Source organism: Streptomyces tendae, assembly GCF_008632955.1.
Taxonomy (GTDB): Bacteria; Actinomycetota; Actinomycetes; order Streptomycetales; family Streptomycetaceae; genus Streptomyces.
In genome coordinates this window covers 4726581-4952970 of sequence record NZ_CP043959.1, presented here as the reverse complement: position 1 = coordinate 4952970, position 226390 = coordinate 4726581, and the positions used below count along the sequence as shown (strand labels likewise).

General features: G+C 73.6%; 206 protein-coding genes and 15 pseudogenes (2 of these 221 only partly in view). 101 read left to right on the top strand and 120 right to left on the bottom strand.

All coding sequences use genetic code 11. From position 1 onward, the window contains the following. The 3 genes from F3L20_RS22815 to F3L20_RS22805 form a co-directional block, all read right to left on the bottom strand. A protein-coding gene (locus F3L20_RS22815; RefSeq protein WP_150155955.1) for an ABC transporter ATP-binding protein crosses the window boundary here: on the bottom strand, positions 1-1543 show its 5' portion. 239 nt of this gene lie to the left of the window's left edge; the window shows 1543 of its 1782 coding nt (coding positions 1-1543); the start codon lies at positions 1541-1543; the stop codon falls past the left edge of the window. Next, positions 1540-3381, bottom strand: coding sequence for an ABC transporter ATP-binding protein (locus F3L20_RS22810; protein ID WP_150155954.1), 1842 nt, complete (start codon positions 3379-3381; stop codon positions 1540-1542). The genes F3L20_RS22815 and F3L20_RS22810 overlap by 4 nt, the downstream gene beginning before the upstream one ends. Positions 3382-3919: 538 nt before the next feature. Next, positions 3920-4396 carry a MarR family winged helix-turn-helix transcriptional regulator gene (locus tag F3L20_RS22805; RefSeq protein ID WP_145826006.1) on the bottom strand — a complete coding sequence of 159 codons (477 nt, stop codon included), beginning with the start codon at positions 4394-4396 and terminating at the stop codon, positions 3920-3922. 176 nt (positions 4397-4572) lie between these two features. On the opposite strand from F3L20_RS22805, the gene F3L20_RS22800 reads away from it, so the two are divergent. Together F3L20_RS22800 and mltG are read left to right on the top strand one after the other, a co-directional pair. Further along, positions 4573-6375: an ABC transporter ATP-binding protein gene (locus F3L20_RS22800; protein WP_150155953.1), complete on the top strand. Its 1803-nt coding sequence runs from the start codon at positions 4573-4575 to the stop codon at positions 6373-6375. 43 nt (positions 6376-6418) lie between these two features. Next, positions 6419-7276, top strand: coding sequence for an endolytic transglycosylase MltG (mltG, locus tag F3L20_RS22795; RefSeq protein ID WP_150155952.1), 858 nt, complete (start codon positions 6419-6421; stop codon positions 7274-7276). A 7-nt stretch (positions 7277-7283) separates the two neighbouring features. Here the strand turns inward: mltG and F3L20_RS22790 are convergent, their stop codons facing one another. Then, positions 7284-8351 carry an NAD(P)-binding domain-containing protein gene (locus tag F3L20_RS22790; RefSeq protein ID WP_150155951.1) on the bottom strand — a complete coding sequence of 356 codons (1068 nt, stop codon included), beginning with the start codon at positions 8349-8351 and terminating at the stop codon, positions 7284-7286. Positions 8352-8443: 92 nt separating this feature from the next. Here F3L20_RS22790 and F3L20_RS22785 point away from each other — a divergent pair, with 92 nt between their 5' ends. Further along, positions 8444-8866, top strand: coding sequence for a secondary thiamine-phosphate synthase enzyme YjbQ (locus F3L20_RS22785; protein WP_150155950.1), 423 nt, complete (start codon positions 8444-8446; stop codon positions 8864-8866). Between the two features lie 7 nt (positions 8867-8873). Here F3L20_RS22785 and F3L20_RS22780 read toward each other — a convergent pair whose 3' ends face one another. Next, the gene (locus F3L20_RS22780) at positions 8874-9710 is read right to left on the bottom strand and encodes a universal stress protein (RefSeq protein ID WP_206338815.1); all 837 of its coding nucleotides are present in this window, start codon (positions 9708-9710) and stop codon (positions 8874-8876) included. A gap of 304 nt (positions 9711-10014) precedes the next feature. Here F3L20_RS22780 and F3L20_RS22775 point away from each other — a divergent pair, with 304 nt between their 5' ends. Next, positions 10015-10485: a cation:proton antiporter regulatory subunit gene (locus F3L20_RS22775; RefSeq protein ID WP_167534583.1), complete on the top strand. Its 471-nt coding sequence runs from the start codon at positions 10015-10017 to the stop codon at positions 10483-10485. A 4-nt stretch (positions 10486-10489) separates the two neighbouring features. Beyond that, positions 10490-11737 carry a cation:proton antiporter gene (locus F3L20_RS22770; protein ID WP_150155948.1) on the top strand — a complete coding sequence of 416 codons (1248 nt, stop codon included), beginning with the start codon at positions 10490-10492 and terminating at the stop codon, positions 11735-11737. A 76-nt stretch (positions 11738-11813) separates the two neighbouring features. On the opposite strand, the gene F3L20_RS22765 is transcribed toward F3L20_RS22770, so the two are convergent. From F3L20_RS22765 to F3L20_RS22750, 3 genes are all read right to left on the bottom strand, one after another. Then, entirely contained in the window at positions 11814-12896 is a 1083-nt protein-coding gene (locus F3L20_RS22765) for a MerR family transcriptional regulator (protein ID WP_150155947.1), read from the bottom strand. Positions 12897-13367: 471 nt separating this feature from the next. Continuing rightward, complete coding sequence (locus F3L20_RS22755) at positions 13368-13856, bottom strand: hypothetical protein (protein WP_150155945.1); 489 nt, start codon at positions 13854-13856, stop codon at positions 13368-13370. Positions 13857-14053: 197 nt separating this feature from the next. Continuing rightward, positions 14054-14446, bottom strand: coding sequence for a DUF5997 family protein (locus F3L20_RS22750; RefSeq protein WP_150155944.1), 393 nt, complete (start codon positions 14444-14446; stop codon positions 14054-14056). 58 nt (positions 14447-14504) lie between these two features. Here F3L20_RS22750 and F3L20_RS22745 point away from each other — a divergent pair, with 58 nt between their 5' ends. After that, positions 14505-15272 carry a LysR substrate-binding domain-containing protein gene (locus tag F3L20_RS22745; protein ID WP_150155943.1) on the top strand — a complete coding sequence of 256 codons (768 nt, stop codon included), beginning with the start codon at positions 14505-14507 and terminating at the stop codon, positions 15270-15272. 18 nt (positions 15273-15290) lie between these two features. Here the strand turns inward: F3L20_RS22745 and F3L20_RS22740 are convergent, their stop codons facing one another. The 3 genes from F3L20_RS22740 to F3L20_RS22730 form a co-directional block, all read right to left on the bottom strand. After that, the gene (locus tag F3L20_RS22740) at positions 15291-16040 is read right to left on the bottom strand and encodes a DUF4142 domain-containing protein (RefSeq protein WP_145825995.1); all 750 of its coding nucleotides are present in this window, start codon (positions 16038-16040) and stop codon (positions 15291-15293) included. Between the two features lie 126 nt (positions 16041-16166). Further along, complete coding sequence (locus F3L20_RS22735) at positions 16167-16862, bottom strand: HAD family hydrolase (protein WP_150155942.1); 696 nt, start codon at positions 16860-16862, stop codon at positions 16167-16169. Between the two features lie 19 nt (positions 16863-16881). Continuing rightward, positions 16882-17358 carry an Lrp/AsnC family transcriptional regulator gene (locus tag F3L20_RS22730; RefSeq protein ID WP_145825993.1) on the bottom strand — a complete coding sequence of 159 codons (477 nt, stop codon included), beginning with the start codon at positions 17356-17358 and terminating at the stop codon, positions 16882-16884. Positions 17359-17561: 203 nt separating this feature from the next. On the opposite strand from F3L20_RS22730, the gene F3L20_RS22725 reads away from it, so the two are divergent. Further along, positions 17562-19049, top strand: a complete 1488-nt coding sequence (locus F3L20_RS22725) for an FUSC family protein (protein ID WP_150155941.1) — start codon at positions 17562-17564, stop codon at positions 19047-19049. Between the two features lie 610 nt (positions 19050-19659). On the opposite strand, the pseudogene F3L20_RS22720 reads toward F3L20_RS22725, so the two are convergent. The 5 genes and pseudogenes from F3L20_RS22720 to F3L20_RS22700 all read right to left on the bottom strand — a co-directional run bounded on the left by F3L20_RS22720 (position 19660) and on the right by F3L20_RS22700 (position 25408). Further along, positions 19660-20582, bottom strand: a pseudogene (locus F3L20_RS22720) (sirohydrochlorin chelatase). A gap of 82 nt (positions 20583-20664) precedes the next feature. After that, on the bottom strand, positions 20665-21672 hold the full coding sequence (locus tag F3L20_RS22715) for an N-acetylglucosamine kinase (RefSeq protein WP_150155940.1): 1008 nt from the start codon (positions 21670-21672) through the stop codon (positions 20665-20667). Next, positions 21669-22346: a uracil-DNA glycosylase gene (locus tag F3L20_RS22710; protein WP_150155939.1), complete on the bottom strand. Its 678-nt coding sequence runs from the start codon at positions 22344-22346 to the stop codon at positions 21669-21671. The genes F3L20_RS22715 and F3L20_RS22710 overlap by 4 nt, the downstream gene beginning before the upstream one ends. Positions 22347-22416: 70 nt before the next feature. Further along, a pseudogene (locus F3L20_RS22705) lies at positions 22417-23500 on the bottom strand (WD40/YVTN/BNR-like repeat-containing protein). Positions 23501-23719: 219 nt separating this feature from the next. Then, positions 23720-25408: an acyl-CoA dehydrogenase family protein gene (locus F3L20_RS22700; protein WP_150155938.1), complete on the bottom strand. Its 1689-nt coding sequence runs from the start codon at positions 25406-25408 to the stop codon at positions 23720-23722. A 290-nt stretch (positions 25409-25698) separates the two neighbouring features. On the opposite strand from F3L20_RS22700, the gene F3L20_RS22695 reads away from it, so the two are divergent. Next, positions 25699-26463 carry a PaaX family transcriptional regulator C-terminal domain-containing protein gene (locus F3L20_RS22695; RefSeq protein WP_150155937.1) on the top strand — a complete coding sequence of 255 codons (765 nt, stop codon included), beginning with the start codon at positions 25699-25701 and terminating at the stop codon, positions 26461-26463. A gap of 80 nt (positions 26464-26543) precedes the next feature. Here F3L20_RS22695 and F3L20_RS22690 read toward each other — a convergent pair whose 3' ends face one another. After that, complete coding sequence (locus F3L20_RS22690; protein WP_150155936.1) at positions 26544-27347, bottom strand: pectate lyase; 804 nt, start codon at positions 27345-27347, stop codon at positions 26544-26546. A gap of 253 nt (positions 27348-27600) precedes the next feature. Continuing rightward, positions 27601-28680: an NADH:flavin oxidoreductase/NADH oxidase gene (locus F3L20_RS22685; protein ID WP_150155935.1), complete on the bottom strand. Its 1080-nt coding sequence runs from the start codon at positions 28678-28680 to the stop codon at positions 27601-27603. 123 nt (positions 28681-28803) lie between these two features. Here F3L20_RS22685 and F3L20_RS22680 point away from each other — a divergent pair, with 123 nt between their 5' ends. Together F3L20_RS22680 and F3L20_RS34900 are read left to right on the top strand one after the other, a co-directional pair. Beyond that, positions 28804-29157: an ArsR/SmtB family transcription factor gene (locus F3L20_RS22680; protein WP_150155934.1), complete on the top strand. Its 354-nt coding sequence runs from the start codon at positions 28804-28806 to the stop codon at positions 29155-29157. A 146-nt stretch (positions 29158-29303) separates the two neighbouring features. After that, positions 29304-29475 (top strand): annotated as a pseudogene (locus F3L20_RS34900) (amidase); the annotation flags it as partial. Positions 29476-29496: 21 nt separating this feature from the next. Here the strand turns inward: F3L20_RS34900 and F3L20_RS22670 are convergent. Then, positions 29497-30840, bottom strand: coding sequence for an FAD-dependent oxidoreductase (locus tag F3L20_RS22670; protein WP_150155933.1), 1344 nt, complete (start codon positions 30838-30840; stop codon positions 29497-29499). 200 nt (positions 30841-31040) lie between these two features. Between F3L20_RS22670 and F3L20_RS22665 the strand changes: the two genes are divergently transcribed. Next, positions 31041-31505 carry a DUF6214 family protein gene (locus F3L20_RS22665; RefSeq protein WP_150155932.1) on the top strand — a complete coding sequence of 155 codons (465 nt, stop codon included), beginning with the start codon at positions 31041-31043 and terminating at the stop codon, positions 31503-31505. A 24-nt stretch (positions 31506-31529) separates the two neighbouring features. Here F3L20_RS22665 and F3L20_RS22660 read toward each other — a convergent pair whose 3' ends face one another. Next, complete coding sequence (locus tag F3L20_RS22660; protein WP_206338938.1) at positions 31530-32168, bottom strand: DUF305 domain-containing protein; 639 nt, start codon at positions 32166-32168, stop codon at positions 31530-31532. Between the two features lie 235 nt (positions 32169-32403). Here F3L20_RS22660 and F3L20_RS22655 point away from each other — a divergent pair, with 235 nt between their 5' ends. Then, positions 32404-33906, top strand: a complete 1503-nt coding sequence (locus F3L20_RS22655; RefSeq protein ID WP_150155931.1) for an LVIVD repeat-containing protein — start codon at positions 32404-32406, stop codon at positions 33904-33906. On the opposite strand, the gene F3L20_RS22650 is transcribed toward F3L20_RS22655, so the two are convergent. The 4 genes from F3L20_RS22650 to F3L20_RS22635 form a co-directional block, all read right to left on the bottom strand. Next, a complete protein-coding gene (locus tag F3L20_RS22650) occupies positions 33894-34571 on the bottom strand; it encodes a TetR/AcrR family transcriptional regulator (RefSeq protein WP_145825980.1) in 678 nt (225 codons plus the stop codon). The two genes, F3L20_RS22655 and F3L20_RS22650, sit on opposite strands and share 13 nt — an antisense overlap. 86 nt (positions 34572-34657) lie before the next feature. Further along, positions 34658-35458, bottom strand: coding sequence for a phosphatase PAP2 family protein (locus F3L20_RS22645; protein ID WP_150155930.1), 801 nt, complete (start codon positions 35456-35458; stop codon positions 34658-34660). A gap of 113 nt (positions 35459-35571) precedes the next feature. Next, entirely contained in the window at positions 35572-36507 is a 936-nt protein-coding gene (locus F3L20_RS22640; protein ID WP_150155929.1) for a M56 family metallopeptidase, read from the bottom strand. Between the two features lie 103 nt (positions 36508-36610). Next, positions 36611-37153, bottom strand: coding sequence for a DUF5134 domain-containing protein (locus F3L20_RS22635; protein ID WP_150155928.1), 543 nt, complete (start codon positions 37151-37153; stop codon positions 36611-36613). A gap of 218 nt (positions 37154-37371) precedes the next feature. Here F3L20_RS22635 and F3L20_RS22630 point away from each other — a divergent pair. Together F3L20_RS22630 and F3L20_RS22625 are read left to right on the top strand one after the other, a co-directional pair. Then, positions 37372-39106: pseudogene (locus F3L20_RS22630) on the top strand (FUSC family protein). Next, positions 39103-39714 carry a MarR family winged helix-turn-helix transcriptional regulator gene (locus tag F3L20_RS22625; protein ID WP_150155927.1) on the top strand — a complete coding sequence of 204 codons (612 nt, stop codon included), beginning with the start codon at positions 39103-39105 and terminating at the stop codon, positions 39712-39714. The pseudogene F3L20_RS22630 and the gene F3L20_RS22625 overlap by 4 nt, the downstream one beginning before the upstream one ends. A gap of 439 nt (positions 39715-40153) precedes the next feature. On the opposite strand, the gene F3L20_RS22620 is transcribed toward F3L20_RS22625, so the two are convergent. Then, positions 40154-40552 (bottom strand): VOC family protein, encoded by a 399-nt coding sequence (locus F3L20_RS22620; protein WP_145825974.1) that lies wholly within the window; start codon positions 40550-40552, stop codon positions 40154-40156. A 153-nt stretch (positions 40553-40705) separates the two neighbouring features. Here F3L20_RS22620 and F3L20_RS22615 point away from each other — a divergent pair, with 153 nt between their 5' ends. After that, complete coding sequence (locus tag F3L20_RS22615) at positions 40706-41248, top strand: GNAT family N-acetyltransferase (RefSeq protein WP_150155926.1); 543 nt, start codon at positions 40706-40708, stop codon at positions 41246-41248. Positions 41249-41270: 22 nt separating this feature from the next. On the opposite strand, the gene F3L20_RS22610 is transcribed toward F3L20_RS22615, so the two are convergent. Then, positions 41271-41990 (bottom strand): glycerophosphodiester phosphodiesterase, encoded by a 720-nt coding sequence (locus tag F3L20_RS22610; RefSeq protein WP_150155925.1) that lies wholly within the window; start codon positions 41988-41990, stop codon positions 41271-41273. A 254-nt stretch (positions 41991-42244) separates the two neighbouring features. Here F3L20_RS22610 and F3L20_RS22605 point away from each other — a divergent pair, with 254 nt between their 5' ends. The 5 genes from F3L20_RS22605 (at position 42245) to F3L20_RS22585 (ending at position 46849) form a co-directional block, all read left to right on the top strand. Beyond that, on the top strand, positions 42245-43642 hold the full coding sequence (locus tag F3L20_RS22605) for a DUF6421 family protein (RefSeq protein ID WP_150155924.1): 1398 nt from the start codon (positions 42245-42247) through the stop codon (positions 43640-43642). Positions 43643-43680: 38 nt separating this feature from the next. Then, positions 43681-44427, top strand: a complete 747-nt coding sequence (locus tag F3L20_RS22600) for an SDR family NAD(P)-dependent oxidoreductase (protein ID WP_150155923.1) — start codon at positions 43681-43683, stop codon at positions 44425-44427. Then, positions 44424-45494, top strand: a complete 1071-nt coding sequence (locus tag F3L20_RS22595; RefSeq protein WP_150157466.1) for a threonine aldolase family protein — start codon at positions 44424-44426, stop codon at positions 45492-45494. Before F3L20_RS22600 ends, F3L20_RS22595 begins: the two co-directional genes overlap by 4 nt. Positions 45495-45569: 75 nt before the next feature. Beyond that, positions 45570-46154, top strand: a complete 585-nt coding sequence (locus F3L20_RS22590; RefSeq protein ID WP_150155922.1) for a transglutaminase-like domain-containing protein — start codon at positions 45570-45572, stop codon at positions 46152-46154. A 2-nt stretch (positions 46155-46156) separates the two neighbouring features. Then, a complete protein-coding gene (locus F3L20_RS22585) occupies positions 46157-46849 on the top strand; it encodes a B3/B4 domain-containing protein (protein ID WP_150155921.1) in 693 nt (230 codons plus the stop codon). On the opposite strand, the pseudogene F3L20_RS22580 reads toward F3L20_RS22585, so the two are convergent. Both F3L20_RS22580 and F3L20_RS22575 read right to left on the bottom strand, forming a co-directional pair. Continuing rightward, positions 46827-47569 (bottom strand): annotated as a pseudogene (locus F3L20_RS22580) (hypothetical protein). The gene F3L20_RS22585 and the pseudogene F3L20_RS22580 overlap by 23 nt on opposite strands. A 192-nt stretch (positions 47570-47761) precedes the next feature. Then, positions 47762-48490, bottom strand: a complete 729-nt coding sequence (locus F3L20_RS22575) for a lysophospholipid acyltransferase family protein (protein WP_150155920.1) — start codon at positions 48488-48490, stop codon at positions 47762-47764. Between the two features lie 253 nt (positions 48491-48743). On the opposite strand from F3L20_RS22575, the gene F3L20_RS22570 reads away from it, so the two are divergent. The 7 genes from F3L20_RS22570 (at position 48744) to F3L20_RS22540 (ending at position 54211) form a co-directional block, all read left to right on the top strand. Then, positions 48744-49097, top strand: a complete 354-nt coding sequence (locus F3L20_RS22570) for a TlpA family protein disulfide reductase (RefSeq protein ID WP_150155919.1) — start codon at positions 48744-48746, stop codon at positions 49095-49097. A gap of 214 nt (positions 49098-49311) precedes the next feature. Continuing rightward, positions 49312-49821 (top strand): flavin reductase family protein, encoded by a 510-nt coding sequence (locus tag F3L20_RS22565; protein ID WP_150155918.1) that lies wholly within the window; start codon positions 49312-49314, stop codon positions 49819-49821. Between the two features lie 218 nt (positions 49822-50039). Further along, on the top strand, positions 50040-50828 hold the full coding sequence (locus F3L20_RS22560) for an electron transfer flavoprotein subunit beta/FixA family protein (protein WP_150155917.1): 789 nt from the start codon (positions 50040-50042) through the stop codon (positions 50826-50828). A gap of 61 nt (positions 50829-50889) precedes the next feature. Beyond that, the gene (locus F3L20_RS22555; protein WP_150155916.1) at positions 50890-51852 is read left to right on the top strand and encodes an electron transfer flavoprotein subunit alpha/FixB family protein; all 963 of its coding nucleotides are present in this window, start codon (positions 50890-50892) and stop codon (positions 51850-51852) included. Positions 51853-52067: 215 nt separating this feature from the next. Continuing rightward, positions 52068-53381: a DUF6986 family protein gene (locus tag F3L20_RS22550; protein WP_150155915.1), complete on the top strand. Its 1314-nt coding sequence runs from the start codon at positions 52068-52070 to the stop codon at positions 53379-53381. A 93-nt stretch (positions 53382-53474) separates the two neighbouring features. Further along, entirely contained in the window at positions 53475-53972 is a 498-nt protein-coding gene (locus F3L20_RS22545) for a DUF2975 domain-containing protein (RefSeq protein ID WP_150155914.1), read from the top strand. After that, entirely contained in the window at positions 53972-54211 is a 240-nt protein-coding gene (locus F3L20_RS22540) for a helix-turn-helix domain-containing protein (RefSeq protein ID WP_150155913.1), read from the top strand. Before F3L20_RS22545 ends, F3L20_RS22540 begins: the two co-directional genes overlap by 1 nt. Positions 54212-54622: 411 nt before the next feature. Here the strand turns inward: F3L20_RS22540 and F3L20_RS22535 are convergent, their stop codons facing one another. After that, positions 54623-55417, bottom strand: coding sequence for a hypothetical protein (locus tag F3L20_RS22535; protein ID WP_150155912.1), 795 nt, complete (start codon positions 55415-55417; stop codon positions 54623-54625). A gap of 13 nt (positions 55418-55430) precedes the next feature. Further along, entirely contained in the window at positions 55431-56525 is a 1095-nt protein-coding gene (locus tag F3L20_RS22530) for a LacI family DNA-binding transcriptional regulator (RefSeq protein WP_199785241.1), read from the bottom strand. A gap of 207 nt (positions 56526-56732) precedes the next feature. On the opposite strand from F3L20_RS22530, the gene F3L20_RS22525 reads away from it, so the two are divergent. Both F3L20_RS22525 and F3L20_RS22520 read left to right on the top strand, forming a co-directional pair. Next, the gene (locus tag F3L20_RS22525) at positions 56733-57686 is read left to right on the top strand and encodes an ROK family protein (protein WP_150155911.1); all 954 of its coding nucleotides are present in this window, start codon (positions 56733-56735) and stop codon (positions 57684-57686) included. 68 nt (positions 57687-57754) lie between these two features. Next, positions 57755-57949 (top strand): hypothetical protein, encoded by a 195-nt coding sequence (locus tag F3L20_RS22520; protein ID WP_024885029.1) that lies wholly within the window; start codon positions 57755-57757, stop codon positions 57947-57949. A gap of 174 nt (positions 57950-58123) precedes the next feature. On the opposite strand, the gene F3L20_RS22515 is transcribed toward F3L20_RS22520, so the two are convergent. Beyond that, the gene (locus F3L20_RS22515; RefSeq protein WP_150155910.1) at positions 58124-59302 is read right to left on the bottom strand and encodes a Cmx/CmrA family chloramphenicol efflux MFS transporter; all 1179 of its coding nucleotides are present in this window, start codon (positions 59300-59302) and stop codon (positions 58124-58126) included. 455 nt (positions 59303-59757) lie between these two features. Between F3L20_RS22515 and F3L20_RS22510 the strand changes: the two are divergent. Next, positions 59758-60794: pseudogene (locus F3L20_RS22510) on the top strand (NUDIX hydrolase). Between the two features lie 44 nt (positions 60795-60838). On the opposite strand, the gene F3L20_RS22505 reads toward F3L20_RS22510, so the two are convergent. Both F3L20_RS22505 and F3L20_RS22500 read right to left on the bottom strand, forming a co-directional pair. Next, on the bottom strand, positions 60839-61579 hold the full coding sequence (locus F3L20_RS22505; RefSeq protein ID WP_150155909.1) for an MBL fold metallo-hydrolase: 741 nt from the start codon (positions 61577-61579) through the stop codon (positions 60839-60841). Positions 61580-61655: 76 nt separating this feature from the next. Beyond that, the gene (locus F3L20_RS22500; RefSeq protein ID WP_150155908.1) at positions 61656-63017 is read right to left on the bottom strand and encodes a dipeptidase; all 1362 of its coding nucleotides are present in this window, start codon (positions 63015-63017) and stop codon (positions 61656-61658) included. A 194-nt stretch (positions 63018-63211) separates the two neighbouring features. Between F3L20_RS22500 and F3L20_RS22495 the strand changes: the two genes are divergently transcribed. Further along, positions 63212-64450, top strand: coding sequence for a geranylgeranyl reductase family protein (locus F3L20_RS22495; protein WP_150155907.1), 1239 nt, complete (start codon positions 63212-63214; stop codon positions 64448-64450). Here the strand turns inward: F3L20_RS22495 and F3L20_RS22490 are convergent. Further along, positions 64434-64889, bottom strand: coding sequence for a nitroreductase family deazaflavin-dependent oxidoreductase (locus F3L20_RS22490; RefSeq protein ID WP_150155906.1), 456 nt, complete (start codon positions 64887-64889; stop codon positions 64434-64436). The genes F3L20_RS22495 and F3L20_RS22490 overlap by 17 nt on opposite strands. A gap of 155 nt (positions 64890-65044) precedes the next feature. On the opposite strand from F3L20_RS22490, the gene F3L20_RS22485 reads away from it, so the two are divergent. From F3L20_RS22485 to F3L20_RS22475, 3 genes are all read left to right on the top strand, one after another. Beyond that, on the top strand, positions 65045-65776 hold the full coding sequence (locus F3L20_RS22485) for a TetR/AcrR family transcriptional regulator (protein ID WP_150155905.1): 732 nt from the start codon (positions 65045-65047) through the stop codon (positions 65774-65776). 102 nt (positions 65777-65878) lie between these two features. Beyond that, positions 65879-67150: a sensor histidine kinase gene (locus F3L20_RS22480; RefSeq protein WP_150155904.1), complete on the top strand. Its 1272-nt coding sequence runs from the start codon at positions 65879-65881 to the stop codon at positions 67148-67150. After that, positions 67147-67812 (top strand): response regulator transcription factor, encoded by a 666-nt coding sequence (locus tag F3L20_RS22475; RefSeq protein WP_150155903.1) that lies wholly within the window; start codon positions 67147-67149, stop codon positions 67810-67812. The genes F3L20_RS22480 and F3L20_RS22475 overlap by 4 nt, the downstream gene beginning before the upstream one ends. On the opposite strand, the pseudogene F3L20_RS34895 reads toward F3L20_RS22475, so the two are convergent. The 4 genes and pseudogenes from F3L20_RS34895 to F3L20_RS22455 form a co-directional block, all read right to left on the bottom strand. After that, a pseudogene (locus tag F3L20_RS34895) lies at positions 67773-68076 on the bottom strand (DUF6332 family protein). The gene F3L20_RS22475 and the pseudogene F3L20_RS34895 sit on opposite strands and share 40 nt — an antisense overlap. Before the next feature lie 43 nt (positions 68077-68119). Continuing rightward, the gene (locus F3L20_RS22465) at positions 68120-68854 is read right to left on the bottom strand and encodes a maleylpyruvate isomerase family mycothiol-dependent enzyme (protein WP_150155902.1); all 735 of its coding nucleotides are present in this window, start codon (positions 68852-68854) and stop codon (positions 68120-68122) included. Between the two features lie 54 nt (positions 68855-68908). Continuing rightward, positions 68909-69787, bottom strand: a complete 879-nt coding sequence (locus tag F3L20_RS22460) for an SDR family oxidoreductase (RefSeq protein WP_024885041.1) — start codon at positions 69785-69787, stop codon at positions 68909-68911. A gap of 139 nt (positions 69788-69926) precedes the next feature. Further along, positions 69927-71090: an MFS transporter gene (locus tag F3L20_RS22455; RefSeq protein ID WP_145825945.1), complete on the bottom strand. Its 1164-nt coding sequence runs from the start codon at positions 71088-71090 to the stop codon at positions 69927-69929. A 251-nt stretch (positions 71091-71341) separates the two neighbouring features. Between F3L20_RS22455 and F3L20_RS22450 the strand changes: the two genes are divergently transcribed. Then, positions 71342-71956, top strand: a complete 615-nt coding sequence (locus tag F3L20_RS22450; RefSeq protein ID WP_150155901.1) for a hypothetical protein — start codon at positions 71342-71344, stop codon at positions 71954-71956. 130 nt (positions 71957-72086) lie between these two features. Continuing rightward, positions 72087-72800 carry a class F sortase gene (locus F3L20_RS22445; protein ID WP_150155900.1) on the top strand — a complete coding sequence of 238 codons (714 nt, stop codon included), beginning with the start codon at positions 72087-72089 and terminating at the stop codon, positions 72798-72800. A 67-nt stretch (positions 72801-72867) separates the two neighbouring features. On the opposite strand, the gene F3L20_RS22440 is transcribed toward F3L20_RS22445, so the two are convergent. The 3 genes from F3L20_RS22440 to F3L20_RS22430 are packed head-to-tail and all read right to left on the bottom strand — an operon-like array spanning position 72868 to position 75915. Beyond that, entirely contained in the window at positions 72868-74376 is a 1509-nt protein-coding gene (locus tag F3L20_RS22440; RefSeq protein ID WP_150155899.1) for a tripartite tricarboxylate transporter permease, read from the bottom strand. 1 nt (position 74377) lies between these two features. Then, positions 74378-74935, bottom strand: a complete 558-nt coding sequence (locus tag F3L20_RS22435; protein ID WP_150155898.1) for a tripartite tricarboxylate transporter TctB family protein — start codon at positions 74933-74935, stop codon at positions 74378-74380. Next, entirely contained in the window at positions 74932-75915 is a 984-nt protein-coding gene (locus tag F3L20_RS22430) for a Bug family tripartite tricarboxylate transporter substrate binding protein (protein ID WP_167534716.1), read from the bottom strand. The genes F3L20_RS22435 and F3L20_RS22430 overlap by 4 nt, the downstream gene beginning before the upstream one ends. Positions 75916-76138: 223 nt before the next feature. Here F3L20_RS22430 and F3L20_RS22425 point away from each other — a divergent pair, with 223 nt between their 5' ends. Further along, entirely contained in the window at positions 76139-76897 is a 759-nt protein-coding gene (locus tag F3L20_RS22425) for a response regulator (RefSeq protein ID WP_150155896.1), read from the top strand. Between the two features lie 82 nt (positions 76898-76979). On the opposite strand, the gene F3L20_RS22420 is transcribed toward F3L20_RS22425, so the two are convergent. Further along, positions 76980-77624: a phosphatase PAP2 family protein gene (locus F3L20_RS22420; RefSeq protein ID WP_145825938.1), complete on the bottom strand. Its 645-nt coding sequence runs from the start codon at positions 77622-77624 to the stop codon at positions 76980-76982. A 119-nt stretch (positions 77625-77743) separates the two neighbouring features. Continuing rightward, positions 77744-79987, bottom strand: a complete 2244-nt coding sequence (locus tag F3L20_RS22415) for a heavy metal translocating P-type ATPase (RefSeq protein ID WP_150155895.1) — start codon at positions 79985-79987, stop codon at positions 77744-77746. Between the two features lie 179 nt (positions 79988-80166). On the opposite strand from F3L20_RS22415, the gene F3L20_RS22410 reads away from it, so the two are divergent. Continuing rightward, positions 80167-81135, top strand: a complete 969-nt coding sequence (locus tag F3L20_RS22410; protein ID WP_150155894.1) for a hypothetical protein — start codon at positions 80167-80169, stop codon at positions 81133-81135. A gap of 3 nt (positions 81136-81138) precedes the next feature. Here the strand turns inward: F3L20_RS22410 and F3L20_RS22405 are convergent, their stop codons facing one another. Both F3L20_RS22405 and F3L20_RS22400 read right to left on the bottom strand, forming a co-directional pair. Continuing rightward, positions 81139-82977: a glycoside hydrolase family 15 protein gene (locus tag F3L20_RS22405; RefSeq protein ID WP_150155893.1), complete on the bottom strand. Its 1839-nt coding sequence runs from the start codon at positions 82975-82977 to the stop codon at positions 81139-81141. A 152-nt stretch (positions 82978-83129) separates the two neighbouring features. Then, positions 83130-84260 (bottom strand): methyltransferase, encoded by a 1131-nt coding sequence (locus F3L20_RS22400; RefSeq protein ID WP_150155892.1) that lies wholly within the window; start codon positions 84258-84260, stop codon positions 83130-83132. 196 nt (positions 84261-84456) lie between these two features. On the opposite strand from F3L20_RS22400, the gene F3L20_RS22395 reads away from it, so the two are divergent. The 5 genes from F3L20_RS22395 to F3L20_RS22375 all read left to right on the top strand — a co-directional run bounded on the left by F3L20_RS22395 (position 84457) and on the right by F3L20_RS22375 (position 89944). Further along, the gene (locus tag F3L20_RS22395; RefSeq protein WP_150155891.1) at positions 84457-85695 is read left to right on the top strand and encodes an ROK family protein; all 1239 of its coding nucleotides are present in this window, start codon (positions 84457-84459) and stop codon (positions 85693-85695) included. 32 nt (positions 85696-85727) lie between these two features. Continuing rightward, complete coding sequence (locus F3L20_RS22390; protein WP_150155890.1) at positions 85728-86624, top strand: NAD(P)-dependent oxidoreductase; 897 nt, start codon at positions 85728-85730, stop codon at positions 86622-86624. Positions 86625-86674: 50 nt separating this feature from the next. Then, on the top strand, positions 86675-87094 hold the full coding sequence (locus F3L20_RS22385; RefSeq protein WP_150155889.1) for a PPOX class F420-dependent oxidoreductase: 420 nt from the start codon (positions 86675-86677) through the stop codon (positions 87092-87094). 205 nt (positions 87095-87299) lie between these two features. Next, positions 87300-87566, top strand: a complete 267-nt coding sequence (locus F3L20_RS22380) for an SHOCT domain-containing protein (protein ID WP_150155888.1) — start codon at positions 87300-87302, stop codon at positions 87564-87566. Positions 87567-87853: 287 nt separating this feature from the next. Further along, positions 87854-89944, top strand: a complete 2091-nt coding sequence (locus tag F3L20_RS22375) for a peptidoglycan recognition protein family protein (RefSeq protein ID WP_150157465.1) — start codon at positions 87854-87856, stop codon at positions 89942-89944. A 98-nt stretch (positions 89945-90042) separates the two neighbouring features. Here the strand turns inward: F3L20_RS22375 and F3L20_RS22370 are convergent, their stop codons facing one another. Then, positions 90043-90588 carry an ATP-binding protein gene (locus F3L20_RS22370; protein WP_150155887.1) on the bottom strand — a complete coding sequence of 182 codons (546 nt, stop codon included), beginning with the start codon at positions 90586-90588 and terminating at the stop codon, positions 90043-90045. Between the two features lie 183 nt (positions 90589-90771). After that, a complete protein-coding gene (locus tag F3L20_RS22365; RefSeq protein WP_150155886.1) occupies positions 90772-91095 on the bottom strand; it encodes a hypothetical protein in 324 nt (107 codons plus the stop codon). A 320-nt stretch (positions 91096-91415) separates the two neighbouring features. Here F3L20_RS22365 and F3L20_RS22360 point away from each other — a divergent pair, with 320 nt between their 5' ends. Next, a complete protein-coding gene (locus F3L20_RS22360) occupies positions 91416-92567 on the top strand; it encodes a PLP-dependent cysteine synthase family protein (protein WP_150155885.1) in 1152 nt (383 codons plus the stop codon). On the opposite strand, the gene F3L20_RS22355 is transcribed toward F3L20_RS22360, so the two are convergent. Together F3L20_RS22355 and F3L20_RS22350 are read right to left on the bottom strand one after the other, a co-directional pair. Further along, positions 92541-93011 (bottom strand): SRPBCC family protein, encoded by a 471-nt coding sequence (locus tag F3L20_RS22355; protein WP_150155884.1) that lies wholly within the window; start codon positions 93009-93011, stop codon positions 92541-92543. The genes F3L20_RS22360 and F3L20_RS22355 overlap by 27 nt on opposite strands. Positions 93012-93069: 58 nt before the next feature. Continuing rightward, positions 93070-93915, bottom strand: coding sequence for a DeoR/GlpR family DNA-binding transcription regulator (locus F3L20_RS22350; protein WP_150155883.1), 846 nt, complete (start codon positions 93913-93915; stop codon positions 93070-93072). Positions 93916-94329: 414 nt separating this feature from the next. Between F3L20_RS22350 and F3L20_RS22345 the strand changes: the two genes are divergently transcribed. Then, the gene (locus F3L20_RS22345) at positions 94330-96549 is read left to right on the top strand and encodes a hypothetical protein (RefSeq protein WP_240810961.1); all 2220 of its coding nucleotides are present in this window, start codon (positions 94330-94332) and stop codon (positions 96547-96549) included. Positions 96550-96559: 10 nt separating this feature from the next. On the opposite strand, the gene F3L20_RS22340 is transcribed toward F3L20_RS22345, so the two are convergent. The 4 genes from F3L20_RS22340 to F3L20_RS22325 form a co-directional block, all read right to left on the bottom strand. After that, positions 96560-98986: a right-handed parallel beta-helix repeat-containing protein gene (locus F3L20_RS22340; protein WP_150155882.1), complete on the bottom strand. Its 2427-nt coding sequence runs from the start codon at positions 98984-98986 to the stop codon at positions 96560-96562. A 124-nt stretch (positions 98987-99110) separates the two neighbouring features. Continuing rightward, entirely contained in the window at positions 99111-99713 is a 603-nt protein-coding gene (locus F3L20_RS22335) for an Rv1733c family protein (protein ID WP_150155881.1), read from the bottom strand. 104 nt (positions 99714-99817) lie between these two features. Continuing rightward, complete coding sequence (locus F3L20_RS22330) at positions 99818-100645, bottom strand: MOSC domain-containing protein (RefSeq protein ID WP_150155880.1); 828 nt, start codon at positions 100643-100645, stop codon at positions 99818-99820. Between the two features lie 39 nt (positions 100646-100684). Continuing rightward, positions 100685-101125: a DUF6643 family protein gene (locus F3L20_RS22325; protein WP_145825921.1), complete on the bottom strand. Its 441-nt coding sequence runs from the start codon at positions 101123-101125 to the stop codon at positions 100685-100687. Positions 101126-101424: 299 nt separating this feature from the next. Here F3L20_RS22325 and F3L20_RS22320 point away from each other — a divergent pair, with 299 nt between their 5' ends. Beyond that, positions 101425-102693 (top strand): TerD family protein, encoded by a 1269-nt coding sequence (locus F3L20_RS22320; protein ID WP_150155879.1) that lies wholly within the window; start codon positions 101425-101427, stop codon positions 102691-102693. 7 nt (positions 102694-102700) lie between these two features. Here F3L20_RS22320 and F3L20_RS22315 read toward each other — a convergent pair whose 3' ends face one another. Further along, positions 102701-103894 carry a glycosyltransferase gene (locus tag F3L20_RS22315; protein WP_150155878.1) on the bottom strand — a complete coding sequence of 398 codons (1194 nt, stop codon included), beginning with the start codon at positions 103892-103894 and terminating at the stop codon, positions 102701-102703. A 39-nt stretch (positions 103895-103933) separates the two neighbouring features. On the opposite strand from F3L20_RS22315, the gene F3L20_RS22310 reads away from it, so the two are divergent. Further along, positions 103934-104728 carry a glutamate racemase gene (locus tag F3L20_RS22310; protein ID WP_150155877.1) on the top strand — a complete coding sequence of 265 codons (795 nt, stop codon included), beginning with the start codon at positions 103934-103936 and terminating at the stop codon, positions 104726-104728. Positions 104729-104777: 49 nt separating this feature from the next. Continuing rightward, positions 104778-105323 carry a hypothetical protein gene (locus F3L20_RS22305; RefSeq protein WP_145825917.1) on the top strand — a complete coding sequence of 182 codons (546 nt, stop codon included), beginning with the start codon at positions 104778-104780 and terminating at the stop codon, positions 105321-105323. A 177-nt stretch (positions 105324-105500) separates the two neighbouring features. Here F3L20_RS22305 and F3L20_RS22300 read toward each other — a convergent pair whose 3' ends face one another. Beyond that, positions 105501-106544, bottom strand: coding sequence for an O-antigen ligase family protein (locus F3L20_RS22300; protein ID WP_206338937.1), 1044 nt, complete (start codon positions 106542-106544; stop codon positions 105501-105503). Positions 106545-106805: 261 nt separating this feature from the next. Here F3L20_RS22300 and lnt point away from each other — a divergent pair, with 261 nt between their 5' ends. The 4 genes from lnt (at position 106806) to F3L20_RS22280 (ending at position 111952) form a co-directional block, all read left to right on the top strand. After that, positions 106806-108416 (top strand): apolipoprotein N-acyltransferase, encoded by a 1611-nt coding sequence (lnt, locus tag F3L20_RS22295; protein ID WP_150155876.1) that lies wholly within the window; start codon positions 106806-106808, stop codon positions 108414-108416. Positions 108417-108474: 58 nt separating this feature from the next. Then, positions 108475-108975, top strand: a complete 501-nt coding sequence (locus F3L20_RS22290; RefSeq protein WP_150155875.1) for an NUDIX hydrolase — start codon at positions 108475-108477, stop codon at positions 108973-108975. Positions 108976-109029: 54 nt separating this feature from the next. Continuing rightward, on the top strand, positions 109030-109830 hold the full coding sequence (locus F3L20_RS22285) for a 3-hydroxybutyrate dehydrogenase (protein WP_150155874.1): 801 nt from the start codon (positions 109030-109032) through the stop codon (positions 109828-109830). A gap of 88 nt (positions 109831-109918) precedes the next feature. Continuing rightward, positions 109919-111952, top strand: a complete 2034-nt coding sequence (locus tag F3L20_RS22280; protein ID WP_206338813.1) for a helix-turn-helix domain-containing protein — start codon at positions 109919-109921, stop codon at positions 111950-111952. Positions 111953-112000: 48 nt separating this feature from the next. Here the strand turns inward: F3L20_RS22280 and F3L20_RS22275 are convergent, their stop codons facing one another. Next, positions 112001-113389, bottom strand: coding sequence for an MFS transporter (locus tag F3L20_RS22275; protein WP_167534582.1), 1389 nt, complete (start codon positions 113387-113389; stop codon positions 112001-112003). 640 nt (positions 113390-114029) lie between these two features. Here F3L20_RS22275 and F3L20_RS22270 point away from each other — a divergent pair. Next, positions 114030-114275, top strand: coding sequence for a DUF5133 domain-containing protein (locus F3L20_RS22270; RefSeq protein ID WP_150155873.1), 246 nt, complete (start codon positions 114030-114032; stop codon positions 114273-114275). 19 nt (positions 114276-114294) lie between these two features. Here F3L20_RS22270 and poxB read toward each other — a convergent pair whose 3' ends face one another. The 3 genes from poxB to F3L20_RS22255 form a co-directional block, all read right to left on the bottom strand. Continuing rightward, positions 114295-116043 carry a ubiquinone-dependent pyruvate dehydrogenase gene (gene poxB / locus F3L20_RS22265; RefSeq protein ID WP_150155872.1) on the bottom strand — a complete coding sequence of 583 codons (1749 nt, stop codon included), beginning with the start codon at positions 116041-116043 and terminating at the stop codon, positions 114295-114297. A gap of 100 nt (positions 116044-116143) precedes the next feature. Continuing rightward, positions 116144-116932: an acetoacetate decarboxylase family protein gene (locus F3L20_RS22260; protein ID WP_150155871.1), complete on the bottom strand. Its 789-nt coding sequence runs from the start codon at positions 116930-116932 to the stop codon at positions 116144-116146. A gap of 87 nt (positions 116933-117019) precedes the next feature. Further along, positions 117020-117427 carry a tautomerase family protein gene (locus F3L20_RS22255; RefSeq protein WP_150155870.1) on the bottom strand — a complete coding sequence of 136 codons (408 nt, stop codon included), beginning with the start codon at positions 117425-117427 and terminating at the stop codon, positions 117020-117022. Positions 117428-117703: 276 nt separating this feature from the next. On the opposite strand from F3L20_RS22255, the gene F3L20_RS22250 reads away from it, so the two are divergent. Together F3L20_RS22250 and F3L20_RS22245 are read left to right on the top strand one after the other, a co-directional pair. Continuing rightward, entirely contained in the window at positions 117704-118309 is a 606-nt protein-coding gene (locus F3L20_RS22250) for a GOLPH3/VPS74 family protein (protein WP_150155869.1), read from the top strand. A gap of 345 nt (positions 118310-118654) precedes the next feature. Next, positions 118655-119682: pseudogene (locus tag F3L20_RS22245) on the top strand (alcohol dehydrogenase). A gap of 81 nt (positions 119683-119763) precedes the next feature. Here the strand turns inward: F3L20_RS22245 and F3L20_RS22240 are convergent. Then, on the bottom strand, positions 119764-121224 hold the full coding sequence (locus F3L20_RS22240; RefSeq protein WP_150155868.1) for a dihydrolipoyl dehydrogenase family protein: 1461 nt from the start codon (positions 121222-121224) through the stop codon (positions 119764-119766). A gap of 141 nt (positions 121225-121365) precedes the next feature. Here F3L20_RS22240 and F3L20_RS35335 point away from each other — a divergent pair, with 141 nt between their 5' ends. Then, positions 121366-121839, top strand: a complete 474-nt coding sequence (locus F3L20_RS35335) for a MarR family winged helix-turn-helix transcriptional regulator (RefSeq protein WP_150155867.1) — start codon at positions 121366-121368, stop codon at positions 121837-121839. Between the two features lie 90 nt (positions 121840-121929). Here the strand turns inward: F3L20_RS35335 and F3L20_RS22230 are convergent, their stop codons facing one another. From F3L20_RS22230 to F3L20_RS22205, 6 genes are all read right to left on the bottom strand, one after another. Beyond that, complete coding sequence (locus F3L20_RS22230) at positions 121930-122694, bottom strand: SDR family NAD(P)-dependent oxidoreductase (protein ID WP_150155866.1); 765 nt, start codon at positions 122692-122694, stop codon at positions 121930-121932. 141 nt (positions 122695-122835) lie between these two features. Next, on the bottom strand, positions 122836-123279 hold the full coding sequence (locus F3L20_RS22225; RefSeq protein ID WP_150157461.1) for a VOC family protein: 444 nt from the start codon (positions 123277-123279) through the stop codon (positions 122836-122838). A gap of 58 nt (positions 123280-123337) precedes the next feature. After that, a complete protein-coding gene (locus tag F3L20_RS22220) occupies positions 123338-124084 on the bottom strand; it encodes an SDR family oxidoreductase (protein ID WP_150155865.1) in 747 nt (248 codons plus the stop codon). A 63-nt stretch (positions 124085-124147) separates the two neighbouring features. Next, positions 124148-124867, bottom strand: a complete 720-nt coding sequence (locus F3L20_RS22215) for an SDR family oxidoreductase (protein WP_150155864.1) — start codon at positions 124865-124867, stop codon at positions 124148-124150. 430 nt (positions 124868-125297) lie between these two features. Next, on the bottom strand, positions 125298-125768 hold the full coding sequence (locus tag F3L20_RS22210) for a MarR family winged helix-turn-helix transcriptional regulator (RefSeq protein ID WP_150155863.1): 471 nt from the start codon (positions 125766-125768) through the stop codon (positions 125298-125300). Between the two features lie 67 nt (positions 125769-125835). Then, positions 125836-126666 (bottom strand): enoyl-CoA hydratase/isomerase family protein, encoded by an 831-nt coding sequence (locus F3L20_RS22205; protein ID WP_150155862.1) that lies wholly within the window; start codon positions 126664-126666, stop codon positions 125836-125838. 226 nt (positions 126667-126892) lie between these two features. Between F3L20_RS22205 and F3L20_RS22200 the strand changes: the two genes are divergently transcribed. The 4 genes from F3L20_RS22200 (at position 126893) to F3L20_RS22185 (ending at position 130705) form a co-directional block, all read left to right on the top strand. Continuing rightward, positions 126893-127453: an NADPH-dependent FMN reductase gene (locus tag F3L20_RS22200; protein ID WP_150155861.1), complete on the top strand. Its 561-nt coding sequence runs from the start codon at positions 126893-126895 to the stop codon at positions 127451-127453. A 136-nt stretch (positions 127454-127589) separates the two neighbouring features. Beyond that, the gene (locus tag F3L20_RS22195) at positions 127590-128510 is read left to right on the top strand and encodes a GNAT family N-acetyltransferase (protein ID WP_382682419.1); all 921 of its coding nucleotides are present in this window, start codon (positions 127590-127592) and stop codon (positions 128508-128510) included. Between the two features lie 43 nt (positions 128511-128553). Then, positions 128554-129615 carry a right-handed parallel beta-helix repeat-containing protein gene (locus tag F3L20_RS22190; protein ID WP_150155860.1) on the top strand — a complete coding sequence of 354 codons (1062 nt, stop codon included), beginning with the start codon at positions 128554-128556 and terminating at the stop codon, positions 129613-129615. A 61-nt stretch (positions 129616-129676) separates the two neighbouring features. Then, positions 129677-130705, top strand: a complete 1029-nt coding sequence (locus tag F3L20_RS22185) for a methyltransferase (RefSeq protein ID WP_150155859.1) — start codon at positions 129677-129679, stop codon at positions 130703-130705. 90 nt (positions 130706-130795) lie between these two features. Here F3L20_RS22185 and F3L20_RS22180 read toward each other — a convergent pair whose 3' ends face one another. From F3L20_RS22180 to F3L20_RS22150, 7 genes are all read right to left on the bottom strand, one after another. Beyond that, positions 130796-131131, bottom strand: coding sequence for a TcmI family type II polyketide cyclase (locus F3L20_RS22180; RefSeq protein ID WP_145825864.1), 336 nt, complete (start codon positions 131129-131131; stop codon positions 130796-130798). A 37-nt stretch (positions 131132-131168) separates the two neighbouring features. After that, positions 131169-131651: an SRPBCC family protein gene (locus F3L20_RS22175; RefSeq protein WP_150155858.1), complete on the bottom strand. Its 483-nt coding sequence runs from the start codon at positions 131649-131651 to the stop codon at positions 131169-131171. A 2-nt stretch (positions 131652-131653) separates the two neighbouring features. Continuing rightward, entirely contained in the window at positions 131654-131914 is a 261-nt protein-coding gene (locus F3L20_RS22170; RefSeq protein WP_150155857.1) for an acyl carrier protein, read from the bottom strand. A 26-nt stretch (positions 131915-131940) separates the two neighbouring features. After that, on the bottom strand, positions 131941-133185 hold the full coding sequence (locus tag F3L20_RS22165; RefSeq protein WP_150155856.1) for a ketosynthase chain-length factor: 1245 nt from the start codon (positions 133183-133185) through the stop codon (positions 131941-131943). Beyond that, a complete protein-coding gene (locus tag F3L20_RS22160; RefSeq protein ID WP_150155855.1) occupies positions 133182-134450 on the bottom strand; it encodes a beta-ketoacyl-[acyl-carrier-protein] synthase family protein in 1269 nt (422 codons plus the stop codon). The genes F3L20_RS22165 and F3L20_RS22160 overlap by 4 nt, the downstream gene beginning before the upstream one ends. Continuing rightward, positions 134447-134914, bottom strand: a complete 468-nt coding sequence (locus F3L20_RS22155; RefSeq protein WP_145825859.1) for a cupin domain-containing protein — start codon at positions 134912-134914, stop codon at positions 134447-134449. Before F3L20_RS22155 ends, F3L20_RS22160 begins: the two co-directional genes overlap by 4 nt. 71 nt (positions 134915-134985) lie before the next feature. Beyond that, the gene (locus F3L20_RS22150; RefSeq protein ID WP_150155854.1) at positions 134986-136110 is read right to left on the bottom strand and encodes a SchA/CurD-like domain-containing protein; all 1125 of its coding nucleotides are present in this window, start codon (positions 136108-136110) and stop codon (positions 134986-134988) included. Between the two features lie 272 nt (positions 136111-136382). Here F3L20_RS22150 and F3L20_RS22145 point away from each other — a divergent pair, with 272 nt between their 5' ends. Further along, positions 136383-138029, top strand: coding sequence for an FAD-dependent oxidoreductase (locus F3L20_RS22145; RefSeq protein ID WP_150155853.1), 1647 nt, complete (start codon positions 136383-136385; stop codon positions 138027-138029). Between the two features lie 28 nt (positions 138030-138057). Here F3L20_RS22145 and F3L20_RS22140 read toward each other — a convergent pair whose 3' ends face one another. Both F3L20_RS22140 and F3L20_RS22135 read right to left on the bottom strand, forming a co-directional pair. Next, positions 138058-139017, bottom strand: coding sequence for a hypothetical protein (locus tag F3L20_RS22140; protein ID WP_150155852.1), 960 nt, complete (start codon positions 139015-139017; stop codon positions 138058-138060). 148 nt (positions 139018-139165) lie between these two features. After that, positions 139166-140611 carry a glyceraldehyde-3-phosphate dehydrogenase gene (locus F3L20_RS22135; protein WP_150155851.1) on the bottom strand — a complete coding sequence of 482 codons (1446 nt, stop codon included), beginning with the start codon at positions 140609-140611 and terminating at the stop codon, positions 139166-139168. 210 nt (positions 140612-140821) lie between these two features. Between F3L20_RS22135 and F3L20_RS22130 the strand changes: the two genes are divergently transcribed. Further along, complete coding sequence (locus F3L20_RS22130) at positions 140822-141226, top strand: SseB family protein (protein ID WP_145825854.1); 405 nt, start codon at positions 140822-140824, stop codon at positions 141224-141226. A 146-nt stretch (positions 141227-141372) separates the two neighbouring features. Here F3L20_RS22130 and F3L20_RS22125 read toward each other — a convergent pair whose 3' ends face one another. Beyond that, complete coding sequence (locus tag F3L20_RS22125) at positions 141373-141762, bottom strand: MarR family winged helix-turn-helix transcriptional regulator (protein ID WP_150155850.1); 390 nt, start codon at positions 141760-141762, stop codon at positions 141373-141375. Positions 141763-142027: 265 nt separating this feature from the next. On the opposite strand from F3L20_RS22125, the gene F3L20_RS22120 reads away from it, so the two are divergent. Continuing rightward, the gene (locus tag F3L20_RS22120) at positions 142028-142294 is read left to right on the top strand and encodes a helix-turn-helix domain-containing protein (protein ID WP_150157459.1); all 267 of its coding nucleotides are present in this window, start codon (positions 142028-142030) and stop codon (positions 142292-142294) included. A gap of 62 nt (positions 142295-142356) precedes the next feature. On the opposite strand, the gene F3L20_RS22115 is transcribed toward F3L20_RS22120, so the two are convergent. Beyond that, positions 142357-143445 (bottom strand): fatty acid desaturase family protein, encoded by a 1089-nt coding sequence (locus F3L20_RS22115; RefSeq protein WP_382682796.1) that lies wholly within the window; start codon positions 143443-143445, stop codon positions 142357-142359. Between the two features lie 189 nt (positions 143446-143634). Here F3L20_RS22115 and F3L20_RS22110 point away from each other — a divergent pair, with 189 nt between their 5' ends. Both F3L20_RS22110 and F3L20_RS22105 read left to right on the top strand, forming a co-directional pair. Continuing rightward, positions 143635-144390: a FadR/GntR family transcriptional regulator gene (locus F3L20_RS22110; RefSeq protein WP_150155849.1), complete on the top strand. Its 756-nt coding sequence runs from the start codon at positions 143635-143637 to the stop codon at positions 144388-144390. Continuing rightward, positions 144390-145406 (top strand): asparaginase, encoded by a 1017-nt coding sequence (locus F3L20_RS22105; RefSeq protein ID WP_150155848.1) that lies wholly within the window; start codon positions 144390-144392, stop codon positions 145404-145406. The genes F3L20_RS22110 and F3L20_RS22105 overlap by 1 nt, the downstream gene beginning before the upstream one ends. 472 nt (positions 145407-145878) lie before the next feature. Here F3L20_RS22105 and F3L20_RS22100 read toward each other — a convergent pair. Further along, a pseudogene (locus F3L20_RS22100) lies at positions 145879-147040 on the bottom strand (D-alanyl-D-alanine carboxypeptidase family protein). Between the two features lie 170 nt (positions 147041-147210). On the opposite strand from F3L20_RS22100, the gene F3L20_RS22095 reads away from it, so the two are divergent. Together F3L20_RS22095 and F3L20_RS22090 are read left to right on the top strand one after the other, a co-directional pair. Beyond that, positions 147211-147960, top strand: coding sequence for a class I SAM-dependent methyltransferase (locus F3L20_RS22095; RefSeq protein ID WP_150155847.1), 750 nt, complete (start codon positions 147211-147213; stop codon positions 147958-147960). Positions 147961-148174: 214 nt separating this feature from the next. Continuing rightward, positions 148175-148912 (top strand): acyl-CoA thioesterase, encoded by a 738-nt coding sequence (locus F3L20_RS22090; protein ID WP_431193197.1) that lies wholly within the window; start codon positions 148175-148177, stop codon positions 148910-148912. Here F3L20_RS22090 and F3L20_RS35330 read toward each other — a convergent pair. From F3L20_RS35330 to F3L20_RS22065, 5 genes and pseudogenes are all read right to left on the bottom strand, one after another. Continuing rightward, positions 148882-149639: pseudogene (locus F3L20_RS35330) on the bottom strand (GntR family transcriptional regulator). The gene F3L20_RS22090 and the pseudogene F3L20_RS35330 sit on opposite strands and share 31 nt — an antisense overlap. 133 nt (positions 149640-149772) lie before the next feature. Beyond that, on the bottom strand, positions 149773-150744 hold the full coding sequence (locus F3L20_RS22080) for an acetylxylan esterase (protein ID WP_150155845.1): 972 nt from the start codon (positions 150742-150744) through the stop codon (positions 149773-149775). A 248-nt stretch (positions 150745-150992) separates the two neighbouring features. Beyond that, positions 150993-151712: a ferredoxin reductase gene (locus F3L20_RS22075; RefSeq protein ID WP_150157457.1), complete on the bottom strand. Its 720-nt coding sequence runs from the start codon at positions 151710-151712 to the stop codon at positions 150993-150995. Positions 151713-151776: 64 nt separating this feature from the next. Further along, positions 151777-152382: a sulfite oxidase-like oxidoreductase gene (locus F3L20_RS22070; protein WP_150155844.1), complete on the bottom strand. Its 606-nt coding sequence runs from the start codon at positions 152380-152382 to the stop codon at positions 151777-151779. A gap of 147 nt (positions 152383-152529) precedes the next feature. Beyond that, entirely contained in the window at positions 152530-152964 is a 435-nt protein-coding gene (locus F3L20_RS22065) for a MarR family winged helix-turn-helix transcriptional regulator (RefSeq protein WP_150157456.1), read from the bottom strand. Between the two features lie 291 nt (positions 152965-153255). Between F3L20_RS22065 and F3L20_RS22060 the strand changes: the two genes are divergently transcribed. Continuing rightward, positions 153256-154059, top strand: coding sequence for a putative protein N(5)-glutamine methyltransferase (locus F3L20_RS22060; RefSeq protein WP_167534580.1), 804 nt, complete (start codon positions 153256-153258; stop codon positions 154057-154059). A 183-nt stretch (positions 154060-154242) separates the two neighbouring features. Here the strand turns inward: F3L20_RS22060 and F3L20_RS22050 are convergent, their stop codons facing one another. Continuing rightward, the gene (locus F3L20_RS22050) at positions 154243-156315 is read right to left on the bottom strand and encodes a SpoIIE family protein phosphatase (RefSeq protein WP_150155842.1); all 2073 of its coding nucleotides are present in this window, start codon (positions 156313-156315) and stop codon (positions 154243-154245) included. A 267-nt stretch (positions 156316-156582) separates the two neighbouring features. Here F3L20_RS22050 and F3L20_RS22045 point away from each other — a divergent pair, with 267 nt between their 5' ends. From F3L20_RS22045 to F3L20_RS22035, 3 genes are all read left to right on the top strand, one after another. After that, entirely contained in the window at positions 156583-156954 is a 372-nt protein-coding gene (locus F3L20_RS22045; protein ID WP_150157455.1) for a hypothetical protein, read from the top strand. A gap of 108 nt (positions 156955-157062) precedes the next feature. Then, the gene (locus tag F3L20_RS22040) at positions 157063-159078 is read left to right on the top strand and encodes an NADPH-dependent 2,4-dienoyl-CoA reductase (protein WP_150155841.1); all 2016 of its coding nucleotides are present in this window, start codon (positions 157063-157065) and stop codon (positions 159076-159078) included. Positions 159079-159109: 31 nt separating this feature from the next. Then, positions 159110-159667, top strand: coding sequence for a PadR family transcriptional regulator (locus F3L20_RS22035; protein WP_150155840.1), 558 nt, complete (start codon positions 159110-159112; stop codon positions 159665-159667). Positions 159668-159749: 82 nt separating this feature from the next. On the opposite strand, the gene F3L20_RS22030 is transcribed toward F3L20_RS22035, so the two are convergent. After that, positions 159750-160655: an oxidoreductase gene (locus F3L20_RS22030; protein ID WP_150155839.1), complete on the bottom strand. Its 906-nt coding sequence runs from the start codon at positions 160653-160655 to the stop codon at positions 159750-159752. Positions 160656-160786: 131 nt separating this feature from the next. Here F3L20_RS22030 and F3L20_RS22025 point away from each other — a divergent pair, with 131 nt between their 5' ends. After that, positions 160787-161659: a helix-turn-helix transcriptional regulator gene (locus F3L20_RS22025; RefSeq protein ID WP_150155838.1), complete on the top strand. Its 873-nt coding sequence runs from the start codon at positions 160787-160789 to the stop codon at positions 161657-161659. 148 nt (positions 161660-161807) lie between these two features. On the opposite strand, the gene F3L20_RS22020 is transcribed toward F3L20_RS22025, so the two are convergent. Then, positions 161808-162341 carry a hypothetical protein gene (locus F3L20_RS22020; RefSeq protein WP_150155837.1) on the bottom strand — a complete coding sequence of 178 codons (534 nt, stop codon included), beginning with the start codon at positions 162339-162341 and terminating at the stop codon, positions 161808-161810. Between the two features lie 174 nt (positions 162342-162515). Beyond that, the gene (locus tag F3L20_RS22015) at positions 162516-163517 is read right to left on the bottom strand and encodes a fibronectin type III domain-containing protein (RefSeq protein WP_240810736.1); all 1002 of its coding nucleotides are present in this window, start codon (positions 163515-163517) and stop codon (positions 162516-162518) included. A gap of 814 nt (positions 163518-164331) precedes the next feature. Between F3L20_RS22015 and F3L20_RS22010 the strand changes: the two genes are divergently transcribed. Next, positions 164332-165003: a glycoside hydrolase family 75 protein gene (locus tag F3L20_RS22010; protein WP_346768124.1), complete on the top strand. Its 672-nt coding sequence runs from the start codon at positions 164332-164334 to the stop codon at positions 165001-165003. Between the two features lie 18 nt (positions 165004-165021). On the opposite strand, the gene dhaM is transcribed toward F3L20_RS22010, so the two are convergent. The 9 genes and pseudogenes from dhaM to F3L20_RS21965 all read right to left on the bottom strand — a co-directional run bounded on the left by dhaM (position 165022) and on the right by F3L20_RS21965 (position 172533). Further along, on the bottom strand, positions 165022-165432 hold the full coding sequence (gene dhaM, locus F3L20_RS22005) for a dihydroxyacetone kinase phosphoryl donor subunit DhaM (RefSeq protein ID WP_150155834.1): 411 nt from the start codon (positions 165430-165432) through the stop codon (positions 165022-165024). Further along, positions 165425-166042 (bottom strand): dihydroxyacetone kinase subunit DhaL, encoded by a 618-nt coding sequence (gene dhaL / locus F3L20_RS22000; RefSeq protein ID WP_145825833.1) that lies wholly within the window; start codon positions 166040-166042, stop codon positions 165425-165427. The genes dhaM and dhaL overlap by 8 nt, the downstream gene beginning before the upstream one ends. A 48-nt stretch (positions 166043-166090) precedes the next feature. Next, complete coding sequence (gene dhaK, locus F3L20_RS21995; protein ID WP_150155833.1) at positions 166091-167083, bottom strand: dihydroxyacetone kinase subunit DhaK; 993 nt, start codon at positions 167081-167083, stop codon at positions 166091-166093. A gap of 330 nt (positions 167084-167413) precedes the next feature. Continuing rightward, a pseudogene (locus F3L20_RS21990) lies at positions 167414-169233 on the bottom strand (sensor histidine kinase). Continuing rightward, positions 169230-169919: a response regulator transcription factor gene (locus F3L20_RS21985; protein WP_150155832.1), complete on the bottom strand. Its 690-nt coding sequence runs from the start codon at positions 169917-169919 to the stop codon at positions 169230-169232. The pseudogene F3L20_RS21990 and the gene F3L20_RS21985 overlap by 4 nt, the downstream one beginning before the upstream one ends. Positions 169920-169957: 38 nt before the next feature. Continuing rightward, complete coding sequence (locus tag F3L20_RS21980; RefSeq protein WP_150155831.1) at positions 169958-170713, bottom strand: L,D-transpeptidase family protein; 756 nt, start codon at positions 170711-170713, stop codon at positions 169958-169960. An 81-nt stretch (positions 170714-170794) separates the two neighbouring features. After that, positions 170795-171079: a DUF1876 domain-containing protein gene (locus F3L20_RS21975; RefSeq protein WP_150155830.1), complete on the bottom strand. Its 285-nt coding sequence runs from the start codon at positions 171077-171079 to the stop codon at positions 170795-170797. Positions 171080-171225: 146 nt separating this feature from the next. Further along, on the bottom strand, positions 171226-171951 hold the full coding sequence (locus F3L20_RS21970) for a CBS domain-containing protein (RefSeq protein ID WP_150155829.1): 726 nt from the start codon (positions 171949-171951) through the stop codon (positions 171226-171228). A 303-nt stretch (positions 171952-172254) separates the two neighbouring features. Then, positions 172255-172533, bottom strand: coding sequence for a metal-sensitive transcriptional regulator (locus F3L20_RS21965; protein WP_150155828.1), 279 nt, complete (start codon positions 172531-172533; stop codon positions 172255-172257). Positions 172534-172624: 91 nt separating this feature from the next. Here F3L20_RS21965 and F3L20_RS21960 point away from each other — a divergent pair, with 91 nt between their 5' ends. Next, positions 172625-173203, top strand: coding sequence for a rhodanese-like domain-containing protein (locus F3L20_RS21960; RefSeq protein WP_150155827.1), 579 nt, complete (start codon positions 172625-172627; stop codon positions 173201-173203). Positions 173204-173456: 253 nt separating this feature from the next. Continuing rightward, positions 173457-174073, top strand: a pseudogene (locus F3L20_RS21955) (hypothetical protein). 101 nt (positions 174074-174174) lie between these two features. Here the strand turns inward: F3L20_RS21955 and F3L20_RS21950 are convergent. Continuing rightward, the gene (locus F3L20_RS21950; RefSeq protein WP_150157454.1) at positions 174175-175050 is read right to left on the bottom strand and encodes a universal stress protein; all 876 of its coding nucleotides are present in this window, start codon (positions 175048-175050) and stop codon (positions 174175-174177) included. Positions 175051-175350: 300 nt separating this feature from the next. On the opposite strand from F3L20_RS21950, the gene putP reads away from it, so the two are divergent. The 5 genes from putP to F3L20_RS21925 all read left to right on the top strand — a co-directional run bounded on the left by putP (position 175351) and on the right by F3L20_RS21925 (position 185325). Further along, positions 175351-178908: a sodium/proline symporter PutP gene (putP, locus tag F3L20_RS21945; protein WP_150155826.1), complete on the top strand. Its 3558-nt coding sequence runs from the start codon at positions 175351-175353 to the stop codon at positions 178906-178908. A 157-nt stretch (positions 178909-179065) separates the two neighbouring features. After that, on the top strand, positions 179066-179944 hold the full coding sequence (locus tag F3L20_RS21940; RefSeq protein WP_150155825.1) for a universal stress protein: 879 nt from the start codon (positions 179066-179068) through the stop codon (positions 179942-179944). Positions 179945-180347: 403 nt separating this feature from the next. Continuing rightward, positions 180348-182732 carry a phosphoketolase family protein gene (locus F3L20_RS21935; protein WP_150155824.1) on the top strand — a complete coding sequence of 795 codons (2385 nt, stop codon included), beginning with the start codon at positions 180348-180350 and terminating at the stop codon, positions 182730-182732. Positions 182733-182968: 236 nt separating this feature from the next. Beyond that, positions 182969-184303 (top strand): hemolysin family protein, encoded by a 1335-nt coding sequence (locus F3L20_RS21930; protein WP_150155823.1) that lies wholly within the window; start codon positions 182969-182971, stop codon positions 184301-184303. Continuing rightward, complete coding sequence (locus F3L20_RS21925; protein ID WP_150155822.1) at positions 184300-185325, top strand: hemolysin family protein; 1026 nt, start codon at positions 184300-184302, stop codon at positions 185323-185325. Before F3L20_RS21930 ends, F3L20_RS21925 begins: the two co-directional genes overlap by 4 nt. A gap of 90 nt (positions 185326-185415) precedes the next feature. On the opposite strand, the gene F3L20_RS21920 is transcribed toward F3L20_RS21925, so the two are convergent. The 5 genes from F3L20_RS21920 to F3L20_RS21900 all read right to left on the bottom strand — a co-directional run bounded on the left by F3L20_RS21920 (position 185416) and on the right by F3L20_RS21900 (position 189704). Next, entirely contained in the window at positions 185416-185799 is a 384-nt protein-coding gene (locus F3L20_RS21920; protein ID WP_167534579.1) for a hypothetical protein, read from the bottom strand. Between the two features lie 87 nt (positions 185800-185886). After that, a complete protein-coding gene (locus F3L20_RS21915) occupies positions 185887-187149 on the bottom strand; it encodes a glycosyltransferase family 39 protein (protein WP_240810735.1) in 1263 nt (420 codons plus the stop codon). After that, positions 187146-188444 (bottom strand): glycosyltransferase, encoded by a 1299-nt coding sequence (locus F3L20_RS21910; RefSeq protein ID WP_431193174.1) that lies wholly within the window; start codon positions 188442-188444, stop codon positions 187146-187148. Before F3L20_RS21910 ends, F3L20_RS21915 begins: the two co-directional genes overlap by 4 nt. Before the next feature lie 235 nt (positions 188445-188679). Beyond that, positions 188680-189186 (bottom strand): cellulase, encoded by a 507-nt coding sequence (locus F3L20_RS21905; RefSeq protein WP_150155821.1) that lies wholly within the window; start codon positions 189184-189186, stop codon positions 188680-188682. Between the two features lie 11 nt (positions 189187-189197). Further along, positions 189198-189704, bottom strand: a complete 507-nt coding sequence (locus F3L20_RS21900; protein ID WP_150155820.1) for a SigE family RNA polymerase sigma factor — start codon at positions 189702-189704, stop codon at positions 189198-189200. 190 nt (positions 189705-189894) lie between these two features. Here F3L20_RS21900 and F3L20_RS21895 point away from each other — a divergent pair, with 190 nt between their 5' ends. Then, positions 189895-190404, top strand: a complete 510-nt coding sequence (locus tag F3L20_RS21895; RefSeq protein ID WP_150155819.1) for an NUDIX domain-containing protein — start codon at positions 189895-189897, stop codon at positions 190402-190404. 39 nt (positions 190405-190443) lie between these two features. Here F3L20_RS21895 and F3L20_RS21890 read toward each other — a convergent pair whose 3' ends face one another. Next, a complete protein-coding gene (locus tag F3L20_RS21890) occupies positions 190444-190824 on the bottom strand; it encodes a DUF6479 family protein (RefSeq protein WP_145825819.1) in 381 nt (126 codons plus the stop codon). A gap of 135 nt (positions 190825-190959) precedes the next feature. Here F3L20_RS21890 and F3L20_RS21885 point away from each other — a divergent pair, with 135 nt between their 5' ends. From F3L20_RS21885 to F3L20_RS21875, 3 genes and pseudogenes are all read left to right on the top strand, one after another. Continuing rightward, on the top strand, positions 190960-191331 hold the full coding sequence (locus tag F3L20_RS21885) for a ferredoxin (protein ID WP_150157450.1): 372 nt from the start codon (positions 190960-190962) through the stop codon (positions 191329-191331). Positions 191332-191361: 30 nt separating this feature from the next. After that, positions 191362-191653: pseudogene (locus F3L20_RS21880) on the top strand (tetratricopeptide repeat protein); the annotation flags it as partial. A 58-nt stretch (positions 191654-191711) separates the two neighbouring features. Next, the gene (locus tag F3L20_RS21875; RefSeq protein WP_206338812.1) at positions 191712-193280 is read left to right on the top strand and encodes a phytoene desaturase family protein; all 1569 of its coding nucleotides are present in this window, start codon (positions 191712-191714) and stop codon (positions 193278-193280) included. Positions 193281-193407: 127 nt separating this feature from the next. Here the strand turns inward: F3L20_RS21875 and F3L20_RS21870 are convergent, their stop codons facing one another. Further along, positions 193408-195180 (bottom strand): serine hydrolase domain-containing protein, encoded by a 1773-nt coding sequence (locus F3L20_RS21870; protein ID WP_150155817.1) that lies wholly within the window; start codon positions 195178-195180, stop codon positions 193408-193410. A gap of 177 nt (positions 195181-195357) precedes the next feature. Between F3L20_RS21870 and F3L20_RS21865 the strand changes: the two genes are divergently transcribed. Next, positions 195358-195906: a GNAT family N-acetyltransferase gene (locus F3L20_RS21865; RefSeq protein ID WP_150155816.1), complete on the top strand. Its 549-nt coding sequence runs from the start codon at positions 195358-195360 to the stop codon at positions 195904-195906. An 18-nt stretch (positions 195907-195924) separates the two neighbouring features. Here F3L20_RS21865 and paaK read toward each other — a convergent pair whose 3' ends face one another. Further along, a complete protein-coding gene (gene paaK / locus F3L20_RS21860) occupies positions 195925-197226 on the bottom strand; it encodes a phenylacetate--CoA ligase PaaK (RefSeq protein ID WP_150155815.1) in 1302 nt (433 codons plus the stop codon). Between the two features lie 263 nt (positions 197227-197489). Here paaK and F3L20_RS21855 point away from each other — a divergent pair, with 263 nt between their 5' ends. The 4 genes and pseudogenes from F3L20_RS21855 (at position 197490) to F3L20_RS21840 (ending at position 200359) form a co-directional block, all read left to right on the top strand. Further along, positions 197490-197732 carry a DUF397 domain-containing protein gene (locus tag F3L20_RS21855; protein ID WP_145825813.1) on the top strand — a complete coding sequence of 81 codons (243 nt, stop codon included), beginning with the start codon at positions 197490-197492 and terminating at the stop codon, positions 197730-197732. A gap of 129 nt (positions 197733-197861) precedes the next feature. After that, complete coding sequence (locus tag F3L20_RS21850) at positions 197862-198794, top strand: universal stress protein (protein WP_150155814.1); 933 nt, start codon at positions 197862-197864, stop codon at positions 198792-198794. Between the two features lie 408 nt (positions 198795-199202). Then, positions 199203-199805 (top strand): CGNR zinc finger domain-containing protein, encoded by a 603-nt coding sequence (locus tag F3L20_RS21845; protein WP_150155813.1) that lies wholly within the window; start codon positions 199203-199205, stop codon positions 199803-199805. Positions 199806-199862: 57 nt separating this feature from the next. Next, positions 199863-200359, top strand: a pseudogene (locus F3L20_RS21840) (hypothetical protein). Between the two features lie 77 nt (positions 200360-200436). Here F3L20_RS21840 and F3L20_RS21835 read toward each other — a convergent pair. Both F3L20_RS21835 and F3L20_RS21830 read right to left on the bottom strand, forming a co-directional pair. After that, positions 200437-202401, bottom strand: coding sequence for an N-acetylmuramoyl-L-alanine amidase (locus F3L20_RS21835; RefSeq protein WP_167534578.1), 1965 nt, complete (start codon positions 202399-202401; stop codon positions 200437-200439). 261 nt (positions 202402-202662) lie between these two features. After that, positions 202663-203793, bottom strand: a complete 1131-nt coding sequence (locus F3L20_RS21830) for an aminoglycoside phosphotransferase family protein (protein ID WP_150155812.1) — start codon at positions 203791-203793, stop codon at positions 202663-202665. 235 nt (positions 203794-204028) lie between these two features. Here F3L20_RS21830 and F3L20_RS21825 point away from each other — a divergent pair, with 235 nt between their 5' ends. Continuing rightward, positions 204029-205519, top strand: coding sequence for a DNA-binding protein NsdB (locus tag F3L20_RS21825; RefSeq protein ID WP_150155811.1), 1491 nt, complete (start codon positions 204029-204031; stop codon positions 205517-205519). Between the two features lie 18 nt (positions 205520-205537). Here F3L20_RS21825 and F3L20_RS21820 read toward each other — a convergent pair whose 3' ends face one another. Together F3L20_RS21820 and F3L20_RS21815 are read right to left on the bottom strand one after the other, a co-directional pair. Beyond that, positions 205538-206971: a PP2C family protein-serine/threonine phosphatase gene (locus F3L20_RS21820; RefSeq protein WP_150155810.1), complete on the bottom strand. Its 1434-nt coding sequence runs from the start codon at positions 206969-206971 to the stop codon at positions 205538-205540. A gap of 305 nt (positions 206972-207276) precedes the next feature. Beyond that, positions 207277-208371, bottom strand: a complete 1095-nt coding sequence (locus F3L20_RS21815) for a chemotaxis protein (protein ID WP_150155809.1) — start codon at positions 208369-208371, stop codon at positions 207277-207279. Between the two features lie 110 nt (positions 208372-208481). Here F3L20_RS21815 and F3L20_RS21810 point away from each other — a divergent pair, with 110 nt between their 5' ends. Continuing rightward, complete coding sequence (locus F3L20_RS21810) at positions 208482-208973, top strand: hypothetical protein (protein WP_240810734.1); 492 nt, start codon at positions 208482-208484, stop codon at positions 208971-208973. Here F3L20_RS21810 and F3L20_RS21805 read toward each other — a convergent pair. Next, positions 208913-210505 carry an alpha/beta hydrolase gene (locus tag F3L20_RS21805; RefSeq protein ID WP_150155808.1) on the bottom strand — a complete coding sequence of 531 codons (1593 nt, stop codon included), beginning with the start codon at positions 210503-210505 and terminating at the stop codon, positions 208913-208915. The two genes, F3L20_RS21810 and F3L20_RS21805, sit on opposite strands and share 61 nt — an antisense overlap. Before the next feature lie 275 nt (positions 210506-210780). On the opposite strand from F3L20_RS21805, the gene F3L20_RS21800 reads away from it, so the two are divergent. Beyond that, positions 210781-211461 carry a chaplin gene (locus F3L20_RS21800; RefSeq protein ID WP_150155807.1) on the top strand — a complete coding sequence of 227 codons (681 nt, stop codon included), beginning with the start codon at positions 210781-210783 and terminating at the stop codon, positions 211459-211461. 79 nt (positions 211462-211540) lie between these two features. Here the strand turns inward: F3L20_RS21800 and F3L20_RS21795 are convergent, their stop codons facing one another. Then, a complete protein-coding gene (locus tag F3L20_RS21795; protein ID WP_150155806.1) occupies positions 211541-212026 on the bottom strand; it encodes a nucleoside deaminase in 486 nt (161 codons plus the stop codon). An 85-nt stretch (positions 212027-212111) separates the two neighbouring features. Between F3L20_RS21795 and F3L20_RS21790 the strand changes: the two are divergent. Next, positions 212112-212974: pseudogene (locus F3L20_RS21790) on the top strand (GNAT family N-acetyltransferase). 164 nt (positions 212975-213138) lie between these two features. Here the strand turns inward: F3L20_RS21790 and F3L20_RS21785 are convergent. Together F3L20_RS21785 and F3L20_RS21780 are read right to left on the bottom strand one after the other, a co-directional pair. Beyond that, positions 213139-213402 (bottom strand): GlsB/YeaQ/YmgE family stress response membrane protein, encoded by a 264-nt coding sequence (locus tag F3L20_RS21785; protein WP_150157447.1) that lies wholly within the window; start codon positions 213400-213402, stop codon positions 213139-213141. Positions 213403-213527: 125 nt separating this feature from the next. Then, positions 213528-213974: an SPW repeat protein gene (locus F3L20_RS21780; RefSeq protein ID WP_145825802.1), complete on the bottom strand. Its 447-nt coding sequence runs from the start codon at positions 213972-213974 to the stop codon at positions 213528-213530. 325 nt (positions 213975-214299) lie between these two features. Between F3L20_RS21780 and F3L20_RS21775 the strand changes: the two genes are divergently transcribed. The 4 genes from F3L20_RS21775 (at position 214300) to F3L20_RS21760 (ending at position 218304) form a co-directional block, all read left to right on the top strand. Continuing rightward, entirely contained in the window at positions 214300-215205 is a 906-nt protein-coding gene (locus F3L20_RS21775; protein WP_150155805.1) for a glycoside hydrolase family 19 protein, read from the top strand. A gap of 94 nt (positions 215206-215299) precedes the next feature. Further along, the gene (locus tag F3L20_RS21770) at positions 215300-216682 is read left to right on the top strand and encodes a PI-PLC domain-containing protein (RefSeq protein WP_150155804.1); all 1383 of its coding nucleotides are present in this window, start codon (positions 215300-215302) and stop codon (positions 216680-216682) included. A gap of 101 nt (positions 216683-216783) precedes the next feature. Then, complete coding sequence (locus F3L20_RS21765) at positions 216784-217179, top strand: VOC family protein (protein WP_150155803.1); 396 nt, start codon at positions 216784-216786, stop codon at positions 217177-217179. A 45-nt stretch (positions 217180-217224) separates the two neighbouring features. Next, a complete protein-coding gene (locus F3L20_RS21760; RefSeq protein WP_150155802.1) occupies positions 217225-218304 on the top strand; it encodes an adenosine deaminase in 1080 nt (359 codons plus the stop codon). Here the strand turns inward: F3L20_RS21760 and F3L20_RS21755 are convergent. Beyond that, positions 218286-218801: a mycothiol transferase gene (locus tag F3L20_RS21755; RefSeq protein ID WP_150155801.1), complete on the bottom strand. Its 516-nt coding sequence runs from the start codon at positions 218799-218801 to the stop codon at positions 218286-218288. The two genes, F3L20_RS21760 and F3L20_RS21755, sit on opposite strands and share 19 nt — an antisense overlap. Positions 218802-218828: 27 nt before the next feature. Next, positions 218829-219713 carry a LysR family transcriptional regulator gene (locus tag F3L20_RS21750; protein WP_150155800.1) on the bottom strand — a complete coding sequence of 295 codons (885 nt, stop codon included), beginning with the start codon at positions 219711-219713 and terminating at the stop codon, positions 218829-218831. 126 nt (positions 219714-219839) lie between these two features. Here F3L20_RS21750 and mgrA point away from each other — a divergent pair, with 126 nt between their 5' ends. Beyond that, a complete protein-coding gene (gene mgrA, locus F3L20_RS21745) occupies positions 219840-220832 on the top strand; it encodes an L-glyceraldehyde 3-phosphate reductase (RefSeq protein WP_150155799.1) in 993 nt (330 codons plus the stop codon). Positions 220833-220884: 52 nt separating this feature from the next. On the opposite strand, the gene F3L20_RS21740 is transcribed toward mgrA, so the two are convergent. Continuing rightward, positions 220885-221268, bottom strand: a complete 384-nt coding sequence (locus F3L20_RS21740) for a nuclear transport factor 2 family protein (RefSeq protein ID WP_150155798.1) — start codon at positions 221266-221268, stop codon at positions 220885-220887. Positions 221269-221604: 336 nt separating this feature from the next. Between F3L20_RS21740 and F3L20_RS21735 the strand changes: the two genes are divergently transcribed. Beyond that, positions 221605-222015, top strand: coding sequence for a hypothetical protein (locus F3L20_RS21735; protein WP_145825793.1), 411 nt, complete (start codon positions 221605-221607; stop codon positions 222013-222015). 14 nt (positions 222016-222029) lie between these two features. Here F3L20_RS21735 and F3L20_RS21730 read toward each other — a convergent pair whose 3' ends face one another. From F3L20_RS21730 to F3L20_RS21720, 3 genes are all read right to left on the bottom strand, one after another. Continuing rightward, on the bottom strand, positions 222030-223289 hold the full coding sequence (locus F3L20_RS21730) for a streptophobe family protein (protein ID WP_150155797.1): 1260 nt from the start codon (positions 223287-223289) through the stop codon (positions 222030-222032). A 67-nt stretch (positions 223290-223356) separates the two neighbouring features. After that, positions 223357-223794 carry a PRC-barrel domain-containing protein gene (locus F3L20_RS21725; protein ID WP_240810733.1) on the bottom strand — a complete coding sequence of 146 codons (438 nt, stop codon included), beginning with the start codon at positions 223792-223794 and terminating at the stop codon, positions 223357-223359. Then, on the bottom strand, positions 223791-224372 hold the full coding sequence (locus F3L20_RS21720) for a PRC-barrel domain-containing protein (RefSeq protein ID WP_150155796.1): 582 nt from the start codon (positions 224370-224372) through the stop codon (positions 223791-223793). The genes F3L20_RS21725 and F3L20_RS21720 overlap by 4 nt, the downstream gene beginning before the upstream one ends. Before the next feature lie 143 nt (positions 224373-224515). Here F3L20_RS21720 and F3L20_RS21715 point away from each other — a divergent pair, with 143 nt between their 5' ends. Next, the gene (locus F3L20_RS21715) at positions 224516-224971 is read left to right on the top strand and encodes an ATP-binding protein (RefSeq protein ID WP_150155795.1); all 456 of its coding nucleotides are present in this window, start codon (positions 224516-224518) and stop codon (positions 224969-224971) included. A gap of 99 nt (positions 224972-225070) precedes the next feature. Here the strand turns inward: F3L20_RS21715 and F3L20_RS21710 are convergent, their stop codons facing one another. Continuing rightward, the gene (locus tag F3L20_RS21710; protein WP_150155794.1) at positions 225071-225958 is read right to left on the bottom strand and encodes a SigB/SigF/SigG family RNA polymerase sigma factor; all 888 of its coding nucleotides are present in this window, start codon (positions 225956-225958) and stop codon (positions 225071-225073) included. A gap of 277 nt (positions 225959-226235) precedes the next feature. Here F3L20_RS21710 and F3L20_RS21705 point away from each other — a divergent pair, with 277 nt between their 5' ends. Beyond that, positions 226236-226390 carry the 5' end (the start) of a helix-turn-helix domain-containing protein gene (locus tag F3L20_RS21705; RefSeq protein WP_150155793.1) on the top strand. It continues 280 nt past the right edge of the window, so 155 of the gene's 435 nt are visible here — the first part of the coding sequence; its start codon is at positions 226236-226238; the stop codon falls past the right edge of the window.

Here is a 226390-nt window from a genome sequence, read left to right as displayed (position 1 = left end):
CCAGCGTGTGCGGGTCGGCCAGCACCAGCCGGGCCAGCGCGATCTGCTGCGCCTGCGCCGGGGTGAGGGCGAACCCGCCCGAGCCGACCTCGGTGTCGAGACCGTCCTCGAGCGCCCCCGCCCACCCGTCGGCGTCGACCGCCCCGAGCGCCGCCCACAGCTCGGCGTCCTCGGCGTCGGTGCGGGCCAGCCGAAGGTTGTCGCGCAGGGAGCCGACGAACACGTGGTGCTCCTGGTTGACCAGGGCCACGTGGGAGCGGACCCGTTCCGCGGTCATCCGGGACAGCTCCGCGTCGCCGAGGGTGACCCGCCCCTCCCGGGGCGCGTAGATCCCCGCGAGCAGCCGGCCCAGCGTGGACTTGCCCGCGCCCGAGGGGCCCACCAGGGCCAGCCGGGTCCCCGGCGGAACCTCCAGGGACACCGTGCGCAGGACGTCCACGCCCTCCCGGTAGCCGAAGTGCACGCCGTCCGCGTGCACCCGGCGCCCGTCGGGGGTCACCTCGGGGTCTCCGGCGTCGGGCTCGATGTCCCGTACGCCGACCAGCCGGGCCAGCGACACCTGGGCGACCTGCAGCTCGTCGTACCAGCGCAGGATCAGCCCGACCGGGTCCACCAGCATCTGCGCGATCAGCGCGGCCGTCGTCAGCTGGCCGACGCCGATCCAGCCCTGCAGCACGAAGACCCCGCCGATCATCAGGACCGAGCCGAGCACCGTGACATGGGTGATGTTGACGACGGGGAACAGCACCGAGCGCAGCCAGAGCGTGTAGCGCTCCCACGCCGTCCACTCCTCGACCCGCCGGTCGGTCAGCGCGACGCGCCGCGGGCCGAGGCGGTGCGCCTCCACCGTCCGCCCGGCGTCCACGGTCTCGGCGAGCGCGGCGGCCACCGCCGCGTATCCCGCCGCCTCCGAGCGGTAGGCGGCGGGGGCCCTGCGGAAGTACCAGCGGCACCCGGCCACCAGCAGCGGCACCGCGACCAGCACCGCGGGTGCCAGCTCGGGCGCCGTGACGACCAGGCCGCCCAGCAGCAGGGCCGCCCACACCACACCGATCGCCAGCTGCGGGACGGCCTCGCGCATCGCGTTGCCGAGCCGGTCGATGTCGGTCGTGATCCGTGACAGCAGGTCACCGGTCCCCGCCCGCTCCAGCACGCCCGGCGGCAGCCCGACCGACCGCACCAGGAAGTCCTCCCGCAGGTCCGCCAGCATCCGTTCGCCGAGCATCGCCCCCCGCAGCCGCACCTGCCGCACGAAAGCCGCCTGGACGACCAGCGCGACCACGAACAGCGAGGCGGTCAGCCCCAGGTGCAACTCCCGCGCGCCGTCCGAGACCCGCTCCACGAGTCCGCCCAGGAGATACGGGCCGACCATGGAGGCGATCACGGCCACCGTGTTCACGACGATCAGCAGCGTGAAGGCGCGCCGGTGCCGGCGCAGCAGCTCGCTCACGTACGCGCGCACGGTCGCGGGCGCCCCCACCGGCAGCGTGCTGGCCGCGGTCGGAGCCGCCGGGTCGTACGCCGGTGGCGCCACGCCGATCATGCCGTCTCCTCGATCTCTGCGAGTTCTTCCAGTTCCCCCAGGCCGTGCAGGACCTTGTCCGCGCGCGGCCCGCCGTCCTCGGCGGCGTGTCCGGCGGGCGCGGTCGCGTCCTCGGGCTCGCGGGTCACCACGGCCCGGTAGCGAGGCTCGGTGCGCACCAGTTCCCGGTGGTCGCCGACCGCCGCGACGGTGTCGCCGTGCAGGAACACCACCCGGTCTGCGCGGTCGAGGAGCAGCGGGGAGGAGGTGAACACCACGGTGGTCCGGCCCGCCCGCAGATCGCGTACGCCCCGGGCGACGCGGGCCTCGGTGTGCGAGTCGACGGCCGAGGTCGGTTCGTCCAGGACGAGCACCTCCGGGTCCGTGACCAGTGACCGGGCGAGCGCCAGCCGCTGCCGCTGCCCGCCGGACAGCGACCGGCCGCGTTCGGTGATGCGCGCGTCCATCGGGTCCTCGGCGCCCAGTGACCCCTGGACCAGTGCGGCCAGCACGTCCCCGCACTGCGCGGCGTCCAGCGCCGCCTCCGGGGCGACCGCACCGGACGCGGGCACGTCGAACAGGTCCCGGAGCGTGCCGGAGAGCAGCACGGGGTCCTTGTCCTGCACCAGGACGGCCGTGCGGGCGCTGTCCAGCGGCAGTTCGTCCAGGGGCACCCCGCCGAGCAGCACCGCGCCGCCCTCCTGCGTGGCGTGCCCGCCGAGCCGTTCGGCCAGTCGTCCCGCCGCGTCCGGGTCCCCGCAGACCACGGCGGTGAGCCGGCCGGCGGGGGCGAGCAGTCCGGTCCCGGGGTCGTACAGGTCGCCGGCCGGCACCCCGGCGGGACGCGTCCCGGCGGTGTCCGTGGCCCGCTCCAGCGACAGCACCCGCGCGGCACGCCTGGCCGAGGGACGCGAGAAGGAGTAGGCCATCGCGATCTCCTCGAAATGGCGCAAAGGGTAGGTAAGGAGCATCACCGAGCTGTAGACGGTGACCAGTTCACCCACGGCGATGCGGCCGTCGCGGGCCAGATGGACGCCGTACCAGACCACGGTGATGAGCAGCAGGCCCGGAAGCAGCACCTGGACGGCCGCGATCAGCGACCACATCCGCGCGCTGCGCACGGCGGCGTGGCGGACCTCCTGCGAGGCGCGCCGGTAGCGGTCGAGGAAGAGGTCCTCGCCGCCGATGCCGCGCAGCACCCGCAGCCCGGCGACGGTGTCCGAGGCGAGCTCGGTGGCCCGTCCGGCCTTCTCGCGCTGGACGTCCGCCCGCCGGGTGGCCCGGGGCAGCAGCGGCAGCACCGCGAGCGCCAGCACGGGCAGGCCCACGGCGACGACGACACCCAGGGCGGGCTGGTAGACGAGGAGGCCGACGGTGACGAGGGCGATGGTGACCGCGGCGGCCGTGAACCGCGACAGGGCCTCCACGAACCAGCCGATCTTCTCCACGTCCCCCGTGGACACGGCCACGACCTCGCCCGCGGCCACCCGCCGGGTCAGTACGGAGCCCAGCACGGCGGCCTTGCGGCCCAGCAGTTGCTGCACCCGGGCGGCGGCGGTGATCCAGTTGGTGACGGCGGCGCGGTGCAGGAAGGTGTCGCCGACCGCGTTGCCCGCGCAGGCCAGCGCCATCAGGCCGCCGGCCAGCGCGAGCCGGCCGCCGGAGCGGTCGACCGCGGCCTGGACGGCGACACCGACGCAGAACGGCAGTGAGGCCACGGAGGCGAAGTGCAGCAGGCCCCAGGCCAGCGCCTTCAGCTGGCCGGTCAGCTGGTTGCGGAAGAGCCACCACAGGAATCGGGGGCCCGAGCGCGCGTCGGGCACGCCCGGATCGGCATACGGAAGGTCTTGGATCTGCATGGCGTCCCAGGGGCTCGATCAGGGGCTGCGGTCCGTCCGCGGACGGCGGCAGCAAACCGTGACAGGTTGGCTCCGTCGCCCACCGCCGGGCAACCGGTTTTTCCCGGCCACCACCCGAAGCCGACGTCAGCCTCAAGCCCGACCCCGAACCCCGGACCCCGAACCCCGAACCCCGGGAACCCCGGATCCCCGGACCCCTGGGCCGCAGGCCCCGAATCCGGCCCCCGAACCCCGGGCCTCGGCCCTCGAACCCTGGTCCTTCGGGCCCCGGACCCCAATCCGGGCCCCGGGCCTCGGACAGGCCTCGGGCCCCGAACCCCCGTGCCTCACACCGAACCCGAATCCGGCTCCCGAGCTCGAACCCGGACTCCAGCCTCGGGCCCCCCGAGCCCGGACCCCGGCCCCTGGACCCGGACTCCAGGCCTCGGGCCCCAGGCCCTGGACCCGAACCGGGACCCCGGCCCCCGAACCTCGGCCTCCAGGACCTCGGCCCCCGGATCGGACCCGGGCGCGGCCGTCGGCCCGTGCCCCTCGGGCGTCAGCCCGTCCGCCCGGCCGGCCCCTCCGCGCACGGCGGCGTGGCCGGCCCGTCCACCAGGGTGTTCATCAGCTCGCCGAGCAGCTCCCGCTCCCGCTCGCCCAGCGGGGCGAGGATCTCCTCCGCGGCCGCCCGGCGTGCCGCACGCAGTTCCCGCAGCGTCGCGCGCCCGTCGTCGGTGAGCTCGATGCGGATCACCCGCCGGTTGGCCGGATCGGGGACCCGCCGCACCTTGCCGTGCGCCTCCAACCCGTCCACCAGGGTGGTCACGGCGCGGGGCACCACCTCGAGCCGCTCCGCGAGGTCGGCCATGCGCGGCGGCGACCCGTAGTGCGCGAGGGTGCGCAGCAGCCGGGACTGGGCAGGAGTGATGCCGAGCTCGCGCCGCTCCAGATGCCGTTTCTGGATGCGGTGCACCCGGCGGGTGAGCCGGAGCAACTGCTCGGCCAGCAGGCCGTCGGGGTCGGGGGCGGTCATGCCCGGAACAATATCAGGACGTCGTTCATTGTGAATATAGGTAACAATGAGCGGGGTCCGCTTCCAGGATCCGGCCCGCACAGTGGGTGCGGGCCGCTTCCAGGACCCCGTCCGCCCACAGCGTCCGCCCACCGGCGGGGCCGTCCCCGGCCCCCGGCTCCGGCCCGAAGGAGACCATGCACCCCGACCACGTACCCGCCTGGACCCCACCCGCCGGAGCCGAGAAAGAACCCCGGCAGGTGCGGCGCATCCTCAGACTGTTCCGCCCTTACCGGGGCCGCCTCGCGATCGTGGGGCTGCTCGTCGGAGCGGCCTCGCTCGTCTCCGTCGCCACACCCTTCCTGCTGAAGGCGATCCTCGACGTCGCCCTGCCCCAAGGCCGTACCGGCCTGCTCAGCCTGCTCGCGCTCGGCATGATCCTCAGCGCGGTGCTCACCAGCGTGTTCGGGGTGCTGCAGACCCTGATCTCGACGACGGTGGGCCAGCGCGTCATGCACGACCTGCGCACCGCCGTCTACGGCCGGCTCCAGCGCATGTCGCTCGCCTTCTTCACCCGCACCCGCACCGGCGAGGTCCAGTCCCGCATCGCCAACGACATCGGCGGCATGCAGGCCACCGTGACCTCGACGGCGACTTCCCTGGTCTCCAACCTCACCAGCGTGGTCGCCACCGTGGTGGCGATGCTCGCGCTCGACTGGCGGCTGACGGTGGTGTCGCTGGTCCTGCTGCCGGTCTTCGTGTGGATCAGCCGCCGCGTCGGCAACGAACGCAGGAAGATCACCACCCGGCGCCAGAAGCAGATGGCCGCGATGGCGGCCACGGTCACCGAGTCGCTCTCGGTCAGCGGCATCCTGCTCGGCCGCACCATGGGCCGCTCCGACTCCCTCACCGCCGCCTTCGCGGAGGAGTCCGAGCGCCTGGTCGACCTGGAGGTGCGGTCGAACATGGCCGGCCGCTGGCGGATGGCGGTCATCACGATCGTCATGGCCGCCATGCCCGCGGTCATCTACTGGACGGCGGGCCTCGCCCTGCACTCGGGAGGCCCCGCGGTGTCGATCGGCACCATCGTCGCCTTCGTCTCGCTCCAGCAGGGCCTGTTCCGCCCGGCGGTGAGCCTGCTGTCCACGGGCGTGCAGATCCAGACCTCGCTCGCCCTCTTCCAGCGCATCTTCGAGTACCTGGACCTGCCCGTCGACATCACCGAGCGGGCGGACCCGGTGCGCCTCGACCGGGTCAAGGGCGAGGTCCGCTTCGAGAAGGTCTCGTTCGGCTACGACGGCAAGGGCGGCCCGGTGCTCGACGGCATCGACCTCACCGTCCCGCCGGGCGGCAGCCTCGCCGTCGTCGGCCCGACCGGCGCCGGCAAGTCCACCCTCGGCCACCTGGTCCCCAGGCTGTACGACGTCACGGGCGGCCGGGTCACCCTCGACGGCGTCGACGTCCGCGACCTGGACTTCGACACCTTGGCCCGAGCGGTGGGCGTCGTCTCCCAGGAGACGTACCTCTTCCACGCGACGGTCGCGGACAACCTGCGCTTCGCCAAGCCGGACGCCACCGAGGAGGAGTTGCACGCGGCGGCGAGGGCCGCCCAGATCCACGACCACATCGCCGCCCTTCCCGACGGGTACGACACCGTCGTCGGCGAGCGCGGTCACCGCTTCTCCGGCGGGGAGAAGCAGCGCCTGGCGATCGCCCGGACCATCCTGCGCGACCCTCCGGTGCTGGTGCTCGACGAGGCCACCAGCGCGCTGGACACCCGTACCGAGGCGGCGGTGCAGGCGGCCATCGACGCGCTGTCGGCCGACCGCACCACGATCACCATCGCCCACCGGCTGTCCACCGTCCGCGGCGCCGACCAGATCGTCGTCCTCGACTCCGGCCGCGTGGTCGAACGGGGCACCCACGAGGAGCTGCTGGAGCGCGACGGGCGTTACGCGGCCCTCGTGCGGAGGGACGCCCGACTGGAGCCGACAAGATGAAGATATGCCAGGTTTGCGGTGGTGTGCGGGTTACCGTGCCCGCATGCAGACGAACACTCCGTCACGGAAATCGATCCGACTGACGCGACGCGGCCGTTTCGCCCTGGCGACACTCGGGGCCGTCGTGGCCGGCACTGCCGTGGCGGTGCCGCTGCTGATCATGAACGGCGACGAGGAGCCCCGCCCGACCACCCTGGTGGTCCCCGCGGGATGGCGGGCGAGCCAGGTGTACGCCGCCATCGACAAGACCCTCGAACTGCCCGCCGGCACCACCAAGAAGTCCCTCGCCAAGGCGGACCTGAAGCTGCCGAACGAGGCCGACGGCAATCCTGAGGGGTACCTCTTCCCGGCCACGTATCCGCTCGCGGACAACACCACGCCGCAGAAGCTGCTGGCCCGCATGGTCGAGACCGCCAACAAGGAGTTCAACGGCGCCCCCGTCGCGGCCGGCGCACAGCGCAACGCGATGAACGTCTACCAGGCGGTCACGGTCGCCAGCATCGTCCAGGCGGAGGCCGCCACCAGGGCCGACATGGGCAAGGTGGCCCGGGTGATCTTCAACCGGCTGGAGCGCGGGATGCCGCTGCAGATGGACTCCACCGTCGGCTACGCCCTGAACCGCGCCGCCGGGCGCACCACCCGCGCCGACACCGAGGTCGACAGCCCTTACAACTCCTACCGGCGCATGGGGCTGCCGCCGACCCCGATCGCCAACCCGGGAGAGGACGCCGTGCGCGCCGCCATCACCCCCGCCCCGGGCGACTGGCTGTACTTCGTCACGGTGCGGCCGGGGGACACCCGCTTCACCGCGGACTTCGCCCAGCACCGGCGCGACGTGGCCGAGGCCGAGGCCGAGCGGAGGAAGTCCGCCGAGAAGTCCGCCCGGCCCTCCCCGGCGTAGCCGCCGCTCACGCCGCGGCCGGCTCCTCGGCCAGCAGCCGCCTGATCTCCCGCACCGCCGCACGTCCCGCGCGGTTGGCGCCGATGGTGCTGGCCGAGGGGCCGTACCCGACGAGATGGATCCGCGGGTCGGCAACCGCCCGGGTGCCCTCCACGCGGATCCCGCCGCCCGGCTCCCGCAGCCTCAGCGGGGCGAGATGGTCGACGGCGGGCCGGAACCCGGTCGCCCACAGGATCACGTCCGCCGCCACCCTGCGCCCGTCCGCCCACACCACGCCGTCAGGCTCGATGCGGTCGAACATCGGCTGCCTGTCGAGCACGCCGTCCGCCAGACCCCGCCGGATCGCGTCGTTCAGCGGCAGCCCCGTCACGGAGACGACGCTGCGCGGCGGCAGCCCCTGCCGTACCCGTTCCTCGACGAGCGCCACGGCCTCGCGGCCGGCGTTCTCGTCGAAGGGCTCCTCGCGCCAGACGGGCGGCCGCCGGGTCACCCAGGTGGTGGCCGCCGCGTACGGGGCGATCTCCAGCAGGTGCTGGGTGCCGGAGGCGCCGCCGCCCACCACGACCACCCGCAGCCCGGCGAACGCCTCGGGCCCCGGGTACCGCGCGGTGTGCAACTGCCGTCCGCGGAAGGTCTCCTGGCCCGGGTAGCGGGGCCAGAACGGCCGGTCCCAGGTGCCGGTCGCGTTGATCAGCGCCCGGGTCGCCCAGATGCCGTGCGAGGTCTCCACCAGCAGCCGGCCGCCGGACCCCTCGCGCACCGCGTGCACGTCCACGGGCCGGCGCACCCGCAGGTCGAACGTGCGCTCGTAGCGGTCGAAGTACGCGCTGATCACCTCGGAGGACGGCCGCAGCGGATCGGCGTCGGTGAGCTCCATGCCGGGCAGCGCGTGCATCCCGTGCACCTTGCCGTACGTCAGCGAGGGCCAGCGGAACTGCCAGGCCCCGCCGGGACCGGGGGAGTGGTCCAGCACCACGAAGTCGCGGTCCGGCTCGAAGCCGGACCGCCGCAGGTGATAGGCGCTCGACAGCCCGGCCTGACCGGCCCCCGTGACGACGACCCCGACCTCGCGCATGTTGTTCACGTTTCTACCAACGCGGGGGGTGTCGTGGATCTTCCCGGGCATGCTCCGCCGGGAGGTGCCTGCGGTGCGCCAGGATGGACTCCATGTCCGATGCCTTCACCACCCGAGTCCTGACCCTCACCACCGGCTCCGACGAGCGGGTCGTCGACATCACCCGCGACTGCGAGGCCTTCCTGCGGGAAGCCGCGGCCGGCCGGGACGGCCTGCTCAACGTGTTCGTCCCGCACGCCACGGCCGGCATCGCCGTCATCGAGACCGGCGCCGGCAGCGACGACGACCTGCTGTCGGCCCTGCACACCCTGCTCCCCGCCGACGACCGCTGGCAGCACCGGCACGGCAGCCCCGGACACGGCCGCGACCACGTCCTGCCCGCCTTCGTCCCGCCGCACGCGACGCTCCCGGTGCTCGACGGCCGCCTGGAGCTGGGCACCTGGCAGTCGGTGTGCCTGGTCGACACCAACCGCGACAACCCCGACCGCAAGGTCCGGCTCAGCTTCCTCGGCTGACCGGGCCTCAGCCCAGGAACCGCACCACGGTGACCGGGCAGTCCGAATGGTGCAGCAGCGCCTGGCTGACCGAGCCGAGCAGCATCCCGGCGACCCCGCCGTGACCGCGCGCTCCGGCCACCACCAGCTGCGCCTCGCGCGTCACCGCCAGCAGGGCGGGCCGCACCCGGGCCCGTTCGAGGCGCGGCTGGACGAGGACCTCCGGATGCGCGTCCATCCAGGGCCTCACCGCCTCCTCCAGCAGCTGCCGGTGCCGGCGTTCGAGCTGGGAGAGGTCCACCACCACGCTCAGCGGATCGGCCGGGCTCTCGTACGGCGTGGGCTCGGTCCAGGTGTTCCACACGTGCATCGCCATCAGCGGCGCCCCGCGCCTCTCCGCCTCCGTGAACGCGAAGGACGCTGCGGCGTTCCCGGCCGGTGAGCCGTCCACGGCCAGCAGGACAGGCCCCTGGGGTTCGGGCCGCCCGCGCACCACCATCACCGGGCCGTGCGCGTGTGTCGCCATCTGCAGGGACGTCGACCCCAGCAGCAGATCGCGGAACGCGCTCCGGCCGCGACGGCCCAGCACGGTCAGCACCGCGTGCCGCGCCTCGGCCCGCAGCACGGTCAGCGCCTCACCGGACACCACCGTGCGCACGACTTCCAGCTCCGGCACGCGCTCGTGGACCCGCTGCTCGGCCTCGGCCAGCACGCCGTGGATCATCGGGTCCAGGTCGGCGGAGCGCGTGAACGCGTGCACGATCCGCAGGCGCGCACCGCGCAGTCGCGCCTCCTCGGCCGCCACGTCGACGGCGTCGAGGCTGGAGGGCGAACCGTCCACCCCGACGATCACCGTGTCGTCCACCACACACTCCCGTCCGCGGAAGGTGCCACCGAGTACCCCCGCCGGACGCCCGGTACGCGTCCGGTTTCCGGTCGATTGTCCGGAGCGCCCCGCTGACCTGGGACAACACGAAGTCCTAGGCGATCCTCGCCGTGGCTCCCAGGGCTGTCCATCCGTGACAACACCCATGTTCCGGCCCATTGGCGGGATGGCACCATTACGTCAGTGAGGGTCGCAACCCGGTGCCGTGCGACGGTCCGTCGAGCCCCACGTCTCGGACGACATGAGAAGAACGGGAAGGGGACGGGCTGTGCCTGCTCCACGGATGAGCGCGACACCGCTGCCGGGCATCGGTGTGAAATACGACCTCACCACGCGTGAGCACGAGCACCTGTCCGTCATCGCGCACCGCGACGGTGCCCGGACGGTCAACGTGTACCGTTCCGACGACCCGGACGCCTGCGCCCGCTCGATGCGGCTGAGCACCGCCGAGTCGGCCGCGCTGATCGACGCGCTGATGCCGGCCCACCACAGCCCGAACCTGCTGCACACCACGGACCTGGGGCTGGTCGCCGAGCGTATCGAGCTGTCCTCCGTCTCCTACTGGAACGGGCGGCTGCTCGGCGAGACCCGGATGCGTACCGACACGGGAGTGTCGATCGTGGCCGTGCTGCGCAGGGCGGAGGCCACCCCCTCCCCGCCGCCGGACTTCCGGCTGGCCGGCGGGGACACCCTGATCGTGATCGGCACGCGCGAGGGCGTCGACGCCGCCGCCGAGATCCTCGGGCGGGAGTGAGCGCGTGCACTCTTCCGCGATCTTCCTCATCGAGTTCGGCGCGATCATCCTGGGCCTCGGCCTGCTCGGCCGCCTCGCCGGACGCCTCCAGTTCTCGCCCATCCCCCTCTACCTGCTGGCCGGCCTCGCGTTCGGCGAGGGCGGTCTGCTGCCGCTCGGCGCCAGCGAGGAGTTCGTGGCGATCGGCGCCGAGATCGGCGTCATCCTGCTGCTCCTCATGCTCGGTCTGGAGTACACGGCCACCGACCTCGTCTCCAACCTGAAGACGCAGTACCCCGCCGGTCTCGTCGACATGACGCTCAACGCCCTTCCCGGCGCCGCCCTCGCCCTGCTCATGGGCTGGGGGCCGGTCGCCGCCGTGGTGCTGGCGGGCGTCACCTGGATCTCCTCGTCCGGCGTCATCGCCAAGGTCCTCGGCGACCTGGGCCGGCTCGGCAACAGAGAGACCCCGGTCATCCTCAGCATCCTGGTGCTCGAGGACCTGGCGATGGCCGTCTACCTGCCGATCATCACCGCGCTGCTGGCCGGTGTCAGCCTCGCCGCGGGCAGCGTCACCCTCGCCATCGCGCTGGGCGTCGCCGGTCTCGTGCTCTTCGTCGCCGTCCGCTACGGCCGCGTGATCTCCCGCTTCGTCTCCAGCGACGACCCGGAGAAGCTGCTGCTCGTCGTGCTCGGTCTGACCCTGCTGGTCGCCGGTCTCGCCCAGCAGCTCCAGGTGTCGGCCGCCGTGGGCGCGTTCCTCGTCGGCATCGCCCTGTCCGGTGAGGTCGCCGAGGGCGCGCACAACCTGCTGGCGCCGCTGCGCGACCTGTTCGCCGCGGTGTTCTTCGTCTTCTTCGGCCTGCACACCGACCCGCAGTCCATCCCGCCGGTCATCCTCCCGGCGCTCGGCCTGGCCGTGGTCACCGCGCTCACGAAGGTCGCCACCGGCTACTGGGCGGCCCGCCGGGCCGGCATCTCGAAGAAGGGCCGCTGGCGCGCGGGCGGCACCCTGGTGGCGCGCGGCGAGTTCTCCATCGTCATCGCCGGCCTCGCGGTGACCGCCGGCATCGAACCCCAGCTCGGCCCGCTGGCCACGGCGTACGTCCTGGTCCTGGTCGTGCTCGGCCCGCTCACCGCCCGTTACACCGAGCCGATCGCGCTGCGTCTGGCCCGGCGCGGCACGACCTCGCCCGACGCGATGGTGGCCCAGCGCTCCACGCCCGCGGCGGAGACGCTGGAGCCGGTGGAGGACAGCGGCCGCGACCGCTGAACCCGCACGGCATCCGCACCGTCGGCCCGGGCAGTCCCGCGAGGGGACTGCCCGGGCCGACGCGCGTCGCGGGGGCTCAGTCGGCCAGGCGCACCGGCATCAGCAGGGAGAAGGCGTGCTCGTCGTCGGGCCGGCGGATCGCGAGGGGCGCCGTGGAGGCGCCGAACTCCAGGACCAGCCGGTCGCGGGCTCCCGCGGCCAGCGCGTCCAGCAGGAACGCCCGGTTCACGGCGACGGGGTCCTTGGCGTCCGTCCCCTCCGCGACCGGGCCGACCCGGCCGTCGTCCGACACCTCCAGCACCGTCAGCTCACGGCTCACCGCGTCCGCCTCGTCCTCGTGCAGGCGGACGGGACCCGTGCGCACCGCCTCGCTGAGGGCCGGCACGTCCACCTCGGCACGCCGTCCGGCAGGCAGCCGCACCAGGCGCCGGTAGTCGGGGAAGTCCTGGTCCAGACACCGGCCGCCGGTCTGCCGGTCGCCCGCCTCCAGAGTCACGCGGTCGCCGTCCAGCGCGAGGCGGGTCTCGTCCGCGCCGTCCAGCAGCGCCCGCATCGCGTCGACGAGGGGGAGCGGCACGGTCGCCTGCACACGCCCTCCTCGATGCCCCTCGGCGGCGGTGCGGGCCACGGCCATCCGGTACCGGTCCGTCGCCACCACGCTCAGGGCGTCACCCTCCACGTCCAGGTGGACGCCGGCGAGCACCGGCAGCTCCGGGTCGGTGCCGGCCGCGAAGCGGACGGTGTCCAGCGCGGCGGCCAGATCCCGGCCGGAGACGGACAGCCGGACGGCGGTGCCGGCGTGGGGTGAGGTCATGGGGTTCTCCCTGTCGTCGAGTAGGGCTCGGAGCGCGGAGAACTCGGCGCGGGCGGACGACAGCCCGTCCTCCAGCCGGCGCAGATGCGCCTCCAGGAGCTGTCGTACGAGATCGGTGTCGGCGGCCGTCCAGCCGGCCAGGACCAGCCGGATGTCCGCCAGCGGCATGCCGGCCCGGCGCAACCGGGCCAGCACCCGTGCCTCGTCGAGCTGCTCCGGCGCGTACCAGCGGTAACCGGTGACCGGGTCGACCCGGTCGGGCACCAGGACACCGGCACGGTCGTAGAACCGCAGGGCGCTGACGCCCAGCCCGCTGTCGCGGGCCATCTCACCAATGCTGCGCATCTCGCTCTCCACACCCCGGACCCTGCTGCCTCGACAAGGTCGAGGGTCAAACCCCGCCCGCGGACCGCCGCGTGGCGCCCGCCAAGGCATGTACGGCCGCACGGGTGACGGTGTCACCCGCACGGGCGGAGGTGGAGCCCACGGCGTACCACCGGCGCACGGCGGCGCGTTGCTCCTGCATGGACAGCACTGAGACGGCACGGCGCCTTCTCGGGCACGACGCCGTGAGCCGGACCCGGCCCTACGCGCGACTGACCGGCGGTCACGTGGCGAACACACCGATCTACGCGGAACTCGTCGCGGAGTGGCGGGCGAAGGGCCACACGGTCCCGGGGCACCCGGACGGCCCGTGGGCCTCCTTCGCCGCCGCGGCCCCGGGCGACCGGGCTCCGGTGCCCGCTGTGCCGTTCCGCGTCCCCGTCCCACTGCTGTCCCCGGAGGTCCCCGGGGAAGAGGGGCCGCGACCGGACCTCACCAACGGTCCGCCACCGCCGGATCCGCACTGACCGGGGCGAGCACCGCGAGCGTGCCGGTCGCCCGGCGCAGCGCCCGCTCCAGCGGCTCCGCCGCGTGCAGGGTGCCGTTGCCGTCCGGTGGGACCAGCCACTCGAGGCGCCCGGCGGGACGGTAGGGAGGCGGCACGGCCACCCACGAGCCCCGGCTCACGTGCCGCACGCCGAACCCGACCCACTCGCTTCCGGGGTCGGTCGGCAGGAAGAACCCCACGCGGCGTGCCGTGACGTCCACCAGCGTGGGGCCGGGCAGTTCGAGCGGATCCTGCCACAGCAGGTCCAGGGCCAGCAGCCCGAGACGGTCGGGCACGCTCAGCACGTCCCAGTAGCGGCCCGCGGCCAGCAGCGCCGTCCCCTGGCCGCGGTCCCACTGGCGCTTGCATTCCTGCGGGTCCGTGGCCGCCGCGGCCAGCCACTCGACGGCCTGCTTCCACCTGACGCTGTGCATGTCCCACCCCGGGCACGGTCGGCCGCGCCGCTCCGGGCGCGTGCGGTAGCGCCATATGTTCGTAGATATTTCTATCCATCGGAAGGGGTGGGGCGGATCGACGTTTCCGGTGGGGGCGCGGGCGCCGGCCATGGCGGGACGAGAACACCCCCGGGACCGGGAACCGGCTGGGGGTGTCCGAGGGTGCCCGCGGGACGTCAGTCGTCCTGCTCCGCGCGCTCCGCGTCGCGCTTCTTGAGCCGGGCCGTCTCCTTGCGGACCTCGGCCTGGGTGGCGCGCTCACGCTCCAGCCACTCGGGACGCTCCTGCTTCAGCGCCTCGATCTGCTCGGTGGTCAGCGGCTCGGTCACTCCGCCGCGCGCCAGACCGGAGATGGAGACGCCCAGCTTGGCCGCGACCACGGGGCGCGGGTGCGGGCCGTCACGCCGGAGGTCGCGCAGCCACTGCGGCGGATCGGTCTGGAGCGCGTTCAGTTCCGCGCGTGAGACGACACCCTCCTGGAACTCGGCGGGGGTGGCATCGAGGTACACACCCAGCTTCTTCGCCGCGGTCGCGGGCTTCATCGTCTGGGTGCTCTGGTGCTGCGTCATGGCGTCCAGGGTATCGAGCGTGTGCACGGCCGCCGACCACGGCCGGTAACCTGGCCAGGTGACAGGCTCGGAAGTGTCCCCCTCGTTCCGGCTCGTGTACGTACCCGGTGTGATGCCCGACAAATGGGTGCGCGTCTGGAACGAGCGGCAGCCCGACGTCCCGCTGACCCTCACGCAGGTGCCCGTCGGCACGGCGCAGGGGCTGCTGCTGGACGGCGGCGCCGACGCGGGCCTCGTCCGGCTTCCCGTCGACCGGACCGTACTCAGCGCCATCCCCCTCTACACCGAGCAGACGGTGGTGGTGGTCCCCAAGGATCATGTGGTCACCGCGGCCGACTCGGTGACCCTGGAGGACCTCGCGGACGACATCGTGCTGCACCCGCTGGACGACGTGCTCGACTGGGAGACCCTGCCCGGGCGGCCCGCCCTGGAGCGCCCCGCCACCACGGCCGACGCCGTCGAGCTGGTCGCGGCCGGGATCGGCGTGCTCGTCGTGCCGCTGTCGCTGGCCCGGCTGCACCACCGCAAGGACCTCGCCCACCGCCCGCTGGAGGAGGCTCCCGCGTCGAGCGTGGCGCTGTCCTGGCCCGAGGGGGAGACCACGGACCTGGTGGAGGACTTCATCGGGATCGTGCGCGGCCGGACCGTCAACAGCACCCGCGGCCGCCGGCCGCAGCCGGCGCCGGAGAAGAAGCGCGAGGGCGAGGGCCGGGTCGAGGGCCGTCGCCGGCAGCCGCCCGCCGGGGCCGGCGGACGGGGCCGCCGGGCGGGAACCGGCGGCTCGGCGACGAACCCGCGACGGGGCAAGCCCCGCCGCAGGTCCTGACCGCGGCCCGCGACCGCCCTACCGCACCGTCGGCGACGGCGACGGCGCCGGGGAGGCCGTGTTGAGGTCCTCCAGCTCCTTGGGGATCGGCAGGGACAGCACCGGCGCGCCCGCCTGCGGCGCCGGCGGCGTCACCTGCTCGCGGGGCAGCTTCGGCGGGCTGGTCTGCTGGAAGTTGACCTGCTCGTGATTGACCAGCCCCGTCTTCTCCAGCACCGTGATGTGGTCGAGCACGGTGTCGTTGGCCTGGTCCGCGAGCTGCCGGATCAGCGTGTTGCGGGTGTTGGCCCGGATGTTGGCGATGGCGGGGAAGATCTGCCCGTGGGTCACCCGCATGATGTTCACCGCCGTGGAGTCGAACTCCTTGCCGTTCGTGGCCTTGACTGTCTCCACGAAGCCCTGCTGCTGCGGTGACGCCTGGTTCGGCAGCGTGATGCCGAGCTCCAGGGATATTCTGCGGCAGCTGGCGTCCAGCCGGCCGTGGCCGACGACCAGGTGCTCGCCCGCCTCCTTCATCTCGGGCGTCGTACCCCGCTCCATCGCCAGCAGCCCCAGGGGGTGCTCCCACAGCCCGGCCGCACGCACCTTCACCACGAAGTCCCGGTCCGCCTCGGTCAGCGGGCCGTAGTTGGTGTTGGCGACCACCCGGTCCGGCTTGGTGGAAGTGGTCTGTACGCCCAGCATGGTGGGATAGGCCAGCGCGGTGAGGGTGAGGATCATGGCTCCGCCCACGAACGCGGTTCCTGCCGTGCTGCGCGAGATGCGCATCGTGCCTCCTGGGATAAGAACGGCCCAACACCAGGAAGTACGGACGGAGAGCGCGTAACAATCACCGTTCCGGAAAGAATTTTCGGCCGCCTCGGAGCGACGCGGCCGCGACACCGCCCGGACGCGTCAGGGGCGTCGGTCCGAGGCGGCCAGCCAGTCGAGCGCGGCCCGCGCCGTGAACTCGGCCTGGCCGCCACGCAGGAGCAGGCCGGCCGTGGCGAACTCCGGCGCGTCGGCCTGCGCCGCGACGTAGGGGACGGCGATGCAGCGCATCCCGGCCGCGTGCGCCGCGGCCGCGCCCGGGGCCGCGTCCTCGACCACCACACAGTCCGCGGGCCGCGCGCCGAGCCTGCGCGCCGCCTCCAGGAAGACGTCCGGGGCCGGCTTGCCGTGGGGGACCTCGTCGGCCGACACGACGGTGCGCAGATACGCGTCCAGGCCGGTGCCGGAGAGGATCGCGTCGATCGCCTCGGCCGACGAACCCGACGCCACGGCCAGTGGAACGCCCTCGCCCGCCAGCCGTTCCACGAAGGTACGCATCTGCGGGAACACATCCGTCTTCGTCCGGGCCAGTTCGAGGTAGTGGCGGTTCTTCACCGCGACCAGCTCGTCCACCGACGCGGACAGCCCGTACCGGCTGCGCCAGTCGGTGACCGTCTCGCGGGTGCTGATGCCGACGTAGCGCTCGTGCTCCGCCCAGGAGAAGTCCGGGACGCCGTGTTCGGCGAGCGTCCTGCGGCCCGCTTCGAAGTAGTTCGGCTCGCTGTCCACGAGTGTTCCGTCGAGATCGAAGACGACCGAGAGGGTGCCGAGTGCGCTCATGGGTCCAGCATGGCAGGGGCTACTTCCGTGCCGTCCGGCCGATCGACTCCACCAGCGGCAGCAGCCGGTGCGGGACGCGTTCCCTGAGCGCCACCTCGCTGCGGGTGCGGACCACGCCGGGCAGTCCGATCAGCTTCTGGATCACGTCCTCCAGGTGGGCGTTGTCGCGGGCCACCACCCGGGTCAGCAGGTCGCCGCCGCCGGTGATCGAGAACGCCTCCACGATCTCCGGTACGGCGGCCAGCGCGTCCCCCACCTCGTCGAGGTGCCCCTGGGTGACCTCGATGTGCACGAACGCCAGCACGGGGTGGCCCAGCGCGGCGGGGGAGAGGGCCGGGCCGGTGCCGGTGATCACGCCGTCGCGCTCCATGCGGTCCAGCCGCGCCTGGAGCGTGCCGCGCGCGACGCCCAGGAGCCGGGCGTACTCGCGCACGCTGGTGCGCGGCTGCTCCAGCAGCAGCCGCAGGATGCGGGTGTCCAGTTCGTCCACGGCCACGCGGTCGTCGCTCCGAAGTCGGCCATTGGCACGGGGATGGCCGTCGAGATGCCGGAACGACTGTACCAACGGACCAGTCGATCCGGAGTCGGTTGAGCCAGTGGCGGGAAGGATGCTGATATGGGTGTGTCAATGGCGCTGCGGACCTGCGGCGCCTTTTTCATGCCACGACACAGGTCGTACGAACTCCCAGGGGGCGGTAGGTGCTGAAGAAGGTGTTCATGGCTCCGGATCCGGGCCGGATCCGGCTGCGATTCGCGGCGCGGGCCGTGCTCGGCATCGGGTCGGCCGTCGTCGTCTGCGGCCTCGCCGGGCACTCGCTCACCGGCATGATCACCGGCGGGCTCGCCGCGCTCCTCGCCCTGTTCACCGTCACCGACGCGACCGTCCGCGGGCAGGCCGTCACCACGGGGTTGCTGCCCGCCGCCGGCCTGCCCGTCCTCGCCGCCGCCGCGCTGCTCCAGGACCAGCCGGTCGCCCGCGACCTCGCCTTCCTCGCCGTGGTCGGGCTGGGCGTGTACGCCAGGCGCTGGGGGCCCCGCGGGCACAGCCTGGGCGTCTTCGCCTTCATGACCTACTTCGCGGCGCAGTTCCTGCACCCCGACACCGCCCAGCTCCCCGAGCTGTGCGTCTCCGTGCTGCTGTCCGTGGGGACCGCGGCGGCGGTGCGGTTCGGGCTGTGGTGCTACGAGCGCCGGCTGCCCCCGGCGGTCGTACCGGCACCGCCCGGCGGCACCGGACTGGCCCGCATCACCACCCGCCAGGCGGTCCAGGCGACCGCGGGCTCCGGCTTCGCCCTGCTCGTGGGCCAGCTGGTGTCCGGGGAGCGCTGGTACTGGGCGGTCGGCGCCAGCTGGTGGGTCTTCGTCAACACCACCTCGCGCGGCGAAACCCTGGTGCGCGGCTTCCGCCGGGTGCTGGGCACGGTCGTCGGCGCCGCGCTCGCGCTGCTCGTCGCCGTCCCCGCACACGGCGACGGACCGGTCACGGCCCTGGTCGTCGCCGTCTCCGTCTTCGGCATCTTCTACACGGCGGCCGTCTCGTACACCTGGATGATGCTCTGGGTGACGGTGCTCGCCGCCATGCTCTACGGCCTCCTCGGCGTGCTCACGCCGGCCCTGCTGGGTTTGCGGATGGTGGAGACCGGCGTGGGTGCGCTGGGCGCCGCCCTGGCGGTGGTGTTCGTGCTGCCGGTGTCCACCCACAGCGTCACCGACGCCTGGATCCAGCGGGCGCTGCGCTGCGTCCACGCCTGCACCGCGCAGACGGCCGCACGGCTCGCCGGGACACCGGACGCCGACCCGGCGCCCACGGTCACGGAGCTGGAGCAGCTCCTCGCCCGGGTACGCCTGTCGGTGGCGCCGCTCGTGCACCCGCTCAACCCCATGCTCGGCCGCAAGCGGCGGGCGCGCCGGGTACTCGCGCTGCTCGACGACTGCGCCCGGGAGATCCGCGGCCTCGTCGCCGTCGCCGCCGACCCGGAGGCCTCGCACGACGCCCGCCTGGCCGCGGCCTGCTGGCGCGTCGAGGCGGCCGTCGAGGCCCTCACGGGCGGCCGGGACATCGTGGTCCGCACGGCGCCGCCCGCGACGGAACCGGCCCTGGCCCACCTCCACAGCCTGGAACGGGCCCTCGCCGAACTCTCCACCCCCCTCCGCACCCCACCGGGCTCCCCCCTCGTAGGCACCTGACCCGCCCGGCCCGCAGGCCCATTTCCATGAGCCTGAGCCCCACTGACGCGGGGGGCCCGCCTGCGTGGCCCGGCGGAGCCCGCCGCGAGCAGCGCGCCGGTGGACGCCAGCGCCGGGCGTGCCGCCGGGCGCGGCCCGCCGCCCCCGGCTCGGCTCACACACCTGGGGCGCGCCGGACGCGGCTCCGCGTCGCAGCCGGAGGGCGCGACAACGCGCTCAGTCGAGCCTCGCCCGCGTGCACCGCCGTCGGGCCACGTGCCCGTCACAGTGACAGCCGGGCGGCCGCTTCCGTGGTGCGTCGGATGGGCCGACGCGTACCCGACCGGCCGACGCCGCCTTCCGACCTGGGTGGCGCGCGAGGTCCGGGACATGCCGCCGCGGCCGGTGGTGTCGGCTCTCCGGGTACAGGCCTGCCCGGACACGAGCAGGCCCTGTGCTCACGAAACCCGAACCGCCCGGGCCGACGCGGGCCGACCGCGTCACGGGGTCCCGCCGTGGGGCGTGAGGCACCGTGGCCGAGCGCGGTCGGCGCCGTGCGCCGCGTACGTCGAAGGGCCCGCTCCGGTTGATCGGAGCGGGCCCTTTCGGCGTCCTGCGGGGATGACTGGTGTCAGTGGGCCGGCGTGCTCTGGGCCTGCTGCGGGGCGATGCCCAGGGCGGTCGTGTACTTGGCGAGGGCCAGCTTGCCGATCGCCGGGTACGGGCCCAGCGCCTCGGACGCGGGGCAGCCCGCCTCCTTCGCGGCCTCCTCCACCAGCGAGCCGTCGATCTCCGGGCCGATCAGGTACGGCGCCAGCGCCAGCTGCTGCGAACCGGCGTTGCGCAGCTGCTCGGCCACGGAGGCGATGGAGCCCTCCTGGTCGAGGGCCGCGGCCATCACCGGCACGGCGAGGCGCGCGGCGAGCAGCATGCCGGTGATACCGGCCGCCTGCACCGCCTCGTCGCCGCCCACGGACGCGAGGATGATGCCGTCCGCGGCGGTCGCCACGGTGAACAGCCGGGCGCGGTCGGCACGCGCCAGACCCGCCTCGGACAGCCGCACGTGCAACGCCTCGGCGAGCAGCGGGTGCGGGCCCAGCACATCGGTCAGCTCGGCGGCGACCCGGCTGTCCATCACGGCCTGGCGGATCTGGCGCAGCAGCGCGCTGTCCGGGCCGGCGAGCAGCGGGACGACGACGGCGACCGGGCCGTCGGGCTCCTTGACGTCCGAGCCGGCGGCGCGCGCCTGCTCGTAACGGGCGGTGCGCTCCTCGGCCGCGCGGGCGAGGACGTACGTCAGCGAGGGGTACTCCTCGTCGTCGCCGTCGAGGTGGCCGATCCGGGCGTCGAGACCGGGCAGCTCGGAACGTGCGATGCTCACGACCTCGTCGGCGAGCGAGCGGGTGGCACTACTGGGCGTACCCGGCACGGCGAGGACGAGCGCGGGCGCGTCCTCGGGAGCCACCAGGGGTTCGGGACGGCGGTGCCGTCCGGGCTGGCGGGGGCGCGGCATTCGTACGGGCAGGCCGGACGCGGCCCAGTGGGGGTGCTCATGTTGCGGCATGTTAGTGGCTTCCCGGGCTCCCTGTTCGGGAGGGTGCAGGTGAGCGGTATCCGTCCGGTTTTGTCGGATGAGTTACGTACGGGGGTCGGCCGTGCGGGCGATCTCCTCGACTCCCGCGCCGGTCACACACAGCATCTTCTCGTCACGCGGAAGAGTCAGGTGACCTGCGGCGAGGTCCTCGGCGATCCGCACCGCGCCGTGCAGCGGATCCCCTTCGGCGCCGACTCGGCGCACCCCGGGCAGCCGCTCCGCCAACCGCTCGTCCAGCGGCCCCACAAGCGCGGCACCGAGCCCGAACAGACCGCCGGTGCACCCGACCACACGCTCACCCTCGGCGGGGCACACGGCCGCGGCGGAATCGGCCATGTGCCGGGCCGCCGCCCGCAGGACGTCCACGGCCACCGGGTCACCGTCCACCGCGCACGCGCCCACGCGCGGGGCGAACGAGGCGAGCACGGCCGCCCGGTCGTCCCGCGGGTACACCTGGCCGGGCAGCCCGGTCACCGGCCCGAACAGCTCCTCGGCGGCCGCCAGCAGCCGCGCGGAGCCCCCGTCCCGCCCGTCGTGCGCGCGCAGCGCGGCCTCCAGGCCCGCCCGCCCGATCCACGCACCGCCGCCGCAGTCGCCGAGCAGATGGCCCCAGCCGTCCGCCCGCCGCCAGCCGGCCAGATCGGTGCCGACCGCGATCAGACCCGTCCCCGCCGCGATCACCGCACCGGGCCGGGGTCCGAGCGCACCCACGTACGCCGTCACCGCGTCGGCGGCCAACGCCACGCGGTCCACGCCCAGTTCACGGGCGAGCCCGCCCGGCAGCTCGGCGCGCAGCGCGTCACCCAGGCTGGCCAGCCCGGCCGCGCCGATCACCGCCGTGCCGAGGCGCTCCAGCCCGGCCTCGGCGCACAACACCCGCGCCATCGGGACCAGTTGCTCCATGAAGTGACCGGGGTCGAGGCCGCGGTCGCCGGTGCGCACCGGCACGTCCGAGACCGCCCGGGCCAACGCGCCCCGCCCGCGCACTCCGACGACGGCCCGCAGGCCGGAGCCGCCGGAGTCCACGGCGAGGTAACCCGCCGCGGTCACGGCAGGCGCCAGTCCACCGGCTGCCCGCCCTGACGGATCAACAGGTCGTTGGCACGGCTGAACGGGCGCGAGCCGAAGAACCCGCGGTCCGCGGACATCGGTGACGGGTGCGCCGACTCCACGGCCGGCAGATCACCCAGCAGCGGGCGGCAGTTGCGGGCGTCACGCCCCCACAGGACGGAGACCAGGGGCTTGCCCCGCGCCGCCAGCGCGCGTATCGCCTGCTCGGTGACCTCCTCCCAGCCCTTGCCGCGGTGGGCACCGGGCTTGCGCGGGGCCGTCGTGAGCGCCCTGTTGAGCAGCAGCACGCCCTGCTCGGTCCACGGGGTGAGGTCGCCGTTCGACGGCTGGGGCAGGCCCAGGTCGTCGTTCAGCTCGCGGAAGATGTTGATCAGGCTGCCGGGCAGGGGGCGTACGTCGGGCGCGACGGAGAAGCTCAGGCCCACCGCGTGCCCCGGGGTGGGGTACGGATCCTGCCCGACGATCAGGACGCGTACCTCGTCGAAGGGCTGCTGGAAGGCCCGCAGGACGTTCGCCCCCGCGGGGAGGTAGGTGCGTCCCGCGGCGATCTCCGCGCGGAGGAAATCCCCCATCGCGGCGATCCGTCCCGCCACCGGTTCGAGGGCCTGCGCCCAGCCCGCTTCGACGATCTCGTTCAAGGGTCGTGGTGCCACGGGCGTCACCCTACTGCCGTGACGGCGGCGGAGATCAACCCGTGGCCCGGACCTGGCGGGATCACGTACCTCACCCGACGACCGCGGCCCGCACGCACAGCACGTCCGGCAGGTGGGAGGCCAACTGGCGCCAGCTGTCGCCGTCGTCGGCGGACGCGAACACCTCTCCGTTGCGGTTGCCGAAGTAGACGCCCGCCGGGTCGGCGTCGTCGCTGCACATCGCGTCGCGCAGCACCGTGCCGTAGTGGTCGTCCTGCGGCAGCCCCGCCGACAGCGGCTCCCAGCTGCCCCCGGCGTCCGCCGTACGGTAGACGCGGCATCGCCGGCCGGCCGGTACCCGGTCGGCGTCGGCGTTGATGGGGAACACGTAGGCGGTGCCGCCGCGACGCGGGTGGGCCGCCATGGCGAAACCGAAGGTCGACGGCAGCCCCTCGCCGATGTCCGTCCACTTCCCGCCCGCGTCGTCGCTGCGGTAGACCCCCCAGTGGTTCTGCAGGTACAGCCGGTCCGGGTCCGCCGCGTCCCGGGCGACCTTGTGCACGCACTGCCCGAACTCCGGGTTCGGGTCCGGCAGGAACACGGCGGACACCCCGAGTTGGACGGGGTCCAGCTCGCGCCGCCGTCCTGGGTGCGGAACACGCCCGCCGTGGAGACGGCGACCGTCACCGCCCGCGGGTCACGCGCGTCGGTCAGCACCGTGTGCAGGCCCTCGCCGCCGCCGCCCGGCACCCACTTGGAGCGGGTGGGGTGCTCCCACAGCGGCCGGACCAGCTCGAAGGACTCCCCGCGGTCCTCCGAGCGGTACAGCGCGGCCGGTTCCGTCCCCGCGTACACCACGTCCGGCTCGGCGGCGGCCGGGTGCAGCTGCCACACCCGCTCCAGCGAAGCGCCCGTGTCGGGTGGGAACTTGACGGCGGGCGGGCCGGCTCGGTCCAGCTGCGGCCCAGGTCGTCCGAGTGGAACACCGACGGTCCCCAGTGCGCGCTGTCCCCGCCGGCCAGCAGCCGGGGGTTCGGCCCCCGCGTGTCGATCGCGACCGAGTACACGGCCTGCGCGTTGAAGTAGGGGGCCTCGTCGAACTCCCAGGAGCCGCCTCGCCGGCGCCCGATGAACAGGCCCTTGCGGGTGCCCACGGCCAGCAGTACCTCGGTCATGCCGATCACCTCCGTGACGTCGCCTTCGACGTCCTCGATCAGGACACCGGTCAGTGTGCACCCCACCACTGACAGTGACCCCAGGGCGCGGCCTCTCCGCAGGTCACAGCGGTGAGGCGGCCGAACGCCGAAGGCGCGACGACCCGTCCGCACGGCGACCGGACCCGGCCCCGGCCAAGCCCGGTCCCGGCCGGGGCTCAGCCGTGCCCCGACGCCGGCTCAGCCCTGCCCCGGCAACGCCCGCTCCACGATCGCGTCCAGACCGGATCCCGCAGGCAGCGTCCCGAAGGCGTGCCCCCAGTCGCCGCCGAGCCGGGTGGCGCAGAAGGCGTCCGCCACCGCGGTCGGCGCGTGCCGGACCAGCAGGGACGCCTGCAGGGTCAGCGCCATCCGCTCCACCAGCCGCCGGGCCGTCACCTGCGACCCCACGGCCAGCTGGTCCTTCAGACCGGCCACGGCGGCGTCCAGCCGGGCGTCAGCCCCACGGCCGAGGGATAGTTCGTCGAACAGCGCCTGCGCGGTCGCCGGGTCGCGGCCGACCGCCCGCAGTACGTCGAGGGCGTTGACGTTGCCCGAGCCCTCCCAGATCGACAGCAGCGGGGCCTCACGGTAGTGCCGGGGCATGCCCGACTCCTCGACGTACCCGTTGCCGCCGAGGCACTCCAGCGCCTCGGCGGTGAAGGCCGGACCGCGCTTGGTGACCCAGTACTTGCCGACGGCCGTCGCTATCCGCCGGAACGCGGCCTCCTTCTCGTCCCCGCGCACCGCGCGGTCCGCCGCACCGGCCAGCCGCAGGGCGAGGGCGGTGGCGGCCTCGGACTCCAGCGCGAGATCGGCCAGCACGTTGCGCATCAGCGGCTGGTCCAGCAGGCGCGCACCGAAGGCGGCGCGGTGCCGCGCGTGGTGGCCCGCCTCGACGAGCGTCTTGCGCATCAGGGCGGCCGACATCATCACGCAGTCCAGCCGGGTGCAGTTGACCATCTCGATGATGGTTTTCACGCCCTGGCCCTCGGGCCCCACCAGCCAGGCGACGGTGCCGTCGAACTCGGGCTCGGAGGAGGCGTTGGAGCGGTTGCCCAGCTTCTCCTTGAGACGCTGGATGCGGAAGGTGTTGCGGGTGCCGTCGGGCAGCACCCGGGGCACCAGGAAGCAGGACAGCCCTCCCGGGGCCTGGGCCAGCACCAGGAAGACGTCGCACATCGGTGCCGAGGTGAACCACTTGTGGCCCCGCAGGGTGTAGACGCCGGGCTCGGAGGTCGGCGTGGCGGCGGTGGTGTTCGTCCGCACGTCGGAGCCGCCCTGCTTCTCGGTCATCCCCATGCCGGCCAGCAGCCCGCGCTTCTCGGCCGGCACGCGCAGCCCCGGGTCGTACGCACGGCTCGTCAGCAGCGGCTCGTAGACCTTCGCCAGCTCGGGCTGCCGGCGCAGGGCGGGGACCGCCGCGTACGTCATGGACGTGGGGCAGCCGTGTCCCGCGTCGGTGTGGCCCCATACCAGTCCGCCCGCCGTGCGGGCCACGTGCGCGCCGGGTCGGTCGTCCGCCCAGGGGGAGCCGGCCAGCCCTTCGGCGACAGCCGTGCGCATCAGGTGGTGCCAGCTCGGGTGGAAGTCGACCTCGTCGACGCGGTGCCCGTACCGGTCGTGCGTGCGTAGCTCGGGTTCGTGACGGTTGGCCTGGTCGGCCCACTCCTGCGCCTCCTCGCTGCCCGCGAGTCGTCCGAGCCTGCGCAGGTCCTCCTCCGCCCAGCCGGCCCCCTCCCGGCGCAGTCCCTCCAGCAGGGCGGCGTCGTCGGACGCGTCGTAGGGGGCCGAGGGAGGAGGCTGGTTGGTGACGTCGTGCGTGGCGCCGCCGGCGACGTCGAGTCCGAAGGCGGCCTGCTGCGGCTCGTCCGCGCGTGTGAGGGTCATGGCTGAGTGTTGCATCATTTCTGCGGACGCATCAATAGTGCAACACATCAGTGCACGTCGTCCCGCTCAGAGTCAGCTCCGCCGCCAGTCAGGCGACGCTGCGGACCACGGTGTCGACGACCTCGGCCCCGCCGGTGCGGAGGGCGTTCCTCGCCGGTGGGCCAGCCGTGCTCGGTGGCGTGTGCCCCAGGCCGGCGGGCGCCGGCACGGCGTCACGGTGACGGCGCAGCAGCCCTCAACGGCCGCCTGACGGAAACAGGGCGTGATGGGGAGCCCTAAAGTACGGATCCATGGGGAGCGAGAACCCGGCGGAGCCGGCACCGGAGGAACCGCCGCTGCGCCCGCTCTCCGCACGGTCGGTGATCCTCAGTCTGCTGCTGGGCACGCACCCGCCGGAGCTCCCGGCGCGCGAGCTCGGACGGCTGGTGGAGCGCTTCGACGTCGGCGGTTCGACGCTGCGGGCGGCGCTCAGCCGGATGGTGGCCTCCGGTGACCTGCGGCGCACCGACGTCGGCTACCGCCTGAGCGACCGGCTGCTGGAGCGCCAGCGCCGCCAGGACGAGTCCGTACGGCCGCGTACGCGCGCGTGGGAAGGGGACTGGGAACTGGTGGTCGTCACCGCGACCGGGCGCGGCCCCGCCGAACGGGCGGACCTGCGCACCAGACTGACCGGTCTCCGCCTCGCCGAGCTGCGCGAGGGGGTCTGGCTGCGCCCCGCCAACCTGGACCGCCCGCTCCCCGCCGGGCTGGACGAGGTGGCCGAACGGGGCACCATCCGCCCCGCGCGGCCCGCCGCCGCACTCGCCGCACTCCTCTGGCCCTTGGATGCCTGGTCGGACGCGGCGCGTGCGCTGCTCGGGCACGTCGGGCGCACCGGGCGTCCGGCCGAGCGGCTGACCCTGTTCGCGGCCGTGGTGCGCCACCTCCTCGCCGACCCGGTGCTGCCCGCGGCCCTGCTGCCCCCGGACTGGCCGGGCGACGAGTTGCGGGCGGCGTACGCGGACTACCGGCGGGAGCTGGAGGGGGAGGTGCGTTCGCTGGTGGGCGGGGCCTGACCGCACGGGGGCGGCTCGCGGAGGCCGGCGGCCGTACGGGACGCCTGCGGGACGTCCCGTACGGCCGCTGCCCGTGGGGGCTACCGGTAGGTGATGTCGGACGAGCTGTACTTGCAGTACGTGCCGTCAGCGCCCGAACCGTTGCTGCTCGGCTCCTTGCCGGAGTTGTTGCCGATGTACTTCTGGCACGGCACGATCTTCTTGCCGCTGTCGCCGACGATCGTGATGTCGCGCAGGGTCGCGCTGTCGCCGTAGTTGGTGTTGATGCCGGCGATCCGGCCGCCCTTCCAGGTCACCTCGATGGAGTTGAGGTTGATCGTCCGCTTGTACTGCGTCGAGCAGTTGCCGCAGGAGCGGACGAAGGTCCCGAAGTTCCGGACTGCGAACTGGGAGACGTTCAGCGTGCCCGCGCCGTTGAACTGGAAGACCTTGTCACTGGCCTCCTTCGCGCCGCCGCCGCTCACGGTGTAGACCGCGCCGGACGACTTGCCCTTGAAGGTGGCCGCGTCCTCGCCGACGTCCTCCCACCAGACGTTCTGCAGCGTGCAGGAGCCCTCGCAGTGGATGCCGTCGGCGGCGGGGGCGCCGAGGATCACGTTCTTGAGGACCGCGCCGTCCGACAACTTCAGGATCGGGCCCTGGTCCTCGTCCTGGCCGCCGGAGCCGAGGTCGCCGGTGCCGTAGAGACGCTTCATCCCGTAGTCCTTGGTGCCCGACACCGAGATGGTGGAGGAGACGCCCTGGCTGCCGTTGGGCGTCGGCCAGGTGGCAGCCTGCGCGGACGAGGCCGCATTGGTCAGGAGCATGCCAACCGTAAGGCTCAGGGTGGCGAGCGCGCCGGTCAGTGCGCGCCCGCGGGCGCGCGGTCGTGTCGCGGGTGTCATGTCGTTCCTTCTGTCGTGATGTGGGGGTGTCGAGCCATGTGGATGAACAGCGTTCAGGCTGACGTACGACATGGGGGTCGCGAGCGTTCAGCCGTCACGGCTCGGTCACGTCGATGAACGGAACGTAGAGGGAAAGCGCTTTCTGGTCAACGCCTCGCGTGGTCCGTATCCGGTCAGGAACGACGGACGCCGACGGCCCGGAAACCGCGAGGGGTTCCCGGGCCGCCGGCGCGACGCTCTGGTGGTGAACTGGTCAGACGGAACGGTGGTACTGGTCCGGCACGCGGACCCGCGCGTCCAGCTCGCGGGCGGCCTGCCGGGCCCAGGAGGGGTTACGCAGCAGCTCACGGCCGAGCAGCACGGCGTCGGCCTCGCCGTTGGCGAGAATCTTCTCCGCCTGCTCGGCGTCCGTGATCAGACCCACGGCGGCAACGGGCATCGAGGTCTCCTGGCGCACCCGCGCGGCGAACGGCACCTGGTAGCCGGGGCCGGTCGGGATGCGGACGCCTGGGGCGTTGCCGCCGGTGGAGACGTCGAGCAGGTCGATGCCGCGGGCGTGCAGGTCGGCGGCGAGACGCACGGTGTCGTCCGGGGTCCAGCCGTCGGCGTCCAGCCAGTCCGTGGCGGAGACGCGGAAGAACAGCGGCTTGTCGTCCGGCCACACCTCGCGCACGGCGTCCACCACCTCGAACGCGAACCGCGTCCGGTTCTCGTACGAACCGCCGTAGGCGTCGGTGCGGTGGTTGGAGTGCGGGGAGAGGAACTCGTTGATCAGGTAGCCGTGGGCGCCGTGGATCTCGGCGATCTCGAAACCGGCCGCGAGCGCCCTGCGGGCGGCGGCGCGGAACTGGCCGACGATCTCCCGGATCTGCTCCGTGCTCAGCTCGTCCGGCACCTGGTGGCGCTCGTCGAAGGCGACCGCGCTGGGTGCGACCGGCCGCCAGGCGTGGTCGTCCGGTCCGAGCGGAGCCCCGCCCTTCCAGGGCCGGTCGGTCGCGGCCTTGCGTCCGGCGTGCGCGAGCTGGACGGCCGGCACGGTGCCGTGCGCGGCGAGGAAGCGGGTGATCCGGCGGAACGCCTCGACCTGGGTGTCGTTCCAGATGCCCAGGTCGTACGGCGAGATGCGGCCCTCGGGCGACACCGCGGTGGCCTCGGCGACGATCAGGCCCACCCCGCCGGTGGCGCGGGCGGCGTAGTGCGCGAAGTGCCAGTCGTTCGGGGCGCCGGCCTCCGGGCCGTCCGGCGCCGCGGAGTACTGGCACATCGGGGCCATCCACACGCGGTTGGGGATCGTCAGGGCGCGCAGGGTGTACGGCTCGAAGAGCGTGCTCACGATGAGCTCCATTCGGCGGAGACGGCGGGTGTGCGACTCGTACGATAGCCGTCGTAGTACGGCGGATGTCAAACTACGAAGGGTCTCGTACAATGAGGGCTCCCGGAGCACCATGGAGCCGCCGTGACGACCGCCCTTCCCAGCCGCCGCGTCCTGCCCCACCCCGCGCGGGACGAGATCCGGCTGGAGTCCGTGCTGCATGCGCTGTCCGACCCTGTCCGGATGCGCATCGTCAGCGAACTCGCGGACGCCGAGGCCGCGTTGTCCTGCTCCTACTTCGACCTTCCGGTCACCAAGTCCACCACCACGCACCACTTCCGCGTGCTGCGCGAGAGCGGTGTGATCCAGCAGGTCTACGAGGGCACCGCCAAGATGAACGGCCTGCGCCGGGGCGACCTGGACGCCCTGTTCCCCGGCCTCCTCGACGCCCTCCTCGTCGCGGCGCGCCGGCAGGCGGCGCGGGACGCACAGTCCTGACGTGCCGCCCGGCGAGGTCGGGCGGTGTCGTCGGGGGCGGTGACGCCGAGGCGCTCCCGCAGCCCGGAGAGGTGCGCGTGCGGTAAGTCCTCGGTCTCCTGCGCCGTCACCCGAAGAGGACGTGGCCGGTGAGTCCGCCGTCGCCCGCACGCTGCTTCGTGGGCGTGCCCGCCGTGGCCGTACCGGCGGGAACGCGCGACGGACTGCCGTGCGGGGTGCAGGTCGTCGGGGGCGTTCCGGAAGGACCTGTGCCTGGCAGCCGCCCAGGAGATCGAGGACCGCCTCGGCGTGCTGACGCCGGCCGGCCCCCGTACGTGACGTCCCGGCTGCGGGCCCGGACTACCCGCCCTCGTCCCGGGCCGCGGCCAGCAGTGCCTCCCAGTCGGGGAGTTTGACGACACCACGCCCCAGGGTGGCGCCCAGGCGGGCCTCGGCACGCTCGATGGCCTGCCAGCCCGGCCACGCCACCGGGTCGACGCCCTGCGCCCGCAGGGCCGTCAGCGGGTCACCGGGCAGATCCCGCCGGGTCAGCGACGGGGCGTCCTCCAGCAGGGACGTCACCGTCTCCTTGGCACAGGAGCGGTTCGTGCCGATGACGCCGGTCGGACCCCGCTTGATCCAGCCCGCCACGTACTCGCCCGGTGCGACCGCACCCCCGCGCAGCACCCGCCCCGCGAGATGCGGCACCGTGCCCGTCGCGGGGTCGAACGGCAGCCCTTCCAGCGGTACGCCCCGGTAGCCGACCGACCGCAGCACCAGCCGGCCCTCGATCACCTCGAAGCGGCCCGTCCCGGTGACCCCGCCCCGTCCGTCCGGCGCCGTCCGCTCGAAGCGCACCGCGCCCACCCTGCCGTCCCGGGCGAGCAGTTCGACCGGGCGCAGGAAGAAGCGCAGCCGGATCAGGCGCCGGACGCCGGGGCGCGCCGGCCCGGTCCAGCCGCGCAGCACCTCGACGTTGCGGCGGCGGGGCGGGGACAGCCCGGCGGGGTCGGTGAACTCCGGGTCCAGCGCCGCCTCGGCCGCGTCGACCTCGACCCCCGTGTCCGGCAGCGTCCCCAGCTCGCGCAGCTCCTTGGTGGTGAAGCGGGCCTGCGACGGACCCCGTCGGCCCACCATGTGGATGTCCGTCACCTCGCTCGCCGCGAGCGCGGTCAGCGCACCGTGCGGCATGTCGGTCGGGCTCAGCTCACCCGCCCCGCGGGCCAGCATGCGGGTGACGTCCACGGCGACGTTCCCCACGCCGACGACCACCGCGGACCGCACCCCGCGCAGGAACCCCGTGTCGGCGGCGTCCGGGTGCGCGCTGTACCAGGACACGAACTCGGTCGCCGACCAGCTGCCCGGCAGCTCCTCGCCCGGGATGCCCAGCCGCCGGTCCGTGGCGGCGCCCACGCAGTACACCACCGCGTGGTACAGCTCCCGCAGCCGGGCGGGCGGCACCCCGTCCGGGCCGACGCGGACCGCGCCCAGGAAGCGCACGCGCTCGTGCTCCAGCACCGCGCGCAGGTTGTTCTGCAGCGACTTGATCTTCTCGTGGTCCGGTGCCACGCCGTAGCGGACCAGACCGTAGGGGCACGGCAGGCGGTCCAGGACGTCGACGCGCACCTGGGGATCGAGCTGGACGAGGCTCTGCGCGGTGTAGCACCCGCTGGGCCCGGATCCGACGACGGCGACACGCAGCACGCGGAACTCCTCACCCCGGGGGATCGACAGGAGATCGCCGATGCCTCCAGCATGGCACCGTCCGCACTCCGCTGACAGGGTGCCGTCGGCCGTCCGGGGTGCGTGTTCCTACGAAGGGAAACTGATCACACGGTTACGTTGCCTGTGTGCTCGAGGCATCTTTTCTTCAACTTTCCGATCGCTCTCCGGCGGAGGGTGCGGTGTCCGTGTGGCCCGCGTGGGAGGTGCGGGAGGGCGAGCGGGCCACCCGGTGGCTCCATGTGCGGGTGGCCTTCCGTGACGGGGCCACGATCGAGGCGCTGGCGACGGTGTGCGAGGGGTGGGTCTGCGTGGAGGACGTCCAGGCCCGCCCGGCGCTCGCCCTGGAGGACCTGGCCGTGTTCGCCGACTGGATCGAAGGACCGCTGGCCGAGGCCTGCGGCGCCGAGCCGGAACCGGAACGCGAGGAGGACGCCGGCGGTGCGCACCGGGACGGCTCCGGCCCGTCCGGCGGGCGGACGCAGTGGCCGCTGGTGGCCCGCACCTACCGCGCGGCGCAGGAACGCGGCGCCGATCCGGTCCTCGCGGTGATGGACCGGACCGGATACAGCCGTCGCGGGGCGCTGCGGCTCATCGGGCGGACGCGCGACGCGGGTCTGCTCTCCCCGCGACACGCCCGCCGCTGAGCGGCCCGCCCTCCCGGCGGGGCGTCACAGCAGGTCGCGCATCCGGTTGATCTCGCTGGTCTGCTGCGCGACCACGTCGTCCGCCATCTCCTCGATCTGGATGTTGTTCCCCTCGCCCTTCACGTCCGTGGCCATGGTGATCGCGCCCTGGTGGTGCGTGATCATCAGCGTGAGGAACAACTGGTCGAAGGCCTTGCCCTCGGCCGCGCGCAACTGCTTCAGCTGCGCCTCGGTGGCCATCCCGGGCATCGTCGCGTGGTCGTGCCCGTGCCCCGATTCCTGCTCCGGCTTGCCGTGGGTGCGCAGCCAGCCCCGCATCGCGCCGATCTCCGGCTTCTGCGCGGCGGCGATCCGCTCGGCCAGCTTGACCACCTTCACCGACTCGGCGCGCCCGGGCGCGAGTGCGGTCATGTCCAGCGCCTGCGCGTGGTGCTGGATCATCATCCGCGCGTAGGACACGTCCGCGGAGTTGGGGGAGTCGTCCTCGGTGCGCTGCTGCTGGGCCTCCTCGGCCGACAGGGTCCGGTTCTCCTCGCCGGGCGCGCCGGGCGCGATCACCGATGGCCCGGTCGCGGGGGCCGACCTGGTGTCGTCCGCGTCCGAGTCGCAGCCCACGAGCCCGAGGACGGCCAGCGCGGTCAGCCCGGCGGTGACGACGGACAGGCGCGGCACGCGGCGGCGGTTGTGCACATGGACCTCCAGTGGCTGGCGGTGATCCCGCTCGGCGGTGGTGCGGAACACCTCGTGAGTGTCGGTGACCGTCCTAGCACGCTTCCGCGCAACTTTGATCAAAAAACTTTGTTGCGATGGTGTTGCCCCCTGTTGGTATGTGCATGTCGACGACGATACTGCCGGTGCCGAACCGTTCCGACGTGAACGGAACCAGGGAGGAAAAACAGTGATCCTGTTGAGCGTTTCCCGAACCCGGCGGAGACGGCTGGGAGTTGCCGCGGCGGCAGGTGGCCTGCTGGCCGCGCTGCTCACCGCGGCCCCCGCCGTCGCGATCCCCGATCCGGGGGACTCGCCCGCCGCCGCGAAGGACGTGTCACGCAGCGACCAGGCAGAGGCCCGGGCCGCCATCAAGAGCGGTGAGATACCCGGCCAGGACGAGGTCGTCCACTCCGCCAACATCAAGCATGTGGCCAACATCCCCAAGGACGTGCTGTCAGGCACCAACTCGGACCTGGCCTTCCAGGGCAAGTACGCCTTCGCGGGCAACTACGACGGCTTCCGCATCTTCGACATCAGCAACCCCAAGGCACCCCGCACGGTCGCCCAGGTGCTGTGCCCCGGCTCGCAGAACGACATCTCCGTCTCCGGCGACCTGCTGTTCCTGTCGACGGACTCCTCGCGCAGCGACAGCAGCTGCAACAGCACCACGCAGCCGGCCACCGAGAAGTCCTCCTGGGAGGGCATGAAGGTCTTCGACATCAGCGACAAGCGCAACCCGCGCTACGTCGCCGCCGTCGAGACCGCCTGTGGCTCGCACACCCACACGCTGGTGCCGGACCGCAAGAACGTCTACGTCTACGTCTCCTCGTACTCGCCGAACGCGGCCTACCCGGACTGCCGGCCGCCGCACGACGGCATCTCCGTGATCAAGGTTCCGCGCAAGGCCCCGCACAAGGCCGCCGTGGTCGGCTTCCCCGTGCTGTTCCCGGGTGAGGGCCCGGACGGCGGCGGCAACCCGGGCGCGCCCACCAACCCGGGCGTCTCCAAGACCACCGGCTGCCACGACATCACCGTGCTGCCCTCGAAGGACCTGGCCGCCGGCGCCTGCATGGGCGACGGCATCCTGTTCTCCATCAAGGACCCCGAGCGCCCGAAGGTCATCGACCGGGTCCAGGACAACGTCAACTTCGCGTTCTGGCACTCCGCGACGTTCAACCAGAAGGCCAACAAGGTCGTCTTCACCGACGAGCTGGGCGGTGGCGGCGCCGCCACCTGCAACGCGGAGATCGGTCCCAACCGCGGCGCGGACGGCATCTACGACATCGTCGGCAAGGGCGACCGCAGCAAGCTGGTCTTCCGCAGCTACTTCAAGATCCCCCGCCACCAGGCGGACACCGAGAACTGCGTGGCCCACAACGGCTCGCTGATCCCCGTCCGCGGCCGTGACCTGATGGTCCAGGCCTGGTACCAGGGCGGCATCTCCGTCTGGGACTTCACCAACTCCAGCAAGCCCAAGGAGATCGCCTACTTCGAGCGCGGTCCGCTCTCCACCGACCAGCTCGTCACCGGTGGTTCGTGGTCGGCGTACTACTACAACGGCTACATCTACTCGAACGACATCGCCAAGGGCTTCGACGTCCTGAAGATCGACGACAAGCGCACGGACGCGGCCCGCAAGGTCCACATGAAGGAACTCAACGTGCAGACGCAGCCGGACTACTTCGACTGAGTCCCCGGCTCCGTCGCGAAGAACCGGGCCATGTCCGTCCGGTCCTTCTCCTCCGTCCCGCCGGTCCCCTCGGGGTCCGGCGGGACGCCCATCTCCCAGTCCAGCCGGTAGCGCTTGAACAGCTCGGCGCGCAGCACCGGTACGGGCATCGGCGCCCCCGGCATCACGGCCGCGTACACGGCGCCCATCAACAGCGCCCGCAGCATGGGGTAGTCGGCGTCGACGTCGTCCGAACCGTGCCGGGCCACGGTGTCGCTGAGCAGCTCCGCCAGCCGCCGCTGTTCGGGACAGGGCAGGAAACCCTCGGCCTGCAGCAGCCCCGCCATGTGCCAGCGCATCAGCACCGGGCGCTCCCGCGCCAGGCCCAGGATCGCGTCGACGGCCCGCGCCATCCGCTCCCGGCCGTCCTCCGTGCGCGGCTCGCGCTCCAGCGCCTCCTCCAGGGTGCGGTGCATCAACCGGTGCACCGCGGACTGCACGAGCTGCCGCTTCCCCGGGAAGTAGTACGACACCAGACCTCGCGCGGAGCCCGCCCGGTCGGCGATGTCGGCCAGTGTCGTCGCCTCGTAACCGCGCTCGTCGACCAGCTCGACGGCCGCGTGCAGCAGCCGCTCCTTGGAACGCCGACGCAACTCTTCATTGACCAGGGCGCTGCGCGGGGACATGCTGGACTCCTGCGTTGACTGGTTGCCAGCCAACTATACTCAGCGCACCCGGACGGGCCCTTGGCGGGCCCGCTTCGGGCTGCCGTTCACCTCGGGCGACGCGGGGGATCGTCCGAGGTGAACGGTTCGGGGCGAGGCGGACGGTTCCGTGTGACCGACGGCGAGCCCGGGCCGCCGGTCCGCCCTCGCGAGTCCTCGCCGGTCACGGGCCGCAGCCGCCGGTGCACCGCGACCGCCGCGACCACCACCAGGGCGCCGAGCAGCCAGCCGCCCAGCACGTCCGACGGCCAGTGCACGCCGAGCCAGACGCGGGTGAGACCGACCCCGGTCACCGAGACGACCGCCACGGCCAGCGCCGTCCGCCACAGCGCGGGACCCGCCCCCCGACGGCGCAGCACCCACAGCAGCAGACCCAGCACCACCGTCGCGGTCATCGCGTGACCCGACGGGAAGGCGGCGTAGTGCGCCGTGTCGACCGGATCGGACCAGACCGGGCGCTCCCGGTCCACCACGGCCTTGAGTCCCTGTTGCAGCGCCGTTCCGACGGCCACCACCAGGACCAGCCACAACGCCGTCCACCGGGCCGCGTGGCGCGTGACCAGCCAGATCGCGGCCACCCCGCACAGCAGACGCATCGTCCAGGGGTCCCACACCCAGTCCGTCAGCACCCGCGCCGCCCGGGTCAGGCCCCCTTCCGTGACCGCCCAGCGGTGGGTGGTCCGGGAGATGTCGCCGTCCAGGTCCAGCAGGGGGCGCCACTCGGCGGCGACCAGCGCCAGCAGCAGGGCCGAGGCGACGGCCAGAACCGCTGCGGGAGCGGCCGCGGAGCGGGCCGGCGTTCGGCGCCGGGCGGGCCGGGGCGGTGCGGGGGCGTGGGGGGTGCGCATGGGGTGATCCTCGCCGACCGTAGGCGCCCGGGCCAGCAACCCGGCACGCCCGGTCCACTGGGGGCGCGGACCGGCCCGGTCCCGGGACGGTCCGGCCGCGTCGGGGCCGTCGTCTACCCCAGTGCCCGCAATCCCGGCAGGAACGCCACGAGGAGGGGAACCACCGGCACCAGCGACGCGACCGCCGTCAGCCGCAGCCGCCGTCCCGGAGTGAGCCGGTCCCGCGGTGCGAGCAGCCGGTGCACCCGCGCCGGGACATCCGCGCGGGACGCCGGTCCGGGGCCGAACACACCGCGGTCCTCGTTGAGTTCGACCAGGGCGAGGGCGGTGGTCAGCCGGCCGAAGCGGCGGGACGCCGTGTCGTCGGCGGCGAGTTCGACCAGCCGGTGCATCTCGTCGCGGAACGCGGAGAACACCGGCACCTGCGGGAAGCCCTCCGCCAGCGCCGACGAGCAGTGCAGCAGCCAGTCGTGCCGGGCCTGCGCGTGACCGCGCTCGTGCGCCAGCACGGCGTCCAGCTGGCGGCCCTTCAGCCGCCGCAACGCGGCGGTGGTGACGACCAGTTGGGGCGGGATGCCGGGCAGGCACCAGGCGTCGGGCCGGTCACCCTCCAGCACCACCAGCCGGTCGGACGTCGTCTCCTCGCCGGGCAGCAGCGGAGCCCGCCGCAGCAGCTCGGCACGGCGCGTCCGGCGCCGGGTCCGGGCCCGCGCGATCTCCCGCACCAGCATCGCCGCGCTCCACAGCCCGCCGCACGCCAGCGCCACCGCCGTGACATGCGCCCAGAGCCCCGCCGTCCCGAGTGTGTACGCCTCCACCACCGCGCCGGGCGCCCCGGTGAACACGTGGCCGCCCACCGCCCGCCAGGCGGCCGCCGCGCTGAACGTCATCGACAGGGCGCAGCACAGCAGCACCGCCGCGATCACGCACTGCCAGGCCCACAGGGCGACGATCGGCTCACGGTCCGGCCAGTCGGCCCGCGCGAGCAGCCGGGGACCCACGGCAGCGGTCAGGACGCCGAGCATCAGCAGGACCGCGGGGAGGATCATGGCAGCAGCCTAGAAGCGCGGACCGCCCGTGGATACGGACCCGCGGCAGGAAGTGACGCAGACAACGGTCACGCGCGGTGCCCGGACGGCCTCCTGCGCGCCCTCACATCGTCAGCAGCATCGCCACCATCGCGATCCCCATCGACAGCCGGCAGGCCCGCGCCACTTCCGGCCGGTCGCCCCAGTCGGTCGCCGGGCCTCCCGCCACGGCGGCCACGGGCACCAGCCGCGCGCCCGTCACCAGCACGTACGCGGCGAAGTACAGCAGCAGGACCCCGGTGAGCAGGGGGGTGCCCGCACCGCCGTGGTGCGCCCCGCCCGGGGTGGCCGCCATCGTCACGGCCATGTAGACCATCGCGCCCGCCCCCACCGCGTGGTGCAGATGGCGCGCGGAGGCGCGGGCCGACCACAGCGCGTGCAGACCGGCCGCCCCGAACACCGCCGCCCAGAGCGGCCAGGTCCAGGCCGGCGGGGTGAACGCCGCCGCAGGCACCGCCATCGCCGCCATCCCGAACCCCATCAGCGCCTCGCCGCCGGCGGCCCGGCGCTGTTCCTCCACGCCGCTGCGCATCCGCAGCAGGCAGTACATGCCGGTCGCCGCGCAGAGCGCCACCAGCAGCCAGCCGGACGATCCAGGTCCGTGCACGCGAGCCCCCTCATGCCGCTCCACCGGACGGTCAGGGGATGCCCTCGCCGGACGGCGTGTACGCGAGCGCGAAGGGGTACGAGGGGGGCTCCCGGGGGAGCGCGGCGGACCGCGGTGTGGACAGGACCCCCCTTGAACGACTCGCGGGGTCGGGTGAACGACTCTCGGGGTCGGGCGCCAATGATTTACCGGTAAAACACCTGTTAACATTGCTTCTCATGAGCAGTGCGACCCCCACCCCCACGCGTGTCCGGCGCCTCCCGGTCGTCGGCGCGCTGCGCCTCGGGCGGCCCTCCGACGTCTGGTTCAAACCGGCGTTCAGCGTGATCGCCGCCGTCGCACCGCCCAGCCTGCTCCTGCTGACGCTCGGCCGGCTCGACCTCGCGGTGTACACCATGGCCGGCTCCCTGTGCGCCCTCTACGCCCACAACCGCCCCTACGCCGCCCGGGCCAAGGTGCTGGCGGGAGTCGTCCTCGGCATGCTCGGCGGCCTCGCCGTGGCCCTGGTCTCCGCCTCCCTCACCCGCAACGCCGTGATCCTGGTGACCGTCGGCGCCCTGCTGGCCGCCCTGCAGAAGGTGGTGTGCGACGTGGCCCGGGTCGGGCCGCCCGCCCATGTGATCCTCACGTTCGTCAGCTCGGCCTCGCTGTTCGTCCCGCAGACCCTCGGCCAGGTCCCCGGCCACCTCGCGCTGTCCGCCGCGGCCGGTGTGTGGGCCTGGCTGGTGGGCATGGCCCCGGCGCCCTTCCGCCCGCACGGTCCGGAGCGGCGGGCCACCGCGCAGGCGCTGAACGCCACCGCCGCGTACGCCGAGGCCGCGCGGACCGGCGACGGGGCCTCCGGCGCCCGTTCCGCCGCCTACGCGGCCGTCCACGCCGCCTGGCAGACCCTGCTCGCGGTCGGCAACCGCCCTTCGGCCACGCGCCGCGCCCTGGAGCGGCTCGTCGTCCGCGCCGAGGTCGCGCTCGCCGCACCGGCCGACGCCGACCCCGCGCGCCTGCGCGCCTGGGCCGCGCGTACGGGGCACGGGCCGGATCCCGCGCACCGGAGACCCGCGCGGCGACGACCCGCGCACCGCGCCTCTGCCTGACGACGACCCGCGCACCGACGCCCCGCGCGGGGAGCGCGACGAGCTTCTGGGGGTGGCCGCCGAGCGCGCCACCGCGCCCCGCCCGCTGTGGAGCAGGCTCGGCCCCCTGGCCCCCATCGCCGTCCGTACCGCCCTCGGCTGCGCCCTCGCCGGCTACGCCTCCCTCGCCCTCGGCGCCGACCGCCCCTACTGGGCCCTCGTCACCGCGGCCTCCCTCTACCAGGCCAACATCACGCTCACCTGGAGCCGGGGCGTGCAGCGCGTCGTCGGCAACCTGGCCGGCGTGCTGCTCTTCGCGGCGATCGCCCCGGTCGCCCAGCTCGGCCCGCTCGCGCTCCTCCTGTGCATCCTGGCCTGCAACTTCGGCGCCGAGGCACTCATCGGCCGCAACTACTGGCTCGGCAGCGTCTGCGTGACCCCGCTGGCCCTGCTGGTCACCGAGCTGCCCGGTCACCAGCCGACCGGCGAGCTGGTCACCGGCCGCGTGGTGGACACCCTGGTCGGCGCCCTGGTCGGCTTCGCCGCCGCTGTGGCCGTCACCAACCGCCGGGCGGGCCGGCGCGTCGAGCGGTCGCTCGCCGCCGTCGACCGGGCCCGTGAGCACGCGGCCCGCCTGGTGGCCGCCCCCGGCACGACGGTCACGGACCTGGAGACCGCCCGGCGCGCACTCGCCGGCGCCGTGGTCGACCTGCGGGCGACCGCCGACGCCGCTGCCGGAGAATGGTGGCAGCGCGCCCTGCCGCAGGAGCGGGTGGTGCTCGCCGAGCAGGCGGCACACCGTACGCTCGCGGCCACGGTACGACGCCAGGGTCTGCTCCCCGACCCCGGCACCAGCACGCACACGGAGGACGCATCGCCATGACGGCGACCCACGGGCCATCGGCCGGCGACGCAGCACCCGCGACCGGCAGCGACCGTCGTACGGACCCCCCGGCCACCACCGGCGCCACGGACACGTCGGCGGCCGGCCGCGACACCGTCGCCGAGGTGGTCCGGCAGTGGCGGGCCGTCCACCCGGGCCTCGACACCGGCCCCATGGAGGTCATCGGCCGCATCAACCGCTGCTCGGCCCTCTTCCAGCAGGCCGAGGACGCCCCGCTGCGCCGGGCCGGACTGACCCGCCCCGAGTTCGACCTGCTCGGCGCGCTGCGCCGCACCGGCCACGAGCTGACGCCGAGCGAGCTGGCGCGGGAGACGTTCTCCTCGGGGGCCGCCGTCACCAAGCGGCTGAAGCAGCTCACCGAGCGGGGGCTGGTCGAACGCCGCGGTGACACGCGGGACCGCAGGGTCGCCCACGTCCGGCTCACCGACGCGGGCCGTGAGCTGGTGGACGGGATTCTCCCGGCCCAGCTCTCCTACGAGACCGCGGTGCTGTCGGGGCTCGACCACGCGGAGCTGGGTGATCTGGCCTCCCTGCTGGGTGGACTGCTGTCCCAGCTGGAGGGACGCCTCGGCGCGTTGCGCGCGTAAGGGCGGCCGTTCCCGGGGCTGCGCCCCTGGCCCCCTCGACCCTGGCGCCTCTCCGCCCCCGCGCCCCTTCGACCCTGGCGCCTCTTCGCCCCCGCGCCTCTTCGGCCCTGGCCTCTTCGCCCCGGCGCCCCTTCGCCCTGGCGCCTCTTCGCCCCCGCGCCCTTCGACCCTGGCGCCTCTCGGCCCTGGCGCCTCTTCGCCCCTTCCCGGCGCCTCTTCGACCCTGGCGCCTCTTCGCCCCCGGCGCCTCTTCGGCCCTGGCGCCTCTTTGGGCCCGGCGCCCTGTCGGCCCTGGCCCCTCTTCGCCCCCGGCGCCCTTTCGCCCCCGGCGCCCTTTCGGCCCCGGCGCCTCTTCGGCCGCGGCCCTCCTTCGGCTCCGGCCCCTCTTCGCCCCCTCTGCCGTGGCGGGCCTCGTCCTCGGTCGCCGGACGGGCTGGTCTCAGATGCCCGGCCGGTATCGCAGTGGGTGCTCGGCCGGAATCTCGACCAGGACGATCGGCGTGCCGTCCGGGTCCTCGATCCACATCTCGATCAGCCCCCACGGCTCCTTCACCGGAGGGCGGACGATCTCCACGCCCCGGGCCGCCAGTTCCTCCCGTGCCGCCTCGGCGTCCTCCACCTGGAGCCAGAGCCGGACATCGGGGGAGCCCGCCGGGGCGGCGTCCGAGCGGCCCGAGAGCTCCAGGAACCCGCCGCCCAGGAAGTACACGGTGCCGCGCTCCGGGCCGGTGCCGAACTCGCGGTGGACGGCGAGCCCCAGCCGCCGTCCGTAGAAGTCGCGGGAGCGCTCGGGGTCGGACGGGCGGAGCAGGACACGGCTGCTGAGTACATGCACCATGCCGCCGAGCCTAGGCCCTGGGCCCGCCGTGCCCGCCCGCCCGAGGCCCGTCCGGAGGGTGGACCGGCCCTTCGGCGGTCCGGAACGCCGGGTTAGTCTCTGCCCGTCCCAGCCAGGTCGAAAGAGCCGCACACGAATCAGGGGAACCGCGCCATGGGAACCGCCGCCGACACCGGACTGACCTTCCGCGACGCCACCGACGCCGACGTGGACGCCCTCGTCGGACTGGTCGAGTCGGCCTACCGGGGGGATTCGAGCCGGACCGGGTGGACCACCGAGGCGGACATCCTGCACGGGCAGCGGACCGACCCCGAGGGCGTTCTCGACGTCATCAAGGCACCGGACAGCCGGCTGCTCACCGTGGAGCGCGAGGGCCGGATCGTCGCCTGCTGCCAGCTCGAACACCGCGGCGAGCACGCCTACTTCGGGATGTTCGCCGTCGACCCCGCCCAGCAGGGCAGTGGCCTCGGCCGGACCGTGATCGCGGAGGCGGAGCGCCAGGCCCGTGAGGGCTGGGGCGTGACCGAGATGCACATGACGGTGATCTCCGTGCGCGAGGAGTTGATCGCCTGGTACGAGCGGCGCGGCTACCGCCGTACGGGAAGGACGACCCCGTTCCCGTACGGCGACGAGCGCTTCGGCATCCCGCAGCGCGACGACCTGGAGTTCGAGCTGCTGGTCAAGAAGCTGGCCTGAGCCTCGTACGGCGGCCGGCCGCTCACGCGGTGAAGCGGCCGGTGCGTTTGATCTCCGGGTAGTCGGTGGTCGCGCCGTCCAGCCCCAGGGCCCGTACCAGCCGCAGGTGGTCCTGCGTGTTGACCACCCAGCCGAACACCGACAGGTCCGCCTTGCGGGCGTGCTCCACGATCTCCAGGGTGATCCGGCGGATGTTCAGGCACAGCCGCGAGGCGCCGACGGCCACCGCCCGGTCCACGACATCGGTGCCGGTGGGGGTCCCCCCGCTCGGGGTCGTCCGGGAGTGGGGGAGGCCGGACACGAGCGCCGTGCGCACCCCGGGCACCAGCCGGGCGATCTCGGCGATCGCCTCGTCGTGGAAGGACGCGACCTCCACGCGGTCGGCCAGCCCCCGGTCGTTCATCACCTCGGCCAGCGCCCGGGCCGCCCGGACGTCCTTGATCTCCGCCTGCAGCGGCGTCCGGACCGCGTCCAGCACCTCCGTGAACAGGGGAACGCGCTCGCCGCGCCCGGCGTCCAGGGCGCGCAGTTCGTCGAGGGTCTTGTCGGCGATGGCGCCCGTGCCGTCCGTGGTGCGGTCCACGCGCGCGTCGTGCATGACCACGAGCGCGCCGTCCTTGCTCAGGTGCAGATCCAGTTCGATGACGTCGAGGCCCGCCTCCTGGGCCGCGACGAAGGACCTCAGGGTGTTCTCGGGCTCGACACCCATGACTCCGCGGTGACCGATGGTGAGGAAGTTCAAGACGCGACTCGCTTCCGTCGACGGCGGCGGGGGGCCGCGTCCCTGCGGCCCTCTGGGACCGTATCGCCTCTGCCCGTGTCGTCCAGAGGCTGAACCCGGAACGCATGGAGCGCCGCCGGACGGGGTAGGCGGCAGGAAAAAATGCGGTGGCGCCCCGGGTGGGGCAGGATAATTTCCTGAGGTACCCCTTGCTGGGAGAAACGCCCTGTGTATACGGTCAGGCGTACGCAAGGTTCTCCTGTGGAGGATGGGACATGACGGAAATTCTTGTGCAGCAGGGTTCGGGGGAGCAGGTTCCTTCGACGACCAGGGTGGTGGAGCACCCGGCCTGGCCCGTGCTCAAGGATGCCGTGGAGCGGATCCGGCCCTGGCAGTCCAAGGACGGCTCGATCGACTTCGAGGCCGAGGGCGCCCCTTCCCGCAGCGACGCGGAGCACGCCGTACGCACCGTGATCGGCGCGGTCGACGAGCTGTCGCCGCTGCTCCCGCACGACCGTGCGTACCACGAGGCCCTGGGCAAGGACCTGGCCCGCTGGGCCGAGGGCGGCTTCGAGGTGCCGGACTTCCTCGACTCGCTGCTGGCCTTCCAGCCGGCCGCGCGGCGCGAGGACGGCCTGCAGCACCTGGTCGTCTTCCCGATGTACACGCAGAACGGCAACCCGGACCGCAACCTCGAGGCGGTCGTGTTCCGCATGGTCTGGCCGGACTGGCTGGCCGAGCTGGAGCGCACCCGCTACGACAACCCGCTGTTCTGCGGCATCACCTTCGAGGGCTTCACCGCGGGCTACGACACCAACTCCGCGGTGCTCTTCCCGGAGACCATCGCCGTGCGCGAGGCCCCCGAGCGCTTCACCTGGGGCGCCATCTTCTGCGACCGCGAGGCCGCCCGCTTCCGCCGGGTCACCGAGGCCGCCGTCGACATCCTCGGCCTGAAGCTTCCGGAGGACGTCGCCGCCATGGTCCACGACCAGAAGCGCTGCGAAGAGGCCTTCGTGCTGTGGGACATGGTCCACGACCGCACGCACAGCCACGGCGACCTGCCGTTCGACCCGTTCATGATCAAGCAGCGCCAGCCGTTCTGGATGTACGGCCTGGAGGAGCTGCGCTGCGACCTCACCGCCTTCAAGGAGGCCGTGAAGCTCGCCGGCGAGGGCGTCCCGCAGGCCCGTGACGTGCAGGTCGCGGTCCTCTTCGACCGCATGTTCCGCTTCCCGGTGACCGGCGAGCGGGTGCGCAACTACGACGGCCTCGGCGGCCAGCTGCTCTTCGCCTACCTGCACAAGCACGACGTCGTCCGCTGGACCGACAACAAGCTCTCCATCGACTGGGAGCGCGCCCCGCAGGTCACCAACGAGCTGTGCGCGGAGATCGAGACGCTCTACCGCGACGGCATCGACCGCCCCAAGCTCGTCCACTGGTTCGCCGGCTACGAGCTGGTCTCCCGCTACCTCGCCCCGCACCCCGGCTCCACGTGGGCCAAGGGCCCCGAGGCCATGGACCTGTCGCAGCCGCCGCGGAAACTCGTCGATGACGTGCTTCCGGACGAGTTTCCGCTGAGCATGTTCTATGAGGCCCTGTCCAAGAAGCTGAAGAAGGTGATCGCCTCCACCCGGGGCATCACGGCGGACGGTGCCGAGCGGGTCGCCGCGTGAGCGATCTCGTCCACAACACTGCTCAGGAGGCGAGAACCATGGGGAACGGGGCGCTCGAGGGTGCGGTGATCGCGGTGGCCGGCGCGGGCGGGCCCGCGGGACGCGCGGCGCTGCTCAGGCTGGCCGAGGCGGGAGCCATCGTCGTCGGTTCGGACAACGACCCGGAACGGCTGGCGGAAGCGGTCGACGCGGCGCGCTACGCGCACGGCGGCGCCACCGTCACCGGGGAGACGGTCGACCTGCTCGACCTGGAGTCCACCCGGGACTGGGCCGCCCGCACCGAGAAGGAGTTCGGCCGGGTCGACGGCCTGGTCCACCTCGTCGGCGGCTGGCGCGGCAGCGAGACGTTCACCAAGACCAGCCTGGACGACTGGGACTTCCTGGAGCTGCTGCTGGTGCGCACCGTGCAGCACACCACGCTCGCCTTCCACGAGGCGCTCCAGCGCAGTGAGCGCGGCCGCTACGTCCTGATCAGCGCCGCCGGCGCCACCAAGCCCTCGGCGGGCAACGCCGCGTACGCGGCCGGCAAGGCCGCCGCCGAGGCCTGGACGCTCGCCATGGCCGACTACTTCCGCAAGGCCGGGGGCGAGCAGGGGCCGACATCGGCTGCTGCGATCCTGGTGGTGAAGGCGTTGGTGCACGACGCGATGCGCGCCGACCGCCCCAACGCGAAGTTCGCGGGCTTCACGGACGTCAAGGACCTGGCCGAGGCCATCGTCGGGGTCTGGGACAAGCCCGCCGCGGAAGTGAACGGAAACCGTCTGTGGCTGACCGAGAAGCCGTGAACCCGCCGAGGACCGACGCGCGTCGTCATCACGACCCGGACGTCCGCGGTTTCGCCAGCGACAACTACGCCGGGGCCCACCCGGAGGTGCTCGCCGCCCTGGCCCTGGCCAACGGCGGGCACCAGGTCGCGTACGGCGAGGACGCCTACACCGAGAACCTCCAGCGGGTGATCCGCAGCCACTTCGGGCCCACCGCCGAGGCCTTCCCGGTCTTCAACGGCACCGGGGCCAACGTCGTGGCGCTCCAGGCGGTCACCGACCGCTGGGGCGCGGTGATCTGCGCGGAGAGCGCCCACATCAACGTGGACGAGGGCGGCGCGCCGGAGCGGGTCGGCGGCATCAAGCTGCTCACCGTGCCGACCCCGGACGGCAAGCTCACCCCGGAGCTCATCGACCGGGAGGCGTACGGCTGGGACGACGAGCACCGGGCGATGCCGCAGGTCGTCTCGATAGCCCAGGCCACCGAGCTGGGCACGGTGTACACCCCGGACGAGATCCGCGCGATCTGCGAGCACGCCCACGCGCACGGCATGAAGGTGCACGTCGACGGCTCCCGGCTGGCCAACGCCGCCGCCACGCTGGACGTGCCGCTGCGCACCTTCACCAACGCGGTGGGCGTCGACCTGCTCTCGCTGGGCGGCACCAAGAACGGCGCCCTGTTCGGCGAGGCGGTCGTGGTGCTGGACCCGGACGGCATCAAGCACATGAAGCACCTGCGCAAGCTGTCCATGCAGCTCGCCTCCAAGATGCGCTTTGTGTCGGTGCAGTTGGAGGCACTGCTGGCCCGGGATCTGTGGCTGCGCAACGCGCGGCACGCCAACGAGATGGCCCAGCGCCTCGCCGAGGGCGTGCGCGCGGTGCACGGCGTGGAGATCCTCCACCCGGTGCAGGCCAACGCGGTGTTCGCGCGGCTGCCGCACGACGCGAGCGAGCGCCTGCAGAAGCGGTTCCGTTTCTACTTCTGGGACGAGGCGGCCGGCGACGTCCGCTGGATGTGCGCCTACGACACCACCGAGGACGACGTGGACCGCTTCGTGGCCGCCCTCAAGGAGGAGATGGCCCGCTAGCAGAGCATGCATAGGTATGCGACCGGCCGAAAAAGCATTGACGCTCGGCCGGTCGCGTACCTATGCTCCGACGCCATGCGGCTGATTCAGGAGAACCCGGACCTCTCCGCCTACTTGGCGTCCGACGAGGCGATCGACCATCACCATCCACGGGTCCGGGAGGTGTCCGCCCGTCTGGCCGCCGACGTCCGCGATTCGTATGAGTATGCGCAGGCGGCCTTCGAGTACGTACGCGACCGCGTGACGCACTCGCAGGACGCCGGGGATCCCCGCGTGACGTGGCGCGCCTCCGACGTGCTGGAACAGGGCACCGGCGTCTGCTACGCCAAGGCCCACGCGCTGGCCGCGCTGCTGCGCGCCGAGGACATCCCGACCGCGCTCTGCTACCAGGAACTCGGCGTGGTGCACGGCCTGGTCGCCGTGCGGTTCCACGGCGCCTGGCACCGGCAGGACCCGCGCGGCAACAAGCCAGGAGTGGACGCGCGGTTCTCCCTCGACGGCGAGCGGCTGGCCTTCACGCCCGATCCTTCGTCCAACGAGATGGACCACCCGGTCTTGTATGCTGCACCGCACCCGGCCGTGCTGCACGCTCTCCGCAGCGCCTCCGGCCGGGCGCACCTGTGGGCGACGCTCCCCACCACCCTCCGAGAACAAGGCTGACCATGACCTTCGCCCCGACCGTGTCCGACGAGGTACGGACCCTCGTGCCCGGCTTCACCCACGTCGCCGTCGAGGCGCACGGACTGGTCAACGGGCCGAGCACGGAGGAGAGTTCCGCGTTGCTCGACGAGGCCGCACGCCGGCTCGCCGCCCGGCTGGACGGGCGCGCCCCGCACGAGGACCCGCACATGACGGCCTGGCGCACGGCCTACACCGCCTTCGGCTCCAAGCCCTCCCGCACCCGGAACTCGGCCGAGGCCCTGGCCAAGCGCGCCCTCTCGGACGCCGGCCTGCCCCGGATCAACCTCCTCGTCGACGTCTACAACGCCGTCAGCGTCGCCCGGCTGATCCCCGTGGGAGGTGAGGACGCCGACCGCGTCCAGGGCACGATGCGACTCGTCCGGGCCACCGGCCAGGAGGACTTCGTGACGGTCGCCGGGGGAGAGGAGACCGTCGAGCACCCCGACCCCGGCGAGGTCGTGTGGTGCGACGACCTCGGCGTCACCTGCCGCCGCTGGAACTGGCGCCAGGGCCCGCGCACCCGGCTCACCGAGGAGACCACCTCGGGTCTCTTCCTCCTGGAGAGCCTGCCCCCGACGACCTCCGACGAGATCGAGGAGGCGGCCGCCGAACTCGCCGCCCTCCTGGAGAAGTTCAGCCCGGGAGCGAGGATCACGGTCCATCCGGCCGGATGAGGGCGAGGTCGTCGCCCGACGCGTCCGGCACGGAGCCGCGCCCGGCCTCCCCGGCCACCCCCTCGACCCGGGCGAACAGCCGCCGCTGAAGCCCCACGTCGCCCGTCGCCGAGATCCGGTCCACGGCGTCCAGAAGAACGCCGGTGTCCCAGCGGGGGAGCGGGTACCGGTCGAGCTCCCACCGCAGGTACTTGTGGTACGGCCGGGGACGCCGGTTGAGCGTGAACAGCAGCTCGAGCAGGAACCCGAGGCTGTCGGCCGCGTCCAGGCGGGCGGCGAGAGCCTGGCCGTCCCGGTGGTTCTTGACGCAGCGGTAGAGGGAGTGACGTAGGCGTCCAGGAGCGTGCCCGCCGTCCGGAGCGCCTCGCCGGCGTCCAGGAGGGCCTTGTCGGCGAGGATGCGGGCGATGCCACCGTCGAGCCGGTCGAGCACGACCCGGGCACGGGCGAGGGCGTAGCGTTCGAACCCGGTCACCCCCGCCGCGCGGAACTCGGTGAGCGACACGACCACCAGGTCCAGCTCGGCGCCGCGACGGCCCGAGAAGCGGCTGAGGGCGGTGGCGGCGTCGTCGGCGAGGACCACGTACAGGTCGTGGTCGGAGTGGCGGGTGGTCACGCCGTCACGGGCCCGGGAGCCCTTGAGTACCAGGCCGACGACGGCCGGATCGGCGGTGGCGAGCGCGACGAACGCGCCGTGGGAGAGCTGCGGATGCGCGGTCATGAGGCGAACCTTCACGGGTGAGGACGGGCAGGCCGACCGGGGCGGCCGCACGGAGCCGCCCCGCACCGTCTGCGGCGGCACGCGGCCGCCGCCCGGAAGATCAACGCACGCCCGGGACCCTGCCCGCCACGCCGCGCGAACGCGGCAGGTCCCGGGCCGTGCTGTGCACGGCCCGGGACCTGAGAAGGGGCCTCAGTGGGCCTCGGCCTCGCGGACCTGCTCCGGGGTCGGGGCCGTGCCGCCGAGGTGGGCCGGCATCCACCAGGTGTCGTCGTCGCCGCGGGGCCGCACCGGGTAGGCCCGCTGGGCCGCCTCCAGCAGCTCCTGCACCCGCTCGCGCAGCTGACGCGTGATCGCGCCCGCGTACTTGTCCTTGGAAGCCTCGATCGCCTCGCCCACACGGATGGTGACGGGGATGTGGCTGCGCTTGAAGTTGCGCGGGTGGCCCTTGGTCCACAGCCGCTGGGTGCCCCACACCGCCATCGGGATCAGGGGGACGCCCGCCTCCTGCGCCATGCGCGCGGCACCGGACTTGAAGCTCTTCAGGGTGAACGAGGGGGAGATCGTCGCCTCCGGGAAGACGCCCACGATCTCACCGGACCGCAGCGACCGCAGCGCGTGCTCGTACGCCGCCTCACCCTGCTTGCGGTCCACCGGGATGTGCTTCATGCCGCGCATCAGCGGGCCGGAGACGCGGTGCCGGAACACCGACTCCTTGGCCATGAAGCGGACGAGCCGCTTCTGCGGGAGCGCCGCCAGCCCGTTGAAGACGAAATCGAGATAGCTGATGTGATTGCTCACCAGCACGGCGCCGCCCGAGCGCGGGATGTTCTCCGACCCCTGGCAATCGATCTTGAGGTCCCACGCCTTGAACAGGGTGCGGGCGAAGCCGATCACGGGCCGGTAGACAAGTTCTGCCATGGGCGGGTCAGAACCCTTCCTTCTCTGCCTGGGAAGGAAGCTCCCAGTCGAAGTTACGCAGCCGTAGGTTTACGGCCTGTCGCTGATGCTGCCCCAAGAACGGCCGGTGAACCAGTCCCGAGGGTGGTGCGCGGCGGAGATTCTCGTCACGTTCCCTTGATCGACCTCGGGTTTTGCGGGGCGGGCGGGAATGTTCGCGGTCCCAGGGACGCTGGAGGGCGTTGACGGCGTAATCCAGGGCGGGAGCGGAAGCGTGCGAGGCAGTGACGACACGGGACGGCCCGACGAGGACGGCGCAGCGCCCACCGCTCTCGCTGCCGAACTCGGCACCGCCCTCGGCGAGCGCGCCACCCTCGTGCAGTTCTCCAGCGCCTTCTGCGCGCCCTGCCGGGCGACCCGCCGGGTGCTGGACGAGATCGCCGGCATGCTCCCGGGCGTGACCCACGTGGAGATCGACGCCGAGGCCCGGCTGGATCTCGTCCGGCGCCTCGAGATCGTGCGCACCCCCACCGTGCTGGTGCTCGACGCGGGCGGCCGGGTGGTGCGGCGGGCCGCCGGACAGCCGCGCAAGGCCGATGTGATCGCCGCGCTGGGCGCGGCCCTGTGAACCCCGTCGCGATCATGGTGAGACATCTCCCATCCACGCGGGCCGGCTTGACGCTGTGCGGCGGTTGTCGTCAGCCTGACGGCATGTCGTCGGGACTCCTCGGCCGCCGTCGGGTGCCCGGCCCTCTCCCCGGCCGCCCGCGCACGCGTGTGCGCCGACCGGGCCGGTGAGCAGCCGCGAACCCGCTCGTGATCCCTCCCAGAAGGACTGTTCGATGACGGCAACGTCCGACCTCGGTACCGCCCGGCCCGCCTCGCCCGACCTGCTGCGCTCCGTCTTCCGCCGGCATCCGGCGGGCGTCGCCGTGGTCACGGCGCGCGGCCGCTCCGGTCCGGTCGGCTTCACCGCCACCTCACTCGCCTCGGTGTCCGCCGAGCCCCCGATGCTGTCGTTCGGTGTCGCCACGGGCAGTTCCAGCTGGCCGGTGATCGCGGCCAGTGACCATGTCGGCGTGCATCTGCTGGGGGAGCACCAGGAGGAGCTGGCGGCCACCTTCGCCCGCCGGGGCGCGGACCGCTTCGGTCCGCCCACCGCCTGGCGCGAGGGGCCGGAGGGGGTTCCCGTGCTGGAGGGGGTGCCGGCGTGGATGGTGTGCCGGGTGGAGGCACGGGTGCCCGCCGGCGACCACCGGATCGTGCTCGCCGAGGTGCTGTTCGGCGACCCCACCGGTCACGGGCGTCCTCTCGTCTACCACCAGGGACGATTCAGCGGTCTGCCCGACTGAGGGGTACCGGTCCTCGGTCGCGGGCAGGAGGAGTTCCGGTTACGCTGCGTTGCGAAGGTCACAGTTCAAAGCGCTTGCTTAGCGGGCAGGAACTGGATGTACTGACGAGTAATATTTCGATCGGAGCGTGGGTCGCCCCGACCGGGACCGCCCGCTTGTGGCGCCTATGCTGCCTGCAGGCAGGCAGCCAGAAATGACGATGCAGTAGGAGAGCCGGCGTGAGCTTGAGGATCGTTGTCACTGTGAAGTACGTGCCCGACGCCACTGGCGACCGGCACTTCGCCGATGACCTGACCGTCGACCGTGACGACGTGGACGGTCTGCTCTCCGAGCTGGACGAGTACGCGGTCGAGCAGGCGCTGCAGATCGCGGAGAACTCGGACGACGACGTGGAGGTCACCGTCCTGACCGTGGGCCCCGAGGACGCCAAGGACGCGCTGCGCAAGGCGCTGTCCATGGGTGCCGACAAGGCGATCCACGTCGAGGACGACGACCTGCACGGCACCGACGCCATCGGCACCTCCCTGGTGCTGGCCAAGGCCGTCGAGAAGGCCGGCTACGACCTGGTCGTCTCCGGCATGGCCTCCACCGACGGCACCATGGGTGTCGTACCGGCGCTGCTCGCGGAGCGCCTCGGTGTGCCGCAGGTGACGCTGCTGTCCGAGGTGTCCGTCGCGGACGGCACGGTCAAGGGCCGCCGTGACGGCGACGCCGCCTCCGAGCAGCTCGAGGCGTCCCTCCCCGCGGTCGTGTCGGTCACCGACCAGTCGGGCGAGGCTCGTTACCCGTCGTTCAAGGGCATCATGGCGGCCAAGAAGAAGCCGGTGGAGTCCTGGGACCTGTCCGACCTCGACATCGACGAGGACGAGGTCGGCCTGGAGAACGCGTACACCACCGTGGAGTCGGCGGCCGAGCGTCCCGCCCGCACCGCGGGCACGATCGTCAAGGACGAGGGCGAGGGCGGCAAGCAGCTCGCCGAGTTCCTCGCGGGCCAGAAGTTCATCTGAGCCGCACGGCACGGCTCGCTCACCGCCCCTCATACTTCGCAAGCAGGAGAGAAGAAGTCCCATGGCTGAAGTTCTCGTCTACGTCGACCACGTGGACGGTGCCGTCCGCAAGCCGACCCTGGAGCTGCTGACCCTCGCCCGCCGCATCGGCGAGCCGGTCGCCGTAGCGCTGGGCAACGGCGCCTCCGACACCGTCGCCATCCTCGCCGAGCACGGCGCGGTGAAGGTCCTCACCCACGAGGCCGCCGAGTACGCCGACTACCTGGTCGTTCCGAAGGTCGACGCCCTCCAGGCCGCCCACGAGGCCGTCTCCCCGGCCGCCGTGCTGGTCTCGTCCTCCGCCGAGGGCAAGGAGATCGCCGCCCGCCTGGCGCTGCGCCTGGGATCGGGCATCATCACCGACGCCGTCGACCTGGAGGCCGGCGACGAGGGCCCGGTGGCCACCCAGTCGGTGTTCGCCGCCAGCTACACCACCAAGTCCCGTGTCTCCAAGGGCACCCCGGTCATCACGGTCAAGCCGAACTCGGCCGCCGTGGAGGCCGCCCCGGCCGCCGGCGCGGCCGAGGCCCTGAGCGTGACCTTCTCGGCCCAGGCGACCGGTACCAAGGTGACCGCCCGCACCCCGCGCGAGTCGACCGGCCGTCCCGAGCTGACCGAGGCCGCGATCGTGGTCTCCGGCGGCCGTGGTGTCAACGGCGCGGAGAACTTCGCGATCATCGAGGCGCTGGCCGACTCGCTCGGCGCGGCCGTCGGTGCCTCGCGTGCCGCCGTCGACGCCGGCTGGTACCCGCACACCAACCAGGTCGGCCAGACCGGTAAGTCGGTCTCGCCGCAGCTGTACATCGCCTCCGGCATCTCCGGCGCGATCCAGCACCGCGCGGGCATGCAGACCTCGAAGACCATCGTGGCCGTCAACAAGGACGCGGAGGCCCCGATCTTCGACCTGGTCGACTACGGCGTGGTCGGCGACCTGTTCGACGTCGTCCCGCAGCTGACCGAGGAGATCAAGTCCCGCAAGGGCTGATCACCTACGGATCGTCCGAGGCCCCCGCGACCGCACCGGTCGCGGGGGCCTCGCCGTTTCCCCCGGACCCGGACGGCGCGGTGGCGGTGCGGGCGCGGTCGTAGGACGGTGTTGACCGGCACGGAGACCGCCGGATACCGTCATTCAACGAATTGTTGATTCCGTATCGCGGAAACCTGATGCGGTGCCGGATCGCGGACGTCTGGGAGGGTGGCATGGGCCAGGGGCAGCAGGAGCGGGTGCCGACGAGTCTCGGGGGCGCCGTCGCCGAGGAGATCGGTGCCTCGCTCGCGCCGGTCGACGCCGAACTGGAGCGCCTGTACCCCGGCGACCCCGGCACCCGTCAGCCCGTCCACACGGTGTACGTCCCCGCCGACGTCTTCGCCGCCGACACCGTCCGCGCCTGGGGCGACCGCGCCCTCGCGGCCCTGGACGACCACGCGCCCGACGCCGCGTCCTTCGGTGCCGCCCTCGGACTGGACGGCGCGCTCGCCGAGGACGTGTACGGCCGGGTCCGGGCGAAGCTGGAGCGCGAGCCGGTCGAGGACCTGCGCGTCGACTTCGAGGACGGCTACGGCAACCGGCCCGACGCCGAGGAGGACGAGACCGCCGCCCGCGCGGCCCGCCTGGTCGCCGAGGCGCACGCGCGCGGCGGCGCCGCCACCACGGCTCCCTGGACCGGCATCCGTATGAAGTGCATGGAGGCGGCCGTACGCGATCGCGGCATCCGCACCCTCGACATCTTCCTCACCGGCCTGATGCGGGCGGGCGGCCTGCCCGGCGGACTGGTCCTCACCCTCCCCAAGGTCACCTACGCCGAGCAGGTCACCGCCATGGCCCGGCTGCTCGACGCCTTCGAGAAGACCTGGGACCTCGCACCCGGCCGGATCGGCTTCGAGATCCAGATCGAGACCAGTCAGTCCATCCTCGCAGCCGACGGCACCGCCACGGTCGCCCGCATGATCCAGGCAGCTGAGGGCCGCGCCACCGGCCTGCACTACGGCACCTTCGACTACAGCGCCTGCCTCGGTGTCTCGGCGGCCCACCAGGCCTCCGACCATCCCGCCGCCGACCACGCCAAGGCGGTCATGCAGGTCGCCGCCGCCGGCACCGGGGTGCGGCTCTCGGACGGCTCCACCAACGTGCTGCCGGTCGGTCCCACCGAGCAGGTGCACGACGCCTGGCGCCTGCACTACGGCCTCGTCCGCCGGGCCCTCGCCCGCGCCTACTACCAGGGCTGGGACATGCACCCCGGCCACCTCCCCACCCGCTACGCCGCCGTCTTCGCCTTCTACCGCGAGGGCTTCGAGCGGGCCGCCGCCCGTCTCGCCCGGTACGCCGACCGGACCGGCGGCGACGTGATGGACGAGCCCGCCACCGCCAAGGCCCTCGCCGGACATCTGCTGCGCGGACTGGACTGCGGCGCCCTGGACGACGCCGAGGTCGCCCGCGCGGCCGGTCTCGCCCGCGCCGACCTGGAGACGTTCGCCTCACCTCGACGGGGAGGACTCACCGTCTCCGCGCCGTGACGGCCCGTCCGTCCAGGGAGCCCGGCCTCGGTCGATTGCGTCTTCTATCGAAAGTCGATAGGTTTCCATCGTGCTTCGAGTGAAGGAGAGGCGATGGGACAGGCGACCGTGTTCGCGCTGCGCGCGGTGATCGTGGCGTTGCTGGCGGGCTCCGTGGTGGTGCAGGCGGTGATGGTGCCGCTGCTGGCGAGCGACCTAGAAGCATTGGACGCGGAGTACTCCTACCTCCGGTCCCCGTTCCTCGCCATCGTGGTGCTCATCGTGCTGGCGGCCCAGACCGTCCTGGTGTGCGTGTGGCGGCTGGTCACGATGGCGCGGCGCGGGACCGTCTTCTCCCACGCGGCCTTCCGCTACGTCCACATCGTCATCGGGGCGTTCGTCGCCGCCGCGCTGCTGGTCTTCGCGCTCGGCGCGCTGCTGGCGCCGGGGGAGGCCGTCGCACCCGGCGTCGTGCTCCTGGTGGGCGGGCTCGGCCTGGCGATCGGGGGGATCGCGCTAGTCGTCCTCGTGCTGCGGATGCTGCTGGCCCAGGCCGTGGAGCAGAAGCAGGAGGCCACACGCATGCAGGCCGAGCTGGCCGAGGTGATCTGATGCCGATCGCCGTCGACATCGACGTGATGCTGGCGCGGCGCAAGATGTCCGTGGGGGAACTCGCCGAGCGGGTGGGGATCACCCCGGCGAACCTGGCCGTCCTGAAGAACGGCCGCGCCAAGGCCGTGCGGTTCACCACGCTGGCCGCGCTGTGCGAGGTGCTGGAATGCCAGCCCGGTGACCTGCTCCGCCACGAGCCCGACCACGCAACGACGGAGCCGGCCGGCAACAGGGTCTAGGGACGCCGGGGCGGGCTGAGGTGCTGGGCAGGCGTCAGCGGGAGGTTCGGGAGTGGCCCGCGTCGCCGTAACCGCGGGGTGGACGAGTCCCGCTCCACAGGCGGCCCCAACCTCCCGCCGGTCGGTGCCGGCCGATGCGGGGAGCCCGGGACCCAGGCTCGGCCCTACCCGCCGTAACCGCGCTCCCCGCCGCCGACCGATGTGGGGAGCCGGGTCCAGGCTCGGCCCCCTCGCCGCGACCGCGCGGTGCGCGAGTCCCGCCCACAGAGAGGGGGCACAGCCTCCCCGCCTGCTGCGGCCGATGCGGGGAGCCCGGGTCCAGGCGTGGCCCGCCTCGCCGTGACCGCGGGGAGAGTGCGCCTCGCACCCCAGGAGGGACACGCGACCCGGCGCCGGCGCGCCCCCGCCGCGCTACGCCCCGGGCGGGCCCGCCTCGGCGCCCGTGCCGTGACTCCCGGCCCCCTCGGCCCTCATGTACCGCTCCAGTCCGCTCGCGGTGACCCACCCCTCCTCGGCGAGCAGCCGCGTCCCCTTCTCGCACAGGGCCCGGTCGGCGCGCGCCCGGGCGCAGAACTCCTCCGGCGTGGTGCCGAACAGCGCCCGCAGCCGGGGGAGTGTGGCCAGGAGGTCGGTCAGCAGGGGGCGTTGGCCGGGGTGGGTGCGCGGGGCGCCGGTGCCGTCGTGCAGCACGCCCCGGCGGTTGACGTAGGCGAGCGCGCCGGGCAGCGTGCTGCCGTCGGGGAGTTCGATCCGCACGTCCGGTGCGGGCAGCCAGACGCGTCGGAAGTTGCCGTGCGGCAGCGGAACCCCCTCGCTCGCGTCGATCACCGTGAGCTGCCGGGCGTCGAGCCAGATGACGAACAGCTCGCTCACCCGCCCCGGTGTCACCACCGGCGCGTTGGCGACGTACCCCGCGCGGCTCACGTGCGCCGAGACGCCGATGCCGAGGCCCGCCACCCGGGCCCGCACCATCGGCAGGGGTGTGACGATGCCCGACTCGGCCATCTTGTGCCGCAGCTGGGCGGGACAGGCGTTGGAGCCGACCGAGACGACGGGCGTCCGCTCCTCGAACACCCACCGGTCCAGCGGCAGCAGCCGGTCCCCGTCGAGCAGGCCCGACTCGCGCGGCCAGGAGCCCGGATACTCCAGCGGATGCTCACGCGGCACCACGTCCAGCCCGAGCGCCCGCAGCGTGCGGTCCTCCATCGCCGCCGCCCGCTCAGTCCGCCGGCGGCAGCTCGCCGGAGCCGCGGGTGATCAGCCGGGTCGGCAGTTCGATGCGCTCCGGGGCGATCAGGGTGCCGTCCAGCTGCCGGAACAGCCGCTCGGCGGCGGTCCGTCCGAGGGCGGCGGCGTCCTGCGCGACGACCGTGACTCCGGGCTGGAGCAGATCGGCGAGCTCGATGTCGTCGAAGCCCACGAGGGCGACCGGGCGGTCCTGGGCGGCGAGCACCCGGATCACCGTGACCGTCACCCGGTTGTTGCCCGTGAAGATCGCGGTGACCGGCTCGGGACCGGTGAGCATCTCCTCCGCCGCCCGGCGCACCCGCTCCGGATCGGTCACGCCGAGGGACATCCAGGAGTCCGCCACCGGTATGCCCGCGTCCTCCATGGCGGTGCGGTAGCCGCGCAGCCGCTCGGCGGCGGTGTGGATGCGGGGCATGTCGCCGATGAAGCCGATCCTGCGGTGTCCGTGCGCGATCAGATGGCGGACGCCGTCCCGGGCGCCGCCGAAGTTGTCCGACACGACGACGTCCGCGTCGATGTGCCCGGCCGGGCGGTCCACGAAGACGGTGGCGACACCGGCCTTGATCTCCGGCTCCAGGTAGCGGTGGTCGTCACCGGCGGGGATCACCACCAGGCCGTCCACCCGGCGGGCGCACAGCGCCAGCACCAGTTCCTGCTCGCGGTCGGCGTCCTCCGCGCTCGAGCCGTTGATCAGCAGGGCGCCGTGCGCGCGGGCCACCTCTTCCACCGCGCGGCTCAGCGGCCCGTAGAACGGGTCCGCGAGGTCCTCCAGGACCAGGCCGATGCTCGCGGTGCGGCCCTTGCGCAGCACCCGGGCGCTGTCGTTGCGGCGGAAGCCGAGCGCCTCGATCGCCTCCTGCACGCGGCGCTCGGTCTCCGGCGTCACGCCCGGTTCGCCGTTCACCACGCGCGACACCGTCTTGAGGCCGACCCCGGCACGGGCGGCCACGTCCTTCATCGTCGGACGGTTGCCGTATCGGCTCCCTGGGAAGCGGTCGGTGCGGCGGGTCGTCTCCGGCACGATGCGGTGTCCTGTCCTGTCGGCCACGGGGATGCGTGAGTCCATGGGCTTGTATGAGGATGTGGCGTCGAGCATAGAGCCTGGACAACGTTGTCAGGCTCGGGGGACACTGTCCGACGCACACTCCGGCCCGCAGGTCACCGCTCGACCGGGCCGTTGCCCGTGCTCCGTGTGTTGCCTCCTGGTCGCGCATGGCCGTTCCCAGCGTGTTTTCTGATGTTTTCCGATGGTTGACGGGGAGATCCGACTTTGATGCACACCGACCTCGTGGCTGCGCTCGACATCGGCGGCACCAAGATCGCCGGCGCGCTGGTGGACCGGGAGGGCCGGATCCTGGTCCGCGCCCAGCAGCCGACCCCCGCGCAGGAGGACGGGGAGACGGTGATGGGCGCCGTCGCGGCGGTGCTCGGCGACCTCACCGCCTCCCCCCTCTGGGAGCGCGCGGGTGCGGTCGGCATCGGCAGCGCGGGACCCGTCGACGCCTCCGCCGGCACGGTGAGCCCGGTCAACGTGCCCGGCTGGCGCGACTACCCGCTGGTCGCCCGGGTGCGGGACGCGGCCGGGGGCCTGCCCGTCGAGCTGATCGGCGACGGGGTGGCCATCACCGCGGCCGAGCACTGGCAGGGCGCCGCCCGGGGCCACGACAACGCGCTGTGCATGGTCGTCTCCACGGGCGTCGGCGGCGGTCTGGTGCTGGGCGGGCGCCTGCACCCCGGACCCACCGGCAACGCCGGGCACATCGGCCACATCAGCGTGGACCTCGACGGCGACCCGTGCCCGTGCGGTGCGCGCGGCTGCGTGGAGCGGATCGCGAGCGGGCCCAACATCGCCCGGCGCGCGCTGGACAACGGCTGGCGGCCCGGACCGGACGGCGACACCTCGGCGGCGGCGGTGGCCGCCGCCGCCCGCGCCGGCGACCCGGTGGCCGTGGCCTCCTTCGAGCGGGCGGCCCGCGCCCTGGCCGCGGGCATCGCGGCCACCGCGACGCTCGTCGAGATCGACATCGCGGTGATCGGGGGCGGCGTGGGCAAGGCGGGCGAGGTCCTCTTCGCGCCGCTGCGGCAGGCGCTCACCGAGTTCGCCACCCTGTCGTTCGTGCGGCGTCTGGTGGTGACACCGGCGCAGACCGGCACCGACGCCGGCCTGGTGGGCGCCGCCGCGGCGGCGCTGTTCAGCAGGACCGACCAGGCGGTCGCGGGGGTGTGAGAACCCCGACCGGGGACGCGTCGGAAGCGGGGCGTGACCCGGGGGCGGGTTCCGCAGTTGAGCCGGGCATGAAGAAGCGCAGCATGCTCGCCATCGCCTCCCTCGCCACCGGATTCGTCGTCGCGGCCGTCACCCCGTCGCACGCGCTCGCCGACACCGCCCTCGGCACGCTCGACGTCGAGGACACGCTCAGCACCCTCGACCGCACGGTCGCCGAGAACAACACGCTGGAGCTGGACATCGACCGGGACGGCAAGGCCTGACGGGCCCCGCCACAGCACACGGCGGCGCCGGCACCCCACGACGAAGGGGGGCCGGCGCCGCCGCATGCGGCCACCCGCCCGCGCCTAGGGGGCCCGGCGCCGGACGGGCGACTCACCCCGCACGGGCCCGCTCGCACAACGGTGCCTGGGCGTCCAGGGGCGCGTTGGCGCACGTCACCGCCGCACCGCGGCGCTCCGGCCGGCTGTGACGACGGCGAGGAGGGGGAACGCGATGAGCAACGCGACCGCGACGAGGGATCCGCTCGCCCAGAGCGGCCCGAGAGCCCCGGCTCCGGTGCCGAGCGTGGCAGCACCCACGACGGGACCGACCACGGCGCCCACGTTGAGCGCCGCCGTCGCGTACGAACCGGCCATCGTGGGGGCCCCGGCGGCCTCGTAGAGGACACGCGTGATCAGGGTGCCGCCCAGCGCGAACGACAACGCGCCCTGCACGAACACCAGCGTCAACAGGGCGATCGGCTCGTGGGCGAGCACCGCCGCAGCCGGCCAGCCGACGAGCAGCAACGGGCCGGCCCACGCGACGACGGGCCCGGGACTCCGGTCGGACAGCCGGCCGGCGACGGTGACGCCCACGAAGGAACCGGCACCGAAGAGCACCAGGGCGACGGGGATCCACGACTCGCCCAGCCCGGCGCCGTCGGTCACCACGGGGGCGAGAAAGGTGAGGCTGCCGAAGGTCGCCGCGTTCACCAGTGCTCCGAGCAGCATGACCAGGACCAACCGCGGCCGGGCGAGCTGGGCGAGCTCCGCTCGCAATGCCTGCCTGCCGGTCGCCCCGGCCCCACCGTGTCCTGCCGGGACGCCCTTCAGGATGCCGAAGGCGGCAGGCAGACAGAGAACGGCGACGGCCCAGAAGGCGGCCCGCCAGCCGAACGCCGAACCGAGCACCGAACCACCGGGAACACCGGCGATCGTGGCCACCGTCGTGCCCGAGAGCAGCACGGCCAGCGCGCGTCCTTTCCTGTCGGGTGGCACCAGCCCGGCCGCGGCCGTCACGGCGACGGCGAGGAACCCCGCGTTCGCCGACGCGGCGACCACTCGGGTGGCGAACAGGACGGCGAAGCTCGTGGTGACGGCGCCCACGGCGTGAGCCGCCGCGAAGACGACGACGAACCAGAGGAGGGCCGGGCGCCCGGGCCAGCTGCGGGCCAGGGCGGCCACCATGGGGGCGCCGACGACCATGCCGATCGCGAACGCCGGGGTGAGCGCGCCTGCCGTCCCGACGGAGACGTCGAAATCCGAGGCGATGTCCGGCAGGAGGCCGGCGAGCATGAACTCCGAGGTGCCCATGGCGAAGACCGCCGAGGCAAGCAGGTACAGCGGAAGAGGCATCGAGTGGCTCCGAGGTGAGGAGAGGCACGAGAAAGTCATCTCGTCACCGCGGCCAACCCCGACCGCGCACCCGTCCCACCGCGGACGGCGGTGTGCGACGGGGGCTACGAACTCAGGGGCGCGGGGGGCCGGCGGCGTGACCGCAAGCCCCCACCCTGTCCGACTCAGGACTCGACATGGCCCGCACGCTACCCGACGGGTGCCCGGCGGGGCACGCCGGTTTCACCGGGCGGTGGGCGAGAGGAGACCGGGGTGGAGGGTTCCGGGTGTGGAGGGTGTGTACGGCGAGGTAACGGTCCGGACGGAGGCGCGGATCGTGGAGTATCTGCGGAGGGTCCGGGAGAAGGAAGTAGTGGGGGCAGGACTGTGGACCCCGGCGTTTCCCACGCCTCTCCCGGTGGATCGTGTGCAGGAAGCTCCGCCGCTGTTCAGCCGCCTACTGTCTGGGAGTTTGAATGATCGTCTGGATCAACGGGGCGTACGGTGCGGGGAAGACCTCCGCCGCGCGCGAACTGATCGAGCTGATCCCGAACAGCACGCTCTTCGACCCGGAGGTCATCGGCGGAGCGCTGGACCAGCTGCTTCCGCCCAAGCGCCTCGCCGAGGCCGGTGACTTCCAGGACCTCCGATCTGGCGGCGCCTCGTGATCGACACGGCGGCCGCGATGCTCGCCGAGCTGGGCGGGACCCTCGTGGTCCCGATGACCCTCCTGCGCCAGGAGTACCGGGACGAGATCTTCGGCGGGCTCGCCGCCCGCCGGATACCGGTCCGCCATGTCCTGCTCGCCCCGGCGGAAACGATCCTGCGTGAGCGCATAGCCGGCCGGGAGGCCCCGGCGGACCTCCCCGACGGAGAGATACGCGTCCGGCAGTGGGCGTACGACCACATCGAGCCGTTCAAGGCCGCCCTGGCCGCCTGGCTGACCACCGACGCCTATCCGTCGACAGCGGGGCCCTCACCCCGCGCGCCACCGCCCGCCGCATCGCCGAGGCGGTCGCCGGCGGGGAGGTGCCCGCCTGCGACATCGTGCAGACGCCCGAGCCCGCCGCCGAGACGGTGGCCGCCGGGGTGCTGCTCTTCGACGAGCAGGACCGGGTGCTGCTCGTCGACCCGACCTACAAGGCGGGCTGGGAGTTCCCCGGCGGGGTCGTGGAACGTGGTGAGGCGCCCGCTCGGGCCGGTATGCGCGAGGTCGCCGAGGAGACCGGCCTGCGCCTCGACGACGTGCCGACGCTCCTCGTCGTCGACTGGGAGCCGCCCGCCCCCCGCCTTCGGTGGGCTGCGCCTGCTGTTCGACGGCGGACGCCTTGACTCCGCCGACGCCGAGCGGCTGCGGCTGCCCGGCCCTGAACTGCGTGCCTGGCGCTTCGCCACCGAGGCCGAGGCCGCCGACCTCCTGCCCCCGGTCCGCTACGCACGCCTCCGCCGAGCCCTGCGCGCCCGCGAACGCGGCCACGCGATGTACCTGGAGGGCGGGGTGCCGGTGGGGTGAGGGGAGCCGGGTGACGGTCCCGAGGTCTGCCCACGCGGGCGGCCTCAGCGGTCGGTCTCCCGCTGAGCCGCCTCCGCCATCGCCCGCAGCCGGCGGGAGGCGTCCGTCAGGACCGGGTCGCCGTGGCCGAAGCAGGCCGTCTCCGTGTCGAGGGCGGCCAGCCGGCGGCAGGAGGCGAGGAGTCGGTGGCGGTCGAGGTTGAAGACGCCCGGGATCACGGTGCCGTCGGCCGGGGACACCGCCACCGTGTCCCCGGTGAACAGCACGCCGTAGCGGGGGAGACGGAGCGCGATGCTGCCGCGGGTGTGACCCGGGACGTGCAGCACCTGGGCACCGCCGGCCACGTCGAGGACGTCACCGTCCGACAACTCCGTCACGGACGCGGGGCGTTCGTAGTCACCCGGCGGCAACAGCGACAACGCCCTCCGGCGCAGCGGGAGTTCCCAGTCCTCCAGGGCCGGTGGCGGTCCCGGTGCGTCGTCGCGTACGTGGGGCGCGTCCAGGCGGTGGGCCAGTACCTCCGCGCCGGTGAGCGCCGCGACCTCCGCCGCGCCGCCCGCGTGGTCCTCGTGGAAGTGGGTCAGGACGACCCGCCGTACGTCCGCGGGGCGGGCGCCCAGGGCCGTCACCGCTTCGACGATCGGCGCGCCCGACCCCGCCGGACCGGCGTCGACCAGTGTCAGTTCGTCAGGGCGCCCGCCCCCGCCGTCACGCCAGAGGTACGCCTGGCCGACCGGGAAGCGCAGCATCAGCAGACGGCCGGGGAGCAGTTCGCCAACGTCCATGGAACCGACCGTAGGGCAGGGCCCCCGCCCTCGGACGGAGGCTCTGCCGACGGCAGAACGCCAGAACCGGGGCGCCTCAGTTGGCCCCGGCCGCATAGTTGCGCAGGAACAGCGCCTCCGCGACCGACAGCCGCTCCAGCTCGTCGGGCGACACGCTCTCGTTCACCGCGTGGATCTGCGCCTCCGGCTCGCTCAGGCCGGTCAGCAGGATCTCCGCGTTCGGGTACAGCTCGGCGAGCGTGTTGCACAGCGGGATCGAGCCGCCCTGACCGGCGTACTGCATCTCCTGGCCCGGGTACGCCACCGCCATCGCGTCGGCCATGGCCTGGTAGGCCGGGCTGGCCGGGTCGGCGCGGAACGCCTGCCCCTGGCCGATCTGCTCGGTGCTCACCCGGGCGCCCCACGGGGTGTGCGACTCCACGTGCGTGCGCAGCAGTTCCGTCGCCTTCGCCGCGTCCACGCCCGGCGGCACCCGCAGGCTGATCAGCGCCCGGGCACTCGCCTGCACGGACGGCGTGGCGCCGACCACCGGCGGGCAGTCGATGCCGAGCACGGTGACCGCCGGGCGCGCCCAGATGCGGTCGGCGACCGTACCGGAACCGATCAGCTCCACACCGTCGAGCACCTTGGCGTCCGTGCGGAACTGCTCCTCGTCGTACCGCAGTCCCTCCCACACGCTGTCGCCGGACAGCCCGTCAACGGTGGTGCTGCCGTCCTCGGCGCGCAGCGAGTCCAGCACCCGCACCAGCGCGGCCAGCGCGTCGGGCGCGGCCCCGCCGAACTGGCCGGAGTGCAGGTTGCCCTCGAGGGTGTCGACCCGCACCCGCACCATGGTCATGCCGCGCAGCGTGGTGGTGACCGTCGGCAGGCCGGCGCGGAAGTTGCCCGCGTCACCGATCACGACGGCGTCGGCGGTGAGCAGGTCGGGGTGCTCCTCTGCGTACCGCTCCAGGCCGCCGGTGCCCTGCTCCTCCGAGCCCTCGACGATCACCTTGACGTTCACCGGCACACCGCCGTCGGCCTTCAGGGCGCGCAGCGCCAGCAGGTGCATGATGACCCCGCCCTTGCAGTCGGCGGCCCCGCGGCCGTACCAGCGGCCGTCGCGCTCGGTCAGCTCGAACGGCGGGGTGGCCCAGCCGGACTCGTCCAGCGGCGGCTGCACGTCGTAGTGCGCGTACAGGAGCACGGTCCGCGCGCCCTCGGGGCCGGGCAGGTAGCCGTAGACCGACTGGGTGCCGTCCGGGGTGTCGAGCAGGGCCACGTCCTGGAAGCCCTCGGCGGAGAGTGCGTCGGCGATCCAGCGGGCGGCGCCCTCGCTCTCCTCGCGCGGGAACTGGTCGAAGTCCGCCACCGACTTGAAGGCCACCAGTTCGGTGAGCTCCTCCTTCGCCCTGGGCATCAGTGAGGCGACGGTCATGGCGACCGGATTCGGCGACATGGGCACGCTCCTTGTGGGTGCGACGTTGTGCAGGTGCGTACTTCTCGGTACGCGATGATCGTGTGGTGTGCGTGAGTGGCCCGTGTACGGGGCACTCACGTCGCCGATCCTCCCACAGCGGACCGTGACGACCGCCGCCGTAGGATGCGGGAGGACAGCAGCGGCAGGCGGCGTGGACGGAGCAGCAGACCATCGTGAGCAGCGAGAACTCTTCGGCGGACGACGTGCGGCAGGTGTGGGACGTCGTCGTGGTGGGCGCGGGACCCGCGGGGGCGTCGGCCGCCTACGCGGCGGCGGTCGCGGGGCGGCGCGTGCTGCTGCTGGAGAAGGCGGAGCTGCCCCGCTACAAAACGTGCGGCGGCGGCATCATCGGTCCCTCCCGCGACGCACTGCCGCCCGGTTTCGAGCTGCCGCTCAAGGACCGGGTGCACGCCGTGACGTTCTCCAGCAACGGCCGCTTCACCCGGACCCGCCGCTCCCGGCAGATGCTCTTCGGGCTGATCAACCGCCCCGAGTTCGACCAGCAACTCGTCGAGCACGCGCAGAAGGCCGGGGCCGAGCTGCGTACCGGGGTCGCGGTGCAGCGCGTGGAGCAGCACGGCTCGGCCGTGCCGGACCGGCGCACGGTCGCGGTGGTCCTGCAGGGCGGCGAGACCTTGCTCGCGCGGGCCGTGGTCGGCGCGGACGGCAGCGCCGGCCGCATAGGAGCGCACGTCGGGGTGAAGCTCGACCAGGTCGACCTGGGCCTGGAGGCGGAGATCCCGGTGCCGGAGACGGTCGCCGAGGACTGGAAGGGCCGGGTGCTCATCGACTGGGGCCCCATGCCGGGCAGTTACGGCTGGGTCTTCCCCAAGGGCGACACCCTGACCGTGGGGGTCATCTCGCGGCGCGGTGAAGGCGCCGCGACGAAGCGCTACTTGGAGGACTTCATCGCGCGGCTCGGGCTGGCCGGCTTCGAACCGGCCATCTCCTCGGGGCACCTGACCCGCTGCCGCGCCGACGACTCGCCGCTGTCCCGCGGCCGGGTCCTGGTCTGCGGGGACGCGGCCGGGATGCTGGAGCCGTGGACCCGCGAGGGCATCTCCTTCGCGCTGCGCTCGGGACGGCTGGCGGGGGAGTGGGCGGTGCGCGTCGCCGAGGCGCACGACGCCGTGGACGCGCGCCGGCAGGCCCTGAACTACGCCTTCGCCGTCAAGGCGGGCCTCGGTGTGGAGATGAGCATCGGCAAGCGGATGCTGGCGGCGTTCGAGCAGCGGCCCGGGGTGTTCCACGCGGTCCTCACCGGTTTCCGCCCGGCGTGGAAGGCGTTCAAGGACATCACCCAGGGCTCGACGACGCTCGGCGAGCTGGTCCGCACCCACCCGATGGCCCACCGCGCCCTGGTGGCCCTGGACCGGCGCCAGGCGAGCGGCGAGGTCAGTTCCGGACAGTGATCCGGAAGACCGGGTGGTCGGGGGCAGCCGCGATGATCTCCTCGTCGGAGGACTTGGCGGTGACCCCCTGGAAGTACTGGTTGACCTCCCAGCCCCACTTCTCCAGGTAGGTGCGCAGCACCGCGAGCTTCTCCTCGTCGGGAATCTCGACGGCCGTGAAGGTGCGCAGCTTGCGGCCCACGCGCAGTTCCCCGCCGCCGGCGGCCCGCATGTTGCGCACCCACTGCGAGTGTCCGCGCGCCGAGACCAGGTACTGCTGTCCCTCGTAGGTGTGCGGGTTGACCGGGATGCGCTGCATGCGCCCGCTCCTGCGGCCGGGGACGGACAGCTCCGCGGTGCCGGCGAGGCTGAAGCCGTGGCGGGCCAGCCAGCCGACGACACGATTGAACCGGATGGTGAGGGGGCTACCGGCGCGGTAATACGGCGTGGACGACGACATCGTGACTCCTCAAGGGCGGACGCGGCGATGAGAGCGCCGCTCTTTTTTGTGAGCACTGCTCTCGCTTCGCTTCAGTCTGCACGGTTCCGTGCGGCAAAGCAAGAGCAGTGCTCTCGTCTGTGTGCACTGCTCCGTCTTCGTGGAACACTGTCCCCATGACCAGCACCGCACACGGCGCCCGCGCGCGGGCCAGGATCGAGATCACTGCCGCCATCAAGGAGGAGGCGCGACGACGGCTCGCCGAGGAGGGCGCCGCCGAACTGTCCCTGCGGGCCGTGGCCAGAACGCTCGGCATGGCTTCCTCGGCGATCTACCGCTACTTCCCCAGCCGTGACGACCTGCTGACCGCTCTCATCATCGACGCCTACGACTCCCTGGGCGAGGCCGCCGAAGCGGCGCGCGACGCCTCCGCCGGTTCCGCGCCCGGCGAGCGCTGGACCACGGTGTGCGAGGCCATCCGCGCCTGGGCGCTCGCGCATCCGCACGAGTACGCGCTGATCTACGGCTCACCGGTGCCCGGCTACGCCGCGCCCGCCACCACCGTCCCGGCCGCCGCCCGCGTCGCCTACGCTCTCATCGACGTCGTCCGCGACGCCCACCGGGCCGGGGAGCTGGACCTCCCCCCGCTCCCCGGGGCACTGGAGGCGGAGGCCGCGCGCATGGCGGCGGACGCCGTCCCCGACCTGCCGCCCGCGGTGGCGCCCGCTTGCGTGGCTGTCTGGGCCCAACTGCTCGGCCAGATCGGCTTCGAGGTGTTCGGCCAGTTCACCCGCGTCGTGGAGGAGCGGGACCTGTTCTTCCGCCACACCGTCGGCATCCTCGCCCGCACCGTCGGACTGCGGCCCGCGGGGACGGAGTCCGGACCGGGCTCGCAGGACGCCCGATAGGCGGTCCCGCGCGCCCCGGCCGGACGTACTTCCGCGGGAGTACATGTGATCACGCCGTCCGGCCGACGCCGCCGGGGGCGCCCGGCGTCTAGCGTGGCGGACATGGACGAGCAGCGTGCGCCCGGCACCGGGCCGCCGGAGCGGTGGCGCCCCGTGCCGCCCCGGTGGTGGCGGCACGGCCCGCCCGGATGGAGCCGCCGCGCCGACGAGCGGGACCAGGACCTCGCGTCGGCGGGGCGGGCCCGGTGGCCGTGGCCCTCGACCGTGCTGTTCACCGCCTTCGTGCTGGTCGGCTCCGGTTTCGCCGACCACGCCCAGGCGGGCGAGCGGGTCGCCCTGGACCCGCTCGGGCGGGTGCTGCTGTTCCTGTCGGGCGCGATCCTGGTGTGGCGGTGGCGCCACCCCGTCCCCGTGCTGTTCGGCACGGTGGCCGCCGTCCTGGTGTACATCGGCGCCGGCTACCCGTACGGACCGGTGTTCCTCACCGTCGCGGTGGCCTGCTTCACCGCCGTCGTCTCGGGGCGGCGGTACGCGGCCTGGGCGGCCATGGCAACCCTCTGGGCGGGGCACCTGCTCATCGCCCACGTGCTCTACCGCGGGCTGCCGCCGGCCGGAGACGGCGCGGGCTCCTGGAGCGAGGAGATCGTCGTCGCCACCTGGGTCGTCGCGCTCCTCGCGGTGTCCGAACTGGCCCGCACCCGCCGCGAACAGTGGGCACGCGAACGGGCCGAGCGGGCCCGCGCGGAACGGCGGCGAGCCGACGAGGAACGGCTGCGGATCGCCCGGGAACTGCACGACGTCCTCGCCCACAGCATCTCCGTCATCAACGTGCAGGCCGGGGTCGGACTCGCGCTGCTGGACACCGACCCCGAGCAGGCGCGCAGCGCGCTCACCACCATCAGATCCAAGAGCAAGGAAGCCCTCGGGGAGGTGCGTCAGGTGCTCGACACCCTGCGTGCCCCGGGCGCCGCGCCGCGCACCCCGGCGCCCGGCCTGGACCGGCTGCCCGAGCTGGTCGGCCAGGCGGCGAGCGCCGGTCTCACCGTCACCGTCGAGGGTGAGCCGCCGGCGCTGTCCCCCGGCACGGACCTGGCCGCCTTCCGCATCGTCCAGGAGGCCCTCACCAACGTCGTACGGCACTCGGGGTCCCGCGAGGCGCGCGTACGCATCCGGCACGGCGAGGGGCGGCTGCGGCTGCTGGTCGACGACGACGGGCCCGCCACCGGCGCCGACGCCGGCGGCGGCGGGAACGGACTGGCCGGGATGCGGGAGAGGGCCGCGGCGCTGGGTGGCACCATCGAGGCGGGCCCACGCCCGGACGGCGGGTTCCGGGTGCTCGCCCTGCTGCCGACCGAGGCCGAGGAGGACCGGTGATCCGCGTACTGCTCGCCGACGACCAGTCGCTGGTCCGGGCGGGGTTCCGTGCCCTGCTGGACGCGCAGCCGGACATCGAGGTGGCCGGGGAGGCCGCCGACGGCGGGGAGGCCGTGCGCCTGATCCGCGAACTGCGGCCCGACGTGGTCCTGATGGACATCCGGATGCCCCTGCTGGACGGGCTGGCCGCGACCCGCCGGATCACCGAGGACGCGGACCTGGGCGAGGTGAAGGTGGTCATGCTCACCACCTTCGAGCTGGACGAGTACGTCTTCGAGGCGATCCGCTCGGGCGCCTCCGGCTTCCTGGTGAAGGACACCGAGCCGGACGAATTGCTGCGGGCGGTACGGGCCGTGGTCGACGGGGACGCCCTCCTCTCACCCGGGGTGACGCGCCGGCTGATCGCCGAGTTCGCGGCCCGCTCCAAGGAACCGGCCGCCGTCGGCGCCCTGTCCGAGCTCACCGAACGGGAACGGGAGGTCATGGCGCTGGTCGGCCTCGGCCTGACCAACGAGGAGATCGCCCGGCGCCTGGTGGTCAGCCCGCTCACCGCCAAGACCCACGTCAGCCGCACCATGGTGAAGCTGGGCGCCCGCGACCGCGCCCAACTGGTCGTCCTCGCCTACGAGTCGGGTCTTGTACGGCCGGGCTGGCTGGGCTGAGCCGCCCGCCGGAACCGGATCAGGACGTACACGGTCCGCACCGCGAACAGCGCCCCGGCGAGCACGGCGCCCGCGCACCAGCAGCGTCCCGGCCCTTCCCGGCAGCGTGAACAGCAGGGCCGGACCGGCCACCGCGCCGAACACGACCGCCGCCGCGAACGCCGCGCTGCACAGCGCGTACCCGATCTCCACGGTCACCGCGTCCCGTTCCGCCTGACCACGGCGCCCGCCCCCGTCCGCCTCGGAGCCCCCGTCGTCACGCATGCCGGAAGTGAAACAGCCGCACGGCCGGCGGACAAGCGGGCGTTCAGACGACCGCGGACGTCTCCCGCCACAGCGCGGCCGGCGCCGGGTCGCCCGACACCTTCGGCAGCGGCACCCGGTTCCACAGCGAGAGGTACAGTTCGGCGGCCGGACCGGACACCTCGCACTCCGCCTCCCCGGCCGCGTCCCGCGTGGTCACCGGCGGTTCCGGTGACAGCCGCACGGTCCACACCGCGTCGGCGTCCGTCGCCCGTACCCGCAGGACACGGGGCTCGGGGGTGCGGACCCGGCTCCTGCGGCGCGCGTGGAAGCCGCGCAGCAACTCGTCGACGCCGTCCACCGCGAACTCGGTGCCGAAGCGGGCCGGCCGGCCACCGCGCGCGGCCTCGGCGTCGTACCGGTGGACGGCAGTCTCGTGCGCCTGACGGCGTGCCCAGAAGTTCAGCGAGGAGACCGCCCCGGGCAGGAACGTGTAGCACTCGACGTCGGCCGGCGCCCCGGTGAGCGTGTCGAGGAGGCGGCGGTGCCCGGCGCGGTACCAGGCGATCAGTTCCGGGCCGTCCAGGTCCGGTTCCTCACCCATCGGGCGGGGTGTGGTGCACGCGTCCGCGACGAAGGCCGCCGCCCACCGGTGCACCACACCGGTGTGCCGCAGCAGGTCCCGGACGCGCCATTCCGGGCAGGCCGGAACGGGCGCGTCCGGTCCGGCCTGCTCCGCGGCGTCGGCCAGCGACCGGCCCTCGTCCTCCAGTATGTCCAGGTACCAGGCAGTCTCCATGGCCGGGAGTCTGCCGCACGGACGGCCCGCGCGGTGATCCTTTTCCGCCGTTCCCTACGGCAGCGGCGTCCCGCCCGTCGCGTTCACGATCTCGGCGGTGATGTACGACGCCTCCTGCGAGGCGAGGAAGACGTACGCCGGGGCCATCTCGGCGGGCTGGGCCGGACGCCCGATCGGGGCCTGCTTGCCGAACTCGGCGGTGTCCGGCAGCGTCGCCGGGATCAGCGGCGTCCACACCGGCCCCGGCGCCACGGCGTTGACCCGGATGCCCCGCTCGATCAGCATCTGCGCCAGCCCCTGGGTGAACGTGACGATGGCGCCCTTGGTGGTCGCGTAGTCCAGCAGGTGCGGGCTCGGCTTGTAGGCCTGCACGGACGCCGAGTTGATGATGCTGCCGCCCTCCCGCATGTGCGGCACGGCCATCTTGCACAGCCAGAACATGCCGTAGAGGTTGGTCCGCACCACCCGGTCGAACTGCTCGGTGGTGATCGCCTCGATGCCGTCCGGCTGCGACATCTGGTACGCGGCGTTGTTCACCAGGATGTCGATGCCGCCGAACTCGGAGACCGCGCGGTCGATCAGCGCCCGGCAGTTCTCCTCCTCCCGGATGTCGCAGGAGACGGCCACGGCACGTCGGCCGGCCTCCTCGACCCAGCGCGCGGTCTCGTCCGCCTCGTCCTTCTCGCTGTCCAGGTACGTGAAGAGCACGTCGGCGCCCTCGCGGGCGAACGCCAGGGCCACCGCGCGGCCGATGCCGGAGTCCCCGCCCGTGATCACGGCCGTACGGCCGGCCAGCCGCCCGCTGCCCCGGTAGGAGTCCTCACCGTGGTCCGGCGGCGGGTCCATGGGGCCGGTCCAGCCCGGGTGCGGCTGGTCCTGGGACGGGAAGTCGGGGGTGGGGTGCTGGTCGACGGGGTTCTGCTGCTCGCTCACGTTCTCTCCCGGGTCCACGCGGTGGTCGCTGCCGGCGCCGCCGGTCGGACGGGCGGACGCCGACGACCGGGTACCCCGACACCGGCCGTCGATCCACCCCGGCCCGCCGACGGACCCGCCGCCGGGACGGCCCCTGTTCTCAGTCCGTGTTCACGCGGCGCGTGACGAAGCCGATGGTGGTGGCCACCGCCGCCAGCGCCGCCACGCTGGTGAGGGCCGCCGGGAGGCTGAACCAGTCCGCCATGAAACCGATGGCGGGCGGGCCGAGCAGCATCCCGCTGTAGCCCAGTGTGGAGGCGGTCGCCACCCCGCTGGGGCCGGCCAGCGCGCCGGCCCGCTCGACCGCCACGGGGAAGAGGTTGGCCAGACCGAGACCGGTGACCGCGTAGCCCAGCAGGGCCGCCCACAGGGACGGCGCCAGCGCGCCGAGCAGCATGCCGGCCGCCGCCGTGGAGCCACCCGCGAGGATGGTGCGGGTCCGGCCCAGCCGTTCCAGCAGCGTGGTGCCGCTCAGCCGCCCGACGGTCATGGCGAGCGCGAAGCACAGATAGCCGACGGCCGCCGCGCCCGGCGAGGCGTCGAGGTCCTGTTCGAGATGGAGCGCTCCCCAGTCGGCCAGCGCCCCCTCCCCGTAGGCGGTGCAGAGCGCGATGAGGCCGAAGACGACGACCAGGGCCCGGGTGCGGCGGTCCCGCCGGGGCGCGGCGCCCTCCGCGGGCCGTCCCCCGTCGGCCGGGGTCAGCGGTTCGCACCGCATCAGCGCCCGCCCCGCCACCGCCGTCACCAGCAGGGCGATCACGGCGAGCCCCGTGAGGTGCGGGGTGGGGGAGAGGGAGCCGGCGACCAGGGCGCCCAGCCCCGCGCCGACCATGCCGCCCAGGCTGAACGCGGCGTGGAAGCTGGGCATGATGGGGCGCCGCAGGACGGCCACCAGATCGACGGCCGCGCTGTTGAAGGCGACGTTGATGCCGCCGTAGGCCGCGCCGAACACCAGCAGGACGGCGCCGAGCGCGGGCGCGGAGTGGGTGAGCGGCGGCAGGGCGACGCTGACGCTGAGCAGCACCGCGCAGACCACGGTGACCAGATGACTGCCGTACCGGCGGCACAGCCGGCCGGTCAGCGTCATGGTGATCACGGCCCCGGCGGACACCCCCAGCAGGGCGAGGCCCAGAGCGCTCGCGGACGCCCCGGTCTGCTCCTTGATGGCGGGGATGCGCACCACCCAGCCGGCGAAGACGAAGCCGTCCAGGGCGAAGAAGGCGGTCAGGGCGAGTCGGAGTCGGACGAGGTCGGTACCCGGCACGGCACTGTGCGAACGGGTTTTGTTTATCAGCGGCACAAAAGCAGGCTAGGGGGCGCCGTCGCCCGGGGCAAGAAGCCCTCGCGACCGGCAGAAGGGGGGCGCGCACCGCCGGAGGGGTGGCGGGGGTAACCCGTGTGATCGTCCCGGATGGTGGGACCGCACGACATGACTGAGCGTGGATCACGCCGGAGATCGGGAGATCCGTGCTGACGCGGAGTCAGCTGCCCGGCCTCCAGCGGAAGGACTCTCAGATGCGCTCTGCCCGCATGGTGCTCGCCACCGCAACGGCCACGGCGGCTCTCGCCATCGCCGCCCCCGCGGCCTACGCCGACCACGGCGGCGACGAGGGCCACGACAAGTCTTCGTACAGCAAGGAGTACGACAAGGAGAGCAAGCACGACGAGGGGAACAAGCACGACAAGCCGCACGGCGGGGTGCACACCGGTGGCGGCGCCCTGACCACGGTGAGCGGCGACGAGGGCCACGACAAGTCTTCGTACAGCAAGGAGTACGACAAGGAGAGCAAGCACGACGAGGGGAACAAGCACGACAAGCCGCACGGCGGGGTGCACACCGGTGGCGGCGCCCTGACCACGGTGAGCGGCGACGACTGGGGCACCGCCAAGGACCCGAAGTACGACCCCGAGACCTACAAGGACAAGGAGGACTCCGAGAGCGAGGAGTCCTGGAGCGGCAAGCAGGACAAGGAGTGGAAGCACGAGAAGCCGCGCGGCGGCATGCACACCGGCGGCGGCGGTCTCGCCTCGCAGCCCGGTGTCACCGCGGGCGGCCTGGCCGCGCTCGCGGCCCTCGGCGCCGGCGCCTTCGCGCTGCGCCGCAAGAAGGCCTCCGGGGACATGGCCTGAGCCATGCCCGGCGTCATAGCGGCCGGGGCCGTCCCAGGCGACCCGCGCGTCACGACGGCCCCGCCCGCCCCCTCACCAGACGTCCCTTCCGCCGTGCCCCCCGCAGTGCCCGATTGAGGTGGTTTCCCCGATGCCGGCCAGTCCCCCCACTCCCGACCGTACCGACCCGGCGTCGCCGACGAGGCGAAGACTGCGCGCCGTCATGACCGCGGTCTTCTGGGGCGGCGCCGGCCTGCTGCTGGCCACCACGCTGATGGGCGGCGGCGAGGACCCACCCGACGACGCCCACGGACCGCACGCCTCCCGCGCGGTCGCGACGGCACCGTCCGCCGAGACCTCCACCGGGCCGGCCGAGAGCGGTCCCGCTCCCACGCAGTCGCCCGCGAAACAGCTGCCGCGGTCCAGGCCGACCAGGCTGCAGATCCCGTCCATCGGCGTCGACGCCCCCTTCACCGCCCTGGCGATCAACAGCAAGGGGCAGCTCGAACCGCCGCCGGCCCACAACACCAACCTCGTCGGCTGGTACGCCAAGGGCGTCTCGCCGGGTGAGCTCGGCACGGCGATCGTCGCCGGGCACGTGGACACCACCACCTCAGCCGCCGTCTTCGCGCGCCTCGGCGAACTGGAGAAGGGCGACCGCTTCCGCGTGCAGCGCGCCGACGGCACCAGTGCCACCTTCGTCGTCGACGAGACGGAGTCCTTCGCCAAGGACGACTTCCCAGACGAGCGCGTGTACGCCGACACCCCCGACGCGCAGGTACGGCTCATCACCTGCGCCGGCGACTACGACCGCACCGCCAAGGACTACACCGAGAACCTGGTGGTCTTCGCCCACCTCGTCTGAGAGCGACGCCCGGGACGCCGTCGGCGTCCCGGCCCGACCCCGGGAAGTTCGACCGTCGTTCGACGGCTCAGGCGCTCCGGTCAGGTGCCGGTGTGCGGCGGCGGGGCAGCATCGTGCGGATCAGCGGCCAGGCGAGCAGGAGCGCCACGACGGCGTACACCGTCACCGAGAACGGCGTGTCGACCAGACCGCCGACGCTTCCGTCGCTGATCTGCAGTGCGCGGCGGAGCTGCTGCTCGGCGGCCGGACCGAGGATGACACCGATGACGGCGGGCAGCACCGGCAGGCCGTAGCGCCGCATGCCGAACCCGATCAGCCCGATGACCAGCAGCAGCACCAGGTCGATCACCTCACCGCCGACGGCGTACGCGCCCACCGCTGCGAAGAACATGATCCCGGCGTACAGGTACGGCCGCGGGACGCGCAGCAGTTTCGCCCACACCGGGGCGAGCGGCAGGTTCAGCGCCAGCAGCAGCACCATGCCGACGAACAGCGAGGCGATCAGGCCCCACACCAGGTCGGGTTCGCGTTCGAACAGCAGCGGGCCCGGCTGGATGCCGTACTGCTGGAACGCGGCCAGCATGACCGCCGCCACCGCCGTGGTCGGCAGGCCCAGCGTCAGCATCGACACCAGCGTGCCCGCCGCCGAGGCGGACGCCGCCGACTCGGGGCCCGCCACCCCTTCGATCGCGCCCTTGCCCCACTCGTCCTTGTGCTTCGACAGCCGCTTCTCCGTCACGTACGACAGGAAGGTCGGGATCTCCGCGCCGCCCGCCGGGATCGCGCCGAACGGGAAACCGATGAACGGGCCGCGCGCCCAGGACTTCCAGGTGCGCCGCAGATCCGCGCGGCCCAGCCACGGCCGGCCCACCGGGATCGGGTCCGGCGGCCGGCGCCGCAGATGGGCCGCCACCCACAGGGCCTCACCGATCGCGAACAGACCCACCGCGACGATCACCACGTCCACGCCGTCGGCGAGTTGCAGCGAACCGAAGGTCAGCCGCTGTTGTCCGGTCATCTGGTCCAGGCCCACCAGGCCGATCGTCAGACCGATCAGCAGCGAGGCCAGACCCCGGATCCGCGACGAACCGAGGACCGAGGTCACGGCGATGAACGCGAGCACCATGATGGCGAAATAGTCCGGGGCGCCGATGTCCACCGCCAGGTCGGCGACCGTCGGCGCCAGCGCCACCAGCAGGACCGTCCCCACCATGCCGCCCGCGAAGTGGCCGATGGCGGCGGCCGCGAGGGCCTGCGCGCCGCGCCCCGACTTCGCCATCGGGTTGCCCTCCATGGCCGCGACGACGGCCGCGCTCTCGCCGGGCGTGTTCAGCAGGATCGAGGTCGTCGACCCGCCGAACATCGCGCCGTAGTAGATGCCGGCGAACATGATGAACGCGCCGGTCGGCTCCAGTCCGTACGTCACCGGCAGCAGCAGGGCCACCGCCATCGCCGGGCCGATGCCGGGCAGGACGCCGATGGCCGTGCCGAGCAGCACGCCGACCGCCGCCCAGAGCAGATTGAGCGGGGTGAGGGCCGTACCGAAGCCGTCCAGGAGGGAGTTGAGGGCATTCACGTCACAGCACTCCCATCAGCGGACCGCCGGGCAGCGGCACTCCGAGCAGCTTGTCGAACAGGGCGTAGGTGAACAGCGAGAGCACCGCCGCGATCAGCGGGTCGCGGTCCGCTCTGCGGCTGCCCAGCGCGAAGGCGGCGCCCCAGAAGAGCAGGGCGCCCGCGGCGGGGAAACCGAGCGGCTCGATGAGGACGGCGGAGCCGAGGAACACCCCGGAGAGCAGCAGCACGGTGCGCCAGTCGGCGGGTTCGGTCAGGTCGATGTCCTCACCGGCCTCCGCCTGGCCCCGGCCGCCGCGCAGCACGTCGATGGCGAGGAGGGTGGCGACGATGAGCAGTCCGATGCCGACGACGACGGGCACGGTCCTCGGTCCCACGGGGCCGCGCTGGGTGATGTCGACGTCCATGGTGAGGGCGTCGGTGAGGACGAGGACGCCGAGGGCCAGGAGGAGGACGCTGACGCCCAGTTCGGAGCGGTCGTGGAGCCAGGAGCGGAACGTGTGGGGGGCGTCGGGGGTGCCGGGGGTCGAGGGGGGCGGGGATGCGGTGGGTTTCGTCACAGGCCGAGCTCCTTCAGTACCGAGACCACGCGCTCGTCCTCGGCGGCGAGGAACGCGCCGAACTCGTCGCCGGTCAGGAACGCGTCGTCCCAGCCGTTGCGCTCCATCGACTCCTGCCACTCCTTCGAGTCGTGCAGCTCCTCCAGCAGCCGGACGAGCCTGCCGCGTTCGGCGTCGGTGAGGCCCGGCGGGGCGACGACGCCCCGCCAGTTCGTGAACTCCACGTCGTAACCGGACTCCTTGAGGGTGGGCGCGTCGAGGCCCGGTACGCGCTCGGGTCCGGTCACCGCGAGCAGGCGCAGTTCGCCGGCCTCGATCTGGTCGCGGTACTCGCCGACCCCGGAGACGCCGAAGGCCACCTTGTTGCCGAGGATCGAGGCGAGCAGTTCGCCTCCCCCGTCGAAGGGGATGTAGTTCACGTTCTTGGGCGGGATCCCCGCCGCCTGCGCCATCAGCATCGGCGCCAGGTGGTCGGGGCCGCCGGGGGAGGAGCCGCCGCCCACCGGCAGCCGGCCGGGGTTCTCCTTCCAGGCCCGGATCAGGCCGTCGACGGTCCGGTACGGGGAGTCCTTGGCGACCACCACCACGTCCTGCTCCTCGGTGAGCCGGGCGATGGGCGTGGTGTCCGCGAGGGTGCGGGGCGCGTCGTTGGAGCGGACGGCGCCGACCACGCCGAGCCCCATCGACATCGCCAGCTTGCCGTTGCCGCGCTCGCCGACCAGGCGGGTCAGGCCGACCGTGCCGCCGGCCCCGGGCAGGTTGAACACCTCGACGGAACGGGTGAGTCCGGCGTCCTCGGCGTTCTTCGCGGCCGTACGCGCGGTGATGTCGTATCCGCCGCCCGGCGTGTTGGGGACCATGAGGCGCAGGCCCGGGATGTGGGTGCCGCTGTCGGTGCCGCTGCCGGTCGTGAGCAGCGGGGGGCCCACGAGGACGAGCAGGGCGGCTCCGAGCAGGGCCAGGGGTGTGCGCAGGCGCACGAGTGCCACCACCTGTCGGTCGGGTCGTCTGGAATGCACGTCGGATCCCGGGGAGGGGAGGGTGACGCGGGCCACATGGTGCCGGGGTGGGGGCGGGCTGTCGCGGTTACGGAAGCAATGGAGGTTGTGGTCGTTGTGTCCACGGGGCGCGTGTGCCGTGCAGGAGTTCCGCAGCTCTCCCGCAGCTCTTTGCCGCGGTGGGGGTGGGCGTCATGATGGCGGTATGCGGGACGGGGAGGGGGCGGCCGACACCATCGCGGTGCTCGTGGTCGACGACGATTTCAGGGTGGCGCGGGTGCACCGGGCGTACGTCGAACGGGTCGACGGGTTCCGGGTGGTGGGCGTCGCCGGCAGCGGAGAGCAGGCCGTCGCCGCGGTGGACGAACTCCGTCCCGGTCTGGTGCTGCTCGATCTGTATCTGCCCGACGTGTTCGGTCTCGACGTCATCCCCCGGCTGCGCGCCGCCGGACACGACTGCGACGTCATGGTCATCAGCGCCGCCCGGGAGGCGGAGGCGGTGCGCGGCGCGGTGCGGCACGGCGTCGTCGACTACCTGTTGAAGCCCTTCGACTTCACGGACCTGCGGGGACGTCTGGAGCGGTACGCCGTCCAGCGCGGGCGGATGCGGGACACGGTGGTACGGGGGCAGGCGGACGTCGACCGGGTGCTGGCGGGGACGGCGACGATGCCCGTCTCGCCGGTGCTGCCCAAGGGGATGAGCGCGGAGACCGCCGGGCTGATCGAGCGGACGCTGCGGGAGGCGGACGGGAGTCTGTCGGCGAGTGAGTGCGCGGAGCTGACCGGGGTGTCGCGCGTGAGCGCCCGTCGCTATCTGGAGTACTTCCACTCGGTGGGGGTGGCGGAGGTGTCGCTGCGGTACGGGGCCACGGGGCGGCCTGAGCGGCGGTACCGGTGGGTGGTGCCCAGGGCTCGGGCCGCAGGGGTGCAGGCGGCGTCGTCTCGGGTGCGGGGCGGAGCCTAGGGCCGGGCGGGCCGGCGCTCCCCGGAAGGAGCCGGGCGCTCCCTGTGCCGATGAGGAGCGCCCGGGCGGTCCAGCCCCCGGTTCAGCCGCGCCGCGGTCCCCGTGGGAACGACGCCGGGAAGCGGGATGACGCCACCGCCAGTGCCGTCGCCGCGCTCGCGACGCCCAGGACCGCGCCCGCCGCCACGTCCCCCGGATAGTGCACCCCCGTATGGACGCGGGAGTACCCCACTGCCCCCGCCAACGCCCCCAGCGGCACCGACGCGGCCGGCAGCACCGTCCCCACCGCCGTCGCGAAGGCGACCGCGGACGCCGTGTGCCCGGAGGGGAACGACGCCGACATGGGCATGGGTACATGCCGGTCCACCGTCACCCGGGCCGCCTCCCGGTCCGGACGGTCACGGCGCACCAGCCGCTTGCCCAGCAGGTTCGCCGACGCCGAGGCCACCGCCACGGCCCCGACGCCGGCGAGCGCCGCACGGCGTGGGCGGGAGCCCGCGAGGGCCAGCGCGCCGGCGATGGCGAACGAGATCTTGGAGTGGTCGGCCGCGTGGGAGAGCCGGCGCAACGCACGGTCGAGGGTCGGCGTCGGAGTGGCGGCGACCGCCGCGTACAGGGCGCCGTCCACCGCTCTGAGGTCGCTCAGCACCGCGGCGGCGACCCTGCGCAGGCCGTCGGCGGGCGGTACGGGTCTCGTGACGTTCCGGTCGGTGGGCGGCTCGCTCATCTGTCTCTCCCGCGGTGACATCGTCGAGTGGCGTACCCGCCCCCTGGGGCGGGACGCACCGGGTGCCCACGGTACGCAAGATCCACGCGCCGGACCCGCCCGCCCCACCCGTCCGCGGTTCAGGCCGCCCGGAACGTCCGCAGCCGCAGCGAGTTGCCCACCACGAACACCGAGGAGAACGCCATGGCCGCGCCCGCGATCATGGGGTTGAGCAGCCCGGCCGCCGCGAGCGGCAGCGCGGCGACGTTGTAGGCGAACGCCCAGAACAGGTTGGAGCGGATGGTGCCGAGGGTGCGGCGGGCGAGCCGGACGGCGTCCGCCGCGGCCCGCAGGTCGCCCCGGACCAGGGTGAGGTCGCCGGCCTCGATCGCCGCGTCCGTGCCGGTGCCCATCGCCAGCCCCAGGTCGGCCTGGGCGAGGGCCGCCGCGTCGTTGACGCCGTCGCCGACCATGGCGACCGAACGCCCTTCGGACTGAAGGCGCTTGACGACGTCCACCTTGTCCTGGGGCAGCACCTCCGCGAACACGTCGTCGGGTGCGATGCCCACCTCGTGGGCCACGGACCGGGCCACCGCCTCGTTGTCGCCCGTCAGGAGGACCGGGCGCAGTCCGAGGGCGCGCAGGCGTCGCACCGCCTCGGGGCTTGTCTCCTTGACGGTGTCGGCGATCTCCAGCACGGCGCGGACCTCGCCGTCCCAGGCGGCCAGGACGGCGGTGCGGCCGGCCGCCTCCGCCCGGTCGAGGGCGCGGCGCAGGCTTCCGGGGACGGTCAGGGACCAGTCGGCCATGAGCCGGGGGCGGCCGATCAGGACCGCGTGGCCCTCGACGACGCCCTGGGCGCCCAGTCCGGGGACGGCGGCGAAGTCCTCCGGGACGGGCAGGGTGCCCAGCTTCTCCCGTGCGGCGTCGGCGACGGCGCGGGCGATCGGGTGTTCCGAGGGGTGCTCGACCGCGCCCGCGAGCCGCAGGACGTCCGTCGCGTCGGTGCCCTCGGCGGGGTGGACGGCCAGGAGGCTCATACGGCCCGTGGTCACGGTGCCGGTCTTGTCGAGGACCACCGTGTCGACCCGGCGGGTGGACTCCAGCACCTCCGGCCCCTTGATGAGGATGCCGAGCTGGGCGCCGCGTCCGGTGCCGACCATCAGCGCGGTCGGCGTGGCGAGGCCGAGCGCGCAGGGGCAGGCGATGATCAGGACGGCCACGGCGGCGGTGAACGCGGCCGTCGCACCGGCGCCGTTGCCGATCCAGAAGCCCAGCGTGGCCAGGGCGAGCGCGATGACCACGGGGACGAAGACCGCGGAGATCCGGTCGGCGAGCCGCTGGGCGGACGCCTTGCCGTTCTGCGCGTCCTCGACCAGCCGCGCCATGCGGGCGAGCTGCGTGTCCGCGCCGACCCGCGTGGCCTCCACGACGAGACGGCCGCCCGCGTTGACCGTGGCGCCCGTGACCTGGTCGCCGCTCGTGACTTCGACGGGCACGGACTCCCCGGTGAGCATCGACGCGTCCACCGCGGAGGACCCCTCGACGACGGTGCCGTCGGTCGCGATCTTCTCGCCCGGGCGGACCAGGAAGCGGTCGCCGACCGCCAGCGCGGTGACGGGACGGGTCTCCTCCCGGCCGTCCTGGAGGAGGACGGTGACGTCCTTCGCGCCCAGTTCCAGCAGTGCGCGCAGGGCGGCTCCGGCCCTGCGCTTGGCGCGCGCCTCGAAGTAGCGGCCGGCCAGGATGAACGCCGTGACGCCCGCCGCCGCCTCCAGGTAGAGATTCCCGGTGCCGTCCGAGCGGGCCACGGTGAACTCGAAGGGATGCGTCATGCCCGGCGTGCCGGCGGTGCCGAGGAAGAGGGCACACAGCGACCACAGGAACGCGGCCGACGTGCCGACCGAGATCAGCGTGTCCATGGTGGCCGCGCCGTGGCGGGCGTTGGTGAGGGCGGCCCGGTGGAACGGCCAGGCGGCATACGTCACGACCGGCGCCGCGAGCGTCAGCGACAGCCACTGCCAGTACTCGAACTGCAGGGCCGGGACCATCGCCATCGCGATCACGGGCACCGACAGCACGACGGCCGTGATCAGCCGCTCGCGCAGCGGCCGGAGTTCGTCCGGTCCGTCGGCGGGCGGCTCCTCGGGAGGCGCGGGTTCGCGGGCGGTGTACCCGGTGGCCTCGACCGTGGCGATCAGGTCGGGGACGGTCACCCCGTCGTCGTAGGAGACCCGGGCCTTCTCGGTGGCGTAGTTGACCGTGGCGGTGACGCCCTTCATCCGGTTGAGCTTCCTCTCGATCCGCGCGGCACACGAGGCGCAGGTCATGCCCCCGATGGAGAGTTCCACCTCGGCGGGGGCGGCGGTCGGGCGGACGGTCATGGCGTGGCTCCTAGCGGGTACGGGGCGGGGGTATCGAGCATGGGATAGGTGTATACCCCGGTAGGGTATCTCTCGCAAGGTGTTCGCTGGCTTGACTTGGTACCCCCTAGGGGTATCGTGAGCTGTGTCGATCGGCTCGTGGTTGGGTCACGGGCCGCAATTCCAGGGGAGAGACGGACATGAAGACCGGACTGAAGACCGCCACGTTCGCCGCCGCCCTGGCCGCCACGTTCGGCACCGCCTACGGCGTGGGCCAGGCCTTCGACCCGGTGGTCCAGGACCGCCCGCAGACCCACGAGGCGCGACATCCGTCGGGGGAGCGGGAACACGGGGGCGCGCACGCCGCCGTGGCGGCCGGCGGGCTGCAGATCTCCGAGGACGGCTACACCCTCGACCTCGAGACCCCGGCTGTCACCGCCGGTCAGCGGGCCGAGCTGCGCTTCACCGTGCGCGACGCGGACGGCCGGCCGGTCACCGAGTACCGCCGCGAGCACGACAAGGAACTGCACCTCATCGTGGCCTCCCGCGACCTGGTGACCTACCGCCACCTCCACCCCGTGCGCGCCGCCGACGGCACCTGGAGCACACGGACCGACCTGTCACGCGCCGGCGGGTACCGGGTGTTCGCCGACTTCACCCCGGACCGGCAGGGCGCGGAGAACCTCACCCTCGGCGCCGACCTGGCCGCCTCCGGCCCCTACACGCCCCAGGACCTGCCGCGACCGGCCGCCACGGCCCACGTCGACGGCTACGACGTCGAGCTGACCGGGACGCTGCGGCCCGGCCGGGCGGGCGAACTGCGCCTGACCGTCTCCCGCGACGGCAGGCCGGTCACCGACCTCCAGCCCTACCTCGGCGCCTACGGCCACCTGGTCGCCCTGCGGGCCGGGGACCTCGCCTATCTGCACGTCCACCCCGAGGGCGCACCGGGCGACGGCAGCACCGAGCCCGGACCCCACGTGTCCTTCACGGCGACCGCGCCGAGCGGCGGCAGCTACCGCCTGTTCCTGGACTTCAAGCACGACGGAGTCGTCCGCACCGCCGCCTTCACCGTCGAGGCGGGCGAGACAGCCGCCGAGCAGCCCCGGCCGAGCACCTCAGCCGGCCACGGCGACACACCGGAACACTCCGACGGCCACGGCCACTGAGCCTCAGCCCAGCGCCCGGTCCAGGTTGTACGCGGCGCTGATCAGGGCGAGATGGGTGAACGCCTGCGGGAAGTTGCCCTGCTGGTTGCCGGTGTGGCCGATCTCCTCGGCGTACAGGCCCAGATGGTTGCCGTAGGTGAGCATCTTCTCGAAGGCCAGCCGGGCCTCGTCGAGCCGCCCGGCCCGGGTCAGCGCCTCGACGTACCAGAACGAGCAGATGGAGAACGTGCCCTCCTCGCCGTGCAGTCCGTCGGGGCTCACCTGCGGGTCGTAGCGGTAGACCAGCGAGTCCGAGACCAGCTCCCGGGTCAGACAGTCCAGCGTGGACAGCCACCTGGGGTCCTTCGGCGCGATGAACTTCGACATCGGCATCATCAGCAGCGCGGCGTCCAGCACCTCCCCGCCCTCGTGCTGGACGAACGCCTGCAGCTCGTCCGACCAGCAGTCGGTCATGATCCGCCGGTAGATCGTGTCCCGGAACTCCATCCAGCGCGGCAGGTCGGCGGGCAGACCGCGGCGGCGTGCCATCCGTACGCCGCGCTCGATCGCCACCCAGCACATCAGCCGCGAGTACAGGAAGTTCTTCCGCCCGCCGCGCGTCTCCCAGATGCCCTCGTCGGGCTGGTCCCAGTGCGTGCACACCCAGTCCACCAGCGCCGTCACATGGTCCCACTGCTCGCTCGAGATCGGCTCGGCCCACTTGTCGTAGAGGTAGATCGAGTCGATCAGGGCGCCGTAGACGTCCAGTTGCAGCTGGTCGGCCGCCGCGTTGCCGACCCGGACCGGCGTGGAGCCGTGGTGGCCCTCCAGGTGGTCCAGCGTGCGCTCCGGCAGATCGGTACGGCCGTCGATGCCGTACATGATCTGCAGCGGGCCCGACGGCTTGGCGTCGCCCGGGCTGATGTGCCGGGAGACGAACGCCATGAACGCCTCGGCCTCCTCGGTGAAGCCCAGCCGCAGCATGGCGTACACGCAGAACGCCGCGTCGCGTACCCACATGTACCGGTAGTCCCAGTTGCGTTCACCGCCGAACTCCTCCGGCAGGCTGGTGGTGGGCGCCGCGACGATCGCCCCGGTGGGCGCGTACGTGAGCAGCTTCAGGGTGAGGGCGGAGCGGTGCACCATCTCCCGCCAGCGTCCCCGGTAACGCGAGGAGGACAGCCAGTCACGCCAGTAGCGCACGGTGGCGGCGAACTCCTCCTCCGCCTCCCTGTGCGCGCACCCGCGCGGTGCCAGCTCGTCACCGAGCTGGTCCAGGGCGAACACGGCCGTCTCGCCCTCGGCGAGCTTGAAGTCGGCCCGTACGTCGGGCCCGTCCTGCTCCAGCGCGACGGTGGAGGTGAGGGCGAGGTCCAGGTCCTCGGAGGCGAAGACCGCCACGTCCCCGGTGACGCGTACGGTGTGCGGCTGCGTCGCGTAGCCGAACCGGGGCGCCACGCGGGCGCGGAACGGCAGTGAGCCGCGGACGCACAGCACCCGCCGGATCAGCCGGTGCCGGCCCTCCTCGACGGACTCGCCGGACACGGGCATGAAATCCTGCACCTCACCGACGCCGTCCTCGGTGTAGTAGCGGGTGATCAGCACGTTGGTGTCGGGGAAGTAGAACTGCTTGGTGCGGGCCGGCACGGCGGCCGCCAGTTCGAAGCAGCCGCCCCGGTCGGCGTCCAGGAGCGCGGCGAACACGCTCGGGGCGTCGAAGCACGGGACGCAGTACCAGTCGATGGTGCCGTCGGTCGCCACCAGTGCCACGCTGCGCAGATCGCCGATCAGCCCGTGATCGGCGATCGGCATGTACCGCCGGGGTCCCGATCCGTCCCTCTGCTGGGCCGTCGTCCCGTCCATCGCAGCCTCCTCGGCCGGCGCACGTGCTTCCACCAGCTTAGGCAGCCCACGCCCGACGGGGCCCGGCCGGCGACGGCCCGTGGCCCGGCGGGCTCGGGGGGAACCGCCGTCCACGGGCTTCCGACCAGGGGATACGTCCGTCCCGGGGGGAGCTAGCGGCGTACGGCCCTGAGGACCACGAACTTCGGGTCCGACGCAACGACCTCGCTGTTGCCGAACAGCCGGCGCAGCTTCACGTGGTAGCCCAGGTGCCGATTGCCGACCACCCACAGTTCGCCGCCGGGACGCAGGGTGCGGCGGGCGCCGGTGAACATCCGCCAGGCCGTGGCGTCGGTGGTCGCCTGGTGGGAGTGGAAGGGCGGGTTGTTGAGCACCAGATCGACACTGCCCGCCGGGACGCCCGCCAGGCCGTCGCCGACCCGGAACTCGGCCTGTCCGTTCACGTCGTTCGCCCGGTAGGTGTCCTGGGCCGAGGCGACCGCCTGGAAGGACTCGTCCACGAACAGCACCTCGGCGTTCGGGTCGGCCAGCGCCATCGCCGTCCCCACCACGCCGTTGCCGCAGCCCAGGTCGACCACCCGGCCGCCCCGGCCGGCGGGCAGGTGCCGCAGGAAGAACCGGGTGCCGATGTCGAGCCGGTCCGCGCAGAACACCCCGGCGTGGTTGACGACCGTCCGGCCCGAGACGGGCCCGACGTCCTGCGGCAACGTGTAGCGGTACGGCCACGGGTTCGCCGGACGCGCCGGCGCGGGGTCCGGCGTGCAGAAGATCAGCCGGGCCTTCCGCTCGGCCAGGGAGGTCCGGGTCGGGCCGAGGATCCGCTCGAAGAGGGCCAGTGTCGAGGTGTGGATCTCCTTCACCATGCCGGTGCCCACCACGACCGTGTCCGCGTGCACCGACGGCGCCAGCCGCAGCAGCTGGTCCTCCAGCAGCGCCAGACTCTTGGGCACCCGCACCAGCAGCACGTCGATCCGCCCCGGCGGGGCGTCCTGCGTGGTGAGCAGCCGGACCGCGCCCGGTTCGACACCGTTGCGGGCGAGGTTGGCGCGGGTGGCCTCCTGCCCGAGCCAGGAGTCGGTGATCTGCGTCGGGCGGTGCGCGGCGAGCGCCGTGACCAGCGCGCCCCACCGGTCGCCGACGACCACGACCGTGCCGGACAACGGTGGCCGGCGGTCGGCGAGATGCCTGAGGAGATACTCGTCGGACGCGTCCCAGGCGCGCAGCCTGTCCCGCGGGTCCTCGGGGAAGCGGGTCAGCACCGGCTCGCCCCACGGAGTCGTCATACGGTCGTTCATCGTGCAGCCAGGCTAGCCGAGCCGCAGCTCAGCGCGGCCCGGCGGACGGCGGGGCCGCCGGGGGCGCACGCCCCGGGGGGAGAGTGACCCGTGCCGGACCGCCGGTGCCGGGCGCCGGGGCGCCGCCCGGCACGTCGGCCGCCTGTCGTCCGGGGCCGTAGCGGATCATGGGAGACTCGCCGTCATGAGCGGGAAGGCGGACCCCCGGCCGGCGGGGGAAGGGACCACCTCCAGGACGCGGCTGGAACGCGGGCGCGGTGCGCTCGGACCCGCGCTGGAGCTCGTGCACACCGGACGCGCCCCGACCCGCGCGGTACTCACCGCGGAGCTCGGCGTCACCCGGGCCACGGCCGGTGCGGTGGCCGCCGAGCTGGAGGCGCTCGGACTGATCCGTGTGGACGCCCGGCCCGGCGCCGCCGCGGGATCCCAGGGACGCCCCTCGCACCGGCTGTCCGTCGCCGAGGACGGCCCCGTGGCGCTCGCCGCGCAGATCCACGCCGACGGCTACCGCGCGGCCCTGGTCGGACTCGGCGGCCGGATCGTCGCCACGGCGCCCGGCAGCGAGGTCGTCGACGCCGACCCGGCGAAGGTCCTCGGCTCCGTCGTCGCGGCCGGCGCCGAGCTGCTGCGGGAGACCGGACGGCGGTGCGTGGGCGCCGGACTCGCGGTGCCCTCGGCGGTCGCCGAACCGGAAGGACTGGCGCTGAACCCCCTGCACGTGGCCTGGCCCGCGGGGGCGCCGGTGCGGGAGATCTTCGCCGAGCAGGTGCGCGCCGCCGGCCTCCACGGCCCCGCCTTCGCGGCCAACGACGTCAACCTCGCCGCCCTCGCCGAGCACCGGCACGGCGCCGGGCGGGGCTCGCGCGACCTGCTGTGCGTGGCCACCGGCCACCGCGGTGTCGGCGGCGCGCTGGTGCTCGACGGCCGTCTGCACACGGGCAGTTCGGGCCTCGCCCTGGAGGTCGGCCACCTCGCCGTCAACCCGGCCGGGCGCCCCTGCCACTGCGGCAGCCGGGGCTGTCTGGACGTCGAGGCGGACCCGCTCGCCCTGCTCACCGCGGCGGGACGCGAGCCGGGCCCGGAGATGTCGCTGCTGAAGCAGGCCGACGACCTGATCCGCGGGCAGTACGACGACCCGGACGTGCGCCGCGCCACCGAACAGCTCGTCGACCGGCTCGGCCTCGGTCTGTCCGGACTGGTCAACATCCTCAACCCGGACCGCATCATCCTCGGCGGGCTGCACCGCACCCTGCTGGAGGCCGACCCGGACCGGCTGCGCGCCGTCGTCGCCGAGCGCAGCCTGTGGGGACGCAGTGGCGGCGTACCCATCCTCGCCTGCACCCTGGATCACAACAGTCTGGTCGGCGCGGCGGAGCTGGCCTGGCAGCCGGTGCTGGACGATCCTCTTGGGGCACTGGGGTAAGGACGAGTACCGACCGACAGAAGGCCGACCGCATGACCGACAAGCTCACCGTCAGTGTCCTGGGCACCGGCATCATGGGTGCCGCGATGGCCCGCAACCTGGCCCGCGCGGGGCACACCGTCCGCGTGTGGAACCGGACGCGCGCGAAGGCCGAGCCGCTGGCCGCCGACGGCGCCCACGTCGCCGGCACCCCCGCCGAGGCGGTGGAGTCCGCCGACGTGGTGCTGACCATGCTGTACGACGGCCCCGCCGCCCTGGAGGCCGTGCGCGCCGCCGCCGCCGCCCTGCGCCCCGGAACCGCCTGGGCGCAGGGCACCACCAGCGGCATCGAGGACGTCGCCGAACTGGCCGCCTTCGCCCGCGAACACGGCCTGCACTTCTACGACTCCCCGGTGCTGGGCACCCGCCGCCCCGCCGAGGAAGGACAGCTCACGGTGCTCGCCGCCGGGCCCGCCGCGGGCCGGGACACGGTGACCCCGGTGTTCGACGCGGTGGGTGCCCGCACCGTGTGGACCGGGGAGGACGGCGCGGCGGCGAGCGCCACCCGGCTGAAGCTGGTCGCCAACAGCTGGGTGCTCGCGGCCACCGCCGCCGCGGGCGAGACCCTCGCCCTGGCCGGCGCCCTCGACGTCGCACCGGACGCCTTCTTCGACCTCATCGCCGGTGGACCGCTCGACATGGGCTATCTGCACGCGAAGGCCCAGCTGATCCTCGAGGAGCGGCTGTCCCCGGCCCAGTTCGCCGTGAAGACCGCCGCGAAGGACGCCGCGCTGATCGTGCGGGCCGGTGAGCGGGGCGGCGTACGGCTCGACGTCGCCGCCGCGAGCGCCCGCCGCCTGGAGCGGGCCGCGCGCGCGGGGCACGGCGACGAGGACATGGCCGCCGCCTACTACGCCAGCTTCGACGACGGGCCTGCGGCCTCCGCCTGACCACCCCCCACCCATCCTTCCGATCCCCCCACGACCGCGAGGAGTTCCCTGTGTCCAAGCCCCCGCTGCCGCCCGAGGCCGACGCGCTGCTGCGCAAGCCCAATCCCTGCGTGATGGCGACCCTGCGCTCCGACGGCGCGCCCGTCTCCACCCCCACCTGGTACCTGTGGGAGGACGGCCGCGCGCTGGTCAACTTCGACGAGGGCCGGGTCCGCCTGGGCCACATCCGCCGTGACCCGCGCGTCACGCTCACCGTCCTCGCCGAGGACGACTGGTACACCCACGTCACCCTCCTCGGCCGCGTGACCGAGATGTACGACGACGAGGACCTGGCCGACATCGACCGCCTCTCCCGCCACTACGGCGGCTCGCCGTACCCCGACCGCGAGCGCCGCCGGGTGAGCGCGTGGGTGGAGGTCGAGCGCTGGCACGGCTGGGGCGCCATGAAGGACAGCGACCAGACCGGCTGAGCCGAGGGCCCCGGACGCACCGGACCGGTGGGTCCGGGGCCCTCGCCTTTCGCGGAGGGCGCGGAGCAGCCGTTCACCCCTGCGTACTCCCCGGGCGGTACGCCGGGTGCCGCCGGCCGTACGACGACCGGACCCCCCTCCCGGGGCGAGTCTCGAAGTGTCGCCGAGGGGCGACGGGACACCGCACCCGAGGAGTTGAACGATCATGGAGACGCTGGCGCACTTCGGTGACGGCGGGCCCGGCCCGTGGATCCTGCTGTTCCCCCTGTTCTGGGCCCTGGTCGTCGGGCTCGGCATCACCCTGCTGCGGCGCACGGGGTGGCGCGGCCGGCGCGGACCGCACGGGCCCGCCGCACGGGCCGACTCGCCCGTCGCCGTCCTCGGCCGCCGCTTCGCCTCCGGCGAGATCGACGAGGACGAGTACTGGCGCCGCCTGTCCGTGCTGGAGGAGCACTTCGGCAGCCGGGACTGAGCCGGACACGGCCACGGCCGCCCGTGGACGGACCGCCGCCGTGGGGGACCACCGGCGGTCCGGCGCGGCGCCGCAGGGCAGGGTGATGTGGATCACCCCTGTCTGCTGTGACGGTTAAGAGGGGCGGCGCGCTGCACGGAGTGAGGCGTCCCGTGGGGCCATCGAGCCCCCTGTGACCGCCGCAGCTTCCGTCGGCCCGTCCGGGCCGCTTCACCGGGGTGGGGAATCCTTTGAGCCGCAGTACGCGACGCCGTCGTGCCGTGTCGCACGCCTACAGACCGCTGAGCCTGAAACGCCGGGCGTGGCTGACGCTCGGCGCCGTGGTCCTCGGGGGCGGGGGCGTGGTCACCTACGCCACGGCCAGCCCCTCCGGAGGACCCGAGGCCGCCGGGCAGGACCGGAGGCCGGTCGAGGTCTACGACCTGACCCTGCAGGGCTCCGCGGCCGACGAGCGCAAGCTGCCGCGCACCGAGACGGAGCAGTTCTCCCTCGTCGGCGTCTCCTGGACGGGGGCGCTCAAGCCGCTGGAGGGCACCGCGCAGGTGCGCACCCGCAGCCTGGAGACCGGCGCCTGGGGGGCCTGGCACGACCTGGAGCTGGACGCCGCCCCGCCGGAGAAGCCGGAGGCCGGCATGCGCGGGGCGTCCCACCCGCTGTGGGTCGGGCCCTCCGACGGTGTGGAGGCCCGGGTCGCCCGCGAGGACGGCACGACCGCGGCCCTGCCCAAGGGCCTCGAGGTCAACCTGGTCGACCCGGGTGTGGTGACCGAGGCCGAGACGCGGATGAGCGCGCCCGAGCCGGCCGCGTTCGTCGCCGACGAGAGCCCGTCCCCGTCCCCGGAGCCCACCGCGCCGCCGTCGACCGTGCCACAGCCGCCGGTCACCTCGCGTGCGGACTGGGGCGCCGACGAGTCGAAGAGCCCCGACCCGTCGGAGTACAACGCCGACGTCAAGGCGGTGTTCGTCCACCACACCGACGGCGCCAACGACTACGACTGTGCGGAGTCGGCCTCCCTCGTGCGCGGCATCTACGCGTACCACACGGAGGTCAACAAGTGGAACGACGTCGGCTACAACTTCCTCGTCGACAAGTGCGGGACGGTCTTCGAGGGCCGCAAGGGCGGCATCGACCGGCCCGTACTGGGCGCCCACACCTACGGCTTCAACCGTGAGTCGGCGGGCATCGCGGTGCTCGGTGAGTACGGCTCCACCGCCGCCTCGGACGCCGCCCTCACCGCCGTCGCCCGCGTGTCGGCCTGGAAGCTCGGCCAGTACGGCGCCGACCCGTCCGGCAGCGTCCAGCTCACCGCCGGCGCGACGCAGAAGAACTACTTCGGCACCAGCTTCACGTCGGGCACGGCGTACACGTTCAAGCGCGTCTCCGCCCACCGCGACGGATTCAACACCCAGTGCCCGGGCGACGCCCTGTACGCGCAGCTGCCGACCGTCCGCGCCTGGGCGGCGGGGCCGGTCGCCGGCCTGAAGATCGTGTCCCTCACCGACGCGGCCGCGAAGGGCTCGACGTACTACACCAAGGGCACGCCCGTCGTGCGCTGGTCGGCCACCACACCGGCCGCGCTGATCAAGAGGTACGAGGTGCTCGTCGACGGCCAGGCCGTCGCCGCCACCTCGGGCGCCGGCTACGCCAAGCGGCTCGCCCTGGCCACCGGGACCCACACCGTGACCGTGCGCGCGACCCACCAGTCCGGCACGACGACGACCACGGCCCCGCTGACCGTCGTGGCGGAGACGACCGCGCCGACGTTCACCGGCCCGCCCACGCTGGCCCTGCGCACCGGCACCGTCAACACCGGCTCCGTCCCGGTCGCCCTGCGCTGGAAGGCGGCCGACGACCAGGCCCTGCGCCAGGTGCAGCTGCTGTCCCCGGCAACCGCCACCTTCAGCGCCGCCGCCTACCTCTCCAACCGCACCGCGAAGCCAGGCACGGCAGCCGCCTGGTCGATGCGGGCGTACGACTACGCCGGCAACTACCGCAACGCCTCCGCGACCTACACCCCGGTGATCCTCCAGGAGAGCGCGGCGGTCAGGACGGGCAGCTGGAGCGCGCGCACCTCTTCCAGCTACCTCGGCGGCAGGTCGTACTCCAGCGCGTCCAAGGGCGCGAGCCTGACGTGGACGTTCACCGGCCGCTCGGCGGCCTGGGTGGTGTCCCGGGCGTCGAGTTCGGGCCAGGCGTACGTGTACGTCGACGGCGTGAAGGCCGCCACGGTGGACCTGAGGTCGGCGACCACGAGCTACCGCCAGGCGATCTGGACGAAGTCGTGGTCGGCCAACGCCAAGCACACGGTCAAGATCGTGGTGGTGGGCACGAGCGGCCGGCCCACCGTCACCACGGACGGACTCGTCTACCTCAGGTAGAGGTCCCCCGCGCGCCGCCGTCCGGCCGCGGCACCCCGCGGACCACGGGGCCGCGGGGTGCCGCGCTCCCGGCGGGGCGCCGCTGCCTCCCCGCCCGGTCAGCCGGGAACGGCGGACCGGGCGGGAGCGGGTTCGGCCCGTCGGACGTCGGAGACGTGGTCGACGAGCGCGACCTCCGTGAACCGGGGCTCGGCCGGTTCGGCGGCGGTGTGCACCGGGCGCCGGTCCCAGGCCACCGGGGCGGTCGCCGCGGACGTCGGCAGTGTGAACCACACGACCTTGCCGGACTCGCCGTCCGGCAGCACGCCCCAGCTCTCGCTCATGGCGGCCACCATCGCCAGACCGCGCCCGCACGTGGCGAGCGGTCCGGCGTCCGCGACGACCGGCAGCCGCGGATCGTGGTCATGCACCGACACCTTCAGCCGGTCGAGCAGCAGTTCCATCTCGACGGTGCATGTCTTGTCGGGCTGTGCGTGTCGGTGGACGTTGGACAAGAGCTCTGTCACACCGAGCGAGGCCCGGTCTATCAGGGGGTCCATATGCCAGTAGCGCAATTGCGCAGATACGATTCTGCGGACCTGGCCGATCCGCGACGGCAGGGCTTGGAGCTCCACCGTGCAGTGCCTGCTTGGGTGACTGATCACGGCTGCGACTCCCCGACGTGAGGTCCGGAAGAACACGGAGTACGGATCCAGCAGGGCGCCTGCGTGACGCTGCCGCCTGCTGTCGTGGCCGGCGGGCTGGTTCGCAGCGTTATCGCCGGTAAACCCAGAGTGACGTGAGAACAGCGTGACGCAGGGGGTGGGGTGGCGCAACTCGCGGACATCTCAGGCGCCGCGCCCCGCCGCCCGGCGAACGGCCTCGATGAAGCGCCGGGCCGCCGGCGGACCCGGCTGCCCGGGTGCCGGGTCGTGGTCCCCGAGGGTGAGCAGGTACCGGTGGCCGTTGAGGTCGGCCAGCGCCCGGTCGTCGGGCGCGAACCAGGGCCGCGTCGCCCGGACGGCCTGCACCGGCGCGCTGTCGATCTCGGTGCCGTAGCTGGTGAGCAACTCCAGCCGCCCGTCGCTGATCCGGACCTGTCCGGCCCGGGTGAGCGAACGCAGCCGCCGGCCGATCCGCACGCCCGTGGCCGTGAACTCCGGCTCCGCCATGCCCCGCCCCCTCTGTGCGCGTCGGTGTGCCGGACCGTGCTCCGCGGGCCGGCTGCTGTCCAGAACCAGTGTGCCCTTGCTCCCGCCGGTGCAGTCTGCCCGTCCCCGCCGCCGAGCGCCAGTGCCCGTACCCCCGGCGCCCGGGGCGCGGGGGGCACTCTCGCCAATGCGCCCCGCCTCCTCGCGCCCCCCGGCCCCAGGGGTGCCTTTGAGGGCCCCAAAGATGTGTTTATGCAGGTGAGAGGCGGTGCTGAGGGTGCTTATGATCGGTGTGTCGGCCGCGCGGGACGCCGTCGGCGCTCAGTGTAAGGAGCCCTGTCGTGAGCACTCCCCAACAGACCCTGACCGGCGCCACCCTCGACGTCGACCGCAGCGACCACGCCTACCGGGCCTGGCTGAAAGAGGCCGTGCGCCGGGTGCAGGCCGATGCCAACCGCTCCGCGGACACCCATCTGCTGCTCTTCCCGCTGCCGGAGGAGTGGGGCATCGACCTCTACCTGAAGGACGAGTCGACCCATCCCACGGGCAGCCTCAAGCACCGGCTGGCCCGCTCGCTGTTCCTGTACGGCCTGTGCAACGGCTGGATCCGGCCGGGGCGCCCCGTGATCGAGGCGTCCAGCGGCTCGACGGCCGTGTCCGAGGCCTACTTCGCCAAGTTGATCGGCGTGCCCTTCATCGCCGTCATGCCCCGCACGACGAGCGCCGAGAAGTGCCGCCTGATCGAGTTCCACGGCGGACGGTGCCACTTCGTGGACGACCCCCGCACGATGTACGAGGCGTCCGCCGCCCTGGCGGCGGAGACCGGGGGCCACTACATGGACCAGTTCACCTACGCGGAACGGGCCACGGACTGGCGGGGCAACAACAACATCGCCGAGTCGATCTTCCGTCAGCTGCGGAGCGAGCGATTCCCGCAGCCGGAGTGGATCGTGGCCACCGCCGGGACCGGCGGCACCTCGGCGACCCTCGCCCGCTACGTCCACTACATGCAGTACGACACCCGCGTCTGCGTCGCCGACCCGGAGAACTCCTGCTTCTTCACGGGCTGGACGACCGGCGACCCGGACGTCTCCTGCGACAGCGCCTCCCGCATCGAGGGCATCGGACGTCCACGGATGGAACCCAGCTTCGTGCCCGGCGCGATCGACCGGATGATGAAGGTGCCCGACGCGGCAGCCGTGGCCGCCGTACGGGCACTGGAGCAGGTCATCGGCCGCAAGGCGGGCGGCTCCACCGGCACCGGGCTGTGGAGCGCGCTGAAGATCGTGGCGGAGATGGTGGAGCAGGGCACCCGTGGCAGCGTGGTCACGCTGCTGTGCGACCCGGGCGACCGCTACCTGGACAAGTACTACTCCGACGCCTGGCTGGCCGGGCAGGGCCTGGACGTGACGCCGTACTCGGCCGCGATCGACTCCCTGCTGCGCACCGGCGTCTGGCCCGACGGCCTATCTCGCGAGCCGGCGGTCCAGTGAGGTCATGGCGTCACGGAAACCCACCGCGAGACCCGGGCGGGACGCCTTGAGCGCCAGCCGGAACGGCGCGCTCCCGTCGACCGCCATCGTCCAGCGCACCCGCGTGCCCGTGCCGGCGGGCCGCAGCCGCCACTCCTCGACCATGGCACGCGCGCCCGGCACGTTGGCCACGTCGACGCGGTAGGCGTACACCTCGGGCTCCTCGGCCACCAGGACCGTCTCGCGGAACCGGGCCGCGCCCAGCAGACGGAGCTCGCGGCCCGCGCCGCCCTCCAGCGGGCGGCACAGAGTCACCGCGCGGAACCACGCCGTCCAGCCGGTGACGTCGCGGGCCAGCGCGCCGAAGACCGCCTCCGGGGCGGCGGCGACCTCCCGTTCGAAGACCAGCCGCACGGGCGCCGTGCCGGCGAACCCGATCCCCTCGGGGCGCAGACGGTGGGCCATCGACTCAACTCCTCGGACACGTACCGGACGTGGGCGCGCGAAGGGGGTGCTGCCCCGGTCAGGTGTCGGCGGTCTCCGCCGTCTCCGGCTCCTCGGGCCCGCCCGCCACCACCAGCCGTCGCAGATGCTCGGACACCTCCGCGCGCGCCCCGGGAGGCAGTCCCGGGTCCGTGACGAGGGTGTCGACCTGCTCCAGCGAGGCGAACGAACTCAGGCCCACGGTGCCCCACTTGGTGTGGTCGGCGACCACGACCACCCGCCGGGCCGACTGCACGAGCCGCCGGTTGGTCTCGGCCTCCGCCAGGTTCGGTGTCGACAGTCCCGCCTCCACCGATATCCCGTGCACCCCGAGGAACAGCAGGTCGAAGTGGAGCGCCGCGATCGCCTGGTCGGCCACCGGACCCACCAGCGAGTCGGACGGGGTGCGCACCCCGCCCGTCAGGACGACCGTGGCCACCCCCGGCCGGCTGCCCGAGGTGCGCTGCGCGGCGTGGAAGACGTCCGCCACCCGCACCGAGTTGGTGACCACCGTGAGATCGGGGACGTCGGTCAGCCGGTGAGCCAGCGCGAACGTCGTCGTACCGCCCGACAGGGCGATCGCCGCGCCCGGGGGGACCAGCTCGGCCGCCGCGCGCGCGATGTCCTCCTTGGCGGTCAGCTCCAGGCCGGACTTGGCCTCGAAACCGGGCTCGTGCGTGCTGGCCTCGACCACCGGGACCGCACCGCCGTGCACCTTCTCCAGAACGCCCTGCCGGGCCAGCGCGTCGAGGTCGCGGCGGACCGTCATGTCCGACACGCCGAGCCTGCGGGTCAGCTCGTTGACCCGGACCCCGCCCCGTCGCCGGACCTCGTCGAGGATCAGGGTGCGCCGCTGCTCCGCGAGCAGGTTCTGATTCTCGCTCACGTACGCTCCGGTCCTTTCGCCGCACATCCGTCCGACACACACCCGCACGTGCGCGGCGTCGGGCGGCATCGACCCGGCCCCGGTGCGCGGACGTCCCATCCTCGCATGCCGTGCCACGGGCGGCGCCACCGGTGGCTCGTCGCGTACATGGCACTTCTGGACGCCCCGTGGTGCGTGCGTGTCACACGGATCGGGGAGATTACGTGACGAGGGATGTGCGCAGTCAGGACACGCGAGATCCTGTCGCGCACGGACGGAGCCGACGGGGCGTCACGGGGGAAGTGCGACACGGTGGAGAACACACAGCGGCACAGACCGGCCGAGGACGGCGAACGCCCCGACGACGGACCCCCCGGGTCCGGGGCCGCCCTGGAGTTGCTGGTCCACGGGGTGGGCGGCACCACCCCGGAGCAGATGCTCGACGACCCGCGCACGGTACGCGTCACCGGCGACGACGTCGCCGCCGTGTTCCGCCGCGCCGACGACGCCGAGGCGGAACGCGACCCCGCCGCCCGCCGCACGGGACCCGTCCCCGAGGCCTACGTCTGGTGCAACCTCACCTCCGGCAACGGCACCCGCGCCCTGTGGCTGCTGCTCCTGCCCTTCATGGTGGTCAACCTCGCCCACTGGATGCGGCCCGGCGCCCGCGGCCGGCCCCGCGTGGTCCGGCTGTACGGACTGCTGGTGCGGCTGGCCGGCCTCAGCCTCACCGTGCTGCTCGTCGCCGCGGCCTGCGAGGTCGCCCTCGACCTGACCGCCTGGCAGTGCGCGGGCACGCCCGCGTGCGCCGCCCGGCACTCCTGGCTCGGCTTCCTCACGCCCGGCCCCGACGGCGGCTGGTGGAGCGCGCCGGGCCGGCGGCTCGCCCTCGCCGCCCTGGTGCCCGCCGCCCTCACCGGCCTGCTGTGGTTCCTGTCCCTGCGCACCTGGAGCGCGTACGAGTCGCAGCAGCCGATGAGCGCGCACCCCGAGCCCGAGGAGGACACCGGTCCGACCGCGCTGAGCCGGCCCGGCTTCTGGTACGGCCGCCGCCTGGTCGCCCGGCTGCGCGCCGCGCACACCGCCGCCGCGCTGCTGACGGTCGCCGCCGCCGTCGGCTCCGCCGCCGCCCGGTACGACCGGGAGCCCGGAGGCCCGGCCGTCCTCGCCGTCCTCGGCGTCGTGCTGGAGGCGGCCCTGGCGGCCGGGGCGTGCGCGGTGGTGTGGGTGGTCTGCCGCCGCGGCCGCACCGAACGCCGGCTCGACGGAGAGGCGGACCGCCTGCTCGTACGGTGGCTGCCGCTCGCCGCCCTCGTCCTGCTCGCGCTCACCGCGCTGTACGCCGGCTGGGAGCGCTCCGGCTGGGAGTCGTCGGGGAGGCTGCCGGGCAACGTCACCTTCGGCGCCCTCACCCTGGCGCAGGGACTGGTGGTGATCGTCCTCGCCGGCGTCGCCCACGCCCTGCACCGCACCGACCCGGACCGGCGCGCCGCGCTGCGGGGCCTGGCCGGACCCGCGGTCGCCATGCTCGCCTGCGCGCTCGGCGGGGTGATGTCCGGCGGGGTCTCGCAGCGGGTGTCCGACTGGCTCGACGGCACCCGGGCCTCCCTGCCCGGACCGCCGGTCCTGCTCACCTGGCAGGCGTCCGTCATCCCCCCGCTGCTCGTCCTGCTCCTCGTCATGTGCGGCTGGCTCGCCCGGCGGGCCTGGCACCTCGCGCGGGCCGAACAGGCCGCCGTGGAACGGGAGTACCCCCAGGAGACCGGCGACCCCGGCCGCACCCGCCGTATCGCGTCGGTGCGCGCCATGGCCGCCCTCACCGACCGGGGACCACGCATCCTCGCCGTCACCTCCGCCGCCACGCTGCTGCTGGGCGCAGGCGCCCTCGTCGGCGGGCTGGCCACCGGGCGGACCCCGGGCGACGCGGCGCAGGGGACGCATCCTCTCGTGCACGGTGCGGCGCAGACCGCGCAGGCCCTCGGCTCCTGGCTGATCGGCCTCGGTTTCGTCCTGCTCGTCACCTGGGGCCGCCGCGCCTACAAGGACGCCTCCGCCCGGCGCACCATAGGGATCCTGTGGGACGTCGGCACCTTCTGGCCGCGCGCCGCGCACCCCTTCGCGCCGCCCTGCTACGCGGAGCGCGCGGTGCCCGACCTGACCTGGCGCATCGCCACCTGGACCCGGGCCACCGGCGGCCGGCTGGTGCTCTCCGGGCACTCCCAGGGCAGTGTGCTCGCCGCCGCCGCGGCCTGGCAGCTGCCGCAGTCCGCCCGCCGGCGCGTCGCCCTGCTCACCTACGGCTCCCCGCTGGAGCGGCTGTACGGGCGCTGGTTCCCCGCGCACTTCGGCCCGGACGCGCTGAGCTCCCTGCACCAGGAGGTCGTCTGCTGGCGCAACCTGTACCGGCGCACCGACCCCATCGGCGGCCCGGTGAGGCTGCCCGGGGACGGCGGACCCGACGTGGACCGCCCCCCGCTGCGGGACCCCCTCGCCTACGGCCGTACCGCGGACCATCCGCTGCCCGCGCCGATACTCGGCCACTCCGACTACCGGGCCGACCCGGCGTTCGGTGAGGAACGCCGGCTCCTGCTCGCCCGGCTGCGGCCCGAGGTACCGGCCCCCCGGCAGACCGGGAAACCCGGGCCCGCGGCCTAGGCGGCCGCGCTCAGGGGAGCACGGGCAGGTCCTCCGCGTACAGCAGCGTCAGATCGTCGGTGGTCGGCTCGTCGAGCTGGGCGACCCGGCTCGCGTGCCGCTCCACCATGGCCTCGAAGGTCTGGCGCGCGGTACGCCCGTTGCCGAACGCGGGGCCCTTGGGGATGTCGGTGAAGTACGCGAGCAGGGCATCGGCGGCACCGGGCGCCAGCCGGTACTCGTGCTCCTCGGCCTGCTGCTCCACGATCCGCAGCAGTTCCTCGGGGCCGTAGTCGCCGAACGTGATCGTCCGCGAGAAACGGGACGCCACCCCCGGGTTGACCGACAGGAAGCGCTCCATCTCGGCCGTGTAGCCGGCCACGATGACCACCACCGCGTCCCGCTGGTCCTCCATCAGTTTCACCAGCGTGTCGATGGCCTCCTTGCCGAAGTCGCGGCCGGCGTCCTGCGGCGAGAGCGCGTAGGCCTCGTCGATGAACAGCACCCCGCCGCGCGCCCTCTCGAACGCCTCCTGGGTGCGGATCGCCGTCGAGCCGATGTGCTCGCCGACCAGGTCGACCCGGGAGACCTCGACCAGGTGTCCCTGCTCCAGCACCCCGAGCGAGGCGAGGATCTCGCCGTACAGCCGCGCCACGGTGGTCTTGCCGGTGCCGGGGGATCCGGTGAACACCAGGTGCCGCTTGACGGAGGCCGCCTTGAGTCCCGCCTGCTGACGGCGCCGGCCCACCTCGATCATGTCGGTGAGGGCCCGCACCTCGCGCTTGACGCTCTCCAGCCCCACCAGGGCGTCGAGTTCACCGAGGACGTCCTTGGAGGTGCGCGCCGGGCGCTCCGGGGCGGGCGGTGCCCCGGTCGCGGCCTGGGCGGGGACCGTGCCCAGCAGTCCGGTGCCGTGGCCGGTCGTCTGCACCGCCGGCTCGGGCGCCGGGGGCTCGGTCCGCAGGCTGCCGGACTCGTCGCTCGTGCAGTCCTCGACGACCGGGCCGCCCGAACCGGACGTGCCGTCGGCGCCCTCGGCGAACTCGTACCCCCCGCGCGCGCAGCGCTCCGTACGGCACTTGCGCAGCGTGGTGCGGCTGCCGTCGATCACGTGGAACCCGTAGCCGCCGCTGCCCGTCACCTTGCAGTTCTCGAAGGTGCCCCGGCCGCCCGCGGAGACGTAGACACCCGCCTCGGCGGGGGAGTCGACCGTGCAGCGCTCGACGGTCGGGTCGGCGCCCTTGGTGACGATCACGCCGGTCTGGGTGCCGTCCACGGAACAGTTGCTGAGGGTGCCGCCGCTGCCGTGGTCACGGAACCAGGCGCCCGTCGCCGCGTCCCGGATGCGGCAGTCGTCGAGCTGGGCGGTGGCGCCGTCACTCACGGACACCGCCGTGTTGCGCACCTGCGAGAGGTCGCTGTCGACGACGTCCGCGCGCGAGCCGCGGTCGAGCACGAAGAGGGCGTCCGGCACGTCGTGCACCCGGCAGGAGTCCAGGACGGCGGTGGCGCCGTCGCTGACCCACACCGCCGGGTAGTCGCCGGTGCTGTCGAAGATCTCGCACTGGTTGGCGTCCACCCGCGTGCCCGGGTCCCACACCGACAGGCCGTTGCGGCCGAACTGCCGGACCGTGGTGCGGGTCAGCGTGAGCACCGAGCGGGACCGCAGGTCGACCGCGTTCTCCGGGATCTCGTGGATGCGGCAGTCGGCCAGCGTCAGCACGGCGTCCGTGTCGAGCGTGATGCCGTCGCCGGTGGTGCGGTGCACGTCGCAGTCGGTGAGGTGCGCGGTGGCGCGGCCGGTCACCTGGACGCCGCTGCCCCGCACCTCGTACACCTCGCACCCCACGGCCTCCAGCGCCGAGTTCTCCCCGGTCGCGGTGAGCCCGGAACCCGAGGCGTGGTGCACCCGGCAGCGCTCCAGGCGGGGGTGCCCGCCCCCGCGCACGGCGACGCCCGCCTGACCGGCGGCGACCACCTCGCACTCCTCGAACACCCCGCCCCCGCCGTCCAGTACGGCGATGCCGACACCCGCCGGGTTGTCGACCGTGCACCGGCGCACCGTGGGCCGGGCGGCGCCGCGCACCTCGATCCCGGCGGCGGACCGGCTGACCACACGGATGTCCCTGAGCTCCGCGGTGCCGTCCTCCACCAGCACGGCCGGGGCGGTGGCGTCCTGGCCTTCCACGTGCAGGTCCTGCACCACCGCGGAGGCGCGCACCGTGAGCGGCACACCGTCCGCCGGGGCGATGCGCACCGAGCCGGGCGACCCCTCGGGCCCGCGCAGGGTCACCGCCCGCTGCACGACGAGGTTCTCCCGGTAGGTGCCGGGAGCGACGGTGAGGACGTCACCCTCGGCCGCGGCCTCCAGGGCGGCGGCGAGCGATGGGTACTCACCCGTGCGGCGCCGCCACCTCGATGTGCCGGTGTGCGTCACCTGGACCGTGCCCTGTGCCATGGTGTTGCCGTGCCCCCACCTCGTCGTACCTGTGGCTCGTTCCCGCCCGAGTCGCTGCCGATCGGTTCGGCCGGACCACCGTAGCGTGCGCGGGGGCGGCGAGTTGACCAGAGCCGGAACGCCGTCAGCTGTCGGCGCCCGCCCTGCCCCAGTCCGGACCCACCCTGCCCCACTCCCGGTCCCAGCGGGCGTACCGGCGGTGCAGCATGCGGCGGACCGTCAGGCGGCGGGCGCCCTCGAACAGTCCGGCGGTCAGGAGTGCCACCCCTGCCCCGGCCAGCACCGCGTGCGCCGTCGCCGTGCCCGCGTCCAGGGGGCGGGCGACCCGGTCCCCGTGCCCGTCGGTCCATATCCGGAACCGGTCTCCCGGCTCGGGATCCGCGAGGCGCGCCTGGACCGGCTCGCGCCGGTCGGTGCCGTCCGGGGCGGTCCAGCGGGCCAGCACGTGTCTGCCCGCGTCGCCGCCCACCGGCTCCGGGTCGGCGGCCGGCGCCGGCCGCTCCAGCTCGCGCACCACGGTGGCCGTCACCAGGTGCCGGGACTGCTGCTGGGCACGGACGGACCGCTGCAGCGAACTGTGCGCCGCGCTCCCGGAGAAGACGCCGATCAGCGGCGCGGCCAGGGTGACGAGCAGCAGCGCGGTGAGCGCCAGCCAGGCCTCCGCGAGATCGGTGCCGCGGCGCAGCGGGTTGTGCCGCCAGCGCCACAGTCCGCTGATCGCACGCACCGTCCGCACCCCCTGCCCGGTCCTCTCACCGACCCCTCACGAGAGCCAACGCGCCGGGCCCGGCACCGGTTCCCGGCCCCGGCCGGGGCCGGGCTGCCGGCCCGTCAGGCCACGACCTCCAGCGGGTCGCCGACGCGGAGGGTGCCGGTGGCCAGCGGCACCAGGTTCTGGCCGAACAGGAGCCTGCCGTCGGCGGACCGGTGCCGGGCCAGGGTGTGCAGGGGCTCGCGTCCGCGCCCGGCGGTGTCCTGGTCGGTGGTGGTGACCACGCACCGGCCGCAGGGCTTGGCGACCCGGAAGGGGACGTCACCGATGGTGACGCGCGTCCAGTGGTCCTCCGCCCAGGGCTCGGTCCCCTCGATCACCACGTTCGGCCGGAAGCGGCTCATCGGCAGCGGGCCCTCGTCCGCGTGCTCGCCCCGCGCGATCAGGGAGTTGAGCCGGTCCAGGGAAGCGGTCGTGGTGAGCAGCAGCGGGTAGCCGTCGGCGAGGGAGACCGTCTCGCCCGGCAGCGCGTACGCCGGGTCCACCGGCCGGCGTACGGCCGGGTCGTCGAGGTGCACCAGGCGCACGCCGACGCCCAGGTGGTCGCTGCACCAGGCGTGCACCGCCGCGTCCTCGGCCGGGACGACCTCCACCTTGTCGCCGAAGAGGTTCGCCGGGACCGGCGCGCCGGACGCCGGGACGGGGACGGTGACGGGCTCCCGGCCGGGCGCGGACAGCACGACGCCGCCGCCGGGCAGGGGCTCGGCGGCGGCGAGGGCCAGGTGTGGGTGACGGCGCTGTGTGACGACCTTTCCCCCGTCGTCGATCAGCATCCAGCGCCGGTCACCGGCCGGACCCCAGCGCTCCACCTGGACCTCCCGGAGCGGCAGGCTCCGGAAGGCCTTGACCGGATGAATGTGAATCGAGCGCACAGAACCGTTCCGCATGGGGCCATCGTGCCATCAGGCGACGACGGCCCCGGTCGCTCAGTACCCCCGGTACTGCTGCTGAGGCTGCTGGTTGCCGTACGGGTCCTGGTACGGCGCGGGCGCCGGACGCGGGGCCGCGGGGCGCATCGCCTCGTACCCGGCGGGCTGCGGCTGGCGCGGCGGCTGCGGCTGGGGGCCGGGGTACCCGCGCGGCGCGGTGGCCTGCTGCGGGATGTACGCCGTGTGCGCCTGCTGGAGCGGGGCGGGCTGCGGCGCCTGGGGGTAGCCGTAGGACGGCTGGGACGGTGCCGCCGGGAGGGCCGGCAACGCCGAGGGAAGCGCGGGCAGATGACTGACCGGCGCCTCGTACGCGGCGGGGACCCGGATCGGGGCGATCTGCGGGGTGCCCCGCTCGGCCACGAGCGAGTCGTAGATCGGAGTGTCCGGGAAGGCAGCGGAGGAGTAGCCGCCGCCATACATGGAGCGGGGGGAGGTCATGGCACATAAGTTAAGCCCACGATGTGCTGGTTGGGGAGACCGATAAGAGGGTTGTTTTCCGCGCCCTGCGTGACTGGCGATCCCCAATCCGAGCGAACTTGGGGAAAACGGGCTTCTTGCCTCGTGATTTTCGTGTAAAGGCCGAGATCCTGGGGCGTTACCGGCGGTTGCGGGCGTGCTCCGTCCTTCTCGGGCGTGGGTGCCCCGGGCCCGGGGGAATAGGTTGGGCGGGCGAACACCGACGGATGCCGGGACCTGGCCCGGCGCGCGGCGACCTGTGATGGGGGCGGGACATGTCAATGCCGAAGGGATCGAACACACCGGTGCCGGCCACGGCACTGCGGGTGGACGTGGGCTGGCGCTCCGGCCCCGGAGTCCCGGACGCGGACGCCTCGGCACTGCTGCTGGCCGGCGGCAAGGTTCGCTCCGACGCCGACTTCGTCTTCTACAACCAGCCCGCCCACGCCTCCGGCGCCGTACGGCACGAGGGCAAGCGGCAGGCCGGGGGACAGGTCACCGACACCCTCCTCGTCGACCTCGCGCGCGTGGAGCCCGGCATCGAGACCGTCATCCTGGCCGCCTCCAGCGACGGCGGCTCCTTCGGACAGGTCCCCGGCCTGTACATCGAGGTGAAGGACGCCGCGAACGGCACACGGGCGGCCCGCTTCGACCCCTCCGGCGCCACGACCGAGACGGCCTTCGTGCTCGGCGAGTTCTACCGGCGCCAGGGCGCCTGGAAGTTCCGCGCCGTCGGCCAGGGCTACAGCAGCGGACTCGAGGGACTGGCCACCGACTACGGCATCACCGTGGACGAACCCCAGCACGCCGCCCCGCCGGCCACCGCGCACCGGCCCCCGGCGGCCCCGCCCGTCGCGCCCCCGGTCACCGTGCCGCAGCCCTCGCCCCCGCCGGCCGCACCCCCCGCGCCCGTCCGGCTGACGAAGGTGACGCTCACCAAGGCGGCGCCGTCCGTGTCGCTGACCAAGCAGGGCGGCACCTCGGGCGCCCTGCACGTCAACCTCAACTGGGAGGTGCGCAAGCAGTTCTCCGGCTGGGCCGGCAAGCTGGGCCGCCCGGTCGCCATGCACTCCGACCTCGACCTCGACCTGTGCGCCCTGTGGGAACTCACCGACGGCAGGAAGGGCGTCGTCCAAGCCCTCGGCAACGCCTTCGGCTCGCTGCACCAGCCGCCGTACGTCCACCTCGACGGCGACGACCGCACCGGTGCCATGGCGAGCGGCGAGAACCTCACCGTCAACCTCGACCAGAAGCACCTGTTCCGGCGCATCCTCGTCTTCGTCACCATCTACGAGGGCGCCCGCTCCTTCGCCGACCTGCACGCGACGGTCACCCTCCGACCGCAGCACGGCGCGCCCATCGACTTCTCCCTCGACGAGTGCACCGTCCCCTCCACGGTGTGCGCGCTCGCGCTCATCACCAACACCGGGGGCGACCTGATCGTCCAGCGCGAGGCCCGCTACCTGGTCCCGGAGCGCGGCGTCAGCCCGCAGCGCACCGTCGACCACGCCTACGGATGGGGCATGAACTGGACGCCCGGCCGCAAATGACGGGCCGTCAGCCCTCCTCCGCGGCGGTCTCCGGGCGGGCGTAGGTGCGGCCCTTCCAGGCGGCGCCCCGCCCGCGGCGGTGCTGCACCGCCGAGTCCACCGTCATCAGCAGATAGAGGAACGCGGTCACCGGCAGCAACGGCGCGAGCCACAGCGGCTGCCGGTAGTACCGCAGCATCGGTACGTACGTCCCCGCCATCACCAGCCACGCCGCCGCCCCCAGCAGCGCGCACGGCGCGTTCCCCGCCACCGCGCCCGCGGCCACCGCGACGGGCGGCACCAGGTACACCACCGCCAGACCGGCGACCGTACCCGCCAGCAGCGCCGGGTTGTGCCGCAGCTGGGCGTACGCGCTGCGCGACACCATGCGCCACAGGTCGGCCAGCCGCGGATAGGGACGCACGCTGTCCACCCCGTCCGCCAGCCCCAGCCAGACGCGTCCGCCGCTCCGCTTCACCGCGCGGGCCACCGCCACGTCGTCGATCACGGCGTGCCGCACCGCGTCCGGGATCCGCGCCCGCTCCGCGGCCTCGGCCCGCAGCAGCACACAGCCGCCGGCCGCCGCCGCCGTCCGGCTGCCCGGCCCGGCGATCCGGCGGAACGGATACAACTGCGCGAAGAAGTAGACGAAGGCCGGCACGACCAGCCGCTCCCACAGGCTCTCCACCCGCAGCCGCGCCATCTGCGACACGATGTCGAACCCGCCGGTCCGGGCGGCCGCCACCAGCCTGCGCAGACTGTCCGGGGCGTGGGCGATGTCCGCGTCCGTCAGCAGCAGATACTCCGGTCCCCGCGCCCGGGCCAGGGCCATCCCGTGCCGCACGGCCCACAGCTTGCCGGTCCAGCCGGCCGGCGGCTCACCGGGGGTACCGACGGTGAGCGGCAGACCTCCGAGCCGCTCCGCGAGCTCCCGCGCGAGCCGTGCGGTGCCGTCGGTGCTGCCGTCGTCGACCAGGAAGATCTCGGCCCGGCCCGGATAGTCCTGCGCGAGCAGCGACGGCAGGCTCGCGGGCAGCACCGCCGCCTCGTCCCGCGCCGGGACGACCACGCACACCTCCGGCCACACGTCGGGGTCGCGCGACGCCGGAAGCCGCACGTCCGTGCGCCAGAACCACCCCTGGAGAAGCAGCAGCCACAACCAGGCGGCGAGTGATACGGCGGCACTCCACACGATGGCGCTCACGTCCGCAGTCTGCCCCACGGCACGGTCCCGCAGCGGCTCATCGTCTATCGTGGCCGGGTGAAGATCGCGCTCATGGACTCCGGAATCGGACTGCTGGCGGCCACCGCAGCGGTACGGCGGCTGCGCCCCGACGCCGATCTGGTGCTCTCCCTCGACCCCGACGGCATGCCGTGGGGACCCAGGACCCCCGCGGACCTCACCCGGCGCGCCCTGTCCGTAGCCGAGGCCGCCGCCGTGCACCGGCCCGACGCGCTGATCGTCGGCTGCAACACCGCCACCGTGCACGCCCTCACCGCCCTGCGCGCCCGCCACGAGCCGGACCTGCCGGTCATCGGCACCGTCCCGGCCATCAAGCCGGCCGCGGCCGGCGGCGGACCGCTCGCCATCTGGGCGACGCCCGCCACCACCGGCAGCCCCTACCAGCGCGACCTGATCAAGAGGTTCGCCGACGGGGTGACCGTGACCGAGGTGCCCTGCTGGGGACTGGCCGAGGCCGTGGAGCGGGCGGACGACACGGCGGTCGACGCCGCCGTCGCCGCGGCCGCCGAGCTCACCCCCGACGACGTGACCACCGTCGTCCTCGGCTGCACCCACTACGAACTGGTCGCCGACCGCATCCGCGCCGCCGTGCAGCGCCCCGGGCGCCCGCCGCTCGCGCTGCACGGCTCCGCCGGCGCGGTGGCCGCCCAGGCCCTGCGGCGGCTCGGCGAGCACCCCGCCCCCGACGCGCCGGCCACCGGCTGCCTGACCGTGCTGCTCAGCGGGCGTCCGGGCAGCCTGCCCGCCCCCGCCCTCACCTACCCCGAGGGCGGACTGCTCCGGCCGGTCGTCCCCGCCCGGACGGCTCAGTGACGCTGTGCGACGCGGTAGCCGCGGAGCGGATTCTGAGTAACCTCAAAGCATGAGGGACCACCGCCCCGGCGAGCACAACCCCTACTCCGAGGTCTGGACCGGTCGCGCCACCGCCCGCTTCCAGTGGCTGCTGGCGCTGATCGGCGCCGCCTGCATGGCGCTCGGCATCGCGCTGGCCGTCGACTCCGCGTGGACGTCCGGGGTCGCGCCGCTCGCCATGGCCGTCGTCGGCTGCATCGCGGCCGGACTCCTGGTGCTGTTCGGCACCCTCGCCTTCGTGCACGTCGCGCTGCGGGTCGACCAGGACCACCTCGAGGTGCGCTGCGGCCACATCGGCGTGCCGCGCCGCCGCATCCCGCTGTCGCACGTCGCCGGGGCCGACTTCGCCCCGCACGTCACTCCCCGGCACTGGGGCGGCTGGGGGTACCGGTGGCGGCCCGAGAAGGGCACGGCGGTCGTCGTACGGCGCGGTGAGGGCGTGGTCCTGCGACTGGCCGACGGCCACACGTTCACGGTGACGGTGGACGACGCGGAGGCCGCCGTCACCGTCATCCGCGACCGGCTCCGCCTGGGACGCGCGGGCACGAAACTGTGAGGATGCGGGGGGATCGCGCTCCGGCAAGTGCGGAGGCCCCGTGCGCGCGGGTGGCGCGGACCTCCGGCCCGACGACCTCGTGGTCCTTCGCTCCTCACCCGGCCCGGTGACCGCCCCACCCGCCGACCGGCCGGGGCCCCGGGGAACGGTGTATCGGCCGACCGCGTCGTCGGCGGCCTAGGACCGTGGCTCACCGGTGCGGCGGGCCGGTTCGTCCGTGAAGGGGCGGGACGTGGCGAGGCCCGCCAGGAAGCCGCCGCCGGCCGTGACCGCCGTGAAGCTCAGGGCGTTGCCCACCGTGGCGACGAGCGCCAGCGCCGTCAGGGCCGTACCCGCCGTCAGCACCACCGGCGTCGAGCGCGGGCTGCGCCACAGCGCGTACAGCAGCCAGCCGAACGCCAGCGCCGCGAGCAGCACTCCGACGACGCCCTGCTCCGCCGCCAGCTGCAGCGGTGCGGAGTGCGGCTTGCCGTCGGACAACGGTGACCCGACCGACGTCGTGCTCAGCTCCCCGAAGCGACCCGGACCCACGCCCAGTCCCGCGTGCGTCCGTGCGAGGTCGAGCGCGTCCTGCCACAGCGCCACCCGGTGCGGGGTGAGCCGGCCCTCCAGCGACGCGGTGAACCCCTCCGGCACCGCGTCACCGGCGACGGCCCAGGTCAGCCCGACCGCGCCGGCCGCGGTCAGGCCCAGTACGGCGAGGACTGCGCCGCGGTGCCGTACGCGGCCGACGGCCAGGGAACACACCAGGAGCAGCGCGGCCGCCCCGCACCCCGCGGCCGAGCCCAGCACCGCCGAGGTCACCGCGACGCCCGCGGCGAGCAGCCACAGCGCGAACCGCGGCGCCGGTGCGGACGCCGCCCAGGCCGCGCAGCAGGCGGCGCCCGCCGCCAGGACCACCATGGCCGTCGTCGCCCCGGCGTGCCCGAGAGGAGTGGTGATCTGCGGACCCGGTGCCAGGTGGGGCACCCACGCCACGAGGGCGATCCCGGCCAGTGCGCCCGCGCAGGGGGCGGCCACCGGCAGCAGCGCCCCGCCGATGCGGCCCGCCGCGTACCCCGCCGCCACGGCCAGCACCGCGAGCAGCATGCCCTCGGGGCGGCCGTCCCGGGCCGCCGCGGTGATCAGCGGCCAGGCCGCGCACGCGCCCAGCACCACCACACCCGCCGCGTCCGGACCGGTCCGTCTGTCGCCGTCCGCGTCCGGACCGCCGGACGCCATGTCTGTGGAACCCACCCCGCACCCCGCCCCACCTCGTCGCCCCCGAGCTGACGGGCCTCGTCCGACGGCCCCGCGTCGGTCCCCACGGACAAGGCACCGGCACACGGTAACGGCTGGTGCCCCGTTTGGGGACGTGTGGTGACGACTCCGCGGAAACGTTGTCGCGCTCGTCCGCGGCACGGTGCCGTGCGGTGTTCCGCCCGCCCCGGGCCCGTATGACCGCGCTGTCCGGCCCCAGGTCACGCGCCGTAGACTCCCGGAGTGACCGTCACCGCAACCTCCGTCGGCGCGTCGGACCCGAAGCCGTCGCCGACCACGCCCTCGGCCGGGCGGAAGTGGCGCGCGCGCCTCGTCCCGGCCGGCGCCGCCGCGCTCGCGGGCCTCCTCCTCTACGTCAGCTTCCCGCCGCGCACCCTGTGGTGGCTGGCCCTGCCCGCCTTCGCCGTCCTCGGTCGGGTGCTGCGCGGCCGGAGCTGGAAGGCGGGACTGGGCCTCGGCTACCTCTTCGGGCTCGGCTTCCTGCTGCCGCTGCTGGTGTGGACCGGCGTGGAGGTCGGTCCCGGCCCGTGGATCGCGCTCGTGGTGATCGAGGCGGTGTTCGTCGCGCTGGTCGGCGCCGGTATCACCGTCGTGTCCCGGCTGCCCGGCTGGCCGGTGTGGGCGGCGGCGCTGTGGATCGCCGGCGAGGCGGCACGCGCGCGCGTGCCGTTCAGCGGCTTCCCCTGGGGCAAGATCGCGTTCGGGCAGGCGGACGGCGTGTTCCTGCCGCTCGCCGCGCTCGGCGGCACTCCGGTCCTCGGATTCGCCGTCGTACTGTGCGGCTTCGGTCTGTACGAGCTGGTGCGGCTCGCCCTGCGGGCGCGGCGCACCGGGACCCTGCACCGGGCCGCGGCGGTCGCCGGCGTGCTGAGCGTCGCCGTGCCGGTGGCCGGCGCGTTCGCGGCGCGAACGCTGGTGAGTGACGAGGCCGAGAGCGGCACGGTGACGGTCGCCGTCATCCAGGGCAACGTGCCCCGCCTCGGGCTCGACTTCAACTCCCAGCGCCGGGCCGTCCTCGATCACCACGCGCGCGAGACGGAGAGGCTGGCCGCCGAGGTCGCCGCCGGCCGCGCCGAGCGCCCCGACATCGTGCTGTGGCCGGAGAACTCCTCCGACATCGACCCCTTCGCCAACGCCGACGCCCGCGAGGTCATCGACCGCGCCGCCAAGGCCGTCGGCGCGCCCGTCTCGGTCGGCGCGGTGGTCTCCCGGGACGGCAGGCTGCTCAACGAGCAGGTCCTCTGGGACCCGGCGAAGGGCCCGGTCGACACCTACGACAAACGGCAGATCCAGCCCTTCGGCGAGTACCTGCCGCTGCGCTCCCTGGTGGGCGCGATCAACGAGACCTGGACCTCCATGGTCCGCCAGGACTTCAGCCGCGGCTCCGAGCCCGGGGTGTTCGAGATGAGCGGCGCCGGCGTCGGACTGGTCACCTGCTACGAGGCCGCCTTCGACTGGGCGGTGCGCGACACGGTCACCGCGGGCGCCCAGCTGATCTCCGTGCCGAGCAACAACGCCACGTTCGGGCGCAGCGAGATGACCTACCAGCAGCTCGCCATGTCCCGGGTCCGGGCCGTGGAGCACAGCCGCGCCGTCACCGTGCCGGTGACCAGCGGCGTCAGCGCGGTCATCATGCCGGACGGCACGATCACGCAGAAGACCGGCATGTTCGTCGCCGACTCCCTGGTGCAGGAGGTGCCGCTGCGCACCTCGCAGACCCCCGCGACCCGCCTCGGCACGCTCCCGGAGGCGGTCCTGGTCCTCGTCGCGGCGGGTGGCCTGGGCTGGGGAGTCGCCACGCGGCTGCGCGTCCGGCGGGCCGGCGGGCAGTAGCCCCGGACGCGCTCCGGCGCGCCCGGGAGGGTCCGCGCACGCCGGTTAGGGTCGGGACATGGCTACTCCTGACTTCATCCGCACCCTGCGCGCCTCGGCCGGACATCAGCTGCTGTGGCTGCCCGGCGTCACGGCCCTCGTCTTCGACGACGAGGGCCGGGTGCTGCTCAACCGCCGGGCGGACACCCGCAAGTGGTCGGTGATCGGCGGCATTCCCGACCCGGGGGAGCAGCCCGCGGCCTGCGCGGTGCGCGAGGTCGAGGAGGAGACCGCGGTGCGCTGCGTGGTCGAGCGGGTCGTGCTGATCCAGGCCGTGGAACCGGTGACGTACGGCAACGGCGACATCTGTCAGTTCATGGACATCACCTTCCGCTGCCGTGCCGTCGGCGGTCAGGCGCGGGTCAACGACGACGAGTCGCTCGACGTCGGCTGGTTCGACGTGGACGCGCTGCCCGAGCTGAACGAGTTCGGCAGCTTCCGCATCAAGCAGGCTCTCTCCGACGCGCCCACGTGGTTCGACCCCTCCTCCACATGGCTCGACCCCACTGGAAACCGCTGAACTGTGGGGTGTGACCACATGGGTCGACCGGGGCGTGCTGCCTAGGGTCGAGCCATGACCGCGCCCCGTGCCCTTCCGGCTCCCCACGACAGCTCCCTCGACCTCGGTGGCCGTACCGCGCTCGTCACCGGCGCCGCCGGCGGCATCGGCCGTGCCTGCGCCCTGCGGCTCGCGGCGGCCGGTGCCAAGGTCAGAGCCGTCGACCGGGACGCCGGCGGGCTGGAGGCGCTCGCCGCGTCGGCCGTGGACCTCGGCGGCAGCGTCGAACCGCATGTCCTGGACCTCACCGACCTGGACGCCGCCGAGTCCGCCGCGGCCGGGACCGACGTCCTGGTCAACAACGCCGGACTGCAGCTGGTCCGCCCCATCGAGGACTTCCCTCCGGACGTCTTCCACACGGTGCTCACCGTGATGCTGGAGGCGCCCTTCCGCCTCATCCGGGGTGCCCTGCCGCACATGTACGGGCAAGGCTGGGGCCGGATCGTCAACATCTCCTCCGTCCACGGGCTGCGCGCCTCGGCCTACAAGTCCGCGTACGTGGCCGCCAAGCACGGCCTGGAAGGACTGTCCAAGACCACCGCCCTGGAGGGCGCGGCCCACGGTGTCACCTCCAACTGTGTGAACCCCGCCTATGTGCGCACCGCACTGGTCGAGAAGCAGATCGCCGACCAGGCCCGCGCCCACGGCATCCCCGAGGAGCGCGTCGTGTCCGAGGTGCTGCTCCAGGACAGCGCGGTCAAGCGCCTCATCGAACCGGACGAGGTGGCCGACGCCGTCGCCTACCTGTGCGGCCCGCGGGCGTCCTTCGTGACCGGCACCTCGCTGGTCCTGGACGGCGGCTGGACCGCCCACTGAGGCACGAGCCGACCCCGGCCGGCCGTCGGCCGACGGAGTTGTCCACAGGCCTGACGGGGCGGCCGCCGGATGAGGAATCCTGAGACCCATGCCCCGCGATCACCCGCAGTCCGCCAAGCGCTCCGCCCTCGCCGCCGGAGCGCCGGACCGGCCCGCGCCGGGCGGCGCCCGGCCCGTGCCTGACGCCGCCCGGCCCGTGCCCCAGGCCGCCCGGCCTGCGCCCGACGCCGCCGAGGCGCCGTTCCTCGAGCTGCTGGCCCGCGGCGCCCCCGCCGAGGCGTACGAGCAGCCGGTGCTGCTGGCCCGAGCCGAGGGGCTGCCCGCCGAGCGGGTCGCCGCCCTGGACCGGGCCAAGCTGCTCGCGCTGCGCGTGCGCTCCGAGATGGAGGGGCGCCGCCGCCGGGAGGCGGAGCTGTCCGCGCTGTTCGAGACCGCCCACGACCTCGCCGGACTGCGCGACCTGGACGCCGTGCTGCGCGCGATCGTGCAGCGCGCCCGCTCCCTGCTCGGCACCGACGTCGCCTACCTCAGCCTGAACGACCCGGCCAGGGGCGACACCTACATGCGCGTCACCGAGGGCTCGGTGGCGGCCCGCTTCCAGCAGCTGCGTCTCGGCATGGGGGAGGGGCTCGGCGGCCTCGTCGCCCAGACCGCCCGCCCCTACGTCACCGACGACTACTTCCGCGACGGCCGCTTCCAGCACACCCATTCCATCGACAGCGGGGTGCGCGACGAAGGGCTCGTCGCCATCGTCGGGGTGCCCCTGACGCTCGGCGACCACGTCATCGGGGTGCTGTTCGCCGCCGACCGCCGCTCCCGGGTGTTCGAGCGGGAGCAGATCGCCCTGCTCGGCTCCTTCGCCGCGCTCGCCGCGGCCGCCATCGACACCGCCAACCTGCTCGCCGAGACCCGCTCCGCCCTCGCCGGCCTGGAGCGCGCCAACGAGATCATCCAGGACCGCAGCGCCGTCATCGAGCGCGCCTCCGACGTCCACGACCGGCTCGCCGAGCTGGTCCTGCGCGGCGGCGGAGTGCACGACGTGGCCGCCGCCGTCTCCGAGGTGCTGGACGGCACCGTCGAGTTCACCGAGGCCCCGGCGGCGCCCGCCGAGGCCCTGGAGTCCTCGCGCGCCGAGGGCCACGCCGTACGGCACGGGGACGACTGGACCGCCGCCGTCGCCGCCGGGGACGAACTGCTCGGCGCCCTCGTGCTGCGCGGCCACCCCGACCTCGACCCCGTCGACCAGCGGACCCTCGAACGCGCGGCCATGGTGACCTCGCTGCTGCTGCTGGCCCGCCGCTCCGCCGCCGAGGCCGAACAGCGCGTCCGGGGCGAACTGCTCGACGACCTGCTCGACGCCCGTGACCGCGACACCCGCCTGCTGCACGAGCGGGCCACCCGGCTGAGCGCCGACCTGGACGCCACCCACGCCGTGCTCGCCGCCCGGCTGGAGGGCGGCACCGCCGACGCCGACCAGGAGGCCGACGCCCGCAGACGGCTGTGGGCCGCGGCCTCCCACCTCGCCGCGACCCGGCAGGGCCTCGCCGCGGCCCGCGACGGCGGCACGGTCCTGCTGCTGCCGCTCGCCCCCGGCGACACCGCCACCGGCCTGGCCCGCCGCACCGCCCGCGAGCTCGGCACGGCCGTGCACGAACCGGTGACCGTCGGCGCCTCCGCCCCGGTCGGGCAGCTCCTCGCCCGCCCCGACACGGTGGCCACCGCCTACGCGGAGGCCCGGCGCTGCCTCGACACCCTGAGACTGCTCGGCCGCTGCGGCGACGGCTCCGCCGCCGAGGACTTCGGCTTCCTGGGCCTGCTGCTGGCGGGGGAGCGGGACATCGCCGGCTTCGTCGACCGCACCATCGGCCGGGTCGTGGCCTACGACGACCGCCGCGGCACCGAGCTGCTGCGCACCCTCGACGCCTACTTCGCCTGCGGCATGAGCCCCGCCCGCACCAAGGACGAGCTGCACGTCCACGTCAACACGGTCGCCCAGCGGCTGGACCGCGTCGGCCGCCTCCTCGGGGACGACTGGCAGAGCCCGGCGCGCGCCCTGGAGATCCAGCTGGCCCTGCGGCTGCACCGTCTGTCCGACATCACCCCGCCGCCCGCACAGCCCTGACCCCCGCACCGCCGGGGGCGGGGACGGGGGTCAGGGCGACGGGGCGGATCAGCGGGTGCGCGCCTCCTCGGCGGTCTCGGTCCTGACGGGCGGCGCGCCCGGCCCGTCCGCGGCGGACACGTCCGCCAGATCCCGGTGCCGGGTCTCCTTGGCCACCGCCACGGCGACGACCGTGAGCAGGCTCGCGGCGATGACGTAGAGCGCGATCGGGGTGGAGCTGCCGTAGTCCGACAGCAGCGCGGTGGCGATCAGCGGGGCCGGGGCGCCCGCCGCGACCGACGCGAACTGGGCGCCGATGGAGGCACCGGAGTAGCGCATCCGGGTCGCGAACATCTCGGAGAAGAAGGCGGCCTGCGGCGCGTACATCGCCCCGTGCATCACCAGGCCCACGGTCACCGCGAGCAGCAGGGCTCCGAAGCCCCCGGTGTCGATGAGCGAGAAGAAGGGGAACATCCACAGCCCCACGCCGACCGCGCCGATGAGATACACCGGACGCCGGCCCACCCGGTCCGACAGCGCACCCCAGGCCGGGATCACGGCGAAGTGCAGCGCGGAGGCGATGAGCACCGCGTTGAGCGCGGTCTGCTTGGACACCCCGGCCGAGGTGGTGGCGTACACCAGGATGAACGCGGTGATCACGTAGTAGCTGATGTTCTCCGCCATCCGCGCGCCCATCGCCACCAGCACGTCACGCCAGTGGTGGCGCAGCACCGCCACCAGGGGCATGCGCTCGGCGGGGGCGTCGGCCTTGCGGGCCTCGGCGCGCTGGAGTGCCTCCTTGAACACCGGCGACTCGTCGACAGAGAGACGAATCCACAAACCGACGATCACCAGGACCCCGGAGAGCAGGAACGGGATGCGCCAGCCCCAGGCCCCGAAGGCCGCGTCCGACAGCACGGCGGTCAGCAGCGACAGCACACCCGTCGCCAGCAACTGCCCGGCCGGCGCGCCGGTCTGCGGCCAGGAGGCCCAGAACCCGCGCCGGCGCGCGTCGCCGTGCTCGGACACCAGCAGCACGGCGCCGCCCCACTCACCGCCGAGCGCGAACCCCTGCACCAGCCGCAGCACGGTGAGCAGGACGGGCGCGGCGCTGCCGATGGTGGCGTGGGTGGGCAGCAGCCCGATCGCGAAGGTCGCCCCGCCCATCATCAGCAGGCTCAGCACGAGCAGCTTCTTGCGTCCGAGCCGGTCTCCGTAGTGCCCGAAGACCAGCGCGCCGATCGGCCGCGCGGCGAACCCGACGGCGTACGTCAGGAACGACAGCAGCGTGCCGACCAGCGGATCGGAGTCCGGGAAGAACAGCTTGTTGAAGACCAGCGCGGCGGCCGAGCCGTAGAGGAAGAAGTCGTACCACTCGATGGTGGTGCCGATGAGGGAGGCGGCGACGATGCGCTTGAGATTGTTCGGTGCTGGTGGAGCGGTAGAGGGCGACGACATCGGCACCACTTCCTGGGGATTCCGCGGGGACGTTTGCGTGTCGCCACACCGTAGGAACCCGCAGGTCAGGCGCACATGTGGCGGGACAACATAGTTCGAGGGTCGGCTATGCGCGCGACCACCATGCCGACGCATGGCCCGCTCGCCCGCGCGCGCAGCGTCCCGGCCGGCACCGTGCCTGGCGACGTACCGGGCGACCTCTCCTCCACCGACGCAGTGGCCGACGTGGACGACGTCGCGCAGGCCGAGGTGCGCCACCACGGCGACGGCGTCCGCCGCGTAGCGGTCCATGTCGTGCCCGCGGCCCACCTGGGCGGAACGCCCGGGTATGGAGCGGCGCCTGGGCCGGCGGATACCTCCGTCGTACCGGAGCTTCCTCTCGGGTGGGAACCCCAGCCACCGTGCCCGCCGCGCGGCCTCGTCGTCCGCGCCCCGCCGGTCACCGTCGTCCGGGGAGTCGGCCCATTCCCCGCTCCACCGGAGCAGGCAGATCCGCCAGTCGAACGCCGCGTTCTCCGTTACGCGCCGATGCTGTCACCGGCCGCTGACAACTCGTCAGGTGTGGACCTCTTCCGGCGGGGCATTCGCAAGCCTGGCGCCCCACCGTGGGACGGCTTCGGACGAGGGGAGAGGTACCGAGATGATCCTGCCGGCGGAGAAGGAGCTGCGTGCTGTGCTGGCCCGGTTCGCCCAGGCGCGTATCGAGCACGACGTGCTGCCCACCGGCCGCACCAGCCGGCTGCTCGAGGACGCCACCTACACGCTGTGCGTGATGACCGGCTCCCGTACCGCCGACGAGGCCCTGCGCGCGGCCGACGCACTGCTGGAGCAGTACCGGGCAGGCGGCACCGGCCTCCGCCGGGAGGACGAGACGCTGGCCGCGTGACGCCGCAGGGGTCGGCCGGTCAGCGCAGCAGCGGCAGTTCGTGCAGGTTGGTCTTCGCCAGCTCCAGCAGTTCGTCGCCCTGGCCCGAGAGCACCGTGCGCGTGGCGAACAGGGAGAAGCCCTTCACCTGGTCGTAGGTGAGGTTCGGAGGCAGCGACAGCTCCTGGCTCGCCGTGCGGGCGTCGACGACGGCGGGGCCGTCGAGGACGAGGGCCTCGCGCAGCGCGTCGTCCAGCTGCCCGGCCCGGTCGACCCGCACGCCGAAGATGCCGGCGGAGCGGGCGACGGCCGCGAAGTCGAGGTCGTCGAGGTCGGTGCCGTAGTTGACGATGCCGCCGGCCTTCATCTCCAGCTCGACGAACGACAGCGTGCCGTTGTTGAAGACGACGACCTTGACCGGCAGACGCAGATGGCGCAGCGTGATCAGGTCGCCCAGCAGCATGCTCAGCCCGCCGTCCCCGCAGAACGCCACGACCTGGCGCCGCCGGCCCGCGGCCGACTGGGCGCCGATGGCCTGGGGCAGCGCGTTGGCCATGCTGCCGTGGTTGAAGGAGCCGATCAGCCGCCGGCGGCCGTTCATCGTGAGGTAGCGCGCGGCCCACACGGTAGGTGTGCCGACGTCCGCCGTGAAGACCGTGTCGTCCGCCGCCAGCCGGTCCACCGCGGCGGCGACGTGCTGCGGGTGCATCGGCGCGTCGGTCGGCCTCGCCTCACCGAGCCGGTCCAGGTGGGAGCGCACGCGCCGGTAGTGCTTGGTGAGCTTCTCCGCGAACGCGCCGTCGGTCTTCGGCCGGAGCAGGGGCAGCAGCGCGGCGGCCGTGTCCTTCACCGTGCCCACGAGCGGCACCGTGACCCCGGTGCGCCGTCCGATGTGCTCGCCGCGGATGTCGACCTGGACGACGGGCACGTCCGGAGGCGGGTAGAACGGCCGGTAGGGGAAGTCGGTCCCCAGCATGAGCAGGGCGTCGCAGTGCTCCATGGCGCGGTAGCCCGAGCTGTAGCCGATGAGGCCGGTCAGGCCCACGTCGTAGGGGTTGTCGTACTCGAGGTGCTCCTTGCCCCGCAGCGAGTGCACGACCGGGGACCGCAGCGCGTCCGCCAGGGCCATGACCTCGGCGTGGGCGCCCAGGCAGCCGGCGCCGCCCAGGATCGTCACCCGGTCCGCGTCGTTGAGGACGCCGGCGGCCTCGGCGAGGGCGTCGCCGTCCGGCGTCACGTGCGACGCGGTCCTCAGGACCGGGCGCGCGAACGCCCCGGCGTCGCCGAGAGCGGCCAGCAGCATGTCCCCGGGGACCACGAGGACGGACACCCCGCCCCGTTCGACGGCCATCCGCATGGCGATGTGCAGCAGCCGCGGCACCTGCTCCGGGGTACTGGCGAGCTCGCAGTACACGCTGCACTCGCGGAACACGTCCTGCGGGTGGGTCTCCTGGAAGTACTCGCTGCCGATCTCCTCGCTCGGGATGTGGGCGGCGATCGCCAGGACGGGCACCCGGCTGCGCTGGGCCTCGTACAGGCCGTTGATCAGGTGGAGATTGCCCGGGCCGCAACTGCCCGCCGCGACGGCGAGGTGTCCGGTCAGGGAGGCCTCCCCGGCGGCGGCGAAGGCGGCCGTCTCCTCGTGCCGGACGTGCGTCCACCCGACGGTCCCGTTGCGGCGCAGCGCGTCGGTGAAGCCGTTCAGGGAATCGCCGGGAAGGCCGTGGACGCGGCGGACGCCGGAGGCGGCCAGTGCCTCGACCATGCGGTCTGCGACGGTCGTACTCATGGTGTGGCCCCTGTCTTCGGACTGCGTGGGGGAGAGAGGTCCCGTCGATCCCTGCGGCGGGCGTCGGCGCGGGCGGGACCGACGGCACCGGGAGCCGGCGTTACCCGAGCGGCTCGACCTGCGTGACGTTGTAGGACATGGAGGCGCGGAAGCCCATGCCCGCGCGGACGGGAGCCAGGTCCGCCAGTTCCTCGCCCGGTGCCTGGAGCAGCTCGATCTCACTGGTACCGGTCCACACCTCGGCCACCTGCTGGTCGGCGTAGTCCATGCGGACCAGTTCGTGCACCGCGGGCTTGTCGTACTTGCCGACCTCCAGCGTGGGGAAGTGCCGCAGGTTGATCGTGTCCCGGCTGAGCAGGGCCGACGGGTCCTCCATCGGGGCCTGGAGCGTCACCCGCGCCGTGGCGAGGGTCCGCTCGTCGCAGGAGAGGGACGCCCCGAAGCGGGCGCCTGGCGACAGCGTCGGCGAGGCCTTGCCCGGCGAGGCGAACACCCGCGTCTGATGCACGTTGCCGGCCTTCTTCGGGAAGCCCTGGATCCAACCACGGGCCAGCGCGTGATGGTTGTCGACGTAGATGTACGGGCACCACGACACCGGCCGGCCCTGGTGACGGGCGTCGACCAGCACGAAGAACTCCCGGTACTGGCTGCGGACGGGGTCGAGGTACTCGTCCTGCTCGCCGTTGAACTGCCAGTCCACGAAGAAGGCGACGACCCGGCCGGAGGTGTCCGGATCCGGGTCCAGTCCCTCCGGCAGCGTCGCCTCGGCCGCGGCGGGCTCCGTGAAGAACTCGACGCCGACGATGTCGCCGGCGTAGTGCCACGGCGGTGTCGGGGCGATGTTGGCCTCGCCCTTGGGGGACAGCGGGACGGCGTAACCCTTCAGCATGAGCGTCTCCTCCAGGTTCGTACGGCTCGGTTCAAAGGGGGTCGAGGGCGGACGAGTTGGGGAAGCGGAAGCGGGCGGACGGCTGCCTCAGGCGCCGGCGCGGCCCTCGGCGAGCCATTCCGCCTCATGGCCCGGATCGGGAAGGACGCGGCCCGCCTCGACCGCGGAGCGCGCCGGGCTGTCGAGGATCACCACCATGACGTGCTCCCGCGGGATGCCGGACGTACGCGACGCGGCCTCCGCGAGCGCGAGGGCCAGCCGTGTCGTCCCGTCCTGCGGATGACCGCGCCGCGCCCAGCCGTTGATCAGCAGGGGAGTCCCGGGACGGCCGCCGACGTGGACGTTCTCCGGTGGCATCTCCGCGAGGACGACGTTGACGTAGTCCGGCGGTACGTGGTTCATGTCGGAGTGGATGGTGGTGATGCCGGCGGCGAGTTCGTCCTTGACGTCGGGTGTCAGGGATCCCTGGACGTAGGTGCAGGTGTAGACGGGCATGAAGCGTCCTGGGTCGGGGGCACGGGTGTGAGGGGAACGGCACGCGGCGTGGCGGCCCGCCGTCCTGTGCGCCCGCGGCACCGCGTACTCTCCGGCGCGGTGACGACGCGGGCGGCCGGCGGCCGAGGCACCGAGTGAACTCGCCACCAGATGACCAGCATCACCCATTGGGCGGAGAGTCGCAGCTCGAAAGCGGGGTAGGGCGGCACGCACCGGGGTGGAGGGGGTGTGCGACCGTTGGGGGTATCGGCGCTTCCGTCCCGACCGGAGTTGCTCATGACCACAGCGCGTGACCTGGCCCTCGTCTCCGCCGACCCGCCGGGCGGGGCCGTCGTGGAGCGGGGCGACCTGTCCCTCGCACTCGCCGGGGCGGAGCTGATCGACCTTCTCGCGGCGGGCGCGCTCACCCTGGACGGCACCCGCCTCGTCCCCGGCGGGCCGCCGGGGACGAGTGACGCCCTGCTGTCCGAGGCGGCGGAGCGGCTGCGGGACGGCGGGCCCGGCGAGAGCGTGGAGGACTGGCTCTGGCGCCGTGGCCGCGACCTCGCCGCCCGCTACCGTGCCGTGCTCGAGGAGGAGGGGCTGGTGCCGCCCGAGCGACGCGGCCGCAACCCGCTGCGCCGGCACCGGGACGCAGCGGCCGACCCGTCGGCGGCCGCGCGGGCCAGGGAACGGTGGGCGTCGGGCGACCCCGTCCTCGGCGCCCTCGCGGCCGCCGCGGGGCTGACGGAACGGGGGAGCGAGGAGCAGTCCGACGGGCTCACCGACGACCACGCCGCCGTGCTGGCCGCCGTGCTCCAGGCGGTCACGGAACTGGCCGGCGAACGGCAGCGCAGGACGATCGAGGCCGCCGCCTTCGACAACATCTGGCGCGGTAACTGACGCACGCGCCCGGCCCGGCCGCCGGGGTGCGTGCGGGACGTGGACCACGCCTTCCGTGACCCGGTCCCGGCCGTCCCGTGTTGCCGCGCCCGCACAGCGGTGGTGGGATGGACACGCTCTTGCGTGCGACGCGGGAGGAGGTGACGCCGGGCGGCGCCCGCCCGCCCCCAAGCCGGCCGCCGTCCGTCGGACCTCGGTCACGGCGATCCGGCGCGCGACCGAACTCCTCTCTGTCCCACCCCAGTTGCAGTGCGCAGTCCGCACCCGCCGTCCACGGCGTCCGAGCCGCCCGAGCGGCGTCGAACCGGCCTCGGGGGCTGCCGCTGCCGGCCCCGGAGTCACGCCATGAACACTTACCGAGTCGCGCAGGTACCCACCGCGAACGGATCCTTCGAGATCGTCGAACGCGAGCTGCCCCGTCCGGGCTTCCGTCACGTGCGCATCGCCGTGGAGGCTTGCGGGGTCTGCCACAGCGACGCCCTCTTCGTCTCCGCCGGCATGCCCGGTACGCCGTTCCCGCTCGTCCCCGGGCACGAGGTCGCCGGACGCATCGACGAACTCGGTGACGGCGCCGAGGACATGGGCTGGCAGGTGGGGGAGCGGGTCACCGTCGGCTGGTTCGGCGGCAGCTGCTGGCACTGCGTCCCCTGCCGCCGGGGCGACTTCATCGTCTGCGACAACCTCAAGATCCCCGGCTACGCCTACGACTGAGGCGACGTCGGTTCGCGGAGGCGATCGTCGCTCCCGTCGACGCCCTGGCCCGTATCCCCGAGGCGCTGACGGCCCCCGAGGCGGGACCCATGGCCTGCGCGGGCGTCACGACGTACAACGGGCTGCGGCGCAGCTCCGCCCGGCCCGACGACCTGGTGGCCGTGCAGGGCATCGGCGGCCTGGGGCACCTGGCGGTGCAGTTCGCGGCGGCCATGGGCTTCGAGACGGTGGCCGTCGCGCGGGGCGCCGACAAGGCGGACTTCGCCAAGCAGCTGGGCGCCCATCACTACGTCGACAGCACGGCGGGGCCGGTCGCGGAGGCCTTGCGGTCGCTGGGCGGCGCCAAGGTGGTCCTGGCCACCGCGGGCAACGCGGAGGCCATCGCCTCGACGGTGGACGGCCTCACCCCGCGCGGTGAGCTCGTCGTCGTCGGCGCGACCGCCGACCCGATGCCGATCAGCCCCTTCCAGCTGATCCTTCAGGGCCGGCTGGTGCGCGGTCACCCGTCCGGGACCGCGCAGGACGTGCAGGACACCATGACCTTCGCCGCCCGGCACGGCATCCGCCCCCTGACGGAAACCCTGCCGCTGAGCGAGGCGAACACCGCCTACGGCAAGATGATGGACGGCAGCGCCCGGTTCAGGATGGTCCTCACCCCCTGACCCCGCCTGCCCGACCCTCGTGAACGGCCCCGTGCGCGAGTCGCGCGCACGGGGCCGTTCACGGGCGTCGGGCCTACTACCTCAGGCCGCCGTGCCGTCGCTGTCCCGGTACGTCTCCAGGACGCGCAGCCACACCTCGCTGATCGTCGGGAACGCGGGGACCGCGTGCCACAGCCGGTCCACCGGCACCTCACTGGTGACGGCGACGGTCGCCGAGTAGAGGAGTTCCTGCACGCCGGGGCCGACGAAGGTCACGCCGACGATCGTGCGGCGCGCGCTGTCCACGAGCACCCGTGCCTTGCCCCGGTACCCCGTCGCGTACTGGACCGCGCCGGCGACACTGCCGATGTCGTAGTCCACGACGTCGACCTTCAGGCCCGCGCGTTCCGCGTCCCGCGCGGTCAGGCCCACGGACGCCACCTCGGGTTCCGTGAACACCACTTGGGGGACGGCGGCGCTGTCGGCCGTCGGGGCGTGCCGTCCCCACCTGCCGTCGTCGAGCGGCTCGCCCTTGGCCCGCGCCCCGATCACGGCACCCGCGATGCGCGCCTGGTACTTGCCCTGATGGGTCATCAGCACACGGTGGTTGACGTCGCCGACGGCGTAGAGCCACCCCTCGGGGACGTCCGTGACGCGGTAGGAGTCGTCCACGGACAGCCAGTCGCCCGGGGTCAGGCCGACGGTGTCGAGACCGATGTCCCCGGTGTGCGGCGCGCGGCCGGTCGCGAACAGGATCTCGTCCGCGACCAGGGAGTTCCCGTCGTCCAGGGTGATCCGTACCGGACCGTCCCCTCCGTCGTCGCGGGCGACGGAGGCCACCGACGTGCCGAACCGCAGGTCCACCCCGGTCTCGCGCAGCGCGTCCGCGACCATCTCCCCGGCGAACGGCTCCATCCGGCCGAGCAGTCCGCCGCGCCCGCGCACCAGCATGGTCACCCGGGACCCCAGCGCCTGGAACGCCGTGGCCATCTCCACGGCCACCACGCCGCCGCCCACCACCGCGAGGCGCTCCGGCACCTGCCGGGCGGCCGTCGCCTGCCGGTTGGTCCACGGGCGGACGTCCTCGAGCCCCGGCAGGTCGGGGAAGGCGGTGACCGTGCCCGTGCACACACCGACGGCGTGCCGCGCGGTCAGCCGTACGGTCTCCCCGTCGGGGGTGTCCACGACGACCTGGCGGGGGCCGTCCAGCCGGCCGTGCCCGCGCACCAGGTCCACGGAGACGGAGTCGAGCCATGCGACCTGGTCCTCGTCCTGCCAGTGCGCGGCCATCTCGTCGCGGTGCTCGAAGACGGCCGCGACGTCCAGGGGGCCCTCGACCGCCCGCCGGAGTCCGGGGACGCGCCGGGCGTCGGCGCGCGCCAGCACGGGCCGCAGCAGCGCCTTGCTCGGCTCGCACGCCCAGAACGAGCATTCACCGCCGAGCAGTTCGTTCTCCACGATGACCGTGGTGAGTCCGGCGGCGCGGGTGCGCTCGGCGAGGTTCTCCCCCGTCGGTCCCGCACCGAGAACCACCACGTCGTAGGCCGGGGAAGTGCCGTTCATGCCCGCTCCCGTGGTCGTCGGCTGGTCGGCTTGGCCATGTCCTCCCCAGTGTGCTCCTCCGGGCACGACATCGCCCGGCGTGCGGTGACGCACCGCCCGGCCGCTCCCGGTCCGGTACGGAGCGGCACGTAGCATGGCGCCATGTCACGCGTCGCGCGGAAGGACCCCGCTGAGCAACGGCCCGAGCCCCTCACCCCGGACGAGGAGGCCGTGGTGCGCTCACTCAGCCGCGTCATCTACGCGCTGCCCCGCGCCATCGACGCCGACATGCTGCGCGAGCAGCGCATGTCGCTCGTCGAGTACCTGGCGCTGGTGAGCCTGTCGGAGGCCCCGGACCGGCAGCTGCGCATGAGCGAACTCGCCGCGTCGGTCGAGATGTCCCTCAGCGGCATGACCCGCCTGGCGACGCGGCTGGAGACCCAGGGGCTCATCCGTCGGATCCGGTCCGAGGAGGACGCCCGGGGTCTGAACGCCCGGCTGACCGACGCGGGCCTGGCCCGGCTGGAGGAGGCGTGGCCCAGCAACCTCGCCTCGGTGCGGCGCCACTTCCTCGACCACCTGACGGAGCTGGACCTCAGGAAGCTCGCCGCGGCGCTGCAGAACGTCGCCACATGACCGTGCGGCGGACCCGTGAGATCCGCCGCAGCGTCGCGTCCCGGAGCGGGAGGCGCGTCACCGGCCCGCCCTCCGTGGCGTCCGCGCCCGTCACCAGGCGCTGGAGCCGCCGTCGACGGCGTAGTTGGCCCCGGTGATGTACGACGCCCGGTCCGAGGCGAGGAAGGCGGCCAGCTCCACCACCTCCTCGGGGCGCCCGAAGCGCTTGAGGAGCGTCTTGGCGGTGATCGCCTCGCGCAGCGCCTGGTTGTCGCCGAGGTCCCGGTCGCTGGCCGGGGTGAGCACCGGACCCGGGCTGACGGCCACCGCGCGGATGCCGTGCGGGGCGCCCTCCAGGGCCATCTGCCGGGTCATGCCGATCACTCCGGCGTTGGCGGCCGTGTGCGCCACCATCGGGGGGTGCGCGCCGGCGATCATCCCCGCCTCCGAGGCCACGTTGATCAGCACGCCGCCGCCACGCGCGACCAGATGCGGCCAGGCGTACTTCGACACGAAGAAGGGGATGTCGAGTTCGCCCGCCACGGTCGTCCGCCAGTCCTCCACGGAGAAGTCCGGCAGGGGACCGAAACGCTGCAGGGCCGCGTTGTTGTAGACCACGTCCAGGCCGCCGTACACGCCCGCGGCGTTCTCCACCAGCTCGCGCACCTGCTCGGGGTCGGTGAGGTCGACCGGCGCGAAGCCGGTCATCAGGCCGCCCGCGGCGCGCACCATGTCGACCGTCCCGGCGTTCCCGTCGGGGTTGATGTCGGCGCCGACGACGCGCGCGCCCTCCCTGGCGAAGACCAGGGAGGCGACCCGTCCCATGCCGCCGCCGGTTCCGGTGATGAGGACGATCTTCTCGTCGAGTATGCCCATGAGGAAAAGCTCCAGATCCGGTGTCCGTGCCACATGCCGGACATGTCCTTGCTTGACGAAGCAAGTGTGCGTCGCGCGGACCCGCGCGTCAAACGACGTCGTGAACGGGGGAGAGCCGGCGTCGTCCGGTGGGTGCGCGGGTCAGCGGCCGGGCAGGCGCTCCGTGATCTCCTGCACGATCCAGCCGTTGCCGTCCGGGTCGTCGAAGGACAGGAACGAGCTGTAGCTGCGTCCCTCGGGGTCGCGGCCCGACAGCCGTGCCTTCGTGCCCCCGTGGTGGAAGACCCCGCCGGCGTCGTGGAACACCTCGCTCACGGTGACACCCCTGCGCGCCAGCTCCTCGCGGGCCGCCTCGATGTCCCGCACGACGAGGTGCAGTCCCTCGGCCGATCCCGGCGCGGCCTCGCTGACCTGGTCACCGAAGATCACCGAGCAGGCGGACCCCGGCGGTGTCACCTGCACCACGCGCAGACCGTCGTCGGCGGTGAAGTCGGCGTCGAGCCGCCATCCCAGACCTTCGTAGAAGCTCTTCGCACGGTCGACGTCGGACACCGGAACCACTGCCACTTCGAGCTTCATGTCCATGGTGGACCCTTCCTGTTCTGCGTCGGTCACGCCGGCTCCGGACGGAACCGCCGTGCGGTCACGGGGACAGCAGCTGCTGCCCGCCGTCGATGTCGTACGTGGCGCCCGTCACGGCCTCGTTGCACATCAGGTGCACGGCCAGTGCGGCCACGTCGTCCGGGCCGACGACCCGCCTGATCGGGAGGGCGGCGCGCAGCTGCTCCCGCCGCGCCTCCAGCCCGTCGCCCAGCAGCGACGCGGACAGCGGCGTGTCGACGAAGCCGGGCGCGACGAGATTGACCCGCACCGGTGCCAGTTCGAGTGCCAGATTCGCGGTCAGGGCGGGCAGTGCGGCGGTGAGGGCCGACGTCACGGCCCCGCCGACGGAGGGGCGGCGGCCACCGGTGCCGCCGACGAACACCAGCGTCCCCGCGTCACGGACCACGGCGGCGCCGTACTTGGCGACGCCGAGGCTGAGGGCGAGGCGCTGCCCGAAGACGGCACGCGCCTCGTCGACGTCCATCTCGGCCAGCGGCATGTACCAGGGGGCGCCGGCGGTCGAGACGACGTGGTCGACCGCGCCGGGCAGGTCCGCGAAGAACCGCCGCAGGGCGTCGGGGTCGGCGGCGTCCACGGTCGCCGTCCGCTCCGCCCCGACGTCCGCCGCCGCTCGATCCAGCCGTTCCCGGTCGCGTCCGGCCATCACCACCCGGGCACCGTGCGCCCGTGCCTGACGTGCCGTCGCCAGTCCGATGCCGGAACTCGCGCCGATCACCACCACGGTCTGGCCCGCCAGGTCACGGGGGAGAGGGGCGTCGCTCGCCATGGGTGCCTCCGGCGTCGGTGCGCGGGACGGCCCGGTCACGGACCCGGGCGGCAGGGTCCCGCATCAGACAAGGGACGGGCCGCCGCGCAACTGGGGGTACAGCGCGGTGGGCCCTTCCGGCAGGGCCGCCCGGACCCGCCGGCTGACGTCGTCGCCGAGCACCTCGGGCTGCCCGGCCGCGACGCCGTCGAGGGCGGTGCGGGCCACCTCGCCGGGGTCGGACTTCGGCCCCGGCACGCCCGCCGCCATGTCGGTCGCGAGATAGCTGACGTGCAGGGCGGTGACCTGGGTGCCCTGGCCGGCGAGGGCCAGGCGCAGGGCGTTGGTGACCGACCACTCGGCGGCCTTCGCCGCGGCGTACCCGGCGCTGACCGGGATGGACACCCAGGACAGCACGGAGAGGACGTTGACGACGGCGCCCCCGCCGTTGCGTCCGAGCACCGGGGCGAAGGCCCGGCTCATCGCGAGCGTGCCCACCACGTGCGTCTCGAACTCCCGCCGGAACGCATCAAGATCGCCGTCGAGGATGTGGGCGCGGGTGGTCGACCCCGCGTTGTTCACGAGCAGCGTCACGTCCGGAGCCGCTCGGGACGCCGCGGCCACGGAGTCGTGGTCGGTGATGTCCACGGCCACCGGGACCGCCCCCGGTACGGCGACCTTGCCGGGGTCGCGGGCTCCCGCGTAGACCTTGGCCGCCCCCGCGTCGAACAGGGCGCGTACGAACTGCTCCCCGAGTCCTCGGTTGGCGCCCGTCACGAACGCCACGGATCCTTCGAGCTTCATGGAGACCTCCCCCGGCGCGGGGACAGCCGCCACGGACCACCGGTCGGGAGGCGGTTCGAGGCCGTGGCCGGCCGTTCCGACGCTACAGCGCGGGGCTGCGCGCCACCACTCGAACGGCCGAGCGGGCACCCGGCGTCCAGGCGCCCGTGGCGCGTCGGAGCGGGCCTCATCCTCCCTGGAGCAGACGGTCGAACGGCTGGGGATCGTCGTAGGGGTGGTCGGCGGGCGGTGTCTCGTCCCGCCGGCCCACCTCGCGGGCCAGTTCCCGCGCCGCCCGCCCGACTGCTACGCGAAGAAGGGACTTCGTTCCCCGCCGTTCCGCTCGACGCCGTCGGCCGACCGGCCGTGCCGGGTGCCGGTGCGCGACGGCGCGGACCGGGTGTGTCCGTGCGCGTCGTTGAGTGGCGTGACCGCCGGTGGCCGGCTCGGCTCAGGTCGCGACCTTGTGCAGCGCCGCGGCCAGCTGCCCGAGGTCCAGGCCCGCCAGATGGTCCAGGAAGTACCGGCGGACGGCGGCCAGGTTGGTGGGCCATGCCTCCTCCAGCCGTCGGAGGCCCGCGTCCGTGAGGGCCGCGTTCCAGCCCCGGGCGTCCTCCGGGCAGCGGGTCCGCCGGACGAACCCCTGGCTTTCCAGCCGCTGCACGACGCGTGTGGTGCCGCTCAGTGACATCTCGCAGGCGTCCGCGAGGTCGCTCATGCGCAAGCGGCGGTCCGGGGCCTCCGACAGGTGCATCAGGGCCAGGTACTCCGTGTTGGGCAGCCGCTGCTCGCGCACCATGTCCGCGTCGATGGCGCGCGGCAGCGCGTGGATGAGCCGGGGGAGGGCCCGCACCACGGCTTCCTCGTCGGGGGTGAGAGGTCGCGGCCCGGCCGGGGCGGGATCTGGAGTCGCGGTCGCCATGCCCAGATGGTTGCACGGCGAAGTATCTTCGGCAAACGTCGCGCCGTTCCGGGGCGTCCGCCCACCGTCAGGGGCCGGGAGGGGTGCCGATCCGCCGGCCGAGGTCGAGTTCCACGCCGTCGGGCTTCTGGAGCCCGGCCTCGAGGAGCCGCTCGACGCGGTGCGCGTTGACCGGGCGGCCGGACGTGCGGAAGAACGCCGAGAGCGCGGCGCCGAACTCCTCGACGGGAGGCTCGGTGACCGCGTCGACGAGCGACTTGGTCTCCCGCACGGCCGTCCTGTCGAACCCGGCGATCCTGCGGGCGAAGCCGTCGACGACGCGTTCCAGCTCACCGTCCGGCAGGACGCGGTTGACGTAGCCGTACCGCTCGGCGAGGTCCGCGGGGAAGTCGTCGGCGCCCAGGAGGATCTCCAGCGCACGCCCCCGGCCCAGCATCCTGCCCAGCCGTCCCGTGGGATCGCCGCCGGGCACCGACCCGACACCGACCTCGAAGTGGCCGAGGACGGCGTCCGGCCCGGCGAACCGGATGCCGGTGGCCAGCGCGAACTCGCTGCCGGCACCGCGGGCGCGGCCGTTGATCTCGCTGACGGTGACGGCGGGGACCGTGGCCAGGCGGTACACGTTGTCGGCGTAGGGGTGCAGGCCGGAGGCCGCCGATTTCATGGCGGCCACCCGCGAGCGGTCCGCCGGCATGTCGTAGTGCGCCATGAAGAAGTCCGGGTTGGCGCTGCGGAACACCACCACCGTGAGCTCGGGAGCCCGCTCGATGCGGGTGATCAGGTCCGCCAGCTGCTCGATGGTGTCGGGGTCGATCAGATTGATCTCCCCGTTGGAGAAGGTGACCCGCCAGTAGGAGGGGCTGATCTCCCGGACATCGAACTGGGTCTCGCCGCTCATCGGCTGCTCCCGTCTGCGGGGGAGGGGGGCGGACCCCGTGGTCCGCTGCCCAATCCAGGCCAGTACCGCCCGAATGCCCTGCGCGGAGGACCTGGGTCGGCAGGCGTCCGCCCCCTCGCCGACTTACTTGACTCGTCAAGCACATAGTCGTACCTTCGTCATGAAATTGCTTGGCGAGGCAATTTCTTCGTGATTTCCCACGCTGTTTCCGCACGAAAGGTCGGTCATGACCAAGATTGGCATCATCCTCGGCAGCACCCGCCCGGGCCGCAACGGCGAGGCCGTGGCCCGCTGGGTGCACGAGGTCGCCGCCCGGCGCACCGACGCGGAGTTCGAGATCGTCGATCTCCTCGACTACGAGCTCCCCGTCCTGGACGAGCCGTACCCGGCGTCCCTGGGCAACTACACCCGGCCGCACACCGGACCCTGGGCCGAGAAGATCGCGTCCCTGGACGGGTTCGTCATCGTGACGCCGGAGTACAACCGCTCCGTGCCGGGCGCCCTGAAGAACGCCATCGACTACCTCTACGCCGAGTGGAACAACAAGGCCGTCGGGTTCGTCAGCTACGGATCGGTCGGCGGCACCCGTGCCGTGGAGCACCTGCGCGGCATCGCGGGGGAGCTGCAGCTGGCCGACGTCCGCTCGCAGGTGGCCCTCTCCCTGTTCACGGACTTCGAGAACTTCAGCACCTTCAAGCCCGCGGACGTCCAGTACGCCACCCTGACCACCACCCTGGACCAGGTGGTGGCCTGGGCCAAGGCGCTGGAGCCGCTGCGCGCCGCCTGAGCGGCAGCGCCCCGGCCCGCCCGGACGGGACGCCGGTGCCGGCCCGGGACAGCCCCGGGCCGGCACCGACGGCCGTGTTCCGGCGAGATGTGCCGTACGCCCACCGGACCGCGGCGTGATGGTGTGTCATCGGGGCATGGCGGTCGAGGTGGGCATGGGGCCCGAGGTGGGCGGGGCGGGAGCCGGCGGGCTGGACGAGGCCGTGCGGGCGCTGCGGGAATGGCAGCACGAAGGGGCGCCCGTACAGCTGCACCCGGGGGACGTGGGCTGGTTCCTGCGGTTCGGTGACGGCGCGGCCGCTGAGGCGGTCAGGGTGTGGCGGCGCGGCGGAGAGACCGTCGCCGTCGGCCTGCTGGACGGCCCCGACCTGCTGCGTCTGGCCCTCGCGCCCGACGCCCGGCGGAACGAGGACGTGGCGCGGCGGCTCACCGCGGACCTCACGGACCCCGGGCGGGGTGTCCTGCCCGGGGGGACGGTGTACGTCGAGGCCCCGCGGGGCGCGCTGGTCCGGGAGACCCTCGCCGACGCCGGCTGGAAGGACGACGAGCCGTGGACACCCTTGCACCGTGACCTCGCCGCTCCGGTGCCCGGCACGGGCGTACGCATCGAGGTGACCGGACCGGACGATGCGCGGGTGCGCAGCGCCGTGCAGCGGGCCGCGTTCGCCAACTCGGCCTTCACGGAGGACGCCTGGCACGCGATGGCCGCCGCCCCGACGTACGCCGACGCCCGCTGCCTGGTCGCGTACGACGAACGGGGCGACGCCGTGGCGGCGGTGACCGTGTGGTCGGCCGGCCCGGGGCGTCCCGGGCTGCTGGAACCGCTGGGGGTGCACCGGGACCATCGCGGCCGGGGCCACGGCCGGGCGGTCACCCTCGCCGCGGCGGCCGCACTCCGGGAGCTGGGCTCGTCGAGCGCCGTGGTGTGCACCCCCAGCTCCAACACGGCCGCCGTCGCCACCTACGCGTCGGCCGGTTTCCGGCGTCTTCCCGAGCTCCGGGACCTGCGCCGGGACGCGGCACCCCGGCCCGCCGCGGTACCGCGCCCGGCTGGGTGATCACCGGTGGCGGGGCACAACGCCCGCTCATAGCTTCGGCTCCATGAACAAACGTCACATCGTGTATCTCGCCTGCACCACCGCCGTCGTGGCCGCGGGGATCGGTGCCGCCCCGTCGTCCCATCTGACGACCGTGCACCGCGTGCAGCCGGGGCAGTCCATCCAGAAGGCCGTGGACGCGGCCAAGTCGGGGGACACCGTTCTCCTGGCCGCCGGCACCTACAGGCAGAGCGTCGACATCAAGAAGTCCGGCATCACCCTGCGGGGTGACGCCGCGGGCCGCACCGTGCTGCGGCCGGCCGCGAAGGCGGGCACGTCCGCCTGTGCCAAGGCAGGCAACGGCGTCTGCGTCACCGGCACCGACAAGAAGCCGCTCAAGAACGTCTCCGTACGCCACCTGACGGTGCGTGGATACGCCAAGAACGGGGTGTGGGCCACCGCGACCGACAACCTCAAGGTCCGCCACGTCATCGCCGAGAAGAACGGTCAGTGGGGCATCGCCCAGGAACGTTCCGTGCGCGGCGTGCTCAGCCACAACGTCACCCGGAAGAACGGCGACGCCGGACTGTTCGTCGCCAACACCGTCGACACCGAGGAAGGCGCTCGGGACGCCAAGAAGACGGTGATCCGCTACAACAAGACCGCCGAGAACCGCGTCGGCGTCACCGTGCGCCGGCTGCGGAACCTCAGCGTCGACCACAACGAGGCCACCGGCAACTGCGCCGCCGTGTTCGTCGTGGGCGACGAGTCCAAGCCCCGGGCCGGCCACCTGAGCGTGTCCTGGAACAACATCCACGGCAACAACAAGTACTGCGCCAAGACGCCCCGGCTGCCCTTCCTCCAGGGCTCGGGCATCGTCCTCACCGGTGTCGAGGAGACCCGCGTGGCCTTCAACCGGGTCGAGAACAACAAGGGCACCTCCCCGCTGTCCGGCGGCATCGTGCTGTTCAAGAGCCTCGTCGGCACGCCCAGCGAGCGCAACGACGTCCGCGACAACCTGGTGACCGGCAACAGCCCGGCCGACCTGGCCAACCGCGACACCGCGAAGACCAACACCTTCAGCCGCAACACCTGCACCCTCTCCGAACCCGCAGGAATGTGCTGACCCGTCAGCCCTCCCCACCCCACCCCCCACCCACGGCACAACAGCAGAAGCGAGGCAACGGATGACCACCGTTGATCCGGCTCCCCCGCCGCCCATGCGGCTGAGGGAGCTCGTATTCGGGGCGGCCTGCGCGGCCGCCGTTCGCGCGGCCGTCCGCCTGGGCGTGCCCGACGCGCTGGACGACGACCCCATGACCGTCGACGACCTGGCGGCGGCGGTGAAGACCCAGCCGCACACCCTGCGCCGGCTGCTCCGCGCGCTGTCGTGCCAGGGCGTCTTCACCGAGAACCCCGACGGCAGCTTCGAGCACACGGAGATGTCCCGGCTGCTGCGCGAGGACGACCCGCACAGCCTGCGCTACATCGCCCTGTGGTGCACCGAACCCTGGACCTGGAACGTCTGGCCGCGGCTCGACGAGGCGGTGCGCACCGGCGGCAACGTCTTCGAGGACGTGTACGACCAGGAGTTCTTCACCTATCTCAACGAGTCGGCCCCCGAGTCCGCCCACGTCTTCAACCGGGCCATGACCACCTCCAGCGAGCAGTCCGCGCGGGACGTGGCCAAGCTGCTCGACCTGGACGACGCCTCCTCCGTGGTGGACATCGGCGGCGGACAGGGACACGTCCTGGCCAGCCTGCTGGAGAAGCACCCCCACCTCCACGGCACCCTGCTCGACCTGCCGGGCGTCGTCGAGAACGCCGACCCCCGGCTGCGCGGAGGCGGCGCGCTCGCGGACCGGGTCCGCGTCGTGCCCGGCGACTGCCGCGAGGACGTGCCCGTCCAGGCCGATGTGTACATCATCAAGAACGTCCTGGAGTGGGACGACGACAGCACCCGCCGGGTGCTGGCCGCCATCCGCCGCTCGGCGCGGCCCGGGGCCCGGGTCGTCGTCATCGAGAACCTCGTCGACGACACCCCGTCCATGCGCTTCACCACCGCCATGGACCTGCTGCTGCTCCTCAACGTCGGCGGTGCCAAGCACACCCGGCAGAGCATGGTGGACCGCCTCACCGAGGCGGGCCTGGCCATCGGCGGGATCCGCCCGGTCAACGCCTACCTGCACGCCTTCGAGTGCACCGTCGCCGGCTGACCCACGACGGCACAGGCCGCACACCCCGAGGCCGCCGGCTCCGCGTCTGACGCGGGACCGGCGGCCTCGGGGTTCTCCAGGTGCGGCGGCTCAGGAGCCGGCGCCACGCTCCCAGCGGTAGAAGCACTGAGCCATGGCGTCCTTCGGGCTGCGCCACGTGGCCGGGTCGTACGCGCTGACGTACGCCTCCAGCTCCTGGCTGACCCGGCGGAACTCGGGGTGCGAGGCCACCTTCGCGATGGCCGGCGCCGGGTCCTGCTCGGACTCGATGAGGTGCAGGTAGACGTCGTCCCCGAACTGGAAGAGACTGCGCCGGCTGACGCCGACCAGGTGGGGGAGCTCACCGCGGTCCGAGGCGGCGAACACGTCGGCGATGTGCGGCGCCGAACCGGGCTTCATCCGGGCGACGATCAGGGCGTGGTGCATGGGATGTCCTTCCGTGTCCCGCGGGCGGGAGCGGTGCTCAGCGCGAGGACGCGACGGACGCGCTCTCGGTCTCGCGGGCGGCCTGCTCGATCTTGTCCCGGATGAGCGCCATCTGGGTGCGGGAGTTGCGGTTGATGTTGTCCGTCATCCACGCGTCGTCGACCGGGGCGTCGGGCTTCATCGCGAAGTCCTGCGTCCAGCGCATCTCGATCCCGCCCGGCACCTCCTGGTACTCCCACAGGATGTCCATGTGGGCGAACGGGCCGGTCTCCACGCGGCGGGCGCGCACGATCCGCTTCTCGCGGTCGGGGGTGCGCTCCGAGACCCAGCTCCACACCTTGCCGTTCTCGTCCGGGTGCATGGTCAGCCGGAACGTCGTCGTGGTGCCTTCCCGGGAGATGACCTCCACGGACGCGTACTCGCTGAACAGCCGCGGCCAGTTCTCCAGGTCGTTGGTCATCTCCCAGACGAGGTCGAAGGGAGCGTCGACGGTGATGCTGTTCTCCGTGTGTCCTGCCACTTTCAAACTCCAGCCGTGAGGGTGCTGTTGACGAGGTTCAGGAACTCCCGGGGCGTCCTGCAGCGCTCCGAGTCGGGCGGCAGCGACACGCCGTACCGGTTCTCCAGCTCGCCGACGATGCCGAGCAGGCCGAGCGAGTCGAGGCCGAAGGAGTCGAAGGGGGACTCCGCGGCGTCCTTGAGTTCCTTGGGGTCGACGGTGATGCCGGCCGCCTGCTTCATCAGCGCGGCCAGTTCGCCGAAGGTCACTTCGGTGGTGATCATGGGTGACTGCTCCTTCCCCGCCCGGATCACCGGGCGGAATCGTCACCGCGGCGCACGACCAGCGCCGCGTTGGAGCCCATCAGTCCCCGGCTGAGGACGAGGGCGGTGCGCAGCTCGGCGGGGCGAGCGTGCGAGGTCACCAGATCGATGTCGTGGCAGATGTCGAACACGTTGGGCGTGGGCGGCACCAGGCCGTGTTCCATGGCCAGCAGCGCGGCCACCGTGTCCAGCACGGGCGCCCCGCAGTACGCCCGGCCGTAGCCGGTCTTGGGCGCCGTCACCGGCACCCGCGTGCCGTGCGCGCCGAGGGCGTCGGCGATCGCCAGCGCCTCCGCCCGGTCCGCCTCGGGCACGCCCAGGGCGTCGGCGAACACCACGTCGATCTCCTCCGGGGCGACGCCCGCGTCGTCGAGGGCGCCGGTGATCGCGTGCGCGAGGCCCTCACGGGACTCCGCCCAGCGGGAGGCCCCGGTGAACGTGGCCGAGTGACCGGCCACGACACCCCGTACGGGGACCCCGCGCTCACGGGCGCGCTCCTCGTCCTCGACGACGAGCAGCGCACCGCCCTCCGCGGGCACGAAACCGCACGCCTTCTCCGTGAACGGGCGGTACGCGCGGTCGGGGTCGTCGAGGGTGCTGAGTTCGGGGTAGCCGAGCTGGCAGACCATCGAGTACGGGGCCAGCGGTGCCTCCGCCGCCCCCACGACCATGACGTCGGTGCCGCGTCGCACCGCGCGGGCCGCGTGCGCGAGGGAGTCCAGACCGCCCGCCTCGTCGCTCGCCACCACCCCGCACGGCCCCTTGAGGCCGCCGCGGATGGAGATCTGCCCGGTGCTCGCCGCGTAGAACCAGGCGATCGACTGGTACGGTCCGACGAACTTGGAGCCCTGGCTCCACAATTTCTGCAGCTCGCGCTGGCCGAACTCGCCGCCGCCGGAGCCGGCCGCGGTGACCACGCCGACCGAGTACGGATCGTCGGGTGCGCCGCCCAGTCCGGCGTCGTCGAGGGCGAGCGCGGCCGCCGCCATCGCGAAATGACTGAACCGGTCGGTCTGCACCAGGAAGCGGTCCTCGATGAGGGCCGTCGGGTCGAAGGACCGCACCTCGCCCGCCACCCGCAGCGGAAGGTGCTCACAGCCCTCGCGGGTGATCAGGTCCAGTACGCCGAGCCCCTCGCGCACCGACTTCCAGTAGGCGTCGGTGCGCAGTCCGTTGGGCGCGACCACACCGATGCCGGTGACGGCCGCACGCCCGGAACGCCGCTTGCTCATCGTGTCCTCCCGCCTGCCCCGGACAGCAGCACCGCGGACTGGAAACCGCCGAACCCGCTGCCGACGGAGAGCACGTGCTCCAGCTTCCGCGGGCGGGCGGTGCGCGGCACGTAGTCCAGGTCGCACTCCGGGTCGGGGGTCTCGTAGTTCGCCGTCGGCGGCACGACCTGGTGTCGCAGCGCGAGCACGCAGGCGGCCACCTCGATGGCGCCGATGGCGCCGAGTGAGTGCCCCACCATCGACTTGATGGAGCTCATGGGCGTCTCGTACGCGTGCGCGCCCAGCGACCGCTTCACCGCGGCCGTCTCGTGCCGGTCGTTCTGCCGGGTGCCGGAACCGTGCGCGTTCACGTAGTCGATCCGGGTGGGATCGATACGGGCCTGGTCGAGGGTGCTGTCGATGGCCCGCGCCATTTCCAGGCCCTCACTGGTCAGTCCGGTCATGTGGTAGGCGTTGCCGTAGGTGGCGTAGCCGCTGATCTCGCAGAGGATGTCCGCGCCGCGCGCCCGCGCGTGCTCGTACTCCTCCAGCACCAGCACCGCCGCGCCCTCGCCCATCACGAACCCGTCGCGCCGGGCGTCGAACGGCCGTGAGGCGTGCTCCGGGTCGTCGTTGTTGGGCGACGTCGCCTTGATGGCGTCGAAGCAGGCCATCGTGATCGGTGAGATCGGCGAGTCCGACGCCCCGGCGATGCAGACGTCGGCCCGGCCCTCGCTGATGGTGTGGAACGCGTAGCCGACGGCGTCGAGTCCGGAGGTGCAGCCGGTGGAGACCGTCTGCACCGGGCCCCGGGCGTCGAACCGCTCGGCCACGGTGGAGGCGAGGGTGCTCGGCGCGAACGCCAGGTGCAGTTTCGGGTCCGCCTTGGTGTGGTCCACGTCCCAGCGCCGGCCGCTCTCGCTGACCAGCACGTAGTCGTGTTCCAGCCGGGTGGTGCCGCCGACCGCGCTGCCCAGGGACACCGCGGTGCGCCACGGGTCCACGGCCCCGGTGTCCAGCCCGGACTGCCGGACCGCCTCCCGGGCCGCGACCACGGCGAACTGGATGTAGCGGTCGGCGTGCTGGCAGAGATCCGCGTCCAGGCCGTGCTCGAACGGGTCGAAGTCGCACTCGGCGGCGATGCGCGAGCGCAGGCCCGCCGGATCGAACAGGGTGATGCCGCGGGTCGCGGTGCGGCCGGCGGCCAGCAGGTCCCAGAACGCCGTCGCCCCGATGCCGCCGGGAGCGACCACACCGATTCCGGTGACGGCCACCCGCCGGGTCATTTTATGGCCTCGCTCGGCTCGGCCGGGCGGCCCGCCTCCGGTCCGCCCACCGTCAACTGCGGTCCGGAGAGCGCGCTTTCGGTCTCCTCCGTGTCGACGTGCCCGAGGCTCGGGTGGGGTGCCAGGGGACCCAGGTGGAACACCATGCGGGCCTCCTCGTCACCGACGTTGCGGAAGCGGTGCCGCATGTCGATCGGGATCATCAGCCCCTGCTCGGCGCGGAGCGCGAACGGCTCGCCGTCCAGGTCCACTTCGAGCGCGCCGTTGACGACGTACACGAACTCCTCGGAGTACGGGTGGTAGTGCTCGGCGATGCGCTCGCCGGGCTTGATGACGGCCAGCCCCATGAAGCCGCTCGTGGAGCCCACGGTGGCCGGGGTCAGCAGGGTCCTGAGGTCACCCCCGCGTCGGCGGTTGGGTTCCGTCTCGCTCAGGTCCACGATGCGTGGATGCTGCTTGGACATGGTTGATACCTCCGGGTGTACCGGTGACGTCCGGGCGCTCGGGCGGCCACGGACGTCACCGCGGTTGACCGTCAGGAAGCCGTCGCGCTGCGGTCGGTGACGGGCAGCATGTCGGCGTGCGACAGCAGCCGGTTGAGGGTGCGCTCCTGGTCCAGGGAGCCCTCGACGCCGATCGCGGCGCCGTCCAGGAGACGCTCCAGCTCCGCCGCCTTGCCCGGGCCCGTGATGCCGAGTGCGGCGAGCGGGTCCAGGTCGAGGTCGCCGGTGACATCGACGAGACGGACGACGATGTCGTCCCGCTGGAACACGGTGCTCGCGAACACCGGGCTGTCCGGGTCGCCGGCCGCGGTCTCGTCCTGCCGGGCGAGGAAGCGGGCCAGCTCCATGCCCCGGCCCTGGACGGCCGGGTAGTACAGCGCGTGCCGCCGCAGCCCGGCGGGCTCCGGCCGGCCGGACGTCACGTGGTGCACGGCGGGCAGCGCGGCCCGGGTGAAGAACAGCCGCGCGGACTCGGGGTCGGTCAGGTCCCGGTCCTGCTCCAGATAGGGGTTGATGGCCTCCTCGACCGCCCGCACCTCCGGCTGGCGCGCCACGTGGCGCAGCGCGGCGAGCAGGTCGCCCTCCACCTCGACGGCCCGCACGACCCGGTTGCCGTGCATGAACAGCGAGGTGCGGCGCAGCCGCGTGGTGTCGTCGACCTGGGCCTTGGGCGACTCGTAGCCGGCCAGCAGCTCCGCGACCTTGGACTCGGAGCCCGGCTTGACGGTGAAGGTGAGGGCGTGGCGCGCCACACCGTCGCCCACCCGCACGGACGACTGCAGGCCCGCCCTGGCGGACTCGGAGCCCAGGGGGCGCTCGGGCATGGTCTCGCGCACGACGCTGTAGCGCATCGACCGGGTGTCCCGCACACAGCTGTGCATCGGCCGGACCGTCTCCACGTGCTCCTCGCTGTTCACCCACGCGAGGAACGGGGGGGCGCTCTCCCACTCGCTGGTGATCAGCCACTGCGAGGGGTTCTCGATCGACTGGCACAGCTGGTCGCTGATGTGACCGGGCACGGACGCGACCTTGCTGCGCATGTGCTCGTACGCCTCGAGGAACTGCTCCTGCGCCCCCTCGTACAGGTCGAGCAGCAGGATCACCCGCAGCCTGGAGCCGTCGAAGGCCGACTGCGATATGCGTCCCGACATGGTCATCCGGCGCACCTCTCCTCTAGTTCGGGAAACCCCTGCGCGGGGCTTCTTCCGGAAGCTCTTCACGGAAGGTCAGGAACGACCGCCGTGTCCGATGGGCAGGGGGTCGCCATGTGTCGATGGTCGGCGCGCCCCGGGAAGCGCGCGAGCGACACGGGGCACGCGGGTGAACCGCGCGCCAACCGGGTGCCGCCCGGACGCGAAGGGCCCCGCACCGGGGATGAAATCGAGGTCCCGTTCCACACACGACCCGGGCGAACGCTGGAGGCGTTTCAATGAACCGATCGGGTACGGCCGGCGAGGCGGTCCACCGCACGCCCGTCCTCATCGTGGGGGGCTCCCTGGTGGGTCTGTCCACGTCCCTGTTCCTGGGGCGGCTCGGTGTGCCGCACACGCTCGTCGAGCGTCATGCGGGCACGTCGATCCACCCGCGCGGGCGGGGCAACAACGTCCGCACGATGGAGCTGTTCCGCACGGCCGGCGTGGACGGCAGGATCGTCGAGGCCGCGTCGGTGCTGGCGGACAACCACGGCATCCTGCAGACACCGAGCCTGGTGGGGGACGCCGGCGAGTGGCTGTTCAGGGAGATCGACCCGGGCGGCGGACTCGCCCGCTTCAGCCCGGCCGGCTGGTGCCTGTGCAGCCAGAACGACCTGGAGCCGGTGCTGCTGCGCAGCGCCCGGGAACTGGGCGGCGATCTGCGCTTCAGCACCGAGATGATGTCCTTCGACCAGGATGCCGACGGGGTGACGGCCCTGGTCAAGAGCCGGGAGACCGGCGAGCACACCACGGTCAGGGCGGACTACCTGGTGGCCGCGGACGGTCCGCGCAGCCCCGTGCGCGAGGCGCTGGGCATCGGGCACACCGGTCCCGGCGACCTGTTCCACAACGTCAGCGTCACCTTCACCTCGCGCGACCTCGCCGCCGTCGTCGGCGACCGCCGGTTCATCGTCTGCTACCTCACCAGTCCGGACGGCGACGGGGCGCTGCTGCCGGTGGACAACCGCGAGCGCTGGGTCTTCCACGCGCCCTGGCACCCCGAACACGGCGAGACGATCGAAGAGTTCACCGACGAGCGGTGCGTCGCGCACATCCGGCGGGCCGTGGGCGTCCCCGACCTGGACGTGACGATCACCGGCCGGGCCGCCTGGCACGCCGCCGAGCGGGTCGCCGAACGGTACGCCGACGGACGGGTGTTCCTGGCCGGCGACTCGGCCCACGAGATGTCGCCCACCGGCGCCTTCGGCTCCAACACCGGGATCCAGGACGCCCACAACCTCGCCTGGAAGCTGGCGGCGGTGCTCGGCGGCTGGGCCGGACCCGGCCTGCTCGACACCTACGACCGCGAGCGCCGGCCCGTCGCCGAGGCGACCAGCGCCCGCGCCTCGTCCCGCTCGGTGGAGCACAGCCACCCCGGGTACACGCCCGCCGCGGCCACCACGGCGCTCACCGGCCGCAAGGGCGGCATCCTCAACGTGGCCCTCGGCTACCGCTATCCGAGCGGCGCGGTCCTGGGCGCCGACCCGGCGACGCCGGTGGTGCCCGACTCCGTCGCCCTGACCGGCGAGCCCGGCAGCCGCGCACCGCACCTGTGGCTGGACCGCGCCGGCACCCGCGTCTCCACGCTCGACCTCTACGAGCGCTCGCTGGTCCTGCTCACCTCGCCGCACAGCCCCTGGCAGGCCGCCGCGGCCGAGGTGGCGGCCGGGCTCCCGGTGCCGCTCGACGTGTACGGCATCGGTGAGGGCGCCGACCTGGCACCCGAGCCGGGCACCGACTGGGCGGCCGCCCACGGCGTCACGCCGGACGGCGCGGTGCTGGTCCGGCCCGACGGCTTCGTCGCCTGGCGCCACGAGGGTCCGGCCGCCGACCCGGCCCGGACCCTGCGGGAGACGGTCACCACCCTGCTGTCCCGCGCCTGACGCGGCACGGCCGCCGGGGCGGCGCGGCTCAGCCGCTGCCGACGCCGCCCTGGCGGCCGCGTTCGCACTTGGCCAGATGCTGCTCGAAGCGCTGGAGCGCCGGACCGTCGACGTCCCAGGGCCACGGGGTGACCACACCCTGGAGGGCCTGGAACACCGGGTGGGCGTCCGCCGCGCGGCCGGCCGCGCACAGGGCGTACGCCAGGACGTTGAGGTCGGCGGCGGCCGCCGCGTGCTGGAAGAACCCGGGCTTCGGCCACAGCGTGGCCGCCTGGTGCAGCGCCGCCGCCATCTGTCCCCCCTCGAACAGCTGGCCCGCGGTCATCGCCCGCACCCCGCCCTGCGCCAGGATGCTCTGGTACTGCCGTACGGCCGCGGTGAGTTCGATCGCCGCGCACGGCGCGTTGGCCGGGATGTGGGCGCGCACCGCGTCGACGAAGTCCAGCACCGAGGCGCTGGAACCGCCCTCCTCGGGCGACAGGTGGGCGAGCATCTGCAGATAGGCCTCGCGGTGATAGCGGTCCCGTCCGGTGGCCTCCCGCCAGAGCGCCTGGACGTCCCTGCTGTCGTACCGCTCGGTCCGCGCGGTGCCGAGCAGGACCACCCACGGCAGCGGATCCTCCGGTGCCAGCTCGGCGGCCCGGTGGCACCGCCCGACGACCTCCCGGGCGTCCTCCAGGTGTCCGTCGCGCAGCCCCCGCGTCAGCTGGGTCCAGGAGTGGAACACCAGCGCGTCCGGCGCGTCCGGCTCCCGCTCCAGCCAGGCCGCCGCGATCCGGGTGCCGGCCGTCGCCTCGGCCAGGACGGACATCCGGTGGGAGCGTCTGTCCCAGTCGTCGCCGGTCTCCTCCAGCAGCTCGGCGATCAGGGTGGCGTCGGACGCGCTGCCCTTCTTGCTCAACTTTCCGAGGACCCGGGAAAGTTGGTCGTCGCCGAGGGAGCGGGAGATGCGGGGGCGTCTGCTGGTGCGGGTGCTGAAGAGGGGCATGCCGGAAGACTAGGAAGCCGTGGTGCCCGGGCAACCGTTTTCCGGGTGATCGTTATCGATCTGGCCCTTACCACAGGTCATCCGGGCAGACCGGGGCGGGGCGGGGCAACTGGCCCCGCCCCGCCCCCGCTCCGCGGTCACCGCCGGCTCACACCGCCGGAGCCGGGTACGTCGGGTACTCCACCCCGGAGACGTACTGGACGACGCGGACGACCTGGCAGGAGTATCCGAACTCGTTGTCGTACCAGAGGTAGAGGATGGCGTTGTCGCCGTCGACCTTCAGCGCGCCGGCGTCGACGATCGACGCGTGCCGCGAGCCGATGAAGTCGCTGGAGACCGCGTCCGGCGCGCTGATGAAGTCGATCTGGCGCTTCAGCGGCGAGGTCAGCGAGACGTTGCGCAGGTGGTCCAGGACCTCCTCGCGGTTCGTCGCGCGGGCCAGCTGGAGGTTGAGGATGGCGATCGACACGTCCGGCACCGGCACGCGGATCGAGCTGCCGGTGATCGGCGCCTTCAGGTCGGGCAGCGCCTTGGCGACGGCGGACGCGGCACCGGTCTCGGTGATCACCATGTTGAGCGGCGCGGAGCGGCCGCGGCGCTCGGACTTGTGGTAATTGTCCAGCAGGTTCTGGTCGTTGGTGAACGAGTGGACCGTCTCCACGTGGCCGCGCAGCACGCCGTACTCATCCGCCATCGCCTTCAGCGGCGGCACGATCGCGTTGGTGGTGCAGGACGCGCAGGACAGGATCCGCTCGTCCGGCTTGAGGGTGTCGTGGTTGACCCCGTGCACGATGTTGGGCACGTCGCCCTTGCCGGGCGCGGTCAGCACCACCTTGTCGACGCCGGGGCGCAGGTGCTGCGAAAGACCCTCGCGGTCACGCCACTTACCGGTGTTGTCGATCAGGATGGCGTTGTCGATGCCGTACGCCGTGTAGTCGATCTCGGACGGGTCGTTCGCGTAGATCACCTTGACGGTGTTGCCGTTGGCGACGATCGTGCTGTTCGCCTCGTCGACGGTGATGGTGCCCTGGAACTGGCCGTGCACGGAGTCGCGGCGCAGCAGCGAGGCCCGCTTGACGATGTCCTGCTCGCCGCCCCGGCGCACGACGATCGCCCGCAGCCGCAGGCCGTTGCCGGAGCCGGCCTTCTCGATGAGCAGACGGGCGAGGAGACGGCCGATGCGGCCGAAGCCGTAGAGGACGACGTCGCGCGGCTCACGGCGGTCGATCTTGTCCGCACCGGTCGCGCCGGCGACGGCCTCGGCGGTGAACTCGGCGACGGACCTGCCCCGGTCGTCGACGCGGTAGGACTCGGCGAGCAGACCGATGTCGATCTGGGACGGGCCGAGGTCCAGCGTGGTGAGTGCCTGGAGGAACGGCAGCGTCTCGGTGACGGACAGCTCCTCGCCGGCGATCTGCCGGGCGAAGCGGTGGGTCTTGAGGATGCTGACCACTGACTTGTTCACCAAGGAGCGGCTGTGCAGCAGGACGGTGACGTCCCGCTCCCGGTGCAGCTTCCCGATGATCGGGATCATCGACTCCGCGATCTCCTCGCGGTGCTTCCAGTTGGTGAACGAGTCTTCGTTGACAGTCACAGGATCATCTTTCGAGCTAGAGGGTGCTCATATGATAGCCATGCCGCTCCAAGGGTCCCGCGGGGGTCCGCCCGCGGGCTCGGAGGGGCCCGTCGGCGGGTGTGCACCGAAGGGTTGCGTGACGGGCGAACGGGTACGCGTCCCGTGCTGTGCCCGGGTTCGACCGAGCCCCGGGCGGGCCCCACGACCGCCGCTACCAGGGAATCTGCCATGGAGACACCCGCGCACGAGAACAACGCCCCCACGCCCGCGCAGCGGGCCCTGGACACGCTGTCCGAGAACACGGAGGACACCGCCGCGCTGGACGCCCTGGCGAACAGTGACGTGCTGATCCCCGTCCCCGACGACGCGGGCGACCAGGAGGCCGCCGACCCCGGAGCGGTCGCGCTGCCGGTGCTGGAGCAGCCGGGCGGCACTCAGGTGGTGCCCGTGTTCACCTCCGAGCTGGAAATGGCCGGACTGCTCCCGTTCGTGTCCCGCTACCGCCTGGTCCCGCTCGGCGCCCTCGCCGCGCAGTGGCCGGCGGACGACCTCTCCCTCACCATCGACGGCAGCTCCGACCACCGTCTGACCCTCACATCGGAAGGGGTGCGTACGCTGCTCGCCCGCCCGTAGGGGCCCCCGCGTGCGTCAGCCCCGGCCCGTCCCCGCCCGGCATCGGGCAGGACGTGGGCCGGGGCTTCGTCGTCACCGGGCGGCGTGTGCGCTCACCGTCGGCCTCCAGGACGTCGTTGGCGCCCAGGGACGCGGTCCGGTCGCGTTCAGTCGCCGAGGGCGCGGGCCAGGGCGGCGCGCTGGACCGGGAGCGTCTCGGCGTACAGGTCGCGGCCCCGCGCGGTCAGCTGCACGTAGACGCCGCGGCGGTCCGTCGGGCAGGTGCTGCGCTCGACCAGGCCGTTCTTCTCCAGCCGGGCGATGAGCCGGGACAGCGCGCTCTGGCTGAGGTGGACCCGGCCGACCAGGTTCTGCACCCGGCACTGCTCACCGGGCGGGGGAGTGCTGGACGCGAGCAGGTGGAGTACCTCGAAGTCGGAGGCGCCCAGGCCGTAGGGGTGCAGGGCGCGGTCGATCTCGCCCTGGGTGCGGGCGTGCACCGCGAGGATGTCCCGCCACCGTTCCTCGAGCCGCGCCTCGTCGGCCATCCCTGCCATACGGGAACCGTAACACTTGTTCGATATTCAATGAACGGGCCCGTCGGTCCGGGGTCGAGGCCGGCTTCCACCCGGCGACGGCGTGTTCCGCCACCGGTGACACCGGCACGAGGACCGGGGTGGCCCCCGGTCGCCGCTTTCACGTTCAACTTCCTTACCAGGCAAGGAGGTTGAGTCAGGACAAGGTGCCCGCAGTGCGGGACACGGGGACCCCGGGCGCGGCACAGTGGGAGGGCGCCGCGAGACACGGAAGCCCGGCGTGGAGGTGGACGACATGCTGAGCACTCCCGCCGACGGGACACGACTGCGCATCCTCGGGTGGCTGGGCGAACCCGGCACCGCCGAACGCGGCCTGACCGCGGACGACGTCGCGGGCCGGCTGGGCGTGACCCGTCCCGCCGCCGTCACCCACCTCCGGCTGCTCACCTCGCTCGGCCTGCTCCGTACCACCGGCCACGACGGCGGCCCCCGGTACCTGCGCGACGAGATCCGCATCGCCGAGGTGACCCAGCTTTTCGAGAAGGGCTGGTAGGTCAAGGAAGCGAGGCGTACAAGGGCCGGCCGCGCCCGCCCCGGTCCCGGGGCCGGCGGGGGTCAGTCGCCCGCCGTGCGCAGCGGCTCACCGACGTCCCGCAGGTGGCGCAGCGCGGTGCGGTGCGAGGCGAGCAGCCCCGTGCGGCAGTACGGGATGCCCAGCTCGGCGCAGTACCGCTCGGTGATGACCTGCGCCTCGGCGAGGGCGGGCGTCGGCATGCTGGGGAAGAGATGGTGCTCGATCTGGTAGTTGAGGCCGCCCATGAACACGTCGGTCAGCGGACCGCCGTCGACGTTGCGGGAGGTGAGCACCTGGCGGCGCAGGAAGTCCAGCTGGGTCCCCTCCTCGATCATCGGCATGCCCTTGTGGTTCGGCGCGAACACCGAGCCGAGGTAGAGGCCGAACAGCCCCTGGTGGACGACGAGGAACACCAGCGCCTTTCCGGGGGAGAGGACCGAGAAAAGGCCGCCGAAATACACACCGAAATGCGCGACGAGCAGCATTCCCTCCAGCACCGGCCGTTTCATCGACGGACTGCGCAGTGCCTTGAAACTGCTGAAACTCAAGTTCAGCCCCTCAAGGGTCAGCAGCGGGAAGAAGAGGGCCGCCTGATGTTTCCCGATGAATCGGGCGGGCCCTTTGGCCCGGCGCGCCTGCCCCCGTGACCACACGATGATGTCCGGCGCGACGTCCGGGTCCTTGCCCTCGTGGTTCGGGTTGGCGTGGTGACGGGTGTGCTTGTTCATCCACCAGCCGTAACTCATGCCGAGGAGCACGTCGGCCACCAGCAGCCCGCCGATCTCGCTGGGGCGCCGGCGGGAGAACACCTGGCGATGGGCCAGGTCGTGTGCCGCCAGTCCGAGTTGCCCGAACACCAGGGCCAGCACGGCGGCGACGAGCAGCTGACTCCAGCTGTCGCCCAGGACGAGGAAGGCGGCGACGCTCCCGGCGAGCGTCAGACCCACGGCCGTGAACCGGACCGTGTAGTACAGCGGACGGCGCCGGAGCAGTCCCGCGTCGGCCATACGTCGTGACAGCTCCGAGAAATCGCTCCCTCTTCCGGATCCTGTTTCCCGCGCGCTTTTCCGCCCGATTCCCTGTCGCCCTGTTTCTTTTTCCCCTTCGACCGAGGAGGGGATGCCGGTCAGTACCGTCGAATTGGCCATACGGTCCAGTATCGGAACGATCTTGCCCGCGAAGAATGGCGGTGGCCCCCCAAGGGAGGGCGGGCCACCCCCCGCGGGAAAGGGTGGTGACCCCCCTGCCGGGGTGTGGTTCGCCCCACCCCCGACCGCCCTCGCTTGACAGTGCCGACGGCCGCCGCGCACCATCGGCTCGTGAACCTGTCAGACAGCCAGACAGGTGGTGCGGCACCCCGGCGCGTCAGCGCGATGGAGGCGGTGCTCGCCCACCTCCGCGACGCCATCGAGCGCGGCGAGTACGCGATCGGCGAGAAGCTCCCCTCCGAGGCGGAGCTGTGCCGTGGCCTCGAGGTCTCCCGCCCGGTGCTGCGGGAGGCGCTGCGGGCCCTGCAGACCATGGGCCTGACCGTGTCCCGCACCGGCAAGGGCACCTTCGTGGTGGCCGACGCGGTCCAGGACGCCACCTTCGGCGACTACACGGCCGGGGACCTCATGGAGGTGCGCCGGCACGTCGAGATCCCGGTCGCCGGGTACGCGGCCCTGCGCCGCACCCCCGAGGACGTCGACCGGCTGCGGAACCTGCTGGAGCGGATGGAGCGGGAGACCGACACCACCGCCTGGGTGGCCCTGGACACCCTTTTCCACCTCGCCGTGGCCGAGGCCGCCCACAACCCGGTGTTCCGGCGGGTCCTCGAGGAGATCCGGGACGCGCTGGCCCGCCAGTCCGCCTTCCTCAACGAGCTCGGCGGACGCCGCGCACAGTCCGACCGCGAGCACCGGGCGATCGCCGAGGCGCTCACCGACGGCTCCGAGCCGGACGCCGTCCGGGCCATGACCCACCACCTCGACCGTGTCGAGACGACCCTGACCGACCTCGTGCGCTCCGCGCGCACGCCGGGCCCGCGCACCACCCCCGCGCCGGTCCACCACGACAACACGCAGGCAGTGTGATGCTCAGCAGCCTCCCGGCGGACGCACCCCCGATCCGCGAACCCCTCCACGCCCCCGTCGCCCACCTGATACGCGGCGGTGTGGTGGAAGGCGTCCACTACGGCTCCGTCGTCGTCCTCGACGGCGACGGCCGGGTCCGGTTCCGCCTCGGCGACCCCGAGGCCGCCTTCTACCCCCGCTCCGCGCTCAAGCCCCTGCAGGCGGTCGCCATGGTCCGCGAGGGGCTCCCGCTCGACGGCGAACTGCTGTCGCTGGCGGCGGCCAGCCACTCCGGCGAGGAGCGTCACCTCGCCGGCGCCCGGCGCATCCTCGCGCGCGCCGGGCTGGCCGAGGACCGTCTGCTCAACGTGCCCGACCTGCCCTTCGACCCGGTCGTCCGGGACACCTGGGTGCGCGCGGGCCGGGCCCCGTCCCGGCTCGCCCAGAACTGCTCCGGCAAGCACGCCGCGATGCTGTACACGGCGACGCTGAACGGCTGGTCCCTCGACGACTACCTCGACCCCGCGCACCCCCTGCAGCGGGCGATCGCCGAGACGGTCGAGGACCTCACCGGCCGGCGCGTCGCCGCGGTCACCGTCGACGGCTGCGGCGCCCCCCTGTTCGCGGTCTCCCTGGAGGGCCTGGCCCGCGCCGCCGCCCGCATCACCACGGCCGCGCCCGGCACCCCCGAGGCCCGGGTCGCCGACGCGATGCGCGCGCACGCCGAGATGGCGTCCGGCTCCGGCCGGGACGTGGCCGCGCTGATGCGGTCCGTGCCCGGGCTGCTCGCCAAGGACGGCTTCGAGGGCGTCCAGGTGGCCGCGCTGCCCGACGGCCGGGCGGTCGCCGTGAAAATCGCCGACGGCGCCGGACGCGCCCGCATCCCGGTGGCCGCGGCGGCCCTCGCCCAGGCGGGCGTGGACCCGGCTCTGCTCGCCGACTTCACGGGCGAGACGGTACTGGGCGGCGGCAGGCCGGTCGGCGGCATCCGCCCGGTCCGCGCACTGGACGGGGCGGGCGACCCGGTCTGCGCCTAGTCGCACGGGCGGAGCCGCGCGGCCTCCGCCAGGAGGTCCGTGCCGTCCGGACCGGCAGTCGTCCGGGACGGGCGTGGCACGGGGCGCGCTGTCGCTCGGGGTGAGCCGTGGGTCGAGGCCGGTCCGGGCAGCCCGACCGGTCAGGTGTGCACGGCGCTGCCTTGCCGGACGGTCGCGTCATGAGGGGGGCCGCGCCGGGACGGCAGCCCCCGGCGTCAGGCGCGTGGCACCCGGGGGCCCGGGGTGTCTGCCCCGACGACGCACAGGCTCGGGGCGGTGCCGTCGACCGGGCGGGCCGGCCGGGCCGGCGCGTGGCACCCGGGGGCCCGGGGTGTCTGCCCCGACGACGCACAGGCTCGGGGCGGTGCCGTCGACCGGGCGGGCCGGCCGGGCGGTGCCCTTCAGACGGCAGCCGCCCGACCCGCGGCCGCGGTCGCCCGGCGTGGCCCGGGGAGCCGTTCGGCGGCGGTCGTCAGTTCTTCGGGACCGGGCCCCATCGCAGGCGCAGGAACACCGCCACCCCCGCTCCGCCGAGCAGGGCGGCCCCGGCGACCGTCCAGGCCGCCGGGCGCTCGTAGGCGTCGTTCCGGCGCGGTGCGGGGAGGGCCACGGCGTCCGCCTCCGGGCCGCCCGGGGGGCCGGCGCGCAGGGCGTCCAGGGAGCCCACCGGTTCGACCCGCCCGGCCGCCTCGAAGCCCCAGTCCAGGAGCGACCGCGTCTCCTCGTACACCGCGTGCCCCTCGTCCGACCGGGGGTTCATCACCGTGACCACCAGCGTGCGGTCACCGCGTCGCGCGGCGGCGACCAGCGTGTTGCCGGCGTTGCTGGTGTAGCCGTTCTTGACCCCGATCAGCCCCCGGTACGGGGTGACCCCGTCCGCCCCCGTCAGCAGGCGGTTGGTGTTCACGATCGGGTAGTGGCCGCCGTCGCGGGCCGGGAAGCTGGCCTCCGCCCTGGCGCAGTACGCCGCGAACTCCGGGCTGCGCAGCCCCGCGCGGCCGAACACCGCCAGGTCGAACGCGGAGGACACCTGGCCGGGAGCGTCGTACCCGTCGGGCGACTTCACCCGGGTGTCCCGGGCCCCCAGGGCACGCGCCTTCTCCTCCATCCGTTCGGCCGTGACCCGCCACCCGCCGCTGAGCGCCGCCAGCACCCGCACGGCGTCGTTGCCGGAGTTGAGGAAGACCCCGTTCCACAGGTCGGAGACGCGGTACGACCGGTTCTCGGCGACCCCGACGAGACTGCTCCCCGGCCCGATGCCCTCCAGTTCCCCGGGGCGGACGCGGTGCCGGATGCCGGAGGGCAGGGCCGGCATCACGGTCAGCGCGAACAGCGTCTTGAGGGTGCTGGCGGGAGGCAGCCTGCGGTGCGCGTCGTGCGCCGCGAGCACCTCGCCGGTGTCGGCGTCGGCGACCAGCCACGAGCGGGCGGACAGGTCCGGACCTCGGGCGCCCCGTACGCGGGCGGACGTGTGTGCCGGGCCGGAACAGCAGGGACGCGGGCGCTTCCGTCGTCCGCGGCCCGGGGTCGGCGCCGGGCCCGGTCGTCGCCGCGGCGGGCGCGAGCGCCAGCAGGCCCGCCGCGCAGAGCGCACACCCCGACACGGCAGCCCGCGAAGCAAATCCGATAGTCATACCGCAAACGTAGGAATCGGCCCCCCGAACACCGCGCTGCCCCGGCCGCGAGCCGCCCGCGAGCACCCGGATGCCCCACACGGCACCCGCCCGGCCGCCGGGCGCGACCGCACACGGTCAGCTCGGTGCCGCTCCGGGCGGCCGTACGGATCAGGCCCTAGGCTGAGCTGATGTTCAGCCCCGAAGGCCCCCGTCTGAGCGAACTCGTCGTCCAGGCGATGTCGTCCGTGGAGCGCGGCTACGACCTCCTCGCCCCGAAGTTCGACCACACCCCCTTCCGCACGCCCGACTCGGTGCTGGACGCCACCGTCTCCGCGCTGCTGGACTCCGGGCCCTACGACACCGGCCTGGACGTGTGCTGCGGCACCGGCGCGGGCGTGGACGTGCTGCGGCAGGTGTGCCGGGAGAGCGTCACCGGCGTGGACTTCAGCGCCGGGATGCTCGACGTCGCCCGCGCGCGCATCCGGCCGGCCGGACCCGACGTCTCCTGGGTGAGGGCGGACGCGCGAGCGCTGCCGTTCGGACCGGAGTTCGACCTCGCGGTCAGCTTCGGTGCGTTCGGCCACTTCCTGCCGCGCGAGATGCCGCGGCTGTTCGCCCAGGTGTACGGGGTGCTGCGGCCCGGTGGCCGGTTCGTCTTCCCGGTGGTCGCACCGCCCCGGCCCGGCTCCGTCACCCACGCGATGCTCCTGGGGTTCGACACCGCCATGCGGGTGCGCAACGCCGTGTGGCGTCCGCCGTTCGTCATGTACTACCGCGCCGTCCGTTTCGGCGACCTGTGGCACGGGCTGGACCGCACTGGGTTCCGCGTCGCGTTCTGGCCGCTGCCCGATTTCGGCCGACGGCGGGACGGAAGCCCGAAGGTGCGCCTGGTCGTCGCCGAGCGGCCGGGGGCTGAACCTGAACGGCCGGGGGACTGAGGGGCCGGAGGGCTCAGCGGCCGGAGGCGGACGGTCCGGGGGAGGGCGGTCCGGGGGAGGGCGGACGGAGACCCTCCGCGCCCGTGCGTTGGGTTTTCCAACTCGCACCCTGGAACGGGTTGGATTTTCCAACCCGCCTGGCTAGGGTCGTCGCGTGACGACGACTTCGTATGACGCGACGCGCATCGACCCCGCCTGGTGGTCCTGGGAAGGCATGCACGGGGGCTGGGTCGCCGGCGCGGCACTGACCGCCGTACGGGGCTCGTTCGCGGGCGGTGCGCAGCCGGTCCGGTCGCTGACCACGCACTTCCTGACCCCCGTGGGCACCGGCCCGCTCAGCTTCTCCGGGACGGCGCCCGCGACCGGCCGGCGCACCTCCACCTGCCTCTTCACCGGACATCAGGACGGCGAGCCGGTGGTCCTCGGCTCGGCGCTGTTCGGACCGTCCCGCCCCGGCCCCGCGTACGCCGGGCTCGCCGCCCCGGACGTGCCGGAACCGGACGACTGCCTCCCGCTGGAGCTGCCCGCCGACCTCGCGCCCTTCGCCCGCCAGCTGGAGATGCGTCCCGGCACCGGCGACCTCCCGCTGGCCGCAGGACCCCGCGCCGAACTCGTCGCGTGGGTGCGCTTCCGGGACGACCGGCCCCTGGACGCGGCGGCCGTCACCACGCTCACGGACGTCCTGCCGCCCGCCCTGTACGCCCACTGGAGCACCCCCCGGCCGGTCCCCACCGCCGAGCTGACCGTGCACTTCTCCGACGCCCTCGACGACGGGTCGCCGTACGGCTGGAGCCTGGTCCGCATCCGCTGCGACCACGCGGGCGGCGGCTGGGCCGTCGACGACAGCGCGGTGTGGTCGCGGGACCGGACCCTGCTGGCGGCGGCCCGGCAGGCGCGCGTGGTGCGCGGCCCGACGCCCCCTCAGACGGCGGCCGGCACCGTGAACTCGTAGACGAGGACGTCCTGCTGGGCGTCCAGGACCAGTTCGGTGAGCTCCAGCGGCCGGGCGTACTGGTCGTGCACCCGTCGGGTCACCCGGACCGACGGGGTGCCCGCGAGCCGGGTGATCGTGTCCCGGTGGTGCAGCGACAGACCCGCCCGGCGCATCCAGTCGTAGGCCCGGCGCAGCTCGGCGGCGCCGGTGCCGTCGGCCCGGTCGCGGTAGCGCGCCAGTTCCTCGACCTCCGCCAGCACCACGGCGGAAAACGATGTCACCGCGGTCCGCTGCTCGCGCCCGTCGGCCGACGAGGACCAGTACCGGTGCATCAGGGTCGGCCGGCCCGGGGCGAGCCCCAGCGGCTCCGCGTGCCCCGCCGGCGGGACCTCCCAGGTGACGGTGGCCGGGCCGCCGTGTCCCGCCCGGCGCGCCGCGCCCCTAGCGGGAAGCCCGCGGCGGCCGGCGCCTCCACCGGCTCGCCGGGCAGCGCCGCATGGCTGCCGCGCCGGTCCGTGGCGACCAGCCCGTCCCGCCGCAGCACCTGCAGCGCCTGCCGTACCGTCTCCCGGCTGACGCCGAAGTGCTCGGCCAACTGCCGTTCACCGGGCAGCCGTTCACCGGGCGGGACGGTGCCGGTGCGCAGCTCGCCGAGCAGCGCGGTGGCGACCCGTTGGTACAGCGGCTCCCCGTCGGTGGGCGGGTGGCCGCCGACGACGTGATCGTGCGGGGTGGTGCGGGCCATACCGCGCCCTCCTGTTGGTGACGTACCGTTGCCGTGCGGGCTCGTTGAGCCACCACATCTACCATTGGTCTACACCAACAGGAAGGGCGGTCCGGCAGTTCGGCCGGAACCGTGCGGTGCCCCCCCGGGTGCGTCAGGCGTACGCGCGCATCCAGCGCACCTTCGCCGCCTCCTGGTAGGGGCCGCCGCCCTCGTGGTCGTTGAACTCGTACACCTCGATGGTCTTGTCCTCGTGCGCCCACGCGTTGAAGGCGCCGAAGACCGTGGACGGCGGGCAGGTCTGGTCCTCCAGGGCTGCCGAGAACAGGGCGGGGGCGTTGCCGCGGGCGGCGAAGTGCACGCCGTCGAAGTAGGACAGGGTGCGCAGCACGTCCGCCGAGCGGCCCCGGTGGGTCTTGAGGAAGGAGCCGATCTCCCGGTACGGGTTGCGGTCGGTGAGCGTCGTGGCGCGCGGGAAGTCGCACAGGAACGGCACGTCCGGCGCGACGGCGGCCAGGTCCGGGACCAGTCCGCCCACCGCGAGCGTGATGCCCCCGCCCTGGCTTCCGCCGACCGCCACGGTGCGGCTCGCGTCGGTCAGCGGGTGCGACCGCGCCGCCTCCACCGCGCGCACCGCGTCGGTGAACACCCGCCGGTAGTAGTAGTTCTCGGGCGCCTCGATGCCGCGCGTCATGAAACCGGGGAACGCCGGTCCGCCGCCGCCGACCGGGTCCGCGGTGCCGCCGCCCCCGCCCCAGGCGCTGCCCTGGCCGCGGGTGTCCATCACGAAGTGCGCGCGGCCCGTGGACGCCCACAGCAGGTGCTCGTGCGGCAGGCCCCGGCCGCCGCCGTAGCCGATGAACTCGACCACCAGCGGCAGCGGCGCGTCGGCCCCGGCGGGAAGGACCAGCCAGCCCTTGACCGGGTGGCCGCCGAAGCCGGCGAACGTCACGTCGAAGACCTCCACGGTGGACAGTCCCGTGTCGACCGGCTCGAAACGGGCGTCCAGGTCGTGCCGACGGGCCTCCTCCAGCGTCGCGGACCAGAACGCGTCGAAGTCCGCGGGCGCCGTGGACACGCTGCGGTACGAGCGCAGTCTGTCGAGGGAGAGGTCGAACAGGGCCATCAGGGACCGCCTTCGTGAAGGGACCGTGCGAAGCGAGGACACGTTACGTGGATCATCCGGCGCATCGCCAGGGTTCCTTGAGAAAGGGCCAGGTAAGGGGCGTGGAAAGCGGTTGCTGTCGTGCCGTCCCGCGATCCCGGTGCGGTCAGTGCGGGGCGGGTGCCCCGGCGGCGGGCGCGCGAAACGACGGCTGTCCGGCTCCGGCGGGCCGGGGCGGGCGGCCGGTTCGGGCCCGCGGCCGGCCCGGGTCAGCCGAAACGTTCGATGCGGATGCGTTCCACGGGCTGCCCTGCGGCCACCAGCAGCCTGGAGGCGTGCTCGGCGAAGGAGTTGGAACCGCACACATAGGCCTCCCACCCACCGGGAGGCTGTTCGGCCAGGAGCGGCGCCACATGTCCGGCGGCCATACGTCCCACGGGCACACCCGCCGGGGCGCTCCGGGTGAACACCGCGGTGGTCTCCGCGCCGTACTCGCGCCCGTAGATCAGGTCCTCGGGGCCCCGCGCCGACACCAGCAGACGCAGCGGGAGGGCCAGGCCGCGGGCGCGGTGGTGCCGCACCATCGACATCAGGGGGACCACGCCCGATCCCGCCCCCAGCAGCAGCGCGGGCCGGTCGCCCGGCCAGGCGAAGAAGCCGCTGAGCGGGCCGCGCATCTCGATCCGGTCGCCCGGGCGGGCCACCGTGTGGAACCAGCCCGACACCTCGCCGTCCGACACGTGGTCCAAGGTCAGCTCGATGTGCCCGGAGTCGTCCGGCGCCGAGGCGATCGAGTAGTGGCGCTGCGCCGTGTAACCGTCCCCGGCGGTCAGCCGCACCATGAGGTGCTGCCCGGGCACATGCCCCGGCCAGCCGGGCACCGCGAACCGGAAGGTCGACGCGCGGGGCGTCTCGCGGCGGATCTCCGTCAGGGTGGCCGTCCGCCACACCGACGCGGTCTGCTCGCTCACCCCGATGCGCCCGGGCACCGCGAACCGCGTCACCGGCGCCTGACGCCCGGGCGCTGCCGGAGTGATCCGCCGTGTCAGTTGCTCAGTCACCGGAGTACCGCTGCTCCTCCCACGGGTTGCCCCGCGCGTGGTAGCCGTTGCCCTCCCAGAAGCCCGGCTCGTCGTGGTCCAGCAGCCGCAGCCCGGCGATCCACTTGGCGCTCTTCCAGAAGTACAGGTGCGGCACGATCAGCCGAGCCGGGCCGCCGTGCTCGGCGGGCAGCGGCTCACCGCCGTACTCCCAGGCGATCCAGGCCCGCCCGCTGGTCACGTCCGCGAGGGGGAGGTTCGTGGTGTACCCGGTGTGCGCGTACGCCACCACGTGCGTGGCCGACGGCAGGGGCCGCACCTGCTCCAGGAACGCGTCCAGCGAGACACCGCCGAAGCGCACCCCGAACTTCGACCAGCTCGTCACACAGTGGATGTCACCCTCGTACGCCGACGCGGGCAGCGCGTGGGCCTGCTCCCAGTCCCAGGTGCGGGGCTCGGCGACCAGGCCGTCGATCCGGAAGGTCCAGTCCTCGGGGGTCAGGTCGGGAGTGACCTCGGCGGACAGGACGGGCCACTCGTCCCCCGCGTCGTACTGGCCGGGCGGCAGCCCGGGATTGTGCACGCGAGGACGGCCGGTGAAGCCTCGGGTGATGTTCACGTGATCGGCGTTTCCGTTGCGACTGGTGCTCAGTGTTCCGCTGACCAACGGTACGCGGTGTCCGTGCCCCGCACGGCAGGGGGCGGTGCGCTCAGCGGTGCGCTCCGCAGGGCGCACGGACGGGGCGCTCGTCGTCGGGTGCCGGGCTCAGTCCGCCCGTGCCCCGTGCCCGGGAGGCGTGACCGGGTCGGTCGTCCCCGGACCGGAGCGGGCGTTGTAGCGCACCAGGTACCCGGCGAACCGGCGCAGGTCCTCCTCCGGCCAGTCCGCCAGCCGCTCCCCGAAGGCCGCGCGCCGGCGCTCGGTGACATCGGCCAGGATGCTCCGGCCGGCCGCCGTCAGCCGCACCACCTGCACGCGGTGGTCGGCGGGGTCCGGGCGCCGCTCCACCAGACCGGACCGCTCCAGGGCGGTCACCTGGCGGCTCACCGTGGACTTGTCCAGCGCGTAGTGGGCGGCGAGATCGGTGGCCCGGCAGCCGCCGCTCGTCTCCAGATGGCCCAGCAGCGTGTACGACACCAGCGACAGTTCGGGGTGCATGCGCCCGGCCGAGGCGCGGGCCCGGCGGGCGAACACCGTCATCTCCCGCTGGATGGTCTCCACGGCGTCCCGCGCGTCCCCTGACCTCTCCGCGTCGTCCGCGTCCACCACGCACCTCCCCTCCGGCCTGCCCGAAACGGTCCTGAAGGCACGGTACCGCCGTGGAGATCGTCGGGTAGGGTGGCCGTCCGGCCGCGGACCGACCCGGCCGGGAGTCGAGGAGGTGAGACCCATTACCGCTTGTCAGGTCGGGTGCTCTCGCCTCGGAACGACACGGTCCGCCCGTAACGGGTGACCGGGAGAGCGCCCTTCGGCTCCCGAAAGGCCAGGCTCTTGCCGCACCGTTCCTCCCCTTCCTCCCTCTCCTCGCCCCGTGACGCGGTGGCCGCCACGCTGCGCGCGGCGGGCTGCGTGTTCGCCGAGGACGAGGCCGAGCTGATCCTCGCCGCCGCCGAGGGCGATCCGTCCTCCGTCACCGCGATGGTCGCACGCCGCGCCGCCGGACTGCCCCTTGAACTCGTCGTCGGCTGGGCCGAGTTCGGCGGGCGCCGGATCGCCGTGGAACCCGGCGTCTTCGTGCCGCGGCGGCGCACCGAGTTCCTCGTCGAGCAGGCGCTCGCGCAGGCACCGGACGCGTCCGTCCTCGTCGACCTGTGCTGCGGGTCCGGCGCCGTCGGCGCCGCGCTGGCGGCCGCGCTCGACGGGGCCGAGCTGCACGCCGCCGACATCGACCCCGTCGCCGTGCGCTGCGCCCGCCGCAATCTCGCGGGCCTCGGCGGGCAGGTCCACCAGGGCGACCTGTTCGACGCGCTCCCGGGGCGGCTGCGGGGCCGCGTCGGCATCCTCGCCGCGAACGTTCCGTACGTGCCGAGCGACGAGATCGCCCTGCTGCCTGCGGAGGCCCGCGACCACGAGCCGCGCGTCGCCCTCGACGGCGGCGCCGACGGCCTCGACGTGCTGCGCCGGGTCGCCGCACAGGCCCCGGCGTGGCTGGCCCCCGGCGGCTGCCTCCTGATCGAGACCAGCAGCCACCAGGCTCCGTCCGCCGTCGCCGCCTTCGTCCGGGCGGGCCTGCACACCCGCCTCACGATCTGCGAGGAACGCCACGCCCACGTGGTGACCGGCATCCGCCGGTGACGCCCGGCACGGTGACGCCCGGCACGGTGACGCCCGGCACGGTGACGCCCGGCACGGTGACGCCCCACACGGTGACGCCCCGCACGGTGGCGGCCCGACACGGCCGGCTGCGACGCCCCGCGCGGCCCCGGGACGTCCGTCGCCGGCGCCCGGTCCGCCGCGGGCCGGGACGTGCCCGGGCGCCTACGTCCCCGGTGCCGTCACCCGGGCGATCAGGAGGGCGACGTCGTCGAAGTTGTCCGGCTCGTGCAGCGTGCGCAGGAGCATCTCGCAGACCTCGTCCAGGGAGTGGCCGGGCTGCTGGTCCAGCAGCGCGAGCAGCCGGTCCAGGCGTTCGTCCAGCGGGTCGCGGCGCGTCTCCACCAGGCCGTCGGTGTAGAACACCAGCCGGTCGCCCGGCTCCAGGTCGACCGTGGTCGTGGAGAAGGCGACCCCGCCCACGCCGAGCGGCACCCCCGTGGGCAGGTCGAGCAGTTCGGGGGCGTGCCCGGCGCGGATCCGGGCCGGGGGGAGATGACCGGCGTTGGCGATGACGCAGCGTCGCTGGTCCGGGTCGTGGACGGCGTAGACGCAGGTGGCGATCGCCTCGTCCAGCTCGACGGTGATCCGGTTCAGGTGTTCCAGGAGCACGGCCGGGTCGAGCCCGAGGGACGCCAGCGTGTGGGTCGCCGTGCGGAGCCGGCCCATGGTGGCCGCGGCGGGAATGCCGCTGCCCATGACGTCACCCACGACCAGCGCCGTGCGGTCGCCGTCCAGCGGGATCACGTCGAACCAGTCGCCGCCCACCTCGCTGGTCGCGCCCGCCGGCTGGTAGCGGGAGGCGACCTCGAGACCGCCCGTCACGGACGGATGGCTGGGCAGCAGGCTGCGCTGGAGCGTCAGCGCGGTGTCCCGGGCGTTCTGGTACCAGCGGGCGTTGTCGATCTGCACGGCCGCGCGCGACGCCAGCTCCCGCGCGAGCAGCAGATCGTCCTCGTCGAACGGATGGGGATTGCGCGTGCGGATGAGGTCCAGCGCGCCCAGCACCTCCCCGCGGGCGATCAGCGGCACGGCCAGGTACGAGTGGACGCCCGCCCGGGCCAGCACCTCGGCCGCCTCGGGGGAGCGGGCGATGCGGAGCAGGTCCTCGTCCTTCACCTGCGGCACCATCACCGGCAGGCCCGTGCGGACGCACTCGGTGATCAGCCGGTCCGGCGCGTACCGGGTCACCCGCCCCGGCGGATCGGCCGCCGGCAGCACGTCGGACGCGTCCACCCAGCGCACCGCCAGTGCCCTCATCAACGCCGGCTCGGCCGGACCGATGACGCTGCGCCGGCCCCGTACGACCGCGTCCAGCAGGTCCACCGCGGCCGCGTCGGCCAGTTCCGGCACGGCCACGTCGGCGAGCTCGCCGGCCGTGCGGTCCAGGTCCAGCGTGGTGCCGATCCGGGCGGACGCGTCGGCGATCAGGGCGAGCCGGCGGCGCGCCGTCTCGGCCTCGGCGTTGGCCCGGTACTGCTCGGTGATGTCGACCACCGACACGGCCACGCCCAGGACGGTGCCGAGCGCGTTCTCCAGCCGGTACAGCGACACCGCCCAGGCGTGGTCCGCGTCCGGGTCGGCCGGGGTGCGGCCGGTGACCGACCGGTCGACCAGCGGCTGTCCGGTCCGCAGGACCTCCTCGGCGGCCTGCTCGATGGTGGCGGCGTCCATCAGCGGCAGCACCTCGCGCATGGTGCGGCCCCGGTGCTCGTCGGCGGACAGACCGTTGATCTGCTCCAGCGCCGGGTTCACCGACACGTACCGCAGGCCGGAGTCGAGGACCGCCAGCCCGATGGGGGACTGGGCGACGATCCGGGTGGACAGCGCGACGTCCTGTTCCATCCGGCGCACCGTCGTCTGGTCGACCGCGAGGCCGAGGGCGTACACGTCCCCCCGGTCGTCCAGCAGCCGCATGTTGCGGAACTCCACCAGCCGGGTCCCGCCGTCCTTGTGCCGGATCGGGAAGGCCCCGGCCCAGCTCCGCCCGGTGCGCATGACCTCCGCGAACAGCTTCCGTACGAGGTCGAGGTGCTCCTCGTGCACCATGATCCGGGCGGCGTACCTGCCCAGCGCCTCCTGCGCCGTGTACCCGAACAGTTCCTCCGCCTGGGGGCTCCACAGCACGATCCGCCCCTCGGAGTCCAGGACGACCGAGGCCACGCGCAGTACGTCGAGCAGCCCGCTGGGACGTGCCGGCCCGTCCCCGCCGGCCGGGAGTGACCCCGCTGCACTCATCCCACGCCCCGCCTTCGCCGAGTCCGCGGCACGCCGTCGCCGCGCCGCCACCCCCTGTTGTACCGCGCGCGAGGGCGATTTTCCGCCGCTCCTGCCGTCCCGTTCCTGCCTCTCCCGCCGTCCCGGGCGGTGTCCTCCCACCATCCTGGCCGGTGTCCGCGACCGCGCCACCGCGGGAGGGGCGCGCGGGTAGTGCTTCCCGGCGTCCGGTGCTTTGCTGAGGGAGGGGTGGGGGACGGCGACGTGACCACGAGAGGAGCGATCACGATGGTCAACGAGCCCACGCACCCGGAGTCCGTCTCGGTCGAGATCAGCGGATGCAGCAAGGACGACGCCCGGATCGTCTTCGACGCGCTGTGCGCCTGCTTCTCGTCGGACCGGTGCGCCGACGACGTACCCGAGGAACTGCACGAGACCCGGCCCACGGTCTGGCTCGGCACGTTCGACGTCGCCGACGCCCGCGAAGGGGAGGCCCGTCCCGCGCGGCTGTCCTCCTCGGTCGACGCCGACGTGCACGGCGGCTACTGGGCGATCGACCGGTTCCGCACCACCCTGGACGACCTGTTCCGGGTCGACGAGCTGAGCAAGGTCTCGGGCGACCAGGAGCGCGAACTGCACGTCCGGCTCGAGAGCGGGTGAGGCCGGCCGGAACGCTGTGCCCTCCGTCACCTCGTTTATGCAACTAGTTGCATAAGCCGGTGTGCGTGCCCTACAACTACAGGCACCACACCGCGCACGGAGGGCCCGATGAGCCGTTACCCCCACCTGCTGACCCCCCTGGACCTGGGCTTCACCACCCTGCCCAACCGCGTCCTCATGGGTTCCATGCACGTCGGTCTCGAGGAGGCCGAGGGCGGCTTCTCCCGCATGGCCGAGTTCTACGCCGCGCGGGCCCGCGGGGGAGTGGGTCTCATCGTCACCGGCGGCATCGCTCCCAACGACGAGGGCCGCCCCTACGAGGGCGGCGCCAAGCTCACCACCGACGAGGAGGCCGAGCAGCACCGGGTCGTCACCGCGGCCGTCCACCGCGAGGGCGGCCGCATCGCCCTGCAGATCCTGCACTTCGGGCGTTACGCCTACCACCAGGACCTGGTCGCCCCCAGCCCCCTCCAGGCGCCCATCAGTCCCTTCCCGCCGCGCGAGCTGACCGACGCCGAGGTCGAGCGGACCATCGACGACTACGTCCGCGCCGCCCGCCTCGCCCGCCAGGCCGGCTACGACGGCGTCGAGATCATGGGCTCCGAGGGCTACCTCATCAACGAGTTCATCGCCCGGCACACCAACCGGCGCACCGACCGCTGGGGCGGCTCCTACGAGAACCGCATGCGCTTCCCGGTCGAGATCGTCCGTCGGGTCCGCGAGGCGGTCGGCGACGACTTCATCCTCATCTACCGGCTCTCCATGCTGGACCTGGTGCCCGGCGGCTCCACCCTGGACGAGGTGATCACCCTCGCCCGCGCCGTCGAGGCGGCCGGCGCCACCATCATCAACACCGGCATCGGCTGGCACGAGGCCCGCATCCCCACCATCGCCACCTCCGTCCCGCGCGGCGCCTACACCTGGGTCACCAAGCGGCTCATGGGCGAGGTGAACGTCCCGCTGGTCACCACCAACCGCATCAACACCCCCGAACTCGCCGAGCGGTTGCTCGCCGAGGGCACCGCGGACATGGTGTCCATGGCTCGCCCGATGCTGGCCGACCCCGACTTCGTCGCCAAGGCCGCCGACGGCCGCGCCGACGCGATCAACACCTGCATCGGCTGCAACCAGGCCTGCCTCGACCACACCTTCAGCGGCCAGATCACCTCGTGCCTGGTCAACCCGCGCGCCTGTCACGAGACCGAGCTGGTGCTCTCCCCGACCCGCCGCCGCAAGCGCGTCGCCGTCGTCGGCGCCGGACCGGCCGGACTCGCCTGCGCGGTCAGCGCCGCCGAACGCGGCCACGACGTCACGCTGTTCGACGCCGCGAGCGAGATCGGCGGTCAGCTCAACGTCGCCCGCAAGGTCCCCGGCAAGCAGGAGTTCGACGAGACCCTGCGCTACTTCCGCACCCGGCTCGGCGAGCTGGCCGTCGACGTGCGCCTCGACACGCGCGTCACCGCCGGTGACGTCGCCGGGTACGACGAGGTCGTCGTCGCCACCGGCGTCAGCCCCCGCGTCCCCGACATCCCCGGCGTCGACCACCCGAGCGTCCTCGGCTACCTCGACGTGCTGCGCGACGGCGCGCCGGTCGGCGACCGCGTCGCGATCCTCGGCGCGGGCGGCATCGGTTTCGACGTCGCCGAGTTCCTCACCGACGGCGGCGACAAGGCGCACGAGGACCCCGAGACGTACTTCCGTCAGTGGGGCGTCGACCTCGACTACCGCGCGCCCGGCGGCCTCGCCGCCCCCGAACGGCCCGCCCCGCCGCGCACCGTCCACCTGCTCCAGCGCAAGACGTCCAAGGTCGGCGCCGGGCTCGGCAAGACCACCGGCTGGATCCACCGCACCGAACTGCGCCACCGCGGCGTCACCATGGTCCCCGGAGTGCGCTACGACCGGATCGACGACGCCGGCCTGCACGTCACCGTAGGCGACGAGAGCACCGTCCTCGAGGTCGACACCGTCGTGCTGTGCACCGGCCAGGAGCCTCGCCGGGACCTCTACGAGGAACTGGCCGCCGCCGGACACGCCGTGCACCTGATCGGTGGCGCCGACGTGGCCGCCGAACTGGACGCCAAGCGGGCCATCAAGCAGGGCACCGAGCTCGCGGCGGCGCTCTAGGACCGATCACGGCCGTCCCTAGGATGAGCGCATGTCCCTCCCGCACGCGATCCTCACCGCCCTGCTCGAGAAGCCGTCGTCGGGGCTGGAGCTGACCCGCCGCTTCGACCGGTCGATCGGCTACTTCTGGTCCGCGACGCATCAGCAGATCTACCGCGAGCTGGGGAAGCTGGAGGGCGAGGGCCTGATCAGGGCCCTGCCCTCCGAACAGCCCGCGCGCGGGCAGAAGAAGGCCTACGAGGTGCTGCCGGCGGGCCGGGAGGAACTGGCCCGCTGGACCGCCGTGTCCCAGGACCCCAAACCGCACCGCGACGCCCTGCTGCTGCGGCTGAGGGCCGCGGCCGTGGTCGGGACGACGGGTCTGGATGCGGACCTGCGCCGCCACCGGGAGCTGCACGCACGGCAGTTGGAGACGTACCGGGAGATCGAGCGCCGGGACTTCCCGCCCGGCCGGGACGAGCCGGAGGACCGGCTGCGGCATCTGGTGCTGCGCGCCGGCATCGACCTGGAGACCTTCTGGACGCAGTGGCTCGATCACGCGCTGGCGGAGTTCGCCGAGCTTCCGGACATGCCGGAGCGGCAGGAGTAGAGGCCCGGGTGCGGGTGTGGGTGAGCGAGGGTTGGGCGCGCAGTTCCCCGCCCCTGGGGTTCGAGGACGTGGTGGCCGGCGATCAGAGGTAGCGGACGCCGGTCAGGTCCTCGGCGGCCGTCCACAGGCGGCGGGCGACGGCCGGGTCGGCGGCCTCCCTGCCGAGCCGGGCCTCGGTGACCGGGCCGCGGGTCTCCCACAGGCGGGCGGGGCCGAAGAACTGTCCGCCCCGCACCTCCGGGTCGGTCGCGGCGCGCAGCTGCGGGAGCGTCCCCTGCTCCACGGACTGGGTGGCCAGCATGCCCCCCACGGCGATCAGCCGGCCCAGCCGGCCCCGGTGCTGCCACGCGCGTGGGGTGAGGTTGGTGCGGGTGAGTCCCGGGTGGGCCAGCGCACTGATCACGGGGAGGCGGGCGGCCCGCAGGCGGCGGTCCAGTTCGAGGCCGAAGAGAGTGGTGGCGAGCTTGGAGCGGCCATAGACGGGGGCGGCCCGGTAGCCGCGCTCGGACATCAGGTCGTCGAAATCCAGGTGCGCGTTCTTGTGGGTGATGGAGCTGAGGCCGACCACCCGGCCGCCGTGCCCCGCGGCCAGCGCGTCGAGCAGCAGGCCGGTCAGGGCGAAGGGCCCCAGCATGTTCGTGCCGAGGTGCGCCTCGAACCCGTCGGCGGTGGTCCGGCGGGGTCCCAGACGCACCAGGCCGGCGTTGTTGACGAGCACGTCGACCGAGGGGTGGTCGGCGGTGAGCTTCCCGGCGAACGCGCGCACCGACGCCAGCGACGCCAGGTCCAGTTCGCGGACCGCGGTGTCACCGCCGATGCGGCGGGCCGCTTCCGCCCCCGCGGCGAGGTTGCGCACGGCCAGCACGACGTGCGCCCCGCGCCGGGCCAGCTCGGTCGCGGTGACCAGGCCGAGTCCGGAGTTGGCGCCGGTGACGACGGCGACCTTGCCGTGCTGGTCGGGAATGCGGTCGGCGGTCCATCCGCTCATCTGCTGCTCCTGGGGTGTGGGGGTGCCTGGAGCGACGACGGTAGGGGCGGCCGGGGCGCGTTCGGGCGTTCCCGTTTTCCTGGGTCCACGGGACCTACCCTGGGCGGCCGGCGACGGGGGACACTGACGGCATGACCCATCCGCACGCCCGTGAGCTCGGCGACTTCCTGCGCGCCCGGCGCGGCAGGCTGCACCCGTACGACGTCGGCCTGGAGCCGGGAGGGCGCCGCAAGGTCACCGGGCTGCGGCGCGAGGAAATCGCCCTGCTGGCCGGTCTGAGCACCGACTACTACCAGCGGATGGAGCAGGGAAGGGACGTCCGGCCCTCCGACGACGTGCTGGACGCGCTCGCGACCGCGCTCGGCCTCGACGACGAGGAGCGCAGGCATCTGTTCACGCTCGCGCACGCCGCGCGCCGTCCCTCGCGCGCCCCGGTGGACCGCGGCCCGGAGGTGGTGCCGTACAGCACGCGGCGGCTGCTGCGGGTGATGCACACCCCGGCGGTCGTGCTCGGCAGGCACCTCGACCTGCTCGCCTGGAACGCGGCGGCCGAGGCGCTTCTCGGCGCTCCGGGCGATCTGCCGCCCGACCGGCTGAACATGCTTCTTCTGCTGTTCGACGACGAGTTGACCGGCGGGCGCACCTGCCCCGACTGGGAGCGGCAGGCGCTGGACTACATCGGGATGATGCGCGCGGCGGTCGCGACCGATCCGACGCATCCGCGCGCCACCGCGATCGTTGGTGAACTGAGCATCCGCAGCGCCGAGTTCCGGCGGCTCTGGGCCCGGCACGACGTCCGGGCCTCGGTGAGCGGCACCAAGACCTTCCGCAGCCCCGCGGTCGGTGACCTCACCCTGGAGTGGAGCACGTATCCGCTGCCCGGCAGGCCCGGCCCGTTCCTGCTGGTGTTCACCGCGGAGCCGGACTCGGCCGACGCGGACCGGCTGCACCTGCTGGGATCGCTGCAGGCAACCCGCGCCGCCGCCCGCTCCGACCGGCCGTAGGGTCTTCCGGACGGGAGGGTGGGCGCGGGACGAGGCCCCGGACGACGGCGCGTGGCTCCGCGGCCCCGACGGCGTGCGGAGGCGGGGAGGGGTCGACGCCGGCCGCCCGACCGGAGCGCTTCGGACGTGGTGGCGGCCGGCGCCGGGTCTACAGGTGGCGCGGGCGGCTGGTGCGCCGGCGCAGATACAGGACGGTGGCGACGATGCCCGTACCGACCAGCGCGCCGCCCGCCACCGCGGTGACCGTGCCGTAGTCCTTGGAGCCGCCGCCGAGGCCGCCCATCACACCGCGGGACGGTGAGGCCGTGGGGGAGGCCGACGGGCTGGACGCGGGGGACACGACCACGGACTGGGTGCCCGCCGTGCTGCCGTTGGAGCACACGACGATCACCGTGTACGTGCCCGCGCTGACGTTGGACCAGGCCGCGGACTGCCCCGCGGACGTCCCCGACAGCGCCACCTGGCGGCCCTGCGAGAAGTTCGCCTGACCGCTGCTGAGCAGCGAGGCGGTGCCCCAGTGGCCGTTGATCTGGCTGCACGCGCCGGTGGTGACCGAGACCGTGTTCCCCGTGGTGCTCACGGAGATCCCGTCCGCGGCAGCCGGCCCGGCCGGCAGCAGGGCGAGCGCGGCGGCGGCTGCCACGGTCGGTCCGAGGCGGAGCAGAGACGTCGAGATGCTCATGTGGACTGCCTTCCGGCGGCACGGCCGGCGGTACATCCCTTGCGCCGCCGAGGTCGGGGAGCGCCCGTGCTGCCACGACGACAGCCAACGGGCAGCCCGGCCGGCGCGCACTCCGACCGCATCCGGCCAGGTGACGGCGTCCTCCGGGCGGCGCAGCGCGGACGTTCCGCGGTGTCAGCCGGCGGTGCCCGTCGTGACGGTCCGTTCGGCCGAGAAGGCGCCCCAGGTGCCGTCCGGCAGCATCGCCCTGATCCGCACCCGGTGGGTGACGCCCGGCTCGTCTCCCGCGTAGAAGCGGTACGTCGCCCGGTCGCGCGGTGCCTCACCGCCGTACACCAGCGAGGTGACGGCCCGTCCGTCCAGCCGCACCTCGTACTCGGTGACCGTCCCGTCGACGCGTGGCGGCACCCACGTGAGGACGATGTAGTGCGCCCCGCCGGAGCTGCGGACGGCGGCGCGGAAGCCGGTGGGTGCCGTGGCGGTCACGTCGCCCGAGCCGTCGGCCGTGGTGAGGCGGACGGCGGCACCGGGCGGCGAGAGGTTGTCCGCGGCGTCCCGGGCGCGGACGGTGAAGGCGTACCGGACGCCCGGCCGCAGCCCTGTCACCACGGCGGCCGTCTGGTTCCCGGCCACACTGTGGATCTTCGTGCCGCCCTGGTAGATGTCGTACGACACCACACCGCGGTCGTCGGTCGCGGCGGTCCAGGACAGTTGGGCCGCCCGGCTGCCGGCCGCACGGCCCGTCAGCCCCGCCGGAGGGGCGGGCGGTGTGCGGTCGGCCCGGGCCGCCACCGGGGTGGTGGCCCGGACCTCGCGGCTGGGCGGTCCGAGCCGGCCGTCCCCGTCCCGGGCGCGCACCGTGAAGACGTAAGGGGTGGCGGGCCGGAGGCGGGTGACGTCCACCATGTGTGCGGAACCGGGTACCTCCGCGACCTTGGTGGTGCCCCGATACACCTCGTACCGGGTCACCTCGCTCGCGGCCCGGGCGACCCGGTTCCACATGACGTGGACGCTGGTGGCGCTGCCGGCCTGCGCGGTGACGCCCGTCGGCGCCCCCGGCGGACGCTCGCCGCCCGTGTCGTCCGGTGCGCCCCAGCGGCAGGAGGCGGCCAGCAGGACGACCGCGCAGAGGGCGAGCAGGCGGCGCGATGACGCGGTTGGGGGAACGCCACGCACGACTCTGCCTCCCCGGGGTGCGGTCGCGACCGGACCGGTCAATGGTCCGTACCAATATGAGCCCACTGACGCGCTCATTTCAAGAGGGCGGTGCGCGCCGGACGCGTTCGGGTGTTTCGTATGCTGGAGGTATGACGGGTCAACCACCCCTGTGGACAGGGGTGTTCGGGCCCGTGGCGCGGACCGCTGTCGTCGCTGATCCCGCGCCGGTACGGGTGGCTGGACGGCCCGGGCCGCATCGCGCCCGGGCCTCCGGCGCCCGTCGTGTCCGGCGGTGCGCGCGTGCTCCGTCCGGCCCCTTTCGGGGCGGTCACCTTCCTCGCGGTGGGATGAAATGGGGCAAAGTGCCCTGGGTGTGCGTCCTTGTCCCCGACGAGAGGCTCTCCTGACCGTGTCCCGTGTCCAGACGCTCACCGTCGCCGTGGCGGGCGTGGCGCTGCTGGCTCCCTCGGCGTCCTCCGCCGCCGAGCCGGCACAGATCCGTCCCTCCCGCGCCGAAACGCGACGCGTCGCCCCCGGCCCGGCGGCGGGCCCGGCCCTGCCGACCGGCCGGCCGCGCGTCGCCGTACCGCACCGGGGCCGCCCCGAGCCGGCCGGCCGGGACGCGACCCGCGTGGGGCTGGCCCAGGGTGCTGCGAACCCGGGCGCCGTGACGCCGGGCCCTGTGACGCCGGGCTCCGTGACCCCGGGCTCCGCAACGCCGCACGGAGCCGCCCCCGAGCCCGTGAGTCCCGCACCCGCCTCGCCGGCACCCGCGGCCCCGGACGGCGTGACTTCGGACGGCGTGGCCCAGGGGGCCGTCACTCCGGGCCCGGTGACCCCGGCGCCGGCCACGCCGGGCGTCGCCACTCAGAGCCCGTCCACCCCGAGCCCCGCCACCCCCGAGCCCGCGCCCCCCGGCCCCGTCACCGCCGCCGATCTGCTGGCCAAGGTGCGCGGCTGCAGCCCTGTCTCCCGGGGCCGTTACCGCACGGACCGGGGGACCCCGAAGACCGTGCCGGTGTGCGGCACCCGCGAGGCGGTGTTCTGGAAGGCCGACATGGACATCGACTGCGACGGCCGCCCGGGCCGCCGCTGCAACGCCCGCACCGACCCGAGCTTCTCCTCCTCCACCGCGTTCGCCCAGTCCGACGGCCGCGCGCTGAGTTCCGAGAAGCTGCCCTACGTGGTGGTGCCGGCGCCCAGCGATCTGTGGGACTACCGCGACGACGGTGTACGCGGCGGCTCGGTGGCCGCCGTCGTCTACCGCGACAAGGTCAGCTACGCGGTCGTCGGCGACACCGGCCCCACCGACATCATCGGCGAGGCGTCCCACGCTGCGGCCACGTCCCTCGGCATCGACCCCGACCCGCGCTCCGGCGGCACTCCTTCCGGGGTGACGTACATCGTGTTCAAGGACAGCCGGGTCACCCCGATCGAGGACCGCGAGGCCGCGGTCTCCCAAGGGGAGCGGCTCGCCCGGGAGTTCGTCGACGCCGCCGACTGATCCGCAGGGCGAGCGCCCTCACACCTTCCGGTAGTCGTACGCCTCCGAGGCCGCCGCCGCCACCGCGGCGAGGTCCGCGCCCGTGGAGGCGGTGACCACCGCGGCCACCGCGCCCTCCACGAACGGCGCGTCCACGAGCCGCGTGTTCTCGGGAAGTTCGTCGCCCTCGGCCAGCAGCGCCTTCACGGTGAGCACGGCACTGCCCAGGTCGGTCAGCACCGCTACGCCGGCGCCCCGGTCCACGGACGCGGCCGCCGCGGCGATCAGGTCCGCGCTCGTGCCGAGGTCACCGCTCTCGGTGCCGCCCGCCGGAGCGACCGGAACCGTCGCCCCGGCGCCCGCAAGGCCCTGTGCCAGCTCCGCCACCGAGGAGGCGACGGTCGCGCTGTGTGACACCAGGACGATGCCGACCCGCCGCTCGTCACTCACCGCCCGACTCCCCGTCCGGCCCGGCGTCGAGCAACGCGGCGATCAGCAGCGCCGCCGACGTCGCGCCGGGGTCCTGGTGCCCGATGCTCCGCTCGCCCAGATAACTCGCCCTGCCCTTGCGGGCCAGCAGCGGTGTCGTCGCCACGGCGCCCTCGCGCGCGGCGTCCCGCGCCGCGGCGAACGAGTCACCGAGCGCGTCCACCGCGGGCACCAGCGCGTCGATCATCGTCTTGTCACCCGGTGCGGCGCCGCCCAGCTTCATCACGGCGTCCACCCCGGCCCGCAGCGCCTCGGCCAGCTGCTGCCGGTCCACCTCGGCGGCCTCGCCGAGAGTCTTCCCGGTACGGCGCAGCAGCGTCCCGTACAGCGGACCGGACGCGCCGCCCACCGTCGACACCAGCAGACGCCCCGCCTGTGTCAGCACCGCGCCGGGCGTGGCGGACGGTTCCTTGTCCAGCGCGTCGCGCACCGCACGGAACCCGCGCTGGAGATTGCTGCCGTGATCGGCGTCCCCGATCGGCGAGTCGAGCGCGGTGAGCCGCTCCGCCTCGCGGTCCACGGATGCGGCGGTGGCCGTCATCCAACGACGGAAGAAGTCGGCGTCCAGCACGGGACCTCCTTGCGTGTAGGTGACCCGGAGCACTCACCCCGGAGTGGATCACATTCCCCAGCGCAGCCCGGGCGTACTCACCGGCGCGTCCCACAGGCGCAGCAGCTCCTCGTCCGCCTGGCACAGGGTGACGGAGGCACCCGCCATGTCGAGGGACGTGACGTAGTTGCCGACGAGAACCCGGGCGACCGGGACGCCGCGCTCGCCGAGCACCCGCTGCACCTCGGCGTTGAAGCCGTACAGCTCCAGCAGTGGCGTGGCGCCCATGCCGTTGACCAGTACCAGGACCGGGTTGCGCGGGGTGAGGTCGTCCAGGATCGCGCCGACGGCGAACTCCGCGATCTCGCCGGACGTCATCATCGGACGCCGCTCCCGGCCCGGCTCGCCGTGGATGCCGATGCCCAGCTCCAGCTCGCCGGCCGGCAGGTCGAAGGTCGGTGAGCCCTTGGCCGGCGTGGTGACCGCGCTGAGTGCCACGCCGAAGCTGCGGGAGTTCTCGTTCACCTGCTTCGCGAGGGCCTCCACCCGCTCCAGCGGCTGGCCCTCCTCGGCCGCCGCGCCCGCGATCTTCTCCACGAACAGCGTCGCCCCGGTGCCCCGGCGGCCCGCCGTGAACAGGCTGTCGGTGACCGCCACGTCATCGTTGACGAGCACCTTCGCGACCTGGACGCCCTCGTCCTCGGCCAGCTCCGCCGCCATGTCGAAGTTCAGCACGTCGCCGGTGTAGTTCTTCACGATGAACAGCACCCCGGCCCCGCTGTCCACGGCCGCCGCGGCCCGCACCATCTGGTCGGGCACCGGGGAGGTGAACACCTCGCCGGGACAGGCCGCGGAGAGCATGCCGGGTCCGACGAACCCGCCGTGCAGCGGCTCGTGCCCGGAGCCTCCGCCGGACACCAGGCCGACCTTCCCCGCGACCGGTGCGTCCTTGCGGACCACCACCCGGTTCTCCACGTCCACCGTCAGCTCGGGATGGGCCGTCGCCATACCGCGCAGCGCGTCCGCCACCACGGTCTCCGGAACGTTGATCAGCATCTTCATGGGTGCCTCCTGGGACGGAACGGGTGGATCGTCGAGCCTCTGTGCTGGTCGGAGCGGCAGGTCAGGTGCGGCGGGGTCATTGCGGACAGGTGGGTGCCCTACAGGGGCAGTATCGGCCTTACGGCCCCGGAGGGCACGTGAGGAGATGCCCGGGGAGCCGGACGATCTCGGTCGGGGACGCGGCCACAGCTCAGCATCGGCCCTGTACCGGTGCGTTCCAAGGGGGCGTCGCCCGCTTTCACCGAACGGCGCGGAACCGGGCGGGCACTTCCCGGGTCGTACCCGCGCATGGACCGAACCGCCGGCGCGAGCCCGTGCCGCCCCTCTTCGCTACAGGGGTGGCGACACGGTGGCCGGCAGGTGCAGGGTGAAGACGCTGCCGGTGCCGGGCTCGCTGGTCACGCCGACCGTGCCGCCGTGGGCCTCGACGAGGTGGCGGACGATGGGCAGGCCGAGGCCGCTGCCGCCGGTGCGCCGGCTGCGGGACTTCTCCGCGCGCCAGAAGCGCCGGAAGACGTGGGGGAGGTCCGCGGCGGCGATGCCGCAGCCCGTGTCGGTGACCTCGACGACCACCGCGTCGCCGTCGGACCGTGCCGCCAGCGTGACGGTGCCGCCGGACGGGGTGTGACGGAGCGCGTTGGAGACGACGTTGCCCAGGGCCTGCCGCATCCGGACCGGGTCGGCGTCCAGCCAGGGAGTCCCGGGCGCGACGGCGGTGCTCAGGCCGACCCCCGCCGCCGCGGCGGCCACCCGGTGCGCCGCCGCGACCTGGTCCAGCAGCTCGGCGGTGCCGACCGGCTCGCGGTGCAGCCGCAGCTCCCCGGCGTCCGCGTCCGCGAGGTCCCGCAGGTCGTCGATGACGCGCTGCAGCACCAGGGCCTCGTCGTGCAGCGCCCCAGCAGCTCGCGGTCCGGCTCGACCACGCCGTCCCGGGTGACCTCCAGCCAGCCCCGGATGTTGGTGAGCGGGCTGCGCAGCTCGTGGGCGATGTCGCTGACCATCGCCTTGCGCTGGGCCTCCAGCCGCTCCCGGCGCGCGGTGAGGTCGTTGAACGCCTCGGCGAGCAGGCCGGTCTCGTCACGGGTGGTGACGGGGACCCGCACATGCCGGTCCAGCGGCTGCCGTACCGCCTCGGTCAGGGCGCGCAGCGGCCGGACGAAGTGGGCGGCGGCGGCCGCGGTCACGGCGACGGTCACCGCGAGGACCAGCGCCGCCACCCCGACGACCTTGGCCTTGTTGGCCGGGGACATGTCGAAGCGGACCTCGTCGCTTCCTCCGCCGCCCAGGAACAGCGCGGCCGGAGGGGCGACGTACGGATCGAGCTGGGCGCGCAGCGCGGCGTCCGCGCACCGCCGGTACGTGCGGTCGTCCGCCGGGTCGGCGGGCGGTTTCACGCCGTCCCGGATCAGCCCCTCGCCGCCCGAGGTGAGGTCGAGGCCCACGAGGTGGTGGGTGCCCGGCGCCATCCCGTGACGCCTCAGGCAGGCGTCCGTCCGGGCGACGAGGTCGTCCTGAGCCTCGCGTTCACCCGCGGTCGGGGTGTTCAGCTTGCCGTCCGCGCACTCCAGCGGCACCTGTCCGCCGTCGACGGTGCCGGAGTCGTCCCTGAGCACGGGCCGCCCGCTCGGCGTGCGGACGACGGCCGTCTGCGTGCCGTGACGGGCCAGGCACGCCCGCCGGGCCTCGGCGAACCCGTCCAGGCGGGCGCGGTCCGCGGCCGACAGCCGGTACGGGCCGACGACCCGCGGGTCGATCCCGGTGCGCTGCGCCCCCGGCTCGGTGTGGGTGTCGGTGCGCAGCGGGTCGACGGTCGCCGCGGGGCTCGGCGGCCGGGGCGTGCCCGGCCGCGCGGAGTCGGCGACGACGGCCCGGTCCGGGGTGGTGAGCGCGATCCGGCGGCCGGTCTCCCGGGCCAGCGCCCGCACCACGGGCGCGACGCCCGTCCAGCCGGGGTGGGTGGCGGCGTACCCGCTGAGCCGGCTCAGGATGTCCGTGTCGACGGCCAGTTCGTGTCCCTGCTCCTCCCGCAGCGCGCGCGTGGTGGTCTCGACGACGAGCCAGGCCGTGGCCGCCACGGAGCAGACGGCGATGAGCGCCGAGGCGACCAGCAGCCGCACCAGGAGGCGCTTGCGCACCGGCACGCCGCTCATCCGCGCGCCGCGCTCAGCTTGTAGCCGACGCCGAACACGGTGAGCAGCCGCCGGGGGCCGCGCGGGTCGTCCTCGATCTTCCGCCGCAGGTTCATGATGTGGACGTCGACGGCGCGCTCCGTGGACGCCCGGTCGATGCCCCGCGTGCACGCGAGGAGCTGCCGCCGGGAGAACACCCGGTCCGGCTCGGCCGCCATCGCCAGCAGGATCGCGAACTCGGCCGGGGTGCAGTCCACCGGCTCCCCGTCGCGGCGGACCTCGTGCCGGGCCGGGTCCACGGAGATCCCGCCGGCGCGCACGACGCGTTCACCCGGCGCGCCGTGCCCGCTGCGCCGCAGCACCGTCCGGATCCGGGCGAGCAGCTCGCGCGGACTGTACGGCTTCGTCATGTAGTCGTCCGCGCCCAGGTCGAGACCGCGCAGCACGTCGTCCTCCGCGGTGCGGGCGGTGAGCATCAGCACCGGTGTGTCGCCGTCGCCGCGGAGGGTCCGGCACACGTCGAACCCGTCCAGCACCGGCAGCATCAGATCCAGGACGACGAGGTCGGGCCGCAGCCGCCGGGCCGCGTCCAGCGCGGCCGCGCCGTCGTGGACCACGGTCACGGTGTGGCCCTCCGACAGCAGCGAGCGGCGTATGAGCTCGGCCTGCATCTCGTCGTCCTCGGCGACCAGCACATGGGCACGCATGCCGGGCATCCTAGGTCGGCGGCCCGAGGACGCCGCCGTCACCGGGCGAGGGAGGCGGCGTCGCCCATCACGACGACGGGACGCCGGTCCGGGTCGAGCGCGCGCAGCAGCGCCCGCATGTGCTCGCGTGCGATCGAGACACAGCCCTGGGTGGGGCCGTCGTGGTCGACGTGCAGCCATATCCCGCCCCCGCGTTCCGCGCCGAGCGGGCGGGTCCAGTCCAAGGGGGACGTACCGGGCCGGCGGTTGTAGTCGATGGCCACGACGTAGTCGAAGGACCCCGCGAGGGACTCGCCGCGGAACCCGGTGCCCGACAGCGAGAAGCCGTCGGAACGGTCGTACGGCATCCGCGTCCCCGGATCGGGCAGCAGCCCGCCCGCGTCCGACAGCGTGAACACGCCGACGGGCGACCGGAGGTCACCGAGCCGGTGGTCGTCGTTCCACCCCTTCAGGGCGTTGTGCGCGGGCCACCGGGACACGGCCTCCCAGCCGTCCGCGCCGCGCTCGTACAGGACGACGGTGGACTCGGAGGAGTTCCTGCCGCGCCCCGTCACCACCACGGCCTGCCCGGTGTCCTCGGGCACCTGCGCCCGGGTACGCGGCCCCAGCCCGGGCAGCTCCTTCGGTTCCGGCACGGCCTCGTGGCCGACGACGACCGGTGCCGATGCCTGCGGCGCGGTTGCGGCCGCGGCGGTGGCGTGCGTCGGAGCCGGCGTACCCCCGGCGGCCGCACAGCCGGTGAGCAGCAGGGAGACCGTCACCAGGGGCACTCCCCGGGAAGCGTGCTTGATCATGCGGCCGACTCTGCCGAACAGTTGTGAGATTCCCGTCAGCTCCGCCGGCCCGCTGACACCGTGCGGCCGGCCGGGCGGGGGTCACAGGCTCCAGCCGAGGGCCGGTGTGGGGTCCGGGCGTTCCGGGCTCGCGGTCTCGACGTCCTGTTCGGCGATGTCCAGCAGGTGGCGGCCGAGGTCGCGCAGGGCGCGGCCCGCGGCCAGTTCGTCGCCGATCTCCGGTACGTCCGTGTCCGCCGGGTTGCGGTGGGCCGTTCCGTGACCGGCGAGGACCGTGGTCCCGGTGTCGAGCGTGGCCCGTGCCTTCGTCACTCCCTCCTCCTCGAAGAGGTAGAGGCGGGTCTTCCATTCCAGGGTGCGCGCCATGGCTTGCCTCCTCGGCCGGGGACGGGCCCGGGTGTGCCGGTCGCCTCACCTTCCACCGTCGCACTCCGTCCGTCGCGGGGCAGGGGCCGAAGGTCCCGGCGACGACCCGTCGGGCGCCCGGGCAGCCGTCCGACGGGCCCGCGCGGTCACCGGCCGGGGACCGTTTCCTCCGTCTCCCCGAGCGCGGGGGCCGTACCGGCGGGCAGCCGTGTGTCGTCGACCCGGTAGGACAACTGGTCGACGACGGCGACGACCCCGTCGATACGGCTCGCCGCCTCCACCGCGAGCTGCATGTCGCTGCGCCGTTCCACCTGACCGGTGAGCGTCACCACGCCGTCCTCGACGCCGACGGCGAGCGCCCGCGGCGTCAGCCACAGGGCCGTCCCGAGGACGTACCGGCGCACGGCGCGGTCGATGTCGCCGTCGGTGCGCAGGACGGCCCGGAACAGGTCGCGCCGGGTGACGATGCCGACGAGCCGCTCCTCGTCGTCCACCACGGGCAACCGTTCGACACCGTGCGCGGTCATCAGGCGCGAGGCCTCCGTGACGGTGGCGCGGGCCCCCACGGTGACGGCGGGTGCCGACATCGCACCGCCCGCCGTACGGGCCCGCCCGCCGGCGAGCGCGCGGAGCAGGCGCCGGCCGGTCCCGCGCAACCGGACCCACCAGGAACCGGTGACGGCCGCGCGGGCCCGGGGGCGCGTGAGGTCGGACGCGCAGATCACGCCGACGACCCTGTCCTCGTCGTCGGTCACCGGAAGGCCGCCGACGCGATGCTCCCCAAGCTTGCGGACCACGTCCCTCAGGGGGGTGCCGTATGCGGCAGTGACCACGTCCGTGGTCATGACGGCGCCGACCTCGGTGGCCTTCATCGCTGTACCTCCTCACTGCGCGGGCTGTCGCCGACGGGAGACGTCCTCGCCGGGACGGACACGTCCAGCCTCCGGTGCCGGCCCGGCGGATCCCAGGGACCCTGAGGGCAGGGACCAGGGCCGTTCGGCCCGGATGTCCGTAAAGCACCCTTTCGGGGCTCGCAGTGGGTGGCTCGAAAAATCTGCGGCCCGGCATGCGTGCGGAGCAGCACGGCGACGGCGCGCCTGGGGCGGGGGAGGAACGGCGGAAGGCCGCCTGCCGTGGGGGCGGGCGGCCTTCGGTCCATGCCGGAGGGCAGAGGGTCACGCCAGTGAGAGGAACAACTTCTCCAGGCGGGCCCGCATCTGCTCGCTGTCCTCGCCGCCGGACTCGATGTCCGCCACACACTTCTGCAGGCCCGTGGCGATGATCGCGAAACCGGCCCGGTCCAAGGCGCGGGAGGCCGCCGCGAGCTGTGTGATCACGTCCTCGCAGTCGCGCCCCACCTCGATCATCCGGATCACCCCGGAGATCTGCCCCTGCGCCCGCCGCAGCCTGTTCAGCACGGACTTCAGCTCCGCGCCCGCGAGATCCATGTCCACGACCACTCCCTGGTGAAATACCCCGTGGGGTACTCTACGTCCGCTTCGGGTACCCCGTCGACCGTCGACCACGAAGGATCACACACCCGCCATGAGCACCCCCGTCACCCTCCCCACCGACCAGGCCGGCGCCCGGCTGCACGAGTTCACCGTGATCGACGTGCGTACGCCCGCCGAGTACGCCACCGGTCACCTGCCCGGCGCCGTGAACGTCCCGCTCGACCAGGTGCGGCGTGCGCTGCCGGAGATCCGGCAGGCCGCGCGGCGCGGTGACCTCCTCCTCGTGTGCGCCTCCGGGGCGCGTTCCGAGAAGGCGCGCGCCCTGCTCGCCCAGGAGGGCCTCGACGCCGCGACGCTCGCCGGCGGCACCGGTGCGTGGGTGTCCGAGGGCCGTGAGCTGGAGCGTCCCGCGAACGCCGGCACCCGGGCGGTGTGGGGCATGGAGCGGCAGGTGCGGTTCACCGCCGGCACCCTGGTGCTTCTCGGTCTCGTGCTCGGCCTGTTCGTGCACCCCGCCTTCCAGCTGCTCTCGGCGGCCGTCGCGGGCGGGCTGGTCTTCTCCGCCCTCACCGACACCTGTGGCATGGCCGTGGTTCTCGGCAGGCTGCCCCACAACCGGCCGCGCGGGGCGAACCCGGACTCCGCGTCAGCCGCCCTGCGCGGCGAGTGAGACCGGCGCGGGCCGCTGCCGGCGCCCGCGCCTCCACCGTCCCCTCGAACTCCCCCCGGCCGCCCGACCGGCCGGTTCCGTCCGTCCAGACGTCCGTCCGGATGTCCGTCCAGACGTCCCTACGTCCCCGTGAACCCGGGACGTTCGGCCCCCCGACGGGACCCGTGGTCCCTGGGACCCGCACCGTGCACGCGGGACATTGAACCCGCAACGAGCAGCGCACATCGGGCAGTTCTCCGAGGGGACGGACACCATGGCAGTCCACGACCAGCCGCACCGTTCGCCCGTCGTCCGCCGGCCCGTCCTGGGCCGTGCGCACACGGCCGGGAGGGACCACGACCTCGCGGTCACGTCGGCGACGGGCGCGTACGCGCTCGCCGGCCTGCGGCTGCTGACGGGGTTCGTCTTCCTCTGGGCCTTCCTGGACAAGACGTTCGGGCTGGGCTACGCGACACCGTCCGGCCGGGGCTGGACCGACGGCAAATCGCCCACGAAGGGCTTCCTGTCGTCGGTCGCGGTCGGGCCGACGGAGTCGACGTTCCACGCGTGGGCCGGCGCGGCCTGGGCGGACTGGCTGTTCATGCTCGGACTGCTCGGCGTCGGCCTCGCCCTGGTCGCGGCGTGGCGCTGTGGCCCGCGGCAGTGGCGGGCTCGCTGATGATGGCGCTGATGTGGGTGGCGGAATGGCCGCCGGCCCGGCATCTGTCGGACGGTTCCCCGAGCATGTCGACCAACCCGTTCGCCGACTACCACCTGGTGTACGCGGTGGTGCTGGTCGCACTGGCGGCCACCGGCGCGGGCGCCACCTGGGGACTGGGCAGGCTCTGGGCCCGGACGCCCTTCGTCGACACCCGCCACTGGCTCCGCTGACCGCTGACGGCTGACGGTCGACCGCAGTCTGCGGCCCGAGAAGGGGCGCCCCACCGAGGCGGGGCGCCCCTCGCACGCCCCGCCGCGACTCGTACTCCGCCCTACCCGCCCCGCACCACGGCCACCGGCGACGGCGCGTGGTGCAGCAGGGCCTGGCTGACGGAACCCAGCAGCAGGCCGGTGAACCCGCCCCGGCCCCGCGCGCCGACCACCGTCAGCCGGGCGGTACGGCCGGCCTCGATGAGCGCCTCGCGGGTCGGACCGTGCACCACCCTCTGCTCCACGACCACCCCCGGGTAACGCTCCCGGTGCCCCGCCAGGGCCTCCGCCAGCAGGCGCCGCTCCTCCTCGGCCAGGGCGCCCGGCGGGTTGGCGTACGGCTCGGCGGGGTCCTGCGGTGCGGGCAGGGCCGCGTTCCACGCGGTCCAGGCGTGCACGGCGACCAGGGGCGTGTCCCGCAGGTCCGCCTCCCGGAAGGCGAAGTCGACCGCCGCGGAATTGGCGCCGGACCCGTCGACGCCCACCACGACCGGACCGTCGGGACGTGCCTCGCCCCGCACCACCAGCACCGGGCACCGGCCGTGCGCGGCCAGGTGTACCGCCGTGGACCCGACCATCAGGCCGACGAACCCGCCCATGCCGCGGGACGCGACCACGACCAGCTCGGCGGCGCGGGACTGGGCCTCCAGCACGGTGAGCGGTTCACCCGTGACCACGGAGCCGGAGACGTCCACCCCGGGCACGGCCGCCTCGGCCCGCTCGACGGCGTCCGCCAGCAGCCGCTCGACCACGCTCCGGAGCCCTCCGTCGGAAGGCCCGAGGGGCGACGGGCCCATCGGGACGTGCATCGCGGGCCACATGAAGGCGTGCACCAGCTTCAGTGAGGCGCCCCGCAGCCGCGCCTCCCGTGCCGCGGTCTCCACCGCGGTCAGGGCCGAGGCCGACCCGTCCACTCCGACGACCACCACACCGGCCATCGTGCCTCCACGTGTTCTCATGCCGTCGTCCCCCGGCCTCACCTCCCGGCACATTCTTCCGGGCCGGCCGCCGGACCGCCGCGCGGAAGGTCTCCGCCCGCCCGCCGGGCTCCGCGCGCGGGGACTTCCGGCAGCCCGCCGGCTTCCGCGCGCGGAGTTCCCGGCAGTGCCGCCGGACCCTCCGAGCCGTCGCTCCTCTGGTTGCACCGGGTCGACATGGGTAAATTTGGCGCCGAGTCATGATTTGCCCGCCGGACCGAGGGCGTGCCGCGCATCGCGGGACTTCCGGGCGAGGACCACATGTTCCAGCTGAGCGCGCCGATCGTCGCCACGTTCGTCCTGTACGTGCTCGCCCTGATCGGGACGGGGATCCGGGCCTACTCCCGCACGCACACCTTCGACGACTTCGCCCTGGGCGGGCGCCGCTTCGGCCCGTACGTCGCCGCCCTGTCCGCGGGAGCCAGCGACATGTCCGGCTGGCTGTTCCTGGCGCTCCCCGGCGCGGTCTACGCCGCCGGGCTCGGCTCCGTCTGGATCGCCTTCGGGCTGGCCGTCGGCACGTACCTGAACTGGCTGTTCGTCGCGCCACGGCTGCGCACCTACACCGAACGGGCCGGGAACGCGGTGACCCTGTCCGGCTACCTGGAGGAGCGGTTCGAGGACCGCACGCGCACGCTCCGCCTGGTCTCCGCCGCGGTCACCCTGGTGTTCTTCACCGTCTACGTCGGCAGCGGCCTGGTGGCCGGCGGGCTGCTGTTCCAGACCGTCTTCGACCTGCGTTTCACGGTCGGCGTCACCCTCACCGGCCTGCTCATCGTCATCTACTCCTGCCTCGGCGGTTTCCTCGCGGTGAGCCTCACGCACGTGCTGCAGGCCTCGCTGATGCTGCTCGGCCTGATCGTGCTGCCCGCCGTGGCGATCGCGCGCCTCGGCGGCTTCGGCGCGCTCGGGGACGCCCTCGACGGCAGACAGCCCGCCCTGCGCGAATTCGGCTCCCAGGTCGACTTCGGGGGCGGAGTCTGGACGGGCGGGGGTCCCCTCGGGGCCGTGGCGATCGTGTCCCTGCTCGCCTGGGGGCTCGGCTACTTCGGCCAGCCGCACATCCTGGCCCGCTTCATGAGCATCCGCAGCACCCAGGACGTACCGGCCGCCCGGCGCATCGGCACGGCCTGGGTCGTCCTCGTCCTCACCGGCGCCACCCTGGTCGGCCTGGCCGGCATCGGGGAGCTGTCTCCGGCGCTGTCCGCCCCCGACACCGTGTACATCGCCCTCAGCCGGGCGCTGCTCGACCCCTGGATCGCCGGGGTGGTGCTGGCCGCCGTCCTGGCCGCCGTCGTGTCCACCGCCGACAGCCAGCTGATGGTGTCGTCCGTGGCGCTCACCGAGGACTTCTACCGGGCGTTCCTCAACCGGCACGCCTCCGACAGAGCGCTCGTGTGGGTGGGACGCGGCACCGTCGTACTGGTCATCGTGGTGGCGTACGTCATAGCGCTGCACGGCGGCGGACTGCTGAACATCGTCGCCTACGCCTGGGCCGGGTTCGGCGCCGCGTTCGGCCCCGTGGTGCTGCTGTCGCTCTACTGGCCCCGGATGACCTCGGCCGGGGCCATGGCGGGCATCGTCGCCGGCGCCGGCACGGTCCTGCTGTGGGACCAGGTCAACCCGCTGCTCGGGCCGCTGGAGTCGGGCGTCTACGAGATGGTCCCCGGCGTCCTCGTGGCCACCGTCGCGGCCCTGGTGTTCGGCCGGTACGTCGGACGGCCGCCGAAGCGCGCCTTCTGGCGGATGCCCGGCGGCGGCACCAGCCAGGTGGTGCTCACCCCCTTCCTGACCCGGGCCCCGGTCGGCCTGGCGATGCTGGACACCGACCTGCGGTACGTGTGGGTGAACGAGCCGCTCGACCGGCTGATCCCCCTGGAGCGGCGCCTGGGGCGGCGGCTGAGCGAGCTGCGGCCGACCTCCGAGTTCCGGGGCTTCGAGGAGCAGATGCGCCGGGTGCTGGAGACGGGCGAGCCCGTCATGGACTGGGAGTTCCGCAGCGCCGAGGAGGACCCCAGGGAGGCCCGCGCGGTCTCCGTGTCGTTCTTCGGGGTGACCGACCGCCGTGACCGCCCGGTGGGCGTCCTGTACATGGTCGTCGACGTCACCGAACGGTGGCACGCCCAGAACCGCCTCGCGCTGCTGAACGACGCCGGCGCCCGCATCGGCAGCACCCTCGACGTCCCGCGCACCGCGCAGGAACTGGCCGACGAGGCCGTGCCGTCCCTGGCCGACTTCGTCGCCGTGGACCTGCTGGACTCCGTGATGCGCGGCGAGGAACCGGCGCCCGGACCGGTCGGGCTCGCGCCGGTCATCCGCCGTGCGGGACAGGCGTCGGCACGGGAGGGCGGCTGCGGCGGCAGCCTGGCCCTCGGGGAGGCGGTCCGGCGGGCCCCCTCCTCGCCGGTGACCCGCTGCCTGCTGGAGAGCCGGACCCTGGTGGAACGCGACCTGGACCGCGCCACCAGCCCCTGGGTGACCGAGGACCCGTCGCTCGGCGCGTCGATCCTCACGTACGACTACCGGTCCCTGATGGTGGTGCCGGTCCGGGCCCGGGGCGTCACCCTGGGCGTGGCGACCTTCGCCCGCACCGAGCGGTTCGGGCCCTTCGAGGACGACGACGTGCGGCTCGCCGAGGAGTTCGTCTCCCGCGCCGCCGTCGCCGTCGACAACGCCCGCCGCTACACCCGCGAGCGCACCGCAGCCCGCGCCATGCAGCAGGCCCTGCTGCCCCAGGCGCTCAGCGGGGGGTCCGCGCTGGACGTGGCCTCCTGGTACCAGCCGGCCGACGTCCCGAACGGGGTGGGCGGCGACTGGTTCGACGTCATCCCCCTGTCCGGCGCCCGGGTCGCCCTCGTCGTCGGTGACGTCGTCGGGCACGGTATGGAGGCCGCCGCGACCATGGGACGCCTGCGGACCGCGGTACGCACCCTCGCCAACCTCGACCTGCCCCCCGACGAACTGCTCGCCCGCCTCGACGACCTGGTCATCGGGCTGATGGGCGCCCACGACGACCACGAGCCGGCCGCCGCGGGCTCCGCCTTCCTCGGCGCGACCTGCCTGTACGCCGTGTACGACCCGGTCGGCGGGCGGTGCGCGATGGCCCGCGCGGGGCACCTCCCGCCCGTCCTCGTCACCCCGGACGGCACGGCCGAGGTGCTGGACCTGCCCGCCGGGCCCCCGCTGGGCCTGGGCTACCTGCCCTTCGAGGCCTGCGAGCGGGATCTCGCCGAGGGCAGCCTGCTGGCCTTCTACACCGACGGCCTCGTGGAGACACCGGACCGGGACATCGACGACGGGATCGCCCGGCTGGGCGACGCCCTCGCCGTACCCCGCTCCTCACTGCGGGAGATCGGCCGGGGCGTGGTCGAGACCCTGCTCACCGGCCCGCCGCCGGACGACGCGGCGCTGCTCCTGGCCCGCACCCGGCGCCTGCCGGCCGACCGGGTCGCCTCCTGGGACCTGCCGAGCGACCCGGCCGCCGTGGGCGCCGCCCGCAGCGCCGCCGTCCGGCAGCTGTCCGAATGGGGGCTGGACGAACTGGCGTTCACCACGGAACTCGTCGTCAGTGAACTCGTCACCAACGCCATCCGCCACGCCTCCGGGCCGGTCGCGCTGCGGCTGATCCGTGACCGAGGGCTCATCTGCGAGGTCACCGACGGCAGCGGGACCTCACCGCGCCCCCGGCACGCCCGCACCACGGACGAGGGCGGACGCGGCCTGATGATCGTGGCCCAGCTGGCCCACCGCTGGGGCACCCGCCACACCGCCACGGGAAAGGTCATCTGGACGGAACAGCCCTTCGTCACGGAACCCTGAGCGGGAACGGAGGCTCGGCCCCCATGGGCCCCGTGGGCAGGGCCCAACGGGCCCTGCCCACGGGGCCCACGGACTCTGCCGTGGGGTGGCCTCGTGGCGTGATCGTGGGCGGTGGAGGGCCCGACGCAGAGGAGCCCCGTAACGGGAGGTGGGTTCCATGCTCCGCACCGTCACCGTGGGTTACGACGGCTCGGCCGAGAGCCGTGCCGCCGCAGAGTGGGCCGCCCGTGAGGCGCTGCTGCGGGGGCTGCCGCTGCGGGTGGTGAATGTCAGGGAACCGGTCCCGGAGCACATCGCGGAGTCGGGCCTCCTGGCCGACGCCACGTTCCGGCAGCGCGCCGAACGGCTGCCGCGCGAGGCGGGCGCGGCGCTCCGCTCGCGCCACCCCGGACTGGAGGTGGTCGCGGAACAGGTCGCCGGCGGCGCCATGGACGTCCTCCCCGAGGTCGCGAAGGACGCCGACCTGCTGGTCCTCGGCTCCCGCGGGCTCAGCGGCCTCGGCGGCTTCCTCGTCGGCTCCGTCGGCATGGTGGTGATCGCCCGCACCAGCACCCCGGTCGTCCTGGTCCGGGCCGGCGGGCACCGTACCGACCCGGACGCACAGGGCGGCCCGGGCCCCGTGGTCGTAGGGGTGGACACCGACAAGCCGAACGGCGCCGTCCTCGGGTTCGCCTTCGAGGAGGCCGCCCGCCGGGGCGCGGCCCTGAAGGCGGTGCACGGCTGGAGCGTCCCTCCGTGCTACGCCTACGCCCTGCCCGCCCACCCGGTGCTCGCCGCCGTTCTGGGCACGGAGCAGTCCGCCGCCCTCAGCGAGGTGATGCGTCCCTGGCGGGAGAAGTTCCCCGACGTCGAGGTGACCGAGGAGTCCCGCGCGGGCAGCGCCGCCGTCCGGATCGTCGACGCCGCCCATGACGCCTCCCTGGTCGTGGTCGGCCGCCGGATCCGGCGCAGCCCGGTCGGCGCGCACACCGGTCCCGTCACGCACGCGGTGCTGCACCACGCCGCGGCCCCTGTCGCCGTCGTCGCGCACGACTGACCCGAGCACTGCAACGGGGGACAGCCGTGCGGCCGGGGGCCCCGACCTCTCGTGGCCGCCGCTCGTGGGCGTGGACGGATCCGTACCGGGCCCGCGCGCCGTCGACCGCGCGGCGGACGGGCCGGCAGGGGTGCAGGTCCGGTCCCGTGCTGCGGAGGACCCGGTCCCGTACGGCCGACGACCTGCGCCGCCCCGGCCTGACGGGCCGACCCACGGCCCCCCGGGGGGAAGGCCGCCGTTGCCGGGGGACCGTGGCGTGAAGGGGGCCGGAGGTGCCGGGCGGCTGTCGTGGGTCGGGCAGATGGCCCAGGTGGCCCTGTCGGGACCGCGGCCTCCGGGGGAAGGTGAGGAGATACGGACCCGCGGGTTTCCCCCGACCATCCCGACGCGGAAGGACACCAAGATGTCCGTCGACACGCACCAGGCCTCCGCCCCGCTCGGCGACGACGAGCTGAGGACGCTGGACGCCCACTGGCGCGCCGCGAACTACCTGGCCGTCGGCCAGATCTACCTCATGGCGAACCCCCTGCTCACCGAGCCGCTGCGCCCCGAACACGTGAAGCCGCGGCTGCTCGGCCACTGGGGCACCTCGCCCGGTCTCAACCTCGTGTACACCCACCTCAACCGGGTGATCCGGGCCCGCGACCTGGACGCCCTGTGCGTCTGGGGTCCCGGGCACGGCGGGCCCGCGGTGGTCGCCGGGTCCTGGCTGGAGGGGTCGTACACCGAGACGTACCCCGACATCACCCGGGACGCGGGCGGGATGGCGCGGCTGTTCAAGCAGTTCTCGTTCCCCGGCGGCGTCCCCAGCCACGTCGCCCCCGAGACCCCGGGCTCCATCCACGAGGGCGGCGAGCTCGGCTACTCCCTGTCCCACGCCTACGGCGCCGCCCTGGACCACCCGGACCTGGTGGTGGCCTGCGTGGTCGGTGACGGCGAGGCGGAGACCGGCCCGCTGGCGACCTCCTGGCACTCCAACAAGTTCCTCGACCCCGTCCACGACGGGGCGGTCCTGCCGATCCTCCACCTCAACGGATACAAGATCGCCAACCCGGCCGTGCTCGCCCGGCTCCCCGAGGACGAGCTGGACGCGCTGCTGCGGGGCTACGGCCACGACCCGCTGTACGTCACCGGCGACGACCCGGCCGCCGTCCACCAGGCGATGGCGCACGCCATGGACACCGCCCTCGACCGCATCGCCGGGGCGCAGCGTGCCGCACGCGAGGACGGCGCCGTCGAGCGCCCCCGCTGGCCGATGATCGTCCTGCGCACCCCCAAGGGCTGGACCGGCCCCGCCGAGGTCGACGGACTGCCGGTCGAGAACACCTGGCGCGCCCACCAGGTCCCGCTGCCCGCCGTCCGGGACAACCCCGAGCACCTGCGGCAGCTGGAGGCGTGGCTGCGGTCGTACCGGCCGGAGGACCTGTTCGACGAGGACGGCCGCCCCCGCGCGGACGTCCTGGCCTGCGTCCCCGACGGCGCCCGCCGTCTCGGCTCCACCCCGTACGCCAACGGCGGGCTGATGCTGCGCGAGCTGCCCCTGCCGCCGTTGGAACGGCACGCCGTCGCGGTGGACAAGCCGGGCGCGACCCTGCACGAACCGACCCGCGTCCTCGGCGACCTCCTCGAGGACGTCATGCGGGACACCGCGGACCGGCGCGACTTCCGGCTCGTCGGCCCCGACGAGACCGCCTCCAACCGCCTCCAGGCCGTGTACGACGCCAGCGGCAAGGCGTGGCAGGCCCGCACGTTCGACGTGGACGAGCACCTCGACCGGCACGGCCGGGTGATGGAGATCCTCTCCGAGCACACCTGCCAGGGCTGGCTGGAGGGCTACCTCCTCACCGGCCGGCACGGCCTGTTCTCCTGTTACGAGGCGTTCGTGCACATCGTCGACTCGATGGTCAACCAGCACGTCAAGTGGCTGCGCGTCACCCGCCGCCTGTCCTGGCGCGCCCCCATCGCCTCCCTGAACTACCTGCTGACCTCGCACGTGTGGCGCCAGGACCACAACGGCTTCTCCCACCAGGACCCCGGTTTCGTCGACCACATCCTCAACAAGAGCCCGGAGGCGGTACGGGTCTACCTGCCGCCGGACGCCAACACGCTGCTGTCGGTCGCCGACCACGTGCTGCGCAGCCGCGACTACGTCAACGTCGTCGTGGCCGGCAAACAGCCCTGCTTCGACTGGCTGACCATGGAGCAGGCGAAGGCGCACTGCGCGCGCGGCGCCGGCATCTGGGACTGGGCCGGCACCGAGACCGGCGACCGCGAACCCGACGTGGTGCTGGCCTGCGCGGGTGACGTGCCCACACAGGAGGTCATGGCGGCGGCGCAGCTGCTGCGACGGCACCTGCCGGAGCTGGCGGTGCGGGTCGTCAACGTCGTGGACATCGCCCGGCTGCTGCCGCGCGGGGAGCACCCGCACGGCATGTCCGACTTCGAGTACGACGGCCTGTTCACCGCCGACAAGCCGGTGATCTTCGCGTACCACGGCTACCCGTGGCTGATCCACCGGCTGGCCTACAGCCGCACCGGGCACCATCACCTGCACGTGCGCGGCTACAAGGAGATCGGCACCACGACCACGCCGTTCGACATGGTGGTGCGCAACGACCTCGACCGCTACCGCCTGGTCATGGACGTCATCGACCGCGTCCCCGGACTGGCCGTGCGGGCCGCCGCGGTACGGCAGCGGATGGAGGACGTCCGGCTCCGCCACCACGAGTGGATCCGCGAGCACGGCACCGACCTGCCGGAGGTCGCCGACTGGACCTGGGACGGCTGACCCCGGTGAGCGGCGGTCCGGACTCCCGAAGGGCCGGACCGCCGTCGCTCACGCGCGCGGGACACTTTGCGGGTCCTTTACAGTTGACGTGGAAGCAGGACATCCTGCTTCCACACATCTCTTCGTACCTGTTCGAAAAGGAGCGACGGTCCCCCGATGGGTGATCCTCCCAGTAGTAGCCGTGCCACCACCCGCAGTCCGCGTCATGCGGCCCGACAGGGAGCGGGGGTGGCACGGTGACCGAGGTCCTGCTGCTCCTGCTCGCCCTGCTGCTGACGCTGGCCTGCGCGGTGTTCGTCGCGGCCGAGTTCTCCCTCACCACCGTCGAGCGCGCCGAACTGGAGCGCGCGGCGGACGCGGGTGAGCGCGGCGCGGCCGGTGCGCTGGCCGCCGTACGCCGTCTGACAGTGCAGCTGTCCGGCGCCCAGCTCGGCATCACCGTCACCTCGCTGGTGATCGGCATGCTCGCCGAGCCGTCCCTCGCCGCGCTGCTGCGCGGCCCGCTGCGCGCCGCCGGCCTGGGCGGCGCCGCCCCGACCGTGGCGACCCTGCTCGGCGTGGCGCTGTCCACGGTGGTGCTGATGGTGATCGGTGAGCTGGTCCCGAAGAACTGGGCCATCTCACGTCCCGCGGCGGTCGCCAAGGTCGTCGCCGGCCCGCAGCGCGCCTTCACGGCCGCCTTCGGCCCGTTCATCCGCCACCTCAACGGCACCGCCAACCGCTTCGTGCGCCGCTTCGGCCTGGAACCCGCCGAGGAACTGGCCTCCGCCCGCACCGCCGAGGAGCTGGGCGCGCTGGCCCGGCACTCCGCCGCCGAGGGCGCCCTGGAGGCGGACTCCGCCGAGCTGTTCGTACGCACCCTGCACCTGAGCGAGCTGACCGCCGAGAACGTGATGACCCCGCGGGTCGACGTCCGCGCCCTGGAGGTGCACGCCACCGCCGCCGACGCCGCCGCACTCAGCCACGCCACCGGCCTGTCCCGCTTCCCGGTGTACCGCGACAGCCTCGACGAGGTCGTCGGCACCGTCCACATCCGGGACGTGCTGGCCCTCGAACCGGAACGGCGCGCCGGCACGCCCGTCACCGAGCTGACCACACCGCCGCTGCTGGTCCCCGACAGCCTCCCCGCCGACCGCCTGCTGGAGCGCATGCGCGCCCACCGCGCCATGGCCGTCGTCATCGACGAGTACGGCGGCACCGCCGGCGTCGCCACCGTGGAGGACATCGTCGAGGAGGTCGTCGGCGAGGTCCGCGACGAGCACGACCCCGTCGAGGTGCCCGAACTGGCCCCCGCCCCGGCGACGGCCGACGGCCGCGCCGTCTGGGAGGCCGACGGCAGCCTCCGGCTTGACCGGCTCACCGCCCTGGGCGTCACCGCCCCGGACGGGCCGTACGAGACGGTCGCCGGACTGATCGCCACCCGCCTGGCCCGCATCCCGGCCAAGGGCGACACCGTCGACGTCGACGGCTGGCGGCTCGACGTGCTCGCGGTCGAGCACCACCGCGCCGACCGCATACGCGTCACCGCACCGGCCCCCGTACGGGCCGAGGTCATGGAGGAAGCCCGATGACCGTCCTGCAACTCGCCATCGGCCTCTTCACCCTGCTGACCAACGCGTTCTTCGTGGGCGCCGAGTTCGCCCTGATCTCGGTACGCCGCAGCCAGGTCGAGCCGCGCGCCCTCGCGGGCGAGAAGCGCGCCAAGATGACCCTGTGGGCGCTGGAGCACCTGTCCGCGATGATGGCCACGGCCCAGCTGGGCATCACCGTCTCCTCGCTGGTGCTCGGCGCGGTCGCCGAACCGGCCATCGCGCACCTGCTGGAGCCGCCCTTCGAGGCGGTGAACGTCCCGGACGCGCTGGTGCACCCGATCGCGTTCGTCATCGCCCTGACCCTCGCCACGTATCTGCACATGCTGATCGGCGAGATGGTGCCGAAGAACATCGCGCTCGCCGCGCCGGTGCCCAGCGCGCTGCTGCTGGGTCCGCCGCTGGTGTGGCTGACCCGGGCACTGCGGCCGTTCGTGTTCGGCATCAACGCCTTCGCCAACGTCCTGCTGCGGCTGCTGCGGGTCGACCCCAAGGACGAGGTGGAGTCGGTGTTCACCGACGACCAGCTCGCCCGGATGGTCGTCGACTCCAGCGAGGCCGGACTGCTCACCCCGGCCGACGGGGAGCGGCTGCGGGACGCGCTGGAGCTGGGCACCCGCCCGGTCGGCGAGATTCTCGTCCCGGCCCGGCGGATGCACACCGTCGACCACACGGTCACGCCGGCGCGCCTGGAGCGGGTGGCCGCCGAGGCGGGCCTGTCCCGCTTCCCGGTCACCGGCCCCGGCGACGCGCTCCTGGGCTACCTGCACATCAAGGACACCCTCGGCGTCACCGAACGGGACCGGCCCTTCCCGCGCACCACGCTGCACAAGGTCACCCGGGTCCGCATCGACACCCCGCTCGACGACACCCTCACCGCGCTGCGCGCGGAGGGCAGCCACCTCGCGGCGGCGGTCGGTGAGAACGGCAAGGTCATCGGCTTCGTGACGATGGAGGACGTCCTCACGGAACTCGTGGGCCCCGCGGCCCCCGCCCCCGCCTGACCCCGCCGCTCACCACGGCCCACCGCGGCCCCGGCCGGACACCCCGTCCGCCCGGGGCCGCGGTCGTACGGTCCCGGCGCGGGGCCGCCGTCACGCGCCCAGGTGGCGGTGGCGCTCGTTGTGCCAGGCGATCGCGCGGCGGATGTCCGGCTCGTCGAGGCCCGTGCGGCAGGCGAGGTCGGTCATGGCGACCGGCGGGCCGGAGCCCAGCACGCGGCCGATCTTGCCCGCCCAGAGCTCCTCCTGCACGAAGGGCCGGCGCCGGTACACGGCGCGGACCTCCTCCAGGTGCGCTTCGCAGCAGGCGGTCACGCGCCGCAGTCCGTCGTGGAGGGGATCGGCGGGATGCACGGCCGAGGAGTCCGCCACGTACCCGCGCACCGCCTCGCCGGGCGGGAAGGTCCTCGCGCAGAGGTCGCACAACTCCGGCGCGGGGGCGTCGGATCGGCGAACGTGCTTCTTACGCTTCCACATGGGAACTCCCGGTGGCCGACTGCGGTCAGCGTACTGCCGGAAGCCTGCCCCCACCCGGTGACGGACAGACCACCCGACCGCGTCGGCCTACGGCACGCCCAGCTCGAACAGGACGTACCCCGCATAGGATCCCGACGCCACCGCCGCCGTGCCCAGCACCGTGACCAGCGCGGACCGGCTCAGCCGGCGCATGGCCAGGGCGAGCGGCACGAACAGGGGGAACAGCGGGAGCAGATAGCGCGAGACGTTGCCGAAGTACTGCTGGGTGCCCATGACCGTCAGGTACGACAGCACCGTGTACACGACCAGCACGACGGGCGGACGCAGCCGCACCAGCAGCACGGTCAGCACGGGCACCAGCAGCACCACACCCACGCCGATCGTGTCCTCCATCGGCATGGCGAACAGGTAGTCGAAGTGGCCGACCGGCAGGGAGGTCAGCACGTCGAGACTGTGCCGCCCGTAGTCGAAGGTGTGACCCCAGGCGCCTTCCTGGAGCTTGGTGTAGCCGCCCCAGTCACCCATCCGGTACCCCACCCAGCCCAGGTAGCCGGCCACCCCGAGCGGCGCGATCGCCACCGCGGCCAGCGGGCGCCGCCAGTCCTCCGCACGGCGCAGCACCGCGCACAGCCCCGCGACGCCGAGGGCCGCGACCAGGGCGACGGCGGTGGGCCGGGTGAGTCCGGCGGCGAAGGTCAGCACCGCGGCGAGCGCCCAGCGGCGCGTCGTCACGGCCCAGCAGGCCCAGGCGGCCAGCGCGGTGTACAGCGACTCGGAGTACACCGCCCACTCCGTGCCGGACCCCGGCCACACCGCCCACAGACCGACCGCGACCAGCCCGGCCCGGTGGCCGCCGAGCCGCGCGGTGACGGCGTGGATGCCGAGCGCGGCGGCGAACGAGCACACCACGGAGACGGCCATCCCGGCGCCGTACGGGCCGAGCCCGGTGATCTCCATGACCAGCCGCATCAGCGCCGGGTACAGCGGGAAGAACGCCGCCGAGTTGCCCTCCAGGGTGATCAGACCGGTGGCGCCGGGGACGGGCTCCAGGACGGGGTCGTAGCCGAACAGGGCGATCTGCTGGTACCACCAGCCGTCCCAGCTGCCCAGCACGTCCCACGGGTGTGCGCCGCCGCCGAAACGCGGATGCTTCTCCCGGAAGTCGCCGGCCGAGTCCAGCAGCAGCATGAACACGGCGAAGCCGACCAGCTTGAGCACGCCGTACGTGGCGAGCACCGGGCCGTGACGCGCGGCGAGGCTCCGCAGCCGTTCGCGCGGCCCGGGTACGGCCGGGCCGTCGGGCGCGTCGGCCGGGGCGGCCGGGCGGGTCAGGGGCGTCGTGCCGGTCATGAGGCGGAGGTTCCTGTCGTACGGCGGGAGCGGCGGCCCGGGAATACCCAGGCCCGCAGGACGTGGAAGCGCAGCAGGGCCGCGGCGAGGTTCGCGGTGACCAGCACCGGCACCTCGGTGCGGGGTCCGGCGCCGGGGACGGTGAGGTGGAGGACGGCCAGCGCGCCGCCGGTGAGGGCGAGACCGGCGAGGAAAGCCACCAGCCCTCCGAGGTGGTGGGCCGGCAGTCCCTCGCGGCCCCGCACCCCGAAGGTGAACCGCCGGTTCGCGGCGGTGTTGACGACGGCGCAGAGCAGCAGCGCGAGTGCGTTGCCCGCCTGGGCGCCCGCGGCCGGGCGCAGCAGGACGTACAGGAGCAGGTGCAGCAGGGTGGTGACGGCGCCGACGGCGGCGAAGCGCACGATCTGGGTGACGCGGCCGGGCGGCGGGCCCGCGGCGCCGCCGGACGTCCCGGCGCGCCCCAGGGCGGCCAGCGGCAGCCGGCCACGGGCCAGCGCCCGTCCCAGCCGGGCCATGCCGCGCAGGTCGGCGAGCGCCGTGGGGAGCAGATCGACCCGGCTGTCCGGGTCGTCCACCCAGTCCACCGGCACCTCGTGGATCCGCAGGCCCGCCCGCTCGGCGATCACCAGCAGTTCCGTGTCGAAGAACCACTCACGGTCCTCGACCAGCGGCAGCAGCCGCTCCGCCACGTCACGCCGTACCGCCTTAAAGCCGCACTGCGCGTCGGAGAACCCCACGGAGAGGGTGCCGCGCAACAGCCCGTTGTAGCAGCGGGAGATGATCTCCCGCTTCGGTCCGCGCACCACCCGGGAGCCGCGGGCCAGCCGGGTGCCGATGGCGAGGTCGGAGTGGCCGGAGATCAGCGGGGCCACGAGTGGCAGCAGGGCCGCGAGGTCGGTGGACAGGTCCACGTCCAGATAGGCCAGCACGGGGGCGGGGGAGCGGGACCAGGCGGTGTGCAGCGCGCGTCCGCGTCCCTTCTCCTCCAGCCGCACCCACCGGATGCCGGGGAATTCCGCGGCCAGGCGCGCGGCGATCCCGGGTGTCCGGTCCGTGCTGGCGTTGTCGGCGACCGTGATCCGGAACGGATAGGGGAAGGTCTCGGCAAGGTGGGCGTGCAGCCGCCGGACGCAGGGCTCCAGGTCCCGTTCCTCGTTGTGCACGGGCACGACCACCTCCAGGACGGGCTCGGAGTGGTCCGCGGGGAGCGCCGCCGGGCAGGGCGGCGCCGGCCGGGCGGCGGAGGGGCCGGTCGGGGGTCGGTGGGGCGGTGCGGACCGCCCGGCGGTTCTCATGGCGGGTCACGGTCTCTTTCCGGCGTGCGCCTGCGGGGTGGGTGGTGCGGGCGAGGGGTCAGGGGGTATGCCCGAGGTGTTATGGGCATGCCAAACAACCCGTGGGGTGGTCCCCAGAACGGCCCGGTCGGGTGTCCCGGGGCGAGGGGTGGGCGTGCCGGGTCCTACGGACCGGCGGTCGAAGTGGTCGAAGCGGTCGAAGCGGGGAACACGGGCGACACAGGCGGGTCCGGCGTCATCCGGTCGGCGGGGGAGAGGTCGGCGTGCTGTCCGTGCCGGGGATGGCGGTCCCGGTTGCCGTCGACTCGGGTGGTTCCCTCGTGCCGAGGTGGGTCGTGCCGGGCTCCGCCGTCCCCGGTTCCGTCGTGGCCGGCCCCGTGGTCCCCGGCGGTGAGGTGCCGGGGGGCATGGACTCGGGGGTGTGGGTGGGCGGCAGGGACGGGCTCGGCCCGGTGCCGGACGGGGACACGGTGGGCTCCCCCGACGCCCCCGGTGCCGTGGACCCGGTCGCGGGCAGCGGCAGGTCGGCGGGCGCGGAACCGGAACCGAGGTGGGGCAGCAACGCCAGGCCGATGCTCAGCCCGGCCACCGCGAGGGCGGAACCGCCGGCCCGCACCAGCGCCCGGGACCGGCGACGGGCCCGGATGCCGTCGTACAGGCGGGTGCGCTGCCCCGGTTCGAGGGGGATGTGTGACCGGCCCTCGCGCATCATGCGCGTCAGCTCGCGCTCGAAGTCGTCCATCGCTGCTCCCCTCACCTCACGGGCCGGACGGAATCGGACAAAATCTGCCGCAGCCGTGCGACCCCCCGCGACGCGTGGGAGCGCGCGGTGCCCACCGGACAGCCCAGGGCCTGCGCCACCTGCCCCTCGGGCAGGTCCTCGTAGTAGCGGAGCACGACCGCGGCCCGCTGGCGGGGCGGCAGCAGCGCCAGCGCCGCCTCCAGCCGCGAGCGTTCCGCGACGGCCGCCGACACGTCACCCGGCTCGGGCCGGTCGGGCAGCTCGCCCACCGGGCGCTCGCCCCACCAGCGGCGGCGGGCCGAGCGGGCCGCCATCCGCACCAGCACCTGACGCACGTACGCCTCCGGTGCCTGCTCGGCGACCTTCGGCCAGGCGAACCACAGCTTCACCAGAGCCTCCTGGACCAGGTCCTCGGCGCGCTGGCGGTCGCCGCCGGTGAGCAGACGCGCGACATGCAGCAGCGCCGACCAGCGGGCGGCCACGAACTCGTCGAAGCCGTCGGCCCGAAACCGCTGCATCCCTTACCGCCCCGTGTCCGTACAAGCCCTTGCACCTGGAAGAAGGCCTTGGGGCGGGGGAAACGATGCACCCGCGTGCTGTGATGCGCCTCACGTCCCCGCCGGGGGGTGCGGAGAGGCGGGCGTCCGCCGGGGGACCGGCCCTGAAAACACGTAGGACAGTGCCGAAGGGCACTGTCAGTCTGACCGGATGCGTACACCCAGAGAAGCAGCCAGGGTCGCGGTGCTGGACCCCGAGGGATCGGTCTTCATGTTCCGCTACGACAACGACGAGGTCGGCGTGCACTGGGCGATGCCCGGTGGAGGGACGGAACCGGGCGAGTCACCGCTGGAGGCCGCCGAGCGGGAGGTACGGGAGGAAACCGGATGGACCGACCTCCGGATCGAGGACACCGTGCTGTGTCTGTGGGAGCACGACTTCACGCGGGCCGGGGTGCCCGTGCGCCAGCACGAGCACATCTTCCTCGCGCATGCTCCCCGCCGGGAGCCGGCCGGGGACCTCACCGCCGCGCACACCGCGGACAAGATCCTCACGTGGCGCTGGTGGTCCCCTGCCGAACTGGCCGGGGAACACGAGCCGTTGTGGCCGCCGCAGCTCCCCGGACTGCTCGCCGGCGTGCTCAGGAACGGCGCTCCGGCCACCCCCGTCGATCTGGGCTTCGTCCCGAACGGGCCCGTCGTCCGGGGAGAAGGGATCTGACATGACGACGGCCCCGGCGAAAGCCGGGGCCGGTCGGGGCTAGTGGGCGCCCGGTCCTCCGCTGCCGAAGCCGCCGCTGCCGCCGCCCTCCCAACGGGGCCGCTCCTGCGCGGCGCCGGTACGGGTGCCGGCGTTGCCGTGGCCCCCCAGCTCGTGCGGCGTCAGCCGCTCGTCGCTCTTGGGCATCTCGTTCGGCTCCCGCTGCTCCCGCACCTCGCGGACCGGGCCGCCCTCGGGCATCCGGGGCTGCTCCTCGGGCCGGGGGTGGCTCGTGTCGTTGCTCCTGACGCGGCGGCTGCCGAAGACGAACATGCCGATCAGCAGGGCCAGGACCGCGATCCCCGCCACCACCAGTCCGACACCGAGGGCACCGCGGCCGGCCGCCAGGTCGGTCGTCTCCATCCATGAGGCGTTCATCATGGCCTGCGGGTACCCCCGGACCCGCCCGCGAACCAGCCCGCCTCCCGCCGCGGCCGGCCGCACGACGCCCCGGAACCCGTGCGGCCACCGGGCGCCACGGGGTTTGACGGACCGCACGGCGGCAACCCGCGCGATGTGACGACGACATCGCAGGAGGAGCTGTTCCGGTTCCTGGAAGACCGGTTCGCCTGCGCCCAGGCGTGCACCGAGTGCGCGCGGGCCTGCGCCACCCGGGCCGGACTCGTGGACCCCGACGGCACCGAGAACCAGGAACTCGTACGGCGCAAGGGCATCATGTGCGCGGAGGTCTGCGACGCGACCTGCCGGGTGCTGTCCGAGGAGAACCAGGCGGACGAGGCGACCATCCGCATGCAGGTCGAATGGTGCCGGCAGGTGTGTCTGGAGAGTGCCCGGACCTTCGACGGGCACCCCGGCGCGGAAGGGACCGCGGAGGCCTGCCGCGCCTGCGCCCGGGCCTGCACCGACTTCCTCGCCACCCTCAACTGACCCACCCCTCCGCCTGCCCCCGGCCGCCGCCGGGAGGTGGCCGCCCTGCGCGAGCGGGCCCTCGGCGCCGACCACCCTGGTCAGCCCGCGTGAGGTCGCGGTCGCCCTGGGCCGGCTCGAACGGTGGGCGGACGCGCTCACCGAGTACCGCAGGGTGGCCGACGCCCGTGAACGCGTCGTCGGTCCCGACCACCCCGACACCCTCGCCGCCCGCGAGGACGAGGCCCACTGCCTGGAGCGTGTGGGCCACGCGCGAGAGGCCGCGGAGCTGTACCGGAGGGTTGCCGCGCCGCGCGGACAGGGCCTGGCCGGAGGCGCCTGATCCGTTTCCCCTCCGGCCTCCTCTGGCCGCCGCCGATCATCACGTGTTACCAAGAACCATGACCGCAGCTCAGGAGTCCCGGACGTACGACGCCGTCATCGTCGGCGGAGGCCACAACGGCCTCGTCGCCGCCGCCTACCTCGCCCGCGCCGGGCGCTCCGTGCTGGTGCTGGAGCGGCTCGGCCACACCGGCGGCGCGGCGATCTCCACGCGTCCGTTCGCCGGCGTCGACGCCCGGCTGTCCCGGTACTCGTACCTGGTCAGCCTGTTGCCGCGGAAGATCCTCACGGACCTGGGGCTGGACGTGCGGCTGGGCACCCGTACCATCTCCTCCTACACCCCCACCGAACGTGACGGGCGGCCCACCGGACTGCTGGTCGGCGGCGGCGAGCAGCGCACCCGCGAGGCGTTCGTCCGGCTCACCGGCTCCGACCGCGAGTACCGGGCGTGGCAGAGCTTCTACGAGCTGACCGGCCGGGTCGCCCGCCGTGTCTTCCCCACCCTCACCGAGCCGTTGCCCACCCGCGAGGAGCTGCGCCGCACCGTCGACGACGAGGAAGCCTGGCGGACCCTCTTCGAGGAGCCCCTCGGTGCCGCCGTCGAGGAGCGCTTCGCCGACGACCTGGTGCGCGGCGTGGTGTTCACCGACGCCCTCATCGGCACCTTCGCCGACGCCCACGACCCCGCGCTCCCGCAGAACCGCTGCTTCCTCTACCACGTCATCGGCGGCGGCACCGGCGCCTGGGACGTCCCGGTCGGCGGCATGGGCGCGGTCACCGACGCGCTCGCCGACGCCGCCCGCGCCGCCGGAGCGGTCATCGCCACCGGCCACGAGGCCGTACGCATCGACACCGACGGCCGTACCGCCGAGATCACCCACCGCACGGCCGACGGCGAGGGCGTCGTCGGCGCCCGGCACGTCCTGGTCAACGCCTCCCCGGAGGAACTGGCCCGGCTCACCGGCGACACGCCCCCGCCGCACGCGGAGGGCGCCCAGCTCAAGGTCAACATGCTGCTCACCCGGCTGCCCCGGCTGCGCGACAGCTCCGTCGACCCGCGCGAGGCGTTCGCCGGCACCTTCCACATCGCGGAGGGGTACGAGCAGCTGGCCACCGCGCACGCCCAGGCCGCGGCCGGCCGGCTGCCCGACGCCCCGCCCTCGGAGATCTACTGCCACTCGCTCACGGACCCGTCGATCCTCGGCCCCGACCTGGCGGCGCGCGGCTACCAGACGCTCACCCTGTTCGGACTGCACGCCCCGGCGCGGCTGTTCGAGCGGGACAACGACGCGACGCGCGAGGAGCTGCTGACGTCGACGCTCGCCCAGCTCGACGCCTGCCTGGACGAGCCGATCACCGACTGCCTGGCCACCGACGCCGAGGGGCGCCCGTGCATCGAGGCCAGGTCCCCGCTGGACCTGGAACGCGACCTGGGGCTGCCCGGCGGCAACATCTTCCACCGCGAGCTGTCCTGGCCCCACGCCCAGGACGGCACCGGCCGCTGGGGCGTGGAGACCGCCCACGCCAACGTCCTGCTGTGCGGCGCGGGAGCGGTGCGCGGCGGCGGGGTGAGCGGAGTGCCGGGGCACAACGCGGCGATGGCGGTGCTGGAGGCCACGCAGGCCTGACGGCCCTCCGCGCCCCGAAGCCCCGCCCGGCTCACGGGCCACGCAGGCCCGTCGGCCCCCGCGCGGCCGACAGCCGCACCGGCCTGTCGGCGCCCGGCCCGGTCACCGGGCGGGGCCCACGGTCGCCTCAGCCGTCCTCCCGGGTCCAGCCCTGCGGCCGGAGCCGCGCCGCGTCGGCGGGGCGGGCCTCGTCGAAGATCCGTCGGCGGCCCCGCTCGACGCGCAGCCCGTCGACGTAGGCGCCGCGGCCGACGTACAGCCGGTCCGTCGTGTACCGCCAGCGCAGCACCAGGCCCGCTGCGGCGGGCAGGTCCGCGGTGAGGTCGTGCCAGACCCGGCCGGACCAGCCGGTCGCCGTACCCGTCGGGTGCTGCTCGGGCGTGGCGCCGCGTCGCGCGGTGGTGAACGGCACCGGCTGCCACGACGTGCCGCCGTCCGCCGAGGATTCCAGGACCAGGACGTCGGCGCGGGGCTCGGTGTCCCACCACAGCGAACAGCTCAGCCGGTTCCCGCCGGACGAGGTGTCCAGTGCGGGCAGTGTGAGGGTGGCCGTCGCCGCGTTCGCCATCCCCGAGAACCACGCCGTGCGGCCGTGCGCCGGCCGGACCGGCACCGCGCGGGCCAGCTGGTTCGCTGCGGCCACCCGGGGCGCCGAACCGGACCGCCAACTGCGCACCGGGTGCACGGAGTTGCCCAGGACGACGAGGAACGAGTCGGTGGTCGGGTCGAGCACCAGCGCGGTGCCGGTGAAGCCGGTGTGTCCCGCCGTGCGGGGCGTGGCCATCGCGCCCATGTACCAGTGCTGGTAGAGCTCGAAGCCCAGACCGTGCTCGTCGCCCGGGAACGCGGTGTTGAAGTCGGTGAACATCAGCTCCACCGACTCCGGCCGCAGGATCCGCTCCCGGCCGCGGACACCGCCGTCGAGCAGCGTGCGGGCGAGGATCGCCAGGTCCCAGGCGTCGGAGAACACACCGGCGTGGCCGGCGACCCCGCCCAGGCTGAAGGCGTTCTCGTCGTGCACCTCGCCCCACACCAGGCCACGGTCCAGACCGGACCAGGGTGTGCGGGCGTCCTCGGTCGCGGCGATCTTCGGTTTCCAGGAGGCCGGCGGGTTGTACCGGGTGCGGCGCATGCCCAGGGGCTCGGTGATCTCCTCACGGAGCAGCACGTCCAGCCGGCGGCCGGTGACGTGCTCCAGCACCAGTTGCAGCGAGATCAGGTTGAGGTCCGAGTACAGGTACACGGTCCCCGGCGGGTTCGCGGGCGCCTGGTCGTAGACGCGCCGCACCTTCTCCTCGTACGTCGGGGCCTCGTACAGCGGGATCCAGGCCGGGAACCCCGAGGTGTGCGTGAGCAGTTGGCGGATCGACACGTCCTGCTTGCCGGCCCGTCCGAAGTCCGGCAGGTACGAGGCGACCGGCGCCTCCAGTGCCACCGTGCCCCGCTCGATCTGCTGCACGGCGAGGATGGAGGTGAACAGCTTGGACACCGACGCCAGGTCGAAGACGGTGTCCTCGGCCATCGGGATCTGCTGGTCCACCGGGAACTCGACGCCGGTGTCGGTCTCCTCGTCGTACGCCTGGTAGCGCACGGCCATGCCGATCGGCTTGTGCAGGGCGACCGTGTGACCGCGTCCGGCGAGCAGAACGGCGCCCGCGTACCACGGGTGTTGGGGGGAGGGCTGGAGGAACGCTTCGGCATCGGTGACGAGTTGCCGCAGCGGTCCGGGCAACAGCCCCGCCTGGCGCGCCGATCCGTGCCGCAGCGCCGGGCGGCTCCCACGGGCCGGGGCGGCCGCCGCGGCCGGGTCCGCGGGCAGCCCGGCGAACGCCAGCGCACCGCCCAACGCCACCGCGCCCGCCCCCAGTCGACGCCGGGTGATCCCTCTCGCGTCCGCCATCCCATGCCTCCCGATTCGTGTCCCCACGCCGCCTGAAAGTAACTTCCGGGGATCGTCGCGCGGATGAAACTTTCCTGTCAGCGGTACGGGTTGTCAATGGGTCAGGAGCGGCCGTCAGTTGACAGGCGGCCGGGGAGGGCCTTGATCGTCGGGGAGGCCGCTGGTTGGGTGGCCGGTATGGACGATCTCGGGCCCGTGCCGTGGCCGCCCGCACCGATCGGGACGGCGAGGCTCCGCCTGCGTCCGTCCGAGGCCCGTGACCGCGCGGCGTTCGTCGAGCTGCTGTCGTCGCCGGAGGTGCACACCTACCTGGGCGGACCGCGTCCGCGCGACGAGCTGGAGCGTGAGCTGCCCGACGTGCCGGAGCGGTGGCCCGGGAGCTTCGTCGTCGAGCGGGACGGGGTGATGGTCGGGCAGGTGCTGCTCAGGAGGGCGACGCGGCGGCACCGGCCGGCCGCCGCGGGCAAGGTCGAACTGGGCTACCTGTTCCTGGCGTGGGTGTGGGGATCCGGGTGTGCCGCCGAGGCGTGCGCGGCGGCACTCGACTGGGTGGAGGGCGTCCTCCCCGGTGAGCCGGTGGTCCTCGCGACCCGGACCGCGAACGCCGCCTCGATGCGCCTCGCCGCGAAGCTGGGCTTCACCGAGGTGGAGCGGTTCCGGGCCTGGGACGCCGACCAGTGGCTCGGTCTGCGCGCCCCGGGCCCGCTCCCGGACCGAGCCCGGTAGGCACACCCCGCCGCGCGCTCAGCCCCGGCGTTCCCGCAGGTCCACGATGCGGCGGATCTTGCCGACCGACCGCTCCAGGGACTCAGGGTCGACGATCTCCGCCTCGACCGAGACGCCGATGCCGTCCTTCACGGCCTGGACGATGGAGCGGGCCGCCGCCTCGCGGGCCGCCGCGTCCGCGTCCGGGCGGGCCTCCGCGCGCACCGTCAGGGAGTCCATGCGGCCCCGCGTCGTCAGTCGGAGCTGGAAGTGCGGCGCCACCCCGGGGGTGCGCAGCACGATCTCCTCGATCTGCGTGGGGAACAGGTTCACCCCGCGCAGGATCACCATGTCGTCGCTGCGCCCGGTGATCTTCTCCATCCGCCGGAACACCCGTGCCGTGCCCGGCAGCAGCCGGGTCAGGTCCCGCGTCCGGTACCGGACGATCGGCATCGCCTCCTTGGTGAGCGAGGTGAACACCAGCTCCCCCTGCTCGCCCTCGGGAAGCACCTCACCGGTGAGCGGGTCGACGACCTCCGGGAAGAAGTGGTCCTCCCAGATGTGCAGGCCGTCCTTGGTCTCCACGCACTCCTGCGCGACGCCCGGCCCGATCACCTCGGACAGCCCGTAGATGTCGACCGCGTCGATCGCGAACCGCTCCTCGATCTCCTGTCGCATCCGCTCCGTCCACGGCTCGGCGCCGAAGACACCCACCCGCAGCGACGTGGAGCGCGGGTCGACACCCTGCCGCTCGAATTCGTCGAGCAGGGTCAGCATGTAGGACGGGGTCACCATGATGACCGACGGCTTGAGGTCCTGGATCAGCGTGACCTGCCGTGACGTCATCCCGCCCGACGCGGGGATCACCGTGCAGCCGAGCCGTTCGGCGCCGTAGTGGGCGCCCAGTCCGCCGGTGAACAGCCCGTAGCCGTACGCCACATGGGCGATGTCGCCGGGCCGCCCGCCCGCCGCGCGCAGCGACCGCGCCACCATGTCCGCCCACATGGACAGGTCGTTCTCCGTGTAGCCGACGACCGTCGGGCGGCCGGTGGTGCCGCTGGAGGCGTGCAGCCGGCGGATCCGCTCGCGCGGGACGGCGAACATGCCGTACGGGTAGTTCTCCCGCAGGTCCGCCTTGGTGGTGAACGGGAACCGGGCCAGGTCGGACAGCGAACGGCAGTCGTCGGGGTGGACGCCCGCCTTGTCGAAGGACTCCCGGTAGAAGGGCACGTTCTCGTACGCGTGCCGCAAGGAGCCGCGCAGCCGCTCCAGCTGGAGGGCCCGCAGACCGTCGAGGTCGAGTCGCTCCGCCGGGTCCAGCAGGTCCGTCGCCTGAGTCATCAGGACCTTCCCTTCACACATCGCACCACTGTCGACCGATCATTCGGTCGCCTGCCACGGGGCCCAGTAACGCAGGCCACCACGGCCCGGTGCAAGAGCCCGGCCTGCTTCTCACCTACGGCGCCGGACGGGCGTGGCCGACGGTCCGCGCCCCTTCCCCGCGTCACCGCGCCCCCTTCGACGTCCTCCCTCCGTGGCCTGTCCGCGGGACACCCCGATCGCTAGGCTGGCCGCGGACTACGGCAAGAGGGAGGAGCACGGACGTGGCCGAGAGCACCACCCAGCAACGCCCGCTCACGGGCTGGGACAAGCCCGAGCTGGACCTCAGCAACGCACAGTGGCAGTCCAGCAGTGGGGGTCTGGGCGATGTCCAGATCGCCTTCGTGGAGGGCTTCATCGCCATGCGCAACAGTGGCCGCCCGGAGAGCCCCTCCCTGATCTTCACCCCCGCGGAGTGGGGCGCGTTCGTCTCGGGGGCGCGGGGAGGGGAGTTCGACCTGACCTGAGCCGCGCCGCCGCCGCGAGGGGTGTGCCGCGCGCTTTTCCGGACACGTGATCCGCAGTGCCGTCCGCGGCCCCCGGCCGTACCGGGACGGGACGGCGAGGACCGAAGGACGTATCCGGAGGCGAGGCACATGAACGACAAGCCGGTGATCGCGGCGGTGGACGGTTCCCAGGACGGGCTGCGCGCACTGGAGTGGGCCCTCGACGCCGCCCGTCGGCACGAGGCTCCGCTGCGGGTCCTGCACGTCCGCCCGGAACCGTTCCGCACACGGCCGGACGGGCCACCCGGTCCCGGTGAGGACCCGGTCCTCGCCCAGGCGCAGGCCCGTCTGGCGGAGCTCGGCGGTGTGTCGTCCGTCGAGTACGTGGTGACCGAGGGAGCGCCGGGGCCGCTGCTGACCGGGGCGGGTGCCGAGGCCCGGCTGCTGGTGCTCGGCTCCCGGGGACGCGGGGGCTTCGCCAGCCTGCTGCTCGGGTCGAACTCCCTGGCCGCGGCGCGGGACGCCGAGTGCCCGGTGGTCGTGGTGCCCCGGCCCGGACGCGGCGGCGAGGAGGAGGCGCCGGTACGGCCGGACGGCCCGGTGGTGGTGGGGGTGAACCCCGACGGCCCGGTGGGCTCCGCCGACCCCGACAGTCCCGACGCGACGACGCTCGCCTCCGCCTTCGACGAGGCCGCCCGGCGGAACACCGCCCTGCGGGTCGTCACCGCCTATCCGTCGCTGCTGCAGACAGTGATGCTGCCCGGCGAGATGCCGCCTCCGCAGATCGACCAGGACGCGCTCGAACAGGAGACCCGCGCCCTCCTGGACGGCCTGCTCGCCCCGCACCGGGAACGGCACCCGCACGTCGTCACCGACACGGCGGTGCTCCCCGGGGACGCGGCCGGACACCTGGTCGACGCCTCCGAGGGCGCCGCGCTCGTCGTGGTGGGCCGCCACCGCCGCCGGCTCTTCGCGGCCGCCCGCATGATGGGCTCGGTCACCCAGGCGGTCCTGCTCCACTCCCGCAGCCCGGTCGCGGTCGTCCCGCCCGTCGGCGCGGAGGACGGGGCACCGGCGGACTGAGCGGCGCAGGCGCCGAGCCGGGCGCCCCGTCCTGGCGTGGTGACCGCCCCGACGCCCTTCGACCCCGCCCGCGCCCGAAGGAAGACGGGCGGGAGGGGGCGAGCGAAGGGCCTCGAACCCGAGAAGCACCGACAAAGCCGGAGCCCCGGACGCCCGGCACAGGTGCCGCTTCGGGCCACCCTGGCTGCGTCCTGATCCGTGTGGCCTCTCCGGGCTCGATGGTGGGTGGTCGCCCTCTCTGGCGTGTGGCCGGCCTGGCCGGGACGCGAAAGGGCCCGGCGGGTCCCGGGGCCGGGGCGGTCGTGCACCGCGTCTTGGCGCCGTGGCTGGGGAGTCGGTGGTCGGGGACCTGCCCGCCGCCCTCCGCTTCGGGCCACCCCGCCGGGCTGAGCCCCTATTATCGGCCGCATGCGGGACTCGATCACCAGGGACACCCGGCTCGCGCTGGACCTCGCCCTCACCCTCCGCCACGACGGCGACGGATCGGTCACCGACGACCTCGCCGACCCCGCCGGCCTCACCGACTGGGTCCGCGCCCGTACCTCCGTGCTTCCCGCCCCCGAGCGGTTCGTCGCCGACACCGGCCGGCTCACCGCCGTGCGCGACCTGCGCGCCGCCGTCCGCGCCCTCTTCGCGCACGCCGTACGCCCCGCCCCGCCGAGCCGCGCCGATGCGAGCCGCCTGCTGCCCGTGCCCGAAGCACTGCGCCGGCTGAACGAGGCGGCCGCCCGCACCCCCACCGTCCCGGTCCTGGACTGGGACGAGGACACCGGTCCGGCGGTACGGCGCCGGCCGGCTCCTGGTCACGCGGACGACCTCACCGCCGCCCTCGCCCGAGCCGTGATCGGGTTCCTCGCCGGCCCCGACCGGGACCGGCTGCGGGCCTGCCACGCACCCCGCTGCGTCCGCTACTTCCTGAAGGACCACCCCCGTCAGGAGTGGTGCAAACCGTCCTGCGGCAACCGTGCCCGAGTGGCCCGGCACCACGGGCGCCGGCGGCAGGCCGGGTAGCTCCGGCGGCTTCCGCCCGACCGTCCGAACCGGGGCCCGGGCACGTACCATGGCGACATGTCGTTCCTCCGCCGCCGCAGTGCCACACCCGCCGGGCCCGATTTCGACGTACTGGCCATGGACCCGGGCGACTGGCCCGGCAACCTGGGCGCCGGCCTGCTGCCGGCCCCCGACGGAAGCTGCCAGGGCGTCTTCCTGCGCTACGACCTGTTCGGCGGCCGCGGCCCCGCGATGATCATCGGCAACCTGCCCGAGGGCTCCCCGGCGCGGGACGTCCCCGAGGGCGAAGTCCCCTTCGAGGTCGGACAGCTGCTGCTGGCGCTGGAGAACGACGAGGAGGTCACCGTCACCGGCACGGAGGACGTGCCGGTGATGCAGGGCGACAACCTGCTGATCGTGCGTCGCGTGAAGATGTCCGAGGGACGCATCTCCTGCGTGCAGTTCGACCGCAGCGACAAGGTCCTGGTGACCATCGCCGCCTGGGACCGCCCATCACCGACGACCTGTACGCCCTCCTCAAGCCGCTGCCGGCGGAGCTGTTCCAGCAGGGCTGACCCCGCGCACGGACGACGACGGGCGCCCCGGACCGCACCGGTCCGGGGGCGCCCGCCGTGTTGCGCGCGCTCCCGCGTTACGACGACGCCACCGTCACGTCCGCCGCCCGCACGAACCCGACCCGGTGGCCGAACTGGATCTCGTAGTACTGCTCCTTGCCGCGCACCACTTGGTGCGAGGCAGGGTCGAAGGTCACCGCGTAGTAGTACTCGCTCGGCACCTTGCCCCCGGTCACGTACTTCTGCCCGGCGAGCACCGTGTACGGCAGCGCCGACACCGTCTGGACCGGTACCCCCGCCGGGTAGGCCGCCGCCTCCGGGTAGGCGCGCCCGTACACGGGGACGGAGTCCAGCCCCTCGCGCGGGGTGATCACCTTCGCCTTGGCGGGCACGGCCACCGGGTTCTCCGCCGGGTTGCGGAACCAGGCCTTCTGGCCGAGGTACCAGATCGCCGTCCAGTCGCCCCAGCGGTCGGCGACCGCGTACTGCTGGCCGGTGGAGACCCGCGAGGACAGGTCGTTCACCCCGGTGGTCGGCGCGGAACCGAGGCCGATGTCCCTGATCAGCGGGGAGTTCTCGTCGTGGTCGGAGTACAGCCGCACCGCGCTCGACCCGTGCGGGGCGCAGGGTTCACCGGCGCTCTCGCAGCCGGTGAACACCGGCCGGTGGGTGTCGTAGTCGGGGCGGACGGTGACGACGCCGGAGTTCTTGGCGCCGGTCGCCTTCAGGGGGCTGCCCAGCAGCTCGAAGTAGTGCCGCCAGTCCCAGTACGGTCCGGGGTCGGTGTGCATGCCGGGGATCGTGGCCGTGGTGGTCCCGGGGACCGTGTCGTGGCCGAGGATGTGCTGCCGGTCCAGCGGGATGCCGTGCTTGTCGGCGAGGTACCTCACCAGCCGGGCCGAGGACCGGTACATGGCCTCGGTGTACCAGGCGTCGGGGTCGGTGAGGAAACCTTCGTGCTCCAGGCCGATCGACGCCGCGTTGACGTACCAGTTGCCGGCGTGCCAGGCGACGTCCTTCGCCTTCACGTGCTGGGCGATGTGGCCGTCGGTGGAGCGCAGGCTGTACTGCCAGGACACGTAGGTGGGGTCCTGGACCATGTCGAGGACGCCCTCCCAGGCGCCCTCCGTGTCGTGCACGACGATGTACCGGATCCGCTGCGAGGCGGGCCGGTTCCCCAGGTCGTGGTTGCCGTAGTCGTCCTCGCCGAACTCCTCGTACGGCGCCGGGATCCACTCGCAGGACACCGTCCTCGGGCACTCCGTGGAGGCCGCGGAGCCGGTGCGCAGTCCGGCGCGGTCCAGCGCCGAGGCGTCGGGGGCGAGGTCCGGGCGGGCGTCCAGGGCGACCCGCTGCCCCGCGTCCGTGACGCGCCGCTCGCCGGCCCGGATCACCGCGAACACGTCGTTCGCGTACGCCGTCGCCGAGGCGCGGTCGTCGGCGCCGGAGAACAGCGCCACCGCCCCGTACCAGTCGGCCGGGTCGTCACTGGCCGGCGCGCCCAGCCGGCGCTGCGCCTCGGCCAGCAGCGCGGCGCCGCCCGCGACGTTCGCCGCCGGGTCCTCCCGCAGCGTCTCGGTGCTCAACCCGGTCAGCCGGGCGGCTTTCGGCAGGGTGGTGAGCCGGTCCGGCAGGGCGGCGGTGTCCGGGGTGCGCTCCGAGGGGAGCAGCGCGGGACGGGCGTCGTCGCCGCGCGGGTCCTCGGTGCCGGTCGCGTGGTGTCCGGCCGAGGCGAGCGCGGCGCGGGCGTCGGTGAGGTGCATGGGGCCGTAGCCGCCGGTGACGCTGGGGGCGCCGTCGTGCGCGTCCCAGCGGGACTGCAGATAGGAGACGCCCAGCAGGACGCTCTGCGGGACGTCGTACGCGGCCGCCGCGGAGGCGAACGCCTGTTGCAGCCGGGCGGTGGCCGGCGGGGCCGGGTCGGGCGCCGCGCCCAGCAGGGGCAGCGTCAACGCGGCCGCGGCCAGGGCGCCGAGGGCACCTCGGACGGCGCGGCGTGACGGCCCGGCCGCACGGCCGGGCTCGGTGGCGAGATCTCGCAATGCAGCCTCCTGGGACGGTCGGGCACGCGGTCAGTGGTACCGGTAGGCCGATGATCCGTCAATCATGCCCAGGAGGGCGCGAATTCCCTTGTCAATCGGGGTGTGGCGGGGTTTCGTGGCGGGCTGCGGCGGGACCTGCGGTGCGTCAGCGGTCTACACCGGTGGTGCACCCCGCGGACCGGCACCGGGCCGACATCCGCACCCGCCCGGGATGTCCCGACTGCCCGCGGCGGCGCTCGCCTGCGGGCAGTGGCACGGGCGTCAGCGGGTGCCGACCGCGGCGCGCACGGCCCGCCGGGCCAGCTGGCAGTCGTCGTGCAGACGGCGTAGCAGCAGCCGCTGCTCCTCCCCGGACGGCATGCCGCCCGGCTGGCCCGGCGCGGGCGCCACGTCGTGCATCGAACGCTGCACGGCCGTCTCGTAGGTGCGGATCTCCCGGGTCAGCACGAGCATCAGGTTCACCAGGAACGCGTCGCGGGAGGCGGGGCCCGCCGACTGGGCGATCTGGCTGATCTGACGCCGGGCCGCGGGGGCGTCCCCGAGGACGGTCCACAGGGTCGCCAGGTCGTAGCCCGGCAGGTACCAGCCCGCGTGCTCCCAGTCCACCAGCACCGGACCGGCCGGCGAGATGAGGATGTTGGAGAGCAGCGCGTCACCGTGGCAGAACTGGCCCATGCCCTGCCGTCCCGTCGCCAGGGCGATGCCGTGCAGCAGCTTCTGCAGGTCGCCGAGGTCCCGGTCGGTGAGCAGCCCCAGCTCGTGGTACCGGTTGATGCGGGCCGCGTAGTCCAGTGGCGCGTCGAACGTCCCGGCCGGTGGCCGCCAGGAGTTGAGCCGGCAGATCGCGCCGAGTGCCGCCCTGATGTCCGCCCGGGGCGGCGCCTCCACCGGGTGCCGCTGCAGCGCGGCCACCCGTCCGGGCAGGCGCTCGATGACCAGCGTGCAGTTGTCCGGATCCGCTGCGATCAGCCGGGGCGTCCGCACGGGCGGACGCTGCCGGACGAACGAGCGGTATGCCGCTATTTCGTGGCGGATCCGCTCGCTCCAGGCGGGGGAGTGGTCCAGTAAGCACTTGGCGACCGCGGTGCTGCGGCCCGTGGTGCCGACCAGGAGGACCGACCGGCCGGTGCGGCGCAGCACCTGGACCGGGGCGAACTCCGGACAGATGCGGTGCACCGACGCGAGCGCGGTGCGCAGCTGGGCGCCCTGCGGGCCGGAGAGGTCGAGCCGTCCGCTGAGCGGCTGGGTGCCCGGTCCCGCGAGGCGCCGTGCGTTGCCTCCGCCGAGCACGGGGTTCGCCGGGCGCGCGGGGGCGAGGTAGGGGCCGCTGTCCGACGGACGCGGACGCAGCGGCCGGGGCGGGGCGGACACGGAGGACGATGCTGCGTACATGGGTGATACAGATCCCTTCGTGTGCCTGCGACGTCAGTGCACCACCCAACCCGGCCGCCCGGCCGCACCCTGGGGGAATGCCCCTGCGGCGACGGGGTCGTGGTGGCGCGTTCCTACTCGACACCCGATGTCCCCTGGCACACCATCTGGCGCACCCTGGCGAACCCTGGCGAATAGTCGCCCGGCAACCCGCACCGGGCTACTGTCAACTCAGCCGAGAACCTGGGGGCTTGACGTGAGCGGACAACCCAACACCCGGCTCTCGGACCTGTTCGGCCTGGCCGGCTGGTCCAAGGGCGAACTCGCGAGGCTGGTCAACCGGCAGGCGGCGGCCATGGGCCATCCGCAGCTGGCGACCGACACCTCCCGGGTGCGGCGGTGGATCGACATGGGAGAGATCCCGCGCGATCCGGTGCCGCGGGTGCTGGCGGCTCTGTTCACCGAGCGTCTCGGCCGTGTCGTGACCATCGAGGATCTCGGTCTGGTCCGGCACGGGCGTACGGGGAAACGGCCACGCGGCGGGAGTGCGGAACATCCCGACGGAGTGCCGTGGGCGCCCGAGCGGACGGCCGAGGTCCTCACCGAATTCACGGGAATGGACCTCATGCTCAACCGACGCGGCCTGGTGGGTGCGGGTGCCGCCCTCACCGCGGGCTCCGCACTCAGCAGCGCCATGCACGACTGGCTGCACACCGATCCTGCCCTCACCGCCGACGCACCTCGCCTCCACGATCCCCTGCACGCCGACCCCGCCGGGTTCGACCGCTACGAGGCCGCACCCATCGGGTCGCAGGAGATCGAGGAACTGGAGCGCTCCGTGGAGGTGTTCCGTGCCTGGGACGCCGCCCGCGGCGGCGGCCTCCAGCGCAAGGCGGTGGTCGGCCAGCTCAACGAGGTGGGCGGCATGCTCGCCTACCGCCATCCGCCCCACCTCCAGCGGCGCCTGTGGGGCGTCGCGGCCAACCTCGCCGTCCTCGCCGGCTGGATGTCGCACGACGTGGGCCTGGAACCGACGGCGCAGAAGTACTTCGTCATCGCCGCCCACGCGGCCCGGGAGGGCGGCGACCGCCCGCGCGCCGGGGAGGCGCTGTCCCGGGCGGCACGCCAGATGGTGCACCTCGGCAAGCCCGACGAGGCGCTCGACCTGATGAAGCTCGCCCAGTCCGGCTCGGGCGAGCAGGTGCTGCCGCGCACCCGCGCCATGTTCCACACCATCGAGGCCTGGGCGCAGGCGTCCATGGGCAAGGGCCAGGCGATGCGCCGCACCCTGGGCCGGGCCGAGGACCTGTTCGTCTCCGACAAGGGGGACGTGCCGCCGCCGAACTGGATGCAGCTGTTCAACGAGGCGGACCTGTACGGCATGCAGGCCCTGGCGTACCGCACGCTCGCCGAGTTCGAACCGGGCGCCGCCGTGCACGCCCAGCACTACGCGGACAAGGCGCTCGCCCTGCGGGTGGACGCCCAGCAGCGGTCGAAGATCTTCGACTTCCTGTCGATGGCCTCCGCGTGCTTCATCGCCGACGACCCCGAACAGGCCGACCGGTTCGCCCGGCTCGCGCTGGTGTCGATGGGGCAGAACTCCTCGCGCCGCACCTGGGACCGGCTGCGCCAGATGTACCGGCTCACCGCCGAGTACTCCTCGTACCCGAGGATCCAGGAACTGCGGGAGGAGATCGAACTGGCGCTGCCCCGCCCCCGGGGAAAGGGCGGCAGCGCCCAGGCGTGACGGCCGGGGCGGTGGTCGCTACGAGGCGACCCGGGCCACCAGGACGCAGGCGTGGTCCGCCCGCTCTCCTTCACCGAACTCCCGTACGACCTCACGGACGCAATCCTGGGGAGAGCGGTCACCGGCGAACCGGGGTGCCAGGGCGAGGAGCCGGTGGACGGCGCTCGCTCCGGTGTGCCCGGGCACCAGACCGTCGGTGTGCAGCAGGAGCAGGTCGCCGGCTTCCAGGGTCTCCTCGGCCTGCCCGTGCCCGGAGGCCGGGGCGGCGCCGAGCAGCACGCCGTGCGGCGTGTCCAGCGCCCGCCCCGCCCGGTCGCGGTACAGCAGCGGGGCGGGGTGTCCGGCCTGCGCCCACACCACGGTGCGGGTGTCGGGCCGGTAGCGCAGGCAGACGGCACTGGCGAGGGCGGGCTGGGCGGAGGCGTCGAGCAGCCGGTCGAGGCAGTCCAGCAGGGGGCCGGGCGGGGTGCCGGTCATCGCCATGCCCCGTACGGCGCCGAGCAGCATGGCCACGGAGGACGCCGCACCGACGCCGTGCCCGGTGAGCTCGCCGACGCCGAACAGGGTGGCGCCGTCGGGAAGTTCGAGGGCGTCGTACCAGGCGCCGCCGACCGGGGCCTGCGTCGAGGGCGGCAGGTGGGCGGCGGCGAGGTCCAGAGCCCGGGGGCCGTGTCGCGGGAGTCGCAGGGGGCCGTGCCAGGCCGGCAGCACGGCCTCCTGCAGCTCGACCGCGAGCCGGTGTTCGCTCCGCGCGGCGGCGTGCCGGTGCCGGTGCAGCGAGTCACGGGTCTCGCTCACCGCGCTGCGGCAGCGGCGCAGTTCGCTGACGTCGCGCAGGACCGCCCACATCGAGACGGTGCTGCCGTCGGCGCCGAGCACCGGCTCACCCATCATGTGCACGGTCCGTACGCCGTCGTCCGGGCGCAGGACCCGGAACTCCCCGTCGATGGGCCGGCCGTCGACCAGGCAGCCGGTGACCATCTCGGTCAGTCCCGGCCGGTCCTCGTCGAGCACGAGGGAGGGGAGTTCGTCGAGGGTGAGCGGGGGAGCGGCCGGGTCGCGGCCCAGGATGCGGTACAGCTCGCCGGACCAGCTCACCTCGTCGGTGAGGAGGTCCCACTCGGCGCTGCCGACCCGGCTGAGCAGCGAGGCGCGGGGCGGGGCCGGCGGCACGGGTAACGATTCACCGGGAGCGCCGTGGTCGCCGGACGCCCGCAGCGGGTCGTCCCGCAGCTGCGCCAGGTGTTCGTCCAGGTCGTCGAGCTGGTGCAGCGCCAGGTCGTAGAGCGCGCGTCGCCAGCGCTCCCGGGGGTCCCCCGCGTCGGCCGGGGTGTCGCGGCGCACCGCGTCCACCTCGCCCTTGAGCCGGCGGGTCTGCGAGATGAGCGCGTCGACCGGGCCGACTCCCGGCGGCCGGGCGGCTGGGCGGTCCGCGGAGAGAGGGGACGGCATGACGCACTCCGATGCGGGACGGTACGGCCTTGGGCTGACGGAGGGACCGTTACGACTGTTGCACAGCCCGCGACGCGCTGTAAGGGATTTGGCAACACACGATAAGGTGCTGCCTGTGGCATATGCCAGCGTCTCCCGGAGTTACCGTGGGGTAGTCCCGTGATGCGCGATCGGCGCCACAACTCCCATGGTACGCAAGTGATCTGACGGACCGTCAGAAGCCGGGACGGGTCCACTCGCATGTTCGACATGCGCGCACGTGTTCGGGGCGGTCCCGGGGTCGCCCGCGGAACCGCCCCCGACCCTCAGAAGCGCAGGACGGCGGCCATCCGGTCCGCGTCCCCGAGGCTGCCGTCCGGCACGAACCGCACCTCGGCGCCGGTTTCCAGGCACTGCTCGACGATCTCGTCCACGATGTCCTCGCGGGCGTCCAGATCGCCGTCCTCGGCGATGATCAGATGCTCCCCGTCGTCACGCACCGTGATCCGGTAGTTCTCCTCGACGGCCAGCAGCCTGATCCGCCCCTCGCGGGCGCTCTGCCACAGCTCGTCGACGCCGGCCGCGAACTCCTTGCGGCCGCGTGCGGACTCCAGGGAGCGCCGCACGTCCTCGGTACGCCGGCGCGCCTCCTCCTCGAGCGCCGGCCGCACCGCCTGCCACACCGCCTCGTGCGAGCCGCGCGCCAGCCCGCCGTGCGGCACCTGCACGGCGTCCTTGCAGACACCGCCGAACTCGCACAGCAGCGACAGCGCCGCCGGCTCGCCGGTGACGAACAACGGCCGCGGGTGGGCCCGCAGCAGGGAGGCCGCCGCCGTGGCCGCGTCGCGCAGGAACCGGCGGGTGTCCTCGTCCCGGTAGTTGCTGGGCTGGTCACCGGCCCGCTCCACCCGCTCGGGGTCGAAGTTCGGCTCCTCACGGACCAGCGGGAAGCCACCGACACGCTCCTCCACCACCCGGTCCGTGCCGCCGCTCCACAGGGTGGCCCGGTCGGCGGCGACGGACAGCACCCAGAACGGGCGCTCCGCCGTCTGCGCGGAGACCAGGTTGCGGGTCAGGAAGGTGTCCGAGAGGACCACGCGCTCGGGAACGCTGCGCGCCAGGGACCACACCTGGTGCTCACCCGGTGCGGCGAAGATGGCCAGCCCGTCCTCGGCGTGTGCCAGGTCGACCTCGGCCAGGGCCCGGTCGAGCTGGTCCGCCACGTCGGCGCGCCGGTCGCGGGACACCGACGGATCGGACTCCAGCCTCTTCTTCGCCTCGGCCACCATGGTGCGCAGCCGCACGGCGTCCTCGGTGCTCAGCGGGTTGCGCCGGTTGGTCGGGGTCAGGACCGACACCGCCGGATAGGGTCGCGGGCGGCGAAGCTCGGCGAGGGCGGAGGGACTCAGATCGTGCTCCATGACAGCACCATAGGGCGGAATCCGCGGTAGGGCATTCGGGGCAAAGCGCCCGCCGTGCCCGTGCGGGCCGGGGCGGTCCCGGGTGCACCCTGGTGGGGGAGGTGACCGCGATGGCGCAACTGGTCGTGGAGCGGGACGCGGACGAGTGGGGCGTCGTCGTCCGGCTGGCGTGGTGGGAGGCGCTGCTGGCGCGCCGACGCGAGGTCCGGGTGCCGCTGTCCCGGGTGACGGCGACGGGGGTGGAGCCCGACTGGTGGCGCGCGATGCGCGGCACCCCGGTCGTCGGCCGCTGCCGGCCCGGCAGGTTCTGCGTGGGGGAGCGGGAGCACGTCCTCGGCCGCGACTTCGTCGCCGTACGGGCGGGTGTCCCGGCGGTCCTCGTGGACCTGCGGGCTCCGGCGCCGTTCGTACGGCTGGCGGTGTCCGTGCCCGACGCGGGGCAGGCGGCGACGACACTGCGACGCCACCTCGGCGGGGAGGACGGGGAGGAGCCCGGACCGCGGTGGGTGGCGTCCGGGACGACCGCGCCCGGCGCCCGGCCTCAGATCCGGTCCTCGTCCTCCGCGCCGCAGGAACTGCCGGACCGCGGCAGGGAGCCGTAGAGCAGGAAGTCGTCGACCTTGCGGTGGACGCACTCCGACGAGCCGTACCCGGTGTGGCCCTCGTTCCGGTTGTCCAGCACCACGGCCGACGGTCCCAGCCGCTTCGCCGTCTGCTCGGTCCAGTAGTACGGGGTCGCCGGGTCGCCCCGGGTGCCGACCAGCAGCATCTTCGGGGTGTCGAGGTCCTTGACCTCCTCGCGGATGTAGTCGGTCCCCTTCGGGCGGCCATGGCACAGCACCACCTGGGCGAGCCGGTACGGGCCGAACACCGGCGACGCCTCCTCGTAGGACCTGCGCAGCCGCGTCAGGTCCCGGGCCAGCTGCTCGACGCCGGGACGGTCGGGGTCGTCCGCGCAGTTCACCGCCATCAGTGCCGCCGGGAGGTTGTCCAGCGGTACGTCCTCCGCGTCGGCGAGCGGCTCGTCCGACGGCGCCGGTGCCATCCCGCCGCTCGCCAGAGCCTCCACGCCGTGCGTGTCCCCGTCCTCCACCAGCTGGGCGAGCGCCCGCTGGAGCACGGGCCACATCTCCTTGGTGTACAGCCCCTGCGCGATGGCGCCGGCCAGGTCCTGGCCGGTGAACTCGTAGCCGAAGTCGGTCGGTACGGGGGTGTCGTCGAGCGAGGCGACCAGGTCCACGACGTGCTCGCGGGCGGCGCGCGCGTCCTGCCCGAACGGACAGGCGAGCTCCTCGGTGCACCAGGTGAGGAAGTTGTCCAGGGCCGTCTGCTGTCCCCGGGCGCTGGCCAGTCCCTGCTCGGCCAGCGGCTCGGTCAGCGTGTCCACGCCGTCCAGCGCCATCCGCCCCACCTTGTCGGGGAACCGCGCCGCGTACACCGCGCCCAGCCGGGTTCCGTAGGAGAACCCCAGGTAGTTGAGCTTCTTGTCGCCGAGCGCCTGACGCATCACGTCCAGGTCGCGGGCCACGTCCACGGTGCCCATGTGGGCGAGGACCGGACCGGAGTGCTCGGCGCACTCGGCCGCCACCTCGCGCAACTGCCGCAGCGCGTCGCGTGGATCGGACATCTCCTCGCCGTCGGTCGCCTCCAGCGCGCGGCTGGTGGCGTCGGTCCCACAGCTCACCGGCGCCGAACGGCCCACGCCCCGGGGATCGAACGACACCACGTCGTAACCCTCGGTCAGCCCCAGGAAGTCCTTGCGGCCCTGCGCGAGGCCCATCACCCCGGAGCCGCCCGGGCCGCCGAAGTTCAGCAGCACCGAGCCGCGCCGGTCGCCGGAGGCGCGGTAGCGGGCGAGGGCCAGCTCGAGGGTCCCCTTTTCCGGCTTCGCGTAGTCGAGCGGCACGGTGACCGTGCCGCACTGCAGGTCCTTCGGCAGCTCCGTGCCCTCGCACGCCGCCCAGCGGACCTTCTGGTCGTAGAACCGGCCGAGGTCCGGCTCCGCGCGGCCGGTCGCCGTCAGGCCCGTGGCCAGCAGGACCAGCCCGACCGCTCCGGCCGCCGCGCAGCGCCGCACGGAGGGCGACAGGGCGCGGTGTCCGCCCCGGAGTCGCTCGGTCAGCTCGGCCAGCATCGATGCCTCCCAGGGCGCTCCGACCGGCGCCCTCGCCCACCATAAGCGGGCCCCGCGGCCCCCGCCCGTCGGCCGTGCGGCGCCGGTGAGGGCCCCGTGAGCAGACGTTCGGGCACCGCGAGTTCGACGGTCTTTGCCGGAGGTTCGAGCCGGGGGACCCCCGATGGGGTGAACCGGCTGCGGCATACGGAGGACCCATAACCCGGATGCCACGTCCGCGTTCTACCCGGTGGCGGGCGAACGCTCGTGACCAAGTCTGGAAGGCAGGGAACCTCATGCGAAGGGTTACCCGAAACGGTGTGATCGCCGTCGCCGCCGCGTCGGGCGCGATGGCCGTGGCGATGCCGGCGTACGCCGATTCCGGGGCGGAGGGCGTCGCGGCCGGATCGCCCGGAGCGGTGTCCGGCAACACCGTTCAGCTCCCGGTGGACGTCCCGGTGAACGTGTGCGGGAACACGGTGAACGTGGTGGGCCTCCTCAACCCCGCCGCGGGCAACACCTGCGTCAACGAGGACGCACGGCACGAGGACGCGTCCCACGGCTCCGCGACCGGAGGGTCCGCCCGGCCCGGCGCGTCCGGCGGGTCCCACGGGTCGGGCGCCTCCGCCGAGAGCGGGACGTACGGCTCGCCGGGTCTGCTGTCGGGCAACGGCGTGCAGCTGCCGGTGCACGTCCCGGTCAACGTGAGCGGCAACAGCGTGAACGTGGTCGGCATCGGCAACCCGTCCACGGACAACAGTTCCGTCAACGCCCCCGGCGAGGAGCCCGCGCCCGAGCGGACCGTGCCGGCCCGTACCCTTCCCGCCCCGGTGCCGCAGCACGCCGCCCCCGCGGAGCATGTCGCGCTCGCCGAGACCGGCGCCGACCGGACGGTCCCGGTCCTCGCGACCGGTGCTGCGCTCTTCCTGGGCGGAGTCGCCCTGTACCGCCGCGCCCGGCTGCGCCCGGGCGTCTGACCGTCCGCGGAAACGGTCCGCCGCCCCGGTCCCGCTCATCGGCGGGCGGGGCGGCGGACCGCGGCCGGACCCGTCGAGGTCAGTCGCGCCCGCCGTGGAAGCGTCGATGCAACTCCTTGATGTCTTCGGTCAGTTCGGGTACCGGCCCGGCCACGGTCACGTCCGGGGCGACCGCGGGGACGGGAAGCGGCCGTACGGGTGACGCGGGCACACCCCAGTCCGTCAGCCAGGACACCAGCTGCTCGGACGACGCGACGTACACGATGCGTCCGAGGCCCACCCAGGCATGGGCGGCGGCGCACATCGGGCAGTGCTCGCCGGACGTGTAGACCGTGGCCGCGGCCCGCTCCTCGGGCGTCATGTGCGCCGCCGACCAGCGCGCCAGCTCGAACTCGGGATGCCGGGTGCGGTCACCGGACGCCACCCGGTTGTGGTCCTCGGCGAGCACCGTGCCGTCGCCGGCCACCAGCACCGAACCGAACGGCTCGTCGCCCGACTCCAGCGCCTCGGCCGCGAGCTCCACACACCGCCGCAGGTACGGCAGTTCGTCGTCCCGCACACCCATGGTCCCGTCCCGTCTCCTCGCCGGCTTGATCGGCAGCAACCTTAATCCTGTTGCTCCCGCCACCGGTGGATGGTGCACTCCCGCCATGAACCGCGCCCCCGCCCCCGCCCTGCTCGCCCTCCACGACCGTGAGATGCGGGAGGGAGAGCCCGCCCCGACGGCCCCGACGACACGGTCGAACGCGTCGGCCGGGTGGTGCGCCGGACCGCCCCCGCACACGGCTGGAACGGCGTGGTCTGGTCCGACCTGGGCGCGGACGACGCGGACGCCGCGATCGCCGAGCAGGTCGCGCACTACACCGCGCTCGGCCTCCCCTTCGAGTGGAAGCTGTACGGCCACGACCTCCCGGCCGACCTCGGACAGCGGCTCGTCGCGGCCGGGTTCACCCCCGAGCCGGACGAGACGCTGATGGCCGGGGAGATCGGCCGGCTCACCCTGGACGCCGAACTGCCCGACGGCGTACGGGCCGTGCCGGTCACCGACGAGGCCGGAGCGGACCAGGTCGCCGCGGTCCACGAGCGGGCGTTCGGCGACGACGCCTCCTGGCTGCGCCGGCAGTTGCTCGACCGGCTGGCCGCCGCCCCGGACGACGTCGTCGCCGTCCTGGCCCTGGCCGGGGACGTACCCGTCAGCGCGGCGCGCATGGAACTGGTACCGGGCACCGGCTTCGCGGGTCTGTGGGGCGGCGGCACGGTACCGGACTGGCGGGGCCGCGGCATCTACCGCGCCCTGGTCGCCCACCGCGCCCGCATCGCCGCGGACCGCGGCTACCGGTACCTCCAGGTCGACGCCTCCGCCCAGAGCCGCCCCATCCTGGAACGCCTCGGCTTCAGCCCACTGACGACCACCACGCCCTACCTGTACGAGGCCTCGGGCAGGACCTCCGTGTCGCGTCAGGAGGAGGAAGCGGCTGCTCGCGGCGGCGTCCGGGGCCCCGGGCGCGCGTGATCCCGTGGCCACCGGCGATGTGCCGGCGGCGGACGGGCCGGGCGCGACCGGGGACTTCGGGGGTCTCTCCGCATCCGGAGCGACTGGTGGATGAGAGGGCTGACCACCGGCGACCGGCGTCGCGAGTGAAGCCCGCGGATCCGGCCGGCCCCGGCCGGAGCGGGTCAGCGGCCGGACTTCGCGCGGTCGAGCGCCGCGACGCCCACCGCGGCGAGGCCGATCTGGATCAGCCACTCCACCCAATCCACACCCTTGGTGTCGGCGACCCCGAACGCCGAGGCGAGCGCCGAGCCGATGAGGGCGGCGACGATGCCGACCAGGATCGTCCACAGCACCCCGATGCGCTGGCGGCCCGGGACCACCAGCCGGCCCAGGATGCCGATCACGACGCCGATGATCAGGGCACTGATGATGCCGTCGATCTCCAGCCCTCCCCTTTCCGAGTCCTCCGCTGACAAGCGTCTGCCCACGGCCCGGGGCGCCAGTCGTCCGGACGCCGAAGGGCCGGCCCGCGAGGTGCGCGGACCGGCCGAGGGGGAGTTCTGCGCGGGCCCTACGACCTGGACTTGCGGGACGCCCTGAGCGCCGTTGCGGCGCAGGCGGTGCCCAGGATCACGGTGAGGGCGCCGATGACGACGTTGTTCCAGATCACCCCCGCGTCGGGGTTCGTGCCCACGACCCATGGAGAGACGATCATCCAGATGCCCAGTGCGCACATGGCACCGCTGAGGCCGTACATACGCGAGGGGGCCGCCGTGAACCCCAGGGCGAGCAGACCGATCGCGATACCCACGATCAGGTTGTGCGTCACGAGCGGGGGCTGGCTCGTCGTGTAGTGGAGGATCCACGGTGACACCGCGCAGTACAGGCCGAGCAGGAACACCGGGCCGTCCACGAAGGCCACGTCGCGACCACCGAGGACACGTTCGTACCGTGCCCGCATTTCCGGTGCGTCCGGATGGCTGGAGAGATCACCGCGCTGGTGAGAGACGTTGGCCATGACTCGTCTCCTTCGACTGGCAGGCCTGGTTGCGTCTGGGTGCGATATGCGGTACTCACCGCATACGTTCCATTGTGCGCTTATTTCCCCTTTATGCGAGTTCGGGCGAAGCCTCCACAGGAATTTTCGGTCATGGGCATGTACGCGCCACGATGACTGGTCTAAACCCTTGACTGGTACAGACCAAAGCGCTTGAGTGTGCTCCACACCCCCCACCACGGCCGCCCCCACGCCGTGACCGGCCCCGCCGGCGCGTGCGGGCGAGGCCTCGCCCCGGCATGTCCTCGCCCCGGGAGCGGCCGTGTTCCGCGAAGGAGTTGATCCCGTGTCGAGACGCCGCATCGCCGCCGTGACCGCCGCCCTCGTCCTCGCCGGAAGCGCGCCGCTGCTGGTCCCCGCCGCGGCCACCACCGCCTCGGCCGCCGCCACGGCCGCGTGTTCCAGCTACCCCGCCTGGGTCGCCGGACAGTGGTACGAGGCCGGCGCGATCGTCCGCTACACCGACGGCAAGGCGTACGTCGCCGAGCACGCCAACCCGGGCTACGACCCGGTCATCAGCACCTGGTACTGGGAGCCGTACGCCTGTGACAACGGCCCCGGCACGCCGGTCGGGAACTTCGTCGTGACCGAGGCGCAGTTCAACCAGATGTTCCCGAACCGGAACGGCTTCTACACGTACAGCGGGCTCACCGCCGCCCTGAGCGCCTACCCCGGCTTCGCCAACACCGGCAGTGACACGGTGAAGAAGCAGGAGGCCGCCGCCTTCCTCGCCAACGTCAGCCACGAGACCGGCGGTCTGGTGCACGTCGTGGAGCAGAACCAGGCCAACTACCCGCACTACTGCGACTGGAGCCAGCCCTACGGCTGCCCGGCCGGCCAGGCCGCCTACTACGGGCGCGGCCCGATCCAGCTGAGCTGGAACTTCAACTACAAGGCGGCGGGCGACGCGTTGAACATCGACCTGCTGGGCAACCCCTGGCTGGTGCAGAACGACGCGGCCGTCGCCTGGAAGACCGCCCTGTGGTACTGGAACACCCAGAGCGGCCCCGGCTCGATGACCCCGCACAACGCCATGGTGAACGGGGCAGGGTTCGGCCAGACGATCCGCAGCATCAACGGCTCCCTGGAGTGCGACGGCAGGAACCCGGCGCAGGTGCAGAGCAGGGTGACGACCTACCAGCGGTTCGCCCAGATCCTCGGGACGACGCCCGGCGGGAATCTGTACTGCTGACGCCGGCCGCTCGGCGTGATGTCATGCACCTGACCTAACTCCGGGGCGGGCCGCACCCTGGGTCGGCCCGCCCCTCCGGACGAAGGGAACCCGCATGCGCACCCCCCACGCCCTGCTCGCCATCGCCGTCACGGCCGCCGCGCTCGCCGCGGCGGTCGTCGTGGCACCCGTGCCCGCCGAGGGCGCCGACGCGGTGCCGCCGCCCGGCGCGTACTACGTGCAGAGCACCGTCACCGGACTCAACGCCGCCGACACCTCCGGCACGGTCGAGCAGCACCGGCCGCGCGGCAACGAGGACCACCAGCAGTGGAGCCTGCGCCCCGACGGCGCCGAACACCTTCTGGAGAACACCGACAGTCCCGGCATCTGCCTCGGCCGGGCAGGCGACCGGGCCAGGACCGTGGCCTGCGCGACCCCGGAGGCACGCTGGCGGATCACCCCGCTCGGCGCCGACCGGTACACACTCGCCGAACCCGGCACCGACAGACACCTCACCGTCGTCCCGAAGCCCGCCGGCGCCACCCACTCCGCCCCGCTGTCCGTGACCACCGGCACGGGCGACCTCGCCGCCTGGTACCTCACCCCCGTCGACGCACGCGGCGGCGACATGCCGCCACGGGAGCGGCGCACCCTGGACCAGGTCACGTTCCTCACCGCCCACAACGCCTACGCCAACGGCGTCGACGGCGGTTTCGCCCCGCCGTTCGTCGACCTCTTCCCCAACCAGACCCGGGGCATCCAGCAGCAACTCGCCGAGGGTGTACGGGGATTCATGCTGGACATCCACCAGACCCCGGACGGCGCCATCCTCTGCCACAACAGCTGCACCCTGGTGCGCAGACCCGTCGCCCTGTGGGTCGACCTCCAGCGGATGGTCGACTTCCTGCGCGCCCACCCTGAGGAGTTCGTCACCGTCTTCCTGGAGGACTACGTCGACCCGGGCGTCCTGCGCGCCGAACTCAACCGCGTTCAGGGGCTGTCGGACGTCCTCTACCGCCCCGACCGCACCGGGGTGCGGGAGAACGGCTGGCCCACGATGGGCGAACTGGCCGCCGCCGGACACCGGTTGCTCATCTTCACCGATCACAGCAAGGACGCCGACCGGTCGGCGGGGCTGACCCGTGACAGCTTCGGCGTGATGTACCAGCGGGACTGGACGGTCGAGAACCACTGGTCGATGGGGCCGGGCGTCGGCACCTCCGACTGGTCCTGCTACAGCCGCTGGTACGACGCGAACACCGTCATCCCGCTGACCCGCACCGAGCCCGGCTTCCGCCCCCTGTTCGTGATGAACCACTTCCGGGACGCCGCCCTCGCCTCCACGGCCGCCACCGACAACGCCAAGCTCGCCGACCGGGCCCGCCGGTTCTGCCAGCCGGCCGCACGCAAGAAGCCCACCTACCTCGCCGTCGACCGCTACGACCTGGGCGATTCCGCGTCCGCCGTCGCCGCGCTGAACACCTACACCTACCCGTAGGGACCGCGCCGTCCCGCCCTGGGCCGGGCCACCGGGCCGGGACTGGCGTTTCCCGTAGTTTTACGTATAACCTCTCCGGTCAACCCCTGTGAGAGGTGACGATGAGACGTATCGCCCTGGTCACCCTCGTCGTCCGCGACTACGACGAGGCGATCCGCTTCTACATCGAGGCCCTCGGTTTCCGGCTCGCCGAGGACGCGCCCCGGCCCGACGGCGGCCGCTGGGTCGTCGTCGAGCCCGGAGCCGGACACGCCGGCGCCGCGCTGCTGCTGGCCCGCGCCGCGGGGGAGGAGCAACGGGCCCGGGTGGGCGACCAGACCGGCGGGCGCGTGGGCTTCTTCCTGCACACCGACGACTTCGCCCGCGACCACGCCCGGATGACCGCCGCCGGGGTGACCTTCCTGGAGGAGCCCCGCCACGAGCCCTACGGCTCGGTCGCCGTCTTCCAGGACCTCTACGGCAACCGCTGGGACCTGCTCCAGCCCGCCGATTCCTGATCCAGCCGCACCATCGCCGAACGACCTGCCGAGGAACCTCCAGCCATGTCATCTACGCGCATAGACTCCGACGTGATCCGCCGCCTCCCCAAGGCGGTCCTGCACGACCACCTCGACGGCGGCCTGCGCCCGGCCACCGTCGTGGAGCTGGCCGAGGCCGTCGGCCACACACTGCCCACCACCGACCCGGGCGAGCTCGCCGCCTGGTACGTGGAGGCCGCCAACTCCGGCGACCTGGTCCGTTACATCGCCACCTTCGAGCACACCCTCGCCGTGATGCAGACCCGCGAGGGCCTGCTGCGCACCGCCGAGGAGTACGTCCTCGACCTCGCCGCCGACGGTGTCGTCTACGGCGAGGTCCGCTACGCCCCCGAGCTGAACACCCGCGGCGGGCTGACCATGGCCGAGGTCGTGGAGACCGTCCAGGAGGGCCTGGCAGCCGGCATGGCCAAGGCCGCCGCCGCCGGGACGCCCGTCCGCGTCGGCACCCTGCTGTGCGGCATGCGGATGTTCGACCGCGTCCGCGAGGCCGCCGACCTGGCCGTCGCCTTCCGTGACGCCGGGGTCGTGGGCTTCGACATCGCCGGCGCCGAGGACGGCTTCCCGGCCGCCGACCACCTCGCCGCCTTCGAGCACCTGCGCCGCGAGAGCGTGCCGTTCACCATCCACGCCGGCGAGGCCCACGGGCTGCCCAGCATCCACCAGGCCGTCCAGGTGTGCGGCGCCCAGCGCATCGGGCACGGCGTACGCATCACCGAGGACATCCCCGACCTCGCGGGCGGCAAGCTCGGACGGCTCGCCGCCTGGATCCGCGACCGCCGGATCGCCCTGGAGATGTGCCCCACGTCCAACCTCCAGACCGGCGCCGCGACCTCGATCGCCGAGCACCCGATCACCCCGCTGAAGGACCTCGGCTTCCGGGTCACCGTCAACACCGACAACCGGCTCGTCTCCGGCACCACCATGACCCGAGAGATGTCCCTGCTGGTCGAGCAGGCCGGCTGGACCGCCGAGGACCTGCGCATGGTCACGGTGAACGCTGTGAAGAGCGCGTTCCTGCCGTTCGACGAGCGCGCCGCGCTGATCCGGGACGTGGTCCTGCCGGGTTACGACGCCGCGTCCTGAAGCAGCCCCCGGACGTAGGCGGCCTGTCCGACGTGCTGGAGGTCGTCGGACAGGACGCTGACCAGGCGCACGCCCAGGGTCACGGGCGGGTCCCAGTTCTCGTCGACGACCCGCTCCAGGTCCTTCGCGGTGAGCGTCCGCAGGGCGCCCAGGGTCTGCTCGTGGACGGCGTCGTGATAGCCGGTCAGCAGGTCGCCGGAGTCGACCCGGACCTTGGCGACCTGCGCCGGGGAGTGGCCGAAGCCGGTCGTGCCGCGCGGCAGGCCGAGTCCGAACCGCTTCTCCCAGCCGCCGGAGAGCCACACCTGGTCCAGGCCGAAGGCGTCCGCCACGTGGTCGTCCTGGATCCGGGTGAGGTGCCACACCAGCCAGGCGATGGTGTTGGCGCCGGGGCCGGGCCGGGCGGCGAGGTCGTCGGGGGCCAGGCCCTCCACGGCGGCGTGGACCTCTTCCCGGATGCGGCCGAAGCCGTCGATGAGGATGTCCTTGGCATGCATGGGTCCAGCGTCGCGCACCTTCCCGCGTCACGCGCCCCCGGTGTCCAGCAGTGTCATCAGCGCCCGCGCCGCCGGACTGGTGGCACGCGGCGCGGGGACCAGCGCCACCGTCTCGTACGCCGCCTCGCCGGTGTCCTTGAGGGGCAGCGCGGTGAGCGAGGGCCGCTTGTGCCGGAAGTGCCGCGGCACGACCGCCACACCCAGGTTCTCGTCGACCAGGTCGAGCAGGCTGTGCACGTCGTTCACCTCCAGCGCCACCGTGCGACGCACGCCCGCGGCGGCGAAGGCGGCGTCGGTGGCGCGGCGCGGCCCCCAGTCGGGGTGGAAGTCGACGAACACCTCGTCGGCCAGCTCCTGCGGGGTGACGGGCGTCCCGGCCCGGGCGAGCCGGTGGTCGGGATGGCACAGCACCGTCATCGGTTCCCCGGTCAGCGGTACCGCGCGCAGCTGGTCGGGGTCCGTGTCGGTGCGGTAGGCGAAGGCGAGGTCCAGCCGTCCGGCCGCGACCTCCTCGGCCAGCGCCGCCGAGCCCCACTGCCGCAGCCGTATCTCCACGTCCGGATGACGCCGGCGGAACGCGGCGAGCAGCTCCGCCACGTTCACCCCGGCGATGCACTGCTCCGTCCCCACCGCGAGGGTTCCGCGCAGCACGCCCTGCACGGCGGCCACCGCCTCGTGCGCGGCCCGCACCTGTGCCAGGATGCGTTCGGCCTCCGCGAGCAGCGCCCGCCCGGCCTCGGTGAGCGTCACCCTGCGGGTGGTCCGTACGAACAGGGGCGTCTGCAGCTCACGCTCCAGCGCCCGGATGGACGCCGACAGGCCCGACTGGGAGACCAGGAGCCGTTCCGCCGCCCGGGTGAAGTGCTGGTCCTCGGCGACGGCCACGAAGTGCTGGAGATGGCGCAGTTCCATGATTGAGAAGCGTAACCGCTGAATTCCATCGGATTCTTCTGTTGGACCACTGCCCGCAGGTCACGACAGAGTGGACGGGCGGTTCGACGAACCGCCGAGACGTGTGCCAACCCCTCTGGAGTCGCGTTGTACACCGCACACCCCGACCGTTACGCGGACATGCCCTACCGGCGCACCGGACGCAGCGGCCTGCAGCTCCCCGCGCTCTCGCTCGGACTGTGGCACAACTTCGGTCCCGACCGCCCGGCCGAGACCCAGCGGGCCATCCTGCGCCGCGCGTTCGACCTCGGCATCACCCACTTCGACCTCGCCAACAATTACGGCCCGCCGCCCGGTGCCGCCGAGTCCGCCCTCGGCGAGGCGCTCAAGGCCGACTTCGCGCCGTACCGGGACGAGCTGGTGATCTCCACCAAGGCCGGCTACCTGATGTGGCCGGGACCGTACGGCGAGTGGGGTTCGCGCAAGTCCCTGCTGTCCTCGCTGGACCAGAGCCTCAGCCGGATGGGCCTGGACCACGTCGACATCTTCTACTCGCACCGCTTCGACCCGGACACCCCGCTCGAGGAGACGATGGGTGCCCTGCACTCGGCGGTCCAGCAGGGCAAGGCGCTGTACGTCGGCGTGTCGAACTACAACGCCGAGCAGACCCGCGAGGCCGCCCGCATCCTCGGCGAGCTGGGCACCCCGCTGCTGATCAACCAGCCGCGCTACTCGATGCTCGACCGCCGCCCGGAGGACGAGGGCCTGATGGACGCCCTGGACGAGCTCCAGGTCGGGTCGATCGCCTACTCCCCGCTGGAGCAGGGAGTGCTGACCTCCCGCTACCTGGACGGCATCCCCGAGGACTCCCGGGCCGCGAGCGACAGCCCCTTCCTGAACACCGACGCCCTCACCGAGGAGCTGGTGGGCCGGCTGCGCGCGCTCGCCGACATCGCCTCCGCCCGCGGCCAGAGCCTGGCGCAGATGGCCCTGTCCTGGGTGCTGCGCGGCGGCCGTCTCACCTCCGCGCTGGTCGGCGCGAGCAGCCCGCGGCAGCTGGAGGACAGCGTCGCCGCCACGCGCAACCTCGACTTCTCCGACGAGGAGCTGTCCCGCATCGACGCGATCGTCAAGCAGTAGGCGTGGACCGGCCGCCGTCCCGCGAGCGGGCGGCGGCCGGTGTGCGAAGGCGTCACGCGCCGGTCCCGGGCAGCCGGTCCAGGAAGCCGTACACGGCCCGGATCCGGCCCTCGGCGTCGAGGGTGATCACGTCCGACCCCGCGACCGGGGCCGACCCGTCCACGTCGTTCACCAGCTCCCAGGAGAAGCGGGCCGTGTCGTGGTGCCCGTCGACCGGCCCCGCCGGCCGGAACGAGAAGCCCGGGAACTGCTCGCGGGCCGCCGCGATCACGGCGGTGATCGCTTCGTGGCCGGCCGCGTCGCACAGCGGGTCGGTGTAGCGGCCGTCCGCCGTCCAGACGTCGGCGACCGCCTTGGCGCGCGCCTGCGCGTCGTCGGCGTTCCACGCCTCGAAGTAGCGGGCGACGGCGGCGTCGTGGCGGTGGGCTGCGGTCATGGCGGAATCCCCCAGAGGTGGCGTGACTGTCGGCCGGACACCGGGTCACGGTCCTGCCGGCCCGGTACGCACACCTTGCCCGCGCGGCCGTCGGCACGTCGATTACCTGGCAGGTCATGCCGCGGGTCGCGCACACCGCGTCATTTCGGCCACGAACGGCCGTGCATATGCCAGGAGACTGGCCGGAAACATGTGGTGACAGTGTTTCAGTGGTGAACATACTCGACAGCGAGAGCGCTTCACACCGCGCGACGGCGCCCTCACGCACAGCACGCGAGCCACGGAGCGGGCAGCCGGCCCGGAACCGGCAGGCGAGCACGCAGCGGGGGAGGGAACGTGCACGACGAATTCCTGTGCCACGTCACGGCGTACGGAGTCTGTGACGGACGGCGTATCGGCGTGCCCCTGGGCACCTACCGGGCGCCGACGCTCGCCCTCGCCACCTGGTGGCTGCGCGACCGCGCCCTGTGGATCGCCGAGCGCCTCGACCCGCAGCCCGACGCCGAGCACTTACCCCAGGGCGCGCTCGTCCCCGTCCCCGACAGCGTGCCCGACGTGCCCACCGTGCTGCGCACCTGGTGCGGTGACGTCACCCGGCAGGAGGAGGCGGCCGAGGCGCTCGCCGCCGGCCGGATGGTGCGGATCGCCACCGGCGACGACACCACCGAGTACGAACTGCTGGCCGAGTCCGTGGACGCCCTGCGTATGCAGCGCGCCGCCCGCGTCCTCGGCGTCCCGGTCGCCTGACACCGCACCGCCCCTCAACGCCTCCGCCGCCGCAGCCCCCGTACCGCCCAGGCCGCCGCGCATCCGGCCGTCAGACCCCACAGCAGCGCCAGGCCCAGCGCACCCCACAGATGAGGCTCCAGCAGCACCTGCCCGGACAGTCCCTCGCCCAGGTCACCGATGCCGAGCACCGACAGGCCGATCCGCGCCGAGATCCGCGCCGTCGGGCCGATCGCCAGCACCGCCAGTGCCAGCGCCACCGCCAGCCGCACGGCGTGCTGCCAGGCCGGGACCCCGGGCGGTGAGTCGGTGACCATCACGCAGGCCGCGGCGACCACCAGGACCGCCGCGGCCACCAGCAGCCACCACCACCGTCCCCCGTCGTGCTCGACGAGCGTGCCCAGGTTCAGCTCGGAGATGTCCGGGGTGCGCAGCACCTCGTCCAGCACCCGTGGCATGGGCAGCCCGAACGGCCCCTCCACCCTGCCCTCCCAGGTCGCACCCAGCCCGACGGTCAGCGCCGGCCAGGCCACGTTGGGCAGCCCCAGCAGCACGACGGCGAACGTCTCGGCCGGATGCCCCCGGGTGCCCGCCACGACCAGCGCCACGACGAGCGCGACGCCCACGGAGGCGAGCAGCAGCAGCACCGCCGCCCGGGCCGCGGGGCGCGCCGAGGCCTGGAACCGCATCAACCCGGCCGGCAGCGGCGCGCCACGGGACACCAGTAGCGCCACCACCAGCACACCCGCCAGCCACACCAGACCGATCAGGACGGTCGGCAGCACGTCCGCGGCGAAGCCGACCACCGGGGTGATCCCGAACAGCTCGCCCAGGTCGCCGAGCAGGTCGTCCCCGAGGGAGATCTCGAAGGTGTGCCGCGCGCCCAGGGCCAGTCCGAGGACGGCGAGCAGCCACAGCACCGCGACCCGCGCGGCCCACCCCGCGAGGCCGGGCGCGCCCACGACCGTCCGGCGGCGCAGCGGTCGCAGGAAGCACCAGCCGGTCAGCAGCGCCCCGACGAGGGTGACGGACAGCGGGATCACCGTCAGCCCGCCCTCCGTGCCGGCCAGACCGCCGGCGTCCCCGGACAGCCGTACCGTGCCCCCGACGGCCAGCACCAGGACGGCCGCGAGCACCGGCGCGAAGGAACCCTCCGGGAGGTCGGCGGCGCCGGCCGCCCAGAGCCCCAGCGCCGCCACCGCGCCCATCGCGGCCAGTGAGCCGACCACCGTGGCCAGGGCCGGAACCCAGCCGTGCAGAGGGGACCGCGGGGGAGAAGGGGAGTGTGCGCTCACGTGTGCACGCTAAGCAGGGCCCGCCCACGCCGCCCGCCGGGAGGTCCGTCCGCGCGGGTCCGTGACCTCAGACCGGGTGGTGCCCCCGGGCGTCCCGCACCACCAGGGCATGGTCGCCGAGACCCAGCAGCCGGTCCGCGCCCACCTCGCCCAGACTGGTCAGCACCGCGTCCAGACGGCCGGTGGACGGGTCGAACGCCGCGTCCAGCACCGTGCCGTGCTCCTCGCCGCACTCCGTGAGCACCTCGCTGCCCAGCAGCTCGCGCCGGGCCGGCACCCGGTGGGCCGGCCCGGCGGCCGGGCGGACCGCCAGCAGCCCCGGACCGGCCGCGCGCAGGTCGTCCCAGGCCACCACGGTGTCCCGGCGCCACCGTCCGCGCCCGATCCGCGCATGGGTGACCCTGCCGGACGCCGCGTCGACCGTCAGGGACCGCACCGCACCGAGCCGGGCCCCGTCGGCCCCGACCACGGGCAGCCCGCACACCTCGGAGAACAGCGCCGTCACGGGACACCGCCGCCCGCACGGCCGTGGAGGGCGTCGACCCGCGCCACGAAGCCGGGCAGGTCGTCGGTCACGTACGCCGTCACCCGCGCGGGGACGACCAGGGTGCGCCCCGTGATCCGCAACGCCTCGCCCCCAGGCAGGTACACCTGGTGCCGGTGGTGGCGGGAAGCGTGCACCAGGTGCCGGTGCGCGGCCAGCCGGAACGCCGCGATCCGGCCGCTCGTGCCGCCCTCCACCAGGACGTCGAGCACCGTGCCCAGCGGGTCGCCGTCGTCGGTCACCACCTGCGCGCCGAGCACCCGGCCGCGGGCCGCGTCCCGCCGTGCCTCGGAGGACAGGGCGAACAGCGCCCCGGCGTCCCGGATCATGACGGCCCGGCGGCCCAGGCAGTGCACCGCCGGCCACGGCAGGTCGCGGGACAGCGGCCCGGACAGCAAGGCCGGCCCGCTGAGGGTGAAACTCGCGATCCGCCGGGCGGACGTGTCGAACACCGTGTCCCGCACCAGCGCCACCGCGTCACCGCCCAGCGTCACCACGGGCAGCGTCGTGAGGCTCCGTACGGCTCTCAGCCCGTTCATGGCGCCCCCTTCGCGAGCCTCCGGCCCACCGGGTTCCCCGGCTCGGAAAGCCGAACATGGATCAGGTGGAGTGCCCCGGCCGACTCGGGGTACCAGGACCGGTGCGGATCGTCCGGCCGACCCGGCGTCGCAGAGGGAAACGCATGACCTATCGCTTGGACGGGGTAGTGATACCGACTGGTTTCGACGTGCCCGTGGAACCGCTGCGGCGGGCGGCACACTTCACCGGCGAGCCGGGTTGCATCGCCGAGGCGCGTCACTTCGCCGTGCAGTTCCTCGAACAGCTGAGGACCGAGTGGTGCGCCAGGATCGACGCGCGCGTCGACGGTGCCGTGCAGCTCGTGGTGAGCGAACTGGTCACCAACGCCGACCGGCACAGCGACGGTCCGTACATCCTGGAACTGGAGGGCACCGAATCCTCGCTCACGGTCGCGGTGTACGACAGCAGCGGCACCCTGCCCCGGGTCTTCCCACGCGACCCGCAGCGCGTCGGCCGGCACGGACTGGAGATCGTCCGCGCGCTGGCCCAGGACGTGGCCGTCGAGCGCGTCCCGGTCGGCAAACGCGTACGCGCGGTCCTCGACCTCACCAAGGGCTGACGTTTCCCGCGGCTTCCGAGCGGTCCGTCCTCGCACCGGCGCCCCTCGGCCGGATCCGTCCGGCAGGGGCGCTTTCCGGTGCCGGGCTGCGTCGGTCCGTCAGGCGCAGCCCAGCTCTCCGAGCATGCCGGTACGCAGCCGGGCGATGATCCGCTTGATCAGGCGGGACACGTGCATCTGCGAGCAGCCCAGCCGCTCACCGATCTCCGCCTGCGTGGCCTCCTCGACGAACCGCATGTGCAGGATCTCGCGGTCGCGGTCGCTGAGCTGCGCCATGAGGGGGGCCAGCGCGTGGAAGTCCTCCACGAGGCCCAGCCGCTCCTCCTCGACACCGATGAAGTCGGCGAGGACCGACTCGCCGTTCTCGGGGCCGTCCCCGGTGAGCGCGGCGTCCAGCGAGGAGGAGTTGTAGCCGTTCGCGGCGATCTGGCCCTCGATCACCTGCTGCTCGCTGATGTTCATCAAGGTCGCCAGCTCGGCGACGGTGGGCTCGCGGTCCAGCCTGCTGGCCAGCTCCTCGCGGGCCTTGGCCAGCTCCACGCGCAGCTCCTGGAGCCGGCGCGGCACGTGCACGGCCCAGGTGGTGTCACGGAAGAAACGCTTGATCTCGCCCACGATGTACGGCAGCGCAAAAGAGGTGAACTCGACCTCGCGGGACAGCTCGAACCGGTCGATGGCCTTGATCAGGCCGATCATGCCGGTCTGCACGATGTCGTCCATGTCGTCGCCGCGGCCGCGGAAGCGCCCGGCCGCGAAGCGGACGAGGGACATGTTCATCTCGATGAGCGTGTTGCGCGCGTACTGGTACTCGAGGGTCCCCTCCTCCAGCTCCGCGAGACGCCGGAAGAACTGGCGGGAGAGCTGGCGGGCGTCGCGGGGGGCGACGGCGCGCGCGTCGACCAAGGGCGGGAGGTGCTCGCCGTACGTCCCGGCCCCGGTGTGCTCGACGACGTCCCGCTCCTGCGACCGGATCACGGCGGTCCTCATTGCCTCTCCCCACGCACGTCATGGCTGCCATGTGCCTGAGCCTCGCGAGTACCCAGGTCCGGCGAACCTATGCCCATCAATTGTCGCGCGTGGCCGGACCGCGCCCGGCACACCTCGGGAGAGACGCGGTGCGCACGGCCGTCACGCCGCCTCCGATGGTACGGCGCCCGTCGCGGCGCGGCACCATCGGGCGGAAGATCGCCGTCCGGATACGGGCTTCACTCAGGGCGGAATCCCGCTCCCTTGCCCAGGGGAGCGGGATTCCTAGGCTGAGGACGTGACCGTTCACCAGCCGAACCACGCCCGTGTCATCCCCCTGCGTCGCGGCCCGGCGCCCTCCGGCCCGGCGCCTTCCGGCCCGGCGGCCCCGCGGCCGTCGGACCCGCCGGCCGCGCCGAGAGAGCCGCTGTGGCGGCATCTCGTCGGGGACGT

Excerpts from the sequence above, each read along its gene's own strand:
- F3L20_RS22810 (WP_150155954.1), bottom strand. The coding sequence starts at position 3,381 with ATGCAGATCCAAGACCTTCCGTATGCCGATCCGGGCGTGCCCGACGCG.
- F3L20_RS22805 (WP_145826006.1), bottom strand. The coding sequence starts at position 4,396 with ATGACCGCCCCCGACCCCGACGGCCTGCTGGCCGAGCAGTTGCTCCGG.
- F3L20_RS22800 (WP_150155953.1), top strand. The coding sequence starts at position 4,573 with ATGCACCCCGACCACGTACCCGCCTGGACCCCACCCGCCGGAGCCGAG.
- mltG (WP_150155952.1), top strand. The coding sequence starts at position 6,419 with ATGCAGACGAACACTCCGTCACGGAAATCGATCCGACTGACGCGACGC.
- F3L20_RS22790 (WP_150155951.1), bottom strand. The coding sequence starts at position 8,351 with ATGCGCGAGGTCGGGGTCGTCGTCACGGGGGCCGGTCAGGCCGGGCTG.
- F3L20_RS22785 (WP_150155950.1), top strand. The coding sequence starts at position 8,444 with ATGTCCGATGCCTTCACCACCCGAGTCCTGACCCTCACCACCGGCTCC.
- F3L20_RS22775 (WP_167534583.1), top strand. The coding sequence starts at position 10,015 with ATGAGCGCGACACCGCTGCCGGGCATCGGTGTGAAATACGACCTCACC.
- F3L20_RS22765 (WP_150155947.1), bottom strand. The coding sequence starts at position 12,896 with ATGCGCAGCATTGGTGAGATGGCCCGCGACAGCGGGCTGGGCGTCAGC.
- F3L20_RS22755 (WP_150155945.1), bottom strand. The coding sequence starts at position 13,856 with ATGCACAGCGTCAGGTGGAAGCAGGCCGTCGAGTGGCTGGCCGCGGCG.
- F3L20_RS22750 (WP_150155944.1), bottom strand. The coding sequence starts at position 14,446 with ATGACGCAGCACCAGAGCACCCAGACGATGAAGCCCGCGACCGCGGCG.
- F3L20_RS22740 (WP_145825995.1), bottom strand. The coding sequence starts at position 16,040 with ATGCGCATCTCGCGCAGCACGGCAGGAACCGCGTTCGTGGGCGGAGCC.
- F3L20_RS22735 (WP_150155942.1), bottom strand. The coding sequence starts at position 16,862 with ATGAGCGCACTCGGCACCCTCTCGGTCGTCTTCGATCTCGACGGAACA.
- F3L20_RS22700 (WP_150155938.1), bottom strand. The coding sequence starts at position 25,408 with ATGACCCTCACACGCGCGGACGAGCCGCAGCAGGCCGCCTTCGGACTC.
- F3L20_RS22695 (WP_150155937.1), top strand. The coding sequence starts at position 25,699 with ATGGGGAGCGAGAACCCGGCGGAGCCGGCACCGGAGGAACCGCCGCTG.
- F3L20_RS22690 (WP_150155936.1), bottom strand. The coding sequence starts at position 27,347 with ATGACACCCGCGACACGACCGCGCGCCCGCGGGCGCGCACTGACCGGC.
- F3L20_RS22650 (WP_145825980.1), bottom strand. The coding sequence starts at position 34,571 with ATGTCCCCGCGCAGCGCCCTGGTCAATGAAGAGTTGCGTCGGCGTTCC.
- F3L20_RS22645 (WP_150155930.1), bottom strand. The coding sequence starts at position 35,458 with ATGCGCACCCCCCACGCCCCCGCACCGCCCCGGCCCGCCCGGCGCCGA.
- F3L20_RS22640 (WP_150155929.1), bottom strand. The coding sequence starts at position 36,507 with ATGATCCTCCCCGCGGTCCTGCTGATGCTCGGCGTCCTGACCGCTGCC.
- F3L20_RS22625 (WP_150155927.1), top strand. The coding sequence starts at position 39,103 with ATGACGGCGACCCACGGGCCATCGGCCGGCGACGCAGCACCCGCGACC.
- F3L20_RS22620 (WP_145825974.1), bottom strand. The coding sequence starts at position 40,552 with ATGGTGCATGTACTCAGCAGCCGTGTCCTGCTCCGCCCGTCCGACCCC.
- F3L20_RS22615 (WP_150155926.1), top strand. The coding sequence starts at position 40,706 with ATGGGAACCGCCGCCGACACCGGACTGACCTTCCGCGACGCCACCGAC.
- F3L20_RS22605 (WP_150155924.1), top strand. The coding sequence starts at position 42,245 with ATGACGGAAATTCTTGTGCAGCAGGGTTCGGGGGAGCAGGTTCCTTCG.
- F3L20_RS22600 (WP_150155923.1), top strand. The coding sequence starts at position 43,681 with ATGGGGAACGGGGCGCTCGAGGGTGCGGTGATCGCGGTGGCCGGCGCG.
- F3L20_RS22590 (WP_150155922.1), top strand. The coding sequence starts at position 45,570 with ATGCGGCTGATTCAGGAGAACCCGGACCTCTCCGCCTACTTGGCGTCC.
- F3L20_RS22585 (WP_150155921.1), top strand. The coding sequence starts at position 46,157 with ATGACCTTCGCCCCGACCGTGTCCGACGAGGTACGGACCCTCGTGCCC.
- F3L20_RS22575 (WP_150155920.1), bottom strand. The coding sequence starts at position 48,490 with ATGGCAGAACTTGTCTACCGGCCCGTGATCGGCTTCGCCCGCACCCTG.
- F3L20_RS22565 (WP_150155918.1), top strand. The coding sequence starts at position 49,312 with ATGACGGCAACGTCCGACCTCGGTACCGCCCGGCCCGCCTCGCCCGAC.
- F3L20_RS22555 (WP_150155916.1), top strand. The coding sequence starts at position 50,890 with ATGGCTGAAGTTCTCGTCTACGTCGACCACGTGGACGGTGCCGTCCGC.
- F3L20_RS22550 (WP_150155915.1), top strand. The coding sequence starts at position 52,068 with ATGGGCCAGGGGCAGCAGGAGCGGGTGCCGACGAGTCTCGGGGGCGCC.
- F3L20_RS22545 (WP_150155914.1), top strand. The coding sequence starts at position 53,475 with ATGGGACAGGCGACCGTGTTCGCGCTGCGCGCGGTGATCGTGGCGTTG.
- F3L20_RS22540 (WP_150155913.1), top strand. The coding sequence starts at position 53,972 with ATGCCGATCGCCGTCGACATCGACGTGATGCTGGCGCGGCGCAAGATG.
- F3L20_RS22535 (WP_150155912.1), bottom strand. The coding sequence starts at position 55,417 with ATGGAGGACCGCACGCTGCGGGCGCTCGGGCTGGACGTGGTGCCGCGT.
- F3L20_RS22530 (WP_199785241.1), bottom strand. The coding sequence starts at position 56,525 with ATGGACTCACGCATCCCCGTGGCCGACAGGACAGGACACCGCATCGTG.
- F3L20_RS22525 (WP_150155911.1), top strand. The coding sequence starts at position 56,733 with ATGCACACCGACCTCGTGGCTGCGCTCGACATCGGCGGCACCAAGATC.
- F3L20_RS22520 (WP_024885029.1), top strand. The coding sequence starts at position 57,755 with ATGAAGAAGCGCAGCATGCTCGCCATCGCCTCCCTCGCCACCGGATTC.
- F3L20_RS22515 (WP_150155910.1), bottom strand. The coding sequence starts at position 59,302 with ATGCCTCTTCCGCTGTACCTGCTTGCCTCGGCGGTCTTCGCCATGGGC.
- F3L20_RS22505 (WP_150155909.1), bottom strand. The coding sequence starts at position 61,579 with ATGGACGTTGGCGAACTGCTCCCCGGCCGTCTGCTGATGCTGCGCTTC.
- F3L20_RS22500 (WP_150155908.1), bottom strand. The coding sequence starts at position 63,017 with ATGTCGCCGAATCCGGTCGCCATGACCGTCGCCTCACTGATGCCCAGG.
- F3L20_RS22490 (WP_150155906.1), bottom strand. The coding sequence starts at position 64,889 with ATGTCGTCGTCCACGCCGTATTACCGCGCCGGTAGCCCCCTCACCATC.
- F3L20_RS22485 (WP_150155905.1), top strand. The coding sequence starts at position 65,045 with ATGACCAGCACCGCACACGGCGCCCGCGCGCGGGCCAGGATCGAGATC.
- F3L20_RS22480 (WP_150155904.1), top strand. The coding sequence starts at position 65,879 with ATGGACGAGCAGCGTGCGCCCGGCACCGGGCCGCCGGAGCGGTGGCGC.
- F3L20_RS22465 (WP_150155902.1), bottom strand. The coding sequence starts at position 68,854 with ATGGAGACTGCCTGGTACCTGGACATACTGGAGGACGAGGGCCGGTCG.
- F3L20_RS22450 (WP_150155901.1), top strand. The coding sequence starts at position 71,342 with ATGCGCTCTGCCCGCATGGTGCTCGCCACCGCAACGGCCACGGCGGCT.
- F3L20_RS22445 (WP_150155900.1), top strand. The coding sequence starts at position 72,087 with ATGCCGGCCAGTCCCCCCACTCCCGACCGTACCGACCCGGCGTCGCCG.
- F3L20_RS22425 (WP_150155896.1), top strand. The coding sequence starts at position 76,139 with ATGCGGGACGGGGAGGGGGCGGCCGACACCATCGCGGTGCTCGTGGTC.
- F3L20_RS22420 (WP_145825938.1), bottom strand. The coding sequence starts at position 77,624 with ATGAGCGAGCCGCCCACCGACCGGAACGTCACGAGACCCGTACCGCCC.
- F3L20_RS22415 (WP_150155895.1), bottom strand. The coding sequence starts at position 79,987 with ATGACCGTCCGCCCGACCGCCGCCCCCGCCGAGGTGGAACTCTCCATC.
- F3L20_RS22410 (WP_150155894.1), top strand. The coding sequence starts at position 80,167 with ATGAAGACCGGACTGAAGACCGCCACGTTCGCCGCCGCCCTGGCCGCC.
- F3L20_RS22405 (WP_150155893.1), bottom strand. The coding sequence starts at position 82,977 with ATGGACGGGACGACGGCCCAGCAGAGGGACGGATCGGGACCCCGGCGG.
- F3L20_RS22400 (WP_150155892.1), bottom strand. The coding sequence starts at position 84,260 with ATGACGACTCCGTGGGGCGAGCCGGTGCTGACCCGCTTCCCCGAGGAC.
- F3L20_RS22395 (WP_150155891.1), top strand. The coding sequence starts at position 84,457 with ATGAGCGGGAAGGCGGACCCCCGGCCGGCGGGGGAAGGGACCACCTCC.
- F3L20_RS22390 (WP_150155890.1), top strand. The coding sequence starts at position 85,728 with ATGACCGACAAGCTCACCGTCAGTGTCCTGGGCACCGGCATCATGGGT.
- F3L20_RS22380 (WP_150155888.1), top strand. The coding sequence starts at position 87,300 with ATGGAGACGCTGGCGCACTTCGGTGACGGCGGGCCCGGCCCGTGGATC.
- F3L20_RS22365 (WP_150155886.1), bottom strand. The coding sequence starts at position 91,095 with ATGGCGGAGCCGGAGTTCACGGCCACGGGCGTGCGGATCGGCCGGCGG.
- F3L20_RS22355 (WP_150155884.1), bottom strand. The coding sequence starts at position 93,011 with ATGGCCCACCGTCTGCGCCCCGAGGGGATCGGGTTCGCCGGCACGGCG.
- F3L20_RS22345 (WP_240810961.1), top strand. The coding sequence starts at position 94,330 with ATGCTCGACGACCCGCGCACGGTACGCGTCACCGGCGACGACGTCGCC.
- F3L20_RS22340 (WP_150155882.1), bottom strand. The coding sequence starts at position 98,986 with ATGGCACAGGGCACGGTCCAGGTGACGCACACCGGCACATCGAGGTGG.
- F3L20_RS22330 (WP_150155880.1), bottom strand. The coding sequence starts at position 100,645 with ATGCGGAACGGTTCTGTGCGCTCGATTCACATTCATCCGGTCAAGGCC.
- F3L20_RS22325 (WP_145825921.1), bottom strand. The coding sequence starts at position 101,125 with ATGACCTCCCCCCGCTCCATGTATGGCGGCGGCTACTCCTCCGCTGCC.
- F3L20_RS22320 (WP_150155879.1), top strand. The coding sequence starts at position 101,425 with ATGCCGAAGGGATCGAACACACCGGTGCCGGCCACGGCACTGCGGGTG.
- F3L20_RS22305 (WP_145825917.1), top strand. The coding sequence starts at position 104,778 with ATGAGGGACCACCGCCCCGGCGAGCACAACCCCTACTCCGAGGTCTGG.
- F3L20_RS22300 (WP_206338937.1), bottom strand. The coding sequence starts at position 106,544 with ATGGCGTCCGGCGGTCCGGACGCGGACGGCGACAGACGGACCGGTCCG.
- F3L20_RS22290 (WP_150155875.1), top strand. The coding sequence starts at position 108,475 with ATGGCTACTCCTGACTTCATCCGCACCCTGCGCGCCTCGGCCGGACAT.
- F3L20_RS22285 (WP_150155874.1), top strand. The coding sequence starts at position 109,030 with ATGACCGCGCCCCGTGCCCTTCCGGCTCCCCACGACAGCTCCCTCGAC.
- F3L20_RS22280 (WP_206338813.1), top strand. The coding sequence starts at position 109,919 with ATGCCCCGCGATCACCCGCAGTCCGCCAAGCGCTCCGCCCTCGCCGCC.
- F3L20_RS22275 (WP_167534582.1), bottom strand. The coding sequence starts at position 113,389 with ATGTCGTCGCCCTCTACCGCTCCACCAGCACCGAACAATCTCAAGCGC.
- F3L20_RS22270 (WP_150155873.1), top strand. The coding sequence starts at position 114,030 with ATGATCCTGCCGGCGGAGAAGGAGCTGCGTGCTGTGCTGGCCCGGTTC.
- poxB (WP_150155872.1), bottom strand. The coding sequence starts at position 116,043 with ATGAGTACGACCGTCGCAGACCGCATGGTCGAGGCACTGGCCGCCTCC.
- F3L20_RS22260 (WP_150155871.1), bottom strand. The coding sequence starts at position 116,932 with ATGCTGAAGGGTTACGCCGTCCCGCTGTCCCCCAAGGGCGAGGCCAAC.
- F3L20_RS22255 (WP_150155870.1), bottom strand. The coding sequence starts at position 117,427 with ATGCCCGTCTACACCTGCACCTACGTCCAGGGATCCCTGACACCCGAC.
- F3L20_RS22250 (WP_150155869.1), top strand. The coding sequence starts at position 117,704 with ATGACCACAGCGCGTGACCTGGCCCTCGTCTCCGCCGACCCGCCGGGC.
- F3L20_RS22240 (WP_150155868.1), bottom strand. The coding sequence starts at position 121,224 with ATGAACGGCACTTCCCCGGCCTACGACGTGGTGGTTCTCGGTGCGGGA.
- F3L20_RS35335 (WP_150155867.1), top strand. The coding sequence starts at position 121,366 with ATGTCACGCGTCGCGCGGAAGGACCCCGCTGAGCAACGGCCCGAGCCC.
- F3L20_RS22230 (WP_150155866.1), bottom strand. The coding sequence starts at position 122,694 with ATGGGCATACTCGACGAGAAGATCGTCCTCATCACCGGAACCGGCGGC.
- F3L20_RS22225 (WP_150157461.1), bottom strand. The coding sequence starts at position 123,279 with ATGGACATGAAGCTCGAAGTGGCAGTGGTTCCGGTGTCCGACGTCGAC.
- F3L20_RS22220 (WP_150155865.1), bottom strand. The coding sequence starts at position 124,084 with ATGGCGAGCGACGCCCCTCTCCCCCGTGACCTGGCGGGCCAGACCGTG.
- F3L20_RS22215 (WP_150155864.1), bottom strand. The coding sequence starts at position 124,867 with ATGAAGCTCGAAGGATCCGTGGCGTTCGTGACGGGCGCCAACCGAGGA.
- F3L20_RS22210 (WP_150155863.1), bottom strand. The coding sequence starts at position 125,768 with ATGGCGACCGCGACTCCAGATCCCGCCCCGGCCGGGCCGCGACCTCTC.
- F3L20_RS22205 (WP_150155862.1), bottom strand. The coding sequence starts at position 126,666 with ATGAGCGGCGAGACCCAGTTCGATGTCCGGGAGATCAGCCCCTCCTAC.
- F3L20_RS22200 (WP_150155861.1), top strand. The coding sequence starts at position 126,893 with ATGACCAAGATTGGCATCATCCTCGGCAGCACCCGCCCGGGCCGCAAC.
- F3L20_RS22195 (WP_382682419.1), top strand. The coding sequence starts at position 127,590 with ATGGCGGTCGAGGTGGGCATGGGGCCCGAGGTGGGCGGGGCGGGAGCC.
- F3L20_RS22190 (WP_150155860.1), top strand. The coding sequence starts at position 128,554 with ATGAACAAACGTCACATCGTGTATCTCGCCTGCACCACCGCCGTCGTG.
- F3L20_RS22185 (WP_150155859.1), top strand. The coding sequence starts at position 129,677 with ATGACCACCGTTGATCCGGCTCCCCCGCCGCCCATGCGGCTGAGGGAG.
- F3L20_RS22180 (WP_145825864.1), bottom strand. The coding sequence starts at position 131,131 with ATGCACCACGCCCTGATCGTCGCCCGGATGAAGCCCGGTTCGGCGCCG.
- F3L20_RS22170 (WP_150155857.1), bottom strand. The coding sequence starts at position 131,914 with ATGATCACCACCGAAGTGACCTTCGGCGAACTGGCCGCGCTGATGAAG.
- F3L20_RS22165 (WP_150155856.1), bottom strand. The coding sequence starts at position 133,185 with ATGAGCAAGCGGCGTTCCGGGCGTGCGGCCGTCACCGGCATCGGTGTG.
- F3L20_RS22160 (WP_150155855.1), bottom strand. The coding sequence starts at position 134,450 with ATGACCCGGCGGGTGGCCGTCACCGGAATCGGTGTGGTCGCTCCCGGC.
- F3L20_RS22155 (WP_145825859.1), bottom strand. The coding sequence starts at position 134,914 with ATGTCCAAGCAGCATCCACGCATCGTGGACCTGAGCGAGACGGAACCC.
- F3L20_RS22150 (WP_150155854.1), bottom strand. The coding sequence starts at position 136,110 with ATGACCATGTCGGGACGCATATCGCAGTCGGCCTTCGACGGCTCCAGG.
- F3L20_RS22145 (WP_150155853.1), top strand. The coding sequence starts at position 136,383 with ATGAACCGATCGGGTACGGCCGGCGAGGCGGTCCACCGCACGCCCGTC.
- F3L20_RS22140 (WP_150155852.1), bottom strand. The coding sequence starts at position 139,017 with ATGCCCCTCTTCAGCACCCGCACCAGCAGACGCCCCCGCATCTCCCGC.
- F3L20_RS22130 (WP_145825854.1), top strand. The coding sequence starts at position 140,822 with ATGGAGACACCCGCGCACGAGAACAACGCCCCCACGCCCGCGCAGCGG.
- F3L20_RS22125 (WP_150155850.1), bottom strand. The coding sequence starts at position 141,762 with ATGGCAGGGATGGCCGACGAGGCGCGGCTCGAGGAACGGTGGCGGGAC.
- F3L20_RS22105 (WP_150155848.1), top strand. The coding sequence starts at position 144,390 with ATGCTCAGCAGCCTCCCGGCGGACGCACCCCCGATCCGCGAACCCCTC.
- F3L20_RS22095 (WP_150155847.1), top strand. The coding sequence starts at position 147,211 with ATGTTCAGCCCCGAAGGCCCCCGTCTGAGCGAACTCGTCGTCCAGGCG.
- F3L20_RS22090 (WP_431193197.1), top strand. The coding sequence starts at position 148,175 with ATGCACGGGGGCTGGGTCGCCGGCGCGGCACTGACCGCCGTACGGGGC.
- F3L20_RS22080 (WP_150155845.1), bottom strand. The coding sequence starts at position 150,744 with ATGGCCCTGTTCGACCTCTCCCTCGACAGACTGCGCTCGTACCGCAGC.
- F3L20_RS22065 (WP_150157456.1), bottom strand. The coding sequence starts at position 152,964 with ATGACGGTGTTCGCCCGCCGGGCCCGCGCCTCGGCCGGGCGCATGCAC.
- F3L20_RS22050 (WP_150155842.1), bottom strand. The coding sequence starts at position 156,315 with ATGAGTGCAGCGGGGTCACTCCCGGCCGGCGGGGACGGGCCGGCACGT.
- F3L20_RS22045 (WP_150157455.1), top strand. The coding sequence starts at position 156,583 with ATGGTCAACGAGCCCACGCACCCGGAGTCCGTCTCGGTCGAGATCAGC.
- F3L20_RS22040 (WP_150155841.1), top strand. The coding sequence starts at position 157,063 with ATGAGCCGTTACCCCCACCTGCTGACCCCCCTGGACCTGGGCTTCACC.
- F3L20_RS22035 (WP_150155840.1), top strand. The coding sequence starts at position 159,110 with ATGTCCCTCCCGCACGCGATCCTCACCGCCCTGCTCGAGAAGCCGTCG.
- F3L20_RS22030 (WP_150155839.1), bottom strand. The coding sequence starts at position 160,655 with ATGAGCGGATGGACCGCCGACCGCATTCCCGACCAGCACGGCAAGGTC.
- F3L20_RS22025 (WP_150155838.1), top strand. The coding sequence starts at position 160,787 with ATGACCCATCCGCACGCCCGTGAGCTCGGCGACTTCCTGCGCGCCCGG.
- F3L20_RS22020 (WP_150155837.1), bottom strand. The coding sequence starts at position 162,341 with ATGAGCATCTCGACGTCTCTGCTCCGCCTCGGACCGACCGTGGCAGCC.
- dhaK (WP_150155833.1), bottom strand. The coding sequence starts at position 167,083 with ATGAAGATGCTGATCAACGTTCCGGAGACCGTGGTGGCGGACGCGCTG.
- F3L20_RS21985 (WP_150155832.1), bottom strand. The coding sequence starts at position 169,919 with ATGCGTGCCCATGTGCTGGTCGCCGAGGACGACGAGATGCAGGCCGAG.
- F3L20_RS21980 (WP_150155831.1), bottom strand. The coding sequence starts at position 170,713 with ATGATCAAGCACGCTTCCCGGGGAGTGCCCCTGGTGACGGTCTCCCTG.
- F3L20_RS21975 (WP_150155830.1), bottom strand. The coding sequence starts at position 171,079 with ATGGCGCGCACCCTGGAATGGAAGACCCGCCTCTACCTCTTCGAGGAG.
- F3L20_RS21970 (WP_150155829.1), bottom strand. The coding sequence starts at position 171,951 with ATGAAGGCCACCGAGGTCGGCGCCGTCATGACCACGGACGTGGTCACT.
- F3L20_RS21960 (WP_150155827.1), top strand. The coding sequence starts at position 172,625 with ATGAGCACCCCCGTCACCCTCCCCACCGACCAGGCCGGCGCCCGGCTG.
- F3L20_RS21950 (WP_150157454.1), bottom strand. The coding sequence starts at position 175,050 with ATGGCCGGTGTGGTGGTCGTCGGAGTGGACGGGTCGGCCTCGGCCCTG.
- putP (WP_150155826.1), top strand. The coding sequence starts at position 175,351 with ATGTTCCAGCTGAGCGCGCCGATCGTCGCCACGTTCGTCCTGTACGTG.
- F3L20_RS21940 (WP_150155825.1), top strand. The coding sequence starts at position 179,066 with ATGCTCCGCACCGTCACCGTGGGTTACGACGGCTCGGCCGAGAGCCGT.
- F3L20_RS21935 (WP_150155824.1), top strand. The coding sequence starts at position 180,348 with ATGTCCGTCGACACGCACCAGGCCTCCGCCCCGCTCGGCGACGACGAG.
- F3L20_RS21925 (WP_150155822.1), top strand. The coding sequence starts at position 184,300 with ATGACCGTCCTGCAACTCGCCATCGGCCTCTTCACCCTGCTGACCAAC.
- F3L20_RS21920 (WP_167534579.1), bottom strand. The coding sequence starts at position 185,799 with ATGTGGAAGCGTAAGAAGCACGTTCGCCGATCCGACGCCCCCGCGCCG.
- F3L20_RS21915 (WP_240810735.1), bottom strand. The coding sequence starts at position 187,149 with ATGACCGGCACGACGCCCCTGACCCGCCCGGCCGCCCCGGCCGACGCG.
- F3L20_RS21910 (WP_431193174.1), bottom strand. The coding sequence starts at position 188,444 with ATGAGAACCGCCGGGCGGTCCGCACCGCCCCACCGACCCCCGACCGGC.
- F3L20_RS21905 (WP_150155821.1), bottom strand. The coding sequence starts at position 189,186 with ATGGACGACTTCGAGCGCGAGCTGACGCGCATGATGCGCGAGGGCCGG.
- F3L20_RS21900 (WP_150155820.1), bottom strand. The coding sequence starts at position 189,704 with ATGCAGCGGTTTCGGGCCGACGGCTTCGACGAGTTCGTGGCCGCCCGC.
- F3L20_RS21895 (WP_150155819.1), top strand. The coding sequence starts at position 189,895 with ATGCGTACACCCAGAGAAGCAGCCAGGGTCGCGGTGCTGGACCCCGAG.
- F3L20_RS21890 (WP_145825819.1), bottom strand. The coding sequence starts at position 190,824 with ATGATGAACGCCTCATGGATGGAGACGACCGACCTGGCGGCCGGCCGC.
- F3L20_RS21875 (WP_206338812.1), top strand. The coding sequence starts at position 191,712 with ATGACCGCAGCTCAGGAGTCCCGGACGTACGACGCCGTCATCGTCGGC.
- F3L20_RS21870 (WP_150155817.1), bottom strand. The coding sequence starts at position 195,180 with ATGGCGGACGCGAGAGGGATCACCCGGCGTCGACTGGGGGCGGGCGCG.
- F3L20_RS21865 (WP_150155816.1), top strand. The coding sequence starts at position 195,358 with ATGGACGATCTCGGGCCCGTGCCGTGGCCGCCCGCACCGATCGGGACG.
- paaK (WP_150155815.1), bottom strand. The coding sequence starts at position 197,226 with ATGACTCAGGCGACGGACCTGCTGGACCCGGCGGAGCGACTCGACCTC.
- F3L20_RS21850 (WP_150155814.1), top strand. The coding sequence starts at position 197,862 with ATGAACGACAAGCCGGTGATCGCGGCGGTGGACGGTTCCCAGGACGGG.
- F3L20_RS21845 (WP_150155813.1), top strand. The coding sequence starts at position 199,203 with ATGCGGGACTCGATCACCAGGGACACCCGGCTCGCGCTGGACCTCGCC.
- F3L20_RS21830 (WP_150155812.1), bottom strand. The coding sequence starts at position 203,793 with ATGTACGCAGCATCGTCCTCCGTGTCCGCCCCGCCCCGGCCGCTGCGT.
- F3L20_RS21820 (WP_150155810.1), bottom strand. The coding sequence starts at position 206,971 with ATGCCGTCCCCTCTCTCCGCGGACCGCCCAGCCGCCCGGCCGCCGGGA.
- F3L20_RS21815 (WP_150155809.1), bottom strand. The coding sequence starts at position 208,371 with ATGGAGCACGATCTGAGTCCCTCCGCCCTCGCCGAGCTTCGCCGCCCG.
- F3L20_RS21810 (WP_240810734.1), top strand. The coding sequence starts at position 208,482 with ATGGCGCAACTGGTCGTGGAGCGGGACGCGGACGAGTGGGGCGTCGTC.
- F3L20_RS21805 (WP_150155808.1), bottom strand. The coding sequence starts at position 210,505 with ATGCTGGCCGAGCTGACCGAGCGACTCCGGGGCGGACACCGCGCCCTG.
- F3L20_RS21800 (WP_150155807.1), top strand. The coding sequence starts at position 210,781 with ATGCGAAGGGTTACCCGAAACGGTGTGATCGCCGTCGCCGCCGCGTCG.
- F3L20_RS21795 (WP_150155806.1), bottom strand. The coding sequence starts at position 212,026 with ATGGGTGTGCGGGACGACGAACTGCCGTACCTGCGGCGGTGTGTGGAG.
- F3L20_RS21780 (WP_145825802.1), bottom strand. The coding sequence starts at position 213,974 with ATGGCCAACGTCTCTCACCAGCGCGGTGATCTCTCCAGCCATCCGGAC.
- F3L20_RS21770 (WP_150155804.1), top strand. The coding sequence starts at position 215,300 with ATGCGCACCCCCCACGCCCTGCTCGCCATCGCCGTCACGGCCGCCGCG.
- F3L20_RS21765 (WP_150155803.1), top strand. The coding sequence starts at position 216,784 with ATGAGACGTATCGCCCTGGTCACCCTCGTCGTCCGCGACTACGACGAG.
- F3L20_RS21760 (WP_150155802.1), top strand. The coding sequence starts at position 217,225 with ATGTCATCTACGCGCATAGACTCCGACGTGATCCGCCGCCTCCCCAAG.
- F3L20_RS21755 (WP_150155801.1), bottom strand. The coding sequence starts at position 218,801 with ATGCATGCCAAGGACATCCTCATCGACGGCTTCGGCCGCATCCGGGAA.
- F3L20_RS21750 (WP_150155800.1), bottom strand. The coding sequence starts at position 219,713 with ATGGAACTGCGCCATCTCCAGCACTTCGTGGCCGTCGCCGAGGACCAG.
- F3L20_RS21740 (WP_150155798.1), bottom strand. The coding sequence starts at position 221,268 with ATGACCGCAGCCCACCGCCACGACGCCGCCGTCGCCCGCTACTTCGAG.
- F3L20_RS21720 (WP_150155796.1), bottom strand. The coding sequence starts at position 224,372 with ATGAACGGGCTGAGAGCCGTACGGAGCCTCACGACGCTGCCCGTGGTG.
- F3L20_RS21715 (WP_150155795.1), top strand. The coding sequence starts at position 224,516 with ATGACCTATCGCTTGGACGGGGTAGTGATACCGACTGGTTTCGACGTG.
- F3L20_RS21710 (WP_150155794.1), bottom strand. The coding sequence starts at position 225,958 with ATGAGGACCGCCGTGATCCGGTCGCAGGAGCGGGACGTCGTCGAGCAC.